This window comes from Streptomyces sp. JN8 (assembly GCF_055808075.1).
The window spans coordinates 1,883,792-2,110,247 of record NZ_CM147852.1 but is presented as its reverse complement, the minus strand read 5'-3'; the positions used below and the strand labels follow the sequence as shown (position 1 = coordinate 2,110,247).

General features: G+C 73.9%; 202 protein-coding genes and 1 pseudogene (1 of these 203 only partly in view). 104 read left to right on the top strand and 99 right to left on the bottom strand.

Features of this window, described 5'->3' with window-relative positions; translation table 11 throughout:
* The 4 genes from ACY0MR_RS09155 to ACY0MR_RS09140 all read left to right on the top strand — a co-directional run.
* Positions 1 to 429 carry the 3' portion of a sugar ABC transporter permease gene (locus ACY0MR_RS09155; protein ID WP_388803086.1) on the top strand. Its footprint begins 891 nt before the window's first position, so 429 of the gene's 1,320 nt are visible here — the last part of the coding sequence; its start codon lies beyond the left edge, outside the window; its stop codon occupies positions 427 to 429.
* 254 nt (positions 430 to 683) lie between these two features.
* The gene (dxs, locus tag ACY0MR_RS09150; RefSeq protein ID WP_473560197.1) at positions 684 to 2,603 is read left to right on the top strand and encodes a 1-deoxy-D-xylulose-5-phosphate synthase; all 1,920 of its coding nucleotides are present in this window, start codon (positions 684 to 686) and stop codon (positions 2,601 to 2,603) included.
* Positions 2,604 to 2,725: 122 nt separating this feature from the next.
* A complete protein-coding gene (locus tag ACY0MR_RS09145) occupies positions 2,726 to 4,240 on the top strand; it encodes an amino acid permease (RefSeq protein WP_361850611.1) in 1,515 nt (504 codons plus the stop codon).
* A gap of 133 nt (positions 4,241 to 4,373) precedes the next feature.
* The gene (locus tag ACY0MR_RS09140) at positions 4,374 to 5,456 is read left to right on the top strand and encodes a PLL family lectin (protein ID WP_388803082.1); all 1,083 of its coding nucleotides are present in this window, start codon (positions 4,374 to 4,376) and stop codon (positions 5,454 to 5,456) included.
* 121 nt (positions 5,457 to 5,577) lie between these two features.
* On the opposite strand, the gene ACY0MR_RS09135 is transcribed toward ACY0MR_RS09140, so the two are convergent.
* The 5 genes from ACY0MR_RS09135 to ACY0MR_RS09115 all read right to left on the bottom strand — a co-directional run bounded on the left by ACY0MR_RS09135 (position 5,578) and on the right by ACY0MR_RS09115 (position 12,130).
* Positions 5,578 to 7,716 carry a 3-hydroxyacyl-CoA dehydrogenase NAD-binding domain-containing protein gene (locus tag ACY0MR_RS09135; protein ID WP_388803079.1) on the bottom strand — a complete coding sequence of 713 codons (2,139 nt, stop codon included), beginning with the start codon at positions 7,714 to 7,716 and terminating at the stop codon, positions 5,578 to 5,580.
* Positions 7,713 to 8,927 carry a thiolase family protein gene (locus tag ACY0MR_RS09130; RefSeq protein WP_361850605.1) on the bottom strand — a complete coding sequence of 405 codons (1,215 nt, stop codon included), beginning with the start codon at positions 8,925 to 8,927 and terminating at the stop codon, positions 7,713 to 7,715. The genes ACY0MR_RS09135 and ACY0MR_RS09130 overlap by 4 nt, the downstream gene beginning before the upstream one ends.
* A 207-nt stretch (positions 8,928 to 9,134) precedes the next feature.
* Entirely contained in the window at positions 9,135 to 10,418 is a 1,284-nt protein-coding gene (locus ACY0MR_RS09125) for an HRDC domain-containing protein (protein WP_404082076.1), read from the bottom strand.
* A gap of 82 nt (positions 10,419 to 10,500) precedes the next feature.
* Positions 10,501 to 11,166 carry a response regulator transcription factor gene (locus ACY0MR_RS09120; protein ID WP_015037008.1) on the bottom strand — a complete coding sequence of 222 codons (666 nt, stop codon included), beginning with the start codon at positions 11,164 to 11,166 and terminating at the stop codon, positions 10,501 to 10,503.
* Between the two features lie 262 nt (positions 11,167 to 11,428).
* A complete protein-coding gene (locus ACY0MR_RS09115) occupies positions 11,429 to 12,130 on the bottom strand; it encodes a DUF3000 domain-containing protein (protein WP_361862578.1) in 702 nt (233 codons plus the stop codon).
* Between the two features lie 91 nt (positions 12,131 to 12,221).
* On the opposite strand from ACY0MR_RS09115, the gene hemE reads away from it, so the two are divergent.
* A complete protein-coding gene (gene hemE / locus ACY0MR_RS09110) occupies positions 12,222 to 13,295 on the top strand; it encodes a uroporphyrinogen decarboxylase (RefSeq protein ID WP_361862580.1) in 1,074 nt (357 codons plus the stop codon).
* A 61-nt stretch (positions 13,296 to 13,356) separates the two neighbouring features.
* Here hemE and ACY0MR_RS09105 read toward each other — a convergent pair whose 3' ends face one another.
* Complete coding sequence (locus ACY0MR_RS09105) at positions 13,357 to 14,730, bottom strand: FAD-dependent oxidoreductase (RefSeq protein WP_473560191.1); 1,374 nt, start codon at positions 14,728 to 14,730, stop codon at positions 13,357 to 13,359.
* 67 nt (positions 14,731 to 14,797) lie between these two features.
* The gene (locus ACY0MR_RS09100) at positions 14,798 to 15,808 is read right to left on the bottom strand and encodes a DUF4349 domain-containing protein (RefSeq protein ID WP_473560190.1); all 1,011 of its coding nucleotides are present in this window, start codon (positions 15,806 to 15,808) and stop codon (positions 14,798 to 14,800) included.
* 162 nt (positions 15,809 to 15,970) lie between these two features.
* Here ACY0MR_RS09100 and hemG point away from each other — a divergent pair, with 162 nt between their 5' ends.
* Together hemG and hemQ are read left to right on the top strand one after the other, a co-directional pair.
* A complete protein-coding gene (hemG, locus tag ACY0MR_RS09095; protein WP_404082086.1) occupies positions 15,971 to 17,422 on the top strand; it encodes a protoporphyrinogen oxidase in 1,452 nt (483 codons plus the stop codon).
* Between the two features lie 17 nt (positions 17,423 to 17,439).
* Positions 17,440 to 18,153 (top strand): hydrogen peroxide-dependent heme synthase, encoded by a 714-nt coding sequence (gene hemQ, locus ACY0MR_RS09090; RefSeq protein WP_361862739.1) that lies wholly within the window; start codon positions 17,440 to 17,442, stop codon positions 18,151 to 18,153.
* Positions 18,154 to 18,400: 247 nt separating this feature from the next.
* Here the strand turns inward: hemQ and ACY0MR_RS09085 are convergent, their stop codons facing one another.
* The 9 genes and pseudogenes from ACY0MR_RS09085 to zapE all read right to left on the bottom strand — a co-directional run bounded on the left by ACY0MR_RS09085 (position 18,401) and on the right by zapE (position 26,900).
* Positions 18,401 to 19,138, bottom strand: a complete 738-nt coding sequence (locus ACY0MR_RS09085) for a TIGR04222 domain-containing membrane protein (RefSeq protein WP_388803067.1) — start codon at positions 19,136 to 19,138, stop codon at positions 18,401 to 18,403.
* 48 nt (positions 19,139 to 19,186) lie between these two features.
* Entirely contained in the window at positions 19,187 to 20,260 is a 1,074-nt protein-coding gene (locus tag ACY0MR_RS09080; RefSeq protein WP_473560187.1) for a TIGR04222 domain-containing membrane protein, read from the bottom strand.
* 1 nt (position 20,261) lies between these two features.
* Positions 20,262 to 21,674 (bottom strand): multinuclear nonheme iron-dependent oxidase, encoded by a 1,413-nt coding sequence (locus ACY0MR_RS09075; protein ID WP_403318691.1) that lies wholly within the window; start codon positions 21,672 to 21,674, stop codon positions 20,262 to 20,264.
* Between the two features lie 195 nt (positions 21,675 to 21,869).
* Positions 21,870 to 22,577 carry a peptidyl-tRNA hydrolase gene (locus ACY0MR_RS09070; RefSeq protein WP_388803058.1) on the bottom strand — a complete coding sequence of 236 codons (708 nt, stop codon included), beginning with the start codon at positions 22,575 to 22,577 and terminating at the stop codon, positions 21,870 to 21,872.
* A 75-nt stretch (positions 22,578 to 22,652) separates the two neighbouring features.
* The gene (locus ACY0MR_RS09065) at positions 22,653 to 23,555 is read right to left on the bottom strand and encodes a polysaccharide deacetylase family protein (protein ID WP_388803055.1); all 903 of its coding nucleotides are present in this window, start codon (positions 23,553 to 23,555) and stop codon (positions 22,653 to 22,655) included.
* Positions 23,556 to 23,644: 89 nt separating this feature from the next.
* Positions 23,645 to 23,758: pseudogene (locus ACY0MR_RS09060) on the bottom strand (polyphosphate kinase 2 family protein); the annotation flags it as partial.
* An 82-nt stretch (positions 23,759 to 23,840) separates the two neighbouring features.
* Positions 23,841 to 25,214 (bottom strand): alkaline phosphatase PhoX, encoded by a 1,374-nt coding sequence (locus ACY0MR_RS09055; protein WP_404082101.1) that lies wholly within the window; start codon positions 25,212 to 25,214, stop codon positions 23,841 to 23,843.
* Positions 25,215 to 25,348: 134 nt separating this feature from the next.
* Complete coding sequence (locus ACY0MR_RS09050; protein WP_361860985.1) at positions 25,349 to 25,780, bottom strand: OsmC family protein; 432 nt, start codon at positions 25,778 to 25,780, stop codon at positions 25,349 to 25,351.
* 34 nt (positions 25,781 to 25,814) lie between these two features.
* Positions 25,815 to 26,900, bottom strand: coding sequence for a cell division protein ZapE (gene zapE, locus ACY0MR_RS09045; protein WP_361860988.1), 1,086 nt, complete (start codon positions 26,898 to 26,900; stop codon positions 25,815 to 25,817).
* Positions 26,901 to 26,936: 36 nt separating this feature from the next.
* On the opposite strand from zapE, the gene ACY0MR_RS09040 reads away from it, so the two are divergent.
* The 4 genes from ACY0MR_RS09040 to msrB all read left to right on the top strand — a co-directional run bounded on the left by ACY0MR_RS09040 (position 26,937) and on the right by msrB (position 30,402).
* Positions 26,937 to 27,713: a pyrimidine reductase family protein gene (locus ACY0MR_RS09040; RefSeq protein ID WP_473560185.1), complete on the top strand. Its 777-nt coding sequence runs from the start codon at positions 26,937 to 26,939 to the stop codon at positions 27,711 to 27,713.
* A gap of 106 nt (positions 27,714 to 27,819) precedes the next feature.
* A complete protein-coding gene (locus ACY0MR_RS09035) occupies positions 27,820 to 28,305 on the top strand; it encodes an indole-3-glycerol phosphate synthase (RefSeq protein ID WP_473560183.1) in 486 nt (161 codons plus the stop codon).
* Positions 28,306 to 28,579: 274 nt separating this feature from the next.
* Complete coding sequence (gene murC / locus ACY0MR_RS09030) at positions 28,580 to 29,971, top strand: UDP-N-acetylmuramate--L-alanine ligase (RefSeq protein WP_392045507.1); 1,392 nt, start codon at positions 28,580 to 28,582, stop codon at positions 29,969 to 29,971.
* Between the two features lie 26 nt (positions 29,972 to 29,997).
* A complete protein-coding gene (gene msrB / locus ACY0MR_RS09025; protein ID WP_361861219.1) occupies positions 29,998 to 30,402 on the top strand; it encodes a peptide-methionine (R)-S-oxide reductase MsrB in 405 nt (134 codons plus the stop codon).
* A 22-nt stretch (positions 30,403 to 30,424) separates the two neighbouring features.
* On the opposite strand, the gene ACY0MR_RS09020 is transcribed toward msrB, so the two are convergent.
* The 11 genes from ACY0MR_RS09020 to ACY0MR_RS08970 all read right to left on the bottom strand — a co-directional run bounded on the left by ACY0MR_RS09020 (position 30,425) and on the right by ACY0MR_RS08970 (position 41,879).
* Positions 30,425 to 31,456 carry a hypothetical protein gene (locus ACY0MR_RS09020; protein ID WP_473560180.1) on the bottom strand — a complete coding sequence of 344 codons (1,032 nt, stop codon included), beginning with the start codon at positions 31,454 to 31,456 and terminating at the stop codon, positions 30,425 to 30,427.
* Positions 31,457 to 31,471: 15 nt separating this feature from the next.
* Positions 31,472 to 32,017, bottom strand: coding sequence for a hypothetical protein (locus ACY0MR_RS09015; RefSeq protein ID WP_473560179.1), 546 nt, complete (start codon positions 32,015 to 32,017; stop codon positions 31,472 to 31,474).
* Between the two features lie 2 nt (positions 32,018 to 32,019).
* Positions 32,020 to 32,730: a vWA domain-containing protein gene (locus ACY0MR_RS09010; protein WP_388803033.1), complete on the bottom strand. Its 711-nt coding sequence runs from the start codon at positions 32,728 to 32,730 to the stop codon at positions 32,020 to 32,022.
* A 35-nt stretch (positions 32,731 to 32,765) separates the two neighbouring features.
* Complete coding sequence (locus ACY0MR_RS09005) at positions 32,766 to 33,941, bottom strand: protein kinase domain-containing protein (RefSeq protein ID WP_473560177.1); 1,176 nt, start codon at positions 33,939 to 33,941, stop codon at positions 32,766 to 32,768.
* Positions 33,938 to 35,080 carry a serine/threonine protein phosphatase gene (locus ACY0MR_RS09000; protein WP_392864876.1) on the bottom strand — a complete coding sequence of 381 codons (1,143 nt, stop codon included), beginning with the start codon at positions 35,078 to 35,080 and terminating at the stop codon, positions 33,938 to 33,940. The genes ACY0MR_RS09005 and ACY0MR_RS09000 overlap by 4 nt, the downstream gene beginning before the upstream one ends.
* A 233-nt stretch (positions 35,081 to 35,313) precedes the next feature.
* Complete coding sequence (locus tag ACY0MR_RS08995) at positions 35,314 to 36,954, bottom strand: hypothetical protein (protein ID WP_473560175.1); 1,641 nt, start codon at positions 36,952 to 36,954, stop codon at positions 35,314 to 35,316.
* A gap of 85 nt (positions 36,955 to 37,039) precedes the next feature.
* Positions 37,040 to 39,286: a hypothetical protein gene (locus ACY0MR_RS08990; protein WP_473560173.1), complete on the bottom strand. Its 2,247-nt coding sequence runs from the start codon at positions 39,284 to 39,286 to the stop codon at positions 37,040 to 37,042.
* A gap of 158 nt (positions 39,287 to 39,444) precedes the next feature.
* Positions 39,445 to 39,843, bottom strand: a complete 399-nt coding sequence (locus ACY0MR_RS08985) for a hypothetical protein (RefSeq protein WP_361860967.1) — start codon at positions 39,841 to 39,843, stop codon at positions 39,445 to 39,447.
* Between the two features lie 156 nt (positions 39,844 to 39,999).
* The gene (locus tag ACY0MR_RS08980) at positions 40,000 to 40,785 is read right to left on the bottom strand and encodes an SDR family NAD(P)-dependent oxidoreductase (RefSeq protein ID WP_388803018.1); all 786 of its coding nucleotides are present in this window, start codon (positions 40,783 to 40,785) and stop codon (positions 40,000 to 40,002) included.
* An 84-nt stretch (positions 40,786 to 40,869) separates the two neighbouring features.
* Positions 40,870 to 41,049 (bottom strand): DUF397 domain-containing protein, encoded by a 180-nt coding sequence (locus ACY0MR_RS08975; RefSeq protein ID WP_473560170.1) that lies wholly within the window; start codon positions 41,047 to 41,049, stop codon positions 40,870 to 40,872.
* Positions 41,046 to 41,879: a helix-turn-helix domain-containing protein gene (locus ACY0MR_RS08970; RefSeq protein WP_473560168.1), complete on the bottom strand. Its 834-nt coding sequence runs from the start codon at positions 41,877 to 41,879 to the stop codon at positions 41,046 to 41,048. The genes ACY0MR_RS08975 and ACY0MR_RS08970 overlap by 4 nt, the downstream gene beginning before the upstream one ends.
* A 149-nt stretch (positions 41,880 to 42,028) precedes the next feature.
* On the opposite strand from ACY0MR_RS08970, the gene ACY0MR_RS08965 reads away from it, so the two are divergent.
* The gene (locus ACY0MR_RS08965) at positions 42,029 to 42,466 is read left to right on the top strand and encodes an ATP-binding protein (RefSeq protein WP_388803009.1); all 438 of its coding nucleotides are present in this window, start codon (positions 42,029 to 42,031) and stop codon (positions 42,464 to 42,466) included.
* Positions 42,467 to 42,512: 46 nt separating this feature from the next.
* On the opposite strand, the gene fusA is transcribed toward ACY0MR_RS08965, so the two are convergent.
* On the bottom strand, positions 42,513 to 44,537 hold the full coding sequence (gene fusA, locus ACY0MR_RS08960) for an elongation factor G (RefSeq protein WP_473560166.1): 2,025 nt from the start codon (positions 44,535 to 44,537) through the stop codon (positions 42,513 to 42,515).
* A gap of 647 nt (positions 44,538 to 45,184) precedes the next feature.
* On the opposite strand from fusA, the gene ACY0MR_RS08955 reads away from it, so the two are divergent.
* A complete protein-coding gene (locus ACY0MR_RS08955; protein WP_388803003.1) occupies positions 45,185 to 45,649 on the top strand; it encodes a DUF6232 family protein in 465 nt (154 codons plus the stop codon).
* Positions 45,646 to 45,987, top strand: a complete 342-nt coding sequence (locus ACY0MR_RS08950) for a hypothetical protein (RefSeq protein WP_392864866.1) — start codon at positions 45,646 to 45,648, stop codon at positions 45,985 to 45,987. The genes ACY0MR_RS08955 and ACY0MR_RS08950 overlap by 4 nt, the downstream gene beginning before the upstream one ends.
* 30 nt (positions 45,988 to 46,017) lie before the next feature.
* Here the strand turns inward: ACY0MR_RS08950 and ACY0MR_RS08945 are convergent, their stop codons facing one another.
* Positions 46,018 to 46,422 (bottom strand): VOC family protein, encoded by a 405-nt coding sequence (locus ACY0MR_RS08945; protein WP_361854766.1) that lies wholly within the window; start codon positions 46,420 to 46,422, stop codon positions 46,018 to 46,020.
* Between the two features lie 261 nt (positions 46,423 to 46,683).
* Here ACY0MR_RS08945 and ACY0MR_RS08940 point away from each other — a divergent pair, with 261 nt between their 5' ends.
* The 4 genes from ACY0MR_RS08940 to ACY0MR_RS08925 all read left to right on the top strand — a co-directional run bounded on the left by ACY0MR_RS08940 (position 46,684) and on the right by ACY0MR_RS08925 (position 50,229).
* On the top strand, positions 46,684 to 47,325 hold the full coding sequence (locus ACY0MR_RS08940; RefSeq protein WP_392864863.1) for a nucleoside/nucleotide kinase family protein: 642 nt from the start codon (positions 46,684 to 46,686) through the stop codon (positions 47,323 to 47,325).
* A 44-nt stretch (positions 47,326 to 47,369) separates the two neighbouring features.
* A complete protein-coding gene (locus ACY0MR_RS08935) occupies positions 47,370 to 47,903 on the top strand; it encodes a tetratricopeptide repeat protein (protein WP_473560163.1) in 534 nt (177 codons plus the stop codon).
* Positions 47,904 to 48,028: 125 nt separating this feature from the next.
* Entirely contained in the window at positions 48,029 to 48,988 is a 960-nt protein-coding gene (locus ACY0MR_RS08930; RefSeq protein WP_404082144.1) for a DUF1444 domain-containing protein, read from the top strand.
* Between the two features lie 77 nt (positions 48,989 to 49,065).
* Positions 49,066 to 50,229 (top strand): M24 family metallopeptidase, encoded by a 1,164-nt coding sequence (locus tag ACY0MR_RS08925; RefSeq protein ID WP_473560161.1) that lies wholly within the window; start codon positions 49,066 to 49,068, stop codon positions 50,227 to 50,229.
* Positions 50,230 to 50,259: 30 nt separating this feature from the next.
* Here the strand turns inward: ACY0MR_RS08925 and treZ are convergent, their stop codons facing one another.
* Both treZ and ACY0MR_RS08915 read right to left on the bottom strand, forming a co-directional pair.
* The gene (treZ, locus tag ACY0MR_RS08920) at positions 50,260 to 52,011 is read right to left on the bottom strand and encodes a malto-oligosyltrehalose trehalohydrolase (RefSeq protein ID WP_388802982.1); all 1,752 of its coding nucleotides are present in this window, start codon (positions 52,009 to 52,011) and stop codon (positions 50,260 to 50,262) included.
* Positions 52,012 to 52,072: 61 nt separating this feature from the next.
* Positions 52,073 to 53,083 (bottom strand): GNAT family N-acetyltransferase, encoded by a 1,011-nt coding sequence (locus ACY0MR_RS08915; protein WP_473561748.1) that lies wholly within the window; start codon positions 53,081 to 53,083, stop codon positions 52,073 to 52,075.
* A gap of 173 nt (positions 53,084 to 53,256) precedes the next feature.
* Here ACY0MR_RS08915 and ACY0MR_RS08910 point away from each other — a divergent pair, with 173 nt between their 5' ends.
* The 3 genes from ACY0MR_RS08910 to ACY0MR_RS08900 all read left to right on the top strand — a co-directional run bounded on the left by ACY0MR_RS08910 (position 53,257) and on the right by ACY0MR_RS08900 (position 55,873).
* Entirely contained in the window at positions 53,257 to 53,805 is a 549-nt protein-coding gene (locus ACY0MR_RS08910; RefSeq protein WP_361854784.1) for a DUF1707 and FHA domain-containing protein, read from the top strand.
* 354 nt (positions 53,806 to 54,159) lie between these two features.
* On the top strand, positions 54,160 to 55,296 hold the full coding sequence (locus tag ACY0MR_RS08905) for a cytochrome P450 (protein ID WP_473560158.1): 1,137 nt from the start codon (positions 54,160 to 54,162) through the stop codon (positions 55,294 to 55,296).
* A gap of 88 nt (positions 55,297 to 55,384) precedes the next feature.
* Complete coding sequence (locus tag ACY0MR_RS08900) at positions 55,385 to 55,873, top strand: hypothetical protein (protein WP_473561746.1); 489 nt, start codon at positions 55,385 to 55,387, stop codon at positions 55,871 to 55,873.
* 36 nt (positions 55,874 to 55,909) lie between these two features.
* Here the strand turns inward: ACY0MR_RS08900 and treY are convergent, their stop codons facing one another.
* On the bottom strand, positions 55,910 to 58,270 hold the full coding sequence (treY, locus tag ACY0MR_RS08895; protein WP_473560156.1) for a malto-oligosyltrehalose synthase: 2,361 nt from the start codon (positions 58,268 to 58,270) through the stop codon (positions 55,910 to 55,912).
* Between the two features lie 81 nt (positions 58,271 to 58,351).
* On the opposite strand from treY, the gene ACY0MR_RS08890 reads away from it, so the two are divergent.
* Positions 58,352 to 59,593, top strand: a complete 1,242-nt coding sequence (locus tag ACY0MR_RS08890; RefSeq protein ID WP_473560154.1) for an MFS transporter — start codon at positions 58,352 to 58,354, stop codon at positions 59,591 to 59,593.
* On the opposite strand, the gene glgX is transcribed toward ACY0MR_RS08890, so the two are convergent.
* Positions 59,562 to 61,682 (bottom strand): glycogen debranching protein GlgX, encoded by a 2,121-nt coding sequence (gene glgX / locus ACY0MR_RS08885; protein ID WP_388802970.1) that lies wholly within the window; start codon positions 61,680 to 61,682, stop codon positions 59,562 to 59,564. The genes ACY0MR_RS08890 and glgX overlap by 32 nt on opposite strands.
* Positions 61,683 to 61,820: 138 nt before the next feature.
* On the opposite strand from glgX, the gene ACY0MR_RS08880 reads away from it, so the two are divergent.
* The 4 genes from ACY0MR_RS08880 (at position 61,821) to ACY0MR_RS08865 (ending at position 66,333) form a co-directional block, all read left to right on the top strand.
* Positions 61,821 to 62,675 carry a Tat pathway signal sequence domain protein gene (locus ACY0MR_RS08880; protein ID WP_473560152.1) on the top strand — a complete coding sequence of 285 codons (855 nt, stop codon included), beginning with the start codon at positions 61,821 to 61,823 and terminating at the stop codon, positions 62,673 to 62,675.
* A 74-nt stretch (positions 62,676 to 62,749) separates the two neighbouring features.
* Positions 62,750 to 64,126: a copper amine oxidase gene (locus tag ACY0MR_RS08875; protein ID WP_392864845.1), complete on the top strand. Its 1,377-nt coding sequence runs from the start codon at positions 62,750 to 62,752 to the stop codon at positions 64,124 to 64,126.
* A gap of 110 nt (positions 64,127 to 64,236) precedes the next feature.
* The gene (locus ACY0MR_RS08870) at positions 64,237 to 65,520 is read left to right on the top strand and encodes an SAV2148 family HEPN domain-containing protein (protein WP_473560150.1); all 1,284 of its coding nucleotides are present in this window, start codon (positions 64,237 to 64,239) and stop codon (positions 65,518 to 65,520) included.
* Positions 65,521 to 65,607: 87 nt separating this feature from the next.
* Positions 65,608 to 66,333 carry a 3'-5' exonuclease gene (locus ACY0MR_RS08865; protein WP_388802963.1) on the top strand — a complete coding sequence of 242 codons (726 nt, stop codon included), beginning with the start codon at positions 65,608 to 65,610 and terminating at the stop codon, positions 66,331 to 66,333.
* A 42-nt stretch (positions 66,334 to 66,375) separates the two neighbouring features.
* On the opposite strand, the gene ACY0MR_RS08860 is transcribed toward ACY0MR_RS08865, so the two are convergent.
* Positions 66,376 to 67,233: a phosphotransferase enzyme family protein gene (locus tag ACY0MR_RS08860; protein WP_473560147.1), complete on the bottom strand. Its 858-nt coding sequence runs from the start codon at positions 67,231 to 67,233 to the stop codon at positions 66,376 to 66,378.
* A gap of 125 nt (positions 67,234 to 67,358) precedes the next feature.
* On the opposite strand from ACY0MR_RS08860, the gene ACY0MR_RS08855 reads away from it, so the two are divergent.
* The 5 genes from ACY0MR_RS08855 to ACY0MR_RS08835 all read left to right on the top strand — a co-directional run bounded on the left by ACY0MR_RS08855 (position 67,359) and on the right by ACY0MR_RS08835 (position 71,919).
* Positions 67,359 to 68,354: a carbohydrate ABC transporter permease gene (locus ACY0MR_RS08855; RefSeq protein ID WP_473560145.1), complete on the top strand. Its 996-nt coding sequence runs from the start codon at positions 67,359 to 67,361 to the stop codon at positions 68,352 to 68,354.
* Positions 68,351 to 69,193, top strand: a complete 843-nt coding sequence (locus ACY0MR_RS08850) for a carbohydrate ABC transporter permease (protein WP_392864840.1) — start codon at positions 68,351 to 68,353, stop codon at positions 69,191 to 69,193. The genes ACY0MR_RS08855 and ACY0MR_RS08850 overlap by 4 nt, the downstream gene beginning before the upstream one ends.
* Positions 69,190 to 70,485: an ABC transporter substrate-binding protein gene (locus ACY0MR_RS08845; RefSeq protein ID WP_392864838.1), complete on the top strand. Its 1,296-nt coding sequence runs from the start codon at positions 69,190 to 69,192 to the stop codon at positions 70,483 to 70,485. Before ACY0MR_RS08850 ends, ACY0MR_RS08845 begins: the two co-directional genes overlap by 4 nt.
* A gap of 152 nt (positions 70,486 to 70,637) precedes the next feature.
* Positions 70,638 to 71,192 carry a DUF1697 domain-containing protein gene (locus tag ACY0MR_RS08840; protein ID WP_473560143.1) on the top strand — a complete coding sequence of 185 codons (555 nt, stop codon included), beginning with the start codon at positions 70,638 to 70,640 and terminating at the stop codon, positions 71,190 to 71,192.
* A gap of 70 nt (positions 71,193 to 71,262) precedes the next feature.
* Positions 71,263 to 71,919, top strand: a complete 657-nt coding sequence (locus ACY0MR_RS08835) for a mycothiol-dependent nitroreductase Rv2466c family protein (protein ID WP_473560141.1) — start codon at positions 71,263 to 71,265, stop codon at positions 71,917 to 71,919.
* 107 nt (positions 71,920 to 72,026) lie between these two features.
* Here ACY0MR_RS08835 and ACY0MR_RS08830 read toward each other — a convergent pair whose 3' ends face one another.
* The 15 genes from ACY0MR_RS08830 to ACY0MR_RS08760 all read right to left on the bottom strand — a co-directional run bounded on the left by ACY0MR_RS08830 (position 72,027) and on the right by ACY0MR_RS08760 (position 86,716).
* The gene (locus tag ACY0MR_RS08830) at positions 72,027 to 72,893 is read right to left on the bottom strand and encodes a D-alanyl-D-alanine carboxypeptidase family protein (protein WP_388802945.1); all 867 of its coding nucleotides are present in this window, start codon (positions 72,891 to 72,893) and stop codon (positions 72,027 to 72,029) included.
* A 190-nt stretch (positions 72,894 to 73,083) separates the two neighbouring features.
* Positions 73,084 to 73,827, bottom strand: a complete 744-nt coding sequence (locus tag ACY0MR_RS08825) for a sirohydrochlorin chelatase (RefSeq protein ID WP_404082171.1) — start codon at positions 73,825 to 73,827, stop codon at positions 73,084 to 73,086.
* Positions 73,828 to 73,838: 11 nt separating this feature from the next.
* Positions 73,839 to 74,726: an ABC transporter permease gene (locus tag ACY0MR_RS08820; protein ID WP_388802939.1), complete on the bottom strand. Its 888-nt coding sequence runs from the start codon at positions 74,724 to 74,726 to the stop codon at positions 73,839 to 73,841.
* Positions 74,713 to 75,507, bottom strand: a complete 795-nt coding sequence (locus ACY0MR_RS08815) for an ABC transporter ATP-binding protein (protein WP_473560138.1) — start codon at positions 75,505 to 75,507, stop codon at positions 74,713 to 74,715. The genes ACY0MR_RS08820 and ACY0MR_RS08815 overlap by 14 nt, the downstream gene beginning before the upstream one ends.
* A 53-nt stretch (positions 75,508 to 75,560) precedes the next feature.
* On the bottom strand, positions 75,561 to 76,670 hold the full coding sequence (locus tag ACY0MR_RS08810; protein WP_388802933.1) for an aliphatic sulfonate ABC transporter substrate-binding protein: 1,110 nt from the start codon (positions 76,668 to 76,670) through the stop codon (positions 75,561 to 75,563).
* 205 nt (positions 76,671 to 76,875) lie between these two features.
* Positions 76,876 to 78,243, bottom strand: coding sequence for a sulfate adenylyltransferase subunit 1 (locus ACY0MR_RS08805; RefSeq protein WP_404082180.1), 1,368 nt, complete (start codon positions 78,241 to 78,243; stop codon positions 76,876 to 76,878).
* Positions 78,243 to 79,178 (bottom strand): sulfate adenylyltransferase subunit CysD, encoded by a 936-nt coding sequence (cysD, locus tag ACY0MR_RS08800; protein WP_404082183.1) that lies wholly within the window; start codon positions 79,176 to 79,178, stop codon positions 78,243 to 78,245. Before cysD ends, ACY0MR_RS08805 begins: the two co-directional genes overlap by 1 nt.
* Complete coding sequence (gene cysC, locus ACY0MR_RS08795) at positions 79,175 to 79,708, bottom strand: adenylyl-sulfate kinase (RefSeq protein WP_388802928.1); 534 nt, start codon at positions 79,706 to 79,708, stop codon at positions 79,175 to 79,177. Before cysC ends, cysD begins: the two co-directional genes overlap by 4 nt.
* A 29-nt stretch (positions 79,709 to 79,737) precedes the next feature.
* Positions 79,738 to 80,445, bottom strand: coding sequence for a phosphoadenylyl-sulfate reductase (locus ACY0MR_RS08790; RefSeq protein WP_361853458.1), 708 nt, complete (start codon positions 80,443 to 80,445; stop codon positions 79,738 to 79,740).
* Positions 80,442 to 80,621, bottom strand: coding sequence for a hypothetical protein (locus tag ACY0MR_RS08785; protein WP_361853461.1), 180 nt, complete (start codon positions 80,619 to 80,621; stop codon positions 80,442 to 80,444). Before ACY0MR_RS08785 ends, ACY0MR_RS08790 begins: the two co-directional genes overlap by 4 nt.
* Positions 80,618 to 82,315: a nitrite/sulfite reductase gene (locus ACY0MR_RS08780; RefSeq protein WP_388802922.1), complete on the bottom strand. Its 1,698-nt coding sequence runs from the start codon at positions 82,313 to 82,315 to the stop codon at positions 80,618 to 80,620. The genes ACY0MR_RS08785 and ACY0MR_RS08780 overlap by 4 nt, the downstream gene beginning before the upstream one ends.
* A 136-nt stretch (positions 82,316 to 82,451) precedes the next feature.
* Complete coding sequence (locus ACY0MR_RS08775; RefSeq protein ID WP_310591794.1) at positions 82,452 to 82,535, bottom strand: putative leader peptide; 84 nt, start codon at positions 82,533 to 82,535, stop codon at positions 82,452 to 82,454.
* Positions 82,536 to 82,726: 191 nt separating this feature from the next.
* Positions 82,727 to 83,296 (bottom strand): GNAT family N-acetyltransferase, encoded by a 570-nt coding sequence (locus ACY0MR_RS08770; RefSeq protein ID WP_388802919.1) that lies wholly within the window; start codon positions 83,294 to 83,296, stop codon positions 82,727 to 82,729.
* Positions 83,297 to 83,429: 133 nt separating this feature from the next.
* Entirely contained in the window at positions 83,430 to 84,725 is a 1,296-nt protein-coding gene (locus ACY0MR_RS08765; RefSeq protein WP_388802916.1) for a helix-turn-helix domain-containing protein, read from the bottom strand.
* A gap of 335 nt (positions 84,726 to 85,060) precedes the next feature.
* Entirely contained in the window at positions 85,061 to 86,716 is a 1,656-nt protein-coding gene (locus tag ACY0MR_RS08760) for an acyl-CoA dehydrogenase family protein (protein WP_473560134.1), read from the bottom strand.
* Between the two features lie 17 nt (positions 86,717 to 86,733).
* On the opposite strand from ACY0MR_RS08760, the gene ACY0MR_RS08755 reads away from it, so the two are divergent.
* Positions 86,734 to 87,858, top strand: a complete 1,125-nt coding sequence (locus ACY0MR_RS08755; protein ID WP_388802910.1) for a YihY/virulence factor BrkB family protein — start codon at positions 86,734 to 86,736, stop codon at positions 87,856 to 87,858.
* Between the two features lie 28 nt (positions 87,859 to 87,886).
* Complete coding sequence (locus ACY0MR_RS08750) at positions 87,887 to 88,624, top strand: DUF6597 domain-containing transcriptional factor (RefSeq protein WP_473560132.1); 738 nt, start codon at positions 87,887 to 87,889, stop codon at positions 88,622 to 88,624.
* Here ACY0MR_RS08750 and ACY0MR_RS08745 read toward each other — a convergent pair.
* Positions 88,564 to 88,974: a VOC family protein gene (locus ACY0MR_RS08745; protein WP_473560130.1), complete on the bottom strand. Its 411-nt coding sequence runs from the start codon at positions 88,972 to 88,974 to the stop codon at positions 88,564 to 88,566. The genes ACY0MR_RS08750 and ACY0MR_RS08745 overlap by 61 nt on opposite strands.
* Positions 88,975 to 89,228: 254 nt before the next feature.
* Between ACY0MR_RS08745 and ACY0MR_RS08740 the strand changes: the two genes are divergently transcribed.
* From ACY0MR_RS08740 to ACY0MR_RS08720, 5 genes are all read left to right on the top strand, one after another.
* Entirely contained in the window at positions 89,229 to 89,906 is a 678-nt protein-coding gene (locus ACY0MR_RS08740; RefSeq protein ID WP_388802901.1) for a response regulator transcription factor, read from the top strand.
* On the top strand, positions 89,903 to 91,360 hold the full coding sequence (locus ACY0MR_RS08735; protein ID WP_473560127.1) for a sensor histidine kinase: 1,458 nt from the start codon (positions 89,903 to 89,905) through the stop codon (positions 91,358 to 91,360). The genes ACY0MR_RS08740 and ACY0MR_RS08735 overlap by 4 nt, the downstream gene beginning before the upstream one ends.
* Positions 91,361 to 91,421: 61 nt before the next feature.
* Positions 91,422 to 92,438, top strand: a complete 1,017-nt coding sequence (locus ACY0MR_RS08730) for an endo alpha-1,4 polygalactosaminidase (RefSeq protein WP_473560125.1) — start codon at positions 91,422 to 91,424, stop codon at positions 92,436 to 92,438.
* Between the two features lie 282 nt (positions 92,439 to 92,720).
* Positions 92,721 to 93,839 carry a ribosome small subunit-dependent GTPase A gene (gene rsgA / locus ACY0MR_RS08725; protein ID WP_473560123.1) on the top strand — a complete coding sequence of 373 codons (1,119 nt, stop codon included), beginning with the start codon at positions 92,721 to 92,723 and terminating at the stop codon, positions 93,837 to 93,839.
* Between the two features lie 93 nt (positions 93,840 to 93,932).
* Complete coding sequence (locus ACY0MR_RS08720; protein ID WP_473560121.1) at positions 93,933 to 95,324, top strand: bifunctional transcriptional activator/DNA repair enzyme AdaA; 1,392 nt, start codon at positions 93,933 to 93,935, stop codon at positions 95,322 to 95,324.
* Between the two features lie 75 nt (positions 95,325 to 95,399).
* On the opposite strand, the gene ACY0MR_RS08715 is transcribed toward ACY0MR_RS08720, so the two are convergent.
* A complete protein-coding gene (locus ACY0MR_RS08715) occupies positions 95,400 to 95,882 on the bottom strand; it encodes a DUF456 domain-containing protein (protein WP_361858737.1) in 483 nt (160 codons plus the stop codon).
* A gap of 513 nt (positions 95,883 to 96,395) precedes the next feature.
* On the bottom strand, positions 96,396 to 97,379 hold the full coding sequence (locus ACY0MR_RS08710) for a helix-turn-helix transcriptional regulator (RefSeq protein ID WP_030323099.1): 984 nt from the start codon (positions 97,377 to 97,379) through the stop codon (positions 96,396 to 96,398).
* Between the two features lie 233 nt (positions 97,380 to 97,612).
* Between ACY0MR_RS08710 and ACY0MR_RS08705 the strand changes: the two genes are divergently transcribed.
* From ACY0MR_RS08705 to ACY0MR_RS08690, 4 genes are all read left to right on the top strand, one after another.
* A complete protein-coding gene (locus ACY0MR_RS08705; protein ID WP_473560119.1) occupies positions 97,613 to 101,374 on the top strand; it encodes a S8 family serine peptidase in 3,762 nt (1,253 codons plus the stop codon).
* A 123-nt stretch (positions 101,375 to 101,497) separates the two neighbouring features.
* Positions 101,498 to 103,027 carry a protein phosphatase 2C domain-containing protein gene (locus ACY0MR_RS08700; RefSeq protein WP_473560117.1) on the top strand — a complete coding sequence of 510 codons (1,530 nt, stop codon included), beginning with the start codon at positions 101,498 to 101,500 and terminating at the stop codon, positions 103,025 to 103,027.
* A 41-nt stretch (positions 103,028 to 103,068) separates the two neighbouring features.
* Complete coding sequence (locus ACY0MR_RS08695) at positions 103,069 to 104,811, top strand: pyruvate dehydrogenase (RefSeq protein ID WP_388802879.1); 1,743 nt, start codon at positions 103,069 to 103,071, stop codon at positions 104,809 to 104,811.
* A 69-nt stretch (positions 104,812 to 104,880) separates the two neighbouring features.
* Complete coding sequence (locus ACY0MR_RS08690; protein ID WP_473560115.1) at positions 104,881 to 105,285, top strand: ATP-binding protein; 405 nt, start codon at positions 104,881 to 104,883, stop codon at positions 105,283 to 105,285.
* Positions 105,286 to 105,324: 39 nt separating this feature from the next.
* Here the strand turns inward: ACY0MR_RS08690 and ACY0MR_RS08685 are convergent, their stop codons facing one another.
* Both ACY0MR_RS08685 and ACY0MR_RS08680 read right to left on the bottom strand, forming a co-directional pair.
* Positions 105,325 to 106,449 (bottom strand): DUF2637 domain-containing protein, encoded by a 1,125-nt coding sequence (locus tag ACY0MR_RS08685; protein ID WP_388802874.1) that lies wholly within the window; start codon positions 106,447 to 106,449, stop codon positions 105,325 to 105,327.
* A gap of 204 nt (positions 106,450 to 106,653) precedes the next feature.
* Positions 106,654 to 107,520, bottom strand: a complete 867-nt coding sequence (locus tag ACY0MR_RS08680; RefSeq protein WP_361860699.1) for a (2Fe-2S)-binding protein — start codon at positions 107,518 to 107,520, stop codon at positions 106,654 to 106,656.
* Positions 107,521 to 107,715: 195 nt separating this feature from the next.
* Between ACY0MR_RS08680 and ACY0MR_RS08675 the strand changes: the two genes are divergently transcribed.
* Together ACY0MR_RS08675 and ACY0MR_RS08670 are read left to right on the top strand one after the other, a co-directional pair.
* On the top strand, positions 107,716 to 108,591 hold the full coding sequence (locus ACY0MR_RS08675; RefSeq protein WP_403314040.1) for a GntR family transcriptional regulator: 876 nt from the start codon (positions 107,716 to 107,718) through the stop codon (positions 108,589 to 108,591).
* Positions 108,592 to 108,745: 154 nt separating this feature from the next.
* On the top strand, positions 108,746 to 110,422 hold the full coding sequence (locus ACY0MR_RS08670; protein ID WP_473560113.1) for a hypothetical protein: 1,677 nt from the start codon (positions 108,746 to 108,748) through the stop codon (positions 110,420 to 110,422).
* A gap of 32 nt (positions 110,423 to 110,454) precedes the next feature.
* Here the strand turns inward: ACY0MR_RS08670 and ACY0MR_RS08665 are convergent, their stop codons facing one another.
* The gene (locus tag ACY0MR_RS08665; protein ID WP_361863281.1) at positions 110,455 to 111,243 is read right to left on the bottom strand and encodes a hypothetical protein; all 789 of its coding nucleotides are present in this window, start codon (positions 111,241 to 111,243) and stop codon (positions 110,455 to 110,457) included.
* A 304-nt stretch (positions 111,244 to 111,547) separates the two neighbouring features.
* The gene (locus ACY0MR_RS08660) at positions 111,548 to 113,245 is read right to left on the bottom strand and encodes a PucR family transcriptional regulator (RefSeq protein WP_388802862.1); all 1,698 of its coding nucleotides are present in this window, start codon (positions 113,243 to 113,245) and stop codon (positions 111,548 to 111,550) included.
* A 307-nt stretch (positions 113,246 to 113,552) separates the two neighbouring features.
* Between ACY0MR_RS08660 and ACY0MR_RS08655 the strand changes: the two genes are divergently transcribed.
* The 5 genes from ACY0MR_RS08655 (at position 113,553) to ACY0MR_RS08635 (ending at position 120,353) form a co-directional block, all read left to right on the top strand.
* Complete coding sequence (locus tag ACY0MR_RS08655; RefSeq protein WP_361863211.1) at positions 113,553 to 114,443, top strand: FAD binding domain-containing protein; 891 nt, start codon at positions 113,553 to 113,555, stop codon at positions 114,441 to 114,443.
* Between the two features lie 2 nt (positions 114,444 to 114,445).
* A complete protein-coding gene (locus ACY0MR_RS08650; RefSeq protein WP_148002846.1) occupies positions 114,446 to 115,039 on the top strand; it encodes a (2Fe-2S)-binding protein in 594 nt (197 codons plus the stop codon).
* Between the two features lie 2 nt (positions 115,040 to 115,041).
* Positions 115,042 to 117,444, top strand: coding sequence for a xanthine dehydrogenase subunit D (gene pucD / locus ACY0MR_RS08645; RefSeq protein WP_361857565.1), 2,403 nt, complete (start codon positions 115,042 to 115,044; stop codon positions 117,442 to 117,444).
* 261 nt (positions 117,445 to 117,705) lie between these two features.
* A complete protein-coding gene (locus ACY0MR_RS08640) occupies positions 117,706 to 119,172 on the top strand; it encodes an NCS2 family permease (RefSeq protein WP_361857556.1) in 1,467 nt (488 codons plus the stop codon).
* 44 nt (positions 119,173 to 119,216) lie between these two features.
* Positions 119,217 to 120,353, top strand: coding sequence for an XdhC family protein (locus ACY0MR_RS08635; protein WP_473560109.1), 1,137 nt, complete (start codon positions 119,217 to 119,219; stop codon positions 120,351 to 120,353).
* 12 nt (positions 120,354 to 120,365) lie between these two features.
* On the opposite strand, the gene ACY0MR_RS08630 is transcribed toward ACY0MR_RS08635, so the two are convergent.
* Both ACY0MR_RS08630 and ACY0MR_RS08625 read right to left on the bottom strand, forming a co-directional pair.
* The gene (locus tag ACY0MR_RS08630; RefSeq protein WP_473560106.1) at positions 120,366 to 121,676 is read right to left on the bottom strand and encodes an ROK family transcriptional regulator; all 1,311 of its coding nucleotides are present in this window, start codon (positions 121,674 to 121,676) and stop codon (positions 120,366 to 120,368) included.
* Positions 121,677 to 121,821: 145 nt separating this feature from the next.
* Positions 121,822 to 122,427: a TetR/AcrR family transcriptional regulator gene (locus ACY0MR_RS08625; protein ID WP_388802848.1), complete on the bottom strand. Its 606-nt coding sequence runs from the start codon at positions 122,425 to 122,427 to the stop codon at positions 121,822 to 121,824.
* A gap of 115 nt (positions 122,428 to 122,542) precedes the next feature.
* Between ACY0MR_RS08625 and ACY0MR_RS08620 the strand changes: the two genes are divergently transcribed.
* The 4 genes from ACY0MR_RS08620 to ACY0MR_RS08605 all read left to right on the top strand — a co-directional run bounded on the left by ACY0MR_RS08620 (position 122,543) and on the right by ACY0MR_RS08605 (position 126,312).
* Positions 122,543 to 123,691, top strand: a complete 1,149-nt coding sequence (locus ACY0MR_RS08620; protein ID WP_361860801.1) for an acyl-CoA dehydrogenase family protein — start codon at positions 122,543 to 122,545, stop codon at positions 123,689 to 123,691.
* 523 nt (positions 123,692 to 124,214) lie between these two features.
* Positions 124,215 to 124,976, top strand: coding sequence for an SDR family NAD(P)-dependent oxidoreductase (locus tag ACY0MR_RS08615; protein ID WP_148002838.1), 762 nt, complete (start codon positions 124,215 to 124,217; stop codon positions 124,974 to 124,976).
* Positions 124,977 to 125,083: 107 nt separating this feature from the next.
* A complete protein-coding gene (locus ACY0MR_RS08610) occupies positions 125,084 to 125,800 on the top strand; it encodes a TetR family transcriptional regulator (RefSeq protein WP_451060994.1) in 717 nt (238 codons plus the stop codon).
* 122 nt (positions 125,801 to 125,922) lie between these two features.
* Positions 125,923 to 126,312 carry a zinc ribbon domain-containing protein gene (locus ACY0MR_RS08605; protein WP_361860792.1) on the top strand — a complete coding sequence of 130 codons (390 nt, stop codon included), beginning with the start codon at positions 125,923 to 125,925 and terminating at the stop codon, positions 126,310 to 126,312.
* A 90-nt stretch (positions 126,313 to 126,402) separates the two neighbouring features.
* On the opposite strand, the gene ACY0MR_RS08600 is transcribed toward ACY0MR_RS08605, so the two are convergent.
* From ACY0MR_RS08600 to ACY0MR_RS08585, 4 genes are all read right to left on the bottom strand, one after another.
* Positions 126,403 to 127,359: an electron transfer flavoprotein subunit alpha/FixB family protein gene (locus tag ACY0MR_RS08600; RefSeq protein ID WP_361860789.1), complete on the bottom strand. Its 957-nt coding sequence runs from the start codon at positions 127,357 to 127,359 to the stop codon at positions 126,403 to 126,405.
* A gap of 38 nt (positions 127,360 to 127,397) precedes the next feature.
* On the bottom strand, positions 127,398 to 128,183 hold the full coding sequence (locus ACY0MR_RS08595) for an electron transfer flavoprotein subunit beta/FixA family protein (RefSeq protein WP_055600366.1): 786 nt from the start codon (positions 128,181 to 128,183) through the stop codon (positions 127,398 to 127,400).
* Positions 128,184 to 128,227: 44 nt separating this feature from the next.
* On the bottom strand, positions 128,228 to 129,394 hold the full coding sequence (locus tag ACY0MR_RS08590; protein ID WP_473560102.1) for an acyl-CoA dehydrogenase family protein: 1,167 nt from the start codon (positions 129,392 to 129,394) through the stop codon (positions 128,228 to 128,230).
* Positions 129,395 to 129,521: 127 nt separating this feature from the next.
* Complete coding sequence (locus ACY0MR_RS08585) at positions 129,522 to 130,202, bottom strand: ScbR family autoregulator-binding transcription factor (RefSeq protein WP_361861337.1); 681 nt, start codon at positions 130,200 to 130,202, stop codon at positions 129,522 to 129,524.
* A 128-nt stretch (positions 130,203 to 130,330) separates the two neighbouring features.
* Here ACY0MR_RS08585 and ACY0MR_RS08580 point away from each other — a divergent pair, with 128 nt between their 5' ends.
* Positions 130,331 to 131,281 (top strand): ScbA/BarX family gamma-butyrolactone biosynthesis protein, encoded by a 951-nt coding sequence (locus tag ACY0MR_RS08580; RefSeq protein ID WP_388806973.1) that lies wholly within the window; start codon positions 130,331 to 130,333, stop codon positions 131,279 to 131,281.
* Positions 131,282 to 131,295: 14 nt separating this feature from the next.
* Positions 131,296 to 132,246, top strand: a complete 951-nt coding sequence (locus tag ACY0MR_RS08575; protein WP_473560099.1) for an NAD-dependent epimerase/dehydratase family protein — start codon at positions 131,296 to 131,298, stop codon at positions 132,244 to 132,246.
* A gap of 28 nt (positions 132,247 to 132,274) precedes the next feature.
* Here the strand turns inward: ACY0MR_RS08575 and ACY0MR_RS08570 are convergent, their stop codons facing one another.
* Positions 132,275 to 132,922: a ScbR family autoregulator-binding transcription factor gene (locus ACY0MR_RS08570; RefSeq protein WP_388806977.1), complete on the bottom strand. Its 648-nt coding sequence runs from the start codon at positions 132,920 to 132,922 to the stop codon at positions 132,275 to 132,277.
* A gap of 325 nt (positions 132,923 to 133,247) precedes the next feature.
* Positions 133,248 to 133,799 (bottom strand): hypothetical protein, encoded by a 552-nt coding sequence (locus ACY0MR_RS08565; protein WP_473560097.1) that lies wholly within the window; start codon positions 133,797 to 133,799, stop codon positions 133,248 to 133,250.
* A gap of 331 nt (positions 133,800 to 134,130) precedes the next feature.
* Between ACY0MR_RS08565 and ACY0MR_RS08560 the strand changes: the two genes are divergently transcribed.
* From ACY0MR_RS08560 to ACY0MR_RS08530, 7 genes are all read left to right on the top strand, one after another.
* On the top strand, positions 134,131 to 135,681 hold the full coding sequence (locus ACY0MR_RS08560; RefSeq protein WP_473560095.1) for a vanadium-dependent haloperoxidase: 1,551 nt from the start codon (positions 134,131 to 134,133) through the stop codon (positions 135,679 to 135,681).
* A 170-nt stretch (positions 135,682 to 135,851) separates the two neighbouring features.
* Positions 135,852 to 136,391, top strand: a complete 540-nt coding sequence (locus ACY0MR_RS08555; RefSeq protein ID WP_473560093.1) for an HPP family protein — start codon at positions 135,852 to 135,854, stop codon at positions 136,389 to 136,391.
* Between the two features lie 70 nt (positions 136,392 to 136,461).
* Positions 136,462 to 137,373 (top strand): sulfurtransferase, encoded by a 912-nt coding sequence (locus ACY0MR_RS08550; protein WP_473560091.1) that lies wholly within the window; start codon positions 136,462 to 136,464, stop codon positions 137,371 to 137,373.
* Positions 137,366 to 137,791, top strand: a complete 426-nt coding sequence (locus tag ACY0MR_RS08545; RefSeq protein ID WP_361863534.1) for a cupin domain-containing protein — start codon at positions 137,366 to 137,368, stop codon at positions 137,789 to 137,791. Before ACY0MR_RS08550 ends, ACY0MR_RS08545 begins: the two co-directional genes overlap by 8 nt.
* A gap of 531 nt (positions 137,792 to 138,322) precedes the next feature.
* Complete coding sequence (locus ACY0MR_RS08540) at positions 138,323 to 138,799, top strand: cobalamin B12-binding domain-containing protein (protein WP_329284350.1); 477 nt, start codon at positions 138,323 to 138,325, stop codon at positions 138,797 to 138,799.
* Entirely contained in the window at positions 138,796 to 142,074 is a 3,279-nt protein-coding gene (locus tag ACY0MR_RS08535; protein ID WP_473560088.1) for an FAD/NAD(P)-binding protein, read from the top strand. Before ACY0MR_RS08540 ends, ACY0MR_RS08535 begins: the two co-directional genes overlap by 4 nt.
* A complete protein-coding gene (locus ACY0MR_RS08530) occupies positions 142,071 to 143,768 on the top strand; it encodes an acyl-CoA synthetase (RefSeq protein ID WP_473560086.1) in 1,698 nt (565 codons plus the stop codon). The genes ACY0MR_RS08535 and ACY0MR_RS08530 overlap by 4 nt, the downstream gene beginning before the upstream one ends.
* A 90-nt stretch (positions 143,769 to 143,858) precedes the next feature.
* On the opposite strand, the gene ACY0MR_RS08525 is transcribed toward ACY0MR_RS08530, so the two are convergent.
* Positions 143,859 to 144,437, bottom strand: a complete 579-nt coding sequence (locus ACY0MR_RS08525; protein ID WP_361859078.1) for a TetR/AcrR family transcriptional regulator — start codon at positions 144,435 to 144,437, stop codon at positions 143,859 to 143,861.
* Between the two features lie 143 nt (positions 144,438 to 144,580).
* Here ACY0MR_RS08525 and ACY0MR_RS08520 point away from each other — a divergent pair, with 143 nt between their 5' ends.
* Complete coding sequence (locus ACY0MR_RS08520) at positions 144,581 to 145,129, top strand: carboxymuconolactone decarboxylase family protein (protein WP_388806990.1); 549 nt, start codon at positions 144,581 to 144,583, stop codon at positions 145,127 to 145,129.
* Between the two features lie 91 nt (positions 145,130 to 145,220).
* Positions 145,221 to 146,294, top strand: a complete 1,074-nt coding sequence (locus ACY0MR_RS08515) for a LysR family transcriptional regulator (protein ID WP_403314010.1) — start codon at positions 145,221 to 145,223, stop codon at positions 146,292 to 146,294.
* Positions 146,295 to 146,435: 141 nt separating this feature from the next.
* Here ACY0MR_RS08515 and ACY0MR_RS08510 read toward each other — a convergent pair whose 3' ends face one another.
* Complete coding sequence (locus ACY0MR_RS08510) at positions 146,436 to 147,944, bottom strand: right-handed parallel beta-helix repeat-containing protein (RefSeq protein WP_473560083.1); 1,509 nt, start codon at positions 147,942 to 147,944, stop codon at positions 146,436 to 146,438.
* Positions 147,945 to 148,552: 608 nt separating this feature from the next.
* Between ACY0MR_RS08510 and ACY0MR_RS08505 the strand changes: the two genes are divergently transcribed.
* The 3 genes from ACY0MR_RS08505 (at position 148,553) to ACY0MR_RS08495 (ending at position 150,651) form a co-directional block, all read left to right on the top strand.
* Entirely contained in the window at positions 148,553 to 148,735 is a 183-nt protein-coding gene (locus tag ACY0MR_RS08505) for a cold-shock protein (protein WP_361859090.1), read from the top strand.
* A gap of 167 nt (positions 148,736 to 148,902) precedes the next feature.
* Positions 148,903 to 149,268 (top strand): ArsR/SmtB family transcription factor, encoded by a 366-nt coding sequence (locus tag ACY0MR_RS08500; RefSeq protein ID WP_361859093.1) that lies wholly within the window; start codon positions 148,903 to 148,905, stop codon positions 149,266 to 149,268.
* A gap of 102 nt (positions 149,269 to 149,370) precedes the next feature.
* Positions 149,371 to 150,651 carry an MFS transporter gene (locus ACY0MR_RS08495; protein ID WP_473560080.1) on the top strand — a complete coding sequence of 427 codons (1,281 nt, stop codon included), beginning with the start codon at positions 149,371 to 149,373 and terminating at the stop codon, positions 150,649 to 150,651.
* Here ACY0MR_RS08495 and ACY0MR_RS08490 read toward each other — a convergent pair.
* On the bottom strand, positions 150,617 to 151,897 hold the full coding sequence (locus tag ACY0MR_RS08490) for a radical SAM protein (protein WP_388807141.1): 1,281 nt from the start codon (positions 151,895 to 151,897) through the stop codon (positions 150,617 to 150,619). The genes ACY0MR_RS08495 and ACY0MR_RS08490 overlap by 35 nt on opposite strands.
* A gap of 264 nt (positions 151,898 to 152,161) precedes the next feature.
* Positions 152,162 to 152,827, bottom strand: a complete 666-nt coding sequence (locus tag ACY0MR_RS08485) for a DUF4097 family beta strand repeat-containing protein (protein ID WP_473560078.1) — start codon at positions 152,825 to 152,827, stop codon at positions 152,162 to 152,164.
* 245 nt (positions 152,828 to 153,072) lie between these two features.
* Between ACY0MR_RS08485 and ACY0MR_RS08480 the strand changes: the two genes are divergently transcribed.
* A complete protein-coding gene (locus ACY0MR_RS08480; RefSeq protein WP_392868145.1) occupies positions 153,073 to 153,855 on the top strand; it encodes a GbsR/MarR family transcriptional regulator in 783 nt (260 codons plus the stop codon).
* Positions 153,856 to 154,152: 297 nt separating this feature from the next.
* On the top strand, positions 154,153 to 154,668 hold the full coding sequence (locus tag ACY0MR_RS08475) for an SRPBCC family protein (RefSeq protein ID WP_473560075.1): 516 nt from the start codon (positions 154,153 to 154,155) through the stop codon (positions 154,666 to 154,668).
* A 46-nt stretch (positions 154,669 to 154,714) separates the two neighbouring features.
* Here ACY0MR_RS08475 and ACY0MR_RS08470 read toward each other — a convergent pair whose 3' ends face one another.
* Both ACY0MR_RS08470 and helR read right to left on the bottom strand, forming a co-directional pair.
* Positions 154,715 to 155,134, bottom strand: a complete 420-nt coding sequence (locus ACY0MR_RS08470; protein ID WP_392868150.1) for a hypothetical protein — start codon at positions 155,132 to 155,134, stop codon at positions 154,715 to 154,717.
* 234 nt (positions 155,135 to 155,368) lie between these two features.
* A complete protein-coding gene (gene helR / locus ACY0MR_RS08465; protein ID WP_473561743.1) occupies positions 155,369 to 157,552 on the bottom strand; it encodes an RNA polymerase recycling motor ATPase HelR in 2,184 nt (727 codons plus the stop codon).
* Between the two features lie 182 nt (positions 157,553 to 157,734).
* Between helR and ACY0MR_RS08460 the strand changes: the two genes are divergently transcribed.
* Positions 157,735 to 158,739 carry an FAD-dependent oxidoreductase gene (locus ACY0MR_RS08460; protein ID WP_473560073.1) on the top strand — a complete coding sequence of 335 codons (1,005 nt, stop codon included), beginning with the start codon at positions 157,735 to 157,737 and terminating at the stop codon, positions 158,737 to 158,739.
* 21 nt (positions 158,740 to 158,760) lie between these two features.
* On the opposite strand, the gene ACY0MR_RS08455 is transcribed toward ACY0MR_RS08460, so the two are convergent.
* Entirely contained in the window at positions 158,761 to 159,960 is a 1,200-nt protein-coding gene (locus ACY0MR_RS08455) for a serine hydrolase domain-containing protein (protein WP_473560071.1), read from the bottom strand.
* 372 nt (positions 159,961 to 160,332) lie between these two features.
* Between ACY0MR_RS08455 and ACY0MR_RS08450 the strand changes: the two genes are divergently transcribed.
* Together ACY0MR_RS08450 and ACY0MR_RS08445 are read left to right on the top strand one after the other, a co-directional pair.
* Entirely contained in the window at positions 160,333 to 161,592 is a 1,260-nt protein-coding gene (locus ACY0MR_RS08450; RefSeq protein WP_473560069.1) for a hypothetical protein, read from the top strand.
* Positions 161,593 to 161,750: 158 nt separating this feature from the next.
* The gene (locus tag ACY0MR_RS08445) at positions 161,751 to 162,299 is read left to right on the top strand and encodes a bestrophin-like domain (protein ID WP_473560067.1); all 549 of its coding nucleotides are present in this window, start codon (positions 161,751 to 161,753) and stop codon (positions 162,297 to 162,299) included.
* Here ACY0MR_RS08445 and ACY0MR_RS08440 read toward each other — a convergent pair.
* Complete coding sequence (locus ACY0MR_RS08440; protein ID WP_473560065.1) at positions 162,290 to 163,519, bottom strand: ABC transporter substrate-binding protein; 1,230 nt, start codon at positions 163,517 to 163,519, stop codon at positions 162,290 to 162,292. The genes ACY0MR_RS08445 and ACY0MR_RS08440 overlap by 10 nt on opposite strands.
* Positions 163,520 to 163,759: 240 nt before the next feature.
* Here ACY0MR_RS08440 and ACY0MR_RS08435 point away from each other — a divergent pair, with 240 nt between their 5' ends.
* Positions 163,760 to 164,095, top strand: coding sequence for a YnfA family protein (locus ACY0MR_RS08435; RefSeq protein WP_388807020.1), 336 nt, complete (start codon positions 163,760 to 163,762; stop codon positions 164,093 to 164,095).
* An 84-nt stretch (positions 164,096 to 164,179) separates the two neighbouring features.
* On the opposite strand, the gene ACY0MR_RS08430 is transcribed toward ACY0MR_RS08435, so the two are convergent.
* From ACY0MR_RS08430 to ACY0MR_RS08415, 4 genes are all read right to left on the bottom strand, one after another.
* Positions 164,180 to 166,117 carry an ABC transporter permease gene (locus ACY0MR_RS08430; protein WP_473560063.1) on the bottom strand — a complete coding sequence of 646 codons (1,938 nt, stop codon included), beginning with the start codon at positions 166,115 to 166,117 and terminating at the stop codon, positions 164,180 to 164,182.
* Between the two features lie 170 nt (positions 166,118 to 166,287).
* Positions 166,288 to 166,680, bottom strand: a complete 393-nt coding sequence (locus tag ACY0MR_RS08425; protein WP_341624929.1) for a TOBE domain-containing protein — start codon at positions 166,678 to 166,680, stop codon at positions 166,288 to 166,290.
* 300 nt (positions 166,681 to 166,980) lie between these two features.
* Entirely contained in the window at positions 166,981 to 167,682 is a 702-nt protein-coding gene (locus ACY0MR_RS08420; protein ID WP_473560060.1) for a hypothetical protein, read from the bottom strand.
* Entirely contained in the window at positions 167,682 to 168,026 is a 345-nt protein-coding gene (locus ACY0MR_RS08415) for a PadR family transcriptional regulator (RefSeq protein WP_388807026.1), read from the bottom strand. The genes ACY0MR_RS08420 and ACY0MR_RS08415 overlap by 1 nt, the downstream gene beginning before the upstream one ends.
* Before the next feature lie 139 nt (positions 168,027 to 168,165).
* On the opposite strand from ACY0MR_RS08415, the gene ACY0MR_RS08410 reads away from it, so the two are divergent.
* Positions 168,166 to 168,660: a hypothetical protein gene (locus ACY0MR_RS08410; protein ID WP_473561741.1), complete on the top strand. Its 495-nt coding sequence runs from the start codon at positions 168,166 to 168,168 to the stop codon at positions 168,658 to 168,660.
* 5 nt (positions 168,661 to 168,665) lie between these two features.
* Complete coding sequence (locus ACY0MR_RS08405; protein WP_392868177.1) at positions 168,666 to 168,941, top strand: hypothetical protein; 276 nt, start codon at positions 168,666 to 168,668, stop codon at positions 168,939 to 168,941.
* A 39-nt stretch (positions 168,942 to 168,980) separates the two neighbouring features.
* On the opposite strand, the gene ACY0MR_RS08400 is transcribed toward ACY0MR_RS08405, so the two are convergent.
* Positions 168,981 to 169,982, bottom strand: a complete 1,002-nt coding sequence (locus ACY0MR_RS08400) for a helix-turn-helix domain-containing protein (RefSeq protein WP_473560058.1) — start codon at positions 169,980 to 169,982, stop codon at positions 168,981 to 168,983.
* A gap of 131 nt (positions 169,983 to 170,113) precedes the next feature.
* Between ACY0MR_RS08400 and ACY0MR_RS08395 the strand changes: the two genes are divergently transcribed.
* Positions 170,114 to 171,160, top strand: a complete 1,047-nt coding sequence (locus tag ACY0MR_RS08395; RefSeq protein ID WP_473560056.1) for a saccharopine dehydrogenase family protein — start codon at positions 170,114 to 170,116, stop codon at positions 171,158 to 171,160.
* A gap of 177 nt (positions 171,161 to 171,337) precedes the next feature.
* On the top strand, positions 171,338 to 173,278 hold the full coding sequence (locus tag ACY0MR_RS08390; protein WP_473560054.1) for an APC family permease: 1,941 nt from the start codon (positions 171,338 to 171,340) through the stop codon (positions 173,276 to 173,278).
* Here ACY0MR_RS08390 and ACY0MR_RS08385 read toward each other — a convergent pair.
* From ACY0MR_RS08385 to ACY0MR_RS08370, 4 genes are all read right to left on the bottom strand, one after another.
* A complete protein-coding gene (locus ACY0MR_RS08385) occupies positions 173,275 to 173,952 on the bottom strand; it encodes a TetR/AcrR family transcriptional regulator (RefSeq protein ID WP_473560052.1) in 678 nt (225 codons plus the stop codon). The genes ACY0MR_RS08390 and ACY0MR_RS08385 overlap by 4 nt on opposite strands.
* A gap of 60 nt (positions 173,953 to 174,012) precedes the next feature.
* Complete coding sequence (locus ACY0MR_RS08380) at positions 174,013 to 175,302, bottom strand: MFS transporter (RefSeq protein ID WP_392864138.1); 1,290 nt, start codon at positions 175,300 to 175,302, stop codon at positions 174,013 to 174,015.
* A gap of 213 nt (positions 175,303 to 175,515) precedes the next feature.
* Positions 175,516 to 176,379 carry a hypothetical protein gene (locus ACY0MR_RS08375; protein WP_473560049.1) on the bottom strand — a complete coding sequence of 288 codons (864 nt, stop codon included), beginning with the start codon at positions 176,377 to 176,379 and terminating at the stop codon, positions 175,516 to 175,518.
* Positions 176,380 to 176,499: 120 nt separating this feature from the next.
* Positions 176,500 to 177,606, bottom strand: a complete 1,107-nt coding sequence (locus ACY0MR_RS08370; protein ID WP_473560047.1) for a magnesium and cobalt transport protein CorA — start codon at positions 177,604 to 177,606, stop codon at positions 176,500 to 176,502.
* 135 nt (positions 177,607 to 177,741) lie between these two features.
* Between ACY0MR_RS08370 and ACY0MR_RS08365 the strand changes: the two genes are divergently transcribed.
* Entirely contained in the window at positions 177,742 to 178,887 is a 1,146-nt protein-coding gene (locus tag ACY0MR_RS08365) for a winged helix DNA-binding domain-containing protein (RefSeq protein WP_473560045.1), read from the top strand.
* A gap of 17 nt (positions 178,888 to 178,904) precedes the next feature.
* Positions 178,905 to 179,390: an SUKH-3 domain-containing protein gene (locus ACY0MR_RS08360; protein ID WP_404086250.1), complete on the top strand. Its 486-nt coding sequence runs from the start codon at positions 178,905 to 178,907 to the stop codon at positions 179,388 to 179,390.
* 62 nt (positions 179,391 to 179,452) lie between these two features.
* Here ACY0MR_RS08360 and ACY0MR_RS08355 read toward each other — a convergent pair whose 3' ends face one another.
* Positions 179,453 to 180,268 (bottom strand): helix-turn-helix transcriptional regulator, encoded by an 816-nt coding sequence (locus ACY0MR_RS08355; RefSeq protein ID WP_473560043.1) that lies wholly within the window; start codon positions 180,266 to 180,268, stop codon positions 179,453 to 179,455.
* Between the two features lie 91 nt (positions 180,269 to 180,359).
* On the opposite strand from ACY0MR_RS08355, the gene ACY0MR_RS08350 reads away from it, so the two are divergent.
* Complete coding sequence (locus ACY0MR_RS08350; RefSeq protein WP_473560041.1) at positions 180,360 to 182,045, top strand: AMP-binding protein; 1,686 nt, start codon at positions 180,360 to 180,362, stop codon at positions 182,043 to 182,045.
* Positions 182,042 to 183,673, top strand: a complete 1,632-nt coding sequence (locus ACY0MR_RS08345) for an AMP-binding protein (RefSeq protein WP_473560039.1) — start codon at positions 182,042 to 182,044, stop codon at positions 183,671 to 183,673. Before ACY0MR_RS08350 ends, ACY0MR_RS08345 begins: the two co-directional genes overlap by 4 nt.
* A gap of 100 nt (positions 183,674 to 183,773) precedes the next feature.
* On the opposite strand, the gene ACY0MR_RS08340 is transcribed toward ACY0MR_RS08345, so the two are convergent.
* The 3 genes from ACY0MR_RS08340 to ACY0MR_RS08330 form a co-directional block, all read right to left on the bottom strand.
* The gene (locus ACY0MR_RS08340; RefSeq protein ID WP_404086244.1) at positions 183,774 to 184,343 is read right to left on the bottom strand and encodes a GNAT family N-acetyltransferase; all 570 of its coding nucleotides are present in this window, start codon (positions 184,341 to 184,343) and stop codon (positions 183,774 to 183,776) included.
* A 19-nt stretch (positions 184,344 to 184,362) separates the two neighbouring features.
* Positions 184,363 to 185,166, bottom strand: coding sequence for a TIGR04222 domain-containing membrane protein (locus ACY0MR_RS08335; RefSeq protein ID WP_392864131.1), 804 nt, complete (start codon positions 185,164 to 185,166; stop codon positions 184,363 to 184,365).
* Between the two features lie 190 nt (positions 185,167 to 185,356).
* On the bottom strand, positions 185,357 to 186,196 hold the full coding sequence (locus ACY0MR_RS08330) for a hypothetical protein (RefSeq protein ID WP_473560036.1): 840 nt from the start codon (positions 186,194 to 186,196) through the stop codon (positions 185,357 to 185,359).
* 1,047 nt (positions 186,197 to 187,243) lie between these two features.
* Between ACY0MR_RS08330 and gcl the strand changes: the two genes are divergently transcribed.
* Positions 187,244 to 189,031, top strand: coding sequence for a glyoxylate carboligase (gene gcl / locus ACY0MR_RS08325; RefSeq protein ID WP_473560034.1), 1,788 nt, complete (start codon positions 187,244 to 187,246; stop codon positions 189,029 to 189,031).
* A gap of 106 nt (positions 189,032 to 189,137) precedes the next feature.
* Here the strand turns inward: gcl and ACY0MR_RS08320 are convergent, their stop codons facing one another.
* Complete coding sequence (locus tag ACY0MR_RS08320; RefSeq protein WP_473560032.1) at positions 189,138 to 190,109, bottom strand: ArsR/SmtB family transcription factor; 972 nt, start codon at positions 190,107 to 190,109, stop codon at positions 189,138 to 189,140.
* A 57-nt stretch (positions 190,110 to 190,166) separates the two neighbouring features.
* Between ACY0MR_RS08320 and ACY0MR_RS08315 the strand changes: the two genes are divergently transcribed.
* A complete protein-coding gene (locus ACY0MR_RS08315; protein ID WP_473560030.1) occupies positions 190,167 to 191,387 on the top strand; it encodes an MFS transporter in 1,221 nt (406 codons plus the stop codon).
* Here the strand turns inward: ACY0MR_RS08315 and ACY0MR_RS08310 are convergent.
* From ACY0MR_RS08310 to ACY0MR_RS08295, 4 genes are all read right to left on the bottom strand, one after another.
* Positions 191,323 to 191,988 (bottom strand): HNH endonuclease, encoded by a 666-nt coding sequence (locus tag ACY0MR_RS08310; protein WP_388807067.1) that lies wholly within the window; start codon positions 191,986 to 191,988, stop codon positions 191,323 to 191,325. The two genes, ACY0MR_RS08315 and ACY0MR_RS08310, sit on opposite strands and share 65 nt — an antisense overlap.
* Before the next feature lie 591 nt (positions 191,989 to 192,579).
* Positions 192,580 to 194,037 carry a catalase gene (locus ACY0MR_RS08305; RefSeq protein ID WP_361859510.1) on the bottom strand — a complete coding sequence of 486 codons (1,458 nt, stop codon included), beginning with the start codon at positions 194,035 to 194,037 and terminating at the stop codon, positions 192,580 to 192,582.
* Between the two features lie 188 nt (positions 194,038 to 194,225).
* Positions 194,226 to 195,116, bottom strand: a complete 891-nt coding sequence (locus ACY0MR_RS08300; protein ID WP_388807069.1) for a 2-hydroxy-3-oxopropionate reductase — start codon at positions 195,114 to 195,116, stop codon at positions 194,226 to 194,228.
* Between the two features lie 89 nt (positions 195,117 to 195,205).
* The gene (locus tag ACY0MR_RS08295; RefSeq protein ID WP_361859504.1) at positions 195,206 to 196,039 is read right to left on the bottom strand and encodes a TIM barrel protein; all 834 of its coding nucleotides are present in this window, start codon (positions 196,037 to 196,039) and stop codon (positions 195,206 to 195,208) included.
* Positions 196,040 to 196,179: 140 nt separating this feature from the next.
* Between ACY0MR_RS08295 and ACY0MR_RS08290 the strand changes: the two genes are divergently transcribed.
* The 9 genes from ACY0MR_RS08290 (at position 196,180) to ACY0MR_RS08250 (ending at position 204,283) form a co-directional block, all read left to right on the top strand.
* On the top strand, positions 196,180 to 196,431 hold the full coding sequence (locus ACY0MR_RS08290) for a YkoF family thiamine-binding protein (protein ID WP_148003012.1): 252 nt from the start codon (positions 196,180 to 196,182) through the stop codon (positions 196,429 to 196,431).
* Between the two features lie 44 nt (positions 196,432 to 196,475).
* Positions 196,476 to 196,814, top strand: a complete 339-nt coding sequence (locus ACY0MR_RS08285; RefSeq protein ID WP_388807143.1) for a helix-turn-helix domain-containing protein — start codon at positions 196,476 to 196,478, stop codon at positions 196,812 to 196,814.
* Positions 196,815 to 196,969: 155 nt separating this feature from the next.
* The gene (uraD, locus tag ACY0MR_RS08280) at positions 196,970 to 197,485 is read left to right on the top strand and encodes a 2-oxo-4-hydroxy-4-carboxy-5-ureidoimidazoline decarboxylase (protein WP_361859501.1); all 516 of its coding nucleotides are present in this window, start codon (positions 196,970 to 196,972) and stop codon (positions 197,483 to 197,485) included.
* Positions 197,482 to 197,871 (top strand): hydroxyisourate hydrolase, encoded by a 390-nt coding sequence (gene uraH, locus ACY0MR_RS08275; RefSeq protein ID WP_266898335.1) that lies wholly within the window; start codon positions 197,482 to 197,484, stop codon positions 197,869 to 197,871. Before uraD ends, uraH begins: the two co-directional genes overlap by 4 nt.
* A 5-nt stretch (positions 197,872 to 197,876) precedes the next feature.
* Positions 197,877 to 198,800 carry a factor-independent urate hydroxylase gene (gene pucL, locus ACY0MR_RS08270; protein ID WP_388807074.1) on the top strand — a complete coding sequence of 308 codons (924 nt, stop codon included), beginning with the start codon at positions 197,877 to 197,879 and terminating at the stop codon, positions 198,798 to 198,800.
* A 67-nt stretch (positions 198,801 to 198,867) separates the two neighbouring features.
* Positions 198,868 to 200,274 carry a nucleobase:cation symporter-2 family protein gene (locus ACY0MR_RS08265; protein WP_388807076.1) on the top strand — a complete coding sequence of 469 codons (1,407 nt, stop codon included), beginning with the start codon at positions 198,868 to 198,870 and terminating at the stop codon, positions 200,272 to 200,274.
* Between the two features lie 48 nt (positions 200,275 to 200,322).
* Positions 200,323 to 201,711, top strand: coding sequence for an 8-oxoguanine deaminase (locus tag ACY0MR_RS08260; protein ID WP_361859492.1), 1,389 nt, complete (start codon positions 200,323 to 200,325; stop codon positions 201,709 to 201,711).
* A 386-nt stretch (positions 201,712 to 202,097) separates the two neighbouring features.
* On the top strand, positions 202,098 to 203,447 hold the full coding sequence (locus ACY0MR_RS08255) for a nucleobase:cation symporter-2 family protein (RefSeq protein WP_361863593.1): 1,350 nt from the start codon (positions 202,098 to 202,100) through the stop codon (positions 203,445 to 203,447).
* A gap of 62 nt (positions 203,448 to 203,509) precedes the next feature.
* The gene (locus ACY0MR_RS08250) at positions 203,510 to 204,283 is read left to right on the top strand and encodes an aspartate/glutamate racemase family protein (protein WP_392864125.1); all 774 of its coding nucleotides are present in this window, start codon (positions 203,510 to 203,512) and stop codon (positions 204,281 to 204,283) included.
* Between the two features lie 307 nt (positions 204,284 to 204,590).
* On the opposite strand, the gene ACY0MR_RS08245 is transcribed toward ACY0MR_RS08250, so the two are convergent.
* The gene (locus ACY0MR_RS08245) at positions 204,591 to 205,181 is read right to left on the bottom strand and encodes a hypothetical protein (RefSeq protein ID WP_388807080.1); all 591 of its coding nucleotides are present in this window, start codon (positions 205,179 to 205,181) and stop codon (positions 204,591 to 204,593) included.
* A 131-nt stretch (positions 205,182 to 205,312) separates the two neighbouring features.
* On the opposite strand from ACY0MR_RS08245, the gene ACY0MR_RS08240 reads away from it, so the two are divergent.
* Complete coding sequence (locus tag ACY0MR_RS08240; RefSeq protein ID WP_473560024.1) at positions 205,313 to 206,278, top strand: fibronectin type III domain-containing protein; 966 nt, start codon at positions 205,313 to 205,315, stop codon at positions 206,276 to 206,278.
* Between the two features lie 58 nt (positions 206,279 to 206,336).
* Positions 206,337 to 208,148: a hypothetical protein gene (locus ACY0MR_RS08235; protein WP_473560021.1), complete on the top strand. Its 1,812-nt coding sequence runs from the start codon at positions 206,337 to 206,339 to the stop codon at positions 208,146 to 208,148.
* A 30-nt stretch (positions 208,149 to 208,178) separates the two neighbouring features.
* On the opposite strand, the gene ACY0MR_RS08230 is transcribed toward ACY0MR_RS08235, so the two are convergent.
* The 3 genes from ACY0MR_RS08230 to ACY0MR_RS08220 form a co-directional block, all read right to left on the bottom strand.
* Positions 208,179 to 209,324, bottom strand: a complete 1,146-nt coding sequence (locus ACY0MR_RS08230) for a GDSL-type esterase/lipase family protein (RefSeq protein ID WP_473560019.1) — start codon at positions 209,322 to 209,324, stop codon at positions 208,179 to 208,181.
* Positions 209,325 to 209,577: 253 nt separating this feature from the next.
* Positions 209,578 to 211,200, bottom strand: coding sequence for a malate synthase A (gene aceB, locus ACY0MR_RS08225; protein WP_403313948.1), 1,623 nt, complete (start codon positions 211,198 to 211,200; stop codon positions 209,578 to 209,580).
* Between the two features lie 226 nt (positions 211,201 to 211,426).
* Positions 211,427 to 212,053, bottom strand: coding sequence for a nucleotidyltransferase family protein (locus tag ACY0MR_RS08220; protein WP_403313946.1), 627 nt, complete (start codon positions 212,051 to 212,053; stop codon positions 211,427 to 211,429).
* A 198-nt stretch (positions 212,054 to 212,251) separates the two neighbouring features.
* Between ACY0MR_RS08220 and ACY0MR_RS08215 the strand changes: the two genes are divergently transcribed.
* Positions 212,252 to 212,587, top strand: coding sequence for a DUF5955 family protein (locus ACY0MR_RS08215; RefSeq protein WP_361849963.1), 336 nt, complete (start codon positions 212,252 to 212,254; stop codon positions 212,585 to 212,587).
* Positions 212,588 to 212,686: 99 nt separating this feature from the next.
* Here the strand turns inward: ACY0MR_RS08215 and ACY0MR_RS08210 are convergent, their stop codons facing one another.
* Together ACY0MR_RS08210 and ACY0MR_RS08205 are read right to left on the bottom strand one after the other, a co-directional pair.
* Positions 212,687 to 213,313 carry a response regulator transcription factor gene (locus ACY0MR_RS08210; RefSeq protein ID WP_361849961.1) on the bottom strand — a complete coding sequence of 209 codons (627 nt, stop codon included), beginning with the start codon at positions 213,311 to 213,313 and terminating at the stop codon, positions 212,687 to 212,689.
* A 5-nt stretch (positions 213,314 to 213,318) separates the two neighbouring features.
* Complete coding sequence (locus ACY0MR_RS08205; protein ID WP_473561739.1) at positions 213,319 to 214,413, bottom strand: sensor histidine kinase; 1,095 nt, start codon at positions 214,411 to 214,413, stop codon at positions 213,319 to 213,321.
* A 244-nt stretch (positions 214,414 to 214,657) separates the two neighbouring features.
* Here ACY0MR_RS08205 and ACY0MR_RS08200 point away from each other — a divergent pair, with 244 nt between their 5' ends.
* Together ACY0MR_RS08200 and ACY0MR_RS08195 are read left to right on the top strand one after the other, a co-directional pair.
* The gene (locus tag ACY0MR_RS08200; RefSeq protein ID WP_404086220.1) at positions 214,658 to 215,737 is read left to right on the top strand and encodes an ABC transporter permease; all 1,080 of its coding nucleotides are present in this window, start codon (positions 214,658 to 214,660) and stop codon (positions 215,735 to 215,737) included.
* A complete protein-coding gene (locus tag ACY0MR_RS08195) occupies positions 215,734 to 216,414 on the top strand; it encodes an ABC transporter ATP-binding protein (RefSeq protein WP_473560016.1) in 681 nt (226 codons plus the stop codon). Before ACY0MR_RS08200 ends, ACY0MR_RS08195 begins: the two co-directional genes overlap by 4 nt.
* Before the next feature lie 112 nt (positions 216,415 to 216,526).
* On the opposite strand, the gene ACY0MR_RS08190 is transcribed toward ACY0MR_RS08195, so the two are convergent.
* Positions 216,527 to 217,333, bottom strand: coding sequence for an IclR family transcriptional regulator (locus ACY0MR_RS08190; protein WP_388807094.1), 807 nt, complete (start codon positions 217,331 to 217,333; stop codon positions 216,527 to 216,529).
* Positions 217,334 to 217,670: 337 nt separating this feature from the next.
* Between ACY0MR_RS08190 and allB the strand changes: the two genes are divergently transcribed.
* Positions 217,671 to 219,005, top strand: coding sequence for an allantoinase AllB (gene allB / locus ACY0MR_RS08185; RefSeq protein WP_473560014.1), 1,335 nt, complete (start codon positions 217,671 to 217,673; stop codon positions 219,003 to 219,005).
* Between the two features lie 3 nt (positions 219,006 to 219,008).
* Positions 219,009 to 220,127, top strand: a complete 1,119-nt coding sequence (gene alc / locus ACY0MR_RS08180) for an allantoicase (protein WP_388807098.1) — start codon at positions 219,009 to 219,011, stop codon at positions 220,125 to 220,127.
* A 463-nt stretch (positions 220,128 to 220,590) separates the two neighbouring features.
* Here the strand turns inward: alc and ACY0MR_RS08175 are convergent, their stop codons facing one another.
* Positions 220,591 to 221,331 (bottom strand): SDR family NAD(P)-dependent oxidoreductase, encoded by a 741-nt coding sequence (locus tag ACY0MR_RS08175; protein WP_473560012.1) that lies wholly within the window; start codon positions 221,329 to 221,331, stop codon positions 220,591 to 220,593.
* Between the two features lie 227 nt (positions 221,332 to 221,558).
* Between ACY0MR_RS08175 and ACY0MR_RS08170 the strand changes: the two genes are divergently transcribed.
* Together ACY0MR_RS08170 and ACY0MR_RS08165 are read left to right on the top strand one after the other, a co-directional pair.
* On the top strand, positions 221,559 to 222,491 hold the full coding sequence (locus ACY0MR_RS08170; RefSeq protein WP_473560010.1) for a DMT family transporter: 933 nt from the start codon (positions 221,559 to 221,561) through the stop codon (positions 222,489 to 222,491).
* A gap of 11 nt (positions 222,492 to 222,502) precedes the next feature.
* Positions 222,503 to 222,865 carry a hypothetical protein gene (locus ACY0MR_RS08165; protein WP_473560008.1) on the top strand — a complete coding sequence of 121 codons (363 nt, stop codon included), beginning with the start codon at positions 222,503 to 222,505 and terminating at the stop codon, positions 222,863 to 222,865.
* Between the two features lie 19 nt (positions 222,866 to 222,884).
* Here the strand turns inward: ACY0MR_RS08165 and ACY0MR_RS08160 are convergent, their stop codons facing one another.
* Entirely contained in the window at positions 222,885 to 223,106 is a 222-nt protein-coding gene (locus tag ACY0MR_RS08160; RefSeq protein ID WP_388807104.1) for a hypothetical protein, read from the bottom strand.
* 145 nt (positions 223,107 to 223,251) lie between these two features.
* On the opposite strand from ACY0MR_RS08160, the gene ACY0MR_RS08155 reads away from it, so the two are divergent.
* From ACY0MR_RS08155 to ACY0MR_RS08145, 3 genes are read left to right on the top strand one after another with little or no spacing between them, the layout of a single operon-like run.
* Positions 223,252 to 224,466, top strand: coding sequence for a sensor histidine kinase (locus ACY0MR_RS08155; protein WP_473560006.1), 1,215 nt, complete (start codon positions 223,252 to 223,254; stop codon positions 224,464 to 224,466).
* Positions 224,463 to 225,134, top strand: coding sequence for a response regulator (locus ACY0MR_RS08150; protein WP_404086214.1), 672 nt, complete (start codon positions 224,463 to 224,465; stop codon positions 225,132 to 225,134). Before ACY0MR_RS08155 ends, ACY0MR_RS08150 begins: the two co-directional genes overlap by 4 nt.
* Before the next feature lie 37 nt (positions 225,135 to 225,171).
* Positions 225,172 to 226,350, top strand: coding sequence for a cytochrome P450 family protein (locus ACY0MR_RS08145; RefSeq protein WP_473560004.1), 1,179 nt, complete (start codon positions 225,172 to 225,174; stop codon positions 226,348 to 226,350).
* Positions 226,351 to 226,456 lie beyond the last annotated feature (106 nt).

Below are 226,456 nucleotides of genomic sequence, written 5' to 3'. Positions count from 1 at the left end.
CGCCGCACCACCTACGGCCGCCAGGTCTTCGCCGTCGGCGGCGGCATCGAGGCCGCCCGCCGGGCCGGCATCAACGTCGCCTGGATCCGGATCTCGGTCTTCATGATCTCCGGCACGATGGGCGCGATCGGCGGTCTGTTCCTCGCCTCCGCCACCGGCGGCGCCGACCGCTCCCTCGGCGGCGGCAACCAGCTGATGATGTGCATCGCCGCCGCGGTCATCGGCGGAACGTCCCTGTTCGGCGGACGCGGCAAGGTCTGGTCGGCGCTCCTCGGCATCCTGGTCATCCAGTCGATCGTCCAGGGCCTGAACCAGATGAACCTGTCCTCGAACGCCATCCAGTACATGATCACCGGCGCGGTCCTGCTCATCGCCGTGATCATCGACTCGGTCTCCCGCAAGACGCAGAAGACGGCGGGACGCGCCTAGGGCCCCGCCCCCGTCCGCGTAACGCCCGCCACACCGCCCGGCGCCGTGAAACCGGCGCCGGGCACTGCTGCGTCCGGAGCAGTACCAGGGGCCGCGGTAATCCCCGCGGACCAGGGCGCGGAGCCGTACAGATCAGCGACATGTAGGCCGTGGGAGTGACGCCCGACCCCCCGGCCCGATGCCCACGATCCAAGACGGAACATTAGACTCGACAAATCGGCAAGCTCGACCAGCTCAAACGCAAGGAGGCACGGGTGGCTCTGCTGACCCGTATCAGGGGACCGCGAGATCTGGACCGGCTCTCCCCGGAACAGCTGGACCAGCTGGCCGACGAGATCAGGACGTTCCTCGTGGACGCCGTCTCCAAGACCGGCGGGCACCTCGGGCCCAACCTGGGCGTGGTCGAGCTGACCATCGCCCTGCACCGCGTGTTCGACTCCCCGAAGGACAAGGTCCTCTGGGACACCGGCCACCAGAGCTACGTCCACAAGCTGCTCACGGGCCGCCAGGACTTCTCCAAGCTCAAGATGAAGGGCGGCCTCTCCGGCTACCCCTCGCAGGCCGAGTCCGAGCACGACGTCATCGAGAACTCGCACGCCTCCACGGTCCTCGGCTGGGCCGACGGACTCGCCAAGGCCAACGAGGTCCTCGAGAAGGACGACCACGTCGTCGCCGTCATCGGCGACGGGGCCCTCACCGGCGGCATGGCCTGGGAGGCGCTGAACAACATCGCCGCCGCCAAGGACCGCCCGCTCGTCATCGTCGTCAACGACAACGAGCGGTCCTACGCGCCCACGATCGGCGGCCTCGCCAACCACCTGGCCACCCTGCGCACCACCGACGGCTACGAGCGCTTCCTCGCCCGCGGCAAGGACATCCTGGAGCGCACCCCCGTCGTCGGGAAGCCCCTCTACGAGACCCTGCACGGCGCCAAGAAGGGCCTCAAGGACTTCATCGCCCCGCAGGGCATGTTCGAGGACCTCGGCCTCAAGTACGTCGGACCGATCGACGGCCACGACATCGAGGCCCTGGAGTCCGCCCTGACGCGCGCCAAGCGCTTCGGCGGGCCCGTCATCGTCCACTGCCTCACCGAGAAGGGCCGCGGCTACCAGCCGGCCCTCCAGGACGAGGCCGACCGCTTCCACGCCGTCGGCAAGATCCACCCCGACACCGGCCTGCCCATCTCCTCCTCCGGCGCGGACTGGACCGGCGTCTTCGCCGAGGAGATGGTCGCCCTCGGCAAGGAGCGCGCGGACATCGTCGCCATCACGGCGGCCATGCTCCAGCCCGTCGGCCTGGACAAGTTCGCCAAGGCCTTCCCCGAGCGGGTCTTCGACGTCGGCATCGCCGAGCAGCACGCCGCGGTCTCGGCCGCCGGCCTGGCCACCGGCGGCCTGCACCCGGTCTTCGCGGTCTACGCGACCTTCCTCAACCGCGCCTTCGACCAGGTCCTCATGGACGTGGCCCTGCACAAGTGCGGCGTCACCTTCGTCCTGGACCGGGCCGGCGTCACCGGCACCGACGGCGCCTCCCACAACGGCATGTGGGACATGTCGATCCTCCAGGTCGTCCCCGGCCTGCGGCTCGCCGCCCCGCGCGACGCCGACCAGGTCCGCGCCCAGCTGCGCGAGGCCGTCGAGGTCACCGACGCCCCCACCGTGGTCCGCTTCTCCAAGGGCGCCGTCGGCCCCGCCGTACCGGCCCTGCGCCGCATCGGCGGCATGGACGTGCTCCGCGAGCCCGGCTCGGACCGGCCGGACGTCCTCCTGGTCTCCGTGGGCGCCCTGGCGCCCATGTGCCTGGAGATCGCCGACCTCCTCGACAACCACGGCATCTCCACCACCGTGGTCGACCCCCGCTGGGTCAAGCCCGTCGACGAGGCCCTCGCCCCGCTCGCCGAGCGCCACCGGGTCGTCGTCACCGTCGAGGACAACAGCCGCGTCGGCGGTGTCGGCTCGGCCGTCGCCCAGGCGCTCCGCGACGCCGGCGTGGACGTACCGCTGCGTGACTTCGGCATCCCCCCGCGGTTCCTCGACCACGCCTCCCGCGGCGAGGTACTGGCGGAGATCGGTCTGACCGCCCCGGACATCGCCCGGCAGGTCACCGGCCTGGTCTCGCGACTCGACGGCCGGTTCGAGAGCAGCGCGCAGGCCGTGGAGCCCGCCCGCGACTGACGGTCACCGTCACCCCGTGTCACCCCAGGGGCCGATCGGTTCACTCTTCGGAGTGCCGATCGGCCCTTCGGCGTGCATCCTGTCCACAGGACGGGCAGCCCCATGGCAGGGAGGTACGACGAGTGAGTACGGACCAGCAGCCACGCGCCAACAGCGGAGTGTTCCGGACCAAGACGGTCGAGCAGTCGATCCGCGACACCGAGGAACCGGAGCACGCGCTCAAGAAGTCCCTGTCCGCATGGGACCTGATGGTGTTCGGCGTCGGCGTCATCATCGGCACCGGCATCTTCGTCCTGACCGGCAAGGTCGCCAAGGAGAACGCCGGCCCCGCCACCGCCCTCGCCTTCATCGCCGCGGGCATCGTCTGCGCCCTCGCCGCCCTGTGCTACGCCGAGTTCGCCTCCACGGTGCCGGTGGCGGGATCGGCGTACACCTTCGCGTACGCCTCCATCGGCGAGCTGCCCGCCTGGATCATCGGCTGGGACCTCGTCCTGGAGTTCGCCCTGGGCACGGCGGTGGTCGCCGTCGGCTGGTCGGGCTACGTCCGCTCGCTCATGGACAACATCGACTGGCACCTGCCCGCGGCGCTCGAAGGACCGGACGTGCCGGGCGGCACCTTCGACATCCTGGCCTTCCTGCTCGTCCTGGTGCTGACCGTCGTCCTCGTCCTCGGCATGAAGCTCTCCGCCCGGATCACCGCGCTCGTCGTGGCGATCAAGGTCACCGTGGTCATGATCGTGATCGTCGCCGGCCTGTTCTTCATCGTCGGCGACAACTACAAGCCGTTCATCCCGCCGGCGGTGACCCCCGAGGGCGGCGGCTCCGGCTGGGACTCCCCGATGGTCCAGCTGATCTTCGGCTACGAGCCGACCAACTTCGGCGTCATGGGCATCTTCACCGCCGCCTCGGTCGTCTTCTTCGCCTTCATCGGCTTCGACGTGGTGGCCACCGCCGCCGAGGAGACCAAGCTGCCCCAGCGGGACATGCCCCGCGGCATCCTCGGCTCGCTCTTCATCTGCACCGTGCTCTACGTGGCCGTCGCGCTGGTCGTCACCGGCATGCAGCACTACTCGGAGCTCTCCGTGAGCGCCCCGCTCGCCGACGCCTTCAAGGCCGCCGGGCATCCCTTCTACGCGGGCGTGATCAGCTTCGGCGCCGCCGTCGGCCTCACGACGGTCTGCCTCATCCTGCTGCTCGGCCAGACCCGGGTGTTCTTCGCGATGAGCCGCGACGGCCTGCTGCCGCGCTTCTTCTCCAAGACGCACCCGCGCTTCAAGACCCCGTACCGGCCGACCATCCTGCTCGGTGTGATCATCGCCGTCGTCGCCGGCTTCACCAGCATCAACGAGCTCGCGACCCTGGTGAACATCGGCACGCTCTTCGCGTTCGTGGTCGTCGCGTTCGGCGTCATCGTGCTCCGCCGCACCCGCCCCGACCTGCCGCGCGCCTTCCGCACCCCCTGGGTGCCGGCGCTGCCGATCATCTCCATCGCCGCCTCGCTCTGGCTGATGCTCAACCTGCCGGGCGAGACCTGGTTCCGGTTCGCGGTCTGGATGGTCATCGGCATCGTCGTGTACTTCCTGTACGGGCGCAGTCACAGCCGGCTCGCCCGGCAGGGGCAGGACGCGACGTACTGAGCGGGACCGCCAGGGGGCGGCGGCGGGGAGAGAAGGCCGGGATGCGGCAGGCGCGGAAAGGACCGTTCGGAAGGGCGACTAAAGTCGTTTCGTACCCGAACTCCTTCCGACGACCGGAGTGCTGGATCCCCCCATGGCTAATCGATCCCAGGCCGCCGCAGCCCCCTCCACCGCCCCCCTGCTCCAGGGCGCCTGGCTGACCCGAGGAGCGGAGGGCCGGTTCAGCGCCTACCTGCCCAGGGACGGAGAGGTGGTCCGCTGGACCGAGGGGCCCGACGGTTCCTGGACCGGCCCCGTCTCGCTCGGCGGCCCGGGCCCGGCCGGGGGCCTCACCCCCTTCCTCGCCGTCGGCCAGGGCGCCGACCGCTACGTCCACCTGGTCGCCCTGCGGCCGACCGACGGGGGAGAGGGGCACCTGGAGCTCGTCCACAGCGTCCAGTTCCAGACGGGCCGCCCCGCCCTGGAGTGGCGTCCCCTCGGGCACTCCAACGGCAAGGGGCCGTGGACCGGCAACCCCGCCGTCGCGGTGGACGGCCAGGGTCGGGCGTACGCCTTCATGCGCAACGGCGGCGGCGGGCTCAGCGTCCGCGCCCAGAAGGACACCGGCGGCTGGCACCCCTGGTGGGACCTGATGGGCTCGAAGACCGACCCCTCGCCGGTCGCGATCACCAACGGTTCCGGCTTCGTCGAGCTGTACAGCTCGCACGCCAAGGGCCTCGTCCGCTACGTCCAGCGCGAGTCCGGTGCCAAGCCGATCCGCGAGGAGCTGCTCCCGGCCTCGGTGACCATGGGCACCCTGGCCGCCACGACCGGACCCTCCGGGCACGTCACCCTCTTCTACCTGGACCTCGACGGGCAGGTCCGCGCCTGGTCGCCGGAGCGCTCCCTGGAGCCCACGGTGCTCGGCAAGGCCGTCGGCACCGGGCGGCTCGCCGCCACCCGCTGCCTCATCGACGGCTTCGACTGCACGGTCCTCGCCCAGCAGTCGGACGACGGCCGGCTCGCCCTCGCCGCCTACCCGAGCGAGCAGGAGACCGAGGGCATCGAGTGGTCGGAGACCGGGGAGCGGCACGCCGACCTCGCCGCCGTCCTCACCCGCGGGCTCGACGGCCGCCTGGTCGCGATGGCCCGGATCGGCGACGGCGCGCCGATCACCACCCGGCAGAAGGCCGCGGCGGAGGGGCTGCTGCTGGAGGGCTGGCGCTCCATAGGGTGACACCGCCCCGAGAAGGCCCTCCACGGGCCCGGGGAGCGCCCCGGAACACGCGGACGGCCCCGGCAACCCTCGAAAGGATGCCGGGGCCGTCCGCGTACGCCCTGGGGCGCGAGGCCGGGTGTTACGCCGGGACGCTCGCCACGCCCTGCGCGAGGAAACGCTTGCCGTTGACGCGCTCGGAGACGCCCTCGCGGTCCAGGTACGGCGTGATGCCGCCCAGGTGGAAGGGCCAGCCCGCACCGGTGATCAGGCAGAGGTCGATGTCCTGCGCCTCGGCGACGACACCCTCCTCCAGCATCAGGCCGATCTCCTGCGCCACCGCGTCCAGGACGCGGTCGCGGACCTGCTCCTCGGTGAGGACGGAGTCGCCCTGCACGAGGAGGGCGGCGACCTCGGGGTCGAGCTCCGGCTTGAAGCCGTTCTCGGCGTTGTAGACGTAGAAGCCGCGCTTGCCGGCCTCGACGACCCGCTTGAGGTTCGGCGAGACGGTGAAGCGCTCCGGGAAGGCGCGGTTCAGGGTCTCGGAGACGTGCAGGCCGATGGCCGGGCCGACGAGCTCCAGGAGCACCAGCGGCGACATCGGAAGGCCGAGGGGCTCGATCGCCTTCTCGGCGGTCTCGACCGGCGTGCCCTCGTCGATGACGTTCTGGATCTCGCCCATGAAGCGGGTCAGGATGCGGTTCACGACGAACGCCGGGGCGTCCTTGGTGAGGACCGCGGTCTTCTTCAGCTTCTTGGCGACGCCGAAGGCGGTGGCCAGGGAGGCGTCGTCGGTCTGCTCGCCGCGGACGATCTCCAGGAGCGGGAGGATCGCGACCGGGTTGAAGAAGTGGAAGCCGACCACGCGCTCCGGGTTCTGGAGCTTGGAGGCCATCTCCGACACCGAGAGCGAGGAGGTGTTGGTGGCGAGGATCGCGTGCGCCGGGGCGACCGCCTCGACCTCCGCGAACACCTTCTGCTTGACGGACATCTCCTCGAACACGGCCTCGATGATGAAGTCCGCGTCCGCGAAGCCCTCGGCCTTGTCGAGGACGCCCGAGACCAGGCCCTTGAGGCGGTTGGCCTTGTCCTGGTTGATGCGGCGCTTGCCGAGCAGCTTGTCGATCTCGGCGTGGACGTAGCCCACGCCCTTGTCGACGCGCTCCTGGTCGATGTCGGTCAGGACGACCGGCACCTCCAGGCGGCGCAGGAAGAGCAGGGCGAGCTGGGAGGCCATCAGACCGGCGCCGACGACACCGACCTTGGTGACCGGGCGGGCCAGCGACTTGTCCGGGGCGCCGGCGGGGCGCTTGCCGCGCTTCTGGACCAGGTTGAAGGCGTAGATGCCGGAGCGGAGCTCGCCGCCCATGATCAGGTCCGCGAGGGCCTGGTCCTCGGCGTCGAAGCCCTTCTGCAGGTCGCCGTCCTTGGCGGCCCCGATGATGTCGAGGGCGCGGTAGGCGGCCGGCGCGGCGCCGTGGACCTTGGAGTCGGCGATGGCACGGCCCTTGGCGACGGCCTGGTCCCAGGCCTCGCCGCGGTCGATCTCGGGGCGCTCGACGGTCACGGAGCCGTTCAGGACGGAGGCCGTCCAGATCAGCGACTGCTCCAGGAAGTCCGCGCCCTCGAAGAGGGCGTCGGCGATGCCGAGCTCGAAGACCTGCTTGCCCTTGAGCTGGCGGTTCTGGTTCAGCGAGTTCTCGATGACGACCGAGACGGCCTTCTCGGCGCCGATGAGGTTCGGCAGGATGGCGCAGCCGCCCCAGCCGGGCACCAGGCCGAGGAAGACCTCGGGCAGCGAGAAGGCCGGCAGGGCCTTCGACACGGTGCGGTAGGTGCAGTGCAGGCCGACCTCGACGCCGCCGCCCATGGCCGCGCCGTTGTAGTACGCGAAGGTCGGGACGGCGAGCGCGGACAGGCGCTTGAAGACGTCGTGGCCGCCCTTGCCGATGGCGAGCGCCTCGTCGTGCTTCTTCAGCAGCTCGACGCCCTTGAGGTCGGCGCCGACGGCGAAGATGAACGGCTTGCCGGTGATGCCGACGCCGGTGATCTCACCGTTGGCGGCCTCGGCCTCGACCTGGTCGATCGCCGTGTTCAGGTTGGCGAGCGACTGCGGGCCGAAGGTGGTCGGCTTGGTGTGGTCGAAGCCGTTGTCCAGCGTGATCAGGGCGAACCGGCCCGCACCCGCGGGCAGGTCGAAGTGCCGTACGTGGGCGCTGGTGACGACCTCGTCGGGGAAGAGCTCCGCGGCGCCCTTCAGAAGCTCGGCGGTGGTGCTCACTTGCCCTCCCAGTGGGGGTTTTCCCAGATGACCGTGGCGCCCATGCCGAAGCCGACGCACATCGTGTTGAGGCCGTAGCGGACCTGCGGGTTCTCCTCGAACTGGCGGGCCAGCTGCGTCATGAGACGGACGCCGGAGGAGGCGAGCGGGTGACCGTAGGCGATGGCGCCGCCGTACTGGTTCACGCGGGCGTCGTCGTCGGCGATGCCGTAGTGCTCCAGGAAGGCGAGGACCTGGACCGCGAAGGCCTCGTTGATCTCGAAGAGGCCGATGTCCTCGATGGACAGCCCGGCCTGGGCGAGGGCCTTCTCGGTCGCGGGGATCGGGCCGTAGCCCATGACCTCGGGCTCGACGCCGGCGAAGGCGTACGAGACGAGGCGCATCTTGACGGGGAGGTCGTTCTCCCGCGCGAAGTCCTCGGAGGCGATGATCGAGGCGGTGGCGCCGTCGTTCAGACCGGCCGCGTTGCCCGCGGTGACCTTGCCGTGGACGCGGAACGGCGTCTTGAGGCCGGCCAGCGACTCCAGGGTGGTGCCCGGGCGCATCGGCTCGTCGGCGGTGACCAGGCCCCAGCCGGTCTCGCCGGTGGAGGCGTCGGTGCGGCGGACCGAGATCGGCACGAGGTCCTGCTGGATCTTGCCGTCGGCGTACGCCTTGGCGGCCTTCTCCTGCGAGCGCACGGCGTACTCGTCGGCGCGCTGCTTGGTGATGCTCGGGTAGCGGTCGTGCAGGTTCTCGGCGGTCATGCCCATGAACAGGGCGGACTCGTCGACGAGCTTCTCCGACACGAAGCGCGGGTTCGGGTCGACGCCCTCGCCCATGGGGTGGCGGCCCATGTGCTCGACGCCACCGGCGATGACGGCGTCGTACGCGCCGAACGCGATCGAACCGGCGACGCTGGTCACGGCGGTGAGCGCACCGGCGCACATGCGGTCGATGGAGTAGCCCGGCACCGACTGCGGCAGCCCGGCGAGGATGCCCGCCGTGCGGCCGAGGGTCAGACCCTGGTCGCCGATCTGCGTGGTCGCGGCGATGGCGACCTCGTCGATGCGCGCGGGGTCGAGGCCCGGGTTGCGGCGCAGCAGCTCCCGGATGGCCTTGACGACGAGATCGTCGGCGCGGGTCTCGTGGTAGATGCCCTTCGGGCCCGCCTTGCCGAACGGGGTGCGGACGCCGTCGACGAAGACGACGTCCCTGACGGTACGAGGCACGATGGCTCTCCTCCAGGGTGCGGGATGGCACTGCTGCGGCACACGCCTAAGCGTGCGCTTGCTTCCCCCATGCTACTTGTGGGTAACCAGGCTGCCCAGTCCTTGACGGCCAAGCGGCGAAGGTCACACCCCGAAGCCTGCCGGACATGACGGAGCCCCCGGCGCATTTCGGCGTGCCGGGGGCTCTCGTATCGGGGCGCGGGCGGGTCAGGCCGTCGCCGTCAGGGCCTGCACCAGGAGGGGGGTCACCAGGCCGACCTGCCAGGGGCGGGCGCCGTGGCCGGTCAGGGCGGCGGCCACGGCGTCCGCGTCGGCCGGGGCCGGGGGCTCCCAGCAGACCCGGCGGACCGTGTCCGGGGTGATCAGGTTCTCCTGCGGCAGGTTCAGCTCCTCCGCGAGGGCCGAGACCGCCGAGCGGGCGGCCGACAGACGGGCCGCCGCGGCCGGGTCCTTGTCCGCCCAGGCGCGCGGCGGGGGCGGGCCGGCCACCTGCTGGCCCGGCTGGGGGAGCTCGCTCTCGGGCAGGGCGCGGGCGCGGTCGACGGCCGCCTGCCACTGCTCCAGCTGGCGCCGGCCCATCCGGTGCCCGAAGCCGGGCAGCGCCGTGAGGGCGGCCACGTTCACCGGCACCGCCAGCGCCGCCTCCACGATCGCCGCGTCGCTCAGCACCTTGCCGGGGGAGACGTCACGCCGCTGGGCGACCTTGTCGCGGGCCGTCCACAGCTCCCGGACGACCGCCATCTGGCGGCGCCGCCGCACCTTGTGCATGCCGGAGGTGCGCCGCCACGGGTCCTTGCGCGGCGGGGCGGGCGGGGCCGAGGCGATGGCGTCGAACTCCTGGTGCGCCCACTCCAGCTTCCCCTGCCGGTCGAGCTCCTTCTCCAGGGCGTCCCGGAGGTCGACGAGGAGTTCGACGTCGAGGGCCGCGTACCGCAGCCAGGGCTCGGGCAGCGGCCGGGTGGACCAGTCGACGGCGGAGTGGCCCTTCTCCAGGGCGTAGCCGAGGACGGACTCGACCATCGCGCCGAGGCCGACGCGCGGGAAGCCCGCGAGGCGCCCGGCGAGCTCGGTGTCGAACAGGGAGGTCGGGCGCATGCCTATGTCGCGCAGGCAGGGGAGGTCCTGGGTCGCGGCGTGCAGGATCCACTCGGTCCCGGCGAGCGCCTCGCCGAGCCCCGAGAGGTCGGGGCAGCCCACCGGGTCGACGAGCGCGGTCCCCGCGCCCTCGCGGCGGAGCTGGACGAGGTAGGCGCGCTGGCCGTAGCGGTAGCCGGAGGCGCGCTCGGCGTCCACGGCGACGGGGCCGCGGCCGGCCGCGAAGGCGGCGATCACCTCGGCGAGGGCGTCCTCGGTCTCGACGACGGGCGGAATCCCCTCGCGGGGCTCCAGCAACGGGATCGGAAGCCCATTCGCAGGGACATCGTCGTCCGGGGGGCCGCCCCCGGTGGTGCGCAGTGCTGTGTCTGCTGCGGTCTCTTGGGCGTCGGTCACCTGTCAAGGGTATCGGTGAACGGCGGGCGCCTGTCGACGGAACGTTCCGTCGACAGGCGCCGCCTTCTCGTCCACCGCTCCGTCAGTGGATGATGCCCGTCCGCAGGGCGACGGCGACCATGCCGGCGCGGTCGCCGGTGCCCAGCTTGCGGGCGATCCGGGCCAGGTGGCTCTTCACGGTGAGGGCGGAGAGGCCCATGGAGACGCCGATCGCCTTGTTCGACTGGCCCTCCGCGACGAGCCGGAGCACCTCGACCTCACGGCCGGAGAGCTCGCGGTAGCCGCCCGGGTGGCTCGGGGCACCCGGGGGGCGGCGGTGGCCGAGGCGCGCGGCCGCGGCGCCGATGGGGGCGGCGCCGGGACGGGTCGGGTGGCCGATGTTGGTACGGGTGCCGGTGACGACATAGCCCTTCACACCGCCCGCCAGGGCGTTGCGCACGGCGCCGATGTCGTCCGCAGCCGAGAGGGCGAGGCCGTTGGGCCAGCCCGCGGCGCGGGTCTCGGACAGCAGGGTCAGGCCGCTGCCGTCGGGCAGGTGGACGTCGGCAACGCAGATGTCGCGCGGGTTGCCGACGCGGGGACGTGCCTCCGCGATGGAAGAAGCCTCGATCACGTCGCGTACTCCGAGGGCCCACAGGTGGCGGGTCACGGTGGAGCGGACGCGCGGGTCGGCCACGACGACCATGGCCGTCGGCTTGTTCGGGCGGTAGGCGACCAGGCTTGCGGGCTGCTCGAGGAGAACGGACACCAGGCCTCCTGGGGGGAAGGGTGCGGGACGGAGCCGGCTCGGGGAAGAAGCCGGGGGCGAACCCGTGCTGTGAAGGGGTCACTGACTCCTTCGGCAGGTGGGTCGCCCGCCTTTAGGGAAAGATCACGATTTGGTGAGTAACAATTGGGGCAATTCGGACGCGTGATCGATCATCCTACGAGCGGGCCCCCTCGATTCACTCCTGAGGGGGAGGGCCGGGGCCGCCGTTCGGACACACCGAAGGTTGGCTTGATCCGGTCCTTCAGACCTGCTGCGGCCCCCGCCGCTGCGGCAGCGAGACGATCCCCGCGCCCGACACCGTCCCCGTCGTCCCCGCCGCCGGGTCCGCGGGCGCCGGCGGCAGACCCGCGATCTGGCAGAGCAGGTCGCACCAGGCCGCCAGGTGCGCGGCGGTGTCCGGGACCCCGCCCAGCCCCTCCCGCGGCGTCCAGGACGCCCGGATCTCGATCTGCGTCGCGGGCCTGCGGTCGGCCAGACCGCCGAAGTAGTGGGAGCCCGCCATCGTCACGGTGCCGCCGGCCTCGCCGTACGCGAGCCCCCGGGACTCCAGGGCCCCGGTCAGCCAGGACCAGCACACCTCGGGCAGCAGCGGATCCGCCGCCATCTCCGGCTCCAGCTCCGCCCGGACCAGCGTGACGAGCCGGAAGGTGCCCTTCCAGGCCTCGTGCCCGTCCGGATCGTGCAGCAGCACCAGCCGCCCGTCGGCGAGGTCCTCCTCGCCGTCCACGACGGCCGCCTCGACCGCGTACGCGTGGGGGGCGAGCCGCTGCGGCGGCCTCGTCGGGTCGATCTCGATCTCGGGCCGGAGCCGGGCCGCGCGCAGGGCCTCCACCGCCCGCCGGAACGCCGGTGGCACCGGGTTCGCCTCCGTACTGTCCGCCGTTTCGTCCGTCCCTCGATCGCCGTCGGAATGATCGGAAAAATGTCCCTGAGCCGCAGCCATGCGGGGAAGAGTAGGCGGAACGGGGCCTCTGTGCAGGGAGGGACACCCTGCCCGGACGAGCGGCTTCCCGCCACATGCGAAGATTCTGGGCGTGAGTGCCAACGAACGCCCCACGGGCCAGCAGACGAAGCAGTCGCGGACGTACGACTCCGCGTTCCTCAAGGCATGCCGACGCGAACCCGTGCCGCACACCCCCGTCTGGTTCATGCGCCAGGCCGGGCGCTCGCTCCCCGAGTACCTGAAGGTGCGCGAGGGCATCCCCATGCTCGAGTCGTGCATGCGCCCCGAGCTGGTCACCGAGATCACCCTCCAGCCGGTCCGCCGCCACAAGGTGGACGCCGCGATCTACTTCAGCGACATCGTCGTCCCCCTCAAGGCCATCGGCCTCGACCTCGACATCAAGCCCGGCGTCGGCCCGGTCGTCGCCGACCCGATCCGCACCCGCGCCGACCTGGACCGGCTGCGCGACCTGACCCCCGAGGACGTCCACTACGTCACCGAGGCCATCGGGATGCTCACCGAGGAGCTGGGCGACACCCCGCTCATCGGGTTCGCCGGCGCGCCGTTCACCCTCGCGAGCTACCTCGTCGAGGGCGGCCCGTCGCGCAGCCACGAGCGCACCAAGGCCATGATGTACGGCGACCCGCAGCTCTGGGCCGACCTGCTCGACCGGCTCGCGGAGATCACCTCGGCCTTCCTCAAGGTCCAGATCGAGGCCGGCGCCTCCGCCGTCCAGCTCTTCGACTCCTGGGTCGGCGCCCTCGCCCCGGCCGACTACCGCCGCTCCGTGATGCCGGCCTCCGTGAAGGTGTTCGACGCGGTCGCCGGCTACGGCGTCCCGCGCATCCACTTCGGCGTCGGCACCGGCGAACTGCTCGGCCTCATGGGCGAGGCCGGCGCGGACGTCGTCGGCGTCGACTGGCGCGTCCCGCTCGACGAGGCCGCCCGCCGCGTCGGCCCCGGCAAGGCGCTCCAGGGCAACCTGGACCCGGCCGTGCTGTTCGCCTCGCCCGAGGTCGTCGAGGCCAAGACGGACGAGGTGCTGGCCGCCGCGCGGGACCTGGAGGGCCACGTCTTCAACCTGGGCCACGGCGTCATGCCGTCGATGGACCCGGACGCCCTGTCCCGGCTCGTCGAGTACGTCCACACCCGGACGGCCGTCTGACGCGCCCGCGCCACCCGTCCGACGGCCGCCGGGGGACACCCCGGCGGCCGTCGCGCTTGCGTCAGCCCGCCGCCCGGACCGCCGCCGTCGCCTTGCGGGCCGCGACCAGCACCGGGTCCCACACCGGGGAGAACGGCGGCGCGTACCCCAGGTCCAGCGCCGTCATCCGCTCCACCGTCATCCCCGCCGTCAGCGCCACGGCCGCGATGTCCACCCGCTTCGCCGCCCCCTCCCGGCCCACGATCTGCACCCCGAGCAGGCGGCCGGTGCGCCGCTCCGCCAGCATCTTCACCGTCATCGCCGCGGCCCCCGGGTAGTACCCGGCCCGGCTCGTCGACTCCACGGTCACCGTCACGTACTTCAGCCCGACCTCCCGCGCGTCCTTCTCCCGCAGCCCGGTCCGGGCCAGCTCCAGGTCGCAGACCTTGGACACCGCCGTGCCCACGACCCCCGGGAAGGTCGCGTAGTCGCCGCCGACGTTCGACCCGATGACCTGGCCGTGCTTGTTCGCGTGCGTCCCCAGCGGCACGTACCGCTCACGGCCCGAGACGAGGTCCAGGACCTCCACGCAGTCGCCGCCCGCCCAGATGTTCCCGTGGCCCCTGACCCGCATGGCCAGGTCGGTGAGCAGCCCCCCGTGCGCCCCCAGGGGCAGCCCCGCCGCCCGGGCGAGCGAGGTCTCCGGGACCACGCCCATGCCCAGCACGACCACGTCCGCCGGGTACTCGGCCCCGTCCGTCGCGACCGCCCGCACCCGGCCGTCCCCGCCGGTGAGGATCTTCGTGACCTCCGCGGAGGCGACCGTGGTGATCCCCAGGCCGTCCATCGCCCGGTGCACCAGCCGGCCCATGTCCGGGTCGAGGGTCGCCATCGGCTGCTCGCCCCGGTGCAGGACCGTCACCTCGTAGCCGCGGTGGAGGAGCGCCTCGGCCATCTCCACGCCGATGTAGCCCGCGCCGACCACGACCGCCCGCCGTCCGTCCGTCGCGTCCAGCGAGTCGAGCAGCGCCTGCCCGTCGTCCAGGGTCTGCACCCCGTGGACCCCGGGGGCGTCGATCCCCGGCAGCGCGGGCCGCTTGGGGCGGGCGCCCGTCGCGACCACCAGCTTGTCGAAGCCCGTCCACGTCTCGCCGCCGGTCGCCAGGTCCCGGGCGAGGACCCGCTGACCGGGCACGTCGATCGCCGCCACCTCCGTCCGCATCCGCAGGTCGATCGCGCGCTCCCGGTGCTCCGCGGGGGAGCGCGCGATCAGTTCGTCGCGGGTGGCGACGTCCCCGCCGACCCAGTACGGGATGCCGCAGGCCGAGTACGAGGAGAAGTGGCCGCGCTCGAACGCGACGATCTCCAGCTCCTCAAGCCCCTTGAGCCTGCGTGCCTGCGACGCGGCGGACGTCCCCGCCGCGTCGCCACCGATGACCACCAGTCGTTCGCTCATGCCCCCAGTGTGGGCGCGGTTCCCGGCCGGGGACGCCAAGCCGGCCGAACCGCCGCTCCCCGACGGCTCATTCGCCGCTGCCGGGGGCGTCCGGGTCCGGGGACGGCACGGCGGCTCCCGCGGCGTTGCGACGGGCCGCGGGGACGGCCGCCGGGGCCGCAGGCGGGGCGGTGCGGGCCGCACGGGCCGCGCGCCGGGGACGGACGACACGGCTCCACACCAGGTAGCCGACCAGCGCCACGGCGAGCCACGGGGCCAGGGCCGCCAGCACCACGACCGCCCAGGAGGCCGCGCCCACCAGGGAGTTCCAGCCGCCGCTCAGGGCGTCGCCGAAGCCGGGGCGGCCGTCCTCGCCCCCGTCCTCGCGCGGCTTCTCCTTCTGGGAGAGCTCCAGCGTGATCGTCGCGAGGGACGTGCGGTCCTTCAGGGAGGCCTGCTGGGCCAGCAGCGACTCCAGGTCCGCCTGACGGCGGCTGAGCTCGCCCTCCAGGGTCACCACGTCGGCCAGCCTCTCCGCCCGGTCCATCAGGGCGCGCACCCGCGCCACGCTCGCCCGCTGGGTGGCGATCCGGCTCTCCACGTCCACCACCTGCTCGGTGACGTCCTTGGCGTCCGCCGTGCGCGACAGCAGCCTGCCGGTGCCGGTGAGTTCGCCGAGGACCGCGTCGTACCGCTCCTGCGGCACCCGCAGCACGACGCGGGAGACGACGGCCCCCTCCTCGACCCGCTCGGTCGACTCGTTCTCGACCCGGCCGCCCGCCGCGGCCGTCACGTCGCGGGCGGTGGCCAGCGCCTTCGTCACGTCGCCGACCTCCACCGAGAGCGAGGCGGTACGGATGACGTGCTGCCGTGCCGGGGCCTTCGAGGGCGCGGCCGAGGGCTTGTCGGCGTCCGGTCCCGTGTAGCCGTCGGCGGCCCCCTGCTCCGCGCCGCCCTTCGCGTCCGCCGCGCCGAGGTCCCGCTTGGCGTCCCCGGACGCGTCGCCGCCCGCTCCGCAGCCGGTCAGCACCAGCGCGGCCGCGAGCAGGACCCCGCCCGCCGCCGCCCGCGTTCTCGCCGTGTTACGTGCGCTCCGCATCGTTTCCCCCCAAGGGTGGTTGGTGTCGCCGGTTCGACGTGCCGACCCCCCGGGCGGGTTGCCCTCCGGCGGTAGCGATGCGGTCACGGTCCGGCCTCGGAACGGGCGCGCGCGGCGGAGCCTCGGAACCGGACCCCGTGGGCGATTTGAGAGAGTGGTCCCATGAACGCGGACACCACGGGACCCCATGTCGTCGTCGCCGGAGGCGGTATCGCCGGACTCGCCGCCGCCCACCGGCTGGTCCTCGCCGGCCACCGGGTGACCCTGCTCGAAGCGGGGCCGCGGCTCGGCGGCAAGCTGCTCGCGGGGGAGATCGCGGGCGCCCCCGTCGACCTCGGCGCGGAGTCGCTGCTGGCCCGCCGGCCCGAGGCGGTCGACCTCGCCCGCGCCGTCGGCCTCGGCGACCGGCTCCAGGCCCCCGGCACGACCACCGCGTCCGTCTGGTCCCGCGGCGCGCTCGTCCCCATGCCCAAGGGCCATGTCATGGGCGTCCCCGGCGACGCCCGCGCCGTCGAGGGCCTGCTCTCCGCGGAGGGCGTCCGCCGGATCGGCCTCGACGCGGAACTGCCCCCCACCGAGCTCGGCGAGGACACCGCCATCGGCGCGTACGTCGCCGCGCGCATGGGCCACGAGGTCGTCGACCGGCTCGTGGAACCCCTCCTCGGCGGGGTCTACGCGGGCGACGCGTACCGCATCTCGATGAAGGCCGCCGTCCCCGCGCTCTTCGCGGCCGCCCGCGGCCACCGCACGCTCACCGACGCCGTCCGCGCCGTCCAGCGGGCGGGGGCGGCGGCCCCCGCCGACGCGGCGGGCGCCGGCACCGGCCTCGGCGGCTCCGTCTTCCTCGGCGTCGACGGCGGCGTGGGCACCCTGCCCGGCGCCGTGGCCGACGCGATCCGCGCCGCGGGCGGCGAGATCGTCACCGACGCCCCCGTGACCGCGCTCCGCCGCACCGCAGCCACCGGCTGGCAGGTCGTCTGCGGCGACCGGGTCCTCTCCGCCGACGCCGTCGTCCTCGCCACCCCCGCGGGCCCCGCCGCCCGGCTCCTCGCCCCGCACGCGCCGGCCGCGGCCGCGGAGCTGGACGACGTCGCCTACGCCTCCATGGCCCTGGTCACCCTCGCGTTCCGCCGTACCGACATGCCCGCCCTGGCCGGCTCCGGCTTCCTCGTGCCGCCGGTCGACGGCCACACGATCAAGGCCTCCACCTTCTCCTCCCAGAAGTGGCGCTGGGTCACCGACGGCGCCCCCGACCTGTTCGTCCTGCGCACCTCCGTCGGGCGCCACGGCGAGGAGGACCAGGTCCGGCGGGACGACGCCGACCTCGTCGCCGCCTCCCTCAAGGACCTCGGCGCCGCGACGGGCCTCGCCGCCCGGCCTGTCGCCGCCGCCGTCACCCGCTGGACGGGCGGCCTGCCGCAGTACCCCGTGGGCCACCTCGACCGGGTCGCCCGGGTCCGCGAGGCCGTCGCCGCCGTTCCGGGACTGCGCGTCGCGGGCGCCGCGTACGACGGCGTCGGCATCCCCGCCTGCATCGCCTCGGCCCACCGGGCGGCGGACGAGATCATCGCCACGTCGAAAAGGACCGACCCCGGTGCGGGGCACTCCCTGTGACGGGCGAGAATAGGCGTATGAGTGCGCCCGAAAAGATCCCGAACGCCGGTAAGAAGGCGAAGGACCTCAACGAGGTCATCCGCTACACCCTGTGGTCTGTCTTCAAGCTGCGCGACGTTCTCCCCGAGGACCGCGGCGGCTACGCCGACGAGGTCCAGGAGCTGTTCGACCAGCTCGCGGCCAAGGACATCACCGTCCGCGGCACGTACGACCTCTCCGGTCTGCGCGCCGACGCCGACGTGATGATCTGGTGGCACGCCGAGACGAGCGACGAGCTCCAGGAGGCGTACAACCTCTTCCGCCGCACCCGCCTGGGCCGCGCCCTGGAGCCGGTCTGGTCGAACATGGCGCTGCACCGCCCCGCCGAGTTCAACAAGTCGCACATCCCGGCCTTCCTGGCCGACGAGAACCCGCGCGCCTACGTCTCGGTGTACCCCTTCGTCCGCTCCTACGACTGGTACCTGCTGCCGGACGAGGACCGCCGCCGGATGCTCGCCGACCACGGCAAGATGGCCCGCGGCTACCCGGACGTCCGCGCCAACACGGTCGCCTCCTTCTCCCTCGGCGACTACGAGTGGCTCCTCGCCTTCGAGGCCGACGAGCTGCACCGCATCGTGGACCTCATGCGCCACCTGCGGGCCTCCGAGGCCCGGATGCACGTCCGCGAGGAGGTCCCGTTCTACACCGGTCGCCGCAAGAGCGTCGCCGACCTGGTGGCGGGCCTGGCCTGACGGCCGCACGCAAGACCTGGTGGTGGTCCGGCTCCGGCCGGGCGTGCCATCCTTCGACCCGGAAGATCAGACGGCAGGCCCGACCGGGCCCGCCGCTCCAGCGACACCGGGTCCGGCTCCGGGTGCGGCGCGCACGACGCGCGCCGCACCGGCGTCATCTCCGGGGCCGTTCCGGCGGCCCCACCATCCTTCGGCACGCTCCGCGGGAGTCCCTCCGGCCGGCCCCGGCCGACGCGATCCCGGCCGCTCAGCCCCGGCCGCGCAAGGCGGCCCGCAGCTCCGGTTCGAGCACCCCGGTGCCCCGCGTCGCGAGGGCGGTCAGGGGATCCGCGGCGGACAGCCCCGCGAGCACCCGCTGCCCGGCCGGCGACGCCCAGCGCGTGTACGGGTACACCTCGGCCCGTCCGATCAGCAGGCAGAGACCCGACGCGAGCAGCGGCAGCGCGAACCCGGCCAGCACCGGGGCGCGCTCGGCGGCCGGCACGAGCAGCGCGGACACCGCCCCCAGGACCAGGCTCAGCAGGAGCCCCGCCCGCACCGCCCGCACCCCGGCGGCGACCTCCCGGCGGCCCGCGGCGGACACGGCGAGCCCGCGTTCGACGAGCCGCTCCGCGAGCAGCCGGACGGACTCCGCGTCGGCGACCAGCGGACGGACGGCGGGGATCGGCGCCTGACCGCCGGGCCCCAGGGCGCCGACGACGGCCCGCTCCAGCGGGTCCGCCGCACAGGCCTCCGCGTCCACGACCGTCGCCCAGCCCGTGCGGGCCAGGAGCAGCCGCCGCGCCCGGTGCATCGACACCAGGGTCAGATCGGTGACCCGCAGCGGTCCGCCGGCGAGATAGGCCGCCTCGCCGACGGTCAGCTCCGGCGCACCCCCGCCGGGCACGTCGCCGTCCCCGGCCGCCGCGAGGGCCGCCCGGCAGAGCCGCGCGCAGCCGACACCGGCGACCACGCACGCCACGAGCAGCAGGGGAACCCAGACCATGACCGAGTTGTACGGGAGGCGGGGCCGCCCCGCCACTCGAACGGGTGATCAGCTGCTGGAGCTGGAACACGAACTCCCGCTGGAGCTGGAGCACGAACTGGAACTGGAGCTGGAGCACGAACTGGAGCTGGAGCACGAGCTGCCCCCGCCGCCGCAGCTCGAACCGCCGCTCGAACAGGCCCCCGACGAGCACGACGAGCCGGAGCCGCCGGAGCAGGATCCGCCGCCCCCGCCGCCCCCGCCGCAGGCGCTCGCCCCCGCGCACCACACGGTGGCGGCGGCGACGTCGTCGTGGGACCCCGACGTGCCGCCGTGCCGGTACGGCGGCACGGTGCTCCGGCCGCCCCGCCCGCGCCGCCGGGGCGGCCCGTAGAACCGGGCCGCGGCCACGAGCTGCTGCCGCAGCACCGGGTCGGGGAGCGCCCGGAGCCCGTACAGCGCCACCAGCAGGGCCGGGTCCGCGCGCGGGCCGTGCTCCCGCCCGTACGCGGCGACCGCGCGCCGGCCGGCCGGGGTGGTCTGCCGGCCGGTGAGCGACCCGCAGACGACGGCGGCGACCAGCAGGGCGACCAGGATCGGCACCACCTTGAAGACGAACGGGACGGGCATGTCCGCGCCGGGGTCCAGGGTGCTCGCGAACTCCACGACCGTGAGCACGATCGACACCGGGAAGAGCAGGAAGCCGGTGATGAGGAGGGCCCCGCACCAGCGGGCCGTCGTGCGCCGGGTCGCCGGGTCGACCACGAGCCCGCGCCCCGCCAGCCCGTCGCCGATCTCCTGCACCGCCGGGTGCTGCATCACGGCGAGCCGCAGGTGGTGCAGGGCCCCGTGCGGGGCGGCCGCGTGCGCCTGGAGCACGGCCCGTTCCACCGGGTCGTAGGCGACGGGGCGGACCACGGCCACGATGCCGGGGCCGCCGATCCCCAGCCTGCCGTCCGCCTGGAGGGCGGTCAGGGCGGCGTCGGCGACCCTGGCCGGGCCGCCGTTGAGGAAGGCGACCTCGTACCGGTCGTGGACCGGGCCGCCGGATCCCCGGCGGGTCCGGACGACCCGGGTGAGGAGCAGGGCGATGCCGGCGACGCCGGCCAGGTAGAAGACCGAGACGAGGACGTTCACGAGCACCTCACTTCCGTACGAGTGCGTGGCGGGCGGCCCGGACGAGCCGGGTGGCGCGGCCGGGCGGGCGGCTGCCGGAACGGTCCTGCCACCACTCGGTGAGCCGCCGTCGCGCCGCGGGGTCCTCCGGCCGTCCGGCGATCAGCAGGTGCTCGGCGAAGTCCAGCGCGTCCCGGCGGTAGCCGCCGGTCATCGGCCGGGACCGGGCGTACGCGAGGAACGCCGGCCGGTAGCCCGCGCCCAGGATCTCGGGGAGCTCCGGCGCGACCTTCGCGACGACCCCGGCCCGCTTGGCCGCGAGGGCCCGGCTCTGCACGCCGAGCCGCCGGTTGTCGAAGCCCTCGGGCGCGGGGGTGCCGGCGACGAGCGCGGAGAGCAGGGCGGCCTGGGCGACCGCCACGCGCTGCCGGGCGCCGGCCGCGGGGAGCGGCGCGGCGGCCGGCGCCGCCTCGGCGGGGGCCACCGGGGGGACCTCGGGCATCGGCCCGCCGGAGACCCGGGCTCCGGCGCCGATGAGGAGCGCCTCGCGGGGCGCCGGCACGGGCGGCCTGGCGCCGTGCCGGTGGGCCGTGTCCGCCCGGACCGCCCCGCCGCGCCGGCCGCCGGCCAGCGTCGCGCGGATCGCGCGGAGCTCGCCCGCCAGTTCCTCCGCGGGCGGGAAGTCGTCGTCGCGTTCCAGCAGCACGCCCGGCGGCGCCACCCGGGACGCGAGGTCCGCCAGGACGTCGAGCACCGCCCGGGGCACCGGGTGCGCGTGGGTGTCGTGCCAGACCCCGTCCCGCTCGACACCCCCCGCCACGTGCACGTACGCGATCGCCTCCACCGGCAGCTCCGCGAGGGCCCGCGCCGGGTCCTCGCCGCGGTTGACGTGGTTGGTGTGCAGGTTGGCGACGTCGATGAGGAGTCGTACCCCCGTGCGCTCCACCAGCTCCGCCAGGAAGCGTCCCTCGGACATCTCCTCGCCCGGCCACGCGACGAGCGCCGCGATGTTCTCCAGGGCGAGCGGCACGGGCAGCGCGTCCTGGGCGATCCGCACGTTCTCGCAGAGCACGTCGAGCGCGTCCCGGGTCCGCGGCACGGGAAGCAGGTGGCCCGCTTCGAGCTGCGGGGTCGCGGTGAGCGGCCCCCCGGCCCGGACGAACGCGATGTGCTCCGTGACCAGCGGCGCCCCGAGCGCCACGGCCTTCTCGCCGAGCGCGGCGAGCCGCGCCGGGTCGGGGCGGTCCGCGCCCCCGAGCCCCAGCGAGACGCCGTGCGGCACGACGGTGACGCCGCGCTCGCGCAGCCGGGTCAGGGAGTCGGGCAGGTGGTCGGCGCAGATGTTCTCCGCGACGACCTCCACCCAGTCGATGCCGGACAGCCCCTCCACCGCCTCAGCGATCTCGGGACGCCAGCCGATGCCGATGCCGAGTTCCGTCATGTCCCCCTCCTTCGGTCCTCAGTCATCCACGTGATGGCCGCTGCGGAGGCGTTCGAACCCCGGGAGGACCACGTTCAGAGGTTGATTTGAGGTTCCGTTCCGGTCACGCCGAACGGAGGAGATCCGACCGCTACGGCCGGAAGCCGCCTCCCGGATCGGGCCGGGCGCGCGGGCCCCGCCCCGGGATACGCGACCCTAGGGACGCGGAAGCCGCAGCCCGGGGGCGAAGCGGTCGCTCCCCTCGGCTACCACGGTGGGACCGGGCGCGATCTCGGTGAAGCCCGCGTCCCGGACCAGGGGGAGGCCACTCGCGGTCAGCGCGGGCCACTCCTCGGCCGTGGCGGTGCGGACCGCGAGCGGGAAGCCCGCCGCGTGCCAGGCCTTCCGGTCCGCGTCGTCCATCGCCCACCACAGCAGCTGCGCCCCGTGGCCCGCCTGGGCCATCGTCTTGCCCGCGGACATCTCCAGCTCCGGATTGATCCACAGCACGACCGCCCCGGCGGGGACGGGGCCGGGCGCCTCCGGGTCGTCGAGGTCGGTGCCCGACACCTGGAGCCTGGCCAGCTCCTTGGGCCAGCCGTCGAGCGGGACCGGCGGGAAGACCCGGACCTCGGCCTCCCGGCCGCCGACCGTGATCCCGGGGAGCGCGCCCGCGCGCCGCCACTCCGCACCGCGGGCCCGGCGCACCACCTTGCGGATCCTGGCGTCCTGCCAGTCGGCCACGGCCTGCGCCCACGCGCCCTCGCCGAGCGAGCGGTCGTCGGTGAGGATCTCCAGGACGGCGCGCGCGGCGGTCTCCAGGGCGTCGGTGCGGGACGGCGGCGCGTCCCGTTCGATCCGCACCACCAACGGCAGGACGAACTGGGGCTTCTCATCGCGGAGGTCGGTCTCGTTGCTGCTCACCGGGCAAGTCTGCCATTGCCGCCGCGGGCGATTCCTGTGGGATCGGAGGCCTGCTCAAGCGGGCCGTCGTCGGGCTCAGCCCCGCATCAGTTCCGAGACCTTCACGAAGCGGTAGCCGCGGGCGCGGAGTTCCGGGACGATGCGGCGGACCGCCTCCTCGGTGACCGGGGCCGCGCTGCGCGTGCAGTGCATGACGACCAGGGAGCCCGGTCGCACGCCGTCGAGGACCTGCTCGGCCACCGCGTCCGCGTCCTTCGCGAAGGCGTCGCCGCTGACCACGTCCCACTGGACGGCCGTCACCCCGGTCGGGGTGAGGGCGCGCAGGGCCGCGTCGTCGTAGCAGCCGCCGGGGAAGCGGAAGTACGGGACGACGTTCACCGCTCCGGCGTCGCGGAAGGAGTCGAAGGCCCGCTGCACGTCGTCCGCCATGTCGGCCGGGGCGACGGTCGGGAGGCCGTAGCAGGGGGAGGCGAAGGCGTAGTGGCTGTAGGAGTGGTTGGCGATCTCGAACCTCGGGTCGCCGCCGATGGACTTCGCCTGGTCCGGGTACTCCTCCGCCCAGCGGCCCGTCATGAAGACGGTGGCGTCCACCCCGAGACGCCGCAGCGTCGCGATGAGCCGGGGGTTGTCGAAGCGCTCGCCCCCGGCGGCCCGCGGGCCCTGATCGGCGGTCATGTCGGCGTCGAAGGTGAGGGCGACGACCTTCTCCGCGGCCCGGGACGCCGCCCCGCCCGTCGTCTTCGCCCGGTGCGTGTACACGGGGGTGCGGCCGCCGGGGCCCGGGGCCATGGTGGGCGGTGCGGCGGGGCCGCGCGCGGGCGCGGGCCCGGCGGCGCTGCCCCGGGGGGCCGGGGCGGCGGTGTCCGCCGTCCTCTCGGGACGCGCGACCGGGGCGGTCTCGACGGCTTCCCGGCCGCAGCCGACGAGGACGGCCCCCAGAAGACCGAGAGCCGTCAGATTTCGTACAGAAGATCTCACGATCGGAAGTTAACTGATCAGAATCTCTAAGACTCGCGACGCGGCAGCGGCTGACGGCGAGTCCACGCGCTCAGCCGACACCCCGCCGCTCAGGTGGCCAGCAGCCGCCGCCGGCTCTCCTCCACGTCGAAGTCCCCCGGCGGGTAGGCCGGGTCCAGCGCCTCCAGGTGCTCCAGGAGCAGGGTGCTGACCGCCCAGTTCCGCCGCGGGTCCCCCGCGCTCCCTCCGATCCTGTGACGGAACCCGGCCGCCCGCGAGTGCGCGCGGCCGGGCGCGGAGCTCGGCTCAGTGCCAGGGGCCGGTCACCGCGAACGTCGTCCCGGGCGTGTAGCAGTTGACGTACATGGTCGCCCGGTCCGGCGAGAAGGTGACGCCCGCGAACTCGCCCCACTCCGGTGCACCGGGGCCGCCGATGTCCTGCGCGCCCCGCGCGACCGGGTACACCTCGCCCCGCTCGCTCACCCCGAAGACGTGCTGCGCCCCCTCGCCGTCCTCGCAGACCATCAGCCCGCCGCTCGGCGCCAGGCAGATGTTGTCCGGAGACTCGCCGGGCAGCCGGACGTCGGTGTCCGGGCCGAAGACGACGACGAGCGTGAGCCGGCGCCGGTGCGGCTCGTACTTCCAGACCTGGCCGAAGTGCGTGGCGCCGGAGCCGTCGTCCAGGCGCGCGAAGGAGGACACGAAGTACACGGCCCGGCCGCCCCAGTAACAGCCCTCCAGCTTCTGGGCGTGCGTGACGCCCCGGGGGCCGAAGTCCTGCAGCCTGATGGGCGTCAGCGCGGCCTGCGGGTCGGGTACGGGCACCCATTCGACGCCCTCGAAGCGGGTGCCCGCCTCCTGCACGACCGAGAGGTCGGCGACGCCCGGGACCCGCATGGCCTCCAGGGCGCCGCCGGCACGCAGCGAGCCCGTCCCGCCGAGCGGCCGGTGGGGGAGGAAGCGGTAGAAGAGGCCGAAGGGGTGCTCGAAGGCGTCCTCCGTCTCGTAGACGATGCCGCTCGCCGGGTCGATCGCGACGGCCTCGTGCTGGAAGCGGCCCATGGCGGTGAGGGGGACGGCCCCGGTGCGGTGCGGGTCGGCGCCGTCGACCTCGAAGACGAAGCCGTGGTCCTTGGTGTAGCCGTTGGTGCCGGCCTTGTCCTCGGTCTCCTCGCAGGTCAGCCAGGTCCGCCAGGGAGTGGGGCCGCCCGCGCAGTTCACGGCCGTACCGGCGATGGCGACGCGCTCGCCCAGGACGTTGTTCCGGCCGTCGAGTTCGAGTGCCGTGCAGCCGCCCTTGCCGGCCGGGTCGTACGTCAGACCGGGCACGGTCGGGACGCCGATCTTCCCGGTGACCCGGTTCTCGTGGTTGCGGACGAGGTGCACGCGGCCGCGGCGGCCGGCGAAGGCGCTCATGCCGTCGGGGTTGCTGGGGACGGGGCCCTCGCCGGAGCGGAGCGGGTCGCCCTGGCGGGACAGGACCTTGTACCGGAAGCCGGCCGGGAGGTCGAGCAGACCGTGCGGGTCGGGGACGAGGGGGCCGTAGCCGGCCCGTCCCGTGTGGCCGCCGGTCGCGGCGCTCGCGGTGCCGGCGAAGAGTTCGGAGAGGGTGCCGGTGAAGGCGATCCCGGCGGCGGTGGCGCCGGTGCGGGACAGGATCTGACGTCGTGTCGCGGACATGAGACAGCCCACTTTCCTGTTGGCGGACAGGTGTGTGAAGTGACGTGTGACCCGCATGTGTGTACCACGCACGGTGGTGGCAGGTGAACATGCGGGCCACAACGGCCTCATGTGGCGCGTGTGCCGACCGGGGGTCAGGAACCGGCGAGTTCTGCCGTGAGGGTGATCGTCGTGCCGGTGAGGGCCTGACTGACCGGGCAGTTCTTCTTCGCGTCCTCGGCGAGCCCCTGGAACGTCTCCGCGTCCACCCCGGGGACCTCGCCGCGCACGGTCAGGTGGATGCCGGTGATGCCCTCGCCCGGCTGGAAGGTGACGTCGGCCTTGGTCTCCAGGCGGGTCGGCGCGTGGCCGGCGCCGGCCAGGGCGTGCGAGAAGGCCATGGAGTAGCAGGAGGAGTGCGCGGCCGCGATGAGCTCCTCGGGGCTGGTCTTCCCGTTGGCCTCCTCGGCGCGAGAGGGCCAGGAGACGTCGTACGAGCCGATGCCGGAGGAGTCGAGGGTGACGACGCCCGAACCCTTGAGGAGGTCGCCCTCCCACACGGTGTGGGCGTGACGCACGGTGGCCATGGTGAATCCCTTCGATCGGGTGACGGCCTCCAACCTACTGCGGGACCAGCCCCTTGGCGTCGCGGGCGAGCGCGGTGAGCCGGGAGATCGCCCGGAAGTACTTCTTGCGGTAGCCGCCGTTCAGCATCTCGTCGCTGAACAGCCGGTCGAAGGGCAGTCCGGAGGCGAGGACGGGTATCTCGCGGTCGTAGAGCCGGTCGGCGAGGACGACGAGCCGGAGGGCCGTCGACTGGTCCGGGACGGGCTGGACGTCGGTGAGGCAGACGGCCGCGAGGTCGTCGGTGAGCGCGCCGTAGCGGCTCGGGTGGACCTTGGCCAGGTGCTCCAGCAGGTGCGGGAAGTCGTCGAGGGACGCGCTCGGCGTCGCGTACGCGGTCGCCGTGACGACCTGGTCGGAGTGGGGGGCCGGAGCCTCGGGCAGGCCGCGGTGGCGGTAGTCCTCGCCGTCGATCCGCAGCGGCCGGAAGTGGGCCGAGAGGCCCTGGATCTCGCGCAGGAAGTCGGCGGCGGCGAAGCGGCCCTCGCCGAGCTTGCCGGGGAGCGTGTTGGAGGTGGCGGCGAGCGCCACGCCCGATTCGACCAGCTTGCCGAGGAGGCTGGAGACGAGGACGGTGTCGCCCGGGTCGTCGAGTTCGAACTCGTCGATGCAGAGGAGGCGGTGGCCGCCGAGGGTCTTCACGGTCTGCTGGAAGCCCAGCGCCCCGACCAGGTTGGTCAGCTCGACGAAGGTGCCGAACGCCTTGAGTGCCGGTTCGGCGGGGGTGGCGTGCCAGAGCGAGGCGAGCAGGTGGGTCTTGCCGACGCCGTACCCGCCGTCCAGGTAGACCCCGCGCGGACCGGTGGGGGCGGCCGGCTTGCGGGCGAACCAGCGGCGCTTCCCGGCGCCGGAGGCGTGCGCTCCGCCCAGCCCCTCGGCGAAGGCGCTCAGCACCGTGACGGCGTCGGCCTGGGTGGGCTGCCGGGGGTCCGGGTGGTACGTGTCGAACCGCACGGAGTCGAAGCGCGGCGGCGGCACCATCTCCGCGACGAGCCGGTCGGCGGGGACATGGGGCTCTCGGGAGCAGAGCGAGAGCGGGGCCGCCGGGGTGGATGCGGCTTCGGGGAGGGCACGGGTCGACACAGTTACCCACTCTAAGCGTCATGTCAGACTCGGAGGATGCGACAGCTCTTCCCTGTGACGGACATGACAGCTTCCACCGCCCCTGACCAGGAGTGGTCGCTGGACGCGCTCGCCGAGGCCTACGCGTACCCGGAGCTCCCCGCGGGCGGGGGCGCGTGGCTGCGGGCCAACATGGTCTCCTCGCTCGACGGGGCGGGCCAGCACGACGGGCGGTCGCAGCCGCTGTCCTCCGACACCGACATGCGGATCTTCGGCACCCTGCGGGGCCTGGCCGACGTGGTCGTCGCCGGTGCCGAAACGGTACGCCTGGAGGGGTACCGCCCCGCACGCGCGCGTGAGGCCTTCGCCGCCCGCCGCGCCGCCGCCGGACAGGGGCCGGCCCCGGTGATCGCCGTGGTCAGCGCCTCCCTGGACCTGGACTTCTCGCTCCCGCTCTTCACCGAGCCGCTGGTGCCGACCCTGGTCCTCACCGGCGCCGCGGCACCCGCCGAGCGGGTCCGGGCGGCGCGGGCCGCGGGCGCCGAGGTGCTGGTGGCGGGCGACGGGGCCGGAGTGGAGCCGGCCCGGGCCAAGGCGGTGCTCGCGGAGCGCGGGCTCCGGCGGCAGCTGACCGAGGGCGGACCCCGGCTGCTCGGCCAGTTCACGGCGGCGGGAGTCCTGGACGAGCTGTGCCTGTCGATCTCGCCGACCATGACGGCGGGCGACGCCCAGCGCATCGCCGGGGGGCCCGCGACGGCCGTCCCGACACGCTTCGCGCTGGCTTCGCTGCTGGAGCAGGACGGCTTCCTCTTCACCCGCTACCGTCGGATCTGACAATCGGCGGAATTTGTCGTTCCGCTTAGCGTGGGCTGGGCACACTTACTGACGCAGACCCCGTGCGGGCACGGGGAAGGATGGTTTCCGCAGAAGGGCTCATGAGGTGTTCACAAGCGTTCTGATGATCGAGAAGCCCCTGACGGCCGTCGACGTGGAGTTCGTCACCACGCTGCACGGCGAGGAGGGCGTGTCCTTCATCGTTCTGATGCAGCCGCGTGGTGACCAGGCCGATGTACTGCTGCGTGCCATCGACGACGTGGCGATGGGCGAACTGAAGGAGGCGACCCGCGAGGGCGACGAGCCGGAGGGGAAGGAGGCCAGACGCCCCGCCGAGCTGGCCCTGGAGCACTCGCTCCGGGCACTGCGGGACGCCGGCTGCGAGGCGGTCGGCCAGGTCGTCGAGGACCACCCGCTCACCAAGATGAAGTCGGTGGTCGACGAGGCGGAGGCGGACGAGGTGATCGTGCTGACCGCCCCGCACTACGTGGAGGAGTTCTTCCACCGCGACTGGGCCTCCCGGGCCCGTCACAAGGTCGGGGTGCCCGTCCTCAAGCTCTTCGCGCACAGCGAGGACGCCGCCGCCGGGTAGCCGCCCGGCCGGCACCCGTCGGTGCCCGCGCCCCGTGCAGGGGGTCGCGGGCACCGACGCGCCCCGGGCCGGGGCGTCGCCCGCACCGACGCGCCGGCACCGACGCGCCGGCACCGACGCGCCGGCACCCCCGCCCACCCGCCCCGCCACACGCCCGCCCCGCCGCCGCCCGCCGGGCCCACCCGACCGGAGCCACTAGGCTGGGGTCTTCCACCCTGCCCGTTCCCCACGTGACGGACAGGAGCCACGAGACGCACTCCGGGGAGAGATCCACATGGCACCCGCCATCCCTGCCGCCATGGAACGGCCGCACTTCATCGGCATCGGCGGTGCCGGAATGTCGGGCATCGCGAAGATCCTCGCCCAGCGCGGCGCCAAGGTCGCCGGCAGCGACGCCAAGGACTCCGCGACCGCCCAGTCGCTGCGCGCCCTCGGCGCCACCGTGCACATCGGCCACGCCGCCGAGCACCTCGCCGACGACGCCTCCGCCGTGGTCGTCTCCAGCGCCATCCGCGCCGACAACCCCGAGCTGGCCCGCGCCGCCGAACTCGGCATCCCCGTCGTCCACCGCTCCGACGCCCTCGCCTCCCTCATGGACGGCCTGCGCGCGATCGCCGTCGCCGGCACCCACGGCAAGACGACGACCACCTCCATGCTGGCCGTCGCCCTCACCGAGCTCGGCCTCGACCCCTCGTACGCCATCGGCGGCGACCTCGCGGGCCCCGGCACCAACGCGCTGCACGGCGACGGCGAGGTCTTCGTCGCCGAGGCGGACGAGAGCGACCGCAGCTTCCAGAAGTACGACCCCGAGGTCGCGATCGTCCTCAACGTCGAGCTGGACCACCACGCGAACTACGCCTCCATGGACGAGATCTACGAGTCCTTCGAGGCCTTCACCGCCAAGATCCGCCCCGGCGGCACCCTGGTCGTCGGCGAGCACGCGGGCGCCCGCGAGCTGGCCCGCCGCGTCGCGGACCGCGACGGTCTGCGCATCGTCACGGTCGGCGAGACCGAGGACTCCGACGCCCGCATCCTCAAGATCGTCCCGAACGGGATGAAGAGCGAGGTGACGGTCGCCCTCGACGGCGTCGAGCACGTCTTCACCGTCTCCGTCCCCGGCCGCCACTACGCGCACAACGCCGCCGCGGCCCTCGCCGCCGGCGCCCGCGTCGGCATCGACCCGGCCGACCTCGCCCGCGCCCTCACCGCCTACACCGGCGTCGGCCGCCGCCTCCAGCTCAAGGGCGAGGCCAAGGGCGTCCAGGTCATCGACTCGTACGCGCACCACCCCACCGAGATGACCGCCGACCTGGAGGCCATGCGCGGCGCCGCCGGGGCCTCCCGCCTCCTGGTCGTCTTCCAGCCGCACCTCTTCTCCCGCACCCAGGAGCTGGGCAGGGAGATGGGCGACGCGCTGGCCCTCGCCGACGCCTCCGTCGTCCTCGACATCTACCCGGCCCGCGAGGACCCGATCCCGGGCATCACCAGCGAGCTGATCATCGAGGCGGCCCGGAAGGCCGGGGCCGACGTGACCCCGGTCCACGACAAGGGCGCGGTCCCCGAGATCATCGAGGGAATGGCCGGCCCCGGTGATCTCGTTCTCACCATGGGCGCGGGCGACGTCACGGACCTCGGACCGCGCATCCTGGACCACCTGTCGAAGTAGCGGCAAGCAGCAGAGGGAGCGAGCTCATGGCGTACGACGTCGAGAAGCCGGACGAGCAGTGGCGTGCGGAGCTGAGCCCGGCGGAGTACCAGGTGCTGCGCCAGGCGGGCACCGAGCCCGCCTTCCGCGGCGAGTACACGGACACCACCACCCAGGGCGTCTACTCCTGCCGGGCCTGCGGCGCGGAGCTGTTCACGTCGAAGGAGAAGTTCGCCTCGCACTGCGGCTGGCCGTCCTTCTTCGACCCGAAGGACAGCTCCGCCGTCGAGCTGATCGAGGACCGCTCCCACGGCATGGTCCGCACCGAGGTCCGCTGCTCCCGCTGCGGCTCGCACCTGGGCCACGTCTTCGAGGGCGAGGGCTACCCCACGCCGACGGACCAGCGGTACTGCATCAACTCGATCTCGCTGCGGCTGGAGCCCGCGGAGTAGTCGGCACCGGCGTGCGGGGGGCTCAGCTCGGGGACGGCTCCGGGACGAGCTCCTCGCGGCCGATGCGGGCGCCCGACTTGTAGACGGAGACGGTGTCCCCGCGGATGACGTACCGGTAGGGGCTGTTCGTCGCCTCGTACCCGTCCGTCGTCCGCTCGGCCCGCATGGCGATGCCCGGCTCGCGCCGGTCGCTGAACTCACCGAAGTAGTAGAGCGCCCCGGCCCGCGTGCGGCAGAGGGTGATCTGCTTGTTCTTCGTACGGAAGGCCTCGACCAGGGTGGCCCCGTCGCCACCCCGGATCTCGTCGGCGATCCTGGCCGGGCACGCGGCGGCCGTGGGGCGCGGGTCGCCCGCCGCCGGCTCCGTGCCGGCCTCCTCGATGGCGTCGCCGATCCGGGCGAACCAGCCCTTCTGGATCCCGACCACCACGAGGACGGCGACCAGCAGGAAGAAGACCAGGCAGCCGCGCGACTTCTTCTCCTTCGCCGGCGGCCGGTACGAGGCGGGCGGCACGTACGGGCTCGGTTCGGTGTACGTCGGAGGGGCCGGCGCCGGGGCCGGCGTCCGCCGGGGCGGCGTGTAGCCGGTACCGCTCGGCGGCGGGAACAGGAGCCCCGTCGGAGTCGGGCCGGTCCCCGTCGAACCGCCCGACCGCGGGGGCGAGGCCGTCCGCCGGGGCGTGGGCCGCGACGGGGCCGCCTTCTTCGGGGCCGCCTTCTTCGCCGCCCCCTTCCCGGACGTCCCGGTGGAGGTGACGCGCGAGGTCCTGGTCGGGGGCGGGGTCGCCTTCGGGGCGGGGCCGCCGGTCTCCTCCCGGCTCTTGGCGCAGCCGGAACAGGTGCTCCGCCGCGCCGGGTTGGTGGCCCGGCACACCCGGCACTGCCAGTCGCCCGCGGGGCGCGCGGGCGACGGGCGCTTGGGCGCCGGGCGCGAGGGGGCCGCGGGCCGCGGCATCGGAGCCCGCCGGGTGGACCCGCAGATGGTGCAGGCCGCGTCCTTGAGCCCGTTGTTGCTGTCGCAGTCCGCGCACTTCCAGTCCGCCGAGCCCGCCACCCCTGTCGTCCCTTCTCAGCGATCGCTGCTCGCCAGACGTTCCATCACGTCCGCGAACAGCTCTTCCGACCTCTCCCCGGCGGGGCTGAGGATCCATGCGACGCTGCCCTCGGGCACGCGCTCCAGCTCCACGGCCTCCGTCGCCGCCCCGGGCGCCGGGTCCGCGGGTTCGACCACGGCCGGGGGCGGCGCGGCGACGACGGCGGCGGACGCGGGAACACCCGCGCCCGTGCCTCCGCCCCGTGCCTCCGCCGCGGGCCCGGACTCCTCCGGCAGGTCCGGCACCGAGTAGTCGCGCCAGAGCACGGCCATGAACCGCCTGACCTGGTCCACCATGGCGGGCGGGACGTCCACGCGCACCCAGGCCGTCTTGGTCCCGGAGGCGCCGCCCGGGAACCGGAACCGGAAGTCCAGCTCGTGGCCGGGCCTGGTGGCCGAGGGGGGCCGGAACGAGGCGGAGGTGCAGTGCGACGGCTTGGCCTCCAGGACGCCCGCGCCGATCCACTGCAGCTCCACCAGGCCCTCGGAGGTCAGGGACAGCGTGAAGCCGTCCCACTCCAACCTCACAGGCTGTTCGCGATCGTCTCGATGATCTCGTCCATCTCGAACTCCTCCAGCCCCTCGCCCGCCTTGGAGGCGAAGTGCAGGGTGAGGTCCCACTCCTCGGCGATCGGGTCCGACCACGGGGCCTCCTCGGGCGCGAACAGTACGAGCCGCTTGGCGGACTGCTCCATGACCGAGCTCTGGCTGCGGGCGTAGCCCCACTGCTCGAAGAGGTCGTCGAGGCTGCGCGGGATGTGCCGCGGGTAGGTGGGCGCGTCGGCGCCGACCGTGCCGAGGGCGTGCGCGGGGGCGTCGGTGAACATCACGATCACATGGCGCCTGCGGTCGAGGCCGGTCTCCCAGGGGGAGTTGATCGCCAGGGCGAGCGCCTCCAGGCCGGACTCCGGGATGTCGCCGCCGCCGCCCGCCTCGATGCCGCCGATGAACCGCTGGAAGTCCGCGGCCTGCGCGGGGAGGTGGAGGAAGTCCGTCTCCTCGATGGCGTCCGAGGGGTTGTCGCCGAAGTCGCGGAACGCGATGACCTTCAGCCGCAGCTGGCTGATGGACTTGCCCTTCTTGGCCATCACGTCGTCGAGGCGCTGGTGGAACTGGAGGGCGCTCGACTTCACCGTGCCGAGGACGGGGTGCATGCTGCCGGTCGCGTCGATGCACAGCGCGATGTCGACGGCGTACTGCAGATTGCCCTGGTACTGCCCGCGGGCGTCGTTCATGGGGACGTTCTCCTTGTCAGGGGGTGCGGCGGTCGTCAGGGGGTGCGGCGGTCGCCGAGGTTGATGCGGACGCGGGACCTGCCCGGTTCCGGAGCGGGCGCCGGGGTCCCGGTGGCGGTCGGGGGCGGTTCGGGTGCCGGGCGGGGCGCCGGGGGTGCGGCGGGCGCGGGCGCCGGGGCCTCCTTGCGCCGGCCGAAGGTGGAGCGGATCCGGCTCTTCGCAGGGGCCGGCTCGGCCGGGGCCGCGCCGGACCCCCCGGCGGCCCCGCCCGCAGGGGCCGCAGGGGCCGCCGGGGCGGCCGTGGTCCCGGGCCTGCGGTGCCGGAGCGTGCACACCTCGGGGTCGGCGAGCGTCGCCAGGAAGACGCCGACGTCCGGCCGGGCGCGCGGGTCGGCGGCCGTCATCGCCCGCAGCAGGGCGAGGAGCTCGTCCGAGAGGCGGGAGTCGAAGCGGAGCTCGGCCCCACTGCTCACGGCGTCCGCCGGCGAGTCGAACTCCTTCTCGTACCCGGGGAGTTCGCCCACCACGTAGGTGTGGGTCATCAGGCCCAGCGCGAAGACGTCGACCGCGCAGGTGAGGTCCTTCGGCCGGACCGTCCCGTCGAGCTTGATGTAGCGGAGCCACTCCGGGGCGCCGTAGACGGAGTCGCCGGCGATGGCGTCGGGCTGCGGGGGGTTGCCGGAGCCGTACGAGTCGTCGAAGTCGATCAGCTTCGCGGCGTGGAAGGCCGCGCCCTCCCGCTTCTGCACGAGCACGTTCAGCGGCTTGAGGTCGCCGTGCACGGTGCCGCTGTCGTGCAGCTGCCTGAGGCTCGACCCGAGCGTCTTGAGCAGCACCGTCTTCTGCCGGGGGTCCAGGTCCTGGGGCCGGTCCAGGCTGGTGGTGTCGATCCGCTCCGTGACCTTGTAGTACGTGGAGCCCACGTGGAAGAAGTCGGTGGCGAGCACGATGTTGCCGCCGCCGAGGGTGTCCGGCCGCAGCCGCTTCATGACGTCGCGGTGCCGCTTCTCGAACTCCTTGGCGACCTCGCGGCGGATGCGGACGCTCTTGGAGTCGGCGGCGTCGTCGCGCGGGCGCTTGGGTTCGAGGAACTGCTTGATGAAGTACTGGCCCCCGTCCTTCTCCGCGAAGGCCCAGATGCACTTCCCCCCGTTGGCGTTGGTCGGTTCGGTGACGATGCGGTAGCCCGCGATCGTGTCGCCCAGTTTCATCGGTGCTCCTCGGACGCGGGCGGCAGGTGGTTCTCGTACGTGGTCCGGTAGGTCTCCCAGGTGCGGTCCTGCCAGGCGCGGACGCGGGCCTGGGTCTCCTGCGGGCCCTCCGGCTCCTCCGGCTCCCCGCCCCCGGCGCGCGGCGCCCCGTCGAGGACGGCCGGGCGCCCCCGCCCGTACCGCTCGGTCAGTTCGGCGAAGCGGTGCTCGTACGTGGCGGCCAGCGTCGGGAAGTCCTGGTGGCCGAGGGCGAGCAGCGCCAGCGAGGCGTCGTCCCCGGTGTACCGCTGGACGCCGCGGCGGAGCAGGTCGGCCCACTCGTACGTGCTCCCGGCCCGGCGCAGGGTGTCCAGGAGCAGGTGCTCGAAGTCGGCCGGGGTGTGCACGTAGCCGAAGTAGCCGTCGGTGGCGGCGATCAGCACGCACGGCATGTCGAACGAGGCGATGTGCTGCGTGTCGATGGTGAACTCCCGGTCCGCGCAGATGACGTTGGTCATCGGAGGATCGGTGCGCAGCAGTTCGAGGGCGTCGCTCTCGCGGGTGTGGTCCCGGGTGAGGACGTGCAGGCCGCCGGTCGGCGTGAGCACGTACGCCCGGGAGTCGCCCGCCCACAGCGGGCGCAGTTCGACCGTGGTGTTGCCGTGGACGCGGTAGTGCACGCCCGCCAGGGTCGTCGGCAGGTGGCGGCGCATGGTGCCGCCGATCTTGCTGCGGCGCTGCGGTGCCATGGCGAGGAACCAGTCCAGGTACTGGTGCAGGCTCTCGGGTCCGGCCTCCTCGCCCTCGCGTGCCACCTCGCGGAACCAGCACTCGGTGGCGAGCCGCGCGACCCGCGAGCCGACCCAGGCCCCGGTGTGCCGGAGGCCGTCCGGCCCTTGCCAGACCGGGCCCGCGCCCGCGCCGCCCGAACCGTCGAACACCGCGATCATGCCCTCATCGCTGGGCCAGTGGTGCACCACGAACGGCTCGGCGTCCTCACCGTGACCGGCCACCTGCTCGGTCCACACCGAGAGCGCCTGGAACCCCGTGTAGCCGTCGGGCGCCGACCACACCAGCTGGGGCGGCAGCCGGCGCTCTTCCGGCTTCGGCTCGTCGCCGGACCCGGCGGGAGCGTGGTGCGCTCCCTTGGGGCCCGCCATCGGGCCCGGCCCGATCAGCGGACCGGCGACACCCGCGCGCGCCGGCGGCGTGCCCGCGGGCGCCGGTGCCGCGGCGGGCGCGGGCGGCGGGGGAGGGCCGGGAGGCCCCGGCGGCGGAGGCGGACCCGGCGGCCCGGGGGGCGGCGGCGTGCCCGGCGGGGCGCCCGCGGGCGGACGATGATCGGGGCGGTGGGCGGGCCCGGCCCGCCACGCACTGTGGTCGTGCTCTGCCATCAACGCTCCCTGTCGGGTCCGGGTCGGGGGGTGTCCCGCTTGGTGGTGCCGCGCACCCTGCTCACCCGCGGCGGCGCGTCCGGGTCGGGTTCGCCGGTCGCGGCGCCGCGGGGCGGCGTGCCGGGCCGGTCGGCGGGGCCGGAGCGCCGCTCCGGGGCGGGCTCCCGGTCGCGGCCCCGGCCCGCGCTGGGGTCGGGCAGCGGCTCGTCCTCGGGCGGCCCGGAGCGCCCGGTCCCGCGCGCCGCACCGCCGTCGCGTCCGTATCCGGGGTCGCCCTCGTACGGGTACCCGCGGGCCGCGCCGCCGCGTTCGCCGTCCCGCCCCGTTCCGGAGCCGCGCCCGGACCCGGCGTCGGTCCCGTACCCGGCGCCCCGTCCGTACGCGCCCTCGTACCCGGCGTCGGGCCCGGATCCGGCGCCGCGGCCCGTCCCGGTGTCCCGTCCGTACCCGCCACCGCGCCCGTACCCGCCCGCGCGTCCGGCGTCGGGCCCGGATCCGGCGCCGCGGCCCGTCCCGGTGTCCCGTCCGTACCCGTCCTCGCCTCCGTACCCCGTGCCGCCCTCGTGCCCGGACCCGCCGTCGTGGTCCGCCGGGCGGGCGCCCGGCCCGTACCCCCCGGTGCGGCCCGTGCCGTACGTCCCCGAGATCCGGCTGCGGCCGGGGCGGGTGGGGCCCGCGTCCCGCACGACCTCCCCGCGGAGCGCGTCGCGGGGCCGGGGTTCGTCCTCCGGCCCGTGGCCGGGGCCGAGGGCCGCCGGCGGGTCCGCGGGGCGGGCCAGCGAGCCGCGCAGCCGCCCGCGCCGGGCCGCCCCGTCGAAGAGCCCGTCGCCCTCGCGGAGGACCTCCTCCAGGATGGTCCGCTCCAGCTCGGCCTGCTCGAAGGGCTCCCGGTCGGCGTCGCCGCGCTCCAGGACGAGACGCATGATGGTCTGTCGGACCTCGCGCTTCTCGGCCTCGTTCTTCTCGATCCAGGTGAGGGCGGCGCGGGGGCCCTCCTTCTCCATGATCTCGGCGATCAGGCCGTCGAGGCCCTCCTCGCGGATCATGTCCATGTGCCGTGCGCGGCGCATCCCGGCGAGCCGGGTCTCCCGGACGACGTTCCGGAAGTCGCGCCCGCTGGTGGCGATCTCGTCCTCGTCGACGAGGAGTTCCACGTGGACGCCGCGCAGCCGGACCGCGTCGTCGCCGGTGAACCCGGCGACGGTGGCGTTGAGCGCCACCTCCGCCTGGTGGAACTGGGCGATGTCGTACTCGCGCGAGACCTCGCGCAGTGTCTTCCGCAGGTAGTCGAAGAGCGTCTCGCTCATGTCCCGGATGCCGCGGTCCACGACCTGGGCGGGGTCCGCGACCCGGCACACCAGGTCGACCCGGCTGCGGAAGGAGAACGTGTGGTCGCGGCTGAGCAGCGGTATGTCGAGGACGAGACGGTGCTCGGTCAGGTCGACGGTGAACATCCCGCTGTAGGCGCCGAAGCGGGAGGACGGTATCTCCTCCCCGTTGCGGACCGTCAGGGACGGGCCGCTCTCCCGGACCAGGACCAGCGCGCGACCGGGCTGCGGAGGACGTACCGGACTCGTCAGCCGCCACTTGGGCAGTTCCTCGTAGGACAGCACCGGGTCGTAGGTCTGCTGTTCTCCCACGGGGGGCCTCCTTCCACTTCCTCGGGGCGTTCCGCCCTCTCGGACGGGGCGGTTCGAACGGTCGGGTCGTGCCCGGTCGTCCGTGTCAGGTCGTACGGGCCAGCGCGTCACGCAGCAGGGCGGCGTTCCGCGACGGCCGTTCGCGGTCCTCCGCCCAGGCCCCCAGCCACCACAGCAGCCGCTCGCGGTGGGGTTTCGAGGTCCGGGAGACGTCCCACAGGAGGCGGTTCAGCGCTTCGAGGGCGGACCGGCCGCCGCGGTCGGCGTGGACGTCGATCCACTCCCGCAGTGCGGCGAGTGCCCGGTCCCGCAGCGGCGGGCAGGCCAGCGCACGCGCCCACAACTCCGCCATCCGCTCCTCGTGCGCGGGGAGGGCGCTGAGCAGCAGGGGGACGCCGGACACGCCCTCCGCCGGTCCGCCGGCCACCGGTTCGTACGGGCGGCCCGTGGCGAAGAGGAAGGCCGACAGCGACTTGACGACCATGGGGGAGCGGTCCTGCGGCCCGGACCAGTCCAGGTAGGCGTCGAGCAGCTCCGCCGCCCGCCCCTGGTGGGCGAGGCGGACCCCGCCCCAGGCCACGGACGGCAGGGTGCCCCAGTCGTCGTCGCGGTCGAGTGCGTCGTGCAGGACTGCCACGGCCCGTGCGGGAGCCGCCCGGCCGAGGAGCCCGCCCGCCGTGTTGGCCGCGGTCCCGGCGAGCCGCCGCTGGCGGACCGAACTGCCGCCGCGCGCCCAGCCGTGCAGCAGTTCCCACACGGCCTCGGTCGAGTCCTCCCGGCTTCCCGCCACGCCGAGCGCGGTCGCGGCGGCCTGGCGGAGCTGCCAGGAGTCGGCGGAGGCCCAGGCGGTCAGGAAGCGGTGCACCGCGTAGTGGTGGTCGGCCCAGGCGAGGATCCCGGCGGCGACGGCGGCCCGGGCGCGGACCTCCAGGTCGTGGTGGTCGAGGAGGCGGCGCAGCCAGCTGAGGAGGGCTTCGCGCCAGCCGTCGAGTCCGGTCCAGGCGTAGACCAGGACGACCTGGGCCAGCAGCGGGTTCCGGAAGCGGACCCGCGGCGGACCCGAGGCGTCGGCGTCGAGGCGTATCCACTGCTGCTCGTCGCCGAGCCGGTCCCTGAACCGTACGTCCGGCGGGGCGGGTTCGGGGGTCGCGAGCGCCGCCCGGAGGCGTACGGCCGCCTCGGCGACGGTGAGGTAGCCGCTGTCCTCCAGGACGGCGGCGGCGAGCGCGAACGCCACCGCCTCCGGGTTCCGGTGCCGGTCGAACCAGGCCCGCACCTGGTCGCTCGGGTCGCGCAGCGCGGCCGCTGCCGCCACCACGTCCCGGCCGGCGGAGAGGTCGGCGGCGAGGCGCGCGGCGTGCCGTGCGGCGGGCATCTCCCGCAGCGTGTCGGCGACGCCGCCGGAGGCGAGCGTCGCCCGCAGCCGGGCGCGGGCCTCCGGTGAGCCGCCGTGCCCGAGCACCCGCCGTTCGAGGACGGCCAGCGGGTCCACGGGCGTCAGCGCGTGCACGGCCACCGACTCGGTGCCGTCGGCCCGGACGGTGACCGCGAGGTCCTGGCCGCCGGTCAGGACCAGGTGGCACCCGTGGTGGCGCAGCGCCGCCACGACCGCCGGGAGCCTGCGGGGGAGCGCCTCGAAGTCCCGTGCGCCGGCCCGGCCGTCCTCGACGGTGAGCAGGTATCCGCTGTCCTTGACGGGGGGTTCCCAGTCGGGGGCGAGGACGGCCGCCGGGTCGAGGAGGCGGTGGCAGACGCCGCCGCCGTCGGCGCCGCCCAGCGCGAGGGCCTCGGCGAGCAGGTTGACGGCGGTGGCCTCCCGGCCGCTGCCGGACGGCCCGGTCAGCACCAGGAGCCGATGCTCGCTCAGCGCCGACAGCGCGGAGGCGTACCCCGCGGGCTGGACGAACAGCTCGGTGTGGTCGACGAGTTCGGCGGCCCCGAGCGGCACGGTCCCGCCGCCGCGGTGGCCGGCCCGCGCATGCCGCTCGCCTCCGGCGTTGAATCCGCCGCCGAAGCTGACGGTGTCGTTGAAGAGCGCCAGGGTGCCGATCCGGGTGCCGGAGGCGTCGTCGTTCAGTCGCCGCGCGATCAGGTCCGCGATGGCGCCGGCGCGCTGCGCGTCGGACCGCTCGGCGTCGTCCGCGGCGGTTCCCTCCTGGAGGGAGCGCATGGCCGCGTCCGCGCTGACGGGTCCGTCCTGCTCCGGGCCGTCCCCGCGGGAACCGCCCTCCGGCGCGCCCGTGGCGTCGGGCGGGGAGGCCGGGGCGGGGGAGGCCTCGGAGCGGTCGGTCGGACCGCCGGCCGACGGCTCGGCGGTGGGTTCCTCGCTCATGGCACAGGTCTTCCGGGGTGGTTCGGCGAAGAGGCGGGAGCGGCACGGCCGCCCCCCCTTGGTCGGGGACGCGCCCTCCCCGACCGGCGGGGAGGTGCGGCGGTCCTCGGCGACCGGGGACGTGCGGGTCCCCGGCTACCGAGGACGTGGGAACGTCGTCAGGAGACGTTCCAGTCGCCCTGGATCTCGACCTTCTCGTTGAAGACCTGGGCGTTCTTGATCAGCGCCGCGCTGACCTGCGGGCCGCCGCGCCCGGAGGCGGCGACGGCCTCGTCGACGAGCCGCCGCATGTCGCCCTCGAAGTCCCGGTCGCGCAGCATGTGCGCCGAGAGCATCCGTTCCAGGTCCTGTCGGCCGGATTCGTCGTCCGGCGTGTCGGTCACCCGCTCCAGCGCGGCCTCGGCGTCGCCGTCGCCCCGGAACCTCTCCCTGATCCGGGCGACCAGCCGGGCCCCGCCGGTCCAGCCGCTCCGCCCCGCCTCCTGCCCCGTGGCCTCCAAAGCGCCCTTGACCACGAGCGCCACGCCCGCAGCCGCGATGGCCGTCAGTGGCTCCATGTGTTCCCCCGGTTGTTCCGTGCACTCACCCGCAAACAGGTGAGGCCATTCAAGTACTCACCGTGAGGGGCGCCAGGGTTTCCGTGAACTATGACTGAAATCCGACGTCCCTCAGGGGCGGGAGGTGGCCGGATCTCGTACGGGGCGGGGGAGCCGTCAGTGCACGGAGAAGCCGCCGTCGACGAAGAGGGACTGCCCCGTGACGTACGCGGAGGACGCGCTCGCCAGGAACACGGCCGCGCCCGCGAAGTCCTCGGCGAGACCGTTGCGGCCGACGAGCGTCCGGGCGGCCAGGGCGGCCACCTTGTCGGGGTCGGCGGCAAGGCGCGCGTTGAGCGGGGTCAGCACGACGCCGGGCACCAGCGTGTTGGCCGTGACGCCGTACGGGGACCAGGCCTCGGCCTGCGAGCGGGCCAGCGACTCCAGGCCGCCCTTGGACACCCCGTACGCCCCGCTCTGCACGAAGGCGCGGTGCGCCTGCTGGGAGGTGATGTGGATGATCCGGCCGAAGCCGCGCTCGGCCATGCCGGGACCGAAGCGCTGGCCGAGGAGGAACGGGGCCTCCAGGTTCACCGTCATCGTCGTGTCCCACACGTCCTCGCCGAGCTCGCCCAGCGGGGGACGGAGGTTGACGCCGGCGGAGTTGACGAGGATGTCGGGTTCGCCGAAGACCGCCGCGGCCTGCTCCGCGCCGGCCTTGATCCCCTCGCGCGTGCCCAGATCCGCGCTCACCCATGCGGCCCGGCAGCCGTCGGCGGTCAGCTCGTCGACGGCGGTGGCCAGATCTGCCTCCTTGCGCGCCACGACGACCACCCGGGCGCCGGCCCGGGCCAGGGCCCCCGCGACGGCCCGCCCGATGCCGGAGCTGCCGCCGGTGACGATCGCGGTGCGGCCGTCGAGGGAGAAGAGGTCGGCGAGGTACCCGCCGGGCGTCGTGCTCATCTGGTCCGTGCTCCTCGCGTCGTGCGTGCACCGGCCCGTCCGCGTGCGGTGGAGGGCAGGTACACGCATCCTGTCAGACGCGGGTCAGCCCAGGTCGGCGACGAACTCCGTCCAGGTGGCGGGGGAGACGACGAGCTGCGGCCCGGCGGGGTTCTTGGAGTCACGGACGTGCACGGCGGAGGGGCGGGTGGCGACCTCGACGCAGTTGCCGCCGTCACCGGTGCTGTAGCTGCTCTTGAACCAGGCCAGTTCAGTGGTGCTCATAGTGCTCCTCGGATCTCCCGCAACAGGCTCACGGTCGCCTCTACGGACAGAGCCTGTGCCCGCATCCTGGCATACCGCTGCTGGAGAATGCTGACCTCTTTGGACTCGGAGGCGAGCTGGCCGGTGCCCTGGCCTTCGCTATACGCGTACCAGGCGTTTTCCCTGGTCTCCAGGAGGCACAACGGCCCATCGAGCCCAGCGTGGTGTCCGCGTGACAGCGACATGATCTGGATGTCGACGTTGCGTCGCTCGCTGAGTTCGATGATGTGATCGATCTGCTCCCGCATGACTTCTGGGGTGGCCACTCGGCGGCGCAGAGCGTGCTCTTCGACGATGAAGCTGAAGACCGTCTCGGGGCATTCCGTGAGGATGTGCGTGCGCTCGATCCGGGCGACGAGGCTCGACTCGATCTTGTCATCGTTCATCGTCGGCAGTTGCTTCTCGAAGAGCGTTCGAGCGTACCTGCTCGTCTGGAGAAGCCCTGGCGCGATCCGAGGTTCGTAGGTGTACAGCGTCACTGCCAGGGGTTCGAGTTCTGCCCAGCGCTCGAACCACTTCGCGAGTCCCGCCTTGCGCGTCAGATGCTTCGCTGCCGCCTTGAGGGCACCGAATCCGTCGAGTACGTCCTCAGCCCGCTCCACGAACTCCTTGGACGGCAGCCGTCTGCCCTGCTCGATCGAGGCGATCGTCGGAACGGAGTAGCCCACCCGCGGAGCGAACTGTTCCTGCGTCAGCCCCGCGCGTCTGCGGAACACCTTGACCACTTCCCCGAAAGCCCTCAGGCTCTCCGACGTCTCGGGTTCGCTTCCCTTCGGAGCCCCGTCCGTCACCCCGCCACCTCCCGCACCCGTGCGCTCGCGTTGAACGAACCCATGCTCACGGGTAGTTACCGGTACCGTCCAGAGCGTGAACCCGTACGCCGCGCAGCGTACGGGTTCCTGAGCTGGTGACTGTGCCCGGCCGTCGCCACATTGGCCCCATGACCACCCCCGCGACCCGCCAAGCCGCCGTCACCGTACGTGTGTTCACCCAGCGCTTCAGCTCGACCCCGCGCGGAGCGCGCCTCGCGCGTCGGCTCGCCCTCCACCAGCTCGACCGGTGGCGCGTCCCCTACGGCTCCGAGACCTCCGACACCGTCGCCCTGCTCGTCGCCGAGCTCGCCGCCAACGCCGTCACCCACGGCCGCGTGCCCGGGCGGGACTTCGAGCTGACGCTCTCGTACACCCCCGGGCTGCTGCTGCGGATCGACGTCTCCGACACCCGGGGCGAGCGGCGGCCCGCCGCCACCGCCCCGGTGGCCCTCGACGAGGGCGGCCGCGGGCTGCTGCTCGTCGAGGCGCTGGCCTCCCGGTGGTCGGTGCTCGACCGTGTACCGGTCGGGAAGACCGTACGGGCCGAGCTCGACCTCGGCTCCTGACCGGGTGTCCGGCCCGTGGGGTCGCCACGGGCCGGACACCCCGCACTCAGCCGGTCCGGCCGCCCGGCGCCGGGGCGTAGCCCGCCGGGCGGGTCGTGAAGGTGCCCCGGCCCTGGGTGCGGCCGCGCAGGCGGGACGCGTAGCCGAAGAGCTCGGCCAGCGGCACCGTCGCCGCCACCACGGCCGTGCCCCCGCGGGTCGTCTGGTCCGTGACCCGGCCGCGGCGGGCCGCGAGGTCGCCGAGGACCGAGCCGACGGACTCCGCGGGGACGGTGACCGTCACGTCGGCCACCGGCTCCAGGAGCGTCATGACGCTCGCGCGGAGCGCCTCCCGCAGCGCGAACCTGCCCGCCGTGCGGAACGCCATCTCCGAGGAGTCCTTCGGATGCGTCGAGCCGTCCGTGAGCGTGACCCGGACGCCCGTCACCGGATGGCCGCCGAGGGGGCCCTCCAGGAGGGCGTCCCGGCAGCCGGCCTCGACCGCGCGGACGTACTCCTGCGGGACCCGGCCGCCCGTGACCGTCGACGCGAACGCGAACTCCGCGTCCTGCGCGTCCGCGAGCGGCTCGACGTCGATGACGACGTGGGCGAACTGGCCCGCGCCGCCGTCCTGTTTGACGTGGCGGTGGAGCAGGCCGGTGACGCCCTTCGCCACCGTCTCCCGGTACGCGACCTGGGGACGGCCGACGGCGACCTCCAGGCCCCGGTCCCGCCGCAGCTTCTCCACCGCGACCTCCAGGTGCAGTTCGCCCAGACCCGACAGGACGGTCTGGCCCGTCTCCGGGTCGGAGCGCACGACGAGCGACGGGTCCTCCTCGGAGAGCCGGGCGAGGGCCGTCGCCAGACGGCCGGTGTCCGTGCTCCGGCGCGCCTCGACCGCGACCGAGACCACCGGGTCGGCGGTCGTCGGCGGTTCGAGGACGATCGGCGCGTCCCGGGCGCACAGGGTCGCCCCGGCGCGGGCGCCCTTCGGTCCCACGACGGCGACGATGTCCCCGGCGCGCGCCGTGTCGACCTCGGTCGCCCGGTCCGCCTGGACCCGGAGGATGCGGGCGATCCGCTCGGTGCGTCCGCCGACGGTGTCGAGCACGGTGTCCCCCTTTCCGATCGTGCCCGCGTAGACGCGGACGTAGGTCATCCGGCCGGTGGCCGTCGCGTTCACCTTGAACGCGAGTGCGGTGAACGGCGCCTCCGGGTCCGCCGGCACCTCCCCGCGGACCGGAGGCATGTCCGAGGGCGCCGGGAGGTAGGCGACCACGGCGTCGAGCAGCGGCTCGACCCCGCGGTTGCGGTAGGCCGAGCCGCACAGGACGACGACGGCCTCGCCCGTGAGGGTCAGGTCGCGGAGCGCACCCGTGAGGGTGTCCGCCGAGAGCGCGTCCTCGCCGCAGAACTCCTCCAGGGCGCCCGGATGCAGCTCCGCGACGGTCTCCTCCAGGTGCCGCCTCCGCCGCCGGGCCTCGTCCCCGAGGTCGTCGGGGACCGGCAGGTCGGTGTACGTGTCGGCGCCGTCGGCCCACACGTACGCCCGCATCCTGACCAGGTCCACGACGCCCGTGAAGCCGTCCTCGCGGCCGACGGGGAGCTGGACGGGCAACGGGACGGTGCCGAGTCGGGTCCGGATCGACTCCACGGCGCCGTCGAGGTCCGCGCCGGCGCGGTCCAGCTTGTTGACGAACGCGATGCGGGGGACGCCGTGCCGGTCGGCCTGCCGCCACACCGTCTCGCTCTGCGGCTCGACGCCCGCGACGGCGTCGAAGACGGCGACCGCGCCGTCGAGGACGCGCAGCGAGCGCTCGACCTCGTCGGAGAAGTCGACGTGCCCGGGCGTGTCGATCAGGTTGACCCGGTGCCCGGCCCAGTCGCAGCTGACGGCCGCGGCGAAGATCGTGATGCCGCGGTCCCGCTCCTGCGGGTCGAAGTCGGTGACGGTGGTGCCGTCGTGGACCTCGCCGCGCCGGTGGGTGGCGCCGGTGAGGTACAGGATCCGCTCGGTGACGGTGGTCTTGCCGGCGTCGACGTGGGCCAGGATGCCGAGGTTTCGGACGCGGTCGACGGGGTGGGTACGCACGGTGTCGTGCCTTTCGCTGCTGCTGGAACGTGACAGGGCAGCGCGATTCCCGTACGCGGGCCGTCAGGAGGACGGAGGGGGCGTCACGGGGCGGCGATGGCGGGCGCGCAGCCGCCACCGGCCGGAGGGAGAGGCGAGGATCACGTCGTACCGGGCACGGGCGGACGACACGGCGGCGGCGTTGTGGCGGCGCACGGTCGTCTCCCCTCGGTCGGACGTCGGGCGGCGCATCGGTCGGTGCGCCGCGAGACGTGAGTGTAGGGAGGCGGGCGGGCGGCGCGACAGTGGTTTTCCCGGAGCCCGCGGAACGGCGACCGGAGAGCGGTCCATGATGCTGATGAACAGTCAACTCTCGGCCAGAGCCGTCTGATTGGCCGTATCTCCTCTGCCTCGTGACGCGCCCCGGGCGCTTAATGGTGCTCCCGCACGGTGCGGGTGTGAGTGACGAGGGCACGGGGGGGCGACCTATGGCTGTCGCAGGAAGCGCGGAGGGTCCGCCGCCCACACCGCCCTCCGGTCCACCGCCGGCACCGCCGCCGGGTCCGCCGTCCGGTCCGCCGCCGGGTCCGCCGCCCGCTCCGCCGCCGGACTCGCCGGAGCTGGACCTCCGCAACCGACGCGTCCTGCGCCTCTTCGTCAGTCGCCGGATGCTCTGGGTGGGTACCGCGGCCTTCCCGCTGCACAACATCACCCGCGTCGAGGCGTACAAGCAACAGCCCGACCGGGGTGCGGCCGTCCTGCGCTTCCTCAGATGGTTCGCCGCGGCCGTGGTGGTCTACGCCGTGGTCAGTGCGGGCGGCAGGTTCAGTCCAGGGGAGGGCAACCCGTTCGTGATCCTCGTCCTGATCGTGGTGGCCGTCTATCTCCTCAGGGAGTTGTTCGAGAAGCCGAAACCGGTGCTGGACATCGAGATGTCCAGCGGTTCCACCGTGTCCGTGACCCTGCCGAGCGTGGACGAACTCCGGCACATCGCCGGACTGATCGCCCGCGCGATCGACAACCCGGCAGCCGAGTTCAGCACGGTCGTCCAGCAGATCACCAACAACACGAACAACTACGGCCCGGTCATCACCATGAACGGCGGCCGGAACAACAGGGGGATCAGCCGGTGAGCGGCGACACGACGAACAACTACGGCCCCGTGGTCCACATGAACGACGGCCAGGGCAACGTCGGCATCAACTACGGCACGGTCGGCGGCGGCGGTGACGACCTGCTTCGCGTCGCCGTCGAGGAGCTCACCCGCCTGCTCCAGGGCCTCCGGCCGCACCTCACCCCGGAGCAGGCGCAGACGGTCGACGAGGCGCTGCCCGAGCTGACCGCCGACCGCGCGGCCCTGCGGCAGCGCGGCCTCGTGCTGGCGTCGGTCGCGCAGATCGCCGCCGCCGTCGGCGCCGTGGGCCAGCCCGTGGTGGACGCCCTGGGCCGGCTGCTCGCACTGCTCGGCTAGGGCGACGAACCCGAGGGGGCGCCCTGCCGGTCAGGCCGGCTGGAGGAGGTCCCAGCGGTTGCCGTACAGGTCCTCGAAGACGGCGACCGAGCCGTAGGGCTCGTGGCGGGGGTCCTCCAGGAAGGTGACGCCCGCCTCCGTCATCCGCGCGTGGTCGCGGGCGAAGTCCTCGGTGTGCAGGAAGAAGCCGACCCGGCCGCCCGTCTGGTTGCCGACCGAGGCCTCCTCGGTGTCGTTCTTCGCACGGGCCAGCAGCAGGCCCACGTTCCCGAGACCGCCGACTCCGCCCGCGCCGGCCGGGCGCACGACGACCCAGCGGTTGCCGTCGCCCCGGTCGGTGTCCTCGACGAGGTCGAACCCGAGGGCGTCGGTGTAGAAGGCGATGGCCTCGTCGTAGTCACGGACGACGAGGGTCACGAGTGCGATGGACGGCATGACCCCAACGTAATACGTGGGAGGTGCAGGAATCTATCCGCGTCGACCCGTGTCGACCCGTGCGCGACCCTTGCCGTGGGAGGGTCCGAACGAGGGTCCGGAGAGGGCCGGGCGAGGGTCGGTGTCAGGGCCGGGGCCCGGGGCCGCCGCCGGACCGGCGGCCCACCTGCGCCGGGCCCGATCGCGGCCCCGGGGACGCCGCCGAGCCGGCCGGAGCCCGGAGGCCGCGGGGCCCGCGGGCGCGGTGGGAGAATGCCCCGCATGGACGCGCAGCAGTTCGACCGCCTCGCCGCCCGGGCGCGGGACCTCGCCGGGCGCCCCGGCGACGGCCGGACCGTCCGCCGCGTCCTCGGCCTCGCCGGCCCGCCCGGCGCCGGGAAGTCCACCCTCGCCGCCCGGCTCGTCGACCGCCTCGACGGGCTCGCCGTCCTCGTCCCCATGGACGGGTTCCACCTCGCCCAGGCCGAACTCGAACGCCTCGGCCGCGCGGCCAGGAAGGGCGCGCCCGACACCTTCGACGCCGCCGGGTACCTCGCGCTCCTCGCCCGCCTGCGCGCCCCCGCGCCCGGCACCACCGTCTACGCCCCCGCCTTCGACCGCACGCTGGAGGAGCCGCTCGCCGGGGCGGTACCCGTCGGCCCGGAGGTCCCGCTCGTCGTCACCGAGGGCAACTACCTCCTCCACGACGAGGGCGACTGGGCCGGCGTCCTGCCGCTCCTCGACGAGGCCTGGTACCTCGACCTGGACGCCCGGCACCGCATCCCCCGGCTCGTCGACCGTCACGTCCGCTTCGGCAAGGACCGCGCCCGAGCCGAGCGCTGGGTCCACGACTCCGACGAGCCGAACGCCCGCCTGGTCGCCCGCGGCCGCGACCGCGCCCACCTCGTCGTCCCGATGACCTGAGACCGGACCCGCATGCCGCGGGCCGCGGTGGATAGGCTGGCGCCATGACCACCCCTCAGGAACTGCCCGACTGGGAGCGGCGCGTCGCCGCCCTGTGGGAGCGGCTCGACGCGTACGAGCCCGCCGACTTCCGCGCCCGGGCCGCCGCCCTCGCCGCCGAGCGACCCGCCGACGACGCGGCCGCCCTCTTCGAGCTGGGCGCCGCCCACGACTCCACCGGGCAGCCGGACGAGGCCGTGCGCCTCTACCGGCAGGCGCTCGACCGGGGCCTCACCGGACTGCGCCGCCGACGGGCCGTCATCCAGCTCGCCAGCAGCCTGCGCAACCTCGGCCGTCCCGACCGCAGCGTGGAGCTGCTCACCGTCGAGCGGGACATCCCCGCCGACCGGCTCGACGCCGACGAGACCGCGCTCTCCGGCGCCGTCGACGCCTTCCTCGCCCTCGCCCTCGCCGACACCGGCCGCGACCGCGAGGCCGCCTCCCTGGCCCTCGGCGCCCTCGCGCCCCTGCTGCCCCGGTACAACCGGTCCCTCGCCCACTACGCGCAGGCCCTCCTCACCGCCCCCGACGGCTCCTGACGCCGGGCCCCCGACCGGCCCGCCGGCCGAACCCGGAAGCCCGCTCGCCGAGTTCACCCGACGGCTCAAGAGCCGACACCCGTAGTCGCTACCCTGTGCGCAACGGCGACGGAAGGCGGGCGGGCGTGGCGTGGTTGCGACGAGGACCCAGGCGGGACGGCGACGACGCACCGAGGGACCCCGGGTTCACGTACTTCTCGCAGCGTGAGGCCGCGCTCTTCCGGGGACGCGTCCGGGAGACCTTCGCCGAGCTGGGCCTGGAGGTCAGCGTCTACGCCGACCACGTCGTCGACGACAAGGGCCGCCGCTTCGGCCTCGGGAACCTCGCCGCCGTCTGCCACCAGGACCGGCGCGGGCCCCGCGTCTGGCCCGGCATGATCAACCGCCACATCGGACTGGTCGTCCGCGCCATGGACGGCCCCTCCGCGCTCGACACCCTGCCGCCCGAGCAGATCCGCTCCCAGCTGTACCCCCGGGTCGTCAGCGGCGACGGCATCGACGCCGCCGCCTTCGGGTACGCGCGGACCGTCGCCCCCGGCCTGTACGAGATCCTCGCCCTCGACCTGCCCGAGAGCGTCATGATGCTCACCGACGAGGCGCTGGAACGGCTCGGCGACCACGCCCAGCTGCGCGACCGGGCCCTGCGCAACCTGCGCGGGCTGCCCGTCGAGGAGCACGAGACCGTCCGCGACGCCGACGGCATGTGCTTCGAGATCATCCTCGGCGACTCCTTCTACACCGCGAGCCGCGTCCTCGACCTGGAGGGTGTGGCCCGGCGGGTCACCGGGCTGCCGCTCGGCGAGCACGGCGCCCTCGTCGCGATGCCCTTCCGGCACCAGCTCGCCTTCCACCCCATCCGCGACACCTCGATCATCCCGGCCCTCGGCGCGATGGCCTCCTTCGCCGCCTCCGGGTACGAGGACACGCCGGGGGCCATCAGCCCGTACGTCTTCTGGTGGCGCGGCGGCACCCTCACCCAGCTCAGCGAGCACGACGAGGAGCGCGGAGACCTGCGGATCGTCGTCGGCGACGACTTCCAGGAACTCCTGGAGCGGCTGATCGCGCAGGGCCCCGACCTTCGCTGAGCGGTCGCGGACGGGGGCCTCCCCCGGCAGGATTGCGGTACGCCGAGGACGCCGCGGACGCCCAGAAGGAGAGCCCGATGCCCAGCAGCCCCGCCCCCGAAGCGGCCGACGAGCGGGGCGACACCCCCGTGCCGTTCACCGCGGACGACTACCGGGCCCGCATGGCCCGCGCCGCCGCGTCCGCCGCCGACGCCGGACTCGCGGGCGTGATCGTCGCCCCCGGCCCCGACCTCGTCTACCTGACCGGGTACCAGCCCACCGCGATCACCGAACGGCTCACCGCCCTCGTCGTCGCCCCCGGCCGGGACCCCGTCCTCGTCGTCCCCACCCTGGAGGCGCCCGACGCCGAGAAGGCAGCCGGAGCCGCCGCGCTCACCCTGCGGGACTGGACCGACGGCAAGGACCCGTACGCCGTCACCGCGCCCCTCCTCGACGCCGACGGCCGGTTCGGCGTCAGCGACAACGCCTGGGCCATGCACCTCCTCGGACTCCAGCAGGCCCTGCCGGGGACCTCGTACGTCTCCCTCACCGAGGCCCTGCCGATGCTCCGCGGCGTCAAGGACGCCCACGAGCTCGCCCGGATCGCGGCCGCCGGAGCCGCCGCCGACCGGGCGTACGGCGAGATCCTCGGGGTCCGCTTCGCCGGCCGCCGGGAGACCGACGTCGCCGCCGACCTGGCCGCCCTGCTGCTGCGCTTCGGGCACTCCCAGGTCGACTTCACGGTCGTCGGCTCGGGCCCCAACGGCGCCAACCCGCACCACGAGGCGGGCGACCGGGTCATCGAGCGCGGCGACATGGTGGTCCTCGACTTCGGCGGCCTCAAGCACGGGTACGGCTCCGACACCACCCGCACCGTCCACGTCGGCGAGCCCACCGACGAGGAGCGGCGGATCCACGACCTCGTCCGGGAGGCCCAGCAGGCCGGTTTCGAGGCCGTACGGCCCGGGGTCGCCTGCCAGGAGGTCGACCGGGCGGCCCGCAAGGTCATCACGGACGCCGGCTACGGCGAGTACTTCATCCACCGCACCGGCCACGGCATCGGCGTCACCACCCACGAACCGCCGTACATGATCGAGGGCGAGGAGCTGCCGATCGTGCCGGGCATGTGCTTCTCCATCGAGCCCGGCGTCTACCTCCCCGGCCGCTTCGGCGTCCGCATCGAGGACATCGTCACGGCGACGGAGGACGGCGGGGGGCGCCGCTTCAACAACACCCCGCACACCATGGCGATCGTGGAGTAGCCGTAGCCGTAGCCGTAGCCGCAGGCCCGGTCAGCCGTCCGTCAGGACGACGGCCGACTCGCCGGGGAGCCGCAGGACCCCGTCCGCCGCCGGGGGCTCGACCGGCTCCCAGGCGGCCAGCACCCGGTCGCGGCCGTTGGTGCCGAGCGGGATCGCGGCCGGCTCCTTGCCCAGGTTGACCGCCACCCGCAGCACACCGCGCCGGAAGACCAGCCAGCGGGCCTCCTCGTCGAAGGCGGCCTTGACCCCCGCCAGGTCCGGGTCCGTCAGGTCCGGCAGGGTGCGGCGGAGCGCGATGAGCTCGCGGTGCCAGGTGAGCAGCCGGCGGTGCGGATCCCGCTCCCGCTCGGACCGGTCGAGGACCGAACGGTCACGGGTGGCGGCCTCCTGCGGGTCGGGCACCTCGTTCTCGTCCCAGCCGTGCTCCGCGAACTCCCGCCGCCTGCCCCGCCGTACGGCCTCCGCCAGCTCCGGGTCGGTGTGGTCGGTGAAGTACTGCCAGGGGGTGGACGCCCCCCACTCCTCGCCCATGAAGAGCATCGGCACCGAGGGCCCGGTGAGGACCAGCGTCGCCGCGCAGGCCAGCAGCCCGGGGGAGAGGGAGGCCGAAAGCCGGTCGCCCAGAGCCCGGTTGCCGATCTGGTCGTGGGTCTGCGCGTACCCGAGGAAACGGTGGGCGGGGGTCCGCTCGCGGTCCACCGGGCGCCCGTGCCGGCGTCCCCGGAACGCCGAGTGGGTGCCGTCGTGGAAGAAGACATGGGTGAGGGTCTTCGCGAGGGCCGCCATCGGGGCGCGCGCGAAGTCCGCGTAGTAGCCCTGGGACTCACCCGTCAGCGCCGTGTGCAGCGAGTGGTGGAAGTCGTCGTTCCACTGGGCGTGGACACCGAGCCCGCCGAGTGCCCGCGGCGTCGTCGTCCGCGGGTCCCCGAGGTCGGACTCGGCGATCAGGAAGTGCGGCCGGCCCTGCTCCCTCGCCAGTTCGTCGACGGCCGCCGAGAGCTCCTCCAGGAAGGTCAGCGCCCGGGTGTCGGCCAGCGCGTGCACCGCGTCCAGCCGCAGCCCGTCCACGCGGTGGTCCCGCAGCCAGGCGAGCGCGCTGCCCCGGAAGTAGGCGCGGACCTCGTCCGAGCCGGGCGCGTCCAGGTTCACCGCCGCGCCCCACGGCGTGTGGTGGGTCTCCGTGAAGTACGGCCCGAAGAAGGGGAGATGGTTGCCGTCGGGGCCGAGGTGGTTGTGCACGACGTCCAGGACGACGCCCATGCCGAGGCCGTGCGCCGTGTCCACGAACCGCTTCAGCGCCTCGGGGCCGCCGTACGGTTCGTGCACCGCCCACGGCGCCACCCCGTCGTACCCCCAGCCCCGCACCCCGGGGAACGGGCACAGCGGCATCAGCTCCACATGGGTGATGCCGAGGCCGGCGAGCTCCCCGAGGCGCGCGGCCGCCGCGTCCAGGGTGCCCTCCGGGGTGTACGTGCCGACGTGCAGCTCGTACAGGACGGCGCCGCGGAGCCGCAGCTTCGGGGACTCGTTCCGCCAGACGTACGCGGAGTGGTCGACGACCGCGCTCAGCCCGTCCGGACCGTCGGGCTGCCGGCGGGAGCGCGGGTCGGGCAGCAGGGGCCCGCCGTCGAGCGCGAAGCCGTACCGGTCGCCGTCCTCGGCGGCGACGACGCCCGTCCACCAGCCCTCCCGCTCGGCGTCCCGCTCCAGGGGGTGCGAGGAGCCGTTCAGCTCCAGCGTCACCCGGTCACGGGCGTTCGGCGCCCACACCTCGAAGAGCACGGGGATCCCCTCGTCGACGGACCGGCCGCGGCACGGCCGGCTACCGCGACCATCCTGGCAGTCAGGACCCCGCCACGCCCGGTGTGTCCCACACGTAGTTGACGGCGCGCTCGAAGGTGACGTAGCCCGCCCGGGCGAACGCGGCCGCCATCGGGACGTTGCCGAGGTCCGTCGCCGCCCGGATCCGCGGGACGTCGGCGGCGGCGAGGACGCGCGTGCCCTCCGCCAGGACGTCGTCGACGTACCCGTGGCCGCGGTGCGCGGGCAGCACGCCGATGTACGCGATCGTGTGGTGGTAGTTGTTCCGCGCGGGCACCACGAAACCGACCGGTTCGCCCGTCCCCGGGAGCTGCGCCACCCGCCACCACTCCCGCGGCGAGGCGTAGTGCGCCAACTCCTCGTCGTAGTGCTGCTCCGCGGCCTCGCGGGCGGAGAGACCGGACGCCAGATCGGCGCGGCCGTGCGCGTCGAGCGTGCCCTCCATGACCGGGGTCATCAGCGTCACCAGGTCCTCGCGGTCCCGCACCGGGCGGAACTCCAGCCGGCCGTCCGGCTCCGGCACGGGGGCGCCGGGGCGCCACTCCAGGCGCAGCCGCTCCACGAGCGGACGGGCGCCCGCCTCCACCAGGACACCGAAGACGGACTCCAGGAGGGAGCGGGTCTCCGGCCGCTCGCGCCAGTCCGCCGGCATGAAGCGGCCGAACTCGGGGGGCCGCGTGCCCGCGGGGACGACGGCGGCGGTGGCGGTCTCCAGGAGCCGCCGGCCGACCTCGGCGCGCGCGGCCTCCGACAGCTCCGGGGCGAGGTCCAGGAAGTCGAGGGCCTGCGGCGGGCCGCCGGCCGCGTTCGTCCACCAGGAGAGCCGGCCGAGGAGCCGGTCGCCGTCGAGGGCGACCCACATCCACCCGGGGACGCGACGGCCGGTGGCGAGGTCGTCGGCGACCTCGTGGTCGAGCGAGTAGGTGAGGCGGAGGAACAGGTCGAGCTCCTCGGGCCCGGCGAGCGGCCGCACGACGAGCCCCGGCAGGAGGGCCGTGCCGTCGGTGGTGCCGGTCGTCCCGGTGCCGCTGATGGTGCTGGTGGTGCTGGTGGTGCTCGAAGGAGACGTGGTCACGTCGTGCTTCCCCCTGGGGAATCGGTGCGGTGGAGACGGCAGACCGTAGCAGCGGGCACCGCCGACGGGGTACGGAGTTTCCGCCGGGACCCTTCTGGACACTGCGGCCCCGGCGGAAGGACAATCAAGAGGTGACGACCCCTTTCGAGCTTCCGGCGAACACCCCTCGGCTGACCGACGCCGAGCGGGACCGCGCGCTGGTGCTGCTCCGTGAGGGCGCCGCCCAGGGCCGCCTCTCGCACGACACGTTCGTCTACCGGATGGAGCGCGCGCTCCAGGCCCGGCGCCCCGACGAACTCGCCCTGCTCACCGCCGACCTGAGGACCGAGGGCACGTGGACCCGCCGGGTGGTGGGCGCGGTCGAGCGGATGTCGGCGTTCACGGCCAGGCTGGGACGCGCCTGGTCCGCGGAGCGGCTGCCGAAGCTGCTGCTGCCCCTGCCGGGCCCGCACCCGCTGCGCATCGGCCGCGATCCGGTCAACGGCCTCCGCCTCAGCCACGAGACGGCCTCCCGGCTGCACGCCGAGCTGTCGATGCAGAGCGGCATGTGGGTGCTCCGCGACCTCGGCTCCACGAACGGCACCACCGTCAACGGACGGCGGGTCACGGGCGCGGTGGTCGTCCGCTCCGGCGACGTGGTCGGCTTCGGCCAGATGTCCTTCCGTCTCTCGCACGGCTAGGCCGTCTCTTTCGGATCTTGCCGGTCAAGCCCGCGTCGTCCGGTGCCGTGCATCGCAAGGCGGAGAGGTACCCGCGTACTGGACGTACCCGGGTATCTCGACAACGCGGCGAGGTGCGGTGCCGGGCGGCGCGGGTCAGGCAAGATCCGGAAGAGACGGCCTAGGCGCCGGCGGCGGCCCTTTCCGGCTGCGCGGCCGAGCCCGCCGAGTCTCCGTCGCCCCGCACGCCGCCCGTCCACGTATCACCCGTTCGGCGGTATGCGGCGGGCGGCGCGGCGCGCGCGGTGGTGGGGTGGGGGGACGCGCGCCACCGTCTTCGGCCGCGGCACCCACCGCCGAACGACAGGGGGCGCGATGAGCCACGAGCAGCACCGCGAGCCGGGCCGGGGCACGGGCGACGACCTGCCGGAGGCACCGCCCGCGGACCCCTGGACCCGCCTGCCGTCCATGGCACCGGCGACGCCCCCGGCCGACGGCCGCGCGACCGCGGGACGGACGGGCGGCGTGCTGCGGACCGGCCCCGCGTCCCTGCCCGGCCGCGTGCCCACCGCGTACCGGACCGCCGGCCCGGCCGGGGCCGGAGTCGTCGCGCCGAGCCCCCTCGACCCCGGTGCCTCGCGGGACCCGCACGGGATCCACCGGACCCTGCGCGAACAGTTCCCGCTCACGTACGACCCGCTGCTGCGGGCCTGGGTCCTCAGCCGGTACGCGGACGTGGCCACCGCCCTGACCGACAGCCGGTTCACCCACGGGCACCGCCCCGGCGACCCGCCCTGCGCCCGGGCCCACGTCGATGTCGACGTGGCGGCCCTGCGCGCGGTCGCCGAGCGGACGGCGTACGTCCTGGCCCGCAGGATCGCCGAGCGCCCGCAGGCCGACCTGGTCGCCGAGTTCTGCCACTGGCTGCCCGCCGGGACCGTCGCCGCCGCCGTCGGGGTGCCCTACCGCGACATGATGCGGCTCGTCCGCGGCCGGGCCGCGGGCGCCCTCGCGGGCGAGTGCGGCGGTCAGATCGCCGTACGGGAGAAGGCCCTCGCCTCCTTCCTCGGCAACGTCCTGTCGGACCCGGACCTGGTGGCCGCCCTCCGCGACGCCCCCGCCGGACTCGTGGGCCGGGCCTGGGCGGAGTCGCTGCGCCGCGACCCGCCCGTGCAGATCGCCGTGCGCCGCACCTCCGCCGAGGTCGCGGTCGGCGGCGGCACCGTCCCCGCGGGCGCCTCCGTGGCCCTGCTGGTCGGCTCGGCCGGCCGCGACCCGGAGCGCTTCCGCGAACCCGACCGCTTCGATCCGTTCCGCGACGACCCGGGCCAACTCACCTACGGCAGCGGCTTCTGCCCGGCCGTGATCCTGGCCGGCCTGGAGGCCGAGTACGCCCTGCGGGCGCTGTTCACGGCCATGCCGCGGCTCCGACTCGCCGACGGCTTCCGGCCCGTGTGGACCGGGCTCATCACCCGGGCACCGCGGAGTCTGATCGTCCGTCCGGGCGGCTGAACGGCACCCCCGACCGCTGCTAGGGTGACGTGCGCTCGTCAAAAAGCGCCATTTCAGTACCACTTCCAACGGGGATTCAAACGTGAAGATGCGTCATGTCCGCGCGATCGCCGTCTTCGGCATCGCGGTCGTCGCCCTGACCGGTGCCCGCGGCTCGCACGGCGGCAGCTGCGGCGGCAGCAGCGGTTCCGGCAGTTCCAGCAGCAGCAACCACAACAGCGACAACGACAGCACCTCCGGCGGCACGTCCGGCGGCTCCCTCCCCGGCGGCTCCAGCAGCGCCGACAAGGCCGTCCGCGACGTGACCATCAACGAGTGCAAGTTCGACCCGGCGACGAAGAACCTCGTCGCCCGGATCACCGTCAAGAACGACAACGCCCTCGACTACGACTACAGCGTCACCATGAAGTTCAAGGGCGACGCGGGCGGCACCGCGATCCCGGCGACCGCGACGAAGACCGCCGTCGCGGTCGCCTCCGGCGCCTCCCAGAGCGTCGAACTGAGCACCGCCTACCCGGGCTCCGGCGACGGTTCCGAGTACACCAAGTGCGAGGTCTCGCGAGCCTCCCGCTCCTGATCCTCGGAGAGGGCCCCGGGGACACCCCCGGGGCCCTCAGTCGCGGACGCGCGCCAGCAGCGCCACCGGACGCTCCGCGAACAGCTCCGCCAGCTTCAGCTCCGTCGCCGGACCGCCGATGAACTCCCGCACCCCGTCCAGGGCGTCGGCCCACCGGCCCTCCGGCAGGACCAGCTCCGTGTCCTGCCAGCCGCCCGCCTCCGCGAGGCGCAGCGGCAGCCGGGTCACGGCGGTGAGCACCTCGTCCGACCGCACGAAGGCCAGGCAGTGGGCCGCGGTCGGCCCCTCGGCCGCCAGCGGGGCGTACCCGCCGCGCGCCCCGAAGGCCGCCGGACGCTCACGGCGCAGCCGCAGCGCCGCCCGCACCAGGGCCGTGCGGTCGTCGTCCGCGCCGACGGCGAACGGAGCCCGGTTGTCCGGATCGACCAGGGCCCGGTACTCGCGCTCCGTGTTCTGGTACAGCTCCGGCACCCCCGGCATCGTCAGCTGCGCGAGCAGCGCGCCCAGCGCGTGCGCCCGGATGTGCGGCTCCAGCGCGAAGGCCGCCTCCGAGGCCGACCGCAGCGGGATCCGGCCCGGACCGGCCGCGGCGAACTCCTCCACCGCCCGCTCGTACTCCGCGTCCGGCTCCGTCCAGCTGGTCCGCAGTCCCGCCTCCCGCACGGACTTGAGGATCGCGGGCCCGAGCCGGTCGGCGTCCGGCGCGCCGAAGCCGAAGGCGGTCTGCCAGGCCGTCCAGGCCACGTGCGGATCCGGCGCCGGCACCCCCGCGACCTCCCCCAGGAGGTCCGCCCACACCTGGGGGCACTGCGAGAGGACCGCGATCGCCGCGCGGACGTCCGCGCTGCGCTTGGTGTCGTGCGTGGACAGCACGGTGCCGGTGCCCGGCCAGTCCCGGGAGATCCGCCGGCAGTACGCGTGGAACTCCTCCACCGACACGGCCGGTCGCCCCGCGTCGCCGCCCACCTCGTTCGCCGAGAGCAGCGGGGTGTACCGGTAGAACGCCGTGTCCTCCACGGACTTGGCCCGCAGGGCCGAGGAGGTCTGGGCGAACCGGGCCCGGAACGCCAGGTGCTCGGGCCCGTCGCCGAGCGTCCCGAGCGCCAGGGCCCGCACGGTGTCCACCGCGGCCGCCTCCTCCGGCACCGCGAACGCCGCCTTCGCGCCCCGCGCCGCCTCCGGGGTCAGCACCTCCTCGCCTCCGGTGCGGTACGACCGGTACACCGGGACCCGGACCAGGAGCTCGCGGACGGCCGTGCGCAGCGCCCAGGGCGCGTGGTCCCGCAGGGCGGGGTCGGCGGCGCAGATCCGCTCCGCGATCCGGGTCAGGACGGCCGTCTCCGCGGCCAGGTCGTGGCCGACCACCTCGTACGCGGCCCGCCGCTCGGTGGCCTCCCAGCGGCCGCCCCGGTCACCGGCCCGGGACACGGACTCCCGGTACAGGTCCGCCAGTTCGTCCGCGCCGACGGGATCGGTGAACACCCCGTCGACGTGCCGCAGGGCGTCGTACCCGGTGGTGCCGGCCACCGGCCAGGCGTCGGGCAGCACCTCCGGGCCGGTGAGGATCTTCTCGACCACCGTCCAGCAGCGCCCGCCGGTGGCCGCGGCGAGCCGCTCCAGATAGCCCTGGGGATCGGCCAGTCCGTCCGGGTGGTCGATCCGCAGCCCCTGGATCACCCCGTCCCCGACCAGCTCCACGATCTTCGCGTGGGTCGCCGCGAACACCTCGGGGTCCTCGACCCGCACCCCGATCAGCTCCGAGATGGTGAAGAACCGGCGGTAGTTCAGCTCGGTGCGGGCCAGCCGCCACCAGGCGAGCCGGTACCACTGGGCGTCCAGCAGCTCGTCGATCGGCAGCCCCTCCGTGCCCGGCCGCAGCGGGAAGTCCTGCTCGTCCAGACGCAGCGAACCGTCCACCACCCGCAGCCGGTCCCGCACCTCGGGGAGCCGCGCGGGAAGCACCGGCAGCAGCAGCCGGCCGTCCCCGGCGGACCGGTCCACGTCGAACCAGCGGGCGTACGGCGAGTCCGGGCCGTCGCGGAGCACGGCCCGCAGCGCGTGGTTGTGCCGGGCGGAGGCCGCCATGTGGTTGGGCACCAGGTCGACGACGAGGCCGAGACCGTGCGCCCCGGCCGTCGCGGCGAGGGACCGCAGCCCCTCCTCGCCGCCCAGCTCGGCGCGCACGGACCGGTGGTCCGTGACGTCGTACCCGTGGGTCGAGCCGGGGACGGCCTCCAGGACCGGGGAGAGGTGGAGGTGCGAGACCCCGAGGTCCGCGAGGTACGGGGCGGCCCGCTCGGCCGCCGCGAACGGGAACTCCGGCTGGAGCTGGAGCCGGTAGGTGGCGGTGGGGAGCGCGGGAAGGGGCTGGGCGGAGCCGGACGGGAGGGAGGTCATGCGAACGTACGTACCCCGCCGGAGGGCTTCTGTGTCATCGCCTCATGCACCCGTTCGTGTGCATCGCGTTACGTTCGCCCGATGCTCCGGACGTATCGCGACATCCTCTCCCTGCTCGGCCCCGCGCTGCCGGTCGTCTCCTTCCTCGGCCGGCTGCCCACCGCCATGTGCCAGCTCGGCAGTCTGCTCCTGGTCGCCGAGACGAGCGGTTCCCTCGCCACGGCCGGCCTGGCCGGCGGGGCGCTCGCGGCCGGTCAGACCCTCGGAGGGCCCGTCGTCGGGCGGCTCAGCGACCGGCACGGCCAGCGCGGGACCGTCCTCGCGGCCTCCCTGGCCAACGCCGTCGCCGTCACCGCCCTGGTGTCGGCCGCGCTCGCCCACGCCCCCACCGCCTGGCTGATGGTCCTCGGCGCGCTCGCCGGGGCGACCGTCCCCCAGGTGGGACCGCTCGCCAGGACCCGCTCGGTAGCCCTCGCCCGCCGCTCCGGCGCCGACGACCGGACCGTCGGCACCGTGCTCTCCTTCGAGGGCACCCTCGACGAGGTGTCCTTCGTCCTGGGCCCGGCGTTCGTCGGCCTCGCCGCCGCCCTCGCCCACCCGGCGGCGGCGCTGCTCCTCGCGGCCCTCCTCCTCGCGGTCTTCGGCACCGCCTTCGCCCTCCACCCGTCGGCGCGGGCCACTCGTCCGGAGCCGTCGGCGACCACCCGTACGGGCGCCGCCGAACGGACGCGGCTGCCGGGATCCGCGTACGCCCTGCGCGGCTCGATGGTCCTCCAGGGCGCCATGTTCGGTGCCTCGCAGGCCGGCATCACCTCGCTCACCGAGGAGCTCGGCGCGCCCGCCCAGGCCGGCCTCGTCTACGCGGCGATGGGGGTGATGAGCGCCGTCGTCGGCCTCTCCATGGCGGCCGTGCCCGCCCGGATCGGACTCATGACCCGCTGGCGCGCGGCGACCGCGGCCCTCGTCGTCCTGTCCGTGCCGCTGCTGTTCGTCGGCTCGCTCGGCGCGCTGTACGCGGTCGTCGTCGTCCTGGGCGCCGCCTACGCCCCGCACCTGATCACCGTCTTCGGGCTCACCGAGCGGACCGTGCCGGCCGGCCGGCTCGCCGAGTCCATGGCCTTCCTCACCAGCGGGGTCGTGGCGGGGCAGGCCCTCGCGCTGGCCGTCTCGGGCCGGCTCGCCGAGGGGCACGGCGCCCCCGCCGCCTTCGCGGTGGCGGTGGGGGCGGCCGTGGCCTGCGCGCTGCTGTCCTGGACGGTGCGGACGGCGGCGGCAGGCCCCGTACGGGACCTCAGGCCGGCCGGCGCAGAACCGTCAGGCTGAGCGGGGCGAGGGTGACCCGCTCGCCGCCCGCGAGCTCCGGCCCCTCCTGCGGCGGCATGCCCTCCGGGTCGGAGGTGTCCACCACCGTGCGCCAGCGGGTCCCGTGGCTGTCCGGCACCGCGAACTCCAGCTCCGTCGACGAGGCGTTGAACATCAGCAGGAAGGAGTCGTCGGCGATCCGCTCGCCCTGGGTGCCCGGCTCCGAGATCGCGTTCCCGTTGAGGAAGACGGTCAGCGCCTGCGCGTGCGCCGCCTGCCAGTCCCGGGACGTCATCTCCTCTCCCTCGGGGGTGAACCAGGCGATGTCGGTGAGCTCGTCGTGCGTGCCCTCCACCGGCCGCCCGTGGAAGAAGCGGCGGCGGCGGAAGACCGGGTGCTCACGGCGCAGCCGCACCATCGCCCGGGTGAAGCGGAGCAGCGTCGCCTCCGCCTCGCTGTTCTCCTTCGGCCAGCGCACCCAGGACACCTCGTTGTCCTGGCAGTACGCGTTGTTGTTGCCGCCCTGGGTGCGCCCGAACTCGTCGCCGTGGCTGAGCATCGGCACGCCCTGCGAGAGCATCAGGGTGGCCAGGAAGTTGCGCATCTGACGGGCACGGAGCTCCGCGATGCCGACGTCCTCGCTGTCGCCCTCGGCCCCGCAGTTCCAGGACCGGTTGTGGCTCTCGCCGTCCCGGTTGCCCTCGCCGTTCGCCTCGTTGTGCTTGTCGTTGTACGAGACGAGGTCCCGGAGCGTGAAGCCGTCGTGGCAGGTCACGAAGTTGACCGAGGCGAGCGGTCGCCTCCCGTCGTCCTGGTAGAGGTCGGAGGACCCGGTCAGGCGGGAGGCGAACTCGGCCAGGGTGCGCGGCTCGCCCCGCCACAGGTCCCGCACGCAGTCCCGGTACTTGCCGTTCCACTCGGTCCACAGCGGCGGGAAGTTGCCCACCTGGTAGCCGCCCTCGCCGACGTCCCAGGGCTCGGCGATCAGCTTCACCTGGCTGACCACCGGGTCCTGCTGCACGAGGTCGAAGAACGAGGAAAGCCGGTCCACCTCGTGGAACTGCCGGGCCAGGGTGGCCGCCAGGTCGAAGCGGAAGCCGTCCACGTGCATCTCGGTCACCCAGTACCGCAGGCTGTCCATGATCAGCTGGAGCACGTGCGGGGAACGCATCAGCAGCGAGTTCCCGGTGCCCGTGGTGTCCATGTAGTAGCGGGGGTCGTCCGCGAGCCGGTAGTACGAGGGGTTGTCCAGGCCGCGCATGGAGAGCGTCGGGCCCAGGTGGTTCCCCTCCGCCGTGTGGTTGTACACCACGTCGAGGATGACCTCGATGCCCGCCTGGTGCAGCGCCCGCACCGCCGACTTGAACTCCAGGACCTGCTGGCCCCGATCGCCCCAGGACGCGTAGGCGTTGTGCGGGGCGAAGAAGCCGATCGTGTTGTAGCCCCAGTAGTTGGAGAGCCCCGCGTCCACGAGCCGGTGGTCGTTCACGAACTGGTGGACGGGCATCAGTTCGAGCGCCGTCACCCCCAGCTCCTTGAGGTGCCCGATCACCGACGGGTGCGCGAGCCCCGCGTACGTCCCGCGCAGCTCCTCCGGGAGGTCCGGGTGGAGCATCGTGAGGCCCTTCACATGGGCCTCGTAGATCACCGTGTGGTGGTACTCGGTCCGCGGCCGCCGGTCGTCGCCCCAGTCGAAGTACGGGTTGACCACGACCGAGGCCATCGTGTGCGGCCCCGAGTCGAGGTCGTTGCGCGAGTCGGGCTTCCCGAAGTGGTACCCGTACACCGCCTCGCCCCACTCGACCCGCCCCGACACCGCGCGCGCGTAGGGGTCGAGCAGCAGCTTCGCCGCGTTGCAGCGCAGCCCGCGCTCCGGCGCGTACGGGCCGTGCACGCGGAACCCGTACCGCTGGCCGGGCATCACGCCCGGCAGATAGGCATGCCGCACGAACGCGTCGGTCTCGCGCAGCTCCACCGCCGTCTCCGAGCCGTCGTCGTGGAGCAGACACAGCTCGATCCTGTGGGCGGCCTCCGAGAAGACCGCGAAGTTGGTTCCCGCACCGTCATAGGTGGCGCCCAAGGGGTACGCCTGTCCCGGCCAGACCTGCATGGATACGACTCTTCCTCATCTGTCCGGGTCCTGTGGACGTTCTTCGGCCGAATCCTGCCCGAAAGAGGCGCAACCTCCTAGGACTTCGCCCCGTCCTACCGGGTGACCGCGGTTCCGGAGGGGGAATGAGGGGGAAGTGTGTACGAAATAGCACGCCGCCACCTGGGGAAGGTGGTGGCCGGGGCGGCCATGGCGGTGACGGGAACCGCCGTCGCGGTGGCGGTCGGTCTGCCGGGCGTCTCCGTCGGCCAGGGCGCGCCCGGGCCGACCGGGACCACCGCGCGCGGCGGCGCGGCGGACGGCGGGGCGGCGGGAGCCGGAGCGGCGGGCGCCGCGGCGGCCGAGGCCGGAGCCGGGGGGCAGGCGCGGGGCGCCGTGCCGCCGGCGACGGTGGCCCCCGCCGCCGCCGAGGGGGAGAAGGGCGTGGGCAGCGATCCGCTCACCGACGACGAGCTCGCCCGCGCCGAGGCGCTGGCGCTGACCCCGCCGGGCGCGTCCGCCCTGCGCGACGTCGAGGGCGGCAGGGGACCCCAGCACCTGGGCACCGGCCTCGCCGATCCTCTCCCGGGCGACGGGACGCGCCGCGCCGAGGTCCGCTTCTACGACTACGGACGCGACGAACTCGTCACCCGGACCGTCAACCTCGCCACGGGCACGGTCGAGAAGTCGGCCGCGCAGCGCGGGGTCCAGCCCTCCGCCCACCCCGAGGAGCTGCGCGAGGCCCTCGAACTGATCCTCGCGAGCCCGCTCGGCCAGGGCGTCCGGGAGGACTACCGGGACGCCACCGGCAAGGAGCTCGCTTCCACCGCCCAACTGTGGTTCAACGGCGACGTCTACCGGCCCTACCGCGAGGCGAACGTGCCCGCCCGGCTGAGCCGTTGCGGCGAGCACCGGTGCGTACGGCTCGTCACCAAGGTCCTCAACGGGGCCTGGATCGACACCCGCGACCTGATCGTCGACCTCTCCGCGAGGACCGTCACCCGCGTCGGCTGACCACCGCCGCCGGTCCTCTCCCGCCGCGCCCCCGCGGACGGCGGGCCGACCTCCGTACGAGGGAGTACGTCCCCATGCCCACCCCGCTCAGCCCGACCGCCGCGCGCGGCCGGCGCGCCCGGACCCGGGGCGCCGTCCTGGCCGCGGCCGTCCTGCTCGGCACCGCGACCGCCGCCACCGCCCCCGCGACCGGGGCCACCGCCGCCCCGGCCCCCGGCCCGACGCGCACCCCCGCGGTGCCGCCGCCGTCCCCGACCCGCACCCCCGTCACCCCCGAGGGCGACTGCTCCGACGCCTACCGCATCACGCAGAAGCTCGACGGCGGCGCCACCTGGCGCATGTGCTGGCGCTACGACACCGACGCCGGGCTCACCCTCGACAAGGTGACGTACCAGCCGCCCGGCGCGGCCGCCCCGATCAAGGTCCTCGCCAGCGCCCGGCTCGCCCAGATCCACGTGCCCTACGACGACGGCGGCGCGGAGTACGACGACCTCACCGGCGCCGGCTTCGGCTGGGGCCTGCAGAACCTCAAGCCCGCCGAGTGCCCCGGCGGCACCCTCACCACCGTCAAGGTGCCCGAGGTCGGCGGGATCACCGGCCTGTGCACCACCACCCGGGCGCGCGGCCACGCCTACCGCATGGCCAGCGACAGCGGCGGCAGGGTCTACCAGGCCCAGGCCAAGGACCTCCTCGTCTACACCGTGAACAAGGTCGGCTGGTACGAGTACATTTCCGAATGGCGCTTCTCCGCCGACGGCACCATCGGGGCCAACGTCGGTGCCACCGGCAGCCTCTCGCCCGTCGACTACAACGCCACCGACGGCCGCGGCTGGCCCATCGGCAAGGGCTCCCGCTCCTACGCCACCAGCCACGCCCACAACGTCTTCTGGAAGCTCGACTTCGGCCTCGACGGCTCCACCAGGGACCGGATCGAGCAGTTCGACTCCACCGTCACCGCGCCCGCCCCGGGCGGCGGCGGACCGACCGTGAAGACCGTGCGCACCCAGGTCACCAGGGAACTCGCCGGCGACGCGAAGAACATGCGCTGGTGGCGGGTGGTCAGCGGCACCGGCAAGAACGCCGACGGACACGCCCGCTCCTACGAGATCGTGCCCGGTCACACCGACACCCACGCGGGGCGCGGCTTCACCAAGCACGACGTGTACTTCACCCAGGCCCGCGCCTGCGAGAAGTTCGCCAGCAACAACATCGGCGGCTGCGCGCCCAACGCCGGGGACAGCGTGGACAAGTGGGTGAACGGCGAGACCCTGACCAAGCCGTCCGTCTGGGTCAACATCGGGTTCCACCACGTCGCCCGGGACGAGGACCAGCAGCCCATGCCGGTGCACTGGCAGGGCTTCCAGCTCGCCCCCAGGGACGTAACCGCTATGAATCCGCTCACTCCGTCCGAACTCGCCTCCCAGAACGGACAACCCGATCTGGGGAGTTGAGGAAGCAGCCTGACGATCCTGCTGCACCGCCTCCCGCTCGCGGAGTACCCTTCCTTGATCGTTGTCGGACCGGTCGACACGGGCGTCCAGGAGCAGAAGGCGGTGCGCGGGTGAGCTCGGGAGGTCTGGAGCTGCCCCCAGGGGATCCGGGTCAGGAGAAGGGTCCCGCCGGCCCCGCCGAGGCCCCGTCCGGCGCGGTCGCGCCGCCGGGAGCCGTGCCGCCCGGCACGGTCACCGTGGCCCGGCCGGTGGAGATAGGGGCGGAACTCGACTGGGACGCCGAGGCCTGGAGCGAGGTCCGCACCCGCGCCCAGCGCGCCGGACGGGCCTACATCTGGCTCAACCTCGTCGAGCAGCGGCTGCGCGCCGTCGTCGCCGCCGTCCTGCGGCCCGTGTACGAGCCCGTGCACGGCGAGGACTGGGTGGTCGCCGCGGCGGGCCCGGCGGGCCAGGAGTGGGTCCAGCGGGCGGTCGCCGTGCGCGAGGTGTCGCGCCGCAAGGGCTACCTCCTGGACCCGGCCGACGACAACGTCCTCAGCTTCCTCACGCTGCCGCAGCTGCGCGAGCTGATGGTGCAGCACTGGCCCTGCTTCGAGCCGTACTTCGACGACCGGCGGGAGGTGGAGCTCGCCCTGGACGAGCTGGAGGTCACGCGGAACGTGGTCTCCCGCAACCGGGCCCTCTCGCTGACCGTCCTCGCCCAGTCCGAACGGGCCTCGGCCCGCATCCTGGAGATCCTCGGCGGCGGCGCCGGGGTGCCCTCCGCCGACCGGCTGCCCGTCGACGCGGTCGAGGACCTCGTCGGGGACCGGTACGCGGACGTGGTCTCCGTCCACCCCGACCGGGTCAGGCTCCAGCGCCAGCTGCCCGCCGAGGACCTCTTCGGCGGGGCGCGGCGCCTCGACGCCACCGGCATAGGCCTGAACCTGCTCGTGCAGAACTTCTCCGGGCGCCGCATGGTGCGGCTCGCCGAGTCCGGCTGCCGCACCCGGCTCCTCTTCCTCAACCCGGCGAGCAGCGCGGTCAAGCGGCGCGAGCGGGAACTCGGCTTGAAGAAGGGCGAGCTGAGCCGCTCGGTCGAGATGAACATCCTGCACATGCGGCGGGTCCGCTCGAAGCTCCGCGACCCGGGGGCCTTCCAGATCCACGTCTTCGACGAGACGCCCCGCTTCACCGCCTACCTGGTGGACGGCGACGGGCCGGACGGGGTCGGGGTCGTGCAGTCCTACCTGCGCCGGGCCCGGGGCATGGAGGCGCCGGTCCTCGTCCTGCGCGGCGGCGGGCGGAACGTGGTGCGCCAGGGCCAGGGCATCCGTGACGGCGATCACGGACTTTTCGAGACATACCGGGAGGAGTTCGAGTCCGTCTGGCTTGATTCCCGGCCTGTTTCCTGACCCGTCGACGGGGGAGGCGGAAGGCGTTGTCAGTGGTGCGTGCGAGGGTGGTCAGCACCACGGGGGAGATCACGTAAGGAGGACCCGATGGCTTGGCACGGCGAGACGCTGGTCGGCTTCGACCTGGAGACGACCGGCACCGAACCGCTGGAGGCGCGGATCGTGACGGCCTCGATCATCGAGGTCGACGGCGGGGGACACGTCACACGCCGGCGGGACTGGCTCGCCGACCCGGGCATCCGCATCCCGGAGCAGGCCTCCGCGATCCACGGCATCAGCACCGAGCGCGCGGCCGCCGAGGGCCGCCCGGCGCGCGAGGTCGCCGACGAGATCGCGACCGCCCTCGCCGCCTACTGGGAGGACGGCGTCCCGGTCGTCGCGTACAACGCCTCCTTCGACCTCACGCTGCTCTCCGCCGAACTGCGCCGGCACGGACTGCCCTCGCTCAGCGAGCGCCTCGGCGGCGTCCCCATCGGGCCCGTCGTCGACCCGTACACCATCGACCGCGCCGTCGACCGCTACCGGCGCGGCAAGCGGAACCTGGAAGCGGTCTGCGGGGAGTACGGAGTGGTGCTCGAAGCCGCCCACCAGGCCGCCGCCGACGCGCTCGCCGCCGTCCGGGTCGCCGTCGCGATAGCCGAGCGGCACCGCCAGGTCGCCGAACTGGACCCGGCCGAGCTCCACGAGCGCCAGATCGGCTGGTACCGCGCCTGGGCCGAGAACTTCCAGGCCTTCTTGCGCCGCAAGGGGGACGAGGAGGCGGTCGTCGACTCCACCTGGCCCCTGCGCGACGCCGTCGCCGTGGCCGGCTAGCCGTCCCCGACCCGCCCGCCCCGGCTCGCCGGGCCCGGCACGTCAGAACGGGTACCAGCGGACCTCGGGATCACCGTCCCGCAGCGAGGCCACCCGCCGCTCGAACTCGGCCAGCGCCTTCGGGTTCGCCGGCGCGTGCTGCGCCACCCACGCACAGCTCGCGGTCTCCCGCGCCCCGCGCAGCACCGCGCACCCCTCCCACTCCCGCACGTCCCAGCCGTACGCCTCGGTGAAGGCCTCGTAGGCGGCCGGGTCCAGGCCGTACCGGTCCCGGGAGAGGGCGAGCACCACCAGATCGTGCTCGCGCAGATCCGAGGAGAAGGTCTCCAGGTCCACCAGGACCGGGCCGTCGGGGCCCACGTGCACGTTCCGGGGGAGGGCGTCGCCGTGGATCGGGCCCGGCGCCAGACGCGGCGTCAGCGCGGCCGCCGCCGGGGCGAACGCGTCCCGCCGCTCCCGGAGGAAGGCCGCGTCCGCCGGGTCGATCGCGTCCCCAGCGAGCCGCAGCCACCGCTCCACCCCGCCCAGCAGCTCACGGCGCGGCAGCGTGAAGCCGGCCGGCTCCGGCAGCGCGTGGATCCGCCGGAGCAGCGGCGCCAGATCGCGCGGTTCCGCCGGCCGCACGGCGTCGGGCAGCCGGTGCCAGAAGGTGACCGGGTGCCCCTCCACCAGCAGCGGCTTCTCCTCGGCGGCCCGCACCGCCGGGACCTCCGCCTCGGCCAGCCAACCGGCCAGCGCCACCTCCCGCTCCGCCCGCTCGAACAGCTCCGCGTCCCGGCCCACCTTCACGGCGAGACCACCCACGGCGAAGACCGCGTTCTCCCCCAGGGCCAGCAGCCGCGCCTCCGCGACCGGCAGCCCCGCAGCGGCCAGGATCTCCCGCGCCCGCGCCTCGTCCATCGACCTCTCCCGTACCCGTACGGCCGCGGTCCGTCCGACGGCGACCCGTGTGATTGCGCCAAAGTCTCCCATCCACGCAGCTCACCGCGCAGATCGCCTTGACGGTCCCGGGGACCGTCAGGACCATGGCGGGGTTCCCGGCGGCCGCCGGGGGCGGGCGGACGGGGGTCGGATCGGTGAGCTCGCTGACCGCGACGAAGCGGCCCGGCCGGACGCGCCCCCCGCGCGCCGGCCGCGACGGACGCCCGCGCGGCCCCGACTTCGGCGCCTGGTTCCTGGTGCTCCCGGCCCTGCTCCCGATCCTGGTCCTCAGCGTCGGCCCCCTGCTCTACGGCATCGCACTCGCCTTCACGGACGCCCAGTCGGGCCGCACCGCGGCCACCGGCTGGGTCGGCACGCTCAACTTCCAGGACCTGCTGCACGACACGCTCTTCTGGGACTCGTTCCGCATCGGCGCGGTCTGGGCCGTCGGGGTCACCGTCCCCCAGTTCCTGCTCGCCCTCGGCCTCGCGCTCCTGCTCGACCAGAAGCTCCGCCTCCGCTGGCTCGCCCGGGCCCTGGCCATCGTCCCCTGGGCCATGCCGGAGGTCGTCGTCGGCATCATGTGGCGCCTCGTCTACAACCCCGACGCCGGCATCCTCAACGAGACCGTCCGGAACCTCGGTCTCGGCGACGGCCGCGACTGGCTCTCCGGACTCGCCACCGCCCTCCCCGCCGTGATCGTCGTCGGCGTCTGGGCGGGCATGCCGCAGACCACCGTCGCCCTCCTCGCCGGTCTCCAGAACACCCCGCGGGAGCTCCACGAGGCCGCCGCCCTCGACGGAGCCGGTGCCTGGCGCCGCTTCCGCTCCGTCACCTGGCCCGCGCTCCGACCGGTCGCCCTCGCCATCACGGCCCTCAACCTCATCTGGAACTTCAACTCCTTCGCCCTGGTCTACGTGCTGACCAACGGCGGACCGGGCGGCCGCACCCGGCTCCCCATGCTCTTCGCCTACGAAGAGGCCTTCCGCTACGGGCAGTTCGGCTACGCCGCCGCGATGGGCTGCGTGATGGTCGCCGCCGTCTCGGTGCTCGTCGCGCTCTCCCTCGTACGACGGCTGAAAGGGGACCAGGACCGGTGAGCGCCTTCCGGACGAGCCGAGCCGCGCGGGTCGGCCAGTACGCGGCCCTCCTCGCGTATCTGGTCTTCCTCGCCTTCCCCTTCCTCTGGCTGGTCTCCACCGCCTTCAAGCCCGCCCCCGAGCTCGCCTCGCTGCACCCCACCTGGATCCCTAAGGACCCGACGCTCGGCAACTTCCGGCAGGCCTTCGACGAGCAGCCGCTGCTCGGGGCCGCCGGGAACAGCCTGGTCGCCGCGGTCGCCGCCGCCGTCACCGCGGTGGCCGTCGCGACCCCGCTCGCCTACGCGACGGCCCGCCACCGGGGCCGGCTCTCCTCGGCCGCGACCGGCTGGGTGGTGATCAGCCAGGCGTTCCCGTTCGTCCTCGTGATCATCCCCCTCTTCCTGATCCTGAAGCACCTGCACCTGGTGAACAGCGTCGTCGGCCTCGTCCTGGTCTACGTGGTCTGGTCGCTGCCCTTCGCCCTGTGGATGCTGACCGGGTACGTCCGGGCCGTTCCCGCCGAACTGGAGGAGGCCGCCGCGGTCGACGGGGCGGGCCGGCTCCGGACCCTGGTCTCGGTCACCGCCCCGCTGCTCGCCCCCGGTGTCGTCGCCACCGCCCTCTTCGCCTTCGTCACCGCGTGGAACGAGTTCTTCTTCGCGCTCGTCCTGCTCAAGACCCCCGAGAAGCAGACCCTGCCGGTCGTCCTCACCCACTTCCTCGGCGCCGAGGGCGTCGCCGACCTCGGGCCGCTCGCGGCCGCGGCCTTCCTCGCCACCCTGCCCTCCCTCGTCGTCTTCGCCCTCCTCCAGCGGCGGATCACCGGCGGGACCCTGGCCGGGGCGGTGAAGTCATGAGGCGACGGACCCTCGCCCTCACCGCCGCCCTCGCCCTGCTCCTCACCGGCTGCACCGCCGGCGACGACACCTCCCGGGACGGGGTCGTACGGCTCCGCTTCCAGTCGCTCGCCTGGCAGAAGGAGTCCGTCGACGCCAACCGGGAGCTGGTGCGCGAGTGGAACGCCGCCCACCCCGACGTGCAGATCGAATACGTCCAGGGCAGCTGGGACTCCGTCCACGACCAGCTCCTGACCTCCTTCGAGGGCGGGGAGGCGCCCGACATCATCCACGACGCCTCCGACGACCTCGCGGACTTCGCCTACGGCGGCGACCTCGCGGACCTGCGCCCCCTGCTGTCCGAGCGGCTCCGCGCCGACATCCCCGCCCGCGGCTGGGAGACCACCACCTTCGGCGAGGGGGTCTACGGCGTGCCGTTCCTCCAGGAACCACGGGTGATCATCGCCAACCGGAAGATCCTCGAAGACTCCGGCGTCCGCCTCCCGACCCCGGCGGAACCCTGGACCTGGACCGAGTTCCGCCGGATCACCCAGGACCTCACCCGCACCATGGGACCCGGCCGCCACGCCGTCGCGTGGCCGCTCAAGGAGCCCGTCTCCGTCAGCCTCAACCTGGGACTCTCCGCCGGCGGGCAGCTCTTCCACCGGGCGGCCGACGGCCGGGTGACCGTCCGCTTCACCGAGGCCGACGCCGTCGTCCCCGGCACCATCCACGACCAGGTCGTCACCGACGGCACCGCCCCGCGCACCACGCTCGGCAGCGGCGGCTCCGACACGCTCCCCGGCTTCTTCGCCGGGAAGTACGCCATGGTCCCGCTCGGCTTCGCCTACCGGCAGCAGATCGCCCAGCAGGCCCCCGAGGGATTCGCGTGGACGGTCCTGCCCGCCCCCGCAGGCGACGCGGGCCTCACCCAGGGCGTCTCCCCGCAGACCCTGTCCATCGCCGAGGACAGCCCGCACAAGAAGGAGGCGGCCGCGTTCCTCGACTTCCTCCTCCGCCCGGAGAACACGGTGCGGCTCGCGCGCGGCGACTGGATGCTGCCCACCGGCACGACCGCGCTCGCCGACCCCTCGCTCCGCACGGACCGGGACGGCTGGGCGACCGGGGCCGCGCTCGCCGAACGGCTGCGGCCGGCCCCCGCGCAGTCGGTGCGCGGATACCCCGAGTGGAAGGACAAGGTCGCGACCCCCGCCTTCCAGGAGTACTACAGCGGGGCCATCGACGGTGCCGAGCTCGCCCGGCGCCTGGTGGAGGACGGCAATCGGGTGCTCGCCCGCTATCAGCGCAAATGAGGGGGTCGCAGAGGTTTCGGCATTACGAAAGTTTGTTGAATAAGTCACAGATGGGTGAAGGGTCTTCTCGCGGCTCCCCCTGATCGGACAGGGTCGAACCGGCCACCGTGCCGCCCCCCACGAGGCGCGGTGGCCCGCCCTACTCTGAACCCATGACGCAGAACTACGCCCTCCTGCTCCGCGGCATCAACGTCAGCGGCCACCGCAAGGTCCCCATGCCGGAGCTCCGTTCCGTCCTGGAAGGCCTCGGGCACCAGGACGTCCGCACCTACCTGCAGAGCGGCAACGCCGTCTTCACCACCGGCGCCGGAGCCGACCGGGACGCGCTCACCGGCGCGATCGAGCAGGCCGTCGAGGACCACTTCGGCTTCCGCGTCGACTGCCTCGTCCGCGACGCCGACTACCTGGCCTCGGTGGCCGAGGACTGCCCCTTCCCGGCGGCGGAGCTGGAGGGCAAGCAGCTCCACGCCCTCTACCTCTCCGGGCCGGCCGACCCCGAGCGCTTCGCGGCGATCGACCGGGAGGCGTTCGCGCCCGAGGACTTCGCCCTCGGCGACCGGGTCGTCTACCTGTACGTCCCCGAAGGCCTGGGCCGGTCCAAGCTGGCCGACGCCCTGACGCGGGCGAAGACCGTCCAGGGCCTCGTCGTCACGGCCCGGAACTGGAACACGGTGGTCAAGCTGGTGGAGATGACCCGGGGAGACTGACGGAATGGCCCAGGGGGAAGGCGCCCGATTGGACCAGGGGGACAGGCCAATGGCTGGCTAGATTCGTTCCATGACGACCACCGAGATCCAGCCGCAGGACCGGTTCCAGCCCCGCGCCGCCCCCCGCCCCGCCGTCGACTTCTACTTCGACCCCGCCTGCCCCTTCGCCTGGATCACCTCCCGGTGGATCCTGGAGGTCGAGCGCGAGCGGGACATCGACCTCCGCTTCCGGATCATGAGCCTCTCCCTCCACAACGAGGGCAACACCCTGCCCGACTGGTACCGCACCCTCGTCGACGCCTCGGTCGGACCCGTCAGAGTCGCGGCGGCCGCCGCCGCACAGCACGGCGAGCAGATCCTGCGCCCGCTCTACACCGCGTACGGAACCCGCATCCACGAGCAGAAGCGGGAGGACTTCGACGCCGTCGTCGCCGAGGCGCTGGCCGAACTGGGCCTCCCCGCCGGACTCGCCGCTGCCGCCCACGACTCGGCCCACGACGAGGCCGTCCGCCGCAGCCACGACGCCGGCAAGGACCCCGACGCCGACGCGTACGTCGGCACCCCCACCCTCCACGTCGACGGCACCGTCTGGTTCGGCCCGGTCCTGCGGGCCGTCCCGCGCGGCGAGCGCGCGGCCGAACTCTTCGACGCCTTCCGGGTCCTGGCCGGCCACCCCGACCTCTTCGAGCTGAAGCGGACCCGCACGGGCGGCCTCGACTTCTCCTGAGCCCAGCCCGCCGGCCGGGCGCGCACGCGAAGGGCCCGCCTCCCGACGAGCGGGAGACGGGCCCGGGAGGACCGGCGGTTCGACGGCCGGTCCGTCCGACCGGTCGCCTACCTGGCGAAGCCGTAGTCCAGCAGCTTCTTGACGTCGGTCGCCCGGTTCGCCTCGCTCGACGAGGCGAGCACCGCGCCGATGACCGTCTTGCTGCCGCGGGTCGCCGCGAACACCAGGCAGTACTTGGCCTGCGGGCCCGAGCCGGTCTTCACACCGATCGCACCGCTGTACGTGCTCAGGAGCTTGTTCGTGTTGGTCCACGACATGTACCGGTACCCGCCGGTCTTCGTGGTCACCTTCTGCTTCGTGGACTTGGTCTTGACCACGGTGCGGAAGGTGGAGTTCTTCATCGCACTGCTCGCGAGCTTCGTCAGGTCGCGGGGCGTGGAGTAGTTGCTCCCATTGCTTATTCCGTCGAACGAGTCGAAGTGGGTATTGCGCATCCCGAGGTTCCTCGCCTCGGTGTTCATCTTCCCGATGAACGACTTGATCCGCGCCTCCCGCGTCGTGCCGGTGCCGAACTTGTCGGCCAGCGCGTAGGCCGCGTCGCAGCCCGACGGCAGCATCAGGCCGTAGAGGAGCTGCCGGACCGTCACCTTGTCCCCGACGATGAGCCGCGCGGACGAGGCGTTCTTGGAGACGATGTAGTCGCTGTAGGCCTTCTGGACGGTGACCTTGGCGTCGAGGTTCAGGCCGCGCTGGGCCAGCACCACCTTCGCGGTCATGATCTTCGTGGTCGAGCCGGTCGACCGGCGCGTGTCGGCGGCCTTCCCGAACAGCGTCGCGCCCGTCCCGTTGTTCATCACGAAGCCGCCCTGGGCGGTGATCGACGGGGTGGGCGGCGCGGCGTACGCCTGACCGGTGAAGAGGCCGCCGGCCAGCACGGCCGAGGCCGTGACCGTCACGGTCACGGCTCTGCGCACGCCGAGTGTCGAAGTGATCAAAGTCTTCTGCCCTTGGTAGGAACCGATGTCGTCCGGGCCGCAAAAGACCCGGTGCACAGAAGACGCTCGAAAGGGGGCGAAGGATGCACGGTTCCCCCCATGAGGTTCGTCGCATCCGTCGACCGGCCGAATCGTCCGACAGACAGACCCCCGTGGGGTGCCCCGCCGATCAGGCCGAGTGGGCCACGGCGACCCGCGGCGCGTGCGCGGCGTCGTAGCGCTCCAGCAGGAGCCGGGCCAACTCCGGGGAGGGCCCCAGGACATCCGCGAGGACGTCCGCCTCCGTCGCGCCCGCCGCGATGCGGTCCGGGAGCCGGCCGGGGGCGATCACGTACGGGGCGACGGCCACGCGCCGGACGCCCGGCTCCGCGCGCAGGGCGCGCACGGCGTCCTCCGTGCGCGGAAGGGATGCGGAGGCGAACGCGGGCCGCACGGAGCACCAACCGGTGCGCCGCAGCTCCCGCGCCGTTTCTGCGATCACCGCGATCGCCTCCGGGTCTGTGGAGCCCGCCGAGGCCAGGACGACCCCGGTCGCGCTCTTGTCGCCGGGCGCGAGCCCGGCCTCGTACAGCCGCCGTTCCACCGCTTCGACGAGCAGCGGCGAGGGCCCGAGCACCTCCGCCTGGCGGATCCGCAGCGAGGGCGGCGCCTGCCGCAGTACGGCGGGGATGTCGGACTTCGCGTGGAACGCCCGGGTCAGCAGCAGCGGCAGCGCCACCACGTCCCGGACGCCCTCGGCGGCGAGCCGGTCGAGGACCCCCGGCACCGACGGCAGGTTGAAGTCCAGGAACGCCGTCTCCACGCGCGCCCCCGGCCGCAGCGCGGCGGCCCGGCGCACCAGCGCCTGGACGGTCGCGGCGTGCCGCGGGTCGCGGCTGCCGTGGGCGATCACGAGGAGGACGGGTCGGTTCACGGGGGATCGGCTCACTTCACCAGCAGACCGCGGCTGCGGAGCACCCAGCGCTCCAGCGGGCTGAAGATCAGCAGGTCGATGGCGATGCCGACGACCAGGATCAGCAGGATCGCCAGGAACACGCCGGGCAGGTCGATGTTGTTCCGGCCGTTCTCCAGCAACTGACCGAGACCGAGGCCGAGGTCGGGGGAGGAGGCGATGATCTCGGCGGCCATCAGCGAGCGCCAGGAGAACGCCCAGCCCTGCTTGAGCCCGGCCAGGTAGCCGGGGAGCGCGGCGGGCAGCGTCACGTGCCAGGTGCCCCGCAGACCGGTGGCGCCCATGGTGCGGCCGGCCCGCAGGAAGAGCGGCGGGACCTGGTCCACGCCGGACACCAGGCCGTTGGCGATGGACGGGACGGCGCCCAGCAGGATCACCGTGAACATCATCGCGTCGTTCAGGCCGAACCAGAGCACGGCCGGCGGCACCCACGCCACCGAGGGCAGCGACTGCAGACCCGACAGGATCGGCCCGATCGCGGCGCGGACGAACTTCACCCGGGCCACCAGGAGGCCCAGCGGGGTGCCGATGGCCAGGGCCAGCAGGAAGCCGGCCAGACCGCGGGACACGCTGGTCCAGACGACCTCGAGGAGGGTGCCCTGCAGCCACATCTCGGTCAGGCCGTCCCACACCGCGGACGGCGCGGGCAGCTTCGTCTCGTCGGTGATCTTCGCCGAGACGAGGATCTGCCAGACGGCGAGGACGAGGACGACGGCGAGGGTGGGCGGGAAGACCTTCCGGAGCAGGACCTCCCGGACCGGGGTGCGGCGGATCTCGACCGCGTCCAGGGCGTCGAGACCGGCCTCCAGACCGGCGAGGTCGTCCTTCTTGACCGTCGCTGCGGTGTCAGTGCTGGCCATGGCGGCGGATCTCCCCACGCAGGTGTTCAGTGATCTCAAGGGACAGCTCGGCCACGTCCGCGTCCTCGATGCGGCGCGGCTGCGGGATGCCCACGCTCCACTCCTTCGCGACCCGGCCGGGACGGGAGGAGAGCAGCACGACCCGCTGGGCGAGCCGCACGGCCTCGCGCACGTTGTGGGTGACGAACAGGACCGAGAGGTTGGTCTCCTCCCAGATCCGGGTGAGTTCGCCGTGCAGCACGTCACGGGTGATGGCGTCCAGGGCCGCGAACGGCTCGTCCATCAGCAGCAGCTGGCTGTCCTGGGCGAGCGCCCGGGCGAGGGCCACGCGCTGCCGCATGCCGCCGGACAGCTCGTGGACCCGCTTGCCGTACGCGCCGCCGAGCCGGACCAGTTCGAGCAGCCGCTCGGCCTCCGGCCTGCGGTCCGCCTTGGGCACCCCGCGCAGCCGCAGGGCCAGTTCGATGTTCTTGCCCGCGGTCAGCCACGGGAACAGGGCGTGCTCCTGGAACATCAGGGCCGGCCGGCCGCCCGGGGTCTCGATGGACCCCTGGGTCGGCCGGTCGAGCCCCGCGACCAGGTTCAGCAGGGTGGACTTGCCGCACCCCGATGCCCCCAGGATGGTGACGAACTCGCCGGGCGCGACGTCGAGGGTGACGTCGTCCAGGACGAGCTGGGTACCGGCCGGGCCGGAGAAGGACTTCGAGACGTGCTCGATCCGGGCGGCGTGCGTCTGCTCCGCTACGGTGCCCTCGGCAGCCTTGGCGAACGTCGTGGCCATGGTCGTCACCTCCTGGGGTTACGGATTCGCGGTCTGGTTCGTCGGCTCGGCGGTTACTTGACGCCGAGACCGGCGTCGGAGACCTCGGGCTTGCCGGCGGCCTTCAGCACCTTGTTGAGGAGCGTGAGGTCGTAGATGCCGGCCAGGTCGGGCTGCTTGATCAGCTGAGCCTTGACCGCCCACTCGGACTGGGTCTTCAGCGTCGCGGCCAGCGGGTCGTCGGTGATCGCGATGCTCGGCCACGCCGGGTCGATGACCTTGGCGTCCAGGGCCTTCCCGCCGAGGGACTTCAGCGCCGCGTTGGCGGACGCCTTGGCCTTGTCCGGGTTGGCGTTGATCCACTCGTTGGTCTTCACCGTGCCCGTCAGCACGGCCTCGACCACGTCCGGGTGCTCCGTGAGGAACTTCTGCGACACGATGATGTTCGTGATCACGAACTTCTTCCCGGGCCACAGGGTGGTCTCGTCGAGGAGGACCTTGCCGCCCTGGGAGACGAGCTTGGAGGCGGTCGGCTCGGGCACCCAGGCGCCGTCGATGGAGCCGGACTTGAAGGCGTCCGGGGTCACCTTGTTGTCCGTGCGGACGACGGAGACGTCACCCTTGCCGGACTCCGGGTCGACCTTCCAGCCCTTCTCCGCGATCCAGTTGAGGAGCGCGACGTCCTGCGTGTTCCCCTTCTGGGGGGTGGCGATCCGCTTGCCCTTGAGGTCGTCCAGCGTCTTGATCTTGTCCGGGTTCACGACCAGCTTGACGCCGCCGGAGGCGGAGCCGGAGATGATCCGCAGGTTCTTGCCCTTGGACTTGACGTACGCGTTGATGGACGGCGACGGGCCGATGAAGCCGATGTCGAGCGAGCCGCCGTTGAGCGCCTCGATCTCGGACGGGCCGGCGTTGAAGGTCTGCGGCTTGAGCTCGGTGCCGCCCAGCTCCTTCTGGATCAGGCCGTCCTTGACGCCGATCAGCGCGGTCGCGTGCGTGAGGTTGGGGAAGTACCCGAGCCGTACGGTGTCGGCGGAGAGCTTCTTGCCCTCGGCTGCCACCTTCTTCTCGTCGTTCTTCGCGTCGGAGCCGTAGCCGCAGGAGGCGAGCGCGCCGATCAGCAGCGGCAGAGCGGCGGCGGCGGCGAGGCCGCGGCGCAGGGTGGTACGGGTGGTGGCAGGCACGGGAGGTGTTCCCCTCGATTCAGCGTTTTCGAAGTCTGCGTCTATGTCGTTCGGGGTGGAGCGGGTGGAGCGGGGTCGCGCCGCACGGGCGGCGCGTCGAGGTCAGCACGCACATCGCGCGACGCCTCCCATGCCCGCGCCGAGGGCGCCGGAGCCCACCCGGCCGCCTTCCTTCGCGAAGGTGGCGTAGACGTTCTCGTTCATGTCAGAAGTCCCACCCTTCCTCGTCCTTGTCCTCGGCGCCGTCGCCGCTTCCGTCGACCACGACGGCCTTGGCGGTGGCGAAGGAGTCGCCCGCCATGCCCGCCGCGAGCGTGGTGCCGTCCGCCGGGTCGATCAGCAGGAACGAACCGGTGCGGCGCGAGTCGGCGTACGTGTCGAGCGCGAGCGGCTCGGCGGTGCGCACCACGACCCGGCCGATGTCGTTGGCGACCAGCTGCCCCGGGGTCGGGTGCTGCGAGAGGTCGTCCAGGGTCAGCCGCGAGGGGATCTCCTTGACGATCGCCTTGACCGTGCGGGTGGTGTGCTTGAGCAGCACCCGCTGGCCGACGGCGAGCGCCCGGTCCGCCACGTGGCAGACGGTCGCCTCGATGTCCTGCGTGGTCGCCGGGGCGTCACCGCTCGGCGCGAGCAGGTCGCCGCGCGAGATGTCGATGTCGTCGGCGAGCCGGATGGTGACCGACTGCGGTGCCCAGGCGATGTCCACGGACTCGCCCAGCGCGTCGATGCCGGTGATCGTGGAGGTCTTCCCCGAGGGCAGGACGGTGATCTCCTCGCCCACCCGGAAGGCGCCGGCGGCGATCTGGCCCGCGTAGCCCCGGTAGTCGGGGTGCTCGGCGGTCTGCGGCCGGATCACGTACTGCACCGGGAACCGCGCGTGGCAGGCCGTCAGGTCGTGGCTGACCGGGACGGTCTCCAGGTGCTCCAGGACCGTCGGGCCGCCGTACCAGTCCATGTTCGCGGAGGGCTCCACGACGTTGTCGCCGGCCAGCGCGGAGATCGGGATGGCGGTGATCTCCGGGACGCCGAGCTCGGAGGCGTACGTGGTGAACTCCTCGGCGATCGCGGCGAAGACGGGCTCCCGGTAGTCGACCAGGTCCATCTTGTTCACGGCCAGGACCACGTGCGGGACGCGGAGGAGGGCGGCGACGGCGGCGTGCCGGCGGGTCTGCTCGACGACGCCGTTGCGGGCGTCGACGAGGACCACGGCCAGCTCGGCGGTGGAGGCGCCGGTCACCATGTTCCGGGTGTACTGCACGTGCCCGGGGGTGTCGGCGAGGATGAAGCGGCGGCGGGGCGTGGCGAAGTAGCGGTAGGCCACGTCGATGGTGATGCCCTGCTCGCGCTCGGCCCGCAGCCCGTCGGTGAGGAGCGCCAGGTCGGGCGCCTCCTGGCCGCGGGAGCGCGAGGCGTGCTCGACGGCCTCCAGCTGGTCGGCCAGGACCGACTTGGAGTCGTGCAGGAGCCGGCCCACCAGGGTGGACTTGCCGTCGTCGACGGAGCCGGCGGTGGCGAAGCGCAGCAGGGTGGTGGCCGCCAGCTGCTCGGTCAGCTGCTCGGTGGACGTGCTCATTAGAAGTACCCTTCGCGCTTGCGGTCTTCCATCGCGGCCTCGGACATCTTGTCGTCGGCGCGGGTGGCGCCCCGCTCGGTGAGCCGGGAGGCGGCGATCTCGGCGATGACGGCGTCCAGCGTGGTGGCGTCGGAGTCGACGGCGCCGGTGCAGGACATGTCGCCGACGGTGCGGTAGCGGATCAGCCGCGTCTCCGTGGTCTCGGACTCCTTCGGGCCGCCCCAGTCGCCGGCCGTCAGCCACATCCCGTTGCGGGCGAAGACCTCGCGCTCGTGCGCGAAGTAGATCGCCGGGAGCTCGATCCGCTCGCGCTGGATGTACTGCCAGACGTCCAGCTCGGTCCAGTTGGACAGCGGGAAGACGCGGACGTGCTCGCCGGGGGCGTGCCGGCCGTTGTAGAGCTGCCAGAGCTCGGGGCGCTGGCGGCGCGGGTCCCACTGCGAGAACTCGTCGCGGAGCGAGAACACGCGCTCCTTGGCGCGGGCCTTCTCCTCGTCGCGGCGCCCGCCGCCGAACACGGCGTCGAAACGGTGCTGCTGGATCGCCTCGGTGAGCGGCACGGTCTGCAGCGGGTTGCGGGTGCCGTCGGGGCGCTCGCGGAGCCGGCCGGCGTCGATGTACTCCTGCACGGACGCGACGCGCAGCCGCAGTCCGTGCTCGGCGACGGTGCGGTCGCGGTACTCCAGGACCTCCGGGAAGTTGTGCCCGGTGTCGACGTGCAGCAGCGTGAAGGGGATCGCCGCGGGGGCGAAGGCCTTCAGCGCCAGGTGCAGCATGACGATGGAGTCCTTGCCGCCGGAGAAGAGGATCACCGGCCGCTCGAACTCGCCCGCCACCTCACGGAAGATGTGGACGGCCTCGGACTCCAGGGAGTCCAGGTGCGACAGCGCGAACGGGTTGTCGGTGCTGTCGTGGACATGGGCGACGGTGGTCACAGCAGACCCCTCTCGGTGAGCAGCGCGTGGAGCTGCGCCGCGGACTCCTGCACGGTCTGGGTGTGGGACTCGATCCGGAGATCCGGGTCGCGCGGCTCGTCGTACGGGTCGTCGACGCCGGTGAGGCCGCTGATCTCGCCCGCGGCCTGCTTGGCGTAGAGGCCCTTCACGTCGCGCACGGAGCAGACGTCGACGGGGGTGGCGACGTGGACCTCGACGTAGGGGGTGCCTTCGGCGGCGTGGCGCTTGCGGACCGCCTCGCGGCTGTCCTCGTACGGGGCGATGACGGGCACGAGGGCCTTCACGCCGTTGGAGGCGAGCAGCTCCGCGACGAACCCGATCCGCTGCACGTTGGTGTGCCGGTCCTCGCGGCTGAAGCCGAGGCCCGCGGAGAGGAACTCGCGGATCTCGTCGCCGTCGAGCACCTCGACCCGGTGGCCCTCCTCGCGGAGCCGGCCGGCCAGCTCGTACGCGATGGTGGTCTTGCCGGCGCTCGGCAGGCCGGTGAGCCAGATGGTGGCACCCGTCACGTGCTTCTCCTGAACTTCCTGAGTGTCCGTCATCCGTGCAGCCCGCATTCGGTCTTGCCGCGGCCCGCCCAGCGTCCGGCGCGGGCGTCCTCGCCCTCCAGGACGCGGCGGGTGCAGGGGGCGCAGCCGACGGAGGCGTAGCCGTCCATCAGGAGCGGGTTGGTGAGGACGCCGTGCTCCGCGACGTACGCGTCGACGTCGTCCTGCGTCCAGCGTGCGATGGGGGAGACCTTGACCTTCCGGCGCTTCTCGTCCCAGCCGACGACCGGGGTGTTCGCCCGGGTGGGGGACTCGTCGCGGCGCAGGCCGGTGGCCCAGGCGGCGTAGCCGGTGAGGCCGTCCTCCAGGGGCTTGACCTTGCGCAGCGCGCAGCACAGGTCGGGGTCGCGGTCGTGCAGCTTCGGGCCGTACTCGGCGTCCTGCTCGGCCACGGTCTGACGCGGGGTCAGGGTGATGACGTTGACGTCCATGACGGCGTCCACGGCGTCACGGGTGCCGATGGTCTCCTCGAAGTGGTAGCCGGTGTCGAGGAAGACGACGTCGACGCCGGGCCGGACCCGCGAGGCGAGGTGGGCGACGACCGCGTCCTCCATGGAGGAGGTGACGCAGAAGCGGTCGCCGAAGGTGTCGACGGCCCAGCGGAGGATCTCCACCGCGGAGGCGTCCTCCAGATCGCGGCCGGCCTGCTCGGCGAGTGCCTTGAGGTCGGCCGCGGTGGCGTGCTGAGTGAGCGTCATATCTCTTTCCCTCCAGGGGTACGACCCGAAGTCCCGGGGGCGAGCAGCCCCAGGAACTTCAACTGGAAGGCTCGGCTGCACGCGGCGCATTCCCAGGCGCCGTGGCCCTGCTCGTGGGGACGCAGGTCCTCGTCGCCGCAGTAGGGGCAGTGGAAGGGGGCGGCACGCTCGCTCACGACAGTGCCTCCTCGGAGGCGCGGGCGGCCCAGGTGGCGAAGCGCTCGCCGGTCTCGCGCTCCGCCTGGAAGCGCTTGAGGACGCGCTCCACGTAGTCGGGGAGCTCGGCCGCGGTGACCTTGAGGCCGCGGACCTTGCGGCCGAAGCCGGCCTCCAGGCCGAGCGCGCCGCCGAGGTGCACCTGGTAGCCCTCGACGCGGTTGCCCTCGTCGTCCAGGACCAGCTGGCCCTTGAGGCCGATGTCCGCGACCTGGATGCGGGCGCAGGCGTTCGGGCAGCCGTTGATGTTGATCGTCAGCGGCTCGTCGAAGTCCGGGACGCGGCGCTCCAGTTCGTCGATGAGCGAGGCTCCGCGGGCCTTGGTCTCGACGATCGCGAGCTTGCAGAACTCGATGCCGGTGCAGGCCATGGTGCCGCGCCGGAACGGCGTGGGGTTCACCCGCAGGTCGAGGGCCTCCAGCGCGGCGACCGCCGAGTCGAGCTGGGCCTCCTCGACGTCGAGGAGGATCATCTTCTGGTCCGCGGTGGTGCGCAGCCGGCCGGAGCCGTGCTGCTCGGCCAGGCCCGCGATCTTGGTGAGCGTGGCGCCGTCGACCCGGCCGACGCGCGGGGCGAAGCCGATGTAGAACCGGCCGTCCTTCTGCCGGTGCACGCCCATGTGGTCGCGCCACTGGCCGGCGGGCTGCTCGGGAGCGGGGCCGTCGGTCAGCTTGCGCCGCAGGTACTCGTCCTCCAGGACCTGGCGGAACTTCTCCGGGCCCCAGTCGGCGACGAGGAACTTCAGGCGGGCGCGGTTGCGCAGCCGGCGGTAGCCGTAGTCGCGGAAGATCGAGATGACGCCCTCGTAGATGTCCGGGACCTCGTCGAGGGAGACCCAGGTGCCGAGGCGGACGCCCAGCTTGGGGTTGGTGGAGAGGCCGCCGCCGACCCAGACGTCGAAGCCGGGGCCGTGCTCCGGGTGGTCCACGCCGACGAAGGCGATGTCGTTGATCTCGTGCGCCACGTCGAGCTGCGGCGAGCCGGAGATCGCGGACTTGAACTTGCGGGGCAGGTTGGAGAAGTCCTTGTTGCCGACGATGCGGCGGTAGATCTCGTCGATGGCGGGGGTGCCGTCGATGATCTCGTCGGCCGCGATGCCGGCCACCGGGGAGCCGAGGATGACACGCGGGGTGTCGCCGCAGGCCTCGGTGGTGGACAGGCCGACCGCCTCCAGGCGGTTCCAGATCTCGGGGACGTCCTCGATGCGGATCCAGTGGTACTGGACGTTCTGCCGGTCGGTGATGTCGGCGGTGCCCCGGGCGAACTCCTCGGAGATCTCGCCGATCACGCGGAGCTGCTCGGTCGTCAGCCGGCCGCCGTCGATGCGGACGCGGAGCATGAAGTACTCGTCGTCCAGCTCCTCCGGCTCCAGGACGCCCGTCTTGGTGCCGTCCAGACCCTGCTTGCGCTGGGTGTAGAGGCCCCACCAGCGCATGCGTCCGCGCAGGTCGTTGGGGTCGATGGAGTCGAATCCGCGCTTCGAGTAGACCGTCTCAATACGTGTCCGAACATTGAGACCGTCGTCGTCCTTCTTGAACTGCTCATTGCCGTTCAGCGGGGTGAAGTGCCCCACGGCCCACTGACCCTCGCCACGGTGGCGCCCGGTCTTGCGGCGTGCGGCGGCGGGAGTGGGGTTTTCCGGGGTGGCGGCCATGGCGTCTTGTCCTTCGGGACTGCGAGAGGGCGGCTCTGACCTGCACACTGGCGCTCAGGTCGGAGGGTGGCGCGTCAGTGCGCAGCAGGGTGGGGCAGAGTCGTGCTGAAAAGTGATCGCGGCGGTGCTGGTTCTCTCAGCGCGCCGGACAGATGGCGCTGGACATGCGGCCTAGGTCGACGTGCCGCCGACTCACCAAGGCAATTCCAGTTCCAGACATGACGGAAGCGTGTCACGGGACTTTGGACCCAGTCCAGCATCGTCCAGAATGCGGACATAGTCGTCTCGCTTGTCGAGACAGTGTGGTCTGGGTCACGCAGAAGGGGCCCTGATCAGGGCCCCTTCGCCGCTCCTCGGCGCCATGCGTCCCGTGACGCGTCCGGTGACGCACCGGATGCCGCGTCCCGGCCGTCAGGCGTGGGCGCCCGGCCAGGGACCCGGGGTCTCGCTCTCCTCGACCTCCTCCACCTTGGTGTCGAAGAGCCGGAAGCCGCGGCGCTCGTAGTTCGCCATCGCGTGCGGGCCGTCCAGCGAGCAGGTGTGCAGCCAGACGCGCCGCGTGGTCTCCCGCCCCGGCCAGCGGTCGGCCAGGTCCCAGGCCCGCGCCGCCCCGTAGGAGAGGAGGTGGCCGCCGATCCGGCGCCCCCGGAAGGCCGGGATCAGGCCGAAGTAGACGATCTCCACCACGCCGTCGTCCTGCGGGTCCAGCTCCACGTACCCGGCGGGCGTCCCCTTGTCGTACGCCACCCAGATCTCGGCGCCCGGCTTGTCGACGATCTCCTGCCACTGCTTGTACGTGAGCGACAGCCGGTCGTTCCAGCGGATGTCGCCGCCGACCGCCGTGTAGAGGAAGCGGCTGTACTCCGGCGACGGGACCGCGGCCCGCGCGACCGTGATGTCGTCGCCCTCCGGGGCGGGGGAGGGGCGGAGATCGGACGGCGAGGTCTGTTCGAGGGACCAGGTGGTGAGAGTGATGCGCATGGGCTCATCGCATCACGGCCCCGTCCGGCGCGGCGACCGGGGGGGGCGGGGCCGGAGCCCGCCCCCGCCGGTGCTGTCCGCATGCTGGACAGCGGAGGGCCGGCGCGGTCGTGCGGGACCTCCGAGCGGCGGCTCAGCCGCCTCCGCCCGGGCCCCGCACCGCGGGCGCCAGGGAGTGGGGCAGCAGGTCCGCGGGGCGCTCCGGGCGGAGCACCTCCACCGCGACCTCCTCGCTGAAGCGGTACGGGCGGTGCGCGAGGACCCCCGCGAGGTTCCGGCGCACCCGGGACATCTCCGCCCGCACCGTCACCGTCCGCGTGCGGTCGCCGAAGACGTCGTCCGCCAGCTCCGCCGCCGTCCGGCCGTCCCGGTGCAGCGCCAGGACGTAGAGGAGCTCCGCGTGCCGGGGGCTGAGCTCCTGCTGCCAGCTGCCCGCGGCCCCCGAGACGGACACCGTCCACCGGCGCGGTCTGCTCAGGTCGAGCACCACCCGGCTCGCCGCCGCCGCGCCCGGCTCCTCCGCCGGCGTCCCCTCCTCGACCCGCAGCAGCCAGCCGCCGGGCAGCGGTTCCACCGCGCACACCCCGAGCGAGGGCAGCCACATCCGGCCCGACCGGAACGACTTCGGCAGCGCGATCCGGTCCACCGGCGCGAGCCCCGTCACCGCCGCCGTCCAGCCGTGGCTGTCCACCGCGACGGCCCGGCCGCCCACCCGGCACAGGATCGGCGCGGCCACCGCCCGCAGCCGTTCGACCGAGCGGTGGTGCCGCTCCCGCATCTCCGCCTCGGCGAGCTGGGCCACCGAACCGACCAGGGCCAGCATCGCCGGATGGAAGGTGGACGCGGGACCGCTGACGTCCAGGATGCCGAGCAGCCGCCGGTCGCGCGGGTCGTGCACCGGCGCGGCGGCGCAGGTCCAGTTGTGGAGCGCCTGGACGTAGTGCTCGGCGGAGTGCACCTGTACCGCGCGGCCCATGGCGAGGGCCGTGCCGACCGCGTTCGTCCCGGTGGTGCGCTCGGCCCAGGACGCCCCCTCCTCCAGGCAGATGCCGTTCGCCTGCCGCATCACCGCCGGGTTCCCCTGCCGCCACAGCACCCGGCCGTACTCGTCGGTGACGATCATGATCTGGAGCGAGGTGTCGGCGATGCCGGCGAGGCCGCCGCTCAGCGTCTGCATCACCTCGGAGAGGAGCGTGCTCCGGCGCCGCTCCTCCAGCTCGTCCGGCGGCAGGAGCACCGTGCTCGTGCCCTGGTCGGGGTCGAGCCCCAGCCGGGCCATCCGCTGCCACGACGCGTCGATCACCGGGCGGGGCGCGATCGGGGGCGTCCGCCCGGCGAGCGTCTCCTCGCGGACCCGGTGGAGCAGCCGGGTGGCCCGGGCGGCGTCCATGGCGGCGAGCCGCTTCATGTCGAGCTGCGTGTTCTTCATCGGTCTCTCCCAGCCACCCGGGGTGCTGTATCGGTTCTGCACGGGGCAGATGTCCGGAGTGTCGGTGCCCATCGTGCCGTTCGGAACCGCCCCGCGAGGCCCGGTTCGGGTAATCCTGCAACCCTTTGCAACTCTGGTCGGCGACCGGCCCCCCGGGTGAAGCTGGTGCGAGCGGCGGGTGGTGCCGTGTCGGCGCAGCACCACCCCCGCTTTTCCGCGCGCGCCGACCCTCACGGGTCCACCCCTGGCGCGCGCGGCAGACTTCCCGCGCCGCGCTGCCGCCCCCGCCGCTGTGCCGCCCGCGCCGCCCCCGCCGCCGCGCCGCCCGCGCCGTCTCAGACCTCCACGCGCGCCCGCTCCACCAGGGCCCGCAGGTCCAGCGTGTGCGGCAGCGTCCCGAACACCCCGCCCCCGCCCCCGCCCAGCCGCGCCGCGCAGAACGCGTCGGCGACCTCCGGCGGCGCCCACCGCACCAGCAGGGACCCCTGGAGGACCAGCGCGAGGCGCTCCGCGAGCCGCCGCGCCCGCGCCTCGATCCCGTCCAGGTCCGCCAGTTCGACGAGCAGCCCCCGGATCGCCCGGTCGAGCCGGTGGTCCGCGCCCCGCGCCGCCCCGACCTCCCGCAGGAACGCGTCCAGGGCGGCGGGCTCCGTCCGCAGCGCCCGGACCACGTCCAGCGCCTGCACGTTCCCCGAGCCCTCCCAGACCGAGTTGAGCGGCGAGTCCCGCAGCAGCCGGGGCATCCCGGACTCCTCCACGTAGCCGTTGCCGCCCAGGCACTCCAGCGCCTCCGCCACCATCGGCGTGCACCGCTTCGCGACCCAGTACTTCGCGGCCGGAACGGTGATGCGCAGCAGGGCCCGCTCCCGCTCGGCGTGGTCGCCGCCCGCGTCGGCCGCGTCGTAGGCGGCCGCGAGACGCATGCCCAGGACCGTGGCCGCCTCCGACTCCAGGGCGAGGTCCGCGAGCACGTTCCGCATCAGCGGCTTGTCGGCCAGCGGCCCGCCGAAGGCCTCGCGGTACGTGCAGTGGTGCACGGCCTGCGCGACCGCCTGCCGCATCAGCGCGGCCGAGCCGAGGACGCAGTCCACCCGGGTCGCCGCGACCATGCCCATGATCGTGGTGAGCCCGCGCCCCTCCTCGCCCACGCGGCGCGCCCAGGTCGTCCCGTCGAACTCCACCTCGGCGGAGGCGTTCGAACGGTTGCCCAGCTTGTCCTTCAGCCGCTGCAGCGCGAAGGCGTTCCGCGAACCGTCCGCGAGCACCCGGGGCACCAGGAAGCAGGTGAGCCCCGCCGGAGCCTGCGCGAGGACCAGGAAGGCGTCCGACATCGGCGCCGAGCAGAACCACTTGTGCCCCGTCAGGACGTACTCGCCGTCGGCGGCCAGCGGCCGCGCCTCCGTCGTGTTCGCCCGGACGTCGCTGCCGCCCTGCTTCTCCGTCATGGCCATCCCGAGCAGCGCGCCGGGCTTCTCCGCCACCGGGCGGAGCTCCCGCTCGTACACGTGCGAGGTCGCCGCCGGCACCCACACCTCGGCCAGCTCCGGCTCGGCGCGCAGCGCGGGCACGGACGCGTGCGTCATCGACACGGGGCAGCCGTGCCCGGCCTCCGCCTGCGACACCACCAGGAACCCGGCCGCCCGCCGCACATGGCCGCCCGGCCGGCCCCACGCGTCCGTCAGCCCGGCCCCCACCGACTTGCCGAGGAGCCGGTGCCAGGCCGGATCGAACGCGACCTCGTCGATCCGGCGGCCGTACCGGTCGTGGGTCCGCAGCCGCGGCGGGTTCGCGTTCGCCAGCTCCCCCCACTCCCGGACCTGTGCCGACCCCGCCGCCCGGCCCAGCACGACGAGGTCCTCCCGGACCTCCGCGCGGAGGTCCGGCGCCAGGTGCCGTTCCACCGCCTCCGTCAGGACGGGATCGGTCGTGAAGACGTCGTACCCGACCAGGGGCGGAGGCTGGTTGGTCACGGTGTGGGAGCGCGGTGCCATGCCGATACGGTAAGCAGGTGCAGGCAGCAAGCGAAACACCCGAACGGCCCGAGCGGCGGCCCTGGAGCAGGCTCCACCGCGCGCGCGTCCTCTACCGCAACGTCTCGAAGCGGAAGATGGCCTGGCTGCTCCTGAAGGACACCGTCAACTCGTGCATCGAGTACCGGATCCTCGGCCTCGCCGCCGAAGCCGCCTTCTTCACCCTGCTGTCGCTGCCGCCGCTGCTCCTCGGCCTGATCGCCCTCCTCGGCTACGCCGACGACTGGACCAATACGGACACCGTGGCGAGCATCCAGGAGAACATCCTCCGCGCCGCCGGAACGGTCCTCTCCGACCGGGGCGTGGAGGACATCGCCAAGCCCATCCTCGACGACGTGACCCAGGGCAAGCGGCCCGACCTGATCTCCCTCGGCTTCGCCATCGCCCTCTGGTCCGGCTCGCGCGCCGTGAACGTCTTCATCGACACCATCACCGTCATGTACGGGCTCGACGGCCACCGCGGGATCGTGAAGACCCGCCTCCTGGCCTTCCTGCTCTACCTCGTGGCCCTGCTGATCGGCGCGGTGGTGCTGCCCCTCGCGGTCGTCGGCCCCGACCGGGTCGTCGAACTCGTCCCCTGGGGCACCGAGGTCGTCTCGGTGCTCTACTGGCCGGCCGTCATCCTGCTCTCCATCGCCTTCCTCACCACGCTCTACCACGTGTCCGTGCCCGTCAGATCGCCCTGGATCGAGGACATCCCGGGCGCCCTCGTGGCCCTCGGGATGTGGGTCCTCGGCAGCTTCCTGCTCCGCATCTACCTGACCAGCCAGGTCGAGGGACCGACGATCTACGGCTCCCTCGCGGCCCCCATCGCCGTCCTCCTCTGGATCGGCATCTCGGCCTTCGCCGTCCTCGTCGGCGCCGCGGTGAACGCCGCCATCGACCGCGTCTGGCCCTCGGTCGCCACCGCGGCGGCCCGCGAGGCCAACGAGCGGGCCCGCGCCGTCCAGGCGGCGGAACTCGTCGCCCGGGTGCGCGCGGAGGCCGAGGACGTCGACGAGGACGACCCCGACATGCCGTCCGAGTTCCCCGAGCGCTGGTCCCGGTTCCTGCCTCCGGACGACGTGAAGTCCCGCCTCCACTCCGGCTGGGAGAAGGACTGACCCACCGGCGTGGGGCTACGTTGGGGGTGTGTACGAGGAACGCCCCGCCCTGCTCGACGGAGCCGTCCTGTGGACCCGGACCGCCGCCGGCCCCGGCACGGGCGGCTCCCGGCCCGTCCTGCCCGACGGCTGCATGGACCTGATCTGGGCCGGCGGACACCTCCTCGTCGCCGGACCCGACACACGCGCGCACGTACCGGCGGAGTCCGCCGAGCGGTACGCGGGAGTCCGCTTCGCGCCCGGTGACGCCCCCGCCTTCTTCGGCGTACCGGCCCACGAGCTGCGCGACCGGCGGGTCCCGCTCGCCGACCTGTGGGGCGCCGCCGGGACGCGACGGCTCTGCGAGCGGATCACCGACGCCCCCGACCCGGCCGCGGCCCTGGACGAGGCCGTACGGCGCCGGGCCGCCGACATCCCCGCGCCCGACCCGCTGCTCCGGGCCGTCGCGGACCGCCTCGCGGCCGGCCGGGCGGTCGCCGAGACGGCCGACGCGGTCGGCCTCGGCGCCCGGCAGCTCCACCGGCGCTCCCTCGACGCCTTCGGCTACGGCCCCAAGACCCTCGCCCGGATCCTCCGGCTCCAGCGGGCCCTCGCGCTGGTGCTGTCCGGAGTGCCGTACGCGGAGGCGGCCGTGCGCGCGGGCTGCGCCGACCAGGCCCACCTCGCACGTGAGACGAGGGCGCTGGCCGGCACGACGCTCGGCGCCTACACGGCATCGGCGAACAGCGAGACGCCGGAGCCGTCCGGGTCGAGGACCACGGCGTAGCGCTGCCCCCAGAAGGCGTCCCAGGGCTTCAGATGCCCCCGGTACCCGGCGGCGACCAGCTCCTCGTACGCCGCGTCCACGGCCCGGGGCGTGGCGCACCGGAAGGCGAGCTCGATCCGGTTGCCGCCCTCGGGACGCCGCCATTCCGGGTCCAGGGAGCGCACGACGTCCTCCGTGTCCCAGGCGATCCGCAGCCCGCCGGGCAGCGCGGCCTCCACGTGCGGGGCCGACTCGGCCCCGTCCGGGATCTCCAGGCCGAGACGGCGGTAGAAGGCGAGCGAGGCGGCCATGTCGGAGACGACGAGGCCGATCAGGTCCAGACGGGGGGTGAGGTCAGGTGCTGTGTCCATGGGGGCACGGTAGGCAGGGCGCCCTCCGCCGGTCTTGTACGAATCGGACGCGGCACCCCAGGTCCGGCGAACGCGGCCTCCGGCGGATCGTCCGTACGGATCCGGCCACTCCTCGTCGGGATCCGCCCGGCCGGCCTGATTAATATGACTTTCCCGTCCCGCTGCTCACGGTCGCCGAGGCCGCCCCACCGCGGGGTCCCTCCTCCCGTCCGCGCCCCCCGGGGCATCGGCGCGACACCGCAAGGCGGCACCAGATGCGCGTACTCCTCGTCGAGGACGAGACCGACCTCCGCGAGCTCGTCGAGGCGGGTCTGAAGGACGCCGGGTACGCCGTCGACGCGGTCGCCGACTGGCCCCACGCCGACTACCTGCTCGACCTCACCGAGTACGACTGCGTGGTCCTCGACCGGATGGTCCCCTCCGGCGACACCCTGCGCGCGCTCGACGGCCGCCGCCGCGCGGGCTGGTCCACGCCGGTCCTCTGCCTGACCGCCCTCCACGCCCTGCCCGACCGGGTCGAGGGCTTCCGCGCGGGAGCCGACGACTACCTCGCCAAGCCCTTCGCCATGGTCGAACTGGTCATGCGGGTCGGCAGCCTCACCCGACGCGCGCCGGGCCGGCTGCCCGTCCACCTGGCCCACGCGGACATCGAGCTGGACGCGGCCCGCCGGGAGGTCCGCCGGGCCGGCGTCCTGCTCTCGCTGACGCCCAAGGAGTACGCCGTCCTGCACCACCTCCTGGTCCACCGGGAGAACGTCGTCACCCGCACCGCGCTCGTGGAGCACTGCTGGGACGAGATGGCCGACCCGGTGTCCAACGTGGTCGACGCCGTGATGGCCGGACTCCGCCGCAAGCTCGGCTCGCCGCAGCTGATCCGGACCGTGCGGGGCCACGGGTTCCTCCTCGGCGGTCCGACCGGGGACGGCGCGTGACCGACCCGGACCGCGCCGCCGGACCGCGCCGCCGACTGCGCCGTCTGCAACGGCGGCTCACCCTCGCGTACACGCTCACCACGCTGGTCGGAGTGAGCGTGCTCTCCTGGCTGGTGATCCACACGGACGGCCGCTCCTGGCGGAACGCGGAGTTCGACGAGATGCTCCGGCACGCGTCGGTCAGCACCTCGCTGATCTACTACACGGACGCGGGAGTCCAGCTCGACGGCCTGCGCGACGACGAGTCCACGCGGGGCCGCCACCAGGTCTTCGTCCTGCTGTGCCGGACGAGGATCGGCACGCCCGCGAAGGGCGTGGCGGACGGCGCGGGGAAGGACACGACGGGGAGGCCGCCCGCCGGACGGGCGGGCGGTGAGACGCGCACGCCCGGTGCGGGCCGTCCGACCGGAGCGGTGCGTCCGGCCGGCCCCGGCGCGCTCGGCGGGCTCGACCGGGTCTTCACCTCCGGGAGCCGTTCGGTCCCCGTCTCCGGCGGACGGATCGCCGCCCTGGCCCGTACCGCCATGGACGAGGACGTCACGGTGCGCGAGGAGGTCCCGGCCGGGGACCGGACCGCCTACGCCGTGGCGCGGCCGTTCTACCACGACGAGACCCAGGAGACGACCGGCGCCGTCGTCGTCATCGGCGACCCCGGACTGCGGATGGCCGAGCACACCCGACTGACGTACGCGGTCCTCACCGGCTCCGGGCTCCTGACCCTGCTCGCCGCCTTCACCGGCCACCTCCTCTCGGGGCGCAGCCTGCGGCCCGCGTGGCGGGCGCTCGAAGCGCAGGAGCGGCTGCTCGCCGACGCCGCGCACGAGCTGCGCACCCCGGTGGCGATCATGCGGAGCTCGATGGACGTGGCGGGGACCGACCCGAGGAAGCTGCCCACCCATCTGCCGCGGATCCGGCGGGCCACCGACCGGCTGACCGACGTCGTGGAGAACGTCCTGACACGGGGGCGGCTCCAGGACCCGGCGGCCTCCTTCAGCCCGGTGCCGCTCCGCCTCGACCAGCTGGTGGAGGACGCGTGCGGGGAACTGCCGCCCGGCCGGCTCACGCTCACCCTGCGGCTCGACGCGTCGGTGGTGGACGCCGATCCCGCCCTGACGCGCGTGGCCGTGCGGAACCTCCTGGACAACGCGCTGCGCCACGGGCGCACGCCGGGCGATCCGCACGGCGGGGCGGAGATCGACGTCAGCGTGCGGGGCCACACGGTGGCGGTGGCGGACCGGGGGCCGGGTGTGGCGGCGGAGGAACTGCCGGAGCTGACCGAACGGTTCCGTTCGCGCGGCGGCGGGTCGGGGATCGGTCTGTCGCTGGTCCGGGAGATCGCGGCGGCGCACGGGGGAACGCTCACCGCGCGGGCCAGGCCCGGGGGAGGGGCGGTGTTCCTGCTCGCGCTCGGACCGGCGGGGCAGGCCCGGCACGCGCGGGCGGGCGCCTCATGAATTCCTCACGATCGAACGAGGAGGCTACGGACATCCTTTCCCCCCTCGTGCTGGAGAACGTGTGCCGAAGCATGCCCCCACCCCGTTCCGCCGCAGGAAGTCGACGCGGGCGGCGCTCGCCGCGGGCGTCGTCGCGGCGCTCGGCGCCGGTGTCCTGTTCACGCAGGCCGACGCCTCGTCGGGCGACACCCGGCCGCGCGCCGCGCGGAACGTGACGACGCCCGCCACGGCCGAGCCGACGCCCCCCGCCACGGCGAGGCCGACCACCGCTCCGAAGCCGGCCACCACCCGGCGGACGACCACCGCCCCGAAGGCGACGACCGCTCCGAAGGCGACCGCCCCCGCCGGACCGACGGCCGCGAAGGTGGCGCTGCCCACCGCGAACGCGCAGTTCGACTACCAGATCGGCGGCGCCTACACGCCGCCGAAGAACGTCGGGGTCGTCTCCCGCGACCGTACGGCGAAGCCCGCCGCCGGGCTCTACACCATCTGCTACGTCAACGCCTTCCAGACCCAGCCGGACGCGCTGGACTGGTGGGAGACGAACCACCCGGACCTGCTGCTCCGCGACCGCTCCGGGGCCCCCGTGCAGGACGAGGACTGGGGCGAGGTGCTGCTGGACACCTCGACCGCGGACCGGCGCGAGCGGCTGGCGAAGATCGTCGGTGGGTGGATCGACGGCTGCGCGAAGAGCGGCTTCCAGGCCGTGGAGCCCGACAACCTCGACTCGTACGAGCGCTCGGGCAACCGGCTGACGAAGCAGCACAACGCCGCGTTCGCCCGGCTCCTGGCCCAGCGGGCGCACGCCGCCGGACTCGCCATCGGCCAGAAGAACACCACGGAGCTGCTGCCCGAGCGCAGGACGATCGGCTTCGACTTCGCGGTGGCCGAGGAGTGCGGCCAGTACGAGGAGTGCGAGGCGTACGCGGCGGCGTACGCGAACCGCGTCTACGTCATCGAGTACACCGGCACCGGCTACGGCCGGGCGTGCGCGGACTGGGGCGGCACGCTCTCGATCGTCCAGCGCGACCTCGACGTGAGCGCCCCGGGCGGCTCGTACCGCTACCGGGCCTGCTGACCCCCCACGGGACCCGGCGGGGACGGCCGACCGCCCCCGCCGGCATCCCGGCGGGAAAAACCGGTGGCGCCCGCCGAAGCGGTGCGGCTAGCGTGTTCCCCGAGATCGCGAAGATCCACGCGAGAAGACCCACAGGAGGTGTGACCGATGGCTGTCGTCACGACGGGCCTTGCCCTCACGCAGAAGTTCATCCACACCACCTCCGTGGCCACCGGCTGACACCCGCTCGACCTCCGCGCTCCCGGAGCGCGCCGCCGGGGCCACCCCTGTGAAGGGTCCCCCTTGTCTTTCCCGCTTTCCCACGTCACCTCCTCCGCTTCCTCCCCGACGCTCGACGCGCACGGCTGGGACTCCGGCTGGGCCGCCGCGTTCGCCCCGTACGCCGCCCGGGGGCTCGTCCCCGGCCGGGTGATCCGGGTCGACCGCGGCCAGTGCGACGTCGCCACCGCCGACGGGCTCGTCCGCGCGGACACGGCCTTCGTGACCCCGCACGACCCGCTCCGGGTCGTCTGCACCGGCGACTGGGCCGCCGTCGACCCCGAGGGCGCGAGCGACCCCCGCTACGTGCGCGCCTGCCTGCCGCGCCGCACCGCCTTCGCGCGGTCGACCTCCTCCAAGCGCTCCGAGGGCCAGATCCTCGCGGCCAACGTCGACCACGCCGTCATCACCGTCTCCCTCGCCGTCGAACTCGACCTCGGCCGCGTCGAGCGCTTCCTCGCCCTGGCCTGGGAGTCCGGCGCCCAGCCGACCGTCGTCCTCAGCAAGGCCGACCTCGTACCCGACCCCGTCGGCCTCTCGTACCTCGTCGAGGACGTCGAGACCGTCGCCCCCGGCGTCCAGGTCGTGCCCCTGAGCTCGACCACGGGGGAGGGGCTCGACGTCCTCTCCGCGATCGTCGCGGGCGGGACGACCGTGCTGCTCGGCGTCTCCGGCGCCGGCAAGTCGACCCTCGCCAACGCCCTCGTCGGCGAGGACGTCATGGACGTCCAGGCCGCCCGCGACATCGACGGCAAGGGCCGGCACACCACCACCACCCGCAACCTCTTCGTCCTCCCGGGCGGGGGAGTCCTCATCGACACCCCCGGGCTGCGCGGGGTCGGCCTCTGGGACGCGGAGACCGGCGTCGGCCAGGTCTTCTCGGAGATCGAGGAACTCGCCGCGGACTGCCGCTTCCACGACTGCGCCCACGAGTCCGAGCCCGGCTGCGCGGTGGCCGCGGCGATCGAGGACGGCTCCCTGCCGGCGCGCCGTCTGGAGAGTTACCGCAAGCTGCTCCGCGAGAACCAGCGGATCGTCGCCAAGACCGACGCCCGGGTGCGCAGCGAGATCCTCAAGGACTGGAAGCGCAAGGGCGCCGAGGGCCGCCAGGCCATGGAGATGAAGCGCGGGCGCATCCGGTAGCCGGAGCGAGCGCGGGGAGGGCCGCCCTCCCCGCGCGAGCGCCGTGTCCGAAAGCCGCGAGCCGGGGGTCGCCGGCCGTCGCACACTGGAGACGTGAAGGACGACGACACCCGCTACGAGGCGGTCAGCAGCAGGGACGCGCGGTTCGACGGAGAGTTCTTCTTCGCCGTCCGCACCACCGGTATCTACTGCCGCCCCAGCTGCCCCGCCGTCACCCCCAAACGGCAGAACGTCGCCTTCTTCCCCACCGCGGCGGCGGCCCAGGGCCACGGCTTCCGGGCCTGCCGCCGCTGCCGCCCCGACGCGGTGCCCGGCTCCGCGGCCTGGGACGTGCGCGCCGACGTCGTGGGGCGCGCCATGCGGATGATCGGCGACGGCGTCGTCGACCGCGAGGGCGTCCCCGGCCTCGCCGGACGCCTCGGCTACAGCACCCGCCAGGTGCAGCGCCAGCTCACCGCCGAGCTCGGCGCCGGGCCCGTCGCGCTCGCCCGCGCCCAGCGCGCCCACACCGCGCGACTGCTCCTCCAGACCACCGGGCTGCCGGTGACCGAGATCGCCTTCGCGGCAGGCTTCGCCAGCGTCCGCCAGTTCAACGAGACGATCCGCGCCGTCTACGCCCGCACCCCCAGCGCGCTGCGCGCCGAGGCGGGCAGCGGAACCGGAGCCCGCACCGCGCTCGCCGCCGGGGTGCCGCTGCGGCTCGCCCACCGCGGTCCGTACGCGGCGGGCGAGGTCTTCGACCTGCTCGCGGCCGAGGCACTGCCCCGGGTGGAGGAGGTCGTCGGCGCCGTCGGCGCCCGCACCTACCGGCGCACCCTCCGCCTCCCGTACGGCACCGGGATCGTCTCCGTCGACGAGCGCTCCGCCGGGCGCTGGCTGGAGGCCCGTATCCACCTCACCGAGCTGCGCGACCTGACCACCGCCGTACACCGGCTGCGCCGCCTCTTCGACCTGGACGCCGACCCGTACGCCGTCGCCGAGCGGCTCGGCGCGGCGCCCGGACTCGCCGCCGAGGTGGCCGCCCGGCCCGGCGTCCGGTCCCCGGGGACGGCCGATCCGGAGGAGTTCGCCCTGCGGACGCTGCTCGGCGCGGCCGAGTCCGACCGGGTCGTCGCGGCCCTCGGCACCCCGCTGGCCACCGGCTGCGACGGCCTCACCCACCTCTTCCCGGAGCCCCGGGCACTGACCGGCCACCCCGTCGCGGGCCCGCTGGCCCGGGCCCTCGCCGACGGCACCGTACGCCTCGACCCCGGCGCCGACCGCGACGAGGCCGAGGCCGCCCTCGGAGAGGTCCCCGGCGTGACGGCCGGGGCCGCCGCGCTGATCCGGATGCGGGCCCTCGGCGACCCGGACGTCCTCCCGGCGGGTGTCCCCGCCGCGGAGGAGTGGCGGCCGTGGCGCTCGTACGCCGCCCGCTACCTCCGGACTCCGCACCCGGCGGCTCCCGGCCGCCGCGCGGACGGCCCCCACCTGCCTTCCCACTGAGCCCCGGAGCCCCTGGGCCCGCTCCCGGCCCGGGACCCGGACCCGGAGCCACCCGGCCGGCCCCCGGCTCCGGGCTCAGCCCCAGAGCACCGCACCGGCCCACGCCCCCACGATCAGCAGACAGGAGAAGAGCTCCACGAGCACGCTCGTGCCCGCCGCCCGCATCACCGTCCGGGTCGCCGCCCGGGCCTGGCCGTGGCCGCCCAGGCGGAGGCGTTCGGACAGGTAGATCCCGCCCACGAAGCCGGGGATCGCGCCGACCACCGGCACCAGGACGAAGCCCAGGAGCGCGCCCGTGCCCGCGCACACCACCATCCGCCGCGTGATGCCCACGCCGCGGAAGCGCCGGGGCGGCAGCTGCCAGACGACGACCTGGGTGAGCAGCAGCAGGCCGGTCGTGGCGGCGAGCAGGATCCACGCGAGGTCGGTCCGCTCGTGCAGCGACCACCAGAGCATCGCGGCCCACACCAGCCACGTCCCCGGCACGCCGGGGGCCAGCACCCCGAACAGGCCGAGCAGCATGACCGTCGCGACCATCAGGAGCTGCCACACACCCACGCGCCCAGGGTCCCCCAGAACCGGCGTCCGCGCAGGTCGCGGGGGGCATCCGGGTACGACGGGGGTGCCTGGCCGCCGGGACGCGGCCCCGCTCGGGGCCCGCGGGGCCGGCCTGCCGGGCCCGGCGCGGCCGGACTGCCGTGGCCTGCCGGGCTCTGCGCGGGCGGACCGTCGTGGCCTGCCGGGCCCGGCGCGGCCGGACCGTCGTGGCCTGCCGGGCTCTGCGCGGCCGGACCGTCATGGCCCGCCGCGACCTGCGCGGCCGGACCGCCGTGGGCCTGCCGGGCTCTGCGCGGCCGGATCGTCGTGGCCTGCCGGGCTCTGCGCGGGCGGACCGTCGTGGCCTGCCGGGGCCGGCGCGGCCGGACCGTCATGGCCCGCCGCGACCCGCGCGGCCGGACCGCCGTATGCCTGCCGGGCCCTGCGCGGCCGGATCGTCGTCGCCCGCCGCGACCCGCGCGGCCGGACCGCCGACAGCCCGTTCGGCCGCGGACCCCGCCGCGTCCCGCCCGCTCAGCCGCGGGCCACCCAGCCCTTCTCGTACGCGTGCCAGCCCAGCTGCAGCCGCGTCGTCACCCCGGTCAGCTCCATCAGGCCCTTCACCCGCCGCTGCACCGTCCTGAGCCCCAGATCCAGCTGCTTCGCCACGCTCGCGTCCGTCATCCCGGCGAGCAGCAGCGAGAGGATCTCCAGGTCCATCACGTCCGGACCGGGTGCCTCCTCCTCGGTGATCTGCGCGCCCGCCCCGAGTCTCAGCGGCAGCGCGTCCCGCCACACCGACTCGAACAGACCCATCAGGGACTCCAGCAGCCCGCTCGCGTGCACCACGATCGCGGCCGGCTCCGCCCCCCGCCCCGTCAGCGGCACCATGGCCAGCGAGCGGTCCGCGACCACCAGCTTGGTGGGGACCCGGTCCGCGACCCGCACCCGCTCCTCGCGGCCGAGCGCCGCCGAGAGTTCGAGCAGCCCGGTCGGCAGGGTGAGCACCTCGCGCTCCAGCACCACCCGGTAGCGCACCCCCCGCCCGGCGGCCTGCTCCTCCGCGTCGTTCTCCATGCCCGAGACCGCGATCGGCTTGCCCGTGACGAGCGCGCAGACCTCCTCCTGCGCGCCCAGCTGGAGCTGGAGGAAGCGGTGGGTGACCGCGCTCGCGCCGGTCACCACCTCCACCAGGTCGTGCACCGCCGCCTCCGCGGCCTCCGCCCGGTACTCCTCGGCGAGCAGCGCCGCCGCCAGCTCCGCCTGCTCCAGCTCGTGGCGCTGCTGGGTGAGGAGGGCGCCCAGGGCCACCCCCGGCGGCGCGGCCACCCACCGGCCGGTCCTGGCGGAGGACTGCGCCGCGAGCCCCTGGGACTCCAGGCGGCGCAGGGCCCGCTCGGTGTCGAGCTCGGGCAGGGCGAGCCGGTGCGCGAGATCGGTCACCTCGGCCGCGCCCAGCGCCACCAGCGCCCGGTACGCGGACTCCTGGCGCTCGTCGAGTCCTATCGCTCCCAGCATGGATGCCCCACCCCTCGCCCCACCTCCGGCGGCGCGCCCGGCATCTTCCCGGGACGTTCACCGGAGGCATTCGTTCCGTTGGTGACCTGGCGGGAAACGGCCACGGCGTATTCCCGCCTCTCCCATCATCCCTGTACCGCCCTCACCTCTGCCAATGTGGCGCCACCGCAGCACCGACAGCTCCCGGAGACGGGTCCCTTGTGCCCTTTTTCCGGAATCAGAGGGGGAGAGCGATGCGCCCGATCTCGCGTACGGCCCTGGGGGCGGCGACCGCCGCGGTCCTGGCCGTCACCGCGGTCGCGCCGTCCTCGGCGAAAGAGCCGCAGGACGGCACGGCCGGTCAGCGACCGCTGGTGGGGACCGAAGCGCCGGCCCGCGCCGGGCACCGTCCCGTCACGGTGACCCTGGTCACCGGGGACCGCGTCGCGGTCGGCCGCGACGCGCAGGGCGGGCCCACCGCCACCGCCCTGCCGCGGGAGGACGGCACCGTCCCGCTGGTCCAGACCCGCCGCTCCGGCCAGGACCTGTACGTCTACCCCGAGGGCGCCGCCGGCGCGCTCGCCGCGGGCCGCGTCGACCAGGAACTCTTCAACGTCACCGGCCTCGTCCGCCAGGGCTACGACGACACCGCCACCACCACGCTCCCCCTGATCGCGGTCTACGGCACCGACCTCACCCGCTCCGTGCCCGCCGCCCCGCGCGGCGCGCGACGCGGCCAGGTCCTCAAGGCCGTCGACGGCGTCGCGCTGAAGGCCGACAAGAAGCAGGCCGCCACCTTCTGGGCCGAGGTCACCTCCCCCTCCGCCCGCTCCACCAACGGCCTGAAGAAGCTCTGGCTCGACCGCAAGGTCCACGCCACCCTGGAGCGCTCGACCCGGCAGGTCCACGCCCCCGAGGCCTGGGCCGCCGGTTACGACGGCACCGGCACCAAGGTCGCCGTCCTCGACACCGGCGCCGACGCGGAGCACCCCGACCTCCAGGGCCGGATCACCGCGGCGGAGAACTTCACCGACTCCGACACCACCGGCGACCGCCAGGGCCACGGCACCCACACCCTCTCCACCGTGGGCGGCTCCGGCGCGGCGAGCGACGGCCGGAAGAAGGGCGTCGCCCCCGGCGCCGACCTCCTCAACGGCAAGGTCCTCGACGACTCCGGATCCGGCGCCGCCTCCTGGATCATCGCGGGCATGGAGTGGGCCGTCGCCCAGGGCGCCGACGTCGTCTCCATGAGCCTCGGCAGCCCCGAACCCACCGACTGCACCGACCCGATGAGCCTCGCGGCCGAGGAACTCTCCCGCGAGGAGGGCACGTTGTTCGTCGTCGCCGCCGGAAACACGGGACCGACCCTCAACACCGTCTGCTCGCCCGGCTGCGCGCCCGGCGTGCTGACCGTCGGCGCCGTCGACCGCGACGACTCCACCGCGTACTTCTCCAGTCGCGGCCCGACGATCGTCCGGCACACCCTCAAGCCCGAGATCGCGGCGCCCGGCGTCGCCGTCTCCGCCGCCGCGGCCGGCGGCCGGGGCGTCTACGCCTACCGGTCGATGTCCGGCACGTCGATGGCCACCCCGCACGTCGCGGGCGCCGCCGCCATCGTCCGGCAGCGCCACCCCGACTGGACCGCCCAGCAGGTCAAGGCCGCCCTCGTCGCGTCCGCCGAGAGCTCCGTCCCCGGCGACGTCCGCGAGGTCGGCGGCGGCCGCCTCGACGTCAAGGCCGCGATCGACCAGACGGTCCTCGGCGCGCCCGCCGTCCAGGGCGGCACCTCCCACTGGCCGCAGGACAGGACCGACCGCACCACGGTCTCCGTCCCGTACACCAACACCTCCGGCGCCCCGGTCACCCTGAACCTGGCCGTCGAGAAGGTCACCGGCAACGACGGCTCCCGGGTGGGGAGTCCGGTCGCCCGCCTGGGCAAGCGCACCGTCACCGTCCCGGCCGGCGCCACCGTCCAGGTCCCGCTGGAACTCGACCCCGCCGCCCACCTCGACCGCGCCCAGTACGGCGACGTCACCGGCCGCGTGATCGCCACCGGCAAGGGCGGGATCCACGTCTCCACCCCGTTCTCGCTGTACGTCGAGCCCGAGACGGTCACCCTCCGGGTCAAGCTGATCGACCGTCAGGGCAAGCCCGCCTCCGGCGCCTCCTCCCTCGACGTCATCGGCACCGACGACGCCCGCGGAGAGCGCCGCTTCAACGACGGCGCCGCCGACCAGGTCTACCGGCTGCGCCCCGGCGGCTACTTCCTCTCCTCGTTCGTCACCACGCCCGACCCGGGGGAGGGCGCCACCCTGAACGACTCGCTCAGCTACCTCGGCCGCCCGCAGCTGGAACTGAGGAGGGACACCACCGTCGTCCTCGACGCCCGCACGGCCCACCGGCTGTCCGTCACGACCGACAAGGCCTCCGAAGCCCGCGGCGCCACCCTCGCGTTCGCCCGCTCCTGGGACGACACGTGGCTGCACGCCGGCACCGCCGCCGGCCCGCGCACCATCCGCGGCTACTACGCCTCGGTCGAAGGCCGGGCAGACGACGGAGACTTCGAGTTCGGCAGCTACTGGCGCGCCGCCGCCCCGCAGATCACCTCGCTCAGGACCACCGACGGCCTGACCCTGCACCCGGTCACCGCCTCCACCGGCTCCGACAACCTCGACGGCACCGGTACCGCCGGCCTCGTGGACGCCGGCACCGGCACCCCCGAGGAACTGGAGGCCGCCGGAGTCCGGGGCCGCATCGCCCTCGTCCGCTTCCCCGACACCTCCACCGCGGCCTCGACGGCCGCGCGCGACGCCAAGGCCGCGGGCGCGGTGGCGGTCCTCGCCCACCGCACCGCCCCCGCCCGCTGGTACCCCTCGGGCGGCTTCACCGGCGTCGGCTTCCCGGTCCTCGCGGTCGGCTCCGCCGAGGCCACCGCCCTGCTCGACCGGCTCGCCGCCGGCGAGGTCCGCCTCACCTGGCGGGCCACGGCGAGGAGCCCGTACCTGTACACCCTCGCCTTCCCCGAGCAGGGGACGATCCGCGGCGACCGGCACTACCGCGTCCGCGACGCACAGCTCGGCCGCACCGACTCCACCTACCGCGCCATGGGCCTCGCCACCGACTTCGTCGAGTTCGCCGGAGCCGCCCGGCCCAACGGGGCGTCCGTCTCCTTCGGCGACCTCGCCACGGTCCCCTCGCCGGGCACCCGCACCGAGTACCACACCGCCGGCGACACCCGCTGGGACCGGACGCTCTCCTCCGGCTTCCCGTTCGGCGAGTACATGATCGGCACCCCGCGCACCTACCGGGCCGGCGAGCGGCGCACCGAGCGCTGGTACGACGGCGTCGTCGCCCCCACCGCACCGCGCGACGCGGACGGCGAGCCGGTCCTCGTCGCCGAACGCCAGGGCGACCTCATCGGCTTCTCCGCCGCGCCCTGGGGCGACGGGACCCACCACGGCGAGGCCGGTTCCTTCGGCGACATCGGCAACGTCCGCCTCAGCCGCGACGGCGAGGTCCTCGGCGAGTCCGGATGGCCGTTCGGAGCCTTCCCGGTGCCCGCCGAGGAGGGGAGGTACAGCCTCGAACAGAACGTCATGAAGATCGGAAGCCGGGTCTGGGCGCGTTCCACTTCCGTCAAGTCGGTGTGGGAATTCACCTCCAAGCTCGACGCGAGCGTCTATTCTCAAGGCATCCCGATTCTCTTCCCCCGGTACGACCTTCCGGAGGACGGACTCAAGACCCTCGCCGCGACCGACGGCCAGCACATCGGCCTCACCGCGACGGGTCACGCGGGCTACACCCCCGCGGCGCTCACCTCGGCCACGCTCTCGTACTCCTACGACGGGGGCACGACCTGGACCGAAGCGCAGGTCTCTCAGCAGGGCGGCCACTGGACCGCGACCGTGAACCACGCGGGCGCGACCGGCAAGCAGGTCACCCTGAGGACCGAACTGACGGACGCCCACGGCAACTCCGTCACCCAGACCGTGGTCCGCGCCTACGACGTGCGCTGATCACGCCGGTCCGCCGGGCGTCCTTCCCGTGGGGGGTGGGGCCGCCCGGCGGACCACCCCTTTCCGGCGACGGTTTTCCCGATGTCCCGTTTTCGGGCGCCCCGCGCGGTGGACAATAAGGGCATGACTCAGCAGGGGGACGACGACTGGTGGGACGAGCTCTACGAGGAGTCGGCGCCGGACACGGCCCCGACGCCGTCGGGTGACACCCTCGACGACCGCTTCACCACGGCGACCCGGGTCACCACGGGCCCGCCGGACACGGCACCCCCGGACACCGGGCCGCCGCCACCGGACCCGGGGCCCGTCGTGCCTCCCCGGGCACCCGACCCGCGGGCCACGACGGCCGTCCCGATCCCGGCACCCCCGCCCGCACCCCCCGTCGCCGACGCGCCGCCCGTCCCGCCGCGGGTCCCCGGGCCGCCCCCGCAGCCCGCACCCGCCGCACCCCCCGTGCCCGGACGGGCGCCCTGGGAGACGAGGCAGGAAGGACCGCAGACCTTCCCCGCGCCCCCGCCCCCGCCGCCCGCCGAGGCCCCCGTCCCGGCGCCGGACGCGCGGGAGGAGACCGAGCCCGTGCCGGACCCCGGCGACGGCGAGGACGACCCGGCCGCCGCCCCCGGCGCCGCCAGCCCCACCGGCCACGTACCCGTGCCCCGGCCCCGTACCGGATACGTCGGAAGCCGGCCGCCCACCTACGAGGCCGAGCCCACCGCCCTGCCCGTCGCCCGGCCCGGCGAGCTCGGCGAACTGGTCGCCGACACCGTGCTCGACGGAGCCCGCTACGGCACCTGCACCCTGCGGGCCGCCTCCGTCCGCGGCGACTCCGCCCGCTACCGGGGCGAACCCCGCCGCGACGCCCTGCTCACCGCGCGCTTCGGCCACGACGAGACCGCGCTCGTGCTCGTCGCCGTGGCCGCCGGCTCGCGCGCCGCCGAGGACGCCCACCTCGCCGCCGCCGACGCCTGCCGGTGGATCGCCGAGGCCGTCTGCCGCAGCCACGCCCGGCTCTCCGAGGACATCAGATCCGGCCGCCGCGGCGACCTCAAGTCGGGACTGCACCGACTCACCGACCGCACCTACGGCCGGCTCCGGGCCCGCGCCGCCGAGCGCGGCCTCGCCCCCGACGAGTACACCGCGACCCTCCGGTGCCTGCTCGTCCCGGCCGACCCCGACTGCCGCACCCGCGTCTTCTTCGGCATCGGCGGCGGCGGTCTCTTCCGGCTCCGCGACGGCTCCTGGCAGGACATCGAACCGCTCCTGCCCGAACCGGCCGCCGTCACCGGTGCCCCCGTCCTGGGCTTCGGCTCGCCGCCCCCGCCGGACACCCCCTCCGAGACCGAGGAGGGCGACCGGCTCACCATGGACCTCGGCATCACCACCGCGCCCGGGCCCCTCGTCGAGGAGCCCGTGCCGCCGCCCGCCGAGCCGTTCCGCTTCCGCGCCTCCGTCGCCCGCCCCGGCGACACCCTGCTCCTCGCCTCGCCCGGCCTCGCCGAGCCGATGCGCGGGGAGCCCGCGCTCGCCCGCGAGCTCGCCACCCGCTGGGCCGACGCCGAGGCGCCCGGACTGGCCGCGTTCCTCGCCGACACGCAGCTGAGGGTGACCGGCTACGCCGACGACCGCACGGGGGTGGGTGTCTGGGAGGCGTAGTCCACCGGGCGCGAGCCGCCGGGTCGTGGGTTGATGGAGGCATGGCCAAACAGAACGTGGCGGAGCAGTTCGTCGACATCCTCGTCCGCGCGGGCGTCCGGCGCATGTACGGCGTCGTCGGCGACAGTCTGAACCCGGTCGTCGACGCGATCCGCCGCACCCCCTCGCTCGACTGGATCCAGGTGCGGCACGAGGAGGTCGCGGCCTTCGCCGCCGGCGCCGAGGCCCAGATCACCGGAGACCTCGCCGCCTGCGCCGGCTCGTGCGGCCCCGGGAACCTGCACCTGATCAACGGTCTGTACGACGCGCACCGCTCGATGGCGCCGGTGCTGGCGCTCGCCTCGCAGATCCCGTCGAGCGAGATCGGCCTGGGCTACTTCCAGGAGACGCACCCGGACCGGCTGTTCAGCGAGTGCAGCCACTACAGCGAACTCATCTCCAGCCCGGAGCAGATGCCCCGGCTGCTGCACACCGCGATCCAGCACGCCGTCGGCCGCGGGGGCGTCGGCGTGGTCGCGCTGCCCGGCGACGTCGCCGCCCGGCCCGCCCCGGCGAAGGCGGCGCAGACCGCGCTGGTCACCTCCCGGCCGACCGTCCGCCCGGGCGACGCCGAGGTCGACGCCCTGGTCCGGATGATCGACGAGGCGGACCGGGTGACGCTCTTCTGCGGCAGCGGGACCGCCGGGGCGCACGCCGAGGTCATGCAGTTCGCCGAGCGGATCAAGTCACCCGTCGGCCACGCCCTGCGCGGCAAGGAGTGGATCCAGTACGACAACCCGTACGACGTGGGCATGAGCGGACTGCTCGGGTACGGCGCCGCGTACGAGGCCACCCACGAGTGCGATCTGCTGATCCTGCTCGGCACCGACTTCCCGTACAACGCCTTCCTGCCCGACGACGTGAAGATCGTGCAGGTGGACGTCCGGCCCGAGCACCTCGGCCGCCGCTCCCGCCTCGACCTCGCCGTCTGGGGCGACGTCCGCGAGACCCTGCGCTGCGTGGCCCCCCGCGTCCGCCCCAAGGCCGACCGGCGCTTCCTCGACAAGATGCTGAAGAAGCACGCGGACGCCCTCGAAGGCGTCGTCCGCGCCTACACCCGCAAGGTCGAGAAGCACGTCCCCGTCCATCCCGAGTACGTCGCGTCCGTGATCGACGAACTCGCCGATCAGGACGCCGTGTTCACGGTCGACACCGGAATGTGCAATGTCTGGGCGGCCCGCTACCTCAGCCCCAACGGGCGCCGCAGGATCATCGGTTCGTTCAGCCACGGCTCGATGGCGAACGCGCTGCCGCAGGCCATCGGCGCGCAGTTCACCGACCGGAACCGCCAGGTCGTCTCGCTCTCCGGCGACGGCGGGTTCTCCATGCTGATGGGCGACTTCCTCACGCTCGTGCAGTACGACCTGCCGGTCAAGGTGATCGTCTTCAACAACTCCTCGCTCGGCATGGTCGAGCTGGAGATGCTGGTCTCCGGGCTGCCCTCGTACGGAACGACGAACAAGAACCCGGACTTCGCGGCCATCGCCCGCGCCGCCGGGGCCTACGGCGTGCGGGTCGAGAAGCCCAAGCACCTGGCGAGTGCCCTGAAGGACGCCTTCCGGCACAAGGGCCCGGCCCTCGTGGACGTCGTCACCGACCCCAACGCGCTGTCGATCCCGCCGAAGATCAGCGCCGACATGGTGACCGGCTTCGCCCTCTCCGCCGGAAAGATCGTCCTGGAGGGCGGGGTGGGCCGGATGCTCCAGATGGCCCGCTCCAACCTGCGCAACGTGCCCCGGCCCTGAGGGCATGCGGGGGATGTGGCGGGGCATGCATCCCGTGAGCCTGTTCGACGCGATCTGTGGGTGGGGGATATGGCCGGGGAGGCACGACAGCCGACTCAACTGCTCAGAAAGCTGGGATACGCGGATCTGACCGCGGTGCCGGAGGTGCGGCACGCGTTACGCGAACTGCTGGGGCAGTGGGGCGGGCCCGGCGCCTCGGACGTGGCGGAACTGCTCACCAGCGAGCTGGTGACCAACGCCCTGGTCCACACCGAGCACGGGGCCGTCGTCACGGCGACGGTCGTGCCCGAGCAACTGCGGGTCGAGGTCCGCGACTTCGTCCCCGGCCTGGAGCAGCCGCACGTACCGTCCGCCGACGACGGTACGCACGGCAGGGGCCTCATCCTGGTGGACGCCCTGGCCGACTCCTGGGGGGTCGACGACCACGAGGTGGGCAAGGTGGTCTGGTTCGAACTGAACGGCGGGGCCGCCTGAGGGGGCGGCCCCGCCGTTCGCGGTGGACGGAGCGGTCGCTCAGCCGAACTGCTGCTCCAGGTCCTTGAGCTTGCGCTCCAGGGAGTCGAGACGGGGCAGCGCCTGGGTGTCGTCCTCCGCGGTGAGATCCACCGTCCGGGACTCCCCGGTCGCGGTGTCACGGCCGCGGACGGGGCGGAGGGAGGGCCGGGGTCGAAGCGGCAGTTGTCCCGGATCCGCTATGGCCGGTTCCGCGACGGCGGCCTGCACGGAGGCCGTCGCGGAACCGGTGCCCGAGCCGGTGCCGGAGCCCGGCCCCGGGCCCGTACCGGCGCCCGAGGTGGCGTTGAGCGCCGCCATCTCCACCTGGCGGCCGCCGCCCCTGCCGAGCCCGAAGGCGCGGTGCTGGCGGTTGATCGCCTTCAGCCGGGCCCGGTCCAGCTTGACCTGGTCGCGCCGGCGGATCCGGTTCTGCTCCTTCTCCCGCCGGTCCTCGCGCACCTCGTCCACGGCCTCGTCCAGGGTCCGTACGCCCTCCAGCAGCATCAGCGACCAGGCGGCGAACGTCTCCCGGGGCGCCCGCATCCACCGCACGATCCGGATCTGCGGCAGCGGGCGGGGCACCAGGCCCTGCTCGCGCAGCGCGGCCCTGCGCGTCTGCTTGAGCGCCCGGTCGAACAGGACCGCGGCCGAGAGCGACATCCCCGCGAAGAACTGCGGTGCCCCGTCGTGGCCCAGGCCGCGCGGAGCGTGCACCCAGTTGAACCAGGCCGCCGCGCCCGCGAACAGCCAGACGAGCAGGCGGGACCCGAGGGCCGCGTCGCCGTGGCTGGCCTCGCGGACCGCGAGCACCGAGCAGAACATCGCGGCGCCGTCGAGGCCGAAGGGGACGAGGTACTCCCAGCCCCCGGTGAGGTTGAGGTTCTGCCGGCCGAAGCCGACCAGGCCGTGGAAGGAGAGCGCCGCGGCGACCGCGGCACAGCAGAAGAGGAGGACGTAGGAAGCGGTGCCGTACACCGCCTCCTTGCGTCTGCGGCGCTCCTCGCTGCGTTCCCAGGAGTCCTCGGCCGCGGCCTGGTCACCGGCGCGCTTCCCGCGCGCGAGCACCGCCACCGCCGTCAGGACTCCGGCCACCATGACGCCGCCCGGAAGCAGCCAGTCCAGCGATATGTCGGTCAGTCTCATGCGGTGTCCCTTGCATCGCAGTAGGGCGTTTGGCGGCCCATACTGGCCGACCCCGCGGGGTGCTCAAGGGGTTTCCGGGCAAGAGCACGCCATCGGGGCGCCACGACCTACGAATAGGTGTGATCTGGTCGAACGCCCATGCAAGGGAAGGGCTTTGGGTTCGATTTACGCCACCCCTCCGGGTGGTGTGACCGCCCGGGGCGCTCAGGCCGTCGCCGCGAGCCGCCGGACCCGCTCGGCGTCGCAGGTACGGGGACAGGTCAGACAGGTGTCCTCGGGGCGCAGGGTGTAGAAGAAGCAGCAGGTCGCCCGGTCGCGCGTGGCGCGCGGAGCGCCGTCCGGACCCTCGGTGCCGGGCAGCTCGCGGAAGCCCGCCGCGCCCGCGTAGGGCTTGTACGGCTTGGCGGTGCCCGGCATGAGGAGGTCGAGCTCCGCCATCGCCCGCCGCTCCTCGTCGAACAGGGTGCCGACGTACCAGAGGCCCTCGACGATCTCGTCCGTGGCCATGCCCCACAGGGCGCGGCGGCCGCGCCGCATCCGGGAGCCGAAGCCGTCGAGGATCGCCTCGAAGTGCTCGGCGAGCGAGGAGCGCACCTCGGCCCGCAGGGCGTCCTCGTCGGCGACCACCCGGGCGCCCGGCAGGGACGCGGCCGGGTCGTCGGGCAGGCAGGCGAACTCCTCCACCCGGACGGCCAGCCGGCCGAGCGCCCGCTGGAACGACACGTTCCGTGCGGGCAGCCGGGGCACCCTGCGGTCCAGGAACCAGGGGACGGTGACGAGCAGGCAGGCGGGCCAGGCGTACCGGTGCAGCCCGAAGCTCGCGACGACGTCGGGGCGGGCCTGGGTGCCGTAGTCGCGCAGCACCTGCGCGTTGTCCCAGGCGAGGAAGGCGTCGAGGTCGGGGCCGCCGGCCGCGAGGTCCTCCGCGCCGACCCAGCCCGCGCCGCGCGGCAGCTGCTCGCCGTGGGCGTGTTCCTCTATCCGGAGATGGGGGAAGACCTCGGCGAGCCGGGCGTAGGAGGCCGCGACGGGCGAGGTCGGGGCGGCGGGCAACAGGGCGGGGACGGTCATGCGGACCACCGAATCGCGAGCGTTGGCAGGTTAGCCTTACCTTACCCGATTCGAGGTCACCTCTCACCACCGGCCACGGGCCCCTCACCAGCGAGGCAGTCCTCACACCCCTGACGCGGTTCCGTTCGCCTATGGTGCACAGGGGGACCCGCGCGACGCGAGCCGGGCCCGGCACGAGGCCGCAGGAGGACCCGGGTGGAGCAGGGCGCAGCGCGCGAGCGGGCGACGGAGGATCCGTCCCCGCCCCACGGCGACCCCGCCCGGGATCCCGAGGGACCCGCCCGGGTGCCCGAGCAGACCCGGGGAGCCGGGCGGCCCGCCGGGTCTGCCCGCCGGCGCTCCGACGGCGCCCGGGGCGAGCACGCCCACGGCGGCCCGGACTCCCCGGGCGCGCCACCCGCCCCCGCGCAGGCCCCCTTCTCCCTCCCCGCCCCCGCCGCCGCCCCCCGCGTCGTCCGGCACTCCGTCCGCGGGCAGATCCTCGACGCGCTCCGCACCGCGCTCGTCGGCGGCGAGCTCGTCCCCGGCGAGGTGTACTCCGCCCCCGCCCTCGGCGAACGGTTCGGCGTCTCGGCCACCCCGGTCCGCGAGGCCATGCAGCGCCTGGCCGTCGAGGGCGCCGTCGAGGTCGTGCCCAACCGCGGCTTCCGCGTCACCGAGCGGACCCCCCGCGAACTCGCCGAACTCGCCGAGGTCCGCGCGCTCATCGAGGTCCCCGTCATGCTGCGGCTCGCCCGCACGGTCCCCGCCGCCCGCTGGGCCGAGCTCCGCCCGGTCGCCGAGGCCACCTCGACCGCCGCGGCCCGGGGCGACCGCGCCCACTACGCCGAGGCCGACCGGGCCTTCCACCGGGCCGTCCTCTCCCTCGCGGGCAACGAGCAGCTCCTCACCGTGGCCGACGACCTCCACCGCCGCTCCCAGTGGCCGCTGATCAGCGCGCCGGTGGTCCGCCACGGCGTGCTCGTGGCCGACGCGGCCGAGCACACCGCCCTGCTCGACGCCCTGATCGCCCAGGACCTGACGGTCGTCGAGTCCCTCGTCCGCGAGCACTTCACCGGCCTGAACCCCTGACGCCCCACCGCCCGCCGGGACGCCCGACCCGGCCGGGCGGAGCCCCGCGAAAGCTCCTCGAAGGCCGTCCTCGCGACGGGCGGTCCCGGGGGGCCCGCGCCCACTAAGGTCGAGGGCGACAGCCGCCCGTACCGCGTCGCCCGTGAGGTGCCCCATGCCGTCCGCGACCCCGTCCCCTGCGGACGGAGGCCGACCCGTCACCGGTACGGAGACCGAGGCCACCGCCCTGCTCGGCTGGCTCACCGATCCCGAGGCGCCGCGGCTCTGCCTGGTCACCGGCGCACCCGGCAGCGGCAAGACGGCTCTGCTCGGCTGGTTCGCCAAGCACGGCCCGCGGGCCGGCCGGCCGCGCCGCCGCACGGCCCGGGTCCTCGTCCCGCTGGCCGGGCAGAGCGCCCTCGGCGCGACCTGGACGATCGCCGACCGCCTCGGCGTGGTGGCGCGGTCGCCCGGCGACCTCGTCCACGCCCTCGCCACCAGTGAGGCCCGGCCCGCCGGGCGCGCCGTCCTCCTCCTCACCGATCTGCACGCCGCCGCCGAACCCGCCGCGCTCACCGACCTCATCGCCGAGCTCGCCGGCGTCGGCCGGGTGCGTCTCGTGGTCGAGGCCCGCAGCGGCACCCCGGCCCCGGCGGCCCTGCGCACCGACCGGCGGGTCGCCGTCGTGGACCTCGACGGCGACACCGGGGCCCCCGGCACCGGCGCCCCCGAGCGGAGCCGCCCGCTGCCCGACCTCTCCGACCCGGTGGCCGTCTGCACGGCCGACCCGCTGCTCGTCACCACGGCGTACGTCACCGGAGCGGCCGCCGCCGGACTCCCGGGCACCCTCGACGGCCCCGAGGAACCCGCCCGGCCCGGCGAGAGCGCCGCCGAGGACCACGGCGGGCTGCGGGCCGCCTGGATGCGGGCCGGTCAGTCCCTCTGCCGCGAACAGGCCCCGTCGGAAAGGGCGTTGGTACTGCTCTCGGCCCTCGGTGACGGCGCCGACCCCCGAATGCGCCCCGCGCTCGCGGACCTCGCGCAGGACTCGCCCTGGCGGCTCCGCTGGGCCCGCCACCGCGGCGACCTCACCCCGCCCTGGCCGGGACCCGTGACCGTCCTCGGCGCGGCGGGCGGACCGCTGGAGGGGACGCTCCTGGTGGGCGACCGCACCGGCGCCGTCCGGCTGCTCCACGAGGCCGACGCGAGCCCGGCGGGCCGCCTCGCCCACACCGTGCCCGGCCGGGTCACCGCGCTCGCCCCCGCGCCGGACGGCACGGTGCTGCTCCTGGACGACCGCGGCAGGCTGCACACCGTACGGGGAACGGCGCCGCGGGCCCCGTACCTGGAGCGGCTGACCGAGGCCGTCTCGGCGACCCTGGCCCGGCACCCGGGCACGGCCCTCGCGGCGATCGCCGGTTCCGTGGTGGTGGGGGACCGGCTCGGCTCCGTCCACGCGTTCGGCCTGCGGGGCCTGCACCAGGCCGCCTCGCACAGCGGCCGGGTCGCGGCGGTCGCGGCGGTGGACTCCGAGGCGCCGTTCGTCTGCTCCGGCGGCGTCGACGGGACCGTCCGGCTCTGGACCCCGGGGCGCGACCCGCGCCCCGAGCCGCTCGCCGAACGGTCCTCGCCGGTGGTCGCCCTGCACGCGACGGAGACCCCGCACGGCCCGCTGGTCGCCGTCGCCTGGGGCGACGGCCTCGTCCAGCTGCACCGCCCGGAGGGCGGCCCGACGCTCTCGTTCCGCCCGGGCCCCCCGGTCCGCGCGGTCGCCGTCACCGGCGCCGGCTCGCTGCTCGTCGGAACCGACGAGAGCCTGGTGTGCCTGGCGCCGCGCCGCTTCCGTCCCTGAGGACCCGTCACCGGGTCCTCAGGGAGCACGACTCAGGTGGCCGGCTGCGGCGTCAGCTGGCTCGCGAGCCAGGTGGGCACCCCGCCCAGGAGACGGAAGAGCCGCCGCGCCTCGGCGCGCAGCCGACCCGCCTCCGGCTCCGTCTCGGTGGTGGCGAGGGCGGTGAGGGCCGGGGCCGTGCCGACCAGATAGCCCAACTCCTCCCGGATCCGCAGCGACTCGGCGAAGCCGTGCCGGGCCTCCGCCAACTCGCCCTCCCGCAGGGCGAGTCCGGCCAGATGCCGCCAGGTGGAGGAGAGCAGCAGCGAGTCGCCCTGCGCGGTCGCCCCGGCGTGCGCCCTGCGGTACGCGGCATGGGCGGCCTGCGGGGAGTCGCCGAGGTTCTGCGCGATGAGCCCCCGGCGCAGGTCGAGCAGCGGTCTGCCCTCGGCGGACGGGGAGATCAGCGCGGCCGCCCGGCCCAGGGCCATGCGCGCCTCGTCGGCCCGGTCGCGCACCCCCAGGAGCGTCGACGCGTAGGCCAGGTAGCCGCGTTCGCAGGCGGCGGCCCCGCGCTCCTCGTCGGTGCCGGCCACCGCCTCGGCCGCCCGGAGCGCCTCCTCCGCGTCGGCCCAGCCCTGTTCCGTGTAGAGGCAGCGCTCGATCAGCAGCGCGGCCCGTTCGAGTGCGGCGGCCGGTTCGGTGGCGTGGGGCGCGAGGAGCGCGGCCGCGTCCGTCCAGCAACCCCGGGAGCGGAGCCGCCATATGGCGGTCTCCACGGGAGTCTCCTTGCCGTAGGCGAGGGACGGATCTTCGCCGCCCCTTGATTCGGAACCAGACATGGCGGTATCCGCCACATTGCCCTCCCCGAGCGCGCCATTGAGCTGTTGAGTGAGACCCGCATCTCAGCACGAAGGGGAGTACCTGGCCAAGGGGTCAGGTGAAAGATTTCACAAGACACCGGTACCCGGGGGCGCCACCGCCCCGGCCGCGACCGACGGGCCGTCAGATCGTCGCCGGGCCCGCGATCAGGCCCCGGCGGGAGCCCGCGGGCCGCCCCGGCCGACGGCCCCCACCGGCCCGGACGTCACTCCACCGGACTCGCCCGAACGGGTGAGGCCGCGTGCGGCGCCCGGGGTCATCCGATCAGCTCATCCGCAGCGCGAGGAAGAAGTCGAGCTTGTCCTCCAGACGGGACAGGTCGCGGCCGGTGAGCTGCTCGATCCGTCCCACCCGGTACCGCAGCGTGTTCACGTGTAGGTGCAGCCGGGTCGCACAGCGCGTCCAGGAGCCGTCGCAGTCCAGGAAGGCCTCCAGGGTCGGGATCAGCTCCGCGCGGTGCCGGCGGTCGTAGTCCCGCAGCGGGTCCAGCAGCCGGGCCGTGAACGCGCGCCGGACGTCGTCCGGGACGAACGGCAGCAGCAGCACGTGCGAGGCCAGCTCGTGGTGGCCGGCCGCGCAGACCCGGCCGGGACGGGCCGCGGCCACCCGGCGGGCGTGCCGCGCCTCCTCCAGCGCGCCGCGCAGGCCCTCCGCCGAGTGCACGGCGGCGCTGACCCCGAGGGTGAGCCGCCCGTCGTCGGCGAGACCCGCCGACAGCGGAGCGCGTACGGCCGCGAGCAGGGCGTCCGCGTGCAGGCCCAGCGCGGTCGCCGGAGCCTCGTCCTCGCTGTCCGGCAGCGGGCCCGCGGCCAGCGGCACCAGCGCGATGGCCTCGTCGCCGGTGTGCGCGACGGCGATCCGGTCGGCGGACTCGGCGCCGATGGTCCCCGGGTCGACGAGGATCTCCTCCAGGAGCGCCTGGGCGACCGGCCCGGCGTCCACGGCCGTGCCCTGACCGGCCTCCTGCTCCCACTCGACCCTGGCGACGACCACCTGCCAGTGCGGGGCCGTACCGAGTCCGGGCAGCAGCACCGGGGCGGCCACCCGCAGCCTGGCCGCGATCTCGGCGGGCGCGGCGCCCGTCTGCACCAGCTCCAGGACCTCCTGCGCGAGCCGGCGCCGGACCGTGCGGGCCGCGTCGCGCCGGTCCCGCTCGACGGCGATCAGCTGGGTGACGCCCTGGAGCAGGTCGAGCCGGGCGGCCGGCCAGTCCCCGGCGTCCGCCTCGACGGCCAGCAGCCAGTCCGAGAGGACCGTCTCGCGCACGTCGCGGGACGCGGGGGCGGCGCCCCGGCCGGTGTTGCGGATCGGGAACAGCGAGTACGGCGTTCCGCCGGTGCTGAGCCGGTGCGGGCCGCGCCGGCCGGTCCGGGTGGCGGCGAGGTGCTCACCGGCCAGCGTGGCGGCGAGCGCCGCCGGGAGGGGCTCGCCCGCGCCGGCGATCTGGCGGCCGGTGGGGGACAGGACCCAGGCCCGCAGGTCCAGGTCGGAGCCGAGGAGGTCCAGGACCACCTCGGGTCCGCCGCCGGCGGGCCCCGAGGTCATGAGCCGCCGGTGCCGGTCGACGACGGCCGCCAGGTCGCCCGCCCGCTCGCCGGAGACCTGTCGAACAACGTGTTCGGTGATCGTCGCGAAAGCAACGGTCTCGTTCACCGCGAAGAGCGGCAGACGATGGCGTGAACACGCCTCTACGAGATCGTCGGGAATGTCGCCGAGCTCCGCCTCGCCCGCCGCCAGCGCGGCGACCCCGGCCGAGGCCAGGATCCGGACGAAAGGCTCGGCGTCGGCCGGCTCCCGCAGCCAGGCGAGCCCGGTGAGCACCAGCTCGCCGCCGGACAGGTACCGGCTGGGGTCCTTCAGGTCCGTGGTCATCACGCCGCGGACGGTGCGGTCCAGCTCGTCGTCGCCACCGAGCAGGCGCAGCCCGAGCGCGTCGTGTTCCAGCAGTGCGCGCAGCCGCATCGTGTCGCCGCCGTTCCTTCGTCAGTGATGGGTGGAGGTGTCGCGTTGTCGACGGTGGCGTGGTGCCACCGTTTCCAGGGGAAAACAGCGAGGTGACTGTTCCCCGCCTTTCGTTCGAATCTACAAGACGACGACGGGACCCAGCCAACTCCTTCATGTTTTCGGTGACTGCACCGGGCGATCGTGGGCTTGTGTACTAGGCCACACACCGCGTGAACAGCACATGAACGTGAAGTCGAGGACCGGCCGTCCCCCCGGAACCCTGCGCACGACCCCCGATCACCAGAATCACTAGAAGAGAGCCACCATGGACTTCCTTCGCCCCGCCAGCTGGGAGGAGGCGCTCGCCGCCAAGGCAGAGCACCCCACGGCCGTGCCCCTTTCGGGTGGCACGGACGTCATGGTCGAGATCAACTTCGACCACCGGCGGCCCGAGTACCTCCTGGACCTGAACCGCATCGAGCTGCTGCGCGAGTGGGAGGTGGGCGAGGAGAACGTCCGCCTCGGCGCCGCCGTTCCGTACACCCAGATCATGGAGAACCTGCGGGCCGAGCTGCCGGGCCTGGCGCTCGCCTCGCACACCGTCGCCTCCCCGCAGATCCGCAACCGCGGCGGCGTCGGGGGCAACCTCGGCACCGCCTCGCCCGCCGGTGACGCCCACCCGGCCCTGCTCGCCGCGGGCGCCGAGGTCGAGGTCGAGTCGGTGCGCGGCAGCCGCTTCATCCCGATCGACGAGTTCTACACGGGCGTGAAGCGCAACGCGCTGGAGCCCGACGAGCTCATCAAGACCGTCCACATCAAGAAGGCGGACGGCCCCCAGCAGTACTCCAAGGTCGGCACCCGCAACGCGATGGTCATCGCCGTCTGCGCCTTCGGCCTGGCCCTGCACCCGGAGACCCGGACCGTGCGCACCGGCATCGGCTCGGCCGCACCCACCCCGATCCGCGCCAAGGAGGCCGAGGCCTTCCTGAACGCCGCGCTGGAAGAGGGCGGCTTCTGGGACAACGGCAAGATCATCACCCCGTCGATCGCGAAGCAGTTCGCCGACCTCTGCTCGGGCGCCGCCAACCCGATCGACGATGTCCGAGGCACCGCCAAGTACCGCCGCCACGCCGTCGGCATCATGGCCCGCCGCCAGCTCGGCTGGACCTGGGAGCAGTACCGCGGCACCGGCCGCCCGCTTGAGGGAGCTGCATAAACATGCGCGTCAATTTCACGGTCAACGGACGTCCGCAGGAAGCCGACGACGTCTGGGAGGGCGAGTCGCTCCTCTACGTCCTGCGTGAGCGGATGGGGCTCCCCGGCTCCAAGAACGCCTGCGAGCAGGGCGAGTGCGGTTCCTGCACGGTCCGCCTCGACGGAGTGCCGGTCTGTTCGTGTCTGGTCGCCGCCGGTCAGGTCGAGGGCCGCGAGGTCGTCACCGTCGAGGGGCTGGCGGACTACTCCCAGCACCGCGAGGACGCCCACCCGGGCGGTGCCTGCGGCACCGGCGGCTGCGGCACCAGCCTCGACTCCGCGAAGAAGTGGCAGGCCAAGCCGGCCGACTCGCAGACCGGTGAGGGCGTGCGGCTCTCCCCGATCCAGCAGGCGTTCATCGACGCGGGCGCCGTCCAGTGCGGCTTCTGCACCCCGGGTCTCCTGGTCGCGGCCGACGAGCTCCTGGAGCGCCAGAGCGACCCGTCCGACCAGGACATCCGTGAGGCCCTCTCCGGCAACCTCTGCCGGTGCACGGGCTACGAGAAGATCCTCGACGCGGTCCGCCTCGCGGCCGCCCGTCAGGGAGAGGCGGTCTGACGATGGCCCAGAACACGCGCACCGCTCCGGCGGGCACCCCCACCAACGTCACCCAGAACCACACCAAGGGCGGCATCGGCGAGTCCACGCTCCGCCCCGACGGCACCCTCAAGGTCACCGGCGAGTTCGCGTACTCCTCGGACATGTGGCACGAGGACATGCTGTGGGGCCAGACGCTCCGCTCCACCGTCGCGCACGCCGAGATCGTCTCCATCGACATCTCCGAGGCCCTCGCGATGGCCGGCGTGTACGCCGTCCTCACGTACGACGACCTGCCGGCCGAGATGAAGAACTACGGCCTGGAGATCCAGGACACCCCCGTCCTGGCCAACGGCCGGGTACGCCACCACGGCGAGCCGGTGGCCCTGGTCGCCGCCGACCACCCGGAGACCGCGCGCCGCGCGGCCGCCAAGATCAAGATCGACTACCGGGAGCTGCCGCTCGTCACCGACGAGGCGTCCGCCCTCGCCGAGGACGCGCCGCTGATCCACGAGGGCCGCGACGACCACCACTCCGGTCACGTCCCGCACCCGAACATCGTGCACCGCCAGCCGATCATCCGCGGCAACGCGGACGAGGCCGCCAAGAAGGCCGACGTCATCGTCACCGGCGAGTACACCTTCGGCATGCAGGACCAGGCCTTCCTCGGCCCGGAGTCCGGCCTCGCCGTGCCCTCCGAGGACGGCGGTGTCGACCTCTACGTCGCCACCCAGTGGCTGCACTCGGACCTCCAGCAGATCGCCCCCGTCCTCGGCCTGCCCGAGGAGAAGGTGCGCATGACGCTCTCCGGCGTCGGCGGTGCCTTCGGCGGTCGCGAGGACATCTCGATGCAGATCCACGCCTGCCTGCTGGCGCTGCGCACCGGCAAGCCGGTCAAGATCGTCTACAACCGCTTCGAGTCCTTCTTCGGCCACGTGCACCGTCACCCGGCCAAGCTCTGGTACGAGCACGGGGCCACCAAGGACGGCAAGATCACGCACATGAAGTGCCGGATCGTGCTGGACGGCGGCGCCTACGCCTCGGCCTCCCCGGCCGTCGTCGGCAACGCCTCCTCCCTCTCGGTCGGTCCGTACGTCATCGACGACGTCGAGATCGAGGCCGTCGCGCTCTACACGAACAACCCGCCGTGCGGCGCGATGCGCGGCTTCGGCGCGGTCCAGGCGTGCTTCGCCTACGAGGCGCAGATGGACAAGCTCGCGGCGAAGCTGGGCATGGACCCGGTCGAGTTCCGCCAGCTGAACGCGATGGAGCAGGGCACGATCATGCCGACCGGCCAGGTCGTGGACTCGCCGGCCCCGGTCGCCGAGCTGCTCCGCCGGGTCAAGGCCCGCCCGATGCCGCCGGAGCAGCAGTGGCTCGCCGCCGGTGAGCAGGCGGACGTCCGCGCGCTGCCGGGCGGCCTGTCCAACACCACGCACGGCGAGGGCGTCGTCCGAGGCGTCGGCTACGCGGTCGGCATCAAGAACGTCGGCTTCTCCGAGGGCTTCGACGACTACTCGACCGCCCGGGTGCGACTCGAGGTCATCAACGGCGAGCCCGTCGCCATGGTCCACACGGCCATGGCGGAGGTCGGCCAGGGCGGTGTCACCGTCCACGCGCAGATCGCCCGCACGGAGCTCGGCGTCACCCAGGTGACCATCCACCCGGCCGACACCCAGGTCGGTTCCGCCGGCTCGACGTCCGCCTCCCGGCAGACGTACATGACCGGTGGCGCGGTGAAGAACACCTGCGAGAAGGTGCGCGAGGCCGTTCTGGAGATCGGCCGCCGCAAGTTCGGCTCGTACCACCCGGCGTGGGCCACCGCCGAGCTCCTGCTGGAGAACGGCAAGGTCGTCACCGACGGCGGCGAGGTCCTGGCGGACCTGGCGGACGTCCTGGAAGGCGAGGCCGTCGACCAGGAGCACGAGTTCCGGCACCGCCCGACCGTCGCGTTCGACCTGGTCACCGGCCAGGGCGACGGCCACGTCCAGTACACCTTCGCCGCGCACCGCGCGGTCGTGGAGGTGGACACCGAGCTCGGCCTGGTCAAGGTCATCGAGCTCGCGACCGCCCAGGACGTCGGCAAGGCGCTCAACATGCTCTCCGTGGTCGGTCAGATCCAGGGTGGCACCACCCAGGGCCTGGGCGTCGCGGTGATGGAAGAGATCATCGTGGACCCGAAGACCGCGAAGGTGCGCAACCCCTCCTTCACGGACTACCTGATCCCGACGATCCTCGACACGCCGACCATCCCGGTCGACGTACTCGAACTGGCCGACCCCAACGCGCCGTACGGTCTGCGGGGACTCGGCGAGGCCCCGACCCTGTCGTCCACCCCGGCCGTCCTCGCGGCGATCCGGAACGCGACGGGCCTGGAGCTCAACAAGACGCCGGTCCGCCCCGAGGCGCTCACCGGCACCCTCTAGGACTCTCCGGGCGGTGCGTGCCTCCCAGGAACGTCACACTTCCCAGCCCGCGCCGCCCGGAGCGACCCCCAGCAGGACCCGCTCCACCAGCAGCACCAGTAAGACCAGCAGGACCCAGCAGTACCGATACACCCCCGTTCGTCTCGGGCCGTCCCCCGGGTCGTGCAGCCCACGCAGCATCCCAAATCCCGCAACTTCAGCAGATCCGAAGTCCTTCGAAGTCTGACGCGGGTGCCCCTTTGAACCTTGGGAGTAGGCCCCATGACCCAGTCGTCTGTGGAGCCCAAGACCGCTTCGGAGGACGCGGGCTCCGGCTCGAACGTCCCCGCCGGCCGCTCTTGGCTCGACCGGTACTTTCACATCTCGGAGAGAGGATCCACCGTCGCGACGGAGATCCGCGGCGGCGTCACCACCTTCATGGCGATGGCGTACATTCTCCTGCTCAACCCCCTGATCCTCGGCGGCAAGGACGTGGACGGCAACGTCCTCAGCCAGCCCGCCCTCATCACCGCGACCGCGCTCGCCGCCGCCGTGACCACCCTGCTCATGGGCTTCTGGGGCAAGGTCCCGCTCGCCCTCGCAGCCGGTCTCAGCGTCTCCGGCGTGCTGTCCTCGCAGGTCATCGCCGTCATGACCTGGCCGCAGGCCATGGCCATGTGTGTGGCCTACGGTGTGGTGATCTGTCTCCTGGTGGTCACCGGCCTCCGCGAGATGATCATGAATGCGATCCCGCTGGCGATCAAGCACGCGATCACCATCGGCATCGGTCTCTTCATCGCGCTCATCGGCTTCGTCAAGGCGGGCTTCGTCCACGAGAACCCCTCGCCCGGCGGCGGCCCGGTCGTCCTCGGCCCGGCCGGTGAGCTGGCCGGCTGGCCCGTGCTCATCTTCGCCTTCACGCTGCTCCTGATCTTCGCGCTCCAGGCCCGCAACGTGCCCGGCGCCATCCTGATCGGCATCGTGGCGGGCACCGTCATCGCCGCCGTGGTCAACGCCGTCGGCGACCTGCCGGCCAAGGCCTGGTTCTCCGGCCCGCCGGAGCTCAGCGGCAGCGCGGTCTCCACGCCCGACTTCTCGCTCATCGGCGAGGTGTCCTTCAGCGGCTGGGGCGACGTCGGCTACATCACGATCACCATGATCATCTTCACCCTGGTGCTCGCCGGCTTCTTCGACGCGATGGCCACCATCATCGGCGTCGGCTCCGAGGCCAAGCTCGCCGACTCCCAGGGCCGGATGCCCGGCCTCTCCAAGGCGCTGTTCATCGACGGTGCCGGCGGTGTCATCGGCGGCGGCGTCGGCGGCTCCGGCCAGACGGTCTTCGTCGAGTCGGCGACCGGCGTCGGCGAGGGAGCCCGCACGGGCCTCTCCTCCGTCGTCACCGGCGCGTTCTTCGCGGCCTGCCTCTTCTTCACCCCGATCACCGCGATCGTGCCGGCCGAGGTGGCCTCCGCCGCCCTGGTCGTCATCGGCGCGATGATGATGCAGAACGCCAAGCACGTCGACTGGAGCGACCGCTCCGTCGCGATCCCGGTGTTCCTCACCGTGGTCCTGATGCCGTTCACGTACACCATCACCACGGGTGTCGCGGCCGGCGTCATCTCCTACGCCGTGATCAAGACGGCGCAGGGCAAGGCACGCGAAGTGGGCGCCTTCATGTGGGGCCTGACCGCGATCTTCATCGTGTTCTTCGCGATCCATCCGATCGAGAGCTGGCTGGGCGTCAGCTGACGCCCGACCGCCGCCCTCCACACACAGACATCGAGGAGTTCGAGATGCTGGACATCGCCGAAGAGCTGCACCGGTGGGTCGAGCAGGGACGCGAGTTCGCCGTCGCCACGGTCGTGGCGGTCGGCGGGAGCGCGCCCCGGCAGCCGGGTGCCGCACTCGCCGTCGACAGCGACGGCACGGCGATCGGCTCGGTCTCCGGCGGGTGTGTGGAGGGCGCGGTCTACGACCTCTGCCAGCAGGCCCTCGAAGACGGCAGGACCGTCGTCGAGCGCTTCGGCTACAGCGACGAGGACGCCTTCGCGGTCGGTCTGACCTGCGGCGGCATCATCGACATCCTCGTCACCCCGATCCGCGGCGGGGTCGTCCCCGCCGCGCTCGCCGCCGCCGCCACGGGGGAGGCGGCGGCCCTGGCCCGGATCGTCACCGGCCCCGAGGACCTGATGGGCTGGGCGATCCTCGTCCGCCCCGACGGCTCGTACGAAGGCGGCCTCGGCGGCCACCCCGAGCTGGACCGCACGGCGGCCGGCGAGGCCCGCGCGATGCTCGACGCGGGACGCACCGGCACCGTGGAGATCGGCGAGGACGGCAGCCGCTGCGGACAGCCGCTGACCCTCCTCGTCGAGTCCTCGGTCCCGGCCCCTCGCATGATCGTCTTCGGCGCCATCGACTTCGCGGCCGCCCTCGTCAGGGTCGGCAAGTTCCTCGGCTACCACGTGACCGTGTGCGACGCGCGCCCCGTCTTCGCGACGCCGGCCCGCTTCCCCGAGGCCGACGAGATCGTCGTCGAATGGCCCCACCGCTACCTGGAGTCCACCGAGGTGGACGGCCGCACGGTCCTCTGCGTCCTCACCCACGACGCCAAGTTCGACGTGCCGCTGCTCCAGGCCGCCCTCAAGCTGCCCGTCGCCTACGTCGGCGCCATGGGCTCCCGCCGTACCCACGAGGACCGCAACGAGCGGCTCCGCGGGGTCGGCGTCACCGAACTCGAACTCGCCCGGCTGCGCTCGCCGATCGGCCTCGACCTCGGGGCGCGCACGCCCGAGGAGACGGCCCTGTCCATCGGCGCCGAGATCGTGGCCAACCGGCGGGGCGGCACCGGCCGCTCCCTCACCGGCGCCCACACTCCGATCCACCACGACATACCCGCCGAGCCCGCGCGGCGGATCGGCTCCGTGGCCTGACGGCCCGCGCCGTCACCGCGCCGCGCGCTCCCTGAGCGTCGACGCCCAGGCCGGCGGTTCCTCGGCGGTCCCGCCCTCGTCCCGCCGGCCGCCCCGGGCGAAGAAGTCCGCGAGCGGCAGGATCGCCGCCCCGACGGTGACCGCGTCCGGGCCGAGCGTGCCCATCCCGATCTCGACCCGGGCCGCCGGGTAGGCGAGCGCGTACTGCAGCGCGTAGCCGGTGACGGTCTCCAGGAAGCGGGTGCCGAGCTGGAGGCCGGCCCAGCCGCCGACGAGGATCCGTTCGGGCTGGAAGAGGTTGATGAGGTCGGCGAAGCCGGCGCCGAGGTACTCGGCGGTCTCGGCCAGGACCGCGAGCGCCGTCGCGTCGGGCTCCGTCCCCGGCTCGGCCGGATACGCCGCGGCGAGCATCGCGGTCAGCGCCGTCTCCTCGTCCGCGCCCGCCGGCGGCACCCCGCCCGCCTCCCGCCACCGCTCGAGCAGCGCCTCCGCCCCGGCGTACGCCTCCAGGCAGCCCTGCGCCCCGCAGCGGCAGCGCCGCCCCCGCACGCGTACGGTCAGATGACCCCACTCGATCGCCCGGCCCGGCCCCATCGGGTCGGTGACCACGCACGCGCCGACACCCGAGCCGAAGAGGACCACGACCGCGCTGCGCGCCCCGCGCCCGGCGCCGAACCACATCTCGGCCTGCCCCAGGGTCTTGGCGCCGTTGTCGATCCAGTAGGGCACCGAGGCGGGCAGGTCGACGCTCTCCCGCAGCAGCCGTTCCAGCGGGACCGCGTCCCAGCCGATGGTCTGGCCGTGGACGACCGCGCCGTCCCCTGCGTCCCGGGCCACGATGCCGGGCACCCCGACGCCGACGCCGAGGAGCCGCTCGGCGGGCACGTCCCCGCTCCGCAGTACCTCCGCGATGCCCTCCCGGACGTGTCCGACGACGACCCCGACCTCGTACCGCTCGTGGGGGTTCGGGCCGTCGACGGCCAACGGGCGCTCGGTGCGCGCCAGTTCCGTCAGGGCGAGGTCGAACAGCTCGATCCTCACCCGGGTCTCGCCGACGTCGACGCCGATCATGAAGCCGCTGTCGGGGGAGATGCGCAGGAGCGTACGCGGGCGCCCGCCGGCCGAGTCGACGCTGCCCGCCTCCTCCACCAGGCCCTCCGCGACCAGCTCCGCGACCACGTTGCTGACGGAACCCGAGCTGAGGCCGGTCGCCGGGCCGAGCGAGTAGCGGCTCAGCGGCCCGTCGAAGTAGAGGCGCTGCAGGACGGCGGTGCGGTTCTCGCGTCGCAGGTCGCGCACGGTGCGGCCGTTCCGCTTGGTCACTCGGGCCCCCAGGTGGAAGAGTCTTCCCCCGCAACATACCGCTGCGGGTACCCCGGACGCGCTCTTCTCTTGAGGTTTAACTCATATCCTGAATTAAGCGGACGCCGGCTTCACAGCCTGAACGCGGGCGCCCGCCCCGTCCGGTTCAGGCCTTGCGCAGCCCGCTGAGGAGGAGCTCGGCCAGCTGCTCGTACGCCTCGGCGTCGGCCAGGCCGGTCGCCGAGGCGACCTGGCGGCGCTGGATGCGGACCATCACCGAGGAGATCACGTCGGCCGCGAAGGTCACGTGCACCTCGCGGAAGACCCCGGCCCGGACTCCCTCCTCGATGAGCTGCTGGACCCGCCCGGCCGCCGCGCGCGTGTTGCGCTCGTACACCTCCGCCGCCGGCTCGAAGGCCGCGACGTCGTCGAAGAACTGCGGGGAGACCGGCGCCAGCTCGGCCGAGACCGCCCGCAGATAGGCGGCCAGCCGTTCGGCGGGATCGGTCGCGGCGGCCAGCACCGCCTCCACCCGCGCGGTGGCGCGCCGGAAGAAGTGCACCACCGCCGCCCGGACCAGCTGCTCCTTGCTGCCGGCCAGGCCGTACAGGGTCCGCTTCGAGCAGCGCAGCCGGGCGGCGAGGTCGTCGAGGGTCAGCCGGGCGAAACCCTCGCCGACGAGCAGGGCGACGAGCTCCTCGAAGAGGGCGGAGCGGCGCGCCGCTCCGCGGCCCGTCAGCTTCGGGCTGTCGGCGGCTGGGGTCTCGATCACCCGCCCAGTATTCCAGGCCGGCTCTCCACGGGGTTACGCCGACACCCTTCTGCGCTACGCTGAGCGGTACTGCAGTACCCGTCCCAGTACCACTTTGCGCGCCGCTGGAGTCGCCATGGATGTCGACCGCCTGCTTCCCACCCCCGAGGCAGCGGACCTCATCGCCCTCACCCGGGAGATCGCCGACAAGGAGCTCGCTCCCCGGGTCGACGAGTACGAGGCCGCCGAGAGGTACCCCGAGGGGCTGTTCGCCACCCTCGGCGAGGCCGGGCTGCTCGGCCTGCCCTACCCCGAGGAGTACGGCGGCGGCGGCCAGCCGTACGAGGTCTACCTCCAGGTTCTGGAGGAGCTCGCCGCGCGCTGGGCGGCCGTCGCCGTCGCCACCAGCGTCCACACCCTCGCCTGCCACCCGCTCCACACCTTCGGCACCGCCGCGCAGAAGGAGCGCTGGCTCCCCGAGATGCTGGAGGGCCGCACCATCGGCGGCTACAGCCTCTCGGAGCCGCAGGCCGGCTCCGACGCGGCCGCCCTCGCCTGCAAGGCCGAGCGGCAGGAGGACGGCAGCGGGTACCGGATCACCGGCACCAAGGCGTGGATCACCCACGGCGGCCGCGCCGACTTCTACGCGCTCTTCGCCCGGACGGCCCCCGGCAGCCACGGCATCTCCTGCTTCCTCGCCCCGGGCGCCACCGAGGGCCTCGGCTTCGGCGCCCCCGAGCGCAAGATGGGCCTTCAGGCCGTGCCCACCACCTCCGCCTACTGGGACGGCGCGCTGATCGACGCCGACCGGCTCGTCGGCGACGAGGGCCAGGGCCTCCAGATCGCCTTCAGCGCCCTCGACAGCGGCCGCCTCGGCATCGCCGCCTGCGCCACCGGCCTCGCCCAGGCCGCGCTCGACGCGGCCGTGGCGTACGCCAACGAGCGCACGACCTTCGGCCGCCGGATCATCGACCACCAGGGCCTCGGCTTCCTCCTCGCCGACATGGCCGCCGCCGTCGACGCGGCCCGCGCCACCTACCTGGACGCGGCCCGCCGCCGGGACCTCGGACGCCCCTTCAGCCGCCAGGCCAGCGCGGCCAAGCTCATCGCCACGGACACCGCGATGAAGGTCACCACCGACGCGGTCCAGGTCCTCGGCGGCTACGGCTACACCCGGGACTTCCCGGTCGAGCGCTACATGCGCGAGGCGAAGATCACCCAGATCTTCGAGGGCACCAACCAGATCCAGCGGCTCGTGATCAGCCGGGGGCTCGCCCAGCCGTGACGGCGCTCCGCCGGTCCGCCCGGTGCCGGCCGCGTCCGGGCCACCGGGCGAGGGAGGCGACGCCCGCCTGGGCGCACGTCCCGCCGGGGTCGCCCCAGGGGCGCCGGCGACGCCGATGCCGACGCCCTCGACGGTGACGGGGACGGCGCCGGCGAAGAAGAGGGCGCCGGAGACATCCTCGAGGGTGCGGCCGCCGGCGGTCGTCGTCCCGGCTGCCTCACCGGCCCGCAACGGTGCGCCCCCGGGTCGTCCGATCGGTCGACCCGGCGTGCCGCACCGGCCGGGTCCGCGGACGCCCCACCGGCCCCCGCCCGCCCTGCCGTTCGCCGTCCACCGACCTGTCGTCCGCCTCCCCGCCGTCCGCCGCCCACCGGGCCCGGCTCCGCTTCCGGCGACGCGGCCTGCGGTTCTATGGTGGGCGGCGCAGATCGCGCGGACCGCGCGGTCCTCCGCGGGCACGCGCCCGATCCGGCGGCCAACCCGGCGGCAGGGTCGCACCCGCACGACACGAACGAGGAGTTCCATGGACATCGCCGGCTCCGCCGCTCTCGTCACCGGTGCCGCCTCCGGTCTCGGCGCCGCCACCGCGGCGGCCCTCGCCGCCCGGGGCGCCACGGTCTACGGCCTCGATCTGGACAAGGCCGTGGCCGCCGCCGGGCAGCAGCCCGAGGGCGTCCGGCTGCTCCCCGCGGACGTCACCGACGAGCAGCAGGTCCGCGCGGCCCTCGCGGCGGTCGAGGCCGACGGCGCCGAGCTGCGCCTCGCCGTCAACTGCGCCGGGATCGCGCCCTCGGCCCGCATCCTGGGCCGCAAGGGCCCGCACGACCTGGACCTGTTCCGGGCCGTCGTCGACGTGAACCTGATCGGCACGTTCAACGTGATGCGGCTCGCCGCCGAGGCCATCGCCCGGCACGAGCCCGACGAGCACGGCCAGCGCGGACTCGTCGTCAACACCGCCTCGATCGCCGCGTTCGAGGGCCAGGTCGGCCAGATCGCCTACGCGGCCTCCAAGGCGGGCGTCGCCGGCATGACCGTCACCGCCGCCCGCGACCTCGCGCAGTTCGGCATCCGGGTCGTCACGGTCGCCCCCGGGATCGTCGACACCCCGATGATGGCCGGGTTCGGCGAGGACGTCCGGGCCGGTCTCGCCGCGAGCGTCACCTTCCCGCAGCGCCTCGCGCGGCCGGAGGAGTACGCCCGCCTGGTGACGATGGTCGCCGAGCACGACTACCTCAACGGCGAGACGATCCGCATGGACGGCGCCCTCCGGATGGCCGCCCGCTGACGCCCGGCCCGGCTGCCGGGCCTCCGTACCCTCGTTGAAGCACTCGGTGCCGGTTCTCCCCGGCACCTAGTGCCGCGCGAAGGAGTCGCGGGTGTTAGGTTCGGCCCATGGGAACAGCCGGATCAGCGTCGCCGAACGCCACGAAGCCCGCGATGCGGGACTCCCTCATCGCCGCGGCCTTCCAGCTCTTCCTGGAGCGGGGCTACGAGCAGACCACGGTCGACGACATCGTCACCCTCGCCGGGGTCGGCCGGCGGTCCTTCTTCCGGTACTTCCCCTCGAAGGAGGACGTGGTCTTCCCGGACCACGAGCAGTGCCTCGCCGACATGACCCGCTTCCTCGCGGCGAGCGCCGACTCCGACGACCCGATGGTCCGGGTCTGCGGCGCGGCCCGGCTGGTCATGCGGATGTACGCCGAGAACCCGACCTTCTCCGTGCAGCGCTACCGGCTCACCCGCGAGGTGACCGGGCTGCGCACGTACGAGCTGTCGGTGGTCTGGCGGTACGAGAAGACCCTCGGCGACTACCTGCGCACCCGCTGGGCCGACCGCAGGGACGGCACCCTGCGCGCCAACGTGGCCGCGGCGGCGGTGGTGGCCGCCCACAACCACGCCCTGCGGCACTGGCTGCGCTCGGGCGGCGAGGGCGACCCGCTGGCCGAGGTGGACACCGCCCTGGAGTTCGTCCGCGGGACCTGGAGCCCGGACGCGGTGGTGGCCGCGCCCGCCGAGGAGGCCGAGGACGTCGTCGTGGTCATCACCAAGCGCTCCACCCCCATGTGGCGCGTGGTGCGCGAGGTGGAGTCGAGCCTCGGCGAGGGCTGATCGCGACGCCGGGGGTTCGCGGTATCTCCAATTCGGGGAACTCAGGTCTTTATTTGATGGCACTCAGTGCCATATCTTTGCTCCATGCACGGTCGAGCCGCCGAGTGCGAGGAGAAGGCATCGTGTTCCACACGGGACTGAGGAGCGGGACCGCCGTCCAGGCCGCCGAGGAGGCGGGCCCCGACGCCGAGCTCTACTTCCAGCGCTGCCGCTGGTGCCACACCACGACGTTCCAGCGACTGCTCTGTCCGACCTGCGGGTCGACCGATCTCACCCCCGAACTCAGCGAGGGCGAGGGCGTGATCTCCGTGCGGCGCGGGGTGGCCGCGGCCGACGCCGACCTGTGGCCGGTCTACATGGCGGAGGGCTTCACCGTCCGCTGCCGGGTCGACGGGCCGCTGCACGCGGTGCGCCCCGGCGTCCGGGTCAAGGTCTCCTCGGGGGTCGGCGTGACCGGTCGCAGGCCGGTCGTCCGGCTCTGCGAGGAGGTCCCCCTCGACGGGTGGATCTGATCGCCGGACCGGTGCGGGAGACGCGAAAGGGGTGGGTGGTGGCACAGAGTGCCACCACCCACCCCTTTCAGGTCACCGGGCCCGGACGGTTCAGCGGGCGCCGATCTCGTCCGTCAGCTGCGGCAGCACCTCGAAGAGGTCGCCGACCACGCCGTAGTCCACCAGGTCGAAGATCGGGGCCTCGGGGTCCTTGTTGACCGCGACGATCGTCTTCGAGGTCTGCATGCCGGCCCGGTGCTGGATCGCACCGGAGATGCCCGCCGCGACGTACAGCTGCGGCGAGACCTGCTTGCCGGTCTGACCGACCTGGTTGGAGTGCGGGTACCAGCCGGCGTCCACCGCGGCGCGGGAGGCGCCGACGGCCGCGCCGAGCGAGTCGGCCAGCTTCTCGACGACCGCGAAGCCCTCGGCCGCGCCGACACCGCGGCCGCCGGAGACCACGATCGCGGACTCGGTCAGCTCCGGGCGGCCGGTCGAGACGCGCGGGGTGCGCGCCACGACCTTGGCGGCGTTGCCGGTGAAGGAGACCGTGACGTCCTCGACCGCGCCGGCGGCCGGAGAGGCCTCCGGGGCGGCGGAGTTCGGCTTGACCGTGATGACCGGCGCGCCGTGCGTGACCGTCGAGCGCACCTGGTAGGAGGCGGCGAACACGGACTGCGTGGCGACCGGGCCGTTCTCGCCGGCCTCCAGCTCCACGGCGTCGGTGATCAGGCCCGAGCCGAGCCGGAGCGCGACGCGGGCCGCGATCTCCTTGCCCTCGCCGGAGGAGGTCACCAGGACGGCGGCCGCCCCCTTCTCCTGTGCGATCTGGGTGAGCGCGTCGACCTTCGGCACGACCAGCTGCTCGGTGAACTCGGCGGCGTCCGCGACGTACACGGTGGCGGCGCCGTACTCGCCGGCGGTGGCGGCGATCGAGGCCGCGGCCTCGCCGGCGCCGAGCACGACCGCCGAGGGCTCGCCGATACGGCGGGCCAGGGTCAGCAGTTCGAGGGCCGGCTTGCGGACCGCACCGTCGGCGTGGTCCACGAGAACCAGGATCTCAGCCATGATTCGTTGCTCCTGTGGGGTGTCAGGCTGACGGTGGGTCAGATGAACTTCTGGGTGGCGAGGAAGGCGGCGAGCTGCTTGCCGCCGTCGCCCTCGTCGGTGACGATCGTGCCCTTCGTGCGGGCGGGGCGCGCCGCCACGGCGTCGACCAGGGTCCACGCCCCGGCGAGACCGACCTCGTCGGCGTCGATGTCCAGGTCGTCCAGGTCCAGCTCCTGCACCGGCTTCTTCTTGGCCGCCATGATGCCCTTGAAGGAGGGGTAGCGGGCCTCGCCGGACTGGTCGGTCACCGAGACGATCGCGGGCAGCGGGGCCTCCAGGAGCTCAGTGGCGGCGTCGCCGTCGCGGCGGCCCTTCACCAGGCCGTCCTCGACGGAGAGCTCCGAGAGCAGGGTGACCTGCGGCAGGCTCAGCCGCTCGGCGAGCAGCGCCGGCAGCACGCCCATGGTGCCGTCGGTCGAGGCCATGCCGCACACGACCAGGTCGAAGCCGGTCTTCTCCAGGGCCTTGGCGAGGATCGCCGAGGTGGCGATGACGTCGGAGCCGTGGATGTCCTCGTCGTTGACGTGGACGGCCTTGTCGGCGCCCATCGACAGCGCCTTGCGCAGCGCGTCCTTGGCATCGTCGGGCCCGACCGTGACCACGGTGACCTCGGCGTCGTCGGACTCCTCCGAGATCCGCAGCGCCTGCTCGACGGCGTACTCGTCGAGCTCCGACAGCAGGCCGTCGACCTCGTCGCGGTCGACCGTCAGGTCGTCGGCGAAGCCGCGGTCACCGGTCGCGTCGGGTACGTACTTCACACAGACAGCGATCCTCAGGGTCACGGCCTGGCTCCTTTCAAACGGTCAAGCGGTCGGGTGACGGGCGGTTACGGGAGGTTGCGGGCCATGACGATGCGCTGGACCTGGTTGGTGCCCTCGTAGATCTGGGTGATCTTGGCGTCGCGCATCATGCGTTCGACGGGGTAGTCGCGGGTGTAGCCGTAGCCGCCGAGGAGCTGGACGGCGTCGGTGGTGACCTCCATGGCGACGTCGGAGGCGAAGCACTTGGCGGCGGCGCCGAAGAAGGTGAGGTGCTCCTTGTCGCCGCCGGCGGAGACGCGCTCCGACTTCGCGGCGGCGGCGTAGGTGAGCTGGCGGGCGGCTTCGAGCTTCATGGCCATGTCGGCGAGCATGAACTGGACGCCCTGGAAGTCGGCGATGGGCTTGCCGAACTGCTTGCGTTCGGTGACGTAGCCCTTGGCGTAGTCGAGGGCGCCCTGGGCGATGCCGATGGCCTGGGCGGCGATGGTGATGCGGGTGTGGTCGAGGGTCTTCATGGCGGTGGCGAAGCCGGTGCCCTCGGCGCCGATCATGCGGCTCGCGGGGATGTGGACGTTGTCGAGGTAGACCTCGCGGGTGGGGGAGCCCTTGATGCCGAGCTTCTTCTCCGGGGCGCCGAAGGAGACGCCTTCGTCGGACTTCTCCACGACGAAGGCGCTGATGCCCTTGGAGCGCTTGTCGGGGTCGGTGACGGCCATCACGGTGTAGTACTCGGAGACGCCGGCGTTGGTGATCCACCGCTTGACGCCGTTGAGGACCCAGAAGTCGCCGTCGCGTACGGCGCGGGTCTTCATCCCGGCCGCGTCGGAGCCCGCGTCGGGCTCGGACAGGGCGTAGGAGAACATCGCGTCGCCCTTGGCCAGCGGGCCGAGGTACCGGTGCTTGAGCTCCTCGGAGCCGGAGAGGATCACCGGCAGCGAGCCGAGCTTGTTGACCGCGGGGATCAGCGAGGACGAGCCGCAGGCGCGGGCGACCTCCTCGATCACGATGACCGTCGCGAGGGCGTCCGCGCCCGCGCCGCCGTAGGCCTCCGGGACGTGCACGGCGTGCAGGTCGTTGGCGACCAGCGCGTCCAGGGCCTCCTGCGGGAACCGGCCCTCCTCGTCCACCGCGGCGGCGAACGGCACGATCTTCGCCTCCGCGAGCGCACGCACCGACTCCCGGAGCATGTCGTGCTCCTCGGAGGGCCGATACAGGTCGAAGTCCTTGCCCATGATGTGGAGCTCCCCTAAACGCTTGTGGCACTGAGTACCCTCAGCAAAACACACTCAGTGCCATGACGCCAGAGCGCCCCGACGCGAAGGGGCGTCGGGGCGCTCGGGGACCGGCTGGTCGGTTTTGTTAACCGGGAGTGTCGGCGAGATGGACTTCGTCCCGCCGGAGCCGGCTGGCGTCGTACTCGGCGCCGAGCTGCACGGCGCGGCCCTCGGTCATGTCGAGGCGCGGCAGCAGGGCCGGGGTGCAGATGCTCGGCAGGAAGTGCTGGAGCAGGACCGAGACCCGATGGGCCAGGTCGTTGCGATCGCACAGGATCTGCGACATCGCCTGGATGCCCGAGAAGGCGCCCGAGAACAGCTCGGCGGTGTCCGTCACGTCCACGTGGACGAGCAGCTCCCCCCGCGCCTTCGCGACCATCAGGATCTCCGACACCTGATCGATCCACGCCCGGAAGGGAGCGGCGCGGTCGACCCCGGTGGCGCCGCTGTCCAGCGCCAGGGCGACACTCGCCCGCACCAAGGCGTCGCGCTGCAGGCGATGCGTCAACAGGAAGGCCTGGTCGGCGAGTTCCTGGAGCTTGACCTCCTGGGGCGTCAGGGGCACGTCGAGCATCTGGGCATCGAGAACGCCGACGGCGAGATCTTCCTTGGAAGCAAAGTGGAAATACAGAGCTCCCTTGGTCACCCCGGCGCGCACCAGGATCTCGCCGATCGTCGTCCGCTCGTAGCCGCGCTCCGCGAAGACGGTGGCGGCCGACTCGAGGATCACCCGTCGGGTTCGGATTGCACGCGCTTGCTGCGCCAAGGCGCCTCCTGCTGTCTCGCTGTGTGTGCTCAACGTGTGACGTGAAGCATTGAAAAGAAAACCGCGCTGTACGTATTCTAATTCGGGCGGACACACCGCCCAGGGGCGCGGGGTTGCAAGGGGGATCCATGGATCGGAACGGACGAGGAACGGCTGCACACGTCCCCGGGGAGTTCGTTCACCGGGCGGATCCCGCGGACATCATCCCCACAGGGTGGACTCAATTGCGGGAGAATCGGTTCTCCGTCTCCGCCCGCTGGCCTGCCTCACACCCTTTCTTCTCTCCGGTGGCAGGGGACCGTCACGACCCCGTGTTGGTGGCCGAGACGATACGCCAGACCACCATGCTGATCGCTCACGCGGAGTTCGGGGTACCCGTGGACGACCAGTTCGTCATGTGGGGCCTCTCCTACCGCGCCGATCCCGAGGCGCTGGCCGTCGACGGGCTCTCCTCCGACGTGACCGTGGACGTCGTCTGCTCCGACCTCAGCAGCCGGGGCGGCCGCCTCCGCGACCTGCGGACCACCCTCGTGCTCACCCGCGACGGACGGTTCCTCGGCACCGGCACGGCCCAGGCGCGCTGCACCTCCGCCCTCGCGTACCGCAGGATCCGGGGCGAGCGGATGGCCGCGCTCGGCCGCCCGGTCCCGCTGATCCCCGCCGTGGCGCCCCACCTGGTGGGCCGCGAGCACAGCCGGGACGTCGTCCTCGGGCCGGGCAACCGCGCCGACCAGTGGCAGCTGCGGATCAACACCGACCACGGCACCCTCTTCCGGAGACCCAACGACCACGTGCCCGGCATGGTGCTCCTCGAAGCGGCCCGGCAGGCCGCGACGGCGACGATCGGCAGCGAGACGTTCCTGCCCGCCGTGATGGACGTCTCCTTCTCCCGCTACGCCGAACTCGACAGCCCCTGCTGGATCGAGACGGAGGTCGTGCCCGGCGCCGACCCGTCGGCGACCACCGTCCGGGTCGAGGGCCGGCAGGAGGACCACTCGGTCTTCCGCTGCACACTCACCTCCCCGTCGCGCGAACTGGCGGTGGCCGGCGTCGGCCTCGGCAGCCGGCTGGCGGGCTGAACCGGAACGGAACGATGGCACCGAACCTCCTGATCACCGGCGCGACCGGCTTCATCGGCAGTCGGGTGGCCGCCGCGGCGGCGTCGGCCCGGGAGCCCGCGGGCGTCCGCCTGCTCGTCCGCCGCCCGCCCACCGGGCCGGGGGAGCCGGCGCGGCCGCGGACCGAGACGGTCCTGGGCGACCTCCGGGACCCCGCGTCCCTGCGCCGGGCCTGTGCGGGGATCGACGTGGTGGTCCACTGCGCCTCGATGATCGGCGGGGATCCGGAGGAGGCCCGCGCGGTCAACGACGCGGGGACCCGGGCCCTGGTCGAGGCGGCCACGGCCGCCGGGGTGACCCGCGTCGTCTCGCTGAGCACCGCGTCCGTCCACGGCCGCGGCCCCTTCCGGGCCGCCGCCCCCGGCACCCTGCCGCTCGCCCCGGTCTCGGCGACCAGCCGCACCCGCGCCGCCGGCGAGCGGTACGTCCTGGACGCGGGCGGGACCGTGCTGCGGCCGCACCTCGTGTACGGCACCGGCGACCGTCTCCTGATGCCCGGCCTGGTCCGGCTGCTCGCCGCGCTGCCCGCACCGCTCGACGGGGGCTCCTCGCTGCACTCCCTGGTCGACGTGGACACCCTGGCGGGCGTCCTGCTCGGTGCGGCGCTCTCCGCCGCGACCGAGCCCGGCCCGTACTACGTGCAGCACCCCGAGCCGGTCCCGGTTGGCGAACTGCTCGCCGCCGCCGAGGACCTGCTCACCCGCCGGACGGGGCGGATCCGCGGGCCCGCCGTGGACCTCGGCACGGCCCGCGCCCTGCTCGCCGACGAGCCGTTCGCCCAGCACCACCTGGACATGCTCGCCGTCGACCACTGGTTCGCCGACGACCGGCCGTGGCGGGACCTCGGCCGCGATCCGGGACCGGGCTTCGCCGCCGGCCTCGCCGGCCACCTGCCCTGGTACCGGGGGCTGCTCGCCGGGTCCTGACCGGCCGTCGCGTCCGGCCGACCGCCCGTCAGCCCACCGGGGCGCGGGCGGCGGGCACGGACCCGCTGCCCGCCGGTTCGAGGTCCGCGAGCACCGCGGGCGCCGCCAGCGCCGGCAGCAGCGTCCGCCACATCCCGGTGACGGTGCCGGGCGCGAGCCACTCGTGGTTGTCCCGGCAGAGGGCCTCCAAACCGACGGTGGCGGCCACCACCGTGCGGACGAGGTCCTGCTGGCCGCCGTGGCCGCCGGCGAGCAGCCCCTCGTCCGCCGCCTCCGCGATGCGCTGCTGGACGCAGCTCTGCCACTCCTGGCGCAGGTTCAGATCCGTGCGGCAGCCCCGGGAGCAGCTGAGCCGGTAGCCGGCGCGGACCACGATGTCCTCGCGGAGCAGCCGGGCGAGGGCGTGCGTGGTGTCCGCGAGGTTCTGCAGGGCGTTCGCCCCCTGGCGTTGCACGAGGCGGGCCGCCCTGCGCAGGGCGGTGGACGCCTCCTGCTCGACGGCGGCGGCCACCGCGGGCTTGTTCTCGAAGTGGAAGTGGAGCGCGCCGGGGCTCACCCCCGCACCCGTGCTGATCGCCGACAGTTTGGCCAAGGCGTAGCCGTGCTCGTCGAACTCCCTGGCCGCCGACCTGATCAGCGCCTCTCGGGTCCGTGCGGCCCGCTCTTGTTTGGTCACCCGTGGCTCCAGTAACACCGTGCGTCGCACCGGAACGGGCGCCTCGTCGCTCCGTACCGCTCGACGACTCCAAACCGACTGCTTGGTATTGTACGAGGTTTTCGTGCGGCCTTGAGCAGTTCGGTGGGATCGGCGACGGCGCCCGCCGCCCGACGGATGCGGGCGCCGGACGGGGGCGGAGGCGGGGGAGCGGAGGCAGGAGAGACGGCGCTGTTCCGGCGGTCGGGAGAGAGTGTCCGCAACAAACCGAGACACAGGTTTGTCCGTGGCCCGGATCGCGGGTCGCGGGTCGCGGGTCGCCGCAGCGCCGCACCCGGCGCGCGGGTCAGGCGCGCGGCCGGGACCCCTCCGCCGCGGTCGCGTGCGTGGCCGTCGCCTGCGTCGTCGCGGTCGTCACCACCACCACGCCGGCGAGCAGCACCACGTTCTTGACGACGAACTCGCCGACCAGGGTGAGCAGCAGCGGGTTGGAGTGCGAGAAGGCCACCGACGGGGTGAGGACGAGCACCGCGAAGGTCCCGCAGAGGTGGCCGGTGAGCACCGGCAGGGCCAGCGCGCGGGCGCGGCCCGAGATCAGCCAGAGGCCGAGCGCCACCTCGGCCCAGCCGAGCGAGGGCACGAACCAGCCTCCCGCGGGGAACGGCAGGACGTCGACGACGAGCGCGGCCGCCGGGCTGAGACCGACGACCTTGAGCACCCCGAACCACACGAACACGCCGCCGAGGCCGGCCCTGAGCATGCCCAGGCCGTACCGGTGCAGCCGCGGGGCGAGCCGGTCGAAGCGGCCGAGGGAGGCGGCGGAGGAGTCGTACGCCGGGGTCGCGGTCCCCGGAGCGGGAGCGGTGGAAGCAGGGATCACCTGGGGGGAAACGGTCATGCGCGGGCATCTCCATCACGAGTCGACGCGGGGGCCGGGCGGGGCCGTGCGGGCGGATCGAGGCCGGGGGCCGAGGCGAGCCGGGGCGGCGGACCGTTCGGATCACGCCGAAATCCCGGCAGGAGGTCGGACGCCGTGAGCCACGCTAACCACGTCCCGAGCACCCCCGCGACGCCCATCGGTTCCTTGCATGACGGCGATGGAAGAAGTCGATAGGGCGTTGCCGCACGCGATCAAATCTCGCCAGCCTGAGCACTGTTCGAGTTTGTGTGTGATTCACGGACCCGGACCGCGTCCATCCGCTCCCGGCAGCATGCGAAGGAATCCACGGATGTCCCACCGACCCGCCGCTCCCGCCTCCACCACGCCCCCCGCGGCCCGCACCGCCCTCACCCGGCGCCGGGTGCTCACCACGTCGGCCGCCGCGGCCGGAGCGCTCGCCCTGCCCGGCAGCGCGGCCTGGGCCGTGCCCACCAGCTTCGAGGCGGAGACGCGCACCGGCCGCCGCCGGCCCGGCGCCGTGACCGATCCCAGCGTCGTCATCCGTTGGAACCAGGCCGCGATGGACGCGATCCTCGGCCGCTACCAGGCCGCGGGCAACCGCTTCGGCCCCGCCACCGTGAACGCCCGCGCCCTCGCGATCATCCACAACGCCATCTACGACGCCTGGGCCTGCTACGACCACTGTGCCGTCGGCACCCGCTTCGGCGGCTCCCTGCGCCGGCCCCGCTCCGAGCGCACCCTCGACAACAAGAACGAGGCCATCAGCTACGCGGCCCACCTCGCCCTGCTCGACCTGTACCCCGAGTACAAGGTCGCCATCGACAACATGCTCCGCAGCCTCGGCCACGACCCCGAGCTCACCGACCCCCGCCGCAACAGCCCCGCCTGGATCGGCCGCCGTACCGCGCGGGCGGTCCTCGACTTCCGCCACGGCGACGGAGCCAACCAGCTCGGGACACCCGCGTACGCCGACACCACCGGCTACCAGCCGCGCAACACCCCCCAGACCGCGGGTGCCTTCGACCCCGCCACGGTCACCGACCCGGCGCACTGGACCCCGCTGATCGTCGGGGGCAAGATCCAGCGCTACCTCACCCCCCAGTTCGCCGTGATGAAGCCCTTCGCCCTCAGCCGCCCCGACCAGTTCACGGTGCCGGCCCCGCCCGCGTACCCCTCGGTCCGGATGACGGCCGCCATCGAGGAACTCCTCGACATCAGCGCCAGCCTGACGGACGAGCAGAAGGCCATCGCCGAGTTCTGGCTCAACGACGACGTGACCCCGCCCGGTGCCCAGCAGATGTGGGGACGGTACGTCTCCGCGCGCGACGGCCACGGCGTCGACGAGGACGCCCAGATATTCTTCGGCCTCAACATGGCCGAGTGCGACGCGGCCATCGGCTCCTGGGCCGTCAAGGCCCAGTACGACTTCGCCCGCCCCTCCACCCTCATCCCGTACGACCGGCGCGGCCGGCAGATCCGCGCCTGGGGAGGACCCGGCCGGGGGACCGTGACCATGGACGGCCTCGACTGGCAGGCGTACGTGGCCGTCCCGCCGTTCCCAGCCACCGTCTCCGGGCACAGCACCTTCTCCGGCGCCGCCGCCGAGTTCCTCCGCCGCTTCACCGGCTCGGACTCCTTCGGCGACTCGTTCCGCTTCAAGGCGGGCGCCTCCACCGTCGAGCCGGGCCTCACCCCGCGCACCGACGTCGTCCTGCACTGGCCCACCTTCAGCGAGGCCGCCCGGCAGGCCGGCATCTCCCGGGTCTACGGCGGCATGCACTGGAGCTTCGACAACGAGCCCGGCATCGAGATGGGCCACCGCATCGGCAAGGTCGTCCACCGGCAGGCCATGCGGTACTTCGGCGGCACCCACCGCTGACCCGGCGGGCCCGTCCCGCGGGGTGGAACCGCCCCGCGGGACGCGCCGCCCGCGGCGCCGTCCAGCGATCCGCCCGTGACGCCCCCGCGCCTCGGTCGACCCGCCCGGCCCCACCCGACCGCCCCGCACTCCCGCCCCGCCCCCGCCAGCCCCGCCAAGGAGAGACCACCGTGAGCAACCAGACCCGGACCCCCGCGGACGCGGCGACCCCGCCGGCCCGCAGCCGCTGGGCGGGCGGGGCGCCGCCCTTCCCCGGCGGCCGGCCCGCCGCCCTCGGCACCCTCGCCACCGTCGTGTCCCTGGTGATCCTGGTCGCCCTGGGCGAGGCCACCGGCCAGCTCCTGATGATCGCGCCCCTGGCCGCCACCGCCATGATCATCTGCAGCACCCCCGTGCTGCCGCCGGCCCAGCCCCGCGGCGTCATGCTCGGCCAGGTCGGCTCCGGCGTCCTCGGCCTCGCCGCCGTCGCCCTCCTCGGCCGTTCCCTCTGGGTCGCGGCGGTCGCCGCCGGCCTGAGCGTCGGCCTCATGCTGCTCCTGCGGGCCGTCCACGCGCCCGCCGCCGCCACCGCCGTGCTCGCCGTCCTCCAGGACCCCGCGCCGCTGCGCTTCCTCGTCCTGCTCGCCGTCGGCAGCGCCCTGCTCGTCCTCGTGGGCCTGATCGCCTCCCGCCTCGGCGTGATCGGCAAGTACCCCGCGTACTGGTGGTGACCGGACCCACCCGGCACCACCCCCCTCACCCCGACCGCACGTCCGCGTACTCACCCTCAACGGAGCTCCCGTGAACCGAGACAGACTGCTCGTCAGCTGCGAGCAGATCATGGAACAGCTGCGCGACCCCGCGACCGGGGACGAGAACACGGTCCTCGTCGAGATCACCGACGGCGGCAGCACCCTCGGCCGGATCCCCGGCTCGGTCCGCCTGGACTGGACCAGCGACCTCCAGGACCCGGTGCGCCGCGACGTCATCGGCCCCGAGGCCTTCGCCGCGCTCCTCGGCCGGCACGGCATCTCCCGCGACCACACGGTCGTCTTCCTGAGCGGCAACAACAACTGGTGGGCCGCCGCCGCGTACTGGCAGTTCCGCCTGTACGGCCACCGGGAACTGCGGATCCTCGACGGCGGACGGCTCCGCTGGGAGGCGCTCGGCGCCCCCCTCACCCTGGCCGCGCCGGACCGCGCGCCCGTCCACCACCCCGTGCCGGCCGCCGACGAGACGATCCGCGCCCGCCGCGAGGACATGCTCGACCACATCGGACGCCACCAGCTCCTCGACGTCCGCTCCCCGGAGGAGTACCTCGGGCACAGCAACACCCCGCCCGGGGTGCCCGAGGACCTCGGCGTCCGCTGCGGCCACGCCCTGTCCGCCGAGCACATCCCGTGGCACAGCGCCGTCCGCGCCGACGGCACCTTCCGCGACGACGCCGAGCTGGCCGCGGCGTACGCCGGCGTCCGCACCGACGTGCCGACCGTCGTCTACTGCCGGGTCGGCTGGCGCTCCGCGCACAGCTGGTTCGTACTGAGCGAACTCCTCGGCCTCCCCGACATCCGCAACTACGACGGCGCCTGGCGCGAGTTCGGCTCGCTCATCGGCGCCCCCATCGTCAACGGGCCCCAGCCGTGGGGCCCCGACGGCATCCCGTCCATCGTCGCCCAGCGCGACGCCGCCTCGGAGGTCCGCGCCCATGCCTGACGTGACCGTCTTCCGCAACGTGCTCCGCAACGGGTTCGACCAGACCGACCTGCCCTGGGTGCCGTGGACCGAACCCGGCCGCGTGGGAGTCGAGTTCGTGGTCCTCTGGGGTCCGGACGCGGCCGAGGAGGAGGACTCCGCCTCGCTGCTGCTGCGCTTCCCGCCGGGCGCGCACGGCGACTTCCACGAGCACCTGGGGCACGAGCTGATGCTCGTCCTCGACGGCACCCTGGACCACAGCGACGGGCGCCGCTTCCACCGCGGCGACCTCGTCGTCGAGGAACCCGGCACCCGCCACCAGATGTCCAGCGCCGAGGGCTGCACCGTCCTCGCCGTCCGCGCCCGCCCGGCGGCCGCCCGCACGCCCGCGGACGGCGAGATCACCACGGGCGTCGGCGCCGCACAGCCCGGCGCCTGAGGCGCCCGGCGCGAGCGCCCGCCCCCGCGCGGTCACGGACCGCCGGGCCCCCGGCCCGGCGGCCCGCGGCCTCGCGCCGGCCGCACCCCGCACCCCGCGCGCGGCGGTCCCCGCCCGCCGGGGCCCGCCGCACCGCCGCGGGCGAGGCCGCACCACGCCCGCCCCGCGCCCGTACACCGCACCGCCCCGGTCCGTACGGACACACCGCCCGCCCCGCACGGCGTCCCGCTCGCGCCGGTACGGGACGGAGCCGTGTCCGCGGCCCGCCGCGCCCCGCTCCGGCGGCTCCCCGAGCCGCGCACCACACCGCACCGAACCGCCCCGCGCACCGCACCGCACCGCACCGCAGTGCCGGCGCGCCGGGCCGAGCCGTGCCGAGGCCGCCGGCCCGAACCGCCGGTACCGGCCGGGCCGGTGGCGCGCCGCACCGCCCGCGCGTCCCGCACGGAGTCCGCGCCGCCGGCACGGAGCCCGCGCCGCCCGCACCACCCCGCACACCAGCCCGCCCCGCACCCCAACCGGAGAGACGCCATGACCCCGTCCGCACGGCCCCAGCCCCTGCGCAGCAGTCCCGAGCCCTCCCGTCGGGTCCTGCTCACCACCGGTTCCTCCGACGCCCACACCTGGAACCTGGTCCACCTCCAGCTCTTCCTGGAGGAGCACGGGCACTCCGTGCTCAACCTCGGGCCCTGCGTCCCCGAGCAACTGCTCGTCGACACCGCCCGGATGACCAGCCCGGACCTCGTCGTGCTCTCCTCCGTCAACGGCCACGGCCACCAGGACGGACTGCGCGCCGCCCGCGCCCTGCGCGCCGACCGCAAGACCCGCGCCCTCCCCATGGTCATCGGCGGGCTCCTCGGCATCTCCCCGGAGGGCGCCGCCACCCGCACCGCCGAACTCCTCGACGCCGGGTACGACGAGGTGTACGCGGACGGCACCCCGCCCACCGCGCTGTTGCGCCGGCTGGCCGATCTCGGCGGTGCGTGTACCGGGCGGGCCGCGGCTTGACGACCTCCGCCCCGCCCCCGCCCGCCCCCGGCGACCTCGGCGCCTTCGTCCAGGACTCGGCCGCGGCCGGTGAACTGGTCGTCCAGCCCCGCATGGGGATGGTCGCTCCCGAGGTGATGGCCGGCGGAGTCGCCGCCGTCGCCGCCCTGCCCGAAAGGACCGTCGCCACCCTCACCATCGACAGCTACACCCGCGTCGGCGACCACGCCGCCGCCACCGCCGCCCTGCGCGACGGGCGGCCCCTCAACGGGTTCCCGCTGGTCAGCCACGGACCGAAGACCACCGCCCGGGTCGCCGCCGCGGCCGGACGCGGCACCCCCGTACAGGTCCGGCACGGCTCCGCCGACCCGCTGGCCATCTTCCGCACCATGGCCGCCGCCGGGCTCTCCGCCTCCGAGGGCGGCCCCGTCTCGTACTGCCTGCCCTACGGGCGCACCCCGCTCGCCGAATCCGTCGCCGCCTGGCGCGACTCCGTCCAGTTCCTCACGGAGGAGAGCCGCGCGCACGGCCGCCGGGCCCATCTCGAATCCTTCGGCGGGTGCCTCCTCGGACAGCTCTGCCCACCGTCGCTGCTCGTCGCCGTCTCGCTCCTGGAATGCCTGTTCTTCGCGGCCAACGGCGCCACCAGCGTCTCCCTCAGCTACGCCCAGCAGACCCATCCCGCCCAGGACACCGGCGCGCTCACCGCGCTGCGGCTGCTCGCCGACGAGTTCCTGCCCGCCGCCGTGGACCGCCACATCGTGCTCTACACCTACATGGGGGTCTACCCGAGGACCGTGCCCGGCGCCCGGCTGCTGCTGCGCCGCAGCGCCGAACTGGCCGTACGCGGCGGGGCCCAGCGGCTCATCGTGAAGACCGAGACCGAGGCCCACCGCATCCCGACGGTGGAGGAGAACCTGACCGCGCTGCGGATCGCCGCCGACGCCGCCCGCTCCGCGCCCCGGCGCGGCACCCGGCAGGGCCCCGGGTCCGCCGCGGGGGCCGACGCCGAGGAGACGCTCGTCGAGGCGCGCGCCCTGGTGACCGCCGTCCTCGGGCTCTCCGACGACCTCGGCGTCGCCCTCCTCAAGGCCTTCGACCGCGGGCTGCTCGACGTCCCGTTCTGCCTGCACCCCGACAACCGGGGCGCCGTCCGGTCCACCGTCGCACCGGACGGGCGCCTGCACTGGACGGACCTGGGCGCGCTGCCGCTGCTCACCACCAGCAGGAGGACCGTACCCATGACCTCGCGCCAGCTCTCCGGCATGCTCGGCCGGGTCGCCCGCGAACACGACCAGGCCGCCACCACCGACCCGCCGCCCGAACCGCGGCCCCGGGACGCCCCCGCGCCGTCCGAGGCGCCGCTGCGGATCGCGTTCGTCGGCATGGGCCCGCGCGGACTCTCCGTACTGGAGCGGCTGGCGGCCCGCTGCGCCGCGACCCCGCCCGCGCGGCCGGTCGAGGTGTTCGCCGTGGATCCGTACGAGGCGGGGGCCGGGCGGATCTGGCGGACGGACCAGTCGCCGTGGTTCCTGATGAACACCCCCGCCCAGGAGGTCACCATGTTCTCCGGGCCGGCCGACGACGGACCCCACCGGCCGGGCGCCGGACCGACCCTCGGCGAGTGGTGGGCCGAGGACGACCCGGCGGCGGCCGAGCCCGAGGGGTACGCGCCCCGCGCCGTCTACGGCCGCTACCTCACCCACGTCATGCGGCGGATCGAGGAGACCCTGCCGCCCTCCGTCACCGTCCACCGCGTTCCCGCCCGGGTGATCTGCGCGGACCGCGCCCGAGGAGGAGACGGCGGGCACCGGCTGAGACTCGACCGCGGCGACGTCCTCACCGTCGACCGGATCGTCCTCGCCACCGGCCATCCCGTCACCGAGCCCGACGCGGGCGGGCGCGCCTGGACCCGGTTCGCCCGCGAGCACAGCACGCCCGCCCGCCCCGTCCGGTACGTCGCGGGCGGCTCCGCGAGCGAGATGCCGCTCGCCGACATCCCGGCGGGCGCGAGCGTCGGCATCCTCGGCATGGGCCTCACCTTCTACGACATCCTGACCGAGCTCACCCTGGGGCGCGGCGGCACGTTCACCGAGGGCTGCGACGGCCTGCTCTACCTGCCCAGCGGCAAGGAGCCCCGGATCCTCGCGGGCTCCCGCGGGGGAGTGCCGCTGCTCACCCGGGGCGCCAACCAGAAGGGCCCCGAACACCGCTACCGGGCGCGACTGTTCACCGCGGAGCGGATGGCGGCGATCCGCGCGGAGGGGGCGCCGCTCGACTTCGAGGCCTCGGTGCTGCCCTGGCTGCTCGCCGAGGTCAACCTCGTCCTCCTCGCCACCCGGATCCGCCAGGTCCACGGCCCCCACGCCGCCGGGGAGTTCACCGAGCGCGCCGTCCAGACCCTGGCCGACCGGCCGGACGCCCGACCCGACCCGCGGGTCCTGGAGCGGCTCGCGGCCGGCTACCGGGTCGACGCCCGTCCCCTCGCCGGGCTCGACGTCCTCGCCCGTCCGTTCGGCAACCGCCGCTTCGGCTCCCCCGCGGAGTACCACAAGGTGCTCACCGAGTGGCTGCGCGCCGACCTCTTCGAGGCACGCCAGGGCAATGCCGACGGGCCCCTGAAGGCGGCCGCCGACGTCCTGCGGGACGTCCGCCAGACCATCCGGACGGTCGTCGACTTCGGCGGACTGACCCCGGCCTCGCACCGCTGGTTCCTCGCCGAGTTCGGTCCGGTGGCCGCGATGGTCTCCACCGGACCGCCCCCGCTGCGGTCCGAGCAGTTCCTCGCGCTGCTCGCCGCCGGGGTCCTCGAACCGGTCGGCCCCGGAGCACGGTTCGGCGCCGATCCCGTCGAGGGACGGTTCGCCGTGGAGTCGGCGCAGGTGGAGAACTCCTGGGTGCCGTTGGACGTCGTCGTGGACGCGCGGGTGCCCGGCACCGATCTGGCAGCCGACCGCGACCCGCTGATCCGGGGACTCCTGGCCGACGGGGAGATCCGCACCTTCACCAACGCGGTCGACGGGGCGGAGGAGTTCGCCACCGGAGGTCTCGACTGCACCGACTCCCCCTTCCACCCGGTCAGGGCGGACGGCTCCGTGGACGCCACCACCCATGTGCTGGGCATCCCCAGCGAGTTCACCCGGTGGTTCACCCAGGTCGGCAGCGGCCGGCCGGGTCCGTGGGGCTCCTTCGCCCGGGACGCGGACGCGATCGCGGAGGCGCTCGTGGCGGCCGCGGAACCGGCGGGCGCGGTCCGGACGGCGCACCGCCGCGTGCTGCTCGGGGGTGCGGGGTGAGCGGCGCGGTCCGGACGCCCGCCCACGAGGAGTACCGGGCGGCCCGCGACCTGCTGCTGCGCCTGCGCGGAGACCGGGAGGCGGCCTGCGCCGCCTTCCGGTGGCCGCGGGCCGCGCACTTCAACTGGGCCCTCGACTGGTTCGACGTCCTCGCCGAGGGGAACGACCGGCCCGCCCTCGAACTCCTCGGGCAGCCCGGACCGGACGGCGGCGTCCCCGTCGTCGACCGGCTGTCCTTCGCCGAACTCGCGGCCCGTTCCAGCGCGTTGGCCACGACGCTGCGGGAGCACGGCGTCGCGCGGGGGGACCGCGTCCTGATCCTGCTCGGCACCCGCGCCGAACTGTGGGAGACCCTGCTCGGCTGCATCAAGCTCGGGGCGGTCGTCGTCCCCGGCTACCAGGACCTCACCCGGGCCGAGGCGGCGGACCGGATCGACCGGGGCTCCGTGCGGCACGTCGTCGCCGCGCCCGGGCTCGTCGACCTGCTCGACCCGCTGCCGGTGCCGGGCCTCCGGATGGCCGTCGGGACGGGCGAGCGGGCGGGCTGGGTCCCGTATCCGGACACCCGCGGCCCCGGCCGGCCCCGCTTCGTCCCCGACGGGCCGACCCGGGCCGCCGACCCCTCCTTCTGCTACTTCACCTCCGGGACGACCTCGCTGCCCAAACTCGTGGAGCACAGCCACGCCGGATACGGCGTCGGGCACCTGTCCAGCCTGTACTGGAGCGGGCTGCGCCCCGGCGACCGGCACCTCAACCTCTCCGCGCCCGGCTGGGCGAAGCACTCGTGGTCCAGCTTCTTCGTGCCCTGGGCCGCGGAGGCGACCGTGCTCGCCCCTCCGGACGGCGGGCTCCCGCCGTCCGTGCTGCCCGGCGTCCTCGCCGGGCACGGAGTCACCAGCTTCTGCGCGCCGCCCAGTGCGTGGCGTTCCCTGCTGCCGCACCTGGACGCGGGTACGGAGGCGCCCCGGCTCCGCGAGGCGACGGCGGCGGGGGAGCCCCTGACGGCGGAGACGGTGGAGCGGATCGAGGCGGCGTGGGGCGTCCGGGTCCGCGACGGCTACGGCCAGACGGAGGCGACCGCGCTCATCGGCCGCGCTCCCGGCGCCGAGGAGCCGTTCGCCCCGCTGGGGCACCCGCTCCCCGGCTACCGGATCGTGCTGCGTGACCCGGACACGGGGGAACGGGGCGATGCCGGCGAGGTGTGCGTGGATCTGACGGACCGTCCGCCGGGGCTCATGCGGGGGTACGCGGGGCAGCCCGCACGCACGGCGGAGGCGTTCGCCGACGGTCTGTACCGCACGGGCGACCGGGGCGAGCGGTGCGCGGACGGCTCGATCCGGCTGCTCGGACGGCTGGACGAGGTCTTCAAGTCCCACGGCCACCGGGTCTCCCCCATGGAGATCGAGGCGGTGCTCCGCACCCATCCGGAGGTGGCCGACGCGGCGGTGGTGCCGTGCGCGGACCCGGAGGGCGGCCTCGCGCCGTACGCGGTCGTCGAACTGCGCCCGCAGCGCCGCGCGCTGATCACGGATGTGCGGGGGCGCATCGGTGCGGAGCTGCTGGCGCTCGCCGCCGAGCGGCTCGCCCCGGTCTTCGTCCCGCGGGGCGTCGAGGTGGTCGCCCGCCTCCCGCGGACCCGTTCGGGCAAGGTGCGCCGGAACGAACTGCGCCCGGGGGCACCCGCCGCGCACTGACGGGCGGCGGCCCGGGCCCGCGGACCCGGATTCCCGCGGATCGTGCCGATCGGGCCCCGCTCGCGGGCCCGATCGGCACGACCAGACGGCCTAGACCCGTTCCGTCTCCCTCTCCGCCGTCCGGAGCAGGATCTCCGCGACGCCCCGGGCCCGTACCGCCGCCTCGGACGTCCCCTCGCGGAGGGCCGTCACGATGGCGCCGTCGCCGAGGAGCGCCAACTGGCGCGCCAGGGACTCGTGTTCGCGGTAGCCGCCCTCGGTGAGGAGCCGGTCGAGGACCGCGATGACCTTCTCCTTGTGCTCCGCCGCCACGTGGTGCGCCGGACTGTCCGGATCGGCGGTCTCGACCATCGTGTTGATGAAGGCGCAGCCGCGGAACGAAGCCGCGGCGAAGCGTTCCGCCAGTCCGTCGAAGAGTGCGAGCGGCAGCTCCTCGGGGGTGCGCTCGCTCACCGCGATCCGGCCGTCCAGCCAGGCGCGCCACATGCCGTCGCGGCGCCGCAGGACCTCGACGACGACGTCGTCCTTGCTGGGGAAGTGGCGGTAGAAGGAGGCGCGGCCCACTCCGGACTCGGACAGGATCCGCTCGATGCCGACGGCCCGGATCCCCTCCTCGTAGAACAGACGCTCCGCCGCGCCGAGGAGCCGTTCTTTCGCGTTGGTGGCCATACCAGACGGTACCACTCGGTGCCGTATCGGCGATCCCGAGGGGAAAGGGGAGTGGCTGCCTCCCGTTGCGCCAGACGGAACCGATCGGTACCGTCTCGATGGTACCGATCAGTTCCGTCTTGGTCCGGCTCAAGGAGAGCTCCATGCCCCGCCTGCCCCAACTGACCGTAGAGACCGCCGACGAGGAGCAGCGCGAGCTGCTCGAAGGCACCCTCAAGCAGCTCGGCAAGCTGCCCAACCTGTACGCCGCCCTGGCCAACGGCCCCGCCGCCCTGCGCGGTTACCTCGCCATGCGCGAGGCCCTCGTCGGCGGCAGCTTCAGCGCCCGCCAGCGCGAGCAGCTCGCGCTCTTCATCGCCCAGCACAACGACTGCACCTACTGCGTCTCCGCGCACACCCTGCGCGGCGGCAAGGTCGGGCTGAGCGAGCAGGAACTGCTCGACACCCGCCACGGCACCGACGCCGGCGACCCGCACATGGACCAGGTGCTCCGCTTCGCCGGGGCCGTCATGGCCACCGGCGGCCGCGTCACCGACGCCGCGCTGGTCGACGCCCGCGCCGCCGGCGTGACCGACGCCGAGATCGCGGAGATCGTCGGCCACGTCGCGCTCAACGTGCTGTCGAACTTCTTCAATCACGTTGCGCAGCCGGACTTGGACTTTCCGTTGGTCCCGGCCCAGCTCGCCGAGTAGAGTCTTCGCGGCCGAGCAGGGGTGCCGGGCGCGAAGGGGCGTCCGGCACCCCTGCGGCTTGTGCGACAACCGACTGGGGCGATCGAAGCGGGTGGACGACCAACCACCTGGTGCGAGGAACTGCCGCCTGCGCGGCAGGGGGGAATTTCACGTGGACATCGACGCAAGAACCCTTCGGACCTTCCGAGAGGTGACCCTGACCGGGTCCTTCACCCAGGCGGCACGACGCCTCGGGTACTCGCAGTCCAGCGTCACGGCGCAGATGCGTGCCCTGGAGCGGCAGGTCGGCGAGCCCGTCTTCGAGCGGCTCCCCAACGGCGTCCGGCTCACCCGCGCCGGCACCGTCCTGTGCGACTACGCCCGTCAGATCCTCACCCTCGTCGGTGAGATGGAGACGGCCCTGCGCCGTCCCGCGGCCAACCCGCCGCGGCTGACCGTGGGCATCGTCCCCGCCCTCGCGTACGGACAGCAGCTCGCCCGGGTCACCCACATCGGGCGGCGGCTCCTCTCCGGAGTCCAACTCGCCCTGCGCGTCATGGGAACCGCCGAGGTCCACGACGCCTTCCGGGCCGGCGCCATCGACGGCGCCCTGGTCCTGACCGTCGTCGACGCGGAGGACCCGACCGCCCAGCTCGCCGACCCGGCACACGCCGACCGCTCCGACGAGCTGACCGAAGTGCGGCTCCAGGAGGTCGAGTTCATCCCCGTCACCAGCGTCGGCCACCGCCGCGCCGGCCTCGGCCGCCAGGTCGTCATCGCCGACCCCGACTGTCCGTCCCAGCGCTGGCTCCCCGAGTTCCTCCGGCTGCGCTGCGACAGCCCGCCCGAGATCCATGAACTCGGCTCCATGGCCGGCGTCCGGGCCGCCACCCAGTCCGGCCTCGGCTGTGCGATGCTCCCGATGGCCCTCGCCGCCTCCCACCAGGAGGCCGGCGGGCTGCGTCCGCTCCCCGGCGTGCCCCGGATGCGCTGGAACGCCTCCCTGGTCCTCGGCCGCTCCGACACCCGGCCGGCCCTCGACTGGCAGAACCTCACGGAGACGCTCCGCCAGGCCACCGCCCTCTCCTGCGCGGTCCACCCCGGCGAGCCCGGCCCGGCGAGCCCGGTCGACGTGCTCGGCGACGCGGCCCCGGCCCTCGACCCGGACCCCAGCATCGCGTCCTGACACCCCACCCGAAGACCGGTGCCACGGCGCACCGCCGCCTCCCCCCGGCCCCACCCCCGACCGGGTCCTCAAGGGAGCGACGGCGCGCCGTGGCACCTTCCCCCTCCCTCCCCGTCCGTACGCGAGGCGGGAGCGAGGCCGCTACAGGCCGGGCCCGTTGTAGGCGCCCCGGTGCGGCTTGGCGGTCGTGGACACCGGGTTGCCCCAGTAGTCGAGGCCCCCGCTGCCGCTGATCACGGAGCCGTTGCCCAGCGCCGGCGAGGTCGCGCGGAGCCGGTAGCCGTCGGCGGACGCGAGCGAGTCGCCGCCCGTGCCCGGGTTCACGAAGCGCGGGTCGCCCACGATGCCGTTGGCGGTCGGCCGGGGCACGCCCTGGAAGACGTTCCAGAGCCAGGAGATCCCGGCGGCGGTCGGCAGGCGCGAATCGGCGGTGCCGACCCAGATGTTGTTCTCGACGACGCTCTCGTCGGGCAGGGTGATGCTGAACTTCCGGTCCGTGCAGTAGAGGACGTTGTTGTACATGTGCAGGGCCGACCGGCCCGCGCTGACGCTGCTCATCCGGCAGTCGTTCTCGGAGACGTTGTAGCGGACGACCTGCCGGGCGCCGCCGATGGTGCCGCAGCCGTCGCAGTCGAGGAAGAACCCGCCGATGTTGTCGCGGCTGAAGTTGTACTGGATCAGGCAGGTGCCCGTGTTGCCCCAGTCGCAGTCGAAGGCCTGGCTGTCGGCCACGGACATCCGGGTGATGCCGTACACGGCGTTCTTCTGGATGGTCGGGTTGTGGTCGCCGAGCACCCAGATCCCGGCGAAGTTGCCGCCGGAGAAGGGGTAGACGCCGTTCCCGACGCCGGAGGCGCTGTTGTACTGGATCATCGGGGAGTCGGCGTAGCTGGCGATGATGCCGTCGCCGCCGACGTCCTTGACGACGTTGTGCTCGATCAGGACCCCCGAACCCTTGACCGCCATGGCGCCGACCCGGATCTTGAGGCCGCCCCCGCCGGTGTCGGTGATCCGGTTGTCGTGGACGTGCACGTCGTGGAGGGTCGAGCCGCTGCCGCTCGCCCCCGTGACGATGCCGGCGGACTGGACGTAGTCCTCGGTCGTCGGGCTGTTCTTGTTCGTCTGGCCGGCGACGCGGTCGACGAGCACGCGGCCGATGTCGAAGCCGCGGTGCGCCCGGCCGTCGGTCGCGGAGATCCGGATCCCCGTGCGGCGCGCGAGGGAGGCGGCCGGGTTGGTGATGCGGAGGTCGCTGATCCGCCAGTGGTCCTGGTCGGTCAGGGAGACGGCGTCCGGAGCGCCGCCGCCGTCGATGACGGGCAGGGCGCCGGTGCCGTACCGCGTGAGCGTGATGGGGGCGCCCGCGGTGCCGCTGCCCTTCGGCGCGAGGGAGCCGGTGCAGGTGGTGCCGGACGCGAAGGCGAGGGTGTCGCCGGCCGCGTACGTCCTCCCGTTGGCCTGGGCGATGCTGTTCAGCGGCGCGGCCTGGCTGCCGTCGCCCGCTGCCGCGCGCGAGCAGTCCACGTACGTGGTGCCCCCGGCGGCCGAGGCGGGCGCGGTGGGGAGGGCGACGCTGCCGGCGAGGGCGAGGACGACGGCGAGCAGCCCGCCGACGGCCGCACGCCGCCCCGGAATTGCCTCCATGGTCATGACGCGACACCTTTCTCGAGGTCTGGTGCCGCCAGAAGCTAGGTGCGGCCGATGATCGAGTCAATGAAGAAGTGTCGAATGATCGAATATCGATCAGGACGCGGTTGATTGGTCGACTTCTGTCGACGACGACCTCACCGCGAACCGCCCGGAACCGGCCTTCGGTGCGGCGGCGACGGCGGCGAGGGCTGTGGCTGCGGCGACGGCTGTGGCTGTGATGCTCGGCGCGTTCACGAGCGAGGGCCCCGGTGGCGCCTCCGGAGGGACCCGTCCGGCACGCCGCCGCGATCGCGACGGGGGCGTCCGTCCGGCGGCGGGGCCTGGCGGGGGGACGGAGTGAGGCCCGGTGCCGGACACGGGGGATCGCCGGCACCGGGCCTCAGTTGAATATTCTACGAGACGTGGAGGAGTGGTCTGCACCACCTGCCCTCCGCCCGGGCCGGCGCCCGGACCCGCCACCGACCGGCCCGCCACCACGGGCGAACAGCGGGCGTACGGGGTAGAAGTCGTCTGAGGCGCGGATGCGGCCGGGCGGGGTTCCCCCGCCCCTCGCCCGCCTCCGCCGTGGCGACGAGGAGGTGGCCGTGGAAGGCAGGAGCAAAGGGTTCGTGCATTCCTTCAACCGTGCCGGCGGGTACGGCTTCGTCGTCCCGTTGAACTCCGAGGAGCAGGTCTGGTTCAGTGCCGAGGACATCGAGGGCGAGGTCCGCGCCCTCTCCGAGGGGCAGCAGGTCTCCTTCGTCCTGGTCCTCGGCGACGGCCGCTTCGAGGCGAAGGAGCTGCGCATCTGACGGCGGCGCGCCCGCGCCGTCGGTCCGGCGGTCGTGGGCCGGATGCGGAGGGGCCGCGCACGGCGTCGAGGTCCGTGGCGTCGGTCCGGGCGGAGGTGGAGGGGCCGCGCGTCCGACGGCCACGCCCGTGCCGTCGGTCCGGCCGCCCGGCTGCCTACGATGGGCCCATGTCTGAGCGCCTGGATCCCGCGGCCGCCGCCGTGTCGCGGCCGCACGAGCGGACGCCGGGAGCGCTCGAACTCTCCGCGGCGGCGGAGGTGTTCGGGCTGCTCTCCGACCCCACCCGGCTGCACCTGGTCTGGCTGCTCACCCGGGGCGAGGCCGACGTGACCGCGCTCACCGAGGCCTGCGGGGCCGCGCGCCCGGCCGTGAGCCAGCACCTGGCCAAGCTGCGCCTCGCCGGGCTCGTCCAGTCGCGCAAGGACGGGCGCCGGGTCGTGTACGCCATGCCGGACGGCCATCTGAAGCGCCTGGTGGTCGAGGCGATCAGCCGCGCCGACCACCAGGTCAGCGGCGAGCCCTGGCACGACTGATCCTCCCCCGCCCCCCTCTCGCGTCGACATGTGCGCAACCATGCACATGTCGGCTACCGTGGTGACGTCCGCAGTCCGCCGTGGCCGACCGGGGGCGTCCTCATGCCGTCCGTGCTGCGCAACACCGTCTACCGCCGCCTGTTCGGCGCACAGGTCGTCGCCCTCACCGGCACCGGCCTGGCGACCGTGGCCCTGTCCCTCCTCGCGTACGACCTCGCCGGCGCGAACGCCACCGCCGTCCTCGGCACCGCGCTCGCGATCAAGATGGCCGCGTACGTGCTCCTCGCCCCGCTGGTCGGCGCCCTCGCCGACCGCGTGCCCCCGCGGGCGCTGCTCGTCTCCATGGACCTGGCGCGCGCGGCGGTCGTGCTCGCCCTGCCCTTCGTCAGCCGGGTCTGGCAGGTGTACGTCCTGATCCTGCTGCTCCAGGCCGCCTCCGCCGCCTTCACGCCCGCCTTCCAGGCGACGATCCCGCGGGTGCTGCCCGACGAGCGCGCGTACACCGAGGCCCTCTCGCTGGCCCGGCTCGCCCAGGACCTGGAGAGCCTGGCCAGTCCGGTGCTCGCGGCCGCGCTGCTGACCGCCCTCCCGTACGGCTGGCTCTTCGCCGGCACCGCCGTGGGGTTCCTCGGCTCCGCCCTCCTGGTCCGCACGACCGCCCTGCCCGGCCCGGAACCGCGGCGGGCGCCCGGTGGGGGCGTCGAGCACCGCCCCGGTCCGTGCGCCCGGGCGGCCGCCGGGATCCGGCTCGTCCTCGCGGCCCCGCGCCTGAAGGCCCTCCTCTGGCTCGACCTCGCCGTCGCGGCGGCCGGGGCCGTCGTCCTCGTCGAGACGGTGACCCTCGTCCGCGACACCCTGGGCCGCACCGCGGGCGACGTCCCGCTCGCCCTCGGCGCCTACGGCGCCGGCTCGATGGCGGTGGCCCTGCTCCTGCCGCGCGTCCTGGCCCGGGGCGACGACCGCGCGGTCATGACACGGGCCGCCTTCGCCCTCCCCGGGGCCCTGGCGCTGCTCGCCCTCGGCCTCGCGGTCCCGCCCGGAGCCTGGTCCTGGCCCGCCCTGCTCGCGGTCTGGCTGGTCACGGGCGCGGCCGGCTCGGCGGTGCTCACCCCCGGCGGCAGGGTGCTGCGCCGCGCGGTCCCGAGCGCCGATCTGCCCGCCGCCTTCGCGGCCCGCTTCTCCCTCTCGCACGCCTGCTGGCTGCTCACCTACCCGCTCGTCGGCGGGCTCGCCGCGACGGCAGGCCCCGCGGCCTCGGCGGCGGTCCTCGCCGCCGTGGCGCTCGCGGGGGCCGTGGGCGCCGCGCGCACATGGCCGCGCACGCCCCCCGTCCGGCCCCCGCGCGCCGCTACTCGCCCGGAGCCGGAGGCAGCGCGTCCATGAACGAACTCACCGAGAACACCGCGCGCCCCGGCCCGGCAGGGCCGTACCCGGGCGGAGCGGTCAGGCCGTACTCCTCCAGCGTCGCCGTGTACGCCTCCAGGAGCCGCAGGTGGTACTCCAGCGGCGCCCCGTCCGGATTCTCGCGGCCCAGCGGGGTCGTGGGCTCCGGGCACCAGGTGGTGAACCGGGGGGTGATCCCGCGCGACATGAAGAAGCGCAGGCCCTCCCGGGTGGAGGCGATCGCCTCGTCCACCGTGAGGAAGCCGGAGGGGCGGGCCATCTCGACGCCGGCGACGAAGTTGGGGATGACGTTGCGCGGCCCGAAGACCTCGGCGGAGTCCAGGATCCGGCGGTGCCACTCGTCCCGCCCGATGTAGCGCTCCTTGCCGGGGCAGTACAGCTCGAAGAGCCGGCGGTCCCACACCTCGTAGTTCGGGTGGTAGATCCGGATGCCGTAGTCGTGGAAGCGCTGCACGTCCTCCTTCGGCAGGGCCTGCGCGACGACCTTGCCGATCCAGCGGCCGGGGAAGCGCTCCTCGATCGCCCGCGCGTACTGCCCGTAGAAGTCCGCCTCGTCCTTCCCGCCCACCTGGGACGTGACCGCGCCGCCGGTGAGGGTGTAGGCGGTCGAGGTGCGGGCCGTGTCGTGCCGGTCGATGATCTCCAGGGCCTCCAGGACCTCGTCGACCGGCTTCACCCCGGTGTACGGGCGGCCCGCCGCCTTGTGCTGCCGCCAGTTGTGGTTGATGTCGCAGTACTGGCACTCCTCCTTGGCGCCGAAGTACTGGCAGACGCGGAAGACCGTCAGGTAGATCAGGTAGCCCCACTGGATGGTGGGCGCGACCTCCATCACCGACTTCCCGTTGGTCAGCGGGTGCCGGTAGTACTCCGGCATCGGCGGCAGCCCGACGTCGGCGATCCTGACCCCGTCGAGGAACAGCGCGAGCGCCCCGTCGGCGTCCGGCGCCACCCGGTAGGGCGACGACGGGTTGACCCGTACGGACACGACCGTGCGGCGGAGCCCGTACGGTCCGCCCGTGAGCACGATCTCCTCCGGCGGCCGGTTCAGCGCCGCCTCCCCGAGCTCCGGCAGCGTCCGGTGGTCGAAGGAGAAGATGAAGTACGACTTCGGCTTCACCTCGCCCCCCTCGTTCCCGGACAGCGCGGACGGGTCGAAGGCGAGCCCGCCGCGCAGCAGGTCCTCCTTGAACACGGCCTCCGCCGGAACTCCGGGGAAGCGCTCCATCAGGGACTCGACGACGGCGGTACGGGTCGGGGCGGCGCTGGACAAGGCGGATCTCCAGGTGAGAGACGACGGAGCCGACACACCTCACGCTACGCGCGCCCGCCCCCGCCGCGTCGACCGGGACCCGCCGGGCCCCCGGTTCCCCCCCGGCCGGCGTCGCGCCCGTCCCGGTACCGGAGGAGGGCCGACGACCCGATCGGGGGAACGCCGACGGGCGGCGTCCTCCGGCCGGACCGGAGGACGCCGCCCGCGGGGCGGACCGCATCAGAGGCTGCGGGCGGTGATGTCGCCGTACGAGGTGGTGGCGTGGACGGTCAGTCCGGCCTGGCCGGCGTTCTGGAGCGCGTTGTGCACGCGGCCGTAGCTCGTGCCGGCGTCCAGGACGGCGGAGACGCCGCGGGCGGCGCCGACCGTGATGTCACCGGCCGCCGTGCGCAGGACGACCGTGCCGCCCTTCGCCTCGGCGATCCGGAGGTCGCCCTTCTGGGTGCTGATCTCGGCCGAGCCGCCGAGACGGCCGACCGTGATGTCGCCGGCGAGCAGGCTGAGCCGGGCGCTCGCGGCCTCGTCGAGCTTGACCGGGCCCTGCGCGCCCTCGAAGACCACGTCGCCGAGTCGCCCGACGCCGCGGAGCTCGGCGGCGGCCGTCCTGGCCTCGACGCGGGAGCCGGCCGGGAGCTGGACGGTGACCTCGACGGAGCCGGAGTCGCCCAGGATCCGGTTCCTGGCGGAGGCGGCGGCGATCCGCAGGACGCCGTCGGCGAACTCCACCGAGACCTGGTCGACCGCCTTCACGTCGGCGCCCTTGGCGGGGTTCGCGGGGCGGACGTCGACGGTGGCGTCGGCACGGTCGGCGGCGATCAGCTGGATGCGGCCGGCGGGGATGTCGAGGACGGCGGTGACGGCGGCGGTGGTGGCGAACGTCCGCATGGTGCTTCTCCTTCGGTCCGGTGCGCCGCCCTGGTGGCGACTCGTTGTTTCCGATGAGTGAAAAGCTACGTTGCGTTCACGATGCTGGCAACAGTTTCGTTGCGCATGGATATGGAAACCCCAGGTCAAGATGGATTATTCATTGCAATGGAGCTGCGCTTAACGCAACACGGGTGGCCCTGCTCGTTGCAATGGACTGCGAGTGAACGCTAGGGTGTGGCTCCCCGATCCATGAAGGAGGCCCGATGCCGGGAGGCAGGCTCACCCAGCAGGAACGTCAGCAGATCGCGCTGGGACTGGCCGACGGCCTCGCCTACGCCGAGATCGCCCGGCGCCTCGACCGCCCCACGTCGACGGTCACCCGAGAGGTCATGCGGAACGGTGGCCCCACCGGCTACCGCTCCGACCTCGCCCACCGGGCCACCGGGCACCGGGCGCGGCGCAAGCAGGCCGTGCCGCGCGACCCGCGGGCACCCGTCACGGCCCACGGCCGGGACGCCGAGGCGGTGCGCGCGTACGAGGAGGTCTTCACGACCGTCCTCATACAGTCGGGGACGCCCAGGATGATGGCCCGGGTGATGGCCTGCCTCTGCCTCACCGACTCGGGCAGCCTCACCGCCGCCGAGCTCGCCCAGCACCTCCAGGTCAGCCCGGCGTCCGTCTCCAAGGCGATCGCCTTCCTCGACGGCCAGGGGCTCGTCCGCCGCGAGCGCGACGAGCGGCGCCGCGAGCGCTACGTCGTCGACGACGACATCTGGTATCAGTCGATGATGGCGAGCGCCCGCGCCACCCTGCACATCGTCGAGACCGCACGGCAGGGCGTCGGCGTCCTCGGCTCCGGCACACCGGCCGGCGACCGCCTCGAAGGGATCGCCCGCTTCCTCGAGTTCGTCTCCGAGAGCACCGCCCGCGCCGCGGAGCAGGCCCGCGCGATCCTCTCGACGAGATCCGAGGGCGCGACCGCCGCGGACGCGACCGCCCCGGAGGCGACCACCTCGGGTACGGACGCCTCGGAGGGGAGCACCTAGGGTACGTCCGTCCCGGAGGCCGCCATCTCGGGTACGGCCGCTGTGGAGGCGGCCGCCCCGGGAGCGGCCGCCCCGGATGCCGACCCGCCCGCGGCGACGGGCGCCGGGGCGGTCTGAGCGCGGCGGAGGCGGCGACGGCGGCCCGCGCCGTCCGCCGCTCCCGGTCGGCGGCCGCCCGAGGTGCCGCGGGCCCCCGGTCTGGCTACGCTGCGCACGGAGGGCCCGGAGCGGTTCCGTCCGGGCGACCGGGGGAGCCCCGCCCGCTCGCCGCAGAGGCCGCACGAAGCGAGGAGCCCGATGACGATCCCCGCGACCCCCATGGACACCGTCACCCTGGAACGGCACATCGCCGCCGGCCCCGAGACCGTCTTCGGCCTCTTCGTCGACCGGGCGAAGTGGCTGTCGTGGATGGGGGTCGACGGGACGTTCGACTTCGAGCCGGGAGGTTCCTACCGCACCCGGGTCACCGGGCAGGACGTCGCCGCCGGCCGCTTCATCACCGTCGACCCGCCCCGCCGGATCGTGTTCAGCTGGGGCTGGGAGACGGGCGCCGTGCCCGCCCCGCCGAGCTCCGAACCCGTCCCGCCGGGCACCAGCACCGTCGAGATCACCCTCGAACCCGCCCCGGAGGGCACCCTCCTCCACCTCATCCACAGCGGCCTGCCCTCCTCGGAGGCCTGCGAGGCGCACGCGGAGGGCTGGCAGCACTACGTCGACCGGCTCGCGATCCGGGCCGAGGGCGGTGACCCGGGCCCGGACGCCTGGACGCGGGGCGAGCCGGGGAGCGGCCCCCGCGCCCCGCGGGACCGCTGAACCACCGCCCCCGGCGACCACGCCCGTCCGGCGCGTGCCGTGCCGGTCAGGCACTCACCGGCAGCGCGGCCCGGCCCTGGGCCGCGGCGCCGAGCTCGCGGACCTCGTGGAGACCGAGCCGCAGATACGCCGCGAGGTCCGCCCGCGGCGCCTTGCGGACGAGTTGGCGGATCGCCTGCATGGCCTCCCAGGCCGAGGTGTGCGCCAGGGAAGCGCCCCAGGCGTCGCCGAGACCGTCCGACAGATACGCGCTGAAACCGAGCTGAGGAGCCCCCGCCCTGCGCCGCTCCTCCTCGTCCGCGTCCAGAGCCCGTACGAAGAATCGTTCCGCCTCCTCCTGGGGAAGAGCGGCGCGGATGATGCGCAGATACGGCGCCACCAGCGACGCGACCTCGGGGCACTCCCCACCGGGAACGACCTGGTCGTCGGGAACGGGAGCGGCGACGTGTGAACGGGTCTCAGTCATGCACCTATCGATACGTCATCTCATCTCAGGAACGTCCGTGGCGCGCCCACGCACGACACCGGTTCGCCCCACGGAGGCAGGCCCGCCCCGGCGCGGCACCTGCCGGGGTCCGGCACCGCCCCGGCGCGGCACCTTCCCGCCACGGCACCCGCCCCACCCCGGTGCCCGACCGGGCCGGTCAGGACAGGCCCGGTCAGGACCGCGACCGGCCGACCGCCGACGCGCCGCCCGCCGTCAGGCGCTCGTCAGGACCACGAGCTGCCGGGTCGCGCGGGTCATCGCCACATAGCGGTCGACCGCCCCCGCGATCCCCGTGCCGTACGCCTCCGGGTCGACGAGGACCACCAGGTCGAACTCCAGGCCCTTCGACAGGCTCGGCGTGAGCGACCGCACGCGCGGCCTCGGCCGGAACCGGGGAGCGCCGATGACGCACGCCGTCCCGTCGTCGTGGGCGTCGAGCCACTCGTCGACGACCGACTCCAGCTCCGCCACCGTGCCGTGGACGACGGGGACGCCGCTGCTGCGGACCGAGGTCGGCACGTTCGCGTCCGGCAGGGCCGCCCTGATCGCCGGCTCGGCCTCCGCCATGACCTCCTCCGGCGTCCGGTAGTTGATGCTCAGCGACGCCACGGTGATCCGGTCGAGCCCGACCCGCTCGAGACGCTCCTGCCACGACTCCGTGAAGCCCTCCCGCGCCTGGGCGCGGTCCCCGACGACGGTGAAGCTGCGGGACGGGCAGCGCAGCAGCAGCATCTGCCACTCCGCGTCCGTCAGTTCCTGCGCCTCGTCCACCACGATGTGCGCGAACGGACCGGCGAGCAGGTCCGGTTCCGTGCCGGGCAGCGCGGCCTCGTCGACCAGGCTGTCCTTCAGGTCCTGCCCGCGCAGCATCGTCACCGCGCCCTCCCCGTCGACGTCCGCCGCGAGGACGTCGGCGATGACGTCGGCCATCCGCGCGCGCTCCGCCGCCACGGTGGCCCGGCGCCGCCGCTCGCGCCGTGCCGCCTGCGGGTCGCCGAGCCGGTGCCGCGCCGCGTCCAGGAGGGGCAGGTCGGACACCGTCCAGGCCTGCGCGTCCGCCCGGCGCAGCGCCCGGACCTCGTCGGCGTCGAGCCACGGCGCGCACTTCCGCAGGTAGGCGGGGACCGACCACAGGTCGCCGACCAGATCGGCCGCCTCGATCAGCGGCCACGCGCCGTGCAGTGCCCCGGCCACCTCCTCGTCCTGCCGCAGGGCCCGCCGGAACGCGTCCTCCGGTACGTCGTCGCCGAGCTTGCCCAGGAGGATCGAGCCCAGCTCCTCCCAGATCTGCTCGCGCGCCTCGTTGTGCGGGGTCCCCGCCTCCGGCGCGTCGAACGCCTCGGCCCAGTCGCCCGCGGTCAGCCGGACGTCGGCCCAGTCGGTCGAGACCGTCATCCCGTGGGCGGGCGGCTCCTCGTAGAACCGCACGGCCGCCTCGATCGCCCGCACCATGCCGACGGACGACTTCAGCCGGGCCGCCTCGGGATCGCGCTCGGCCGCGGCCGTGGCGCCCTCGGCGACGAGGTCCCGCACGGTGCAGGTCTGCACGCCCTCCTCGCCGAGGCTGGGGAGGACGTCCGAGACGTACGCCAGGTACGGCTGGTGGGGGCCCACGAAGAGGACGCCGCCGCGGCGGTGCCCGAGGCGCGGGTCGGCGTACAGCAGGTGCGCGGAGCGGTGCAGCGCCACGACGGTCTTCCCCGTGCCCGGGCCGCCGTCGACGACCAGGGTGCCGCGCGAGCCCGCCCGGATGACGGCGTCCTGGTCGGCCTGGATCGTGGAGAGCACGTCGCGCATCCGGGGCGAACGGCTGCCGCCCAGGCCGGCGATGAACGCCGACTGGTCGTCGAGCGCCGCGTGCCCCTCCAGGCCGTCGGCGGTGAACACCTCGTCCCAGTAGTCGCCGATCCGGCCGTCGTGCCAGCGGTACCTGCGGCGGCTCGCCAGCCCCATCGGTGCGGCGTGGGTGGCCGCGAAGAACGGCTCCGCCGCGGGCGAGCGCCAGTCGACGAGGAGCCGCCGGCCGGAGCCGTCGGTGAGGCCGAGACGCCCGATGTACACGGGCTCCGCACCGACGCCGTCCACGGGCGAGGGGTCGGCGGGGTCCGCCGTGCCGACGATCCGCCCGAGGCACAGGTCGAGCCCGAAGCGGCGCAGGGTCCGCAGGCGGCCCGTCAGCCGGTGGACCTCCGCGTCGCGGTCCATCGCCTCCCGGCCCACCCCGCCCGGCGCCCTGCGCACGGCGTCGAGCCGGTCGGAGAGCTCGGCGACGGTCTCGTCGAGGCACCGCGCGACGGCCGCGAAGTGCGCCTCGTCGCCGGCGATCAGCGCCGGGTCGGACTTGGCGGAGAGGCGGTCGGGAAGGTCGAAGGCACTGGCGCCGCGGGACTGGTCCATCGACGAAAGCACACGCACGAGGTGAGTCTCATTTCTGCAGGTCCGTGACTGAGGAGTGCGATTGTGCGGTACGGCGGGGGCCTTGCCGCAAGCCCCCCTCTGCGCTATAAGTTGTAGGTGGCGAGAGGTGGGTTCCCCCTCTTGCCCTTCTTCTTTCGCCCCTCCGCAGGTGGAATGGGGCCATGGCAGACACGGCTTCCCGCACCCGCCCCGCCGCGCGTCCCCGTCCTCCCGGTGCCGAGGAGGCCGCGACCGACCTGATCGTCGTCGGCGGCGGTCCGGCGGGCTGCGCGGCCGTCCGCACGGCGGCGGGCGTGGGCCTGCGCACCATCCTGATCGAGCCCGACGCGCTCTGCGGCACCCTGCACCGGATCCCCGCCCTGGACAACGTCCTCGGCGGCTGGACCGGCGGACCGGAGCTCGCCGCCTCCGTCGCCGCGGAGATCGCGGGGGCGCGGCTCTGCCGCCTCGAACTGGGCAGCCGCGTCACGGAGGTCCACGCCGACGACGACCGCGTCACCGTGACCGTCGCTCCCGCGTCCGCCGCACCCGAACCGCACGGGGCGCCGGCCCCGCACCGGGAGCCCGGCGGGCGGACGTTCACGGCCCCGTACGCCGTCATCGCGACCGGCGTCGTCCCACTCGGGCCCGGCGACGTCCCCTGGATCACCGCCCCGGCCGGCCCGCCGCCGCCCCCGCTGCGCGGGACCGACGCGACGGCCCGAACGATCCTCGTCCTGGGCGGCGACCGGCCCGTCGGCACCTTCCTCCGCGCCCACCCGGACGCCCGGACCCGCCTCCTCGTCGCGTACCCGCCGCCGGACGCGTACAAGACCGACGAGGTCCGCGACGACCCGCGCGTCACGCTCCTCCCCGTCGAGCACGTCACGCTGACCCGGAACGGCCCGGACGGGGTGACGGCGGAGCTGACGTGCCGCGGCGGGGAGCGCCGCACGGTCACGGCGGACGCCGTCCGCACCAGCATCGGGAGCGCGCCCCGGCCCCCCGGCGGAGCCCTCCTCCGGGCCGCGGACGGATACTGCCCGCCGGCCGACCAGCACCCCCCCGTGCTCGTGGCCGGAGACCTGCGCGCCGCCCGCTACCAGCGGATCATGACCGCCATGGGATCGGGCGGCGAGGCGGCGCTGCGCGCGTACTACGCCTCGCTCGCCCCGCCGTCCCCGTGACGCCCCGCTCGCCCCGCGGCCCTAGCGCGGGGAGACCGAGCCGTCGTAGACGTGGTCCGGGGTGATCACCGAGGTGATCGCGCGGGCGAGCAGGGTGGACGGCTCCTGGCCCCCCACCTGGGAGTCGGTGGTGAGCATCAGGACCATGGTCGCCTTCTCCGAGGGCAGGTACACCGTCACGGTCTCGTAGCCGGGAATGGATCCGTTGTGCCCGATCCAGCCGTTGGCGTCGAAGATCCCGAGGCCGTAGCTCAGGCCGGGGAAGCCGGTGGGCCGCATCGTGAGGCGCTGCGCCTGCGTCCCGGGGCTCAGCAGTTCACCGGTGGCGAGGACCGGGGCCCAGCGCCGCAGGTCGTGCAGGTCGGAGATCATCGCGCCGGCCGCCCACGCCCAGCTGGGGTTCCAGTCGGTGGCGTCCGCGGTCTCCCCGTCGAGCGTCTGGTCGGTGTAGCCGCGGGCGTGCGGCTCGGGGAACTCGGCGCCCTCGGGGAGGAGCGTGTGCCGCAGGCGCGCCGGGCGGAGCACCCGCCGCTCGATGACGTCGGCGAGCCGCTGACCGGTCACCTTCTCGATCACGAGGCCGAGGAGGACCAGGTTGGTGTTGGAGTACTGGAACTGCGCGCCGGGCTTGAAGGTGTTCTTGTGCTTGAAGCCGTACGCGAGCGACTCCTGCGGGGTGAACGAGCGCTGCTGGTCGCTCAGCAGGTCGTGGGCGAAGTCCGCGTCCGCGGTGTACGGGAAGAGACCGCTGCGCATCCCCGCGAGCTGGCGCAGCGTGATCCGGCGGCCGTCGGGGACGCCGCGGACGTACCGGGCGATGGGGTCGTCGAGACCGACGCGGCCCTCGTCGACGAGCTGGAGCAGCGCGGTGACCGTGAAGGTCTTCGTCTCGCTGCCGATCCGCACGAAGGAGTCGGCGAACATCGGCCGGCCCGTGGCCTTGTCGGCGACCCCCGCGGCGTGGACGTAACTCCCCTTGCCCGGCATCCAGACGCCGACCACGACACCGGGGATGCCGGCCTGCTCGCGGACCTCCGCGATCGTCCGGTCGAGCCGGGCGGTCAGCTCGGGCCCCAGTCCGCCGGGCGGGCAGTCCTCGCCGTGCCGGTCGGCGACGGCCGCGGCGGCGACGGTCGTGGCGGGAGCCGCCGCCACCGGCGCGAGCACGGAGGCCACGAGGACCGTCGCGGCGAACAATCGGCGAAAGGGGGTACGGCGCATCTCGGCAGACCTCTTCCAGGGGCGTGGTCAGGGACGGCCACATCACCACCGCCGCCCCGGCACGACGGGCGCCCGCCCGTCCGCCGCCCGCCGAGTCCACTCGTTCGGCGCCACCGGGGTCACCGGGGCGGCCCTGGGCGCCCGGGACCACGCCGACCGGGCACCGGCCCGGGCGTCCCGCGCACCCGTCCGAGGCCGCGCGCCCCCGGGGATCCGCGCCCGTGTCGCCCCGCCCGCGCCGCCCCGCGAGACGCGGCTGGGGCCCGGCGCGGACGCTCCGGCCCGCCCGGCGCCGGGGGAACTCTCCGACAGGCCCGGATTCTCGGGGAATTCCGTCCCGGGGACGGGCCCGGGCCTGGCACGCTTGCCGACGTGAGTTACGTCGTAACAGTGGAAGCGCGCCTGCCCGACGACGCCGACGAGTTGGACGCGCTGCAGCAGGTCGGCGCGTCCGCGCTCCTGGAGCAGGGCTTCGACGCGGTGGAGGGGATCGAGGGCCCTGACGGGATCGAGGTCGACGTCCTGGAGGCCCTCGTCGCCGTCCACCCGCGAGGGGCGGTCGTCAAGGTGTTCGTCCACGCCCCGACGCTGGAGACCGCGGAGGACGCGGTGGGCTCCGTCGCCGCGGAGGTCCTCGAACGCTCCGAACTCCTCGCCGACTGGCTGGTGGAGAGCAGTGAGGTGCGGCTCCCGCTCGACCTGACCCGGGAGAGCCTGGAGGCCGCCGACGGCCCGGACGCACCGCCCAGCGACCTGCGGGTCCGCCGCGCCCGGCACACGGCCGGGGCGGACCCCGCCGGCTCCGCCCCCTCCCTCGACCTCACGGGCCCCGGCTCCGACCCCGCCGCGGCGGCGGACGGGGACGACGACGACCGGGACCGGGCCGATCTGGACGCCCAGCTCCGCGCCCTGGCCCCGCGCCTGGCGTCCTTCGGGGCCCGCTCCTTCGGCGAACCCGGCTCCGCGGAACGGGAGATCCCGGCCCCCGGCTCCGGTGAGCGGGAGATCCCGGCCCCCGGCTCCCCGGATCGGGCCGGGCTCCCGGACGGCGGACGGAGGGCCGGATTCGGCTCGCCGGCCGCCGAACTGGCGGCCGGAGCACTGGTGTACGCCTCCGAGGTCCTCATAGACGAGCTCTACGACGACGTCCGGACCCTCGCCGACGAGGAGACCACCGTCGCGGAGTGCCGGGCCGAACTGTGGCACCTCGCCCGTCTGCCGTCGCGCTTCGGCCTGGCGTACGACGAACTCTTCGCGCGCCGCTTCCTCGTCACCGCCATAGCCCTCACCACCCGTTTCACCGACGGGAGTTTCCGCCGGCTCGGCTGCCTCGCGGAGGAGCTCGCCCTGAACCTCCTGCTCCAGCAGGCGCGTTCCACCCTCGACCTGTACGGGCTCCTCGGCGAGGAGGTGGCGGAGTCCCTGGACCGCTTCGCCCACGAGGTCTCCGAGGACATGGACCTCGCGTCCCTCTACGACGACGAGGAGGAGGACGGCGCCGACGGGCACCCCGCCGCCCCCGGCGCCACCGCGTCGGTGATCGGCACCTGGTTCACCCCGTTCGACGCCGAGCGGTACGTGCACCCGTACGCCGTCGACGAGGAGGCCGGCCGGCTGGGCCCCCAGGACTGACACCCTCCTCGGCGCCGGGCTCCGGTCCGCTCACTCGATGGTGTGAACCCCCGGTGCGGGCGTCCGCGCGCGCAGGCGTGCGCCCCGGCGGCCGGGGCGGGAACGGGGCCCCCGCGCACGCCCGGATGGTGCCGGCCGCGTCCCTAGACTTCCCGCACATGTCGCTCTGGCTGCTCAACCACTTCAGCACCTTCACCCTGTCCGTGGTCACGGTCGGGACCACCGTCCTCGTGGCGGTGGCCGGCAGCGTGCTGCTGCGCCGCAGGCACCCGTCGCTGGCCGACGGCGAACACAACGACATGGTCGGTGTCACCCTGGGCATGTTCGGCGCGATCTACGGGATCATCCTCGCCTTCGTCATCGTGACCCTCTGGACGCAGCTGGAGAGCACGCAGACCATCGTGGCCTCCGAGGCCACCGACGTCGCGCTCATCGCCCGCGACGCCACCGCCTTCCCGCCCCCGGCCGAGCAGGAACTGCCGCCGCTGCTCCAGGTCCTCGCCTTCGGCGGCTCCGCCGTCCTGATCCCGCTGACCTTCCTCTACGGCATGCGCAGGCTCCGGATCCAGCTCCTGTTCGTCGCGTCCGTCGCCGCCCTCGTCGGTTTCAGCCTGCTCCTGGTCTTCGTCCTGGACCGCCCGTTCGCCGGGGAGCTCAGCGTGAGTCCGGCGCCGTACAAGGAGGGGGCCCTGGATCGCTACTGGTAGCCGCCGGCGTGGCCGCCCCCGGCACCGTCGCGGCCACCGGCTCCACCGGCTTCCTCGGCTCCGTCGGTTCCCTCGGTGTGCAGGACGCGGAAGCGTCCGGGCGCCGCCGGGTCCCGGTCGACGACCTGGACGGGCGGCCACGCCCACTGCCGGACGCCGATGCCCGGGACGCGGGAGAAGCGGATCCGTCCGCGGGTGCCCTCGGTGTCCACGGACGGCCAGGACCGCGCGACGGCGTCCCGGTCCGTGCCGTGCGCGCGCAGCACGTCGGCGAGGACGGCGACGCTGTCGTAGCCCTCGAAGGCGACGAAGGAGGGTGCCTCGCCCAGCCGTTCGCGCAGGTCCGCCGCGACGCGGGTGCCGAGCGTCCCGAGCCGCCCGGGCAGGTAGCGGAGGAACGGGACGGCGGCGCCGTCGTCCCCGAGGAGAGCCGCCCAGCCCGCGAACTCCGGCTGGCCGGCGGGCGCGCCGACCAGCATTCCGGCGAGGCGCCGGTCGCGGCGGACGGCCCGGACGAGCGGCACGGCCGGCTCCGGGTGCCCGACCAGCAGGAGCAGCGCGGTGGCGCCGTCGTCCGCGAGGGCGTCGCAGACCGCGGCGGGCGGCAGCGCGCCCGCGTCGAGCCGGACGACGGTGCCGCCGCGCGCGGCGAGGTGGTCCCGCAGGATGCCCGTCCCGGCCGCCCAGTAGACGCTGTCCTGGGCGGCGACGGCGACCCTGCGGTGTCCGGCGGCCAGCAGGAAGTCCCCGTAGATCCGCCAGCCGTGGGACTGCGCCGGGGCGAGGCGGGCGACCCGGTCCGCCGGGCCGTCGGTCAGCGCGTCGAGGACGGCCGACGAGCAGAGGTACGGCAGGCCGAGCGCGTCGGCCCGCGCGGCGGCGGAGCGGGCGACGACGCTGTGGTACTCCCCGGTCAGGGCGGCCACCCCGAGGGCGGACAGCTCCTCCACGGCGGCCTCGGCCCGCCGCGGATCGGCGGCCGTGTCCCGGACGACGAGTTCGAGCGGCCGGCCGACGCCCGGCCCGGACCCGTCGGCCCCTCCGGGCCTGTCGGTGCGGATCCCGCCGGCGTCGTTGACGTCGCGTACCGCCAGTTCGAGACCGGCGAGCAGGTGCCGCCCCGCCTCGACCCAGCCGGGCGGGGACAGCGGGACCAGAGCGCCGATCCGTACGGGCGGGGGGCCGTTCTGCGCCGTGCCGGGCGCCGGGGATGCCGTCATGGCGGCCATTGCACCCAGCCGCGCGGCGGGGAGCAAGCGAATATGCGAGCCGGGGCGGATCAGGGCGCGAGCGGTCGGCGCGGGACGCCGAGACGGGCGTGGAGAGCGGCTCGGGGAAGCGTCGAGACGGCGTGCGGGGAGGGGGAGACCGATGCGGGGGAGGCTCGCGGGACGCGTCGAGACCCTCGTGCGGGAGGCGTCGAGAGGGGCCTGCGGGAGTCGCCGGTAGGGTGACCGATCATGACCGTCGCTCGTTCCCTCGCCCTGTTCGTGGTCGCCGCCCTCTTCGAGATCGGCGGTGCGTGGCTCGTCTGGCAGGGCATCCGCGAGCACAAGGGGTGGATCTGGATCGGCGCCGGGGTCGTGGCCCTCGGCCTGTACGGCGTGGTCGCCACGCTCCAGTCCGACGCCGACTTCGGGCGGGTGCTCGCCGCGTACGGCGGGATCTTCGTGGCCGGGTCGATCGCCTGGGCGATGGTCGCGGACGGCTACCGACCGGACCGCTACGACGTCGTCGGCGCCCTGGTCTGCCTCGCCGGGATGGCCGTCATCATGTACGCGCCGCGCGGCAGCTGACCGCCCGGCGCCCGTACGACGGGAGGCGGGCCGCCCCGGTCGCGGCGGCGGCCGGAGGGCCGCCCCCGGCCGCCGCCGTCCCGGTCACAGCGGCACGATCGTCGCCTCGGTCGCCTTCACGCTCGTCCAGACGGACACTCCCTCGGCGAGGCCGAGTTCGGCGGCCGCCTGCGGCGTGATCTCGGCGACGAGGTCGGGGGCCCGGTCGGAGGTCACCAGGACCCGGAGCCGGCTGCCGCTCGCGACGATCTCGCGCACGGAGCCCGGCCAGACGTTGCGGGGGCTGCCCGCGGGCTTCTCGCGGTGCACGGACACCGCCTCGGGGGCGACGATCGCCAGCGCGGGCGTGCCCGGCGGCGGCGGGTCGGTCGCGACCAGGGCGCCGCCGCCCTCCAGCGCGAGTCCCTCCGGGGTGGCCGTGCCGGGCCACGCGTTGCGGCCGAGCATGCGGGCGACCCACGGGGACCGGGGATGCCGGGTGACCTCGGCGGGTGCCGCGTCCTGGAGGGCCCTGCCCTCGTCCAGGACCAGGACGCGGTCGGCGAGCGAGACCGCCTCGACCGGGTCGTGGGTGACGATCAGGCAGACGCCGCCGAACTCGCCGAGATGGGTGCGCAGGGTGTGCCGTACATGGGCGCGGGTGGTCTGGTCGAGCGCGGCGAGCGGCTCGTCGAGCACGAGCAGCCGGGTCCTGGCGGCCAGCGCCCGGGCCAGGGCGACGCGCTGGGCCTGCCCGCCGGACAGCTGGGTGGGGCGGCGGTGGGCGAGGGGGCCGACCCCGAGCCGGTCGAGCCAGATCCGGGCCGCGCGCCGGGCCTCGGCCCGCGGGACGCCCTGGGCGCGGAGCCCGTACGCCGTGTTGGCGAGGGCGCTCAGGTGCGGGAACAGCGCGCCGTCCTGCGGGACCCAGGCCACGTGCCGGCGGTGCGGGGGCAGGGCGGTGACGTCCTCGTCGCCGAGTCGCAGGTCGGCGTGGGCCCGGGGGGTGAGGCCGAGGAGGGCGCGGAGCAGGGTGGTCTTGCCGGCGCCGTTCGGGCCGACGACCGCGATGGTGGTGCCCGGGTCGGCGTCCAGCGTGAGCCGGGTGAAGCCGGTGACCTCGGCGTGCAGCGCCCAGCGTTCGGCCTCCGCGGCGGCGGGCGCCGGCAGGTCCCGCGGTACCGGAACCGCCGCCGGTTCCTCGGGGCCCGCCTCCGGAGCGGGGCGGGGGCGACGGTCCGAGGGGGTCCCGGTCCAGCGGCCGCGGAGGGCGATCAGCACCCCCATGGCGATGGCGAGGAGCAGGAGCGAGACGGAGGTGGCCGCCTCGGGCTCCTCCTGGAGCAGGAGGTAGACCTGGAGCGGCAGCGTCTGCGTCGTCCCGGGCAGGTTCCCGGCGAAGGTGATCGTGGCGCCGAACTCGCCCAGCGCCCGCGCCCAGGTGAGGGCAGCGCCGGCGACCAGGCCGGGCGCGACCATCGGCAGCGTCACGGTGAAGAAGACCCGTACCGGCGAGGCGCCGAGGGAGGCCGCCGTCTCCTCGTACCGCGGCCGCAGTCCGCCGAGGGCGCCCTCCAGGCTGATGACGAGGAACGGCATCGCGACGAAGGTGGCCGCGACGACGGCCCCCGAGGTGTGGAACGGGAGGGTGATCCCGAAGGTGCGGTCGAGCCACGGCCCGAGGAGCCCGCGCCGGCCGAAGGCGAGCAGCAGGGCCACACCGCCGACCGTCGGCGGCAGCACCATCGGCAGCAGGACGAGGGAGCGCACGAGGGCCTTGCCGGGGAACGGCACGCGGGCCAGCAGCCAGGCGAGCGGCACCCCGAGGAGCAGGGAGAGCCCCAGCGCCCAGAACGACACGAGCAGGGAGAGCTTCAGCGCCTGCACGGTGCCGGGGGAGCGCAGGTGGTCGACGAGCTCGCTCCACTCCGTCCGGACGAGGATGCCGAGCAGCGGCAGGGTCAGGAACGCCACGGCCAGGAGCGCGGGCACCGCCAGCGCGAGGGGCGGCCGGGTGCCGGACGCTCGTGCGGCTCGTTTCATCGATGACACCCCGCGGAGAAGAGGAAGAAGGGCCGCCCGTCCCCCCGGAGCGGGCGACCCCGGTGATCTGTGGCGCCGGCGGCGGTACGTACGGGCGGGGCCGGCCGTGATGAGGCGGTACGGCGCCGCAGGGCGCCGGCCGGTGCGCTCGGCCGCGGGCCGGCCCGGGATCAGGTGCGGTCGATGTGCACGCTGGTCGACTTCACCCGGGCGGTGGCCTGCATGCCGACCTCGAGTCCCAGCTCCTCCACGGCCTCGCGGGTGAGGAGGGAGACCAGGCGGTGCGGCCCGGCCTGGATGGTGACCTGGGCCGCGATGTCGCCGAGCTTGATCCCGGTGACGATCCCCGGGAACGCGTTGCGCGCCGAGGTGTACGACGGGTCGTCGTCGTCATCGCCCTGCGCGATCTCCACGGAGAACTCCGCGAGCGACTTCCCGTCGATCACGCGGCGGCCGCTCTCGTCGCGGTGGGTCGCCACCCTGCCCGCGTCCGCCCAGCGCCGTGCGGTGTCCGGGCTGACGCCCAGCAGACGGGCGGCCTGCCCGATGGTGTAGGACTGCATGTGCGACACCGTAGGTCGTGCCTCTTCTCATCTGCAACAACGTCGTCGGTCCCTCCATCGTGAATGCGAGGCGCCTTGGAGGATGCGACGACGGCACGTGGGCGCGCACCGGGCCCGGAGCCCGTCCCGCGATGCCCTAGGCCGTCTCTTCCGGATCTTGCCTGACCCGCGCCGCCCGGCACCGCACCTCGCCGCGTGGTCGAGGCACCCGGGTACGTCCCGTACGCGGGTACCTCTCCGCCTCGCGAGGCACGGCACCGGACGACGCGGGCTTGACCGGCACGATCCGAAAGAGACGGCCTAGGCCCCGGGGAGCCGGGCGCAGGTGCGGCAGGCGCGGGCCGAGGCGGCCACCCTGGCGTGGAGGGCGATGACGACCGCGCCCGCGGCGACGCAGAGCGGCCGGCTCGCGGCGAGGGCCGAGGCGAAGGCCAGGGTGAGGGCGCTGACGGCGAGGGCCGCAGCGGTGGCGGTGCCGGTCCAGGCCACCACCAGGGGGAGCCGGTCCGGGGTGGGGAGCCGGCGGGCGAGCGCGCCGGTCGCGAGGAGCGCTGCCGCGCCCACCAGTGCGGCGGCCGCCGCGAGGCCGCTGAGGTGGGCGACCAGCACCTCGACCGCGCCCGGGGGCCGGTGACCGGACGAGCCGTTCCAGGCGCTCACCAGGTACCAGCAGACGAGCAGCAGCGGGGCGACCAGCAGCACCGTGCGGGCGGTGTGCCGGGCCTGCGCGACGGTCAGCTCCTGCTGGAAGCCCGGAGCGAGCTCGGCCACGCTGCCGAACTCGCGCACCGCCTCGCGCGCGGCGCGCTCACCGGTCTCCCGCGGCCCCTCCGTCCGACCGTGCGGGCGCTCCTCCGAGAGGTCCCGCGCGGCGTCGACGAGGCCCTCGCGCAACTCGTGCAGCAGACGGGCCTTGACCCGGGCGGGTCCGTGCAGCGCCGCCGCGAGCTCGGCGACGTGGGCCTCGATGGGAGCGGCCGCGAGCGTGGTCGGCGGCGTCATCAGGCGTGCTGCGGGCCGGTGCCGGGGGCCGGATTCAGGACGGCGCCGATGGCGGTCGTGAACTCCTGCCACACCGAGCGCTCCTCGGCGAGACTGCGACGACCGGCGTCGGTCAGCTCGTAGCAACGACGACGCCGCTCACCGTCGGCCTCCCAGACACTCCGCAGCAGCCCGAGCCGCTCCAACTTGTTGAGGGCGGGATAGATGGTGCCCTTGCGCAGTTCGAGAACCCCGTTGCTGCGCTCCTGAACCGCGGTGATCACCGCGTACCCGTGCAGCGGCCCGGATTCGAGCACGGACAACAGGAGCCCGTCGAGGTGTCCGCGTACCGCACTCGCCTTCATGGTCAGGCAGCCTACCCAAGCGCGACCCTGCCGTGCTACTTATAGGTCGACAGCCAACCTATTGGCTGGCGATCCATACCGGGCGGCCTTCGACGTCGTCCGGGTACGGGAGTGCCGGCCGGTCGAGAAGGGCACCCCGGTGACCAAGTTCCTGCTCTCCGTGCACGTCCTGGCCGCGATCCTGGCGATCGGGCCGATCACGGTCGCGGCCTCGATGTTCCCCCGCTTCGTCCGGACGCCGGACGCCGACGGCGACGGTCCGCCGGGGCAGAACCTCCGTACCGCCGGACTCCTGCACCGGGTCTGCCGCGGGTACACCGTCCTCGGCGTCGCCGTTCCGGTCTTCGGCGTCGCCACCGGCGCCCGGCTCGGTGTCCTCACCGATGCGTGGCTGCTCGCCTCCATCGCCCTCACCGCCGCCGCCGCGGCCCTGCTCCTCCTCGTGATCCTGCCGGGCCAGCAGCGCCTGCTCCCCCCGCCCGCGGCGGCGGTGGCGGTGGCCGGCGACGGTGCCGCGGAATCCCGCCGGGCCGGTGCCGCGCGGCTCGCGATGGTCACCGGGGTCTTCAACCTGCTGTGGGCGGTCGTCGTCGTGCTGATGATCGTGCGCCCCGGCTCCACGACGGGAGCCTGAGCGCCGTGCGCACCCTGCCGACGCTCCGCCTGGCCGCCGCCGTCGAGGCGTTCTCCCTGGCGCTGCTCCTGGGCAACCTCCTGACCGTGCACACCGGGTGGGTCACCTCGCTGGGCGGCCCGACGCACGGCACGGCCTACCTGGTCACCGTCCTCGCCGTTCGGCTCACCCCGGGCCCCGCCGCCCGGCGGGCCCGCCCGCTCGCCCTCGTCCCCGGCATCGGCGGGCTGCTCGCCCTGCGCCGCCTCCGCGCGGGACGGCCCCCGGCGCCGGCCGGGTGAGCCCCGGTCCGCGACCGCCCGAACGGGACCGTGACATCCTCATGGGAAGGGCGCGTGCCCAGGCGCCGTGGCGGCGTCTCCCGGCCCCCCGAGCGCGTCCCGGGCGCGGGTGCGGAAGGTGCGGCGGTAGGTGTCCGGCGGGACACCGACCGTCCGGGCGAAGTGGCGGCGCAGGGTGGTGGCGGTGCCCATGCCCGTCGCCGTCGCGATCGTGTCGACGGTGTCGTCGGTGGTCTCCAGCAACTCCTGCGCATACCTGATGCGTTGGGTCAGCAGCCACTGCAACGGCGTGGTGCCGGTGACCGCCCTGAAGTGGCGCCCCAGATGCCGCGAGCTCATCCCGGCCCGACGGGCGAGGTCCTCCACGGTGAGCGGCCGGTCCAGCCGCTCCAGCACCCAAGGGAACAGCGCGGCCAGCGGATGGCTGCCCGGAGCGGGTACGGGCGTGGTCACGAACTGCGCCTGGCCCCCGTCCCGGTGCGGAGGCACGACCAGGCGCCGGGCGACGGTGTTGGCGACCGCCGCACCGTGGTCGAGGCGCACCAGGTGCAGGCAGAGGTCCATGGCGGCCGCCTTGCCCGCGGAGGTGAGGACGCTGCCGCCGTCCACGTAGAGGACGTCGGGATCCACCGTGATCCGGGGGTGGCGCCCGGTCAGCACGTCGGTGTGCGCCCAGTGGGTGGTCGCGCGCCGTCCGTCCAGGAGGCCGGCGGCGGCGAGCACGAAGGCGCCCGTGCACAGGGAGGCCACCCGGGCCCCGGCCTCGTGGGCCGCCCGCAGGGCGTCGACCAGCTCGGCCGGGGGATCCCGGTCGACGTCGGCCCAGCCGGGGACGATCACCGTGTCGGCCCGTACGAGGTGGTCGAGTCCCCGGTCGGGCTCCAGCAGGAAGCGGCCGACCCGGACGGGACCCGGACCGCAGAGGGCGAAGTCGTACCAGGGATCGACGAGATGGGTCAGGTCCGAGCCGAAGACCTCGACCGCCAGGGACAGTTCGAAGTGCAGCATGCCGTCGGTGAGGGCCAGCGCCACAGTGGTCACGTCCGGAAGTGTACGGGTCGCGTCGTTCCGGACACTCGCGCGGGCGGATCCCGCGCGCCAGGATCGTTCCGACGGAGCGCGGCGCCCCACCCGGGGTCGCCGCGGAGCACTCGGCGTGGAGGAGCGGTCTCATGGGATCGGGTCGGCAGGTGGCGGTCTTCGGTGCGTACGGACACACCGGCAGGTTCGTGGTGGCGGAGCTGGTGGAGCGGGGCTTCGTCCCCGTGCTGTCCGGCCGCGACGCCGGCCGGCTGGAGGAACTGGCCGACGTGACCGGTCTGGAGGCCCGGCCGGCGACGGTGGACGACCCGGACGCGCTGGACCGCGCGCTGGCCGGCACGGCCGCCGTCGTCAACTGCGCCGGGCCCTTCGCCTCGACGACCGCCCCCGTGATCGAGGCCGCCCTGCGGGCCGGGATCCCGTACCTCGACGTGGCCGCCGAACTGGAGGCCAACATCGACACCTTCGCCCACTTCGCCGACCGGGCGCGGGAGGCGGGCGCCGTCGTCGTCCCCGCGATGGCCTTCTTCGGCGGCCTCGGCGACCTGCTCGCCACCGCAGCCATGGGCGACTGGAAGGAGGCAGACGAGGTGCACATCGCGTACGGCCTGAGCAGCTGGCACCCCACCGCGGGGACGCGGCTGTCGGGGGCCGTCTCGCGGGAGCGGCGCGGCGAGGGGCGTCTGCGCTACACCGGCGGTCGGTGGGAGCACCGTGTCGACGCCCCGCCCACCCTGACCTGGGACTTTCCGCAGCCGCTGGGTCCCCGGCCGGTGATCGGGGAGTTCACGATGGCCGATGCGGTGACCGTCCCCAGCCATCTGTCGGTGCCGGAGGTCACGACCTACATGACGGCCGACGCCGTCCGGGACATCGCGGACCCCGGCACCCCGGCGCCGACCGCCGCCGACGGCAGCGGACGGTCCGACCAGACCTTCCTCGTCGACGCGGTGGTGCGGCGCGGCGGTGTCGAACGGCGGGCGGTGGCCCACGGCCAGGACATCTACGCCGTCACCGCCCCCCTGGTCGTCGAAGCCCTCGTCCGCGTCCTCGCCGGCCGCACCCGTACCACCGGTGTCGCCGCCGCGGGCGAGATCTTCGACGCCCCCGACTTCCTCCGCGCCCTCGCGCCGCACGTCACCCTCGCACCGCACGTCACCCTCGCACCGCAGCCGTAGCGCCCGGCTCCGGGCTCCGGGCCTGTGCGGGGCAGGATCCGGGGACGCGACGTCAGGAGGGCGTCAGGGGAGGGACGGGCGGCGCCAAGATCGCGCCAGGAACGCGGAGGGAACGGTGGGACCGCCCCGGGCGGGAGCGGACCCTGAGCCGAGCCCGATCCGAAGGAGTCCGCCGCCATGACCACCACCCCGACCACCAAGCAGGCCGCGGCCCCGGCCGGCGGGCAGGACACCGCCCCGGCCCGCGAGCAACGCGCCGCCTCGACCGGCGGGCCGGACTCCGCCCCGACCGCCGATCAGGACACCGCGTCCGAGGAACGGCCGGACCCCGGCGCCCGGCACCGGCTGACGGCCGTCACCGGACTCGCCGCGCTCTCGCTCGACGCGATGGCCTCGGTGGCGTACGGCCCCGAGGCCATCGTCCTCGTCCTCGCGGCCGCCGGCGGGTACGGGCTCGGCTTCACGCTGCCGGTGACGCTGGCCATCGCGGGCCTGCTGGCCGTCCTGGTGGCCTCGTACCGGCAGGTCATCGCCGCGTTCCCGGACGGCGGCGGTTCGTACGCGGTGGCGAGGGCGCACCTGGGGCGGCGCACCGGTCTGGTGGCAGCGGCCTCGCTCGTCCTGGACTACGTCCTGAACGTCGCCGTGGCCGTGACGGCCGGCGTCGCCTCCCTGACCTCGGCCTTCCCTGGCCTGTACGGGGACCGGCTGTGGATCTGCCTGGCGGTCCTCGTCCTCATCACGGGCGTGAACCTGCGCGGGATCGTCGACTCGGCCCGCGCGTTCCTCGTCCCGACCGCGGTGTTCGTCGGGGCGATCCTGGTGCTGGTCGCCGTCGGCCTGTTCCGCGACGCGCCCGTCTCCACCGCGGCCTCCGCCGGCCACGCCTCCGTCCTCGCCGAGGACGCCACCACGGTCGGCGCCCTCCTCCTGCTGAAGGCCTTCGCCTCGGGCTGCTCGGCGCTCACCGGCGTCGAGGCGATCGCCAACGCCGTGCCGTCCTTCCGCGCCCCGGCGGCCCGGCGGGCCATGCGGGCCGAGGTCGCACTCGGCGCGCTCCTCGGCGTGATGCTGGTCGGGCTGTCGGTACTGATCTCCCGCTTCGGCCTCCAGCCGGTGGAGGGCGTCACCGTCCTCGCCCAGCTCGCCGACGCCTCCCTCGGCCACAACTGGGGCTTCTACGTGGTCCAGTTCGCGACCATGGTGCTGCTTGCGCTGTCGGCCAACACCTCCTTCGGAGGTCTCCCCGTCCTGCTGAAGCTGCTGGCCCGGGACGACCACGTGCCGCACGTCTTCGCCCTGAAGGCCGACCGCCAGGTCCATCGCCACGGCGTGGTGTGGCTGGCGGCGGTCTCCGCGGCGCTGCTGGTCCTCTCCGGGGGAGACACCAACGCCCTCGTCCCGCTCTTCGCGATCGGAGTCTTCGTCGGCTTCACGATCGCCCAGACCGGCATGGTCCTGCACTGGCGCCGCGAGCGGGGCCCCCGGTGGGCGGGGAAGGCCGCCCTCAACGGGCTCGGCGCCGTCCTGACCGGCGTCTCCGCGCTGGTCGTCACCGCCACCAGGTTTCACGACGGGGCCTGGCTGATCGTCGTCGCCCTGCCGCTGCTCGTCCTCGGCTTCGAGACCGTCCACCGCGCGTACGGGCGGATCGGCGAGCGGCTCGGTGCGGGCCGGATCCCGGAACCCCCGCACCGCGAGCGGTCCCTCGTGCTGGTCCCCGTCTCCTCCCTCACCCGGCTGACCAGCGAGGCCCTCACCGCCGCCGTGTCCCTCGGCGACGAGGTCCGCGCGGTGACCGTCTGCCACCCCGACGCCGAGGACCGGGCGGCCGGCGACGCCCTGGAACGGGACTGGGCCCTGTGGGACCCGGGCGTCCCCCTCGTCCGGCTCCCCTCCGCACGCCGCTCCCTGGGGCGGCCCATCAGCGCCCACGTCCGCGAACTCCGCGCGGCCGACCCGGGAACGCGCGTCACCGTCCTGATCCCCGAGGCCGAGCCCGAGCACCTGTGGCAGCGGCTGCTGCAGAACCAGCGGGGCGCGGTCGTCGCCCACGCCGTCCGCCGCGACACCGACGCGGTCGTCTGCCGGTTGAGGTTCCGGCTGGGGACCTCTTAGGCCGTCCCGGCGAGCCGGGCCTCGAATCCGTCCAGGATCGTGTCGAGGCCGAACTCGAAGGTGCGGTCGGGAGCCGCGGTGTACTCGGCGGCGGCGCTGCCGTCGATGCGCTCGCGCAGGCGGGGGAAGGCCATGGCCACCTCGGTCGCGGCCGCCATGGTGTCCGCCAGCTCCTTCTCCGGGTCGCCGCTGCGGCTCAGCCGCCGGGTCAGCGAGACCCGGGCGGCGGCGCCGAGGGCGCTGCCGAGGACGTAGACGAAGACGGTGGCGGCGGCCCGGTCGGCGTCCGCGGGAGCGAAGCCGGCCCGCTCGTACAGGGCGAGCGTGTGGTCGTCGAGGCGGGACTTCCCGTGCCCGTACAGCAGGTGGCTTCCGAAGGCCTGGCCGAGCCACGGGTGCCGCGTCAGCACCGTGTGCATGCTGCCGGCCAGCGCGGCGGCGGCCGGCCGCCACTCCCTCGCGTCGAGGTCGGGCAGGACCACCTCGCCCCACACCGCGTCCCCGGCCAGCCGGACCAGCTCGTCCTTGGTCTTGATGTGCCAGTAGACGGCGGTGGCGGCCGTCCCGAGGCGCGCACCCAGGCTGCGCATGTTCAGACCGTCGAGCCCCTCGTCGTCGAGGAGCTCGATCGCGGCGCGGACGATCTGGTCGGGGGTGAGGGTGTTCCTGGCCATGCCGGGGACCCTACGTGAACTCCGTCCGGGAACGGAGCGACGGCGACCGGGAGCCCGGCGTCACGCGGCCTCGACCAGGGTGGACCGGTCCGTGCCGCTCGCGCGCACGCCGGGCGCCGGGGGGCCGGCCGAGGCCGACCCCGCCGGGGTCCCCCGACCGTCGCGGCGCGGCCACAGCAGGAGGGCGCCGACCGTCCCCGCCGCGGCGAGGCCCGCGAGGACGGACCAGGTGACGGTGAAGCCGGCGGTGCTGCCGAGCCATCCCGCGACGGGATAGGTGACCAGCCAGGCCAGGTGCGAGAGCGAGAACTGGGCGGCGAACGCCTCGGGGATCTCGTTCCGCGCCACGGAGGCGCGCAGCACCTTGCCGGTCGGGGTGATGACCAGCGCCATGCCGACGCCGATCACGCTCCAGACGATCGCCGTGCCGGTCCAGCCGAGGAGGCCGGTCGCGGTGAGCACGACGGCGGCGGTCGTGCCGCCGGTGAGCACTCCGGCGCCGGTGGCCATCACCGTGCGGGCGGCGACCCGGTCGAGGACCCGTGGGAGCACGAGTGCGACGAGGAGGGTGCCGGCGCCGGAGGCGGCGAGCATCCGGGCGACGTCCGACTGCGTGCCGCCGAGTCCGTCGCGGACGTGGTTGACGGTGTGGACGACGACGATCGAACCGGCCGCCGCGACCACGAGGTCGAGCGCCAGGACGCCGCGCAGTCGTGGAGTGCGGAGGAAGGTCCTGATCCCGGCCGCCGCCCTGTCCCGGGCGCCGGTGCGGCCGCTCGGACGGGCGTCCGGGACACGGGTCGACAGGACGAGCGCGGCGGAGAGGAGGAATCCGGCGGAGGTGCCCAGGAAGAGCCGGTCGAAGCTGAGGAACGCCAGGGCGACGGCCGCCAGTACCGGGCTGAGCAGGCTCTCCATGGTGGAGGCGACCTGGGAGGCGGACAGGGCCCGGGTGTAGTCGGCCTCGTCGGTCACGATGTCGGGGATGACGGCCTGGAACGTCGGGGTGAACGCCGCGGAGGCGGCCTGGAGCAGCACGATCAGCACGTAGACGTGCCAGACCTCGGTGACCAGGGGCAGGGCCAGGACGACCGCGCCGCGGACCACGTCGAGGAGGAAGAGGAAGGTCCGCCGGGGCAGCCGGTCGACGTAGGCGGCGGCCAGGGGAGCGACGGCCACGTACATGACCATCTTGAGGGTGAGGGCGGTGCTGAGCACCGCGCCGGCGCGCGGACCGGCGAGGTCGTAGGCGAGGAGTCCGAGGGCGACCGTGGTCAGCCCGGTGCCGAACAGGGCGATGACCTGGGCGCCGAAGAGGCGGCGGTAGTCGCGGAGGGCGAAGAGTCGCATGGCGGGTTCCTTCCGGGGCCACGCGGTGGGGCGCGGCCCGGGGCGGGGGCGTTCTCAGGCATGGGCCTCACTTTTCGGGGGGTGGGGGCAGGGGCCGCACTCCCGCGGCGCCGTGGCGGCGGGGGAGGGGTGGGGTACGGGTCGGACGGGGCGGCTCATGACGCTCCTTCTCCGGGCGGTAGGCGGGGCGGCGGCGGGGCGTTGGCAGGCACCTCAGTGGTGCGCGTGGAGTCCGTGGTGCTCGTGGTGTCCGTGGTGGTCGCCGTGCGGGGCCGCGGTCGCGGCGGTGTGCACGGTGAACGCGGCGGTGCGGACGACGCCGTCGTGCTGGAAGTCCAGGAAGAGCCGGTAGGCGCCGGCCGTGGGCGCGACCGCAAGGAAGCGGATGGCGGGTCCGGGGACGGTGGTGCCGTCGCCGGGGTGGCCCTCCGGGTGCACGTGGAGGTAGCCGAGGTCGCCGACGCGCAGGGCCACGAGGTGACCGTAGGCGGCGAGGTACGGCTCCAGATCGGTGACGGGCTTGCCGTTCCGGCTGACGGTGAGGGTCAGCGGGCTCGCCTCGCCGGGCACGAGCGCGCCGTCGAGGGCGACGTCGTACGCGTCGATCCGCGCGGTGCGGGCGGCCTCGGGGAGCGGTATCGGGGCGTAGTGGCCGGCGACCGCGACGTCGATGCCCAGGGTCAGGGTCCCGTCGTGGCCGGCGGGGTGGATGTCGGCGAAGAACCGCCAGTCCCCGGGCTCCAGGTCCAGCTCGGTGCTCCAGTCGCCCTTCTCGTCCCGCACCGGGTGCACGTGCTGGAACCCGGCGGCGTCGCGTCGGACGGCGATGAAGTGCAGGTCCTTCTCGTGCTCGGCGACGAACTCGGTGACCGGCCGCCCGTCGGGACCGAGCACCCGGAACCCGACGTGCTGCCGCGGACCGGCGGCGAGGATCGCGGAGTCGACGTCGAGGGTGAACCCCTCGGCCGACACGGCCAGCCCGCCGGCCTGGCCTCCGCCGTGACCTCGATGGGCGTCGTGGGCGCTGTGACCGCCGTGACCGCCGTGGTGGGTGGTGGGGTCGGTGTGGGTGCTCATGACATGTCTCCCCGGTGCGATCTGCCGCGGCGACGTCCGCTGCGGACGATGATCACAACCATATACCCCCTGGGGGTATTCCCGACAGGGGGGAGATCCCTGGGTGGGACGTTCCGGGGGCTACAGCCAGTCCTTCTTCTTGAAGGCGAGATAGAGGCTGGTGCACACGACGGCCATCAGCAGCACCGCGAACGGATACCCGCCCGCCCAGTGCAGTTCCGGCATGGTGTCGAAGTTCATGCCGTAGATCGTTCCCACCAACGTGGGGGCGAACAGGATCGCCGCCCACGACGAGATCTTCTTGATCTCCTCGTTCTGCTCGAAGCCCGCCTCCGCCAAGGCCCGCATCTCCGCGTTCTGCTGCTGGGTGACCAGGGTCGCGTTGACCGTGAGGATGTCCGCGAGGGCCTGGCGGAAGCCGTCGACGCGTTCGCTGGTGTGGGTGACGTGGTCCGCGACGTCGCGGAGGTAGCGCTGGAGCTCCTCGTCCGTGCCGTACTTCGCGAAGCCGGCCGTCAGGCCGTGCAGCATGCCGACCAGGGGGCGGGTCGCGCGCTGGAACTCCACCATCTCCCGCGAGAGTTCGTAGATGCGGCGGGAGACCGCCGGGTCGCCCCCGAAGACCTCCGTCTCGATCTCGTCGATGTCGTTCTGGACGCCCGCCACCACCGGGGCGTAGCCGTCGACCACCGCGTCCAGGATCGCGTACAGCACCGCCTCCGGGCCCAGGGCGAGCAGTTCCGGATCCTGTTCCATGCGCCGCCGGACCGTGGAGAGGTCCGGCGCCGCGCCGTGGCGGACCGTGATCAGGAAGTCGGGGCCCACGAAGACGTGGAGCTCGCCGAAGTCGACCTCCTCCTGGTCGTCCAGGTAGCGCGCCGCCCGGAGGACCACGAACAGGGTGTCCCCGTACCGTTCCAGCTTGGGGCGCTGGTGCGCCTCCAGCGCGTCTTCGACGGCCAGCTCGTGCAGGTCGAACTCGGCCGCCAGGGAGTGCAGTTCCTCCTCGGTCGGGCGCTGGAGTCCGATCCACGCCATGCCGTCCGGGTGCTCGCGCAGCCGGCGGAAGGTCTCCGCGAGCGTCGCCGGGGACGCCACGCGGCGGCCGTCCCGGTACACGCTCGCCCGCACCACGCTGCTCCGCTCCTCCGGCGCGTCCGGGGCATCGGCTTCCGGCGGCTCCGGCCGGGGGCGGCGCCATGCCGGACGTGGGCGGCGGTCGGACATCTCGTGCACCTCCTGGCTCTCCGGGCAGGATAGGGGGTTCGTTCCGGGTGAATCGGGAGGGAACGGGTCGGTGTCCTCCCCGCGTCACCGGCTTGCGGACCGTATCTGTCCGCAAGCCCGAGTAGCGTGCCGGTCATGGCCCTCAAGACGACCCACCCCGTGCTCGGTGCCCGCGCCCTGAACCGTGCCACCCTCGACCGCCAACTGCTCCTCCGACCCGCCTCCCTGGGGATCCCGGAGGCCGTCGAGCACCTTCTCGGCCTGCAGGCGCAGAACACCAAGCCCCCGTACTACGCGCTCGCCGCCCGCCTCGAAGGCTTCCGGCCCGAGCGGCTCTCCGCGCTCATGGAGTCCCGCGCCGTCGCGCGCATCGTCACGATGCGCTCCACCGTGCACACCCACACCGCACGCGACGCGGTGGCCCTGCGCGGGCTCGCGCAGCCCGGGGCGATCGACCGCGAGCTCGCCCTCTTCGTCTCCCGCGGCGGCCTCGACGGCGTCGACCTCGACCGGCTCGCCGAGCTCGCCCGCGCCCTCGTCGAGGAGCGGCCCCGCACCCCCAAGGAGCTGCGCGAGGAGCTCCTTCCGCACTGGCCCGCCGCCGATCCGCAGTCGCTGTCCGTCGCCGCCCGCTGCCTCCTTCCCCTGGTCCAGGTCACCCCGCGCGGGCTCTGGGAGCGCGGCGGCCAGGTCGCGCTGACCACCACCGAGCGGTGGTTCGCCTACTCCGACGGGCCGGCGGCCGACGGGCCGGCGGCCGGCGGGCCCGCCGATCTCGACGAGACCGTGCTCCGCTATCTCGGCGCCTTCGGGCCCGCCTCCGTCAAGGACATGCAGGCCTGGTGCGGCCTCACCCGGCTCGGGCCCGCGTTCGAGCGGCTGCGGCCCCTGCTGCTCGCCTTCCAGGACGAGCGGGGCACCGAGCTCTTCGATCTCCCCGACGCGCCCCGCCCGGACGAGGACACCCCCGCACCGCCCCGTCTCCTCCCCGAGTTCGACAACCTGCTCCTCTCGCACGCCGACCGCACCCGCGTGGTGCCCGCCGATCTGCGCGGCCGCACCTGGAGCGGCAACCAGGCCCACCGGGTCTTCCTCCTCGACGGCCTCCTGGCCGGCATCTGGCACCTCGACGAGGGCAAGGAGCGCACCACGCTCACCCTCGAACCCTTCGCCCGCGTGACGCGAGCGGACCGCGCCGCCCTCACCACCGAGGCGGAGCGCACGCTTCGGCTCATGACGCCGGCCGGAGTGCCCCATGACGTCGTCTTCGCCACGAGGTGACGGGTGGGGGAGGGGCGTTGAAGAGTCCGGACGCGCCGAGGATGACGGCGGAGGACGTCGAGGCCGTGCTCATCGAGGCCGGCTGGACGCGCGGGCGGGACGTCGGGGAGCGGCTGCCCGCCCTCCTCGCCGTCGTCACCGCACGCTTCGCCGAGGAAGGGCATCCCGTCGAGGCGTTCGCGGCCGCCCGCGACTTCGTCCGGGAATGCGGCGGGATCCGCCTCGTCGTTCCGGGGACACCGCCCGACGCCGTCGAGTTCACTCCGCACTGGATCTACGAGGAGAGCGCCGAGGACGTCGCGGAACTCGCCGCGAATCTGGGGAGGAGGCTCTTTCCCGTCGGATACGAGTCCTTCGACGGGGCCATGGTCCTCATCGACGAGACCGGGCGGTTCTTCCTCATGCACCACACCGGTCCCTCCTTCCTGGGAGCACACCCGTACGAGGCCATCAGCTGTCTGCTGCGCGGCCCCCAGCGCGACGCGCGGGACTTCTTCGTCTGACGCCGTCCCGGGCCGGTGCCCCCCCCACCGCCCCTCGCCCGGCACGGTGACTCCGCCGCCCCCTACGGCAGCGCCCCCGCGCGACGGGCTGCCACGACTGCCTCCAGGCGGGTGTGCGCGCCCAGTTTGCGCATCGCCGAGCGCAGGTAGCCCTTGACCGTCTCCGGGCGCAGGCCGAGGCGGGTCGCCGCCGTCGCGTTCGTCGCGCCCGAGGCCACCGCCGCGAGGACGTCCGTCTCCCGCGGGGTCAGCGCCACCCCCGGCATCCCGCGCGGTGCCCCCGAGGCCGTCTCCAGGCGGCCGCAGACCGCGAGCAGCCGCTGCCGCAGCTCCGGGTCTGGGACCCGTGGCGCCAGCTCGCGCAGTTCCCCGTAGGCCTGGCGGACCTCCCCCCAGGACGGCCCCGCGGCCGGCGGGGCCTCCAGGCGCTCCACCTCGTCCCGGACGGCGAGCGCCTGCTCCACGTCGCGGGCCGCCGCGACCGCCGCGTCGAAGACCCGCTCGCCGATCGGCAGGGCGTCGCGCAGGGCCCCGTACAGGACTCCGCGGACCTTCCGGCGTACGACGACGGGGACCGCGATCACCGAGCGCAGGCCCTCGGCGGCGACCGGTCCGTCGTACTCGTGGGTGATGTGCCGAGCCGACGGGTAGTCGGTGACCGCGCACGGCCGCGACAGGGCCAGGCACTTCCCGCCCAGACCCGAGCCGGTCGAGATCGCCAGGCCGTGCAGCGCCGGCGTCACCGCCCCGCAGGTCTCGCCGATCCGCATGGCCCGCCCGTCCTGGAGCAGCCCGCCGAAGACCACCGGCAGTCCGCTGCCCCGGCGCAGCCGCAGCAGCGCGGCGCGCAGCTCCGCCGTTTCCCTCTGCTCGGACACGGAACCACTCCTTCACCCCCGAACGGGGGTAGTGAGACCTGGGTCACCGATTACACGATGTCCTGGACCGGTCCCGCAACGAGGAGGACGAATGACGGCGCAGAGCGCGACCAGTGCGACGGAGGGTTTCCGGGCCGCCCGGGACTTCCTGCTCCAGCACCGCGAGGACTACGAGACGGCCTACCAGGGCTTCGCGTGGCCCCGGCCCGAACGGTTCAACTGGGCGCTCGAATGGTTCGACGTCATCGCCGAGGGCAACGACCGGACCGCCCTCCACATCGTCGAGGAGGACGGCTCCGAGACGAAGGTGTCCTTCGCCGCGATGTCCGCCCGCTCCGACCGCGTCGCGAACTGGCTGCGCGCCCGGGGCGTCCGCGCCGGCGACCGGATCATCGTGATGCTGGGCAACCAGGTCGAGCTGTGGGAGACCGTGCTCGCCGCCATGAAGCTGCGCGCCGTCGTCATCCCCGCCACCCCGCTCCTCGGCCCCGCCGACCTGCGCGACCGCGTGGACCGGGGCCGCGCCCGGCACGTGATCGCGCGCGCCGAGGACACGGCCAAGTTCGACGACGTGCCCGGCGACTACACGCGGATCGCGGTCGGCGGGGCCGGCGCGGACTGGCTGGACTACGCGGACGCCGCCGGGGAGTCCGCCGCCTTCGAGCCCGACGGCGTCACCCTCGCCGACGACACCCTCATGCTGTACTTCACGTCGGGCACGACCGCCCGCCCCAAACTGGTCGAGCACACCCACACCTCGTACCCGGTCGGGCACCTCTCGACGATGTACTGGATCGGCCTCCGGCCCGGTGACGTCCACCTGAACATCTCCTCGCCGGGCTGGGCCAAGCACGCCTGGTCCAACCTCTTCGCCCCGTGGAACGCCGAGGCGACCGTCTTCATCCACAACTACACGCGCTTCGACCCGGCCCGGCTGATGGACGAGATGGACCGCCACGGGGTGACGAGCTTCTGCGCCCCTCCGACGGTCTGGCGGATGCTCGTCCAGGCGGACCTCGGCCGGCTGGCGACCCCGCCGCGCGAGGTGGTGGCCGCGGGGGAGCCGCTGAACCCCGAGGTCATCGAGTCTGTACGGCGTGCCTGGGGCGTCACCGTCAGGGACGGCTTCGGTCAGACCGAGACCGCCGTCCAGGTCTCCAACAGCCCCGGCCAGCGGCTCAAGGAGGGCTCCATGGGACGCCCGAGCCCCGGCTTCCGGGTCACTCTGGTCGACCCGGTGAGCGGACGGGCGGACGTGCCGGAGGGCGAGATCTGCCTCGACCTGTCCGGCCGGCCGGTGGGCCTGATGACCGGCTACCACGGAGACCCGGAGCGGACGGCCGAGGCGATGGCCGGCGGCTACTACCGCACCGGCGACATCGGCTCCCGGGACGCCGAGGGCTACATCACCTACGTCGGGCGCGCCGACGACGTCTTCAAGGCCTCCGACTACAAGATCAGCCCCTTCGAGCTGGAGAGCGCGCTGCTGGAGCACGAGGCCGTCGCCGAGGCGGCGGTCGTCCCCGCCCCCGACCCGCTGCGGCTCGCCGTCCCCAAGGCGTACGTCGTCCTCGCGGCGGGCTGGGAGCCGGACGAGGAGACCGCGAAGGCGCTGTTCGCGCACTCCCGCGCGGTCCTCGCCCCGTACAAGCGGGTCCGCCGCATCGAGTTCGCCGACCTGCCCAAGACCGTCTCCGGCAAGATCCGCCGCGTCGAACTGCGGCGGCTCACCGCCGAGGGCGGCGGCAAGGAGTACACCGAGGGGGACCTCGCATGAGCACGCCCGGCACCGCCGTGCCCACCGAACCCTCCTACGCCCACGGGGTGTCGGAGACCCCGCTCCTCGGCGACACCATCGGCGCCAACCTGGACCGGGCCGTCGCCGCCTGGCCGGAGCGGGAGGCGCTCGTCGACGTCGCCACCGGACGCCGCTGGACGTACGCCCGGTTCGGCGCCGACGTCGACCGGCTGGCCGGCTCCCTGCTGGGCAGCGGGGTCCGCAAGGGCGACCGGGTCGGCATCTGGGCGGTGAACTGCGCCGAGTGGGTGCTCGTGCAGTACGCGACCGCCCGGATCGGCGCGGTCATGGTGAACATCAACCCCGCCTACCGACCGCACGAGTTGGCGTACGTCCTCAACCAGGCGGGCATCACCCTGCTGTTCGCCTCGCGTGCGCACAAGACCAGCGACTACCGGGCGATGGTCGAGCAAGTCCGCTCCGAATGCCCGGAGTTGCGCGAGGCGGTCTACTTCGGCGACCCGGGCTGGGACGCCTTCCTCGCCCGCACCCCGGGCGAGCTCCGCCCCGAGCCGCTGTCCTGCGACGAGCCCGTCAACATCCAGTACACCTCGGGGACCACGGGCTTCCCCAAGGGGGCGACCCTCTCCCACCACAACATCCTCAACAACGGCTACTTCGTCGGCGAGATGATCGCCTACTCGGAGCAGGACCGGATCTGCGTGCCGGTGCCCTTCTACCACTGCTTCGGCATGGTGATGGGCAACCTGGCGGCCACCTCGCACGGCGCCTGCATGGTGATCCCCGCGCCCTCCTTCGACCCGGCCGCCACCCTCCGGGCCGTCCAGGAGGAGCGGTGCACCTCGCTCTACGGCGTGCCGACGATGTTCATCGCCGAGCTGAACCTCCCCGACTTCGCCGACTACGACCTGTCGACCCTGCGCACCGGGATCATGGCCGGCTCGCCGTGCCCGGTCGAGGTGATGAAGCGGGTCGTCGCCGAGATGAACATGGCGGAGGTGTCGATCTGCTACGGCATGACCGAGACCTCGCCGGTCTCCACCCAGACCCGCCGTGACGACGACCTGGAGCGCCGGACGGGCACGGTCGGCCGGGTCATGCCGCACGTCGAGGTGAAGGTCGTCGACCCGGCGACCGGCCTCACCGTGGGACGCGGCACGGCGGGGGAGCTGTGCACCCGCGGGTACAGCGTGATGCTCGGCTACTGGGACGAGCCGGAGAAGACCGCCGAGGCGATCGACGCCGGCCGCTGGATGCACACCGGCGACCTGGCGGTGATGCGCGACGACGGCTACGTCCAGATCGTCGGCCGCATCAAGGACATGATCATCCGGGGCGGCGAGAACGTGTACCCGCGTGAGATCGAGGAGTTCCTCTACGGGTACGCGAAGATCGCCGACGTCCAGGTGGTGGGCGTGCCCGACGAGCGCTACGGCGAGGAGATCCTCGCCTGCGTGATCCCCCGCGACCCGGCCGACCCGCCCACCCTGGAGGACGTCACCGCCTACTGCCGCGACCGCCTCGCCCACTACAAGATCCCGCGCCGGGTGGAGATCCTCACCGAGTTCCCGATGACGGTGAGCGGAAAGGTGCGGAAGGTGGAGCTGCGGCAGCGGTACGGCGACGGGGGCGGCGGACCCGCGTGAACCCGGGCCCGGCCGGGCCGCCGGGCTGCCGCCCACCGCCCGGCAACCCGGGCCCGGCCGGGCCGCCGGGCTGCCGCCCACCGCCCGGCGGTCCGGCCGTCTAGCCGCCCTGCCGGGCCTCCAGGGACTCCGGAGCGCCCGCGCCCGCCGGAGCGGAGTCCACCTCGCGGCGCATGCACACCCGGGGCCAGACCGAGAGGCCGTGGGCCGCCTCCGCGCGGCTGATGGCACGCAGCCCCTCCGTGAGGGCCGGGTCGGATGCGGCGAGCGGGCGGAAGCCGAGCCGCGCGTAGTACGGCGCGTTCCACGGCACCTCGGCGAACGTCGTCAGGGTCAGGGCCGCCAGGCCCTGTTCCCCGGCGGTCGCCGCCAGATGCTCGATCAGCGCCCGGCCGACGCCGCGGCGGGCGGCGTCCGGATGCACGGACACCTGCTCGATGTGGGCGGAGCCGTCGACCGTGTCGGTCAGCAGGTACGCGACCGGGCGGTCCGCGGCGTCCACCGCGACCCACGCCCGGCCCGCACGGCGGTAGGAGTCCAACACGTCGAGGGGCAGCGGGTCGTCGTCGGCGATCGCCGCCATGCCGAGGGTGCGGAACGGCTCGCCCGCCGCCCTTTCGATGTCCTGGAGCAGCGGGAGTTCGGCCGGAGCGGCCGCTCTGATGCGCATAGGACAGTATGGCGCGGCCTCACCCCCGGCGGTCGTCCGGAACCGGACCGCGTTCCTGCGGCGGCCGGTTCCGGTCCACCTCGCCCGGCCGGTCCAGCAGCCCGCCGTCCCGCGAGAAGTGGGGCAGGAACAGCGCGAGCGCCGGGTCGCCGTACAGCGCCACGTACAGCTGGACCAGCCGCCCGTCCGTCACCTCGCGCCGGTGCTCCGGCAGCGGATACCGCTCCCGCAGGCCGGTGAGCAGCCGCCGCGCCGCCCGGGTCGCGGGCGGCAGCCGCAGCAGCAGGGCCGCCGCGAGCAGGACGGGCAGGGCACCGGCCGCGAGCGCCCCGGCCAGACCGGTGCCGGACGCCCCCGTCGCGTACGCCCCCACCACCACCGTCAGCGGGACGCAGCCGAGGAGGGCCCTGCCCGCCCAGAGCCGGGCGGGCGGCCGCAGCAGGCCCGCACCGCGCAGCTCGCGGCCGAGCGCGTCCACCGCCCGGCGCGCCTCGGGGCGCACCGTGAGGTCACGCAGCGCGAAGGCCCGGTGGAGCGCCCCGTGCACGCCGAGCTGGACGGGATCCCGGGTGCGGCCGGGGCCGCCGTTGGCCCGAATCGTATGTTTGCGGCCTGCGGCGACCGCCCCGCGCTGGTGCAGGGCCACGAGCGCCACGGTGACCGCCGCCCGCCGGCCGCCGCGCAGCAGCGCGAGGGCCTGCGGCGGCGGTACGTCGTCCGGACGCGGCGCGTCGCCATCCTTGCTGCGGGTTCGCAACAGCGCGGCGGCGAGCAGCAGTTGCCCGCAGGCCGCTCCTATGAACCACCACATCCCCGTCGGCATGAGGCCCACCCCCCGAGGGTGTTGTGCCCGGGGGAGCGTGATCGTCACGCGTGAATGGCCGGTTTCGGATGCCGAGATGCTGTGGTGGTACGTCCCCGGCGTCGGCACCCGGCCGCGACGGGCGGCGAAGGGCCGCCGAGCGCCGGGACGGGCCGCGCGGGCGGCCGGGGCCCCGCGGGCCCCGGCTCCCTCAGGCCGCGCCCGACGTCAGCCCTTCGGCGGCGGCGTTCACGGGCTGCGGGGTACCGGTGAGGTCGAGCACGAACAGCGGAAGGCCGAGCTCGGCGGCGCGCGAGCGGGCCTCGGGGGTGTAGCCCGCGAGCGAGAAGAACACGCTCACGGCGGAGGCGCTCAGTCCGTTGAGCCAGAGGCACTCGACGGCCCGGAGCCCGGTGGGCCGGGTGCTCGGGTCGACCTGGGCGACGAGCCCGGGCGCCCGCAGGTCCACCCCGGAGGCGGGGCGCTCCTCGGGCTGGACCACGTCCCGGAATCCCAGCCAGCGCAGGTAGCCGGCGGCCGCGGCGACCGCGTCCCGCGCGGTCCGGATCGTCAGCGGCCGGAAGTCCCCGCGGGCGGGGACCGGGCGCGGGGAGGCGGGCGGCGGCGGCAGGTGGGAGGGGTGGCGCTCGGCGAAACCGCGGGCCGCGCCGGGACGGGGCGGGTCCGTGGGGCGGTCGGGTGCGGGGGCGGGCCGGCCGGGGCGCGGGTCCGCGGCGCCGGGGTCGGCGCCCGCGGCGGGGCCCGCGGTGAAGGCTCCGGGGCCGGTGCCGAACCAGTCGGAGCCGGTCTCGACCGGCCGGGGGCCGCCCGTACCGGGGGAGGCGTCCGGCACGGGCGGGTGGGGCCTGCCCGCGACGAACGGCCCGGGACCGCCGAAGGGGCCGGGACCCCCGAACGAGCCGGGTGCGCCGAACGGGCCGGGTGCCTCGGCCCCCTCGGACGCCTCCGTGGTGCCGAAACCGTCGGAGGGGTCGGCGGGGCCGTCGGTGCCGGGCGGATCGTTCCGGCGGAGGCCGCCGGGCGGCGGCACCGCGGGGGAGGAGGGGGAGGAGGGGGAGGGGGTGGAGGAAGGGGAGGGAGCGGCGGCTGCCGCCGGCCTGGCAGCGGCCGGGGGGCCGGTCGGCGGGAAGGGAACCCGGTCGCCGTCTCCCGTAGCGGGCCGGACGGGGCCCGCCGCGGCACCCGTGCCCGGCTGCGTACGTCCGCCGCCGTCCGTGCTCGGCTCCGTACGTTCGCCGCCCACCGCGTCTGCGCCCGCCTGAGCATGTCCGCGGGCGTCCGCACCCGCGCCCGGCTCCGTAAACGCGCCAGCGCCAGCGCCAGCGCCCGAACCCGCGCCCGAGACCTCCGCCCCCGGTTCCGCACCCGCACCCGCACCCGCGCCCGAAACCCCCGCCCCCGGTTCCGCACCCGCACCCGAGCCCGCGTCCGTACCCGCGTCCAAGCCCGCGCCCCTTCCCGTACGCGCGCCCGGTCCGCCGGTCGGTGGGACGGCGCGGCGGCCGCGGCCCGCCTCCGGCCAGGGGCCCGGGCCGGCCACGGCGCCCTCCGGGGGTCCGCCGGCCGTCGAGGGCTCCGCGGCCACCGGCTGCACCGGCACCCGGAGCACCGTCCCGCACGTGCAGCCCAGCTCCGGGTGCGGCCAGTCGTTCGTGCGGCCGCAGGCTCCGCAGCGGACCGCGACCCACTCGTCCGCCCAGTTCCGGCGGGTGATGGGTTCGGCCGTCGCGCCCGCGGTGAGGGGAGGCGCCACCGGGCTCCCGCACACGCAGGGGAACACGGGTGCCGCGTACGCCTGCGTGCGCAGGCACTCCGGGCAGTGCACCGGTACCGACTCGCCCACAACCAACCCCCTGTCGTTCCGTCCCATCGTCCACCCGACGGACGCCCCGGGGGGAGGTGTTCGGCCACTTCCCCGTATCCCGACGGTCGGACTTCTCTTGACGGCTCTCCGGACCCCGACCTACATTGCTTCCGTATAGCAGAACAGCATTTCCGCATTACGGAAACAAGTCGCTCCGGGCTTTCGAGCCGACCGGTGGGCTTGGATCCGCCCGGCCGAAGCAGGAGCACTCCCATGCCTCGTATGACCGCCGCCGCAGCGGCCGTTGAGATCCTCAAGCGCGAAGGCGTCACCACCGCGTTCGGCGTGCCCGGCGCGGCGATCAACCCCTTCTACCGCGAGCTCAAGAACGTGGGCGGCATCGGCCACACGCTGGCCCGCCACGTCGAGGGCGCGTCCCACATGGCCGAGGGCTACACCCGGGCCAAGGCCGGCAACATCGGTGTCTGCATCGGCACCTCCGGCCCGGCCGGCACCGACATGATCACCGGCCTGTACTCGGCGATCGCCGACTCGATCCCGATCCTGTGCATCACCGGCCAGGCCCCGGTCTCGAAGCTCCACAAGGAGGACTTCCAGGCCGTCGACATCGCCTCGATCGCCAAGCCCGTCACCAAGGCCGCGACCACCGTCCTGGAGGCCGCGCAGGTCCCCGGCGTCTTCCAGCAGGCCTTCCACCTGATGCGCTCCGGCCGTCCCGGCCCGGTCCTCATCGACCTGCCGATCGACGTCCAGCTGACCGAGATCGAGTTCGACCCGGAGACCTACGAGCCGCTGCCGGTCTACAAGCCGCGCGCCACCCGCGCCCAGGCCGAGAAGGCCCTCGGCTTCCTCCTGGAGGCCGAGCGCCCGCTGATCGTCGCCGGCGGCGGCATCATCAACGCCGACGCCACCGACCTGCTCGTCGAGTTCGCCGAGCTCACCGGCATCCCGGTCATCTCCACCCTGATGGGCTGGGGCACCATCCCGGACGACCACGAGCTGGCCGCCGGCATGGTCGGCGTCCAGACGGCGCACCGCTACGGCAACGCGACCTTCCTGGAGTCCGACACCGTCATCGGCATCGGCAACCGCTGGGCCAACCGCCACACCGGTTACAACCTGGACGCCTACACCAAGGGCCGGAAGTTCGTCCACGTCGACATCGAGCCCACGCAGCTCGGCAAGATCTTCGCCCCGGACTACGGCATCGCCTCCGACGCCAAGGCCGCGCTGGAGCTCTTCATCGAGATCGCCAAGGAGTGGAAGGCCACCGGCCGGCTCCCCGACTTCTCGGCCTGGGCCGCCTCCGCGCAGGAGCGCAAGGCGACCCTGCAGCGCCGTACGCACTTCGACAACATCCCCCTGAAGCCGCAGCGCGTCTACGAGGAGATGAACAAGGCCTTCGGCCCGGAGACCCGCTACGTCACCACCATCGGCCTCTCGCAGATCGCCGCGGCCCAGTTCCTGCACGTCTACAAGCCGCGCCACTGGATCAACTGCGGCCAGGCCGGCCCGCTCGGCTGGACCATCCCGGCCGCCATCGGCGCCGCCACCGCGCAGCCGGACACCCCGGTCGTCGCCCTCTCCGGCGACTACGACTTCCAGTTCATGATCGAGGAGCTGGCGGTCGCCGCCCAGCACAAGGTCCCCTACGTCCACGTCCTCGTGAACAACGCCTACCTCGGTCTGATCCGTCAGGCGCAGGGCGGCCTGGGCATCAACTTCGAGGTCAACCTCGAGTTCGAGAACATCAACACCCCGGAGATCGGCGTCTACGGCGTCGACCACGTCAAGGTCGCCGAGGGCCTGGGCGTCAAGGCGATCCGCGTCACCGACCCCGACAAGCTGGGCGAGGCGTTCGAGCAGGCCAAGAAGCTGGCCGTCGAGCACCAGGTCCCGGTCGTCGTCGAGGCCATCCTGGAGCGCATCACCAACATCGCGATGAGCAAGACGGTCGACATGAGCGATGTCACCGAGTTCGAGGACCTGGCCACCGAGCCCGGTCACGCGCCGACCGCGATCAAGGCCCTCCAGGTCTGATCGTCCCCCTCTCCGGAGGGACCGACCCCCGCCCCGAGGAGCACCGGGGCGGGGGTCTCCGCACGTCCGGCCACCGGGACCGTACGACGCGGCCGGGCCCCGCGGCTCAGCGCTGGGCCCGCACCAGCACCGCGCCCGCCTCCGTCCACTCGTACAGCACGGACCGGCCCGCCCGGCCCCGGCGCACGAGCCCGGCGTCGAGCAGCACCCTCAGATGCCGGCCCACCGAGCCGAGGCCCTGTCCGGTGAGGGCCACCAACTGGCTCGGTGACAAGGGGGATCCGAGCCGTACGAGCACCCCGGCCCGCGCCGTGCCGAGCAGCGTCCCGAGCGCCTCGGGCACCACCGTTCCCGCCGCGTCGGACAGAACTCCCGCGCAGGGATAGACGATCGCGCTCCGCTCCGCACCCTCCCAGGACACCCAGCCGGTCATCGGCGTCACCGGGACGAGGAGCAGCCGCCCCCGGACGAGCGTCCGCGCGGGATAGTCACGGTCGTTGACCTGGAGCCGCCCGTCGCCCAGCCAGCGCATCTTGCCCGGGCACAGCTCGTCCAGCGCCGCGGCCCAGCCGTCCCGGCTCAACCGCGCCGTCCGCGCCGTCACGTCGGCCTCCAGGATCCGCCGCCGGCGCGCCCAGTCCGGCAGCACCATCTCCCGCCACACCCAGCCGAGCACGGCCGCGAGCCGCGCCGGCAGATCGCGTGCCGAGCGCAGCGGCTCCGGCACCGGCCCGCCGATCGCCACCGCCAACTGGTCGACCGCGGCCGCAGGTTCGGTCGCGAGGACGGCCGCGACCTCCTCCTCGAAGGACCGCTCGCGGTCCCCCGGAGGCGTGGGCGTGAGGAAGTCGGCGTTCCAGGTGCGCCCGATGGCCGCCCGCACCAGCAGCGCGTCGAGCGGCTCGGCCGCCAACCGCTCCCGGTAGGCGGGCAGATGGCGCCGGAACCAGGACCGCTCGCCCGGGTGCGTGGACGCCCCGGCGTGCAGCGTCTTGAGCGACGCGACCGTCTCGGCGAGCGGCGAGAGCAGGAACGCGCTGCCCGCCAGGGTGTCCGTGCCGATCCGCCACCAGCCCATGTTTCGCCTCCCCGCGAAACAGTACCGAGCACCGGGAGGCCCGCGGAGACTCCCCGCATGCCCCGCTACCGCGTCCTCTTCCGCACGCCCGAGTTCACCCCGCTCTTCCTCACCGGCGCCGCGCACACCGCCGCCCAGACGATCGCCGGACTCGGGCTCGCCACCCTCGTGTACCGCGCGACCGGCTCCCCGCTCCTCTCCGCCCTGGCGCTCTTCGGGCCCTCGCTCGCCCAGCTGGTCGGCGCGACCACCCTGCTCTCGGCCGCCGACCGGCTGCCGCCGCGCGCCGCGATCGCCGGGATCGCGCTCTTCTTCGCCCTGGGCACCGCCGTCCTCGCCGTCCCCGGGCTGCCGGCCTGGGCGGTCTTCGCCGTCCTGTTCGCCGAGGGGCTCGCGGCCTCGCTCGGCGGCGGCGTGCGGTACGGCCTCCTGCACGAGATCCTCGCCCGGGAGCACTTCCTGCTCGGCCGCTCGGTCGTGAACATGGCCGTCGGCGTGTGCCAGATCGGCGGGTTCGCGACCGGCGGCGCCCTGATCGCCCTGCTGTCCCCGCGCGGCGCGGTCCTCGCCGGCGCGGGCCTCTACCTCGCGGCCGCGGTCCTCGCCCGCACGGGCCTCGGGGCGCGCCCGCCCCGCGCGGCGGGCCGGCCCTCGGTCGGCGAGACCTGGCGCACCAACCGTCTGCTGCTGTCCCCGCCGGCGCGGCGCCGGGCCTACCTGGCCCTGTGGGTGCCCAACGGGCTGGTCGTGGGCTGCGAGTCCCTCTTCGTGCCGTACGACCCCGAGCGCGCCGGTGTCCTCTTCGCCTGCGCGGCCTTCGGGATGCTGGCGGGGGACACGGCCGTCGGCCGCTTCCTGCCGGCCCGGCTGCGCGAGCGGATCCGCTTCCCGCTGCAGGCCCTGCTGGCGGCCCCGTTCCTGCTGTTCCTGCTGGATCCGGCGTTCCCGCTCGCGCTCCTGGCGGTGACGGTGTCGGCGACCGGGTACGCGGCGAGCCTCCTGCACCAGGAACGGCTGACGTCCCTGGTGCCGGAGGAACTGGGCGGTCACGCCCTCGGGCTCCACGCCTCGGGGATGCTCGCGCTGCAGGGGGTGAGCGCGGCGCTCGCCGGCACCCTCGCCCAGTTCACGTCGCCGCGCACCGGGATGGTGCTGCTCGCCCTCGCCTCGCTCGCCGTCACCTGCGCGCTGGCGCGGGCCGAGCGTCCGGCGGTCAGCGGGACGCCGACGAACGGATCACGACCGTCTCCTCGCAGGGACCGTCGGCGAACAGCTTGAGCGCCTCCACCTCGTCCTTGTCGGCGGACAGGCCCCAGCGCAGCTTCGTCGCCACCCAGTCCCCGACGTAGCGGCAGTACCGCGCGGCGTCCGCGGGGACCCAGTCGGCCGGGTCCCGGCCCGCCCTGTCCCGGAGGCTGCGGGCGGTGACGGCGACGAGGGTCGCGGGGGCGCCCTGGTCGTTGGCGAAGCGCTCGCGCCGGTCCGCGGTCCAGCCGGCGGCCCCGGACTCCCAGGCCTCCGCGAGCGGCACCAGGTGGTCGACCCGGAGCGCCGCCGGGTCGGAGACGCCCTGGCCGTCGTAGGGGGAGGTCCAGCGTCCGCCGGTCAGCGCGCAGCCGGGCCCGGTCGCGGGGGCGTCGACGGCCTCGGCGAGCAGGACCTCGGAGCGCGTGTCGCAGCCGTCCGCCGGGTCGAGGCCGGCGTTCCAGTGGGGGAAGGCGCCCGCCGTGAAGCCGTCCGGGGCCTCGGCCGCCTCGGTGAGCCCGGCCAGCGCGTCGGGCAGCATCACGACGTTCGCGGAGAGGGCGGGGGAGGGGACGGCGAGCGGGGAGAGGACGAGGGCGAGCGGGGTGAGCCCGCGCAGCACGTTCTTGATCATGTACGAGTGGATAGCGCCGGCGGCGGGTGCGGTGGGGCCGCATCGCGGGGCGCTCCCCCGAGCGGGTGCGGATGTTCACCGCAGAAACGATGCGCTGGGCCGAGCACCCGAAGGGCGCGGAGGGCCCGGGACCCGGGCGGCGTGCTGCGGCCGCCGGACCGGGCGACGTTCCCGGTCCGGCGGACCGGGAACGTCGCCGCGGCGTGGCGCGGACACGAAGAAGAGCGCGGAACCAGGGACCGTAAACCTGGTTCCGCGCTCTCCGGCTTGTGACCGCCCGACGGCACGAGGCTGGCGCGACAGGACGTTCGCGCCGCCGGGCGGAGTCTGGAGGGTTCCTCCGGAGGGATCCGTTCGGGGACTCCTCGGGAGGGCGTTGGGACCGCGGCGGTGCCGACGGGCGGCCGGTGGTCCCCTTCTTTCAGGTCAAGAAGGGGGACCGGCGCCCTTACCACCGCACTGGCTCGGCGCCGCCGCGGTCCTCACGCTTGTCCGGATCACCGGCCACCCCTCATCCGGGTCGGCGATCCGGACCACGTACGACACTGACCTCCCGTCAGGTGCCGTACGCAGTCTGGGTGCTGTCGGCCGTCAGTCCTGGCGCAGGGCTTCGACGGCCTCGGCCACGCGCTTGCCGTAGTCCGCGTCGGCGGCGGCGAAGTGCGCGAGGTTCTTCTCGATGACGTCCTCGCGGGACACCTGGGACAGACCGCCGGCGATGTTGGCGATCAGGCGCTTCTTCTCGTCCTCGGACATCAGGCGGTAGAGCTCGCCGGCCTGGAAGAAGTCGTCGTCCTTGGTGTGCTGCGGCGCCTCGTGGGTGCCGGTCCAGCCGTGGATCGCGAGCGGGGCGGAGAGCGCCGCGTCGGTCTGGGCCGGGCCCTGGTACGAGTTGGGCTCGTAGTTCTTGTCGTAGCGCGAGCCCTGGCGGGTGGCCATGGCGCCGTCCCGGCCGTAGTTCTCGGCGACGGTCGCCTTCGGGGCGTTCACCGCGAGCTGGGTGTGGTTGACACCGAGGCGGTAGCGGTGGGCGTCGGCGTAGGCGAAGAGGCGGCCCTGGAGCATCTTGTCCGGCGAGGGGCCGATGCCCGGGACGAAGTTGTTCGGGGAGAACGCGGCCTGCTCGACCTCGGCGAAGACGTTGTCCGGGTTGCGGTCGAGGACCAGGCGGCCCACGCGCTGCAGCGGGTAGTCGCTGTGCGGCCACACCTTGGTGAGGTCGAACGGGTTGAAGCGGTACTCCGCGGCCTCGGCGGCCGGCATCACCTGGACGTACAGGGTCCAGGAGGGGTTCACGCCCCGCTCGATGGCCTGCAGCAGGTCCGTCTGGTGCGAGTTCGCGTCCTGGCCGACGAGCTCGGCGGCCTGGTCGGCGGAGAGGCTGCGGATGCCCTGGTTCGTCTTGAAGTGGTACTTGACGAAGAAGGCCTCGCCCGCCTCGTTGGTCCACTGGTAGGTGTGCGAGCCGTAGCCGTTCATGTGGCGGTACGAGGCGGGGATGCCGCGGTCGCCCATGAGCCAGGTGATCTGGTGGGTGGCCTCGGGGGCGTGCGCCCAGAAGTCCCAGACGTTGTCCGGCTCCTGCTTGCCCGTGAAGGGGTCGCGCTTCTGGGAGTGGATGAAGTCGGGGAACTTGATCGGGTCCTTGATGAAGAACACCGGGGTGTTGTTGCCGACGAGGTCGTAGTTGCCCTCTTCGGTGTAGAACTTCAGGGCGAAGCCGCGGGGGTCGCGGACGGCGTCCGCGCCGCCGAGGGAGTCGGCCACGGTGGAGAACCGGATGAACGTCTCGGTCTTCCTGCCGACCTCGCCGAGGAAGTTCGCCTTGGTGAAGCCCGTGACGTCGTCGGTCACCTCGAAGTACCCGTACGCGCCGGAGCCGCGGGCGTGCACCACGCGCTCCGGGATCCGCTCACGGTTGAAGCGCGCGAGCTTCTCCAGCAGGTGCTGGTCCTGGAGGAGGAGAGGGCCACCGACGCCGGCGGTGGCGGAGTTCTGGTTGTCGGCGACGGGGGCGCCGGACTCGGTCGTAAGCACGCGCTTCGACATCGTGACCTTCCGTACGGGAGCTCTGGTGACGGTGCGAGGAGCGTAAATTCGGCTCGAACGTGGCGTCAACAGTTTGTTGAAAATGAAGTGTGGTGTTCCGGTCGGCGGCGGCGCCTGGGCGCGACAGGACAGTTGTCAGCGCCGCCGCCGACCGGAAATCTGGGGCCCCCGCGGGCGGGGGCGCGGGGTCAGACCTGCTGGCCGGAGAGGCGCTCGACGGCGCGCAGCAGGGCCGAGTGGTCCAGGCCGCCGTCACCCTGGGCGCGCAGCGAGGCCACGAGCTGGGCGACGACCGCGCCGACCGGGAGGGCCGCACCGACGTTGCGGGCGGCGTCGGTGACGATGCCCATGTCCTTGTGGTGCAGGTCGATGCGGAAGCCGGGCTTGAAGTCCCGGTTCAGGAAGTTGTCCTTCTTGCGGGTCAGCACGGTCGAGCCGGCCAGACCGCCGTTGAGGACGTCGAGGGCGGCCTGGAGGTCCACACCGGACTTCTCCAGGAAGACCACGGCCTCGGCGCAGGCCTGGATGTTGACCGCGACGATCAGCTGGTTGGCCGCCTTCACCGTCTGGCCGGAGCCGTGCGGGCCGCAGAGCACGATGGTCTTGCCGAGGGCCTCCAGGATCGGGAGGGCCTCGTCGAAGTCGGCCTGCTCGCCGCCGACCATGATCGAGAGCACGGCCTCGATGGCGCCGGCCTCGCCGCCGGAGACGGGCGCGTCGATGACGCGGATGCCCTTCTCCTTGGCGTTCTTCGCCAGGTCCACGGAGGTCTGCGGGGTGATCGACGACATGTCGACGATGAGCGCGCCCTGCTTGGCGTTCTCCAGGATGCCGTCCGGGCCGTAGGCGATGGCCTCGACCTGGGGGGAGGCGGGCACCATCGTGACGATCACGTCGGCGTCCTTGACGGCCTCGGCGATCGAGGCGGCGGAGGTGCCGCCGGCCTTGGCGAGCCGGTCCAGCTTGTCCTGCTCCAGGGTGAAGCCGGTGACCGAGTAACCGGCCTTGATCAGGTTCTCGGACATGGGGGAGCCCATGATGCCGAGGCCGATCCAGGCGATCTTGGGAAGGTTGCTCATGAGGGTGCCTCTCGAATACTGGTCGTACGGGGGAGGGTCGCGGAGCGGGAGGGCCGCCGGCCCGGAGGCCGGCGCTCGGGGGTGTCCGCTCAGCGGGCCGGGCGGGCCTCGGCCGGAAGCCACTCGAAGGACGCGGCGGCGTCGGCGGCCTTGTACTCCAGGCCGATCCAGCCCTCGTACCCGGCCTTCTTCAGCTCGTCGAGGAGCTGCTCCAGCGGCAGGTCGCCGGTGCCCGGCGCGCCGCGGCCCGGGTTGTCCGCGATCTGGACGTGGCCGGTCTTGGCCGCGTACTCCGCGATGACCCGGCCGACGTCCTCGCCGTTCATCGACAGGTGGTAGATGTCGAGGAGGAACTTGGCGTTGCCGAGCCCGGTCGCCTCGTTGACCTTGTCGATGACCTCGATCGCGGAGGGGGCGCTCACCAGCGGGTAGAGCGGCGACTCCGGCTTGTTGAGGGTCTCGACGAGGAGGATCGCGCCGATCCGGTCGGCCGCGCGGGCCGCCAGGACCAGGTTCTCCAGGGCGAGGGCGTCCTGGACCTGGGGGTCGACGCCCTCGACGCGGTTGCCGTAGAGCGCGTTGAGCGCCTTGCAGCCGACCGAGGCGGCGAAGTCGGCGGCGACCTCGATGTTGGCGCGGAAGCGGTCCGACTCCTCGCCGGGCACGGAGAGGGCTCCGCGGTCGGGGCCGGGCAGCTGCCCGGCGTAGAAGTTCAGGCCCACCAGCTGGGTGCCGGCGTCCTCAAGAGCCTTCTTGAGGGCGTCGAGCTCGCTCTGCTCGGGGGTGGCGGTGTCGATCCAGGGCCACCACAGCTCGACCGCGGTGAAGCCCGCCGCGGCGGCGGCCGCGGGGCGCTCCAGGAGCGGGAGTTCCGTGAAGAGGATCGACAGGTTCACATCGAAGCGCTGGTCCGTGTATCCCATGAGGGGCGGCGCTCCTTCCGTATCGCGGAAGTAAGTTTCTGTCTGACGGAATGTTGCAAGGCGTGGGAGGTGCTTGTCAAGAGGTCCCCGCAGGTCCGGGGCTCCCGTAGGCCCCCGCGGGGCCGTAGCGTGGGGCCATGGTGCGTTTGAGAGTGGAGTTCACGACCGAGCCGTTCGACCTCGACGAGGCCCCGGCGCACGCGGTCGTGGCCCGTGAGGTCATCCAGTCGGCGGAGCTCGACGCGGTGGACGTCGGCCCCTTCGGCAACACGGCGGAGGGGGGTGCCGACGCGGTGCTCACCGCCGTCGACGCCCTGCTGCGCCAGTCGCTCGCGGCCGGCGCCACCCGAGTCTCGCTCCAGGTCAATGTGCTCGGGGAGGGCGAGAAGTGAACGATCACCCGTTGGTCGCTGCCGTGAAGCCGCTGGTCGACGCCATGGGCGCCGAGCTGCTCGTCCCCGCGCAGGCGGAGGCGGACGACGTCGTCCTGTCCTGGGAGGGGGAGGACGTGCTCGCCGTACGGCTGCCCCAGCTCTCCGACTCCCTCGACCACATCCTCGCGGCGATGGAGCGGCGGCACGGGATGCCGCTGGCCGATCTGGACCGCAAGGCCAAGCAGGAGGCCGTCCGCCTGCTGGAGGCCCGCGGGGCCTTCGCGGTGCGCCACGGGGTGGAGACGGTGGCGGGGGCACTGGGTGTCAGCCGCTTCACCGTGTACAACTACCTCAACAGGGAGACCGCCCTGAGCAGGGAAAAGGCCGCCAAGGCCGAGTAGTTGATCATGCGTGACCCAAAGCCGTCGTCCGGATGTCGGGACGACGGCTTTTGCGTGGCCGAGTTTTCAACAAAGTGTTGACGTTGTGTTGCGGAGGGCGTTAGCTATCCGCAGCCCGTCCGACGCACAGCGAAAAACAGCCACGGAGGCTTCCCGTGACTTCAGGTACGACACCGGGCCTCACCCGGTTCAACACATCCGCGGACAGCGAGGCCCTCGCCGCGCTCCACGAGGTGTGTTCCAGTTCGGCGTGGGGGAGCAAGATCCTCGCCCAGCGCCCGTACTCCACCGCCGAGGCTCTCTTCCTCGCCAGCGACGCCGCCATGGCCGAGCTGACCGCCGAGGACCTTGCCGAGGCGATGGCGGGGCACCCGCCGATCGGTCGTCCGAAGGCCGGGGACCCGACCTCCTCCCGCGAACAGAGCGGGATGGCCGGCGCCTCCGCGGAGCTCAAGGCCGAGATGCTCGAACTCAACCTGGCCTACCAGGACTCGTTCGGACACGTCTTCCTGATCTGCGCCACCGGCCTGACCGGTGAGCAGATGCGCGACGCGCTCCGGAAGCGGATCGAGAACTCGCCCGAGGAGGAGCGGGAGATCGTCCGCACCGAACTGGGCAAGATCAACCGCATCCGGCTGACCCGACTCGCAGAGGAAGAGAGCTCCGCATGAGCACCGACACCACGGCCTCGGTGTCCACCCACATCCTGGACACCAGCATCGGCCGCCCCGCCGAGGGCGTCGCCATCACGCTCGCGGCCCGCAGCGGCTCCGACGCGGAGTGGGTCGCGCTCGGCGGCTCCGCCACCGACGCGGACGGGCGCTGCAAGGACCTGCCGGCACTGCCGGAGGGCACCACCCACGTCCGTCTCGACTTCGAGGTCGAGACGTACTTCTCCAAGAAGCAAGCCGAGGCGCAGCAGGACGCCCCCCGCGTAAGGGACAGCGGTGCGTTCTTCCCGGAGGTGGCGATCACGTTCGCCGTCACGCCGGGCGAGCACTACCACGTACCGCTGCTGCTCAACCCGTTCGGCTACTCCGTATACCGAGGGAGCTAGCAGACATGCCCACGATTCTCGGCCAGAACCAGTACGGCAAAGCAGAGAACCGCGTCGTCAAGATCACGCGGGACGGCGACACCCACCACATCAAGGACCTCAACGTCTCCGTCGCCCTCTCCGGCGACCTCGACGACGTCCACCTCACCGGCTCCAACGCCCACTGCCTCCCCACCGACACGACGAAGAACACCGTCTTCGCGTTCGCCAAGGAGTACGGCATCGAGTCCGCCGAGCAGTTCGGCATCCACCTCGCCCGCCACTTCGTGTCGAGCCAGGAGCCGATCAAGCAGGCGCGCATCCGGATCGAGGAGTACGCCTGGGAGCGCATCGCCTCCTCCGAGGCCAACTCCAAGTTCATCGGCGCCGACGAGGTCAACCACTCCTTCGCCCGCAAGGGCCAGGAGACCCGCGTCACCCAGATCACGTACGACGGCTCCCGCTGGGAGGTCATCTCCGGCCTCAAGGACCTCGTCGTCATGAACTCCACCAACTCGGAGTTCTGGGGCTACATCAAGGACCAGTACACGACGCTCCAGGAGGCGTACGACCGCATCCTGGCCACGCAGGTGTCCGCCCGCTGGCGGTTCAACTGGACCGACGACGAGCAGCGCATGCCCAACTGGGAGCGGTCCTACGAGCAGACCAAGAAGCACATGCTCGAGGCCTTCTCGGAGACGTACTCGTACTCCCTCCAGCAGACGCTGTACCAGATGGCCACGCGCATCATCAACCACCGCTCGGAGATCGACGAAGTCCGCTTCTCGCTCCCGAACAAGCACCACTTCCTGGTCGACCTCGAGCCCTTCGGCCTCAAGAACGACAACGAGGTCTACTACGCCGCCGACCGCATGTACGGCCTCATCGAGGCCACCGTCCTCCGCGACGGCGCCACGGCGCAGATCCCGGTCGACATGACCAACCTCTAAGCGGCGTCCGAGTGACCGGCCCCCGCCCGCAGTCGGGCGGGGGCCGGACCGGACCGGAGGGATTCCCATGGCACAGCCAGCAAAGGGGCCGGCATCCGCCGAAGGCCCGTGTTCCACCCCGCCGGACACGACCCACGGGGTCCACCCGGTGGACGAAAAGCTTCCCGCCTCGCGGCTCGTCCCCGCGGCGCTCCAGCACATCGCCGCCATGTACGCCGGCGTCGTCACCCCTCCGCTCATCATCGGCCAGGCCGTCGGCCTCGACGCCGCCGGGATGACCCGGCTCATCGCCGCCAGCCTGCTCATCGCCGGCTGTGCCACCATCCTGCAGACCCTCGGCGTCGCGGGCTTCGCCGGCAACCGGCTCCCCTTCGTCAACGCCGCCTCCTCCGCCGGCATCGCGCCGATGCTCGCCATCGCCGAGACCAGCGCTCCTGGCCACGAACTCCCCGCCATCTACGGCGCGGTGATGGTCGCCGGAGTGTTCTGCCTCGCCGTCGGCCCCTTCTTCGGCAGGCTCCTGCGCTTCTTCCCGCCGCTCGTCACCGGCGTCGTCATCACCCTCATCGGGGTCACCCTGATGCCCGTGCCCGTGGGTTGGGCGCAGGGCGGCGACCGGACCGCCGCCGACTTCGGCGCCATGAAGTACCTGGCCCTCGCGGCGTTCACCCTCGTCGTCATCCTGCTCTTCCAGCGCTTCGGCAAGGGCTTCGTCAAGCAGATCGCCCTGCTGCTCGGCCTCTTCATCGGCACCCTCGCCGCGATCCCCTTCGGGATGGCCGACTTCACCGCCCTGCGCGAGGCCCCCGTCGCGGCCCTGCCCGCCCCCTTCGCCTTCGGCACGCCCGAGTTCCAGCCCGCCGCGATCCTCTCCCTGTGCATCGTGATGCTGGTCCTGATGACCGAGTCCAGCGCCGGCATGCTCGCCCTCGGCGAGATCTGCGACCGGCGCAGCGACGGCCGGACCATCACCCGCGGACTGCGCACCGACGGCATCGCCACCCTGATCGGCCCCGTCTTCGGCGGCTTCCCGACCTCCGCCTTCGCCCAGAACGTCGGCGTCGTCTCGCTGACCCGGGTGCGCTCCCGGTACGTCGTCGCCGTCGCCGGCGGCGCCCTGCTGGTCCTCGGCGCCTTCCCGGTCCTCGGCGCGGTCGTCTCCATGGTCCCGATGCCCGTCCTCGGCGGTGCCGGCATCGTCCTCTTCGGCTCGATCGCGGTCAGCGGCATCCGTACCCTGTCGGAAGCCGGCCTCGACGACAGCTCCAACATCATCCTGGTGGCGGTCGCGCTCGGAGCGGGCATCATCCCGCTCGCCGCGCCCACCTTCTACGCCGACTTCCCCGCCTGGGCGCAGACCGTGCTCGGCTCCGGCATCAGCGCCGGCGCACTCGTCGCCGTCCTGCTGAACCTGTTCTTCCACCATCTCGGCACCCGGAGCCGTCACGCGGCCCCGGCACTCAAATCCTCCTAGGGTCCTGCCGTGCCCACACCATCCCCGAGGAATGAAGGAAGCACCGCCATGGCAGCACCTTCGGCAGCCCAGCGCATCGTCATCGAGAACGCGGCGATCGCTACCGTCGACGCGAACGACACCGAGTACGCCTCCGGCTACCTCGTCGTCGCGGACAACAAGATCGAGTCCATCGGCGCCGGCAAGGCTCCCGAGGGCCTGGAGAACGTGGTCCGGCGCATCGACGCCACCGGCCATCTCGTCACGCCCGGTCTCGTCAACACCCACCACCACTTCTACCAGTGGATCACCCGGGGCCTGGCGACCGACCACAACCTCTTCAACTGGCTCGTCGCCCTCTACCCGACCTGGGCGCGGATCGACGAGCAGATGGTGCGCGCCGCGGCGCAGGGCTCGCTGGCCATGATGGCCCGCGGCGGTGTCACGACCGCCATGGACCACCACTACGTGTACCCGGTGAACTCCGGCGACCTGTCGGGTGCCATCATCGGCGCCGCCTCCGAGATGGGCGTCCGCTTCACCCTCGCCCGCGGTTCCATGGACCGCAGCGAGAAGGACGGCGGCCTGCCGCCGGACTTCGCCGTCGAGACGACCGAGGGCGCGCTCGCCGCGACCGAGGAGACGGTGAAGAAGTACCACGACGCCTCCTTCGACGCGATGACCCAGGTCGCCGTCGCCCCCTGCTCCCCCTTCTCGATCTCCACCGAGCTCCTCCGCGAGGGCGCCGCGCTCGGCCGCCGCCTCGGTGTGCGCATGCACACGCACGGCTCGGAGACCGTGGAGGAGGAGAAGTTCTGCCACGAGCTCTTCGGCATGGGCCCGACGGACTACTTCGAGTCCACCGGCTTCCTCGGCGAGGACGTGTGGATGGCGCACTGCGTCCACATGAACGACTCCGACATCGCCGCCTTCGCCCGCACCAAGACCGGTGTGGCCCACTGCCCCTCCTCCAACGCGCGCCTCGCCGCCGGCATCGCCCGCGTCCCCGACATGCTGAAGGCGGGCGTACCCGTCGGCCTCGGCGTCGACGGCACCGCCTCCAACGAGTCGGGCGAGCTCCACACCGAGCTGCGCAACGCGCTCCTCATCAACCGCCTCGGCGCCCACCGCGAGGCCGCGCTCAACGCCCGTCAGGCCCTGCGCCTCGGCACCTACGGCGGCGCGCAGGTCCTCGGCCGCGCCGACAACATCGGCTCCCTCGAAGCCGGCAAGCTCGCCGACTTCGTCCTGTGGAAGATCGACGGCCTCGGCCACTCGACCATCGCCGACCCGGTCACCGCCATCGTCTTCGGCGCGGCGGCCCCGGTCACGGCCTCCTTCGTCAACGGCAAGCAGATCGTCGAGAACGACCGCCTGCTGACCGTCGACGAGGACGCCATCGCGCGTGACGCGCGCGCGGAGGCGCAGCGCCTGGCCCGCATCGCGGCCCAGGGCTGACCCTCCCCACGGAGTCCTGCCGAGGGGGACGGCCCTCGGCAGGTCGCCGCGGACCCGAGCGGGGTCCGCGGCAGCCCGACCGGGAGGTGCCGTACGCAGAAGACGTACGGCGCCTCCCGGGACGGTGACGCCCACCCGCCCCCCACCGGGCACCCGCTCCCGCGCCGCGTGCTCCCCCGCGCGCCGCACCACCGCAACGAGCCGCACCTCCTGCACCCCGCACCGCATCGCTCCACCTCCCTGAACCCCGCGTCGCCGCCGACGCGTAACCGACCGGAGGAACCGCCGTGGCCGCCAAGCCCCAGGTTCGCAATGCACAAGCCGCAGGCTCCGCCCCCGACGACCGCGAGACGCATCCGGTCGACGAGACGCTGCCCCCACTCAAGATGCTCACCAGCGGCCTCCAGCACGTCGCCGCCATGTACGCCGGGGTGGTCGCCCCGCCCCTGATCGTCGGAGCGGCCGTCGGCCTCTCCGGTACCGAACTCACCTTCCTGACCGGAGCCAGCCTCTTCACGGCCGGCCTCGCGACCTTCCTCCAGACGCTCGGGGTCTGGAAGATCGGCGCCCGGCTCCCCTTCGTCAACGGCGTCACCTTCGCCGGCGTCGCGCCGATGCTCGCCATCGTCGACACCACCGACGACAAGGCCGACGCGCTGCCCGTGATCTTCGGCGCGATCATCGTCGCCGGACTCCTCGGCTTCCTCGCCGCCCCCTGGTTCTCACGGCTCGTGCGGTTCTTCCCGCCCGTCGTCACCGGCACCGTCATCACCCTCATAGGCGTGTCCCTCCTCCCGGTCGCCTTCGGCTGGGCCCAGGGACCCAACCCCGCGGCCGACGACTACGGTTCGACCACGTTCCTCTCGCTCGCCGCCATCACGCTCGTCGTCGTCCTGCTGCTCCGCCGCTTCACCCGCGGCTTCGTCAAGCAGATCGCGGTCCTCCTGGGCCTCGTCATCGGCACCGTCATCGCCATCCCGTTCGGCGTCACCGACTTCTCCCCGGTCACCGAGGCCGACATCGTCGGCTTCCCGACGCCGTTCCACTTCGGCGGACCGCAGTTCGCCCTCGCCGCGATCATCTCGATGTGCGTGGTCATGCTGGTCTCCATGACCGAGTCGACAGCCGACATGCTCGCCCTCGGCGAGATCGTCGAACGGCCCGCCGACGAGAAGACCATCGCGGCCGGGCTGCGCGCCGACACCCTCGGCTCCGCGCTCAGCCCCCTCTTCAACGGCTTCATGTGCAGCGCCTTCGCGCAGAACATCGGCCTGGTCGCCATGACCCGGATCCGCAGCCGCTTCGTCGTCGCCGCCGGTGGCGGCTTCCTGGTCCTGATGGGCCTCTCGCCGGTCGCCGCCTCGCTGATCTCGGTCGTCCCCCGGCCGGTCCTCGGCGGCGCGGGCGTCGTCCTCTTCGGCTCGGTCGCCGCGAGCGGCATCCAGACCCTGGTCAAGGCGGGCCTGGAGAAGGACAACAACGTCCTGATCGTGGCCGTGTCGCTGGCCGTCGGCATCATCCCGATCACCGCGCCGGAGTTCTACCACGCCTTCCCGGAGACCGCGAAGATCATCCTGGACTCGGGCATCTCGACCGGCTGTGTCGCGGCCGTCCTGCTCAACGTGGTCTTCAACCACCTCGGCAAGGGCCGGGACGACGACGAGGTCACCGCGCCCATGGAGCCCGGCGAGGAGATCTCCGGGAGCCGCGACGCGAAGGCGGCGCACGTCCACTGAACCCGCCCGACGCCCCACCGGACGCCCCGGCCCCCGCGCACCCCGCGGGGCCCGGGGCGGCCGTGCCGTGTGCCGAGCCGGCACGGGAGCGCCGCACGGCGCCGCCCCACCGCACCCCGCCGGACCGGCCCGCGGCCGACGGCGGAGCCGAGCCGGGAAGCGCCCCGCGTGGCCCGGCGGGCGGCCACATCGTCCTGATCAACCCCAACACCTCCGCCGCCACGACCGCGATGATGACCGCGATCGCCCGACGCGCCCTGGGCTCCGGGCGGTCCGTCCGCGGTGTCACCGCCGACCGGGGTCCGGGCATGCTCACCGACCCCGCCGCCCTGCGGGCCGCCGCGCCAGGCGTCCTCGCCGCCGGCCTCCGCGCCGCGGCCGGCGGTGACTGCGCGGCCCTCGTCGTCGGAGCCTTCGGCGACCCCGGCCTGGCCGCCCTGCGGGCGGCGACCGACGTGCCCGTGGTGGGCCTGGGCGAGGCGGCCCTCCGGGAGGCGGCGGCCGGCGGGACCCCGTTCGGCGTGGCCACCACGACTCCGCTCCTGGCGGAGGCCGTCGCGGCCCGGGTGACGGAGCTGGGACTCGCCGACCGGTACACCGGCATACGGCTCACGACGGGCGACCCCGAGCGGCTGTCCGCCGACCCGCGGGCGCTCCTCGACGCGCTGGAACGCGCGGTGCGCGCCTGCGCCGAGCGGGACGGGGCGCGCGCCGTCGTCATCGGCGGCGGCCCACTGGGCGACGCGGCGGAGGCGCTCCGCGCCCGGTGCGCGGTCGACGTCGTCGCCCCGATCCCCGCGGCGTGCCGGACGCTGACACGCCTCCTCGACGACTGACGGCCCCGCCGACCCGCCCCCGACGGACTCCCGTCCGCCCGGCACGGGGCCGCCTGACCCCTGGCCGATGGACCTCCGCCCGACGGAATCAGGCGCGCCCCGCACCGGCTGCACGGACCCCCGCCCGTCGAACCCCCCCTCGCCCGGCACCGGCCCGACGGACCCCTGTCCGACGGACATCGGCGCGCCCAGCACCCGCCCGCCCGGCACCGGCCACACCCGGCCCCACCCGCCCGGCGCCCGTCCGCCCGGCGCCCGCCCGTCGAACCCCCGCCCGGCCGTGCCCCGCCCCCGCCCCCGCCCCCGCTCATCGCTCCACCGCGATCCTGCGTCGGCACTCCGGGGCCAGGGCCGGGTAAGCGGTGGCGATCGCCTCATACAGGCGCCGTCGCAGCAGACGCTCGGCCTCGCCGCGCCCGGTCTCCCCGTAGAGGCCGTCGAGCAGCGCCTCGTACCGCCCGAGCGCGTGCCGGAGGTAGCTCACCTGCCATCGCGCGAGCGCCCCGGCGGCCGCCCCCTCCCGCGGCGCCGTCCCGGGGCTCCGCGCCGCCAGGAGCCGCCGGTGCCGGACCGCCCGCCGCTCCAGCTCGGGGCCGGGGAGCCGGGGCACCTCGATCGGCTCCGCCCGGACCGCGGCCAGCACGGCGGCCCTGCGCCGCTCGGCGTACACCGCGGCGGCCGAGGAGCGGGCCGGCGAGAGCGCCGTGCCGGCGAACTCGGGCGTCCGCTCCACCGTCTCGACCCGGGCCAGCAGGTAGAGCCGCAGGGGCGCGGGGGACCAGCGGCGCGGGTCGCGCCCCTGCACGTCGGGCGTGCCGAGCAGGTCCCGCACCATCGTGTCGGTCCAGCCCCGTCGGCGTACCCCGGCGTGGCTCACATAGGTCGTACGGTCCGTCATGGTTCCCCCAGATCCGATTACGGAGAGTGATGTCCCCAGTGAAGCGCACCCCACTGACAACGCCCCCTTGCCCTGCTCGGCCCGACTGTGCGATATAGGTCTGGACCTTTCCGACGGACGGAGGCCGGCCCGTGCAACGCCCGCTCGCCGCATGCCTGTTGACTGCCCTCACGCTGACGCTCGCCCTCGCCGGCTGCGCCGGCCCGGCGGCCCCCGAAGCCAAGGACACCAGAGCCCCCACCGTCCCGTCCGGCGTCACCGCGACGGCCGGCAGCGCGAGCACCGTGCACGTCATGTGGAGCGCCGCCACCGACGACCGGGCCGTCACCGGCTACGCCGTCTACCGCGAGGGCCGCAAGGTGAAGGACCTCCCCGCCACCACCCTGATGACCGACGTGGTCGGCCTCGCCCCCGCCACCCCCCACCGCTTCACCGTCCGCGCCCGGGACGCCGCCGGCAACGTCTCGCCCCCCAGCCCCACCGTCACGGCCACCACCCTCCGCGCCGCCGCCGAGGACCGCACGCCCCCCACCGCGCCCGGCGCGCTCCGCGCCACCGCCGCCGGCAGCCGCGCCGCCACTCTCCGCTGGTCCGCGTCCGCGGACGACACCGCGGTCACCGCGTACGACGTCTACCAGGCCGACGTCCGCATCCACACCGTGCCCGGCGACGCCACCACCACCCGGGTCACCGGCCTGCGCCCGGGCACCGCCTACGCGTTCACCGTCCGCGCCCGCGACGCCGCCGAGAACTCTTCCCCGGACAGCGCCCCCGCCGACCTCACCACCGCCGCCGCCCCGGGCGCGCCCGCGAACACCGCGCCCACCGGGCTCACCGCGACCGCGACGAAGGGCGAGATCACCGTCACCTGGACCCCGCCGGACACCGGCGCCCCGGTGACCCACCACGAACTCCACCTCAACGGCCGGTTCGCCACCACCATCATCTGGGGCGGTGAACCGCCCCCCGGCCGCGCCACCTACACCTTCCCCGTCCAGGACCCGCCGGGCACCCGCTACACCGTCACCCTCCGCGCCCGGCTCCCGGACGGCACCTGGGGCGACTTCTCCGCCTCCCGGACGGTCGTGGTCCGCTGACGCCCCGACGCCCGCGTCCTCCGTCCGATTCGCCCCCCGCCGAACTACCCTGGGAAGCGTGGCCGAGACCGTTCTCACCAACACCGGGCTCGACGGCTTCCTCGACGGAGCACCCGAGCGCCGCGACCCCGTCTTCGTGCGTGCCGCCGAGGCGGTCCTCGGACTCCTCGCCCTCCGCGGGGCCGACCGGGAGACGGGCGTGCCGGAGCCGACGCCCGGGCTCGTCCGCCGGCTCCTCGTCGAGGACCTGCCCGCGTTCGTGTACGCGCCGCCCGGAGCGCTCGCCGCCTACCCCGCCGTGGTCGGGCGGCTCGCGGCCCGCTTCGACGGGGACCGGGGCGAGCGGGTCGCCGAGGCCGTCCGCGAGGCCACCGGGGACTTCGAACGGGCGATGACCGATCCCGGGAACCTGACCTGGCACCGCTGGTACGCCTCGCTCCTGCGTGCCTGCGGTGCCGACCTCGGCGACCCCGAGGACGTACGCCGCCGCCTCGCCGCCCTCGACGGGGCGCCGCTGCCCGACGGGGTGCACCGCGCCGACCTGATGGGGCGCACCGCCCTCGCCGACGTCCTGCTCGCCGAGGCCCTCACGCGCGCGTACGTCCGCGACGCCGAGGCGCCGCCCGCCGCCGGGCCGCTGCTCGCCGACCACGACGTCGCGACCGGCGTCGGGCACGTCGCCGCCGCCCTGCGGGACCGGTGGACCGCCGCGGGGCTCTCCGAGCAGCTCGCCGGGCCGTACGCGCGGTTCGCCCCCGGCCCCGACGCCTTCCCCCACCTCGTGCTGGCCGACGCCCTCCTGGACGAGCACCTCGACCACTACGGGGACATCGCCGTCCCCGTGCCCCCGCCGCCCGCGGTCGAGCCGGGGCCGTTCGAGGCGGACGCGGACACCCTCATCACCGCCGTCGAGGAGCTGTCCGAGGAGGAGTTCGAGCCCTACGGGGGCGAGGCCCCGCACCTGCTGTACGTGGCCTACCGGCGCGGCTGCTCGGCCGAGTCCGTCGCCCGCAAGGCCGCCGAGTACGAGGACTGGGCCGTCGACCCGGCCGTGGAGGACCTGCCGGTGGCCGTCCCGCCGGCCCCGCCGGAGGAGGACGCGGCCGGTTCGCCGGGTCCCGCGCACGCGGTGCCGCCCGTCCCCGAACTCGCGCGCCTGCTCGGCACGGCCGACCTGACGGAGGCCGACCGGGCCCGACTGGAGGACCCCGCCCGGGACCTCGCCACCGTCCTCGACCGGCTCGCCGCCACGGGGCTGGTCTTCCGCACCGGAGACGCCTTCGGCCTCACCCCGCGCGGCGCCGGAGTCGTCCGCTACCTCCTCGGGGTCCGCGGGATCGCCGCCCCCGACGCCGCCGAGGCCCGCGCGTGGTCCGCGTCCGAGGCGGTGGCCGCCGCCGTGGGCTGGCCCGCCTGCGTGGCCGCGCGGGTGCTCGCCGACTGGCTCCACGCGCGCGGGAACTCCGCCGACGCCTGGTCCCGGCTGCTCGCCGCCCTCGGCACCGTCCACGCCGGCACGCCCGACGCCGCCGCCACCCGCGGGCTCTTCACCGTCCTCGACACCGCGGCGGCCCCCTCCGCGGCGCTCCACGGAGCCGTCCGCGACCCGGTCGTCGGCGCGTACGCCCATCAGGCGCTGCGCGCGCGGGGGGAGGCCTCCGATCTGATCCAGGTGGGCATCTCGGCGCGCGCGCTGTTCGTGCTCGACGCCCTCCCCGCCAAGAAGGGCCCCCTGGAGTCCCGTCGGGCCGCGTTCGACACGGCGGCCGCCGCCTGGCCGGGCGGCTCGGCCGCCCTCGTACGGGCCATGCGGGCGGCGGACCGGCACGAGGCCGAGCGGGTGCTGGGCCCGCTGGGCCTGGCGCCGTAGCAGGCGCTTCGGCGCCTGCCCGCTCGGTCGCTACCCCGCCGTGAGGTACATCGCCGACGGACCCGACCCCGCCGTGTTCCGGCAGCGGTGGTCGCCCGTCGGGCGGGCGTGGACCAGGGCCAGGCAGCGGCCCAGGGCCTGCTGGCCGTAGGCGTTGGGGTGCATGGACTCCTGGACGAGCCCCTGCGTGCTCTGGCTGTCGATCCAGCGGGCCCACTCGCTCGTCGTCCCCGACGCCGGCGCCGTCGACGTCACCTGACGGCTCGCCTTCGCGCAGACCTCACGCCCCTGGAGCGCGTCCCGCAGGTCCATGAACTGCACGCCCTTGGCTGCCGCGACGCCCTTCAGGCGGTTGGCGAGCTGCGGGACGAGGGAGTCGCGGGCCCAGTCGGCATCGGCGTTCCAGAACGGGCAGCCGCCGGTGTTCGTACGGGTCCACCCGCTCTCGCCGTACCGGTTCTGGGCGGCCCGGGGGATGGGGGAGGGGTAGGACTGCAGGACGATCCGGTAGTCGGAGGGGGCGTATCCGGCGCCCGTCATCACGGCCCGGACCTCGTCGACCGAGCGGCCGACGTCCGCCATCACGCCGTCGATCCGCGCGTCCACCGCGGCCTGCTGGTCGTCGTGGCAGTAGGAGTACCAGACGATGTAGTCGGTGGCGCAGGTGGCGATGACGTCGGCGAAGCCGAGGTCGTTGCCGCCGATGGAGAGGGCGATCAGCTCCACGTCGTGCGAGGCGGCGACGGCCGCGAGCTGGTCGGCCTGCGGGGCCTCGCCCTTGTAGGGCTGACCGCCCTGCGAGGCACGGAAGACGTTGTCGGTCGTCGCGCCCGAGCAGGCCAGGTTGATCAGGGAGCTCGCGAGCGGTCCCGCGCTCTTCACCTCGGCGGTGTCGGAGCGGTGGCAGCCGCCCGCGGTGGCGCCGTACACCCGGGACGGGTCGTAACCGCTGCCCGTCCAGGCCCGGTCGGTGCCGTTGCGGTTGCCCGAGTTGGTAAGGCTGTTGCCCTGCCAGCGGCCGGCCTCGCCGGAGATGTAGCTGTCGCCCATGGTGACGACGGCGGTGGGCCCGGCGCCGGGGGAGGCGGAGGCGGTGGGGGCGGCGACGGAGGCGAGCCCGGCGGCGGTACACAGTGCCAGGAGTGCGCGCAGCGCACGGTGGGGGGTCGAAGGCATGGCTGTGCTCCTGCGGTACGCAGTGACGTGGGGGACAGCCGCCGGCCGGTGGCATGGCGGAATCTGTCACCCACCGGCTTGTTACCGCTAGGTAGCTGCAGATCTCGGTTGCGTCACGTCCCCTGTGACCCCACAGGACCCGGAACGGGGACAGGGCCCCGCCGCCGGTGCTGTGCGACACCGGGGGCGGGGCCCTGTCCGAATGCTGTCCGACCGCTGTGCGGGCCGTCGGGGCAGCCGTACCGCTCCGAGGTCAGCCGACCAGCTGCTCGTACGCGGGGAGCGTCAGGAAGTCCGCGTAGTCCGCGTCGAGGGAGACGTGGAGGAGGAGGTCGTGGGCCTGCTGCCACTTGCCGGCCGCGAAGGCCTCCTCGCCGATCTCCTCGCGGATCGCGGCCAGTTCCTCGGCGGCGACCTTGCGGGCCAGCTCCGGAGTGGCCTTCTGGCCGTTCTCGAAGACCACGCCGGCGTTGATCCACTGCCAGATCTGCGAGCGGGAGATCTCGGCGGTGGCCGCGTCCTCCATGAGGTTGAAGATGGCGACGGCGCCGAGGCCGCGCAGCCACGCCTCGATGTAGCGGGTGCCGACCTGGACGGCGCTCACGAGGCCGTCGTAGGTGGGACTGGCGTCCAGGGAGTCGATCGCGATGAGGTCGCCGGCCGCGACGGAGACGTCCTCGCGGAGGCGGTCCTTCTGGTTCGGCTTCTCGCCGAGGACGGCGTCGAAGGAGGCCATCGCGATCGGGACCAGGTCCGGGTGGGCGACCCAGGAGCCGTCGAAGCCGTCGCCGGCCTCGCGGTCCTTGTCGGCCTTGACCTTCTCGAACGCCACCTTGTTGACCTCGGCGTCCTTGCGGGACGGGATGAAGGCCGCCATGCCGCCGATGGCGTGCGCGCCGCGCTTGTGGCAGGTGCGCACGAGGAGTTCGGTGTACGCGCGCATGAACGGGGCCGTCATCGTGACCGCGTTGCGGTCCGGAAGGACGAACTTGGCGCCGCCGTCACGGAAGTTCTTGACGATGGAGAACAGGTAGTCCCAGCGACCCGCGTTCAACCCGGCGGCGTGGTCGCGGAGTTCGTAGAGGATCTCCTCCATCTCGTACGCGGCCGTGATGGTCTCGATGAGGACCGTGGCGCGGACGGTGCCCTGCGGGATGCCGACGTAGTCCTGGGCGAAGACGAAGATCTCGTTCCAGAGGCGGGCCTCCAGGTGCGACTCGGTCTTCGGCAGGTAGAAGTACGGGCCCTTGCCGAGGTCGATGAGGCGCTGCGCGTTGTGGAAGAAGTACAGGCCGAAGTCGACGAGCGCGCCCGGCACGGGGCGGCCGTCGAAGGCGAGGTGACGCTCCTCCAGGTGCCAGCCGCGGGGCCGCATGACGACCGTGGCCAGCTCGTCGGCCGGCTTGAGGGCGTACGACTTGCCCGAGCGCGGGTCCGTGAAGTCGATCTTCCGGCTGTACGCGTCGATCAGGTTGAGCTGGCCGAGGACCACGTTCTCCCAGGTCGGCGCGGAGGCGTCCTCGAAGTCGGCGAGCCAGACCTTCGCGCCCGAGTTCAGCGCGTTGATCGTCATCTTGCGGTCGGTCGGGCCGGTGATCTCGACACGGCGGTCGTTCAGGGCCGCCGGGGCCGGCGCGACCTTCCAGGAGTCGTCGGCGCGGACCGCCGCGGTCTCCGGCAGGAAGTCGAGGGTGGACGTGCGGGCGATCTCGGCGCGGCGCTCCGCCCGGCGGGCGAGGAGCTCGTCCCGGCGCGGGGTGAACCGCCGGTGCAGTTCGGCGACGAAGGCCAGGGCGGCCTCGGTGAGCACCTCCTCCTGACGCGGCAGGGGCTCGGCATCGACGACGGCCAGGGGGGACGGCGCTGGTGCGGACATGAACTGTCACTTCCTTCAGCGGACTTCACGGGCGGTGCCAGACGGCCGCCGGGCGTCGCGGGACGGCACGCAGTGCCGCTGGCGCCGAGATACGGCCGCAAGCGCCTTCTGAACGGACAGGCGCTTCTGAACAGTGGATACTAGTTTCCTCATGGTGGAAGTTCAATGGTTTGTTGATGTCGAGATTCTCCGGATCGACAGACCATGGCTCCGGGTGCCACGCCGTTCACTCCAAGTGCCCCAGATCCTCCTCCGTGTCGATGTCGTAGGGCTCGGCCACATCCGAACAGTCCACGGAGGTGATCGCATCCCGGTGGGCCGCCAGATAGTCCCGCGCGCCCCGGTCGCCCACCGCAGCTTCGGCGATTCCCGCCCAGTGCGCGGCGCCGAAGAGCACCGGGTGCCCCCGCTCGCCGTCGTACGAGGCCGCCGCCAGCGACTCCCGCCCCCCGTACGCCGCCCGGACCCGGGCCACCGCCTCCGCCCCGATCCCCGGCTGGTCCACCAGCAGGACGAGCGCCGCGTCGACCCCCCGCGGATCGGCGGCCAGCGAGGCGAGCCCCGCGCGCAGCGAGGACCCCATGCCCTCGCCCCACCCGGGGTTGTCCACGAGCACGCACCCGGGCAGCTCCGCCCGCTCCCGTACGACCCCGGCCGACGCCCCCAGCACCACGTGCACCACCTCGCACCCGGCCGCCCGCAGCACCCCCACGGCGTACTCGACCAGGGGCCGGCCCCGATGGGTCAGCAGCGCCTTGGGGCGCCCCCCGAGCCGGCGTCCGCCGCCGGCGGCGAGCAGCAGGCCGGCGACGCGGGGCGGGTGGACATCTGTTCGGTCGAACGTTGTCTTCATGAGGACTGCATACCTCATCAGGCGGAATCACACGGTCGCCTGAATTACCCGGGCGAAGGGTGGCGCGGCGGGGTGGCGAAGGAGTTAACTGACCCGCAACTCACGGCGCCCGACCACCGCCCGGGGTCGGCTCCGAGCGCTGCTCGGGGTGTCCGGAGGAGGGCGTTCTGCGCACAGTGCCGTGCGAGGGGGAGAACCGTGTTGCGAAGCGTGGGGCAGAGGCGAGTGACCGGCGAGGGCGTGGACCCCAGGGTGGCCGAACTGCGGTCCGCGGTGTCCCGGCTCCGACGCGAGCTGGCCGCCCACCGGGTCGAGTTCGCCGACCGCGGCATCGCCGAGGACGAACTCGCCGCCCTCGACGCGATGGCCCTCAGCGGGGCCCCCGAATTACGCCGGCTCCGCCGCTCGCTGCTGCTCGTCGCGGGATCCGTCGGCTCCGTCAGCGCCCTCGCGGACGGGCTCGCCGGTGTCCGCCGCGCGGTCGAGCTCTTCGGACCGCCCGCGCCCCCGGCACCCCGCCCTCCGCTCGACTGACCCGCCGGACCGGATCCGGCGCCGGAGGCCGCCGGGGAGGCCCTGGGGTTCGTCTCGTCGATCAACCCCGCGAGCCCGGCCTGATCGGCACGACACCCCCTAGCGCCGGATCAGGCGGCGGGCCGTCGCCGCCGCCACCGCCGCCGTCCGCGAGTCCACGCCCAGCTTCGCGAAGACGTGCACCAGGTGGGACTTCACCGTCGCCTGGCTGAGGAACAGCACCTTGCTGATCTGCTGGTTCGACAGGCCCTCGCCCACCAGCTGCAACACCTCCAGCTCGCGCTTGGTCAGCGCCTCCGCCGGGGTCCGCATCCGGTCCATCAGACGGTGCGCCACCGCCGGCGCCAGGGCCGACTGCCCCGCCGCCGCCGTGCGGACCGCCGCGGCCAGCTCCTCCGGCGGCGCGTCCTTCAGCAGATAGCCCGAGGCACCCGCCTCCACCGCCGCCAGGATGTCCGCGTCCGTGTCGTACGTCGTCAGGACCAGCACCTTCGGCCCGCCGGGCGCCGCCGTGATCGCCGCCGTCGCCTCCGAGCCGTGCATCCCCGCCCCGAACTGCAGGTCCATCAGGACCACGTCCACACCCCCCGCCCCGGCCAGCTCCACCGCGCGCTCGGCCGTCGCCGCCTCCGCCACGACGGCGAAGTCCGGCTCCGTGTCCAGGACCGCGCGCAGGCCCGCCCGTACGACCGGATGGTCGTCGGCCAGCAGCAGGCGGATCGTCATGCTCTTCACACTCCAGCGGGGAGGGGGAGGGAGACGGCCACGGCCGTGCCCTGACCGGGGGCGGACTCGACGGTGAACGTGCCGCCCAGCGACTCCGCGCGCGAGCGCATCGCCGGGAGACCGAAACCGCCGTCGGAGGACGGCCGTACCGCGGCGGGGTCGAAGCCCCCGCCGTCGTCGACCACGTCCAGGGTCACCGAGGCGCCCATGAACGACAGCGTGATCTCCGCCCGCGACGCGCCCGCGTGCCGCACCGTGTTCGCGAGAGCGGACTGCGCGATGCGGAGCAGTGCCACCTCGTAGGGGGTCGGCAGCCCGACCGGCGTACCGCTGACGGAGAAGCGCACCCGCGGCCCGGCCCCCGGCTCGCACAGCCGCTCCAGGGCCGCCGCCAGGGAGCCGCGCTCCAGGTCCGGCGGGGCCAGCGCCCGGACGAAGCGCCGGGCCTCCGCCAGATTGCCCTGGGCCTCCCGCCGGGCCCGCTCGATGTGACCCGCGGCGGGGGAGTCCGGCGGCAGCGCCCGCTCGGCCGCCCGGAGCAGCAGCTGGATCGAGGACAGGCCCTGCGCGAGCGTGTCGTGGATCTCGCGGGCGAGCCGCTCCCGCTCCGCGAGCGTCCCCGCGTGCCGCTCCGCCGCCGCCAGCTCGGCGCGCGTCTCGATCAGCTCCTCGATCAGCCGGCGCCGCCGCTCGCTCTCCCGGTAGAGGGCCTCGTAGCCCAGGACCGTCGCCACCGCGACCGCCGCGCCGAGCAGCGGCCCGATGAAGACGCCCGGGTTGAGCGCGGCGCCGTGCCCGACGTACGAGAGGATCGCCGCCACCGCCGTCAGCGCGACCACCGGCAGCGACCAGCGGGCCGGCAGCAGGTGCAGCTGGAGGAAGTACAGGGGGAACGCCAGCCACAGGGCCTCCGGCGTCACGTACAGCATCGCGAGCCACGACGCGCCCAGCACGGCCAGCCACACGGCGGCGGCCCGCTGCGAGTCCCGTACGGACGGCAGGAGGGAACCGGCCGCGTACACCGCGCCCGTCACCACCGCGAGCACCGTCCCGGCGACCGAGTGGGCCCGGACGGCGGCGAGCGCGAGCAGGCCCGCCATCAGCAGGTGCAGACAGAGGCGGAGCGCCCGCAGGACGGGGGTGAGGGACCGCCGGGCGGGGTGGGGGGAGGAAGGCCGGGCGGGGTGGGGGGAGGAAGGCCGGGCGGGGTGGGGGGAGGGACGCGCATCCATGTCCCCTCCAGCGTAGACAGCAGCAGGCGATCCGGACTCAACCGAAAGTTTGATCGCGGAGCCATCCGTGGCGCGATGCCGGGGAAGCACCTCCCGCACCACTCTGGTCGGCATGTTCGTGGCATGGAGAGACCTCGGATTCGCCAAGGGGCGATTCGCCCTCATGGGTACGGTGATCGTGCTGATCACCCTGCTCGTGGGATTGCTGTCAGGGCTGACGGCCGGACTCGCGCGGGAGAACATCTCCGCGATCACCGGCCTGCCCGCCGACCGGCTGGCCTTCGCGGCGCCGCCGTCGGGCCAGTCGGCCTCCTTCACCGACTCGACGGTGACGGAGGAGCAGTGGCGGGCCTGGGCCGGGCGGCCCGGGGTGGCGGCGGCCTCGCCGCTCGGCATCCGCACGCTCAACGGCGCCGCCGGGGAGCGGACGGCCGCCGTGTCGGCCTTCGGCGCCGAGCCGGAGAGCGGGCTCGCCCCGGTGGCGCCCGCCCCGGGCAAGGCCGTGCTCTCCGGGTCGGCGGCCGAGGAGCTGGGCGTCGACGTGGGCGACACCGTCCGCCTCGGGCCGGTGGAACTGGCGGTCGAGGCGGTCGCCGGCGACGCCTCGTACAGCCACACCCCGGTGGTGTGGACGACCCTCGGCGACTGGCAGCGGCTCGGCCGGACCGGCACCGCCGACGAGGACCAGGCGACCGTCATCGCGCTCCGCGGCGGCGGGGAGACCGACTGGGCCGCCGGCGACGCGGCCGTCGGCACCGAGGCGCGGACCGTCGACGGGGCCCTCACCGCCATAGGGTCCTACCAGGCCGAGAACGGCTCGCTCCAGCTGATGCGGGGCTTCCTCTTCGCCATCTCGGCGCTCGTCATAGGGGCCTTCTTCACCGTCTGGACCATCCAGCGCAGCGGTGACATCGCCGTCCTGAAGGCGCTCGGCGCCTCCACCCCGTACCTCCTCAAGGACGCCCTCGGCCAGGCGGTGCTGATGCTCACGGCGGGCACCCTCCTCGGCACGGGCCTCGCGGTCGGCATCGGGGCGCTGGTCAGCGGCGGGAACGTGCCGTTCGTCCTCGAACCGCCGACCGTCCTCGGACCGGCCGCCGTGATGGTGGTGCTCGGCGTGGTCGGGGCGGCCCTGTCCATCCGGCGGATCACCGCCGTCGATCCCCTCACCGCGCTCGGGAGTGCCCGATGAGTCTCGTCCTCGAAGCCGTCACCCTCACCTACCCCGACGGCGACGGGCGGCTGACCGCGCTCGACGCGGTCTCCCTCGACGTCCCGGCGGGCTCCCTCACCGCCGTCGTCGGACCCTCCGGCTCCGGCAAGTCCAGCCTGCTCGCCGTCGCGGCCACCCTGGTCACGCCGGACCGCGGGAGGGTCGTCGTCGACGGTACGGAGACGGGGGAGCTGGGCGCGGCCGCGCGGGCGGCGCTGCGGAGGGAGCGGATCGGGATCGTGTTCCAGCAGCCGAACCTGCTGCCGTCGCTCACGGCGGCGGAACAGCTCCAGGTCATGGCGCACGTCTCGGGGCGGCCGACGCGGTCGGCCCGCGGCCGGGCCCTGGAACTCCTCGACGCGGTGGGCCTCGCGGACCTGGCCGGGCGCCGGCCGCACCAGCTCTCCGGAGGGCAGCGGCAGCGGGTCAACATCGCGCGGGCCCTGATGAACGAACCGGCCGTCCTCCTCGTCGACGAGCCGACGAGCGCACTGGACCACGAACGGGGGGCCGCGGTGATGGAGCTGCTGGCGGGGCTGACGGTGGGGAGGGGCACGGCGACGGTCCTGGTGACGCACGACAGGGGGCATGCGGGGCGGGCGGACCGGGTGGTGGAGGTCAGGGACGGCCGGCTGTCACCCCCGGTCACCGCCTGACCCTCCCCGTCGGCACGAGCCGCGCCGGGTGGCGGCGTGCGCCGGGGCGTGGGGGTCCCCCGGGCGGAGTCCGGGACCCCCACGCCCCGGCGGGACGACCGCCCGCACGGGGCTACGCTCCGCCGTTGCCCGTCGTGTTCGCCAGTGCCGCCGACAGTTCCCGCGCCACCTCCTGGAGGATCGGCACGATCTTCTCCGTCGCCGCCTCCGTCACGCGGCCCGCCGGGCCCGAGATCGAGATGGCCGCCGCGGTGGGGGAGTCGGGGACCGAGACCGCGAGGCAGCGGACTCCTATCTCCTGCTCGTTGTCGTCGACCGCGTACCCCGTCTCGCGGACCGCGACGAGCGCGTCGAGGAAGCCCTCCGGGGTGGTGATCGTCTTCTCCGTGGCCGCCGGCATGCCGGTGCGGGCCAGCAGCGCGCGGACCTCCTCGGCCGGGGTGTGCGCCAGCAGCGCCTTGCCGACACCGGTCGAGTGCGGCAGCACCCGCCGGCCGACCTCGGTGAACATCCGCATCGAGTGCTTGGACGGCACCTGCGCCACGTACACGATCTCGTCGCCGTCGAGCAGCGCCATGTTCGCGGTCTCGCCGGTCTCCTCGACGAGCCGCGCCAGGTACGGGCGCGCCCAGGTGCCGAGGAGGCGGGAGGCGGACTCGCCGAGCCGGATGAGCCGGGGGCCGAGCGCGTACCGCCGGTTCGGCTGCTGGCGCACGTACCCGCAGGCGACCAGGGTGCGCATCAGGCGGTGGATGGTGGGGAGCGGGAGTCCGCTGCTGGCGGAGAGCTCGCTCAGCCCGACCTCGCCCCCGGCGTCGGCCATCCGCTCCAGGAGGTCGAAGGCACGCTCAAGGGACTGGACGCCCCCGCTCGCGGCGGGCTTGGCGGCGTCGGTGGTGCTGGCGCTGGACGTCGGCACGTCAACGGTCCTTTCGGGGCAGGCGGGCAAGGCAGCAGCCTACCGGCCCATCGGCCGGGGTACATGGTCCTGGTGTCGGCGTCCGCGCCGGTCAGGACGTGTTTGTCCGGTGTCGGAGACGGCCCGGAGCCGTCCGGGTCGCCCCCGGCTGTACGGAGCTACGTTCTACTGTACGGAATTTGCATTTCACTTGGTGGAAACATCCAAGTGGCCCTCGGTGCCGCCCGGCATCCTCGCCGATGCTGGAAGTGTGCCCTTGACGACATGTCGTCCGGAAGTGAAGACTCCTTCAACAGTTCGTTGAATTTCTTCGTGAAGCACTGGAAGAGGGGTACGGGTGGACGTCAACCTGGTCCTGCGCTCGACGCGTGTCATCACCCCCGAGGGGACACGCCCGGCGTCGATCGCCGTCTCCGGAGGGACGATCACGGCCGTGCTGCCGTACGACGCCGAGGTACCCGCCGGTGCCCGGCTCGAGGACGTCGGCGACGACGTCGTGCTGCCCGGACTCGTCGACACCCACGTGCACGTGAACGACCCCGGCCGCACCGAGTGGGAGGGCTTCTGGACCGCCACCCGCGCGGCCGCCGCCGGCGGCATCACCACCCTCCTCGACATGCCGCTCAACTCGCTGCCGCCCACCACCACCGTGGAGAACCTGCGCGTCAAGCAGGAGGTCGCCCGCGCCAAGGCGCACGTCGACGTCGGCTTCTGGGGCGGCGCCCTGCCCGACAACGTCAAGGACCTGCGCCCGCTGCACGACGCAGGCGTCTTCGGCTTCAAGTGCTTCCTGTCGCCCTCCGGCGTGGAGGAGTTCCCCGAGCTCGACCAGGAGCAGCTGGCGACCTCGCTCGCGGAGATCTCCGGCTTCGACGGCCTGATGATCGTCCACGCCGAGGACCCCCACCACCTCGCCGCCGCGCCCCAGCGCTCCGGCGGCGCGTACGCCGACTTCCTCGCCTCGCGCCCCCGCGACGCCGAGAACACGGCGATCGAGAACCTGATCAACCAGGCCCGCCGGCTCAACGCCCGCGTCCACGTCCTGCACCTCTCCTCCTCCGACGCGCTCCCGGTCCTCGCCGCCGCCAGGGCCGAGGGCGTCAAGGTCACCGTCGAGTCCTGCCCGCACTTCCTCACGCTCACCGCCGAGGAGATCCCGGACGGGGCCACCGAGTTCAAGTGCTGCCCGCCCATCCGCGAGGCGGTCAACCAGGACGCGCTCTGGCAGGGGCTCGCGGACGGCACGATCGACTGCATCGTCTCCGACCACTCCCCGTCCACCACCGACCTCAAGACGCCCGACTTCGCGTCCGCCTGGGGCGGCATCTCCTCCCTCCAGCTCGGCCTGCCCGCCATCTGGACCGAGGCCCGCCGCCGCGGCTTCGACCTCACCGACGTCGTCCGCTGGATGTCCGAGGGCCCGGCCCGGCTCGCCGGCCTCACCCGCAAGGGCGCCATCGAGGCCGGCCGCGACGCCGACTTCGCCGTGCTCGACCCCGAGGCGACCTTCACCGTCGACCCGGCCGAGCTCCAGCACCGCAACCGGATCACCGCCTACGCGGGCCGCACCCTCAACGGCGTCGTCACCTCCACCTGGCTGCGCGGCGAGCGCATCGCCGACCACGGCACCCTCGCCGAGCCCTCCGGCCGCCTCCTCGAAAGGAACAACTGACCCGTGAGCACCGGCATACCCTCCTTCACCGGCGACGCCAGCCCCTACGGCGGCGGCGACCCGTACGCCGACTACCGGACGGCCGACTTCCCCTTCACCCAGTACGCCGACCTCGCCGACCGCCGCCTCGGCGCGGGCGTCATCGCCGCCAACGACGAGTTCTTCGCCGAGCGCGAGAACCTCCTCAAGCCCGAAGCGGCCGAGTTCGACCCCGAGCACTTCGGCCACAAGGGCAAGATCATGGACGGCTGGGAGACCCGCCGCCGCCGCGGCGTCTCCGCCCAGCAGCCGCACCCCACCGAGGACGACCACGACTGGGCCCTCGTACGGCTCGGCGCGCCCGGCGTCGTCCGCGGCATCGTCCTCGACACCGCCCACTTCCGCGGCAACTACCCGCAGGCCGTCTCCGTCGAGGCCGCCTCCGTCCCCGGCTCGCCCTCGCCCGAGGAGCTCCTCGCCGACGACGTCAAGTGGACGGTGCTCGTCCCGCGCACCGCCGTCGGCGGGCACGCGGCCAACGGCTTCGCCGTCGACGTCGAGCAGCGCTTCACCCACCTGCGCGTCAACCAGCACCCCGACGGTGGCATCGCCCGCCTCCGCGTGTACGGCGAAGTGGCCCCCGACCCGCAGTGGCTCGGCGTGCTCGGCACCTTCGATCTCGCGGCCCTGGAGAACGGCGGCCAGGTCGAGGACGCCTCCGACCGCTTCTACTCCCCGGCCACCAACACCATCCAGCCCGGCCGCTCCCGCAAGATGGACGACGGCTGGGAGACCCGCCGCCGCCGCGACAAGGGCAACGACTGGATCCGCTACCAGCTCGTCGCCGAGTCCGAGATCCGCGCCGTCGAGATCGACACCGCCTACCTCAAGGGCAACAGCGCCGGCTGGGCCGCGCTCTCCGTCGCCGCCGAAGGCTCCGAGGAGTGGACCGAGATCCTGCCCCGGACCCGCCTCCAGCCCGACACCAACCACCGGTTCGTGCTCGACACCCCGGCGATCGGCTCCCGCGTGCGGATCGACATCTACCCGGACGGCGGCATCTCCCGCCTCCGCCTCTTCGGCTCCCTCACGGACGCCGGCACGGCCCGACTCACCGCCCGCCACCAGGAACTGGGCGGCTGACCGGACCCGCACACGGGAAGGCCGGGGCGCGTCCCCGGCCTCCCGCCACGAACTGGGCGGGTACGACACCCCGCCCGGCCCGCGAGGGCGCACCGGCCCGACAGCACCGGTGCGCCCTCGCGTACCCCTTTTTTTGAGGGCTCGGTTCGCCTCCGGGCGCCCGGCGCCGGGCTCACGACCCCGACCGTGCTCGGCCCCCCCTCGTTCCTCGGCGGGCCTGCGCGCGCTCGGGGTCGTTCCCCCGGCGGCGCCCTTCGGCTCACTCGCCGGTCCTGCACGTGGGCCCCGCCTCCGGGCGCCCGGTGCCGGGCTCACGACCCCGACCGTGCTCGCCCCCCCTCGTTCCTCGGCGGGCCTGCGCGCTCGGCGTCGTTCCCCCGGCGGCGCCCTTCGGCTCACTCGCCGGTCCTGCACGTGGGCCCCGGGCGGCCTGGAGCCGGGCGCAGGACCCGCGCCTCCGTCGTCACGCCGCGTGCCCGCCGTCCACCGTGAACTCCGCGCCCGTCACGTACCGGCCCTCCGGGCCCGCCAGGAACGCCACCGTCGCGGCCACCTCCTCCGCCGTGCCGAACCTGCCCAAGGCCGTCAGGGCCGCCTGGTCCGCCGCGTACGGGCCGTCCGCCGGGTTCATGTCCGTGTCGATGGGGCCCGGGTGCACCAGGTTCGCCGTGATGCCGCGGCCGCCGAGTTCCCTCGCCAGCCCCTTCGTCAGGCCGATCAGCGCCGTCTTGCTCAGCGCGTACAGCACCCCGCCGGGGCCCGGCACCCGCTGGGCCATGCAGCTGCCGACGGTGACGATCCGGCCGCCGTCCCCAAGGTGCCCGGCCGCCGCCTGCGCGGCGAGGAACGCCGCCCGCACGTTCACGGCGAGGACCCGGTCCACATCCGTGAGGGCCAGGGACTCCAGCGGTCCGAGCACACCGACCCCGGCGTTGTTCACCAGCACGTCGAGCCGGCCCAGGGCGTCCGCCGCCCAGTTCACCGCGCCCGCCGCGTCCCCCGGGTCGGCCGCGTCCGCCCGCAGCGGCAGCGCCCTCCGCCCGGTCGCCTCGATGCGCGCGGCCACCTCCTTGGCGCGCACCTCGTCCCGTACATAGGTGAAGGCGACGTCGGCGCCCTCCTCCGCGAGCCGCACGGCCGTGGCCGCGCCGATCCCGCGGCTGCCGCCCGTCACCAGGACCGCCATGCCGTTCATCGTGGACATCCCGATTCCTCCGTAGCCAAGAAGCCATAAGTGGTTGCGGGTTCAATGAAAGTCGTCCGGGCTCCGGGAGGCTGGCGGGAATCGGACGGCGACCCCGGCGCCGGGCGCGGGCCCCGCGCCGGCCTAGAAAGGTGTAGCCACCACAGGCCCCTCCCGGTACGGTGATCGCTCCACGTGCGAGCCGTCGAAGTCTCCACCCCACCTCAAGAGTTGGAGATGCGGCCGCCATGTCAGCTTCGTCGACCGCCGCCCCGCTGTCCCTCGGTGCCCCCCGCCCGGCCTGGCTCACCGACCTGCCCGTCCTGCTCGTCGCCGTCGTCTGGGGCGCCAGCTACCTCGCGGCCAAGGGCATCACCACCACCCACACCGTGATCGCGGTCCTCGTGCTGCGGTTCGCCGTGGTGCTGCCCGTCCTCGTCGTCGCCGGCTGGACCAGGCTCCGGGCCCTGAGCGCCGCCCAGTGGCGCGGCGCCGGAGCGCTCGGACTGATCCTCGGCGGGATCTTCCTCCTGGAGACCTACGGCGTCGTCCACACCTCCGCCACCAACGCGGGCCTGATCATCAGCCTCACCATGGTCTTCACCCCGCTCGCCGAGGCCGCCGCGACCCGGGTCCGGCCGCCCCGCGCCTTCCTGGGCGCCGCCGCGCTCTCCGTCCTCGGCGTGGTCCTCCTCACCCAGGGCGGCGGCTTCACCACCCCCTCCCTCGGCGACCTGCTCATGCTGCTCGCCGCCCTCGCCCGTACGGTCCACGTCCTGGCGATGTCCCGCATCAGGGCGGTCCGTTCGGCCGACTCGCTCTCCCTGACCACCGTGCAGCTCGGCTCCGCCGTCGCCGTCTTCGCGGCCATCGCGGCCTTCCCCGGCACCGGCGCCACGCCCTGGGCGGTGGCCCTGGACTTCGGCCCGCGCGAGTGGGCCGGACTGCTCTTCCTCTCCGTCTTCTGCACGCTCTTCGCCTTCTTCGTGCAGATGTGGGCCGTCCGCCGGACCTCCCCGTCCCGGGTCAGCCTCCTCCTCGGCACGGAACCCCTCTGGGCCGCCGCCGCGGGCATCGCCCTCGCCGGCGACCGCCCCGGCCTCCTCGGCCTCGCCGGGGCGATCCTCGTGCTGGCGGGCACCGGTTGGGGCCGCCGGGCCGCCGACCGCCACGCCGGGTAGGTTGTCCGACCATGCGTTCACTGGTCTACGACAACGAGTTCCGCGCCAAGGCCCGCCGCACCCAGGGCTGGGGCCTCGGGCTCTTCACCCTCGCCGCCCTGTGCTGGGTCTGGCTCGGCGTCATGCTCCTCACCCCGTACGAGGACGCCGACGGCGGCAGCCCCTGCCCCGCCCTGCTCACCAGCGAGTACGTCCACGACAAGGAGTGCGTGGAGAGCCGGGACTGGCCCGGCACCCTCGCCCTCCTCGGGATATCCGTCCCCTTCGCCGTGGTCGGCGGGGCCCTCTACACCAGCGGCTCGGTCTCCCACCGGATGGCCGAGCACCTCGCCGAGGTGACCCGGCTCGACGCGGCGAGCACCCCGCGGGACTGAACCCCGGGGCGTACGCCGCTCAGGACTTCGCCACCCGGTCCGACACGATCATGAGCACCAGGCCCAGCACCGCGATCACAATGTCGGCGAACAGCTCACGGCCCTCCAGGAACCACACGTTCTCCGTGAGGAACCGGGTCACGCCGAGGAGGCGGAACCAGCCGTCCGTCAGTTCGCGCACCACCCCGGCCACACCGAAGAGAGCGAGCAGGAAACCGGCGACCTCGAGAAACTTCTTCATGCGGTGATCATGGCGGGGCCGGTCGACCGGCCGCGTCCGCCTCCGGGCCACGGGCCCCGCGACCGAAGTATCGACCTCCGCGACTTCGGTAGCGGCCCGGCCGCCGCTGCCCCGCCCGGCGCCTCCCGCTGCGTACATTGCCACTATGAACCGCACGGACCGGCAGCGCTGGCTGCTCCCCTCCCACCTGGCCGGACCCGGTGGGAACGAGGAGGGCAGGCCCCGCCGTACCGTCCGCGACTGGATCGTGGACACCTCGATCTTCCTCCTCGCGGCCCTCGTCGGCCTGATCGCCGCCGACACCAGCGCGCAGTACACCAGCGGGGCCGTCACCATCGTCGACCAGCTCCTGGGCGCCGCGGGCTGCTGCGCCCTCTGGCTGCGCCGCCGCTGGCCCGCGGGGCTCGCGATCGGCCTCTCGCTGCTCAACCTCGTGGCCCCGGTCGCGGCCGGCGCCCTCCTCGCGAGCCTCTTCAGCGTCGCCGTGCGCAGACCCTTCCGCGAGGTCGCCGCGATCGGCGCGCTCGCCGTCGCCACCTCCACCGTGCAGGCCTTCATCCGGCCCGACCCCACCACCAACACCGGGCTCTCCATCGCCCTCGGCTTCACCCTCATCCTCCTCGTCACCGCCTGGGGCATGCTCGTCCGCTCCCGCCGCCAGCTCGTCGAGGCGCTGCGGGAGCGCGCCCGCCGCGCCGAGGCCGAGGCCGAGCTGCGCGCCGCCCAGGCCCAGCGGCTCGCCCGCGAGGCCATCGCCCGCGAGATGCACGACGTCCTCGCCCACCGCCTCACCCTGCTCAGCGTGCACGCCGGAGCCCTGGAGTTCCGCCCCGACGCCCCGCCCGAGCAGGTCGCCCGCGCCGCCGGCGTCATCCGCGACAGCGCCCACGAGGCCCTCCAGGACCTCCGCGAGATCATCGGCGTGCTCCGGGCCCCCGGCGAGAACGGCGACGGCGGCGACCGGCCGCAGCCCACCCTCGCCACCCTCGACGCGCTGATCGACGAGTCCCGCGAGGCCGGCGCGGACGTCGTCCTCGACACCACCGTCGACGAACCGTCCACCGTGCCCGCCGCCACCGGCCGCACGGTCTACCGCATCGCGCAGGAGGGCCTCACCAACGCCCGCAAGCACGCCCCGGGGACCACCGTCACCGTCACCGTCCGCGGCCGCCCCGGCGAGGGACTCACCGTCGACGTCCACAACCCGGCCCCCGACGGCCCCGTCCCGCCCGTCCCCGGCTCCGGCCAGGGACTGATCGGACTCACCGAACGCGCCGCGCTCGCCGGCGGCCGGATGGAGCACGGACCCGCCCCCGACGGCGGATTCTCGCTGCACGCCTGGCTACCGTGGCCCGCATGACCATCCGGCTGCTCATCGTCGACGACGACCCCCTGGTCCGCGCGGGCCTCACCCTGATGCTCGGCGGCGCCGAGGACCTGCAGATCGTCGGCGAGGGCGCCGACGGCCGCGAGGTCCCCGAACTCGTCGCCCGGTACGCCCCCGACGTGGTCCTCATGGACATCCGCATGCCGCAGGTGGACGGGCTCACCGCCACCGAACGGCTCCGCGCCGAGCCCGGCGCACCCGAGGTCGTCGTCCTCACCACCTTCCACGCCGACGAGCAGGTGCTGCGCGCCCTGCGGGCCGGCGCGGCCGGGTTCGTCCTCAAGGACACGCCGCCCGCCGAGATCCTCGCCGCCGTCCGCCGGGTCGCCGCCGGGGACCCGGTGCTGTCCCCGGCGGTCACCCGTCAGCTCATGACCCACGTCGCGGGCCGGCCCGAGCGGTCCCCCCGCGACGCGGCCGCCGGCCGCCTCGCCGAACTCGCCGACCGCGAGCGGGAGGTGGCCGTCGCCGTGGGGCGCGGCCTCGCCAACGCGGAGATCGCCGCCGAGCTCTACATGAGCGTGCCCACGGTGAAGACCCACGTCTCGCGCGTCCTCGCCAAGCTGGGCCTCAACAACCGCGTCCAGATCGCGCTCCTCGTCCACGACGCCGGCCTGCTCGACGACGAGGGCCGGAAGTGATCGATTCGAGCCGGTCCCGTTCGGATAGTCTGCGTCGATGTCCGTCATCGAACTGGGGGAGTACGGCGCGGACTTCACCGCGGATCCGTACCCCTTCTACGCACGACTCCGGGAAGCCGGTCCCGTCCACGAGGTCCGGATGCCCGACGGCTTCCGGTTCTGGCTGGTCGTCGGCCACGAGGAGGGGCGCGCCGCCCTCGCCGACCCCCGGCTCGCCAAGTCCCCGTCCGTGATCGGCGTACGGCCGCCGGAGGAGGACGCCATCGGCGTCCACCTTCTCGCGGCCGACGCGCCCGACCACACCCGGCTGCGCCGCCTGGTCACGGGCGAGTTCACCGGCCGCCGGGTGGAGAACCTGCGGCCCCGCATCGAGCGGCTCACCGCCGACCTGGTCGACGCGATGGAACCGGCCGGCCGCGCCGACCTCGTCGACGCCTTCGCCTACCCGCTGCCGATCACCGTCATCTGCGAGCTCCTCGGGGTCCCCACGAAGGACCGCGACACCTTCCGCCGCTGGTCCACGGAGCTGGTCAGCCCGACCGGCGAGGAGGACTTCTCGCGCAGCATGGTGGACTTCGGCGCCTACCTCGACGAGCTGATCGAGGACAAGCGGGCCGCCGGTCCCTCCGACGACCTGCTCTCCGGCCTGATCGCCTCCCGGGCCGAGGACGGCGACCGGCTCTCCGGACCCGAACTCCGCGCCATGGCCTACCTGCTGCTCATCGCGGGCCACGAGACGACCGTCAACCTGATCGCCAACACCGTCCGCAACCTGCTCACCCATCCCGACCAGCTCGCCGCGCTGCGCGCCGACCCGGGTCTGCTGGACGGCACGATCGAGGAGTCCCTGCGGTACGACGGGCCGGTCGAGACCAGCACCTTCCGGTTCAGCCGGGTACCCGTCACCCTCGGCGGCACCGAGATCCCGGCCGGCCGGCACGTGCTGGTCGCCATCGGAGCGCTCGACCGCGACCCGGCCCGCTTCCCCGCACCCGACCGCTTCGACATCCGCCGCGACACGCGGGGCCACCTCGCCTTCGGGCACGGCGTCCACTACTGCCTCGGCGCCCCGCTCGCCCGCCTGGAGGGCCGTATCGCGCTCCGGACCCTCCTCGACCGCTTCCCGAAGCTGGAACTCGACCCCGACGGCGAGGCCTGGGAATGGCTCCCCGGCCTCCTGATGCGCGGAACCCGCCACCTCCCGGTCCGCTGGTGACCCCCCACCCGGCCGCCCACCGCTGACCGTCGGGTCCCGGGCCCCGCCGCATGCCGCGAGGCCCGGGACCCGGGGCGGCCCTCACCTCTCCCGGCCCGCACCTCCC

Coding starts and splice junctions, on each gene's coding strand:
- ACY0MR_RS08295 (WP_361859504.1), bottom strand. CDS start 196,039: ATGGGATACACGGACCAGCGCTTCGATGTGAACCTGTCGATCCTCTTC.
- ACY0MR_RS09115 (WP_361862578.1), bottom strand. CDS start 12,130: ATGGCTGCGGCTCAGGGACATTTTTCCGATCATTCCGACGGCGATCGA.
- helR (WP_473561743.1), bottom strand. CDS start 157,552: ATGGACCAGTCCCGCGGCGCCAGTGCCTTCGACCTTCCCGACCGCCTC.
- ACY0MR_RS08315 (WP_473560030.1), top strand. CDS start 190,167: ATGCCCCGCTACCGCGTCCTCTTCCGCACGCCCGAGTTCACCCCGCTC.
- ACY0MR_RS08520 (WP_388806990.1), top strand. CDS start 144,581: ATGCCCCGCCTGCCCCAACTGACCGTAGAGACCGCCGACGAGGAGCAG.
- ACY0MR_RS08770 (WP_388802919.1), bottom strand. CDS start 83,296: ATGCGCATCACTCTCACCACCTGGTCCCTCGAACAGACCTCGCCGTCC.
- ACY0MR_RS08265 (WP_388807076.1), top strand. CDS start 198,868: ATGGCACAGCCAGCAAAGGGGCCGGCATCCGCCGAAGGCCCGTGTTCC.
- ACY0MR_RS08890 (WP_473560154.1), top strand. CDS start 58,352: ATGCTCCGGACGTATCGCGACATCCTCTCCCTGCTCGGCCCCGCGCTG.
- ACY0MR_RS08260 (WP_361859492.1), top strand. CDS start 200,323: ATGGCAGCACCTTCGGCAGCCCAGCGCATCGTCATCGAGAACGCGGCG.
- ACY0MR_RS08420 (WP_473560060.1), bottom strand. CDS start 167,682: ATGACGCCGCCGACCACGCTCGCGGCCGCTCCCATCGAGGCCCACGTC.
- ACY0MR_RS08300 (WP_388807069.1), bottom strand. CDS start 195,116: ATGAGCAACCTTCCCAAGATCGCCTGGATCGGCCTCGGCATCATGGGC.
- ACY0MR_RS08320 (WP_473560032.1), bottom strand. CDS start 190,109: ATGGGCTGGTGGCGGATCGGCACGGACACCCTGGCGGGCAGCGCGTTC.
- ACY0MR_RS08690 (WP_473560115.1), top strand. CDS start 104,881: ATGGCCGGGGAGGCACGACAGCCGACTCAACTGCTCAGAAAGCTGGGA.
- glgX (WP_388802970.1), bottom strand. CDS start 61,682: ATGCAGGTCTGGCCGGGACAGGCGTACCCCTTGGGCGCCACCTATGAC.
- ACY0MR_RS08490 (WP_388807141.1), bottom strand. CDS start 151,897: ATGGAGCGCTTCCCCGGAGTTCCGGCGGAGGCCGTGTTCAAGGAGGAC.
- ACY0MR_RS08150 (WP_404086214.1), top strand. CDS start 224,463: ATGACCATCCGGCTGCTCATCGTCGACGACGACCCCCTGGTCCGCGCG.
- ACY0MR_RS08455 (WP_473560071.1), bottom strand. CDS start 159,960: ATGCGCCGTACCCCCTTTCGCCGATTGTTCGCCGCGACGGTCCTCGTG.
- ACY0MR_RS09085 (WP_388803067.1), bottom strand. CDS start 19,138: ATGGTCTGGGTTCCCCTGCTGCTCGTGGCGTGCGTGGTCGCCGGTGTC.
- ACY0MR_RS08925 (WP_473560161.1), top strand. CDS start 49,066: ATGCCCAGCAGCCCCGCCCCCGAAGCGGCCGACGAGCGGGGCGACACC.
- ACY0MR_RS08230 (WP_473560019.1), bottom strand. CDS start 209,324: ATGCCTTCGACCCCCCACCGTGCGCTGCGCGCACTCCTGGCACTGTGT.
- ACY0MR_RS08955 (WP_388803003.1), top strand. CDS start 45,185: ATGCTCTGGGTGGGTACCGCGGCCTTCCCGCTGCACAACATCACCCGC.
- ACY0MR_RS08660 (WP_388802862.1), bottom strand. CDS start 113,245: ATGCGGCTGCGCGCACTGCTGGAACACGACGCGCTCGGGCTGCGCCTG.
- ACY0MR_RS08650 (WP_148002846.1), top strand. CDS start 114,446: ATGCGCGTCAATTTCACGGTCAACGGACGTCCGCAGGAAGCCGACGAC.
- ACY0MR_RS08445 (WP_473560067.1), top strand. CDS start 161,751: ATGTCGCTCTGGCTGCTCAACCACTTCAGCACCTTCACCCTGTCCGTG.
- ACY0MR_RS08430 (WP_473560063.1), bottom strand. CDS start 166,117: ATGAAACGAGCCGCACGAGCGTCCGGCACCCGGCCGCCCCTCGCGCTG.
- ACY0MR_RS08855 (WP_473560145.1), top strand. CDS start 67,359: ATGGCGGGGTTCCCGGCGGCCGCCGGGGGCGGGCGGACGGGGGTCGGA.
- ACY0MR_RS09055 (WP_404082101.1), bottom strand. CDS start 25,214: ATGTCCGCGACACGACGTCAGATCCTGTCCCGCACCGGCGCCACCGCC.
- ACY0MR_RS08340 (WP_404086244.1), bottom strand. CDS start 184,343: ATGCGCATCAGAGCGGCCGCTCCGGCCGAACTCCCGCTGCTCCAGGAC.
- aceB (WP_403313948.1), bottom strand. CDS start 211,200: ATGTCCGCACCAGCGCCGTCCCCCCTGGCCGTCGTCGATGCCGAGCCC.
- ACY0MR_RS08480 (WP_392868145.1), top strand. CDS start 153,073: ATGCCGGGAGGCAGGCTCACCCAGCAGGAACGTCAGCAGATCGCGCTG.
- ACY0MR_RS08165 (WP_473560008.1), top strand. CDS start 222,503: ATGCGTTCACTGGTCTACGACAACGAGTTCCGCGCCAAGGCCCGCCGC.
- ACY0MR_RS09075 (WP_403318691.1), bottom strand. CDS start 21,674: ATGACGGAACTCGGCATCGGCATCGGCTGGCGTCCCGAGATCGCTGAG.
- ACY0MR_RS08685 (WP_388802874.1), bottom strand. CDS start 106,449: ATGAGACTGACCGACATATCGCTGGACTGGCTGCTTCCGGGCGGCGTC.
- ACY0MR_RS08635 (WP_473560109.1), top strand. CDS start 119,217: ATGCTGGACATCGCCGAAGAGCTGCACCGGTGGGTCGAGCAGGGACGC.
- ACY0MR_RS08940 (WP_392864863.1), top strand. CDS start 46,684: ATGGACGCGCAGCAGTTCGACCGCCTCGCCGCCCGGGCGCGGGACCTC.
- hemQ (WP_361862739.1), top strand. CDS start 17,440: ATGAGTGCGCCCGAAAAGATCCCGAACGCCGGTAAGAAGGCGAAGGAC.
- ACY0MR_RS08765 (WP_388802916.1), bottom strand. CDS start 84,725: ATGAAGAACACGCAGCTCGACATGAAGCGGCTCGCCGCCATGGACGCC.
- ACY0MR_RS08370 (WP_473560047.1), bottom strand. CDS start 177,606: ATGTCCGACCGCCGCCCACGTCCGGCATGGCGCCGCCCCCGGCCGGAG.
- ACY0MR_RS08840 (WP_473560143.1), top strand. CDS start 70,638: ATGACGCAGAACTACGCCCTCCTGCTCCGCGGCATCAACGTCAGCGGC.
- ACY0MR_RS08655 (WP_361863211.1), top strand. CDS start 113,553: ATGGACTTCCTTCGCCCCGCCAGCTGGGAGGAGGCGCTCGCCGCCAAG.
- ACY0MR_RS08245 (WP_388807080.1), bottom strand. CDS start 205,181: ATGACGGACCGTACGACCTATGTGAGCCACGCCGGGGTACGCCGACGG.
- ACY0MR_RS08350 (WP_473560041.1), top strand. CDS start 180,360: ATGACGGCGCAGAGCGCGACCAGTGCGACGGAGGGTTTCCGGGCCGCC.
- ACY0MR_RS08705 (WP_473560119.1), top strand. CDS start 97,613: ATGCGCCCGATCTCGCGTACGGCCCTGGGGGCGGCGACCGCCGCGGTC.
- ACY0MR_RS08760 (WP_473560134.1), bottom strand. CDS start 86,716: ATGGCACCGCGCTCCCACACCGTGACCAACCAGCCTCCGCCCCTGGTC.
- ACY0MR_RS09140 (WP_388803082.1), top strand. CDS start 4,374: ATGGCTAATCGATCCCAGGCCGCCGCAGCCCCCTCCACCGCCCCCCTG.
- ACY0MR_RS08820 (WP_388802939.1), bottom strand. CDS start 74,726: ATGGCCAGCACTGACACCGCAGCGACGGTCAAGAAGGACGACCTCGCC.
- ACY0MR_RS08460 (WP_473560073.1), top strand. CDS start 157,735: ATGGCAGACACGGCTTCCCGCACCCGCCCCGCCGCGCGTCCCCGTCCT.
- ACY0MR_RS09010 (WP_388803033.1), bottom strand. CDS start 32,730: ATGAACGACGCCCGCGGGCAGTACCAGGGCAATCTGCAGTACGCCGTC.
- ACY0MR_RS08435 (WP_388807020.1), top strand. CDS start 163,760: ATGACCGTCGCTCGTTCCCTCGCCCTGTTCGTGGTCGCCGCCCTCTTC.
- ACY0MR_RS08695 (WP_388802879.1), top strand. CDS start 103,069: ATGGCCAAACAGAACGTGGCGGAGCAGTTCGTCGACATCCTCGTCCGC.
- ACY0MR_RS08615 (WP_148002838.1), top strand. CDS start 124,215: ATGGACATCGCCGGCTCCGCCGCTCTCGTCACCGGTGCCGCCTCCGGT.
- ACY0MR_RS08440 (WP_473560065.1), bottom strand. CDS start 163,519: ATGACGGCATCCCCGGCGCCCGGCACGGCGCAGAACGGCCCCCCGCCC.
- ACY0MR_RS08700 (WP_473560117.1), top strand. CDS start 101,498: ATGACTCAGCAGGGGGACGACGACTGGTGGGACGAGCTCTACGAGGAG.
- ACY0MR_RS08365 (WP_473560045.1), top strand. CDS start 177,742: ATGGCCCTCAAGACGACCCACCCCGTGCTCGGTGCCCGCGCCCTGAAC.
- ACY0MR_RS08900 (WP_473561746.1), top strand. CDS start 55,385: ATGCGTCATGTCCGCGCGATCGCCGTCTTCGGCATCGCGGTCGTCGCC.
- ACY0MR_RS08745 (WP_473560130.1), bottom strand. CDS start 88,974: ATGGACACAGCACCTGACCTCACCCCCCGTCTGGACCTGATCGGCCTC.
- ACY0MR_RS08145 (WP_473560004.1), top strand. CDS start 225,172: ATGTCCGTCATCGAACTGGGGGAGTACGGCGCGGACTTCACCGCGGAT.
- ACY0MR_RS08525 (WP_361859078.1), bottom strand. CDS start 144,437: ATGGCCACCAACGCGAAAGAACGGCTCCTCGGCGCGGCGGAGCGTCTG.
- ACY0MR_RS08905 (WP_473560158.1), top strand. CDS start 54,160: ATGAGCCACGAGCAGCACCGCGAGCCGGGCCGGGGCACGGGCGACGAC.
- ACY0MR_RS08335 (WP_392864131.1), bottom strand. CDS start 185,166: ATGCCGACGGGGATGTGGTGGTTCATAGGAGCGGCCTGCGGGCAACTG.
- ACY0MR_RS09100 (WP_473560190.1), bottom strand. CDS start 15,808: ATGCGGAGCGCACGTAACACGGCGAGAACGCGGGCGGCGGCGGGCGGG.
- ACY0MR_RS08875 (WP_392864845.1), top strand. CDS start 62,750: ATGCCCACCCCGCTCAGCCCGACCGCCGCGCGCGGCCGGCGCGCCCGG.
- ACY0MR_RS08500 (WP_361859093.1), top strand. CDS start 148,903: ATGTCTGAGCGCCTGGATCCCGCGGCCGCCGCCGTGTCGCGGCCGCAC.
- ACY0MR_RS08935 (WP_473560163.1), top strand. CDS start 47,370: ATGACCACCCCTCAGGAACTGCCCGACTGGGAGCGGCGCGTCGCCGCC.
- ACY0MR_RS08580 (WP_388806973.1), top strand. CDS start 130,331: ATGGATCGGAACGGACGAGGAACGGCTGCACACGTCCCCGGGGAGTTC.
- treY (WP_473560156.1), bottom strand. CDS start 58,270: ATGACCTCCCTCCCGTCCGGCTCCGCCCAGCCCCTTCCCGCGCTCCCC.
- ACY0MR_RS08255 (WP_361863593.1), top strand. CDS start 202,098: ATGCTCACCAGCGGCCTCCAGCACGTCGCCGCCATGTACGCCGGGGTG.
- ACY0MR_RS08805 (WP_404082180.1), bottom strand. CDS start 78,243: ATGAGCACGTCCACCGAGCAGCTGACCGAGCAGCTGGCGGCCACCACC.
- ACY0MR_RS08485 (WP_473560078.1), bottom strand. CDS start 152,827: ATGCGGACGTTCGCCACCACCGCCGCCGTCACCGCCGTCCTCGACATC.
- ACY0MR_RS08175 (WP_473560012.1), bottom strand. CDS start 221,331: ATGTCCACGATGAACGGCATGGCGGTCCTGGTGACGGGCGGCAGCCGC.
- ACY0MR_RS08470 (WP_392868150.1), bottom strand. CDS start 155,134: ATGACTGAGACCCGTTCACACGTCGCCGCTCCCGTTCCCGACGACCAG.
- ACY0MR_RS08210 (WP_361849961.1), bottom strand. CDS start 213,313: ATGACGATCCGCCTGCTGCTGGCCGACGACCATCCGGTCGTACGGGCG.
- ACY0MR_RS08775 (WP_310591794.1), bottom strand. CDS start 82,535: ATGTCTGGAACTGGAATTGCCTTGGTGAGTCGGCGGCACGTCGACCTA.
- ACY0MR_RS08985 (WP_361860967.1), bottom strand. CDS start 39,843: ATGGAGCCACTGACGGCCATCGCGGCTGCGGGCGTGGCGCTCGTGGTC.
- ACY0MR_RS08200 (WP_404086220.1), top strand. CDS start 214,658: ATGTTCGTGGCATGGAGAGACCTCGGATTCGCCAAGGGGCGATTCGCC.
- ACY0MR_RS08395 (WP_473560056.1), top strand. CDS start 170,114: ATGGGATCGGGTCGGCAGGTGGCGGTCTTCGGTGCGTACGGACACACC.
- ACY0MR_RS08510 (WP_473560083.1), bottom strand. CDS start 147,944: ATGACCATGGAGGCAATTCCGGGGCGGCGTGCGGCCGTCGGCGGGCTG.
- ACY0MR_RS08980 (WP_388803018.1), bottom strand. CDS start 40,785: ATGAGCACGACGCCCGGCGGGTACCTCGCCGACCTCTTCTCCCTCGAC.
- gcl (WP_473560034.1), top strand. CDS start 187,244: ATGCCTCGTATGACCGCCGCCGCAGCGGCCGTTGAGATCCTCAAGCGC.
- ACY0MR_RS08310 (WP_388807067.1), bottom strand. CDS start 191,988: ATGATCAAGAACGTGCTGCGCGGGCTCACCCCGCTCGCCCTCGTCCTC.
- ACY0MR_RS08670 (WP_473560113.1), top strand. CDS start 108,746: ATGCCGTCCGCGACCCCGTCCCCTGCGGACGGAGGCCGACCCGTCACC.
- ACY0MR_RS08545 (WP_361863534.1), top strand. CDS start 137,366: ATGCCTGACGTGACCGTCTTCCGCAACGTGCTCCGCAACGGGTTCGAC.
- ACY0MR_RS08390 (WP_473560054.1), top strand. CDS start 171,338: ATGACCACCACCCCGACCACCAAGCAGGCCGCGGCCCCGGCCGGCGGG.
- uraH (WP_266898335.1), top strand. CDS start 197,482: ATGAGCACCGACACCACGGCCTCGGTGTCCACCCACATCCTGGACACC.
- ACY0MR_RS08790 (WP_361853458.1), bottom strand. CDS start 80,445: ATGACGCTCACTCAGCACGCCACCGCGGCCGACCTCAAGGCACTCGCC.
- ACY0MR_RS08155 (WP_473560006.1), top strand. CDS start 223,252: ATGAACCGCACGGACCGGCAGCGCTGGCTGCTCCCCTCCCACCTGGCC.
- ACY0MR_RS08195 (WP_473560016.1), top strand. CDS start 215,734: ATGAGTCTCGTCCTCGAAGCCGTCACCCTCACCTACCCCGACGGCGAC.
- ACY0MR_RS08740 (WP_388802901.1), top strand. CDS start 89,229: ATGCGCGTACTCCTCGTCGAGGACGAGACCGACCTCCGCGAGCTCGTC.
- ACY0MR_RS08710 (WP_030323099.1), bottom strand. CDS start 97,379: ATGCTGGGAGCGATAGGACTCGACGAGCGCCAGGAGTCCGCGTACCGG.
- ACY0MR_RS08565 (WP_473560097.1), bottom strand. CDS start 133,799: ATGACCGTTTCCCCCCAGGTGATCCCTGCTTCCACCGCTCCCGCTCCG.
- ACY0MR_RS08220 (WP_403313946.1), bottom strand. CDS start 212,053: ATGAAGACAACGTTCGACCGAACAGATGTCCACCCGCCCCGCGTCGCC.
- msrB (WP_361861219.1), top strand. CDS start 29,998: ATGGCGTACGACGTCGAGAAGCCGGACGAGCAGTGGCGTGCGGAGCTG.
- pucD (WP_361857565.1), top strand. CDS start 115,042: ATGGCCCAGAACACGCGCACCGCTCCGGCGGGCACCCCCACCAACGTC.
- ACY0MR_RS08475 (WP_473560075.1), top strand. CDS start 154,153: ATGACGATCCCCGCGACCCCCATGGACACCGTCACCCTGGAACGGCAC.
- ACY0MR_RS08575 (WP_473560099.1), top strand. CDS start 131,296: ATGGCACCGAACCTCCTGATCACCGGCGCGACCGGCTTCATCGGCAGT.
- ACY0MR_RS08425 (WP_341624929.1), bottom strand. CDS start 166,680: ATGCAGTCCTACACCATCGGGCAGGCCGCCCGTCTGCTGGGCGTCAGC.
- murC (WP_392045507.1), top strand. CDS start 28,580: ATGGCACCCGCCATCCCTGCCGCCATGGAACGGCCGCACTTCATCGGC.
- ACY0MR_RS08640 (WP_361857556.1), top strand. CDS start 117,706: ATGACCCAGTCGTCTGTGGAGCCCAAGACCGCTTCGGAGGACGCGGGC.
- ACY0MR_RS08835 (WP_473560141.1), top strand. CDS start 71,263: ATGACGACCACCGAGATCCAGCCGCAGGACCGGTTCCAGCCCCGCGCC.
- ACY0MR_RS08305 (WP_361859510.1), bottom strand. CDS start 194,037: ATGTCGAAGCGCGTGCTTACGACCGAGTCCGGCGCCCCCGTCGCCGAC.
- ACY0MR_RS08620 (WP_361860801.1), top strand. CDS start 122,543: ATGGATGTCGACCGCCTGCTTCCCACCCCCGAGGCAGCGGACCTCATC.
- ACY0MR_RS08945 (WP_361854766.1), bottom strand. CDS start 46,422: ATGCCGTCCATCGCACTCGTGACCCTCGTCGTCCGTGACTACGACGAG.
- ACY0MR_RS09105 (WP_473560191.1), bottom strand. CDS start 14,730: ATGAGCGAACGACTGGTGGTCATCGGTGGCGACGCGGCGGGGACGTCC.
- ACY0MR_RS09050 (WP_361860985.1), bottom strand. CDS start 25,780: ATGGCCACCGTGCGTCACGCCCACACCGTGTGGGAGGGCGACCTCCTC.
- ACY0MR_RS08560 (WP_473560095.1), top strand. CDS start 134,131: ATGTCCCACCGACCCGCCGCTCCCGCCTCCACCACGCCCCCCGCGGCC.
- ACY0MR_RS08965 (WP_388803009.1), top strand. CDS start 42,029: ATGACCACCCCCGCGACCCGCCAAGCCGCCGTCACCGTACGTGTGTTC.
- ACY0MR_RS08380 (WP_392864138.1), bottom strand. CDS start 175,302: ATGCGACTCTTCGCCCTCCGCGACTACCGCCGCCTCTTCGGCGCCCAG.
- ACY0MR_RS08610 (WP_451060994.1), top strand. CDS start 125,084: ATGGGAACAGCCGGATCAGCGTCGCCGAACGCCACGAAGCCCGCGATG.
- ACY0MR_RS08975 (WP_473560170.1), bottom strand. CDS start 41,049: ATGAGCACCACTGAACTGGCCTGGTTCAAGAGCAGCTACAGCACCGGT.
- ACY0MR_RS08865 (WP_388802963.1), top strand. CDS start 65,608: ATGGCTTGGCACGGCGAGACGCTGGTCGGCTTCGACCTGGAGACGACC.
- ACY0MR_RS08990 (WP_473560173.1), bottom strand. CDS start 39,286: ATGAGCGAGGAACCCACCGCCGAGCCGTCGGCCGGCGGTCCGACCGAC.
- ACY0MR_RS08680 (WP_361860699.1), bottom strand. CDS start 107,520: ATGACCGTCCCCGCCCTGTTGCCCGCCGCCCCGACCTCGCCCGTCGCG.
- ACY0MR_RS08160 (WP_388807104.1), bottom strand. CDS start 223,106: ATGAAGAAGTTTCTCGAGGTCGCCGGTTTCCTGCTCGCTCTCTTCGGT.
- ACY0MR_RS08540 (WP_329284350.1), top strand. CDS start 138,323: ATGACCCCGTCCGCACGGCCCCAGCCCCTGCGCAGCAGTCCCGAGCCC.
- ACY0MR_RS09005 (WP_473560177.1), bottom strand. CDS start 33,941: ATGAAACTGGGCGACACGATCGCGGGCTACCGCATCGTCACCGAACCG.
- ACY0MR_RS08845 (WP_392864838.1), top strand. CDS start 69,190: ATGAGGCGACGGACCCTCGCCCTCACCGCCGCCCTCGCCCTGCTCCTC.
- ACY0MR_RS08665 (WP_361863281.1), bottom strand. CDS start 111,243: ATGTCTGGTTCCGAATCAAGGGGCGGCGAAGATCCGTCCCTCGCCTAC.
- ACY0MR_RS08600 (WP_361860789.1), bottom strand. CDS start 127,359: ATGGCTGAGATCCTGGTTCTCGTGGACCACGCCGACGGTGCGGTCCGC.
- ACY0MR_RS08385 (WP_473560052.1), bottom strand. CDS start 173,952: ATGGCCAGGAACACCCTCACCCCCGACCAGATCGTCCGCGCCGCGATC.
- ACY0MR_RS08205 (WP_473561739.1), bottom strand. CDS start 214,413: ATGGCGGGCCTGCTCGCGCTCGCCGCCGTCCGGGCCCACTCGGTCGCC.
- ACY0MR_RS08815 (WP_473560138.1), bottom strand. CDS start 75,507: ATGGCCACGACGTTCGCCAAGGCTGCCGAGGGCACCGTAGCGGAGCAG.
- hemG (WP_404082086.1), top strand. CDS start 15,971: ATGAACGCGGACACCACGGGACCCCATGTCGTCGTCGCCGGAGGCGGT.
- ACY0MR_RS08590 (WP_473560102.1), bottom strand. CDS start 129,394: ATGGGCAAGGACTTCGACCTGTATCGGCCCTCCGAGGAGCACGACATG.
- pucL (WP_388807074.1), top strand. CDS start 197,877: ATGCCCACGATTCTCGGCCAGAACCAGTACGGCAAAGCAGAGAACCGC.
- ACY0MR_RS08495 (WP_473560080.1), top strand. CDS start 149,371: ATGCCGTCCGTGCTGCGCAACACCGTCTACCGCCGCCTGTTCGGCGCA.
- ACY0MR_RS08415 (WP_388807026.1), bottom strand. CDS start 168,026: ATGAAGGCGAGTGCGGTACGCGGACACCTCGACGGGCTCCTGTTGTCC.
- ACY0MR_RS08170 (WP_473560010.1), top strand. CDS start 221,559: ATGTCAGCTTCGTCGACCGCCGCCCCGCTGTCCCTCGGTGCCCCCCGC.
- ACY0MR_RS09040 (WP_473560185.1), top strand. CDS start 26,937: ATGCGACAGCTCTTCCCTGTGACGGACATGACAGCTTCCACCGCCCCT.
- ACY0MR_RS08860 (WP_473560147.1), bottom strand. CDS start 67,233: ATGGACGAGGCGCGGGCGCGGGAGATCCTGGCCGCTGCGGGGCTGCCG.
- ACY0MR_RS09000 (WP_392864876.1), bottom strand. CDS start 35,080: ATGGCGGGCCCCAAGGGAGCGCACCACGCTCCCGCCGGGTCCGGCGAC.
- ACY0MR_RS08780 (WP_388802922.1), bottom strand. CDS start 82,315: ATGGCCGCCACCCCGGAAAACCCCACTCCCGCCGCCGCACGCCGCAAG.
- ACY0MR_RS08375 (WP_473560049.1), bottom strand. CDS start 176,379: ATGAGCACCCACACCGACCCCACCACCCACCACGGCGGTCACGGCGGT.
- ACY0MR_RS08345 (WP_473560039.1), top strand. CDS start 182,042: ATGAGCACGCCCGGCACCGCCGTGCCCACCGAACCCTCCTACGCCCAC.
- ACY0MR_RS08285 (WP_388807143.1), top strand. CDS start 196,476: ATGGGCGCCGAGCTGCTCGTCCCCGCGCAGGCGGAGGCGGACGACGTC.